The sequence below is a fragment of the Pseudomonas sp. MH9.3 genome (assembly GCF_034354675.1).
Taxonomy (GTDB): Bacteria; Pseudomonadota; Gammaproteobacteria; order Pseudomonadales; family Pseudomonadaceae; genus Aquipseudomonas.
Map to the genome: position 1 here is coordinate 863,967 of NZ_CP133785.1, position 230,039 is coordinate 1,094,005.

The 230,039-nt window shown below is 60.5% G+C and carries 196 protein-coding genes, 1 tRNA gene and 12 pseudogenes (2 of these 209 cut by a window edge); 90 read left to right on the top strand and 119 right to left on the bottom strand.

The annotated features are described in order from the left end of the window. The 3 genes from RHM60_RS03350 to RHM60_RS03360 form a co-directional block, all read left to right on the top strand. Positions 1-457: the 3' portion of a DNA topoisomerase IB gene (locus RHM60_RS03350; protein ID WP_231421309.1), read on the top strand. 560 nt of this gene lie to the left of the window's left edge; only the last 457 of its 1,017 coding nucleotides appear in the window; its start codon lies beyond the left edge, outside the window; its stop codon occupies positions 455-457. 124 nt (positions 458-581) lie between these two features. Then, a complete protein-coding gene (locus RHM60_RS03355; protein WP_322213617.1) occupies positions 582-2,216 on the top strand; it encodes an ABC-F family ATP-binding cassette domain-containing protein in 1,635 nt (544 codons plus the stop codon). 254 nt (positions 2,217-2,470) lie between these two features. Next, the gene (locus tag RHM60_RS03360) at positions 2,471-3,175 is read left to right on the top strand and encodes a YoaK family protein (RefSeq protein ID WP_322213618.1); all 705 of its coding nucleotides are present in this window, start codon (positions 2,471-2,473) and stop codon (positions 3,173-3,175) included. 148 nt (positions 3,176-3,323) lie between these two features. Here the strand turns inward: RHM60_RS03360 and RHM60_RS03365 are convergent, their stop codons facing one another. Continuing rightward, positions 3,324-3,677 carry a hypothetical protein gene (locus RHM60_RS03365; RefSeq protein ID WP_209982084.1) on the bottom strand — a complete coding sequence of 118 codons (354 nt, stop codon included), beginning with the start codon at positions 3,675-3,677 and terminating at the stop codon, positions 3,324-3,326. A gap of 86 nt (positions 3,678-3,763) precedes the next feature. After that, complete coding sequence (locus RHM60_RS03370) at positions 3,764-3,979, bottom strand: hypothetical protein (protein ID WP_209982087.1); 216 nt, start codon at positions 3,977-3,979, stop codon at positions 3,764-3,766. A gap of 252 nt (positions 3,980-4,231) precedes the next feature. On the opposite strand from RHM60_RS03370, the gene RHM60_RS03375 reads away from it, so the two are divergent. The 5 genes from RHM60_RS03375 (at position 4,232) to RHM60_RS03395 (ending at position 7,511) form a co-directional block, all read left to right on the top strand. Further along, a complete protein-coding gene (locus RHM60_RS03375; RefSeq protein ID WP_209982090.1) occupies positions 4,232-5,515 on the top strand; it encodes an arsenic transporter in 1,284 nt (427 codons plus the stop codon). A 39-nt stretch (positions 5,516-5,554) separates the two neighbouring features. After that, positions 5,555-6,166: a LysE family transporter gene (locus tag RHM60_RS03380; protein WP_322213619.1), complete on the top strand. Its 612-nt coding sequence runs from the start codon at positions 5,555-5,557 to the stop codon at positions 6,164-6,166. 40 nt (positions 6,167-6,206) lie between these two features. After that, positions 6,207-6,734 carry a DinB family protein gene (locus RHM60_RS03385; protein WP_322213620.1) on the top strand — a complete coding sequence of 176 codons (528 nt, stop codon included), beginning with the start codon at positions 6,207-6,209 and terminating at the stop codon, positions 6,732-6,734. A gap of 134 nt (positions 6,735-6,868) precedes the next feature. Further along, positions 6,869-6,955 (top strand) — tRNA-Leu (locus tag RHM60_RS03390). 109 nt (positions 6,956-7,064) lie between these two features. Then, a complete protein-coding gene (locus RHM60_RS03395; protein ID WP_322213621.1) occupies positions 7,065-7,511 on the top strand; it encodes an NUDIX hydrolase in 447 nt (148 codons plus the stop codon). Between the two features lie 198 nt (positions 7,512-7,709). Here the strand turns inward: RHM60_RS03395 and RHM60_RS03400 are convergent, their stop codons facing one another. Both RHM60_RS03400 and RHM60_RS03405 read right to left on the bottom strand, forming a co-directional pair. Further along, on the bottom strand, positions 7,710-7,868 hold the full coding sequence (locus RHM60_RS03400; protein ID WP_169793821.1) for a hypothetical protein: 159 nt from the start codon (positions 7,866-7,868) through the stop codon (positions 7,710-7,712). Between the two features lie 441 nt (positions 7,869-8,309). Beyond that, the gene (locus RHM60_RS03405) at positions 8,310-8,675 is read right to left on the bottom strand and encodes a histone-like nucleoid-structuring protein, MvaT/MvaU family (RefSeq protein ID WP_231421315.1); all 366 of its coding nucleotides are present in this window, start codon (positions 8,673-8,675) and stop codon (positions 8,310-8,312) included. A gap of 776 nt (positions 8,676-9,451) precedes the next feature. On the opposite strand from RHM60_RS03405, the gene RHM60_RS03410 reads away from it, so the two are divergent. From RHM60_RS03410 to RHM60_RS03450, 9 genes and pseudogenes are all read left to right on the top strand, one after another. Then, the gene (locus RHM60_RS03410; protein ID WP_416195177.1) at positions 9,452-10,363 is read left to right on the top strand and encodes a methyl-accepting chemotaxis protein; all 912 of its coding nucleotides are present in this window, start codon (positions 9,452-9,454) and stop codon (positions 10,361-10,363) included. Between the two features lie 10 nt (positions 10,364-10,373). Further along, complete coding sequence (locus RHM60_RS03415) at positions 10,374-10,742, top strand: response regulator (RefSeq protein ID WP_024076566.1); 369 nt, start codon at positions 10,374-10,376, stop codon at positions 10,740-10,742. Positions 10,743-10,767: 25 nt separating this feature from the next. Further along, positions 10,768-11,055 carry an STAS domain-containing protein gene (locus tag RHM60_RS03420; protein WP_231421317.1) on the top strand — a complete coding sequence of 96 codons (288 nt, stop codon included), beginning with the start codon at positions 10,768-10,770 and terminating at the stop codon, positions 11,053-11,055. 41 nt (positions 11,056-11,096) lie between these two features. Continuing rightward, positions 11,097-13,130 (top strand): chemotaxis protein CheA, encoded by a 2,034-nt coding sequence (locus RHM60_RS03425; protein ID WP_231421318.1) that lies wholly within the window; start codon positions 11,097-11,099, stop codon positions 13,128-13,130. A 30-nt stretch (positions 13,131-13,160) separates the two neighbouring features. Then, positions 13,161-14,816, top strand: coding sequence for a methyl-accepting chemotaxis protein (locus RHM60_RS03430; protein ID WP_322213623.1), 1,656 nt, complete (start codon positions 13,161-13,163; stop codon positions 14,814-14,816). Between the two features lie 36 nt (positions 14,817-14,852). Beyond that, complete coding sequence (locus RHM60_RS03435) at positions 14,853-15,392, top strand: chemotaxis protein CheW (RefSeq protein WP_209982108.1); 540 nt, start codon at positions 14,853-14,855, stop codon at positions 15,390-15,392. Positions 15,393-15,401: 9 nt separating this feature from the next. Next, positions 15,402-16,211 (top strand): CheR family methyltransferase, encoded by an 810-nt coding sequence (locus RHM60_RS03440; protein ID WP_209982110.1) that lies wholly within the window; start codon positions 15,402-15,404, stop codon positions 16,209-16,211. Further along, positions 16,208-16,740 (top strand): annotated as a pseudogene (cheD, locus tag RHM60_RS03445) (chemoreceptor glutamine deamidase CheD). Before RHM60_RS03440 ends, cheD begins: the two are co-directional and overlap by 4 nt. Beyond that, positions 16,703-17,785, top strand: coding sequence for a chemotaxis response regulator protein-glutamate methylesterase (locus RHM60_RS03450; protein ID WP_322213624.1), 1,083 nt, complete (start codon positions 16,703-16,705; stop codon positions 17,783-17,785). The pseudogene cheD and the gene RHM60_RS03450 overlap by 38 nt, the downstream one beginning before the upstream one ends. On the opposite strand, the gene RHM60_RS03455 is transcribed toward RHM60_RS03450, so the two are convergent. The 6 genes from RHM60_RS03455 to pstS form a co-directional block, all read right to left on the bottom strand. Then, positions 17,774-18,322, bottom strand: a complete 549-nt coding sequence (locus RHM60_RS03455) for a hypothetical protein (protein ID WP_209982115.1) — start codon at positions 18,320-18,322, stop codon at positions 17,774-17,776. The genes RHM60_RS03450 and RHM60_RS03455 overlap by 12 nt on opposite strands. Beyond that, on the bottom strand, positions 18,322-19,020 hold the full coding sequence (locus tag RHM60_RS03460) for a hypothetical protein (RefSeq protein ID WP_209982118.1): 699 nt from the start codon (positions 19,018-19,020) through the stop codon (positions 18,322-18,324). The genes RHM60_RS03455 and RHM60_RS03460 overlap by 1 nt, the downstream gene beginning before the upstream one ends. A 97-nt stretch (positions 19,021-19,117) precedes the next feature. Next, entirely contained in the window at positions 19,118-19,879 is a 762-nt protein-coding gene (gene pstB, locus RHM60_RS03465; RefSeq protein WP_057010279.1) for a phosphate ABC transporter ATP-binding protein PstB, read from the bottom strand. Positions 19,880-19,955: 76 nt separating this feature from the next. After that, positions 19,956-20,849, bottom strand: coding sequence for a phosphate ABC transporter permease PstA (gene pstA, locus RHM60_RS03470; protein ID WP_057010278.1), 894 nt, complete (start codon positions 20,847-20,849; stop codon positions 19,956-19,958). Beyond that, the gene (pstC, locus tag RHM60_RS03475; protein ID WP_209982120.1) at positions 20,846-21,814 is read right to left on the bottom strand and encodes a phosphate ABC transporter permease subunit PstC; all 969 of its coding nucleotides are present in this window, start codon (positions 21,812-21,814) and stop codon (positions 20,846-20,848) included. The genes pstA and pstC overlap by 4 nt, the downstream gene beginning before the upstream one ends. Positions 21,815-21,888: 74 nt before the next feature. Continuing rightward, positions 21,889-22,917, bottom strand: a complete 1,029-nt coding sequence (pstS, locus tag RHM60_RS03480) for a phosphate ABC transporter substrate-binding protein PstS (protein ID WP_209982122.1) — start codon at positions 22,915-22,917, stop codon at positions 21,889-21,891. A gap of 187 nt (positions 22,918-23,104) precedes the next feature. Between pstS and ppk2 the strand changes: the two genes are divergently transcribed. Beyond that, positions 23,105-24,022, top strand: coding sequence for a polyphosphate kinase 2 (ppk2, locus tag RHM60_RS03485; protein WP_322213625.1), 918 nt, complete (start codon positions 23,105-23,107; stop codon positions 24,020-24,022). A 69-nt stretch (positions 24,023-24,091) separates the two neighbouring features. On the opposite strand, the gene RHM60_RS03490 is transcribed toward ppk2, so the two are convergent. Then, the gene (locus RHM60_RS03490; protein WP_209982126.1) at positions 24,092-25,945 is read right to left on the bottom strand and encodes an ABC transporter ATP-binding protein; all 1,854 of its coding nucleotides are present in this window, start codon (positions 25,943-25,945) and stop codon (positions 24,092-24,094) included. 938 nt (positions 25,946-26,883) lie between these two features. On the opposite strand from RHM60_RS03490, the gene RHM60_RS03495 reads away from it, so the two are divergent. Then, on the top strand, positions 26,884-27,084 hold the full coding sequence (locus RHM60_RS03495) for a hypothetical protein (RefSeq protein WP_322213626.1): 201 nt from the start codon (positions 26,884-26,886) through the stop codon (positions 27,082-27,084). 22 nt (positions 27,085-27,106) lie between these two features. Here the strand turns inward: RHM60_RS03495 and RHM60_RS03500 are convergent, their stop codons facing one another. Further along, positions 27,107-27,229, bottom strand: coding sequence for a hypothetical protein (locus RHM60_RS03500; protein WP_003230191.1), 123 nt, complete (start codon positions 27,227-27,229; stop codon positions 27,107-27,109). A gap of 153 nt (positions 27,230-27,382) precedes the next feature. Here RHM60_RS03500 and ligD point away from each other — a divergent pair, with 153 nt between their 5' ends. Continuing rightward, positions 27,383-30,751 (top strand): DNA ligase D, encoded by a 3,369-nt coding sequence (ligD, locus tag RHM60_RS03505; RefSeq protein WP_322213627.1) that lies wholly within the window; start codon positions 27,383-27,385, stop codon positions 30,749-30,751. Positions 30,752-30,759: 8 nt separating this feature from the next. Then, the gene (locus RHM60_RS03510; RefSeq protein ID WP_322213628.1) at positions 30,760-31,074 is read left to right on the top strand and encodes a hypothetical protein; all 315 of its coding nucleotides are present in this window, start codon (positions 30,760-30,762) and stop codon (positions 31,072-31,074) included. A gap of 28 nt (positions 31,075-31,102) precedes the next feature. Here RHM60_RS03510 and treS read toward each other — a convergent pair whose 3' ends face one another. The 3 genes from treS to RHM60_RS03525 form a co-directional block, all read right to left on the bottom strand. Beyond that, on the bottom strand, positions 31,103-33,169 hold the full coding sequence (gene treS / locus RHM60_RS03515; RefSeq protein ID WP_322213629.1) for a maltose alpha-D-glucosyltransferase: 2,067 nt from the start codon (positions 33,167-33,169) through the stop codon (positions 31,103-31,105). A gap of 164 nt (positions 33,170-33,333) precedes the next feature. Then, entirely contained in the window at positions 33,334-34,608 is a 1,275-nt protein-coding gene (locus tag RHM60_RS03520; RefSeq protein WP_231421326.1) for a glucarate dehydratase family protein, read from the bottom strand. After that, positions 34,605-35,996: an MFS transporter gene (locus RHM60_RS03525; protein WP_322213630.1), complete on the bottom strand. Its 1,392-nt coding sequence runs from the start codon at positions 35,994-35,996 to the stop codon at positions 34,605-34,607. Before RHM60_RS03525 ends, RHM60_RS03520 begins: the two co-directional genes overlap by 4 nt. A gap of 106 nt (positions 35,997-36,102) precedes the next feature. Between RHM60_RS03525 and RHM60_RS03530 the strand changes: the two genes are divergently transcribed. Then, positions 36,103-37,011, top strand: coding sequence for a LysR family transcriptional regulator (locus RHM60_RS03530; RefSeq protein WP_003230182.1), 909 nt, complete (start codon positions 36,103-36,105; stop codon positions 37,009-37,011). Positions 37,012-37,017: 6 nt separating this feature from the next. On the opposite strand, the gene RHM60_RS03535 is transcribed toward RHM60_RS03530, so the two are convergent. The 3 genes from RHM60_RS03535 to RHM60_RS03545 all read right to left on the bottom strand — a co-directional run bounded on the left by RHM60_RS03535 (position 37,018) and on the right by RHM60_RS03545 (position 39,492). After that, positions 37,018-37,461, bottom strand: coding sequence for a hypothetical protein (locus RHM60_RS03535; RefSeq protein ID WP_322213631.1), 444 nt, complete (start codon positions 37,459-37,461; stop codon positions 37,018-37,020). A 67-nt stretch (positions 37,462-37,528) separates the two neighbouring features. Beyond that, positions 37,529-38,812: an ATP-binding protein gene (locus RHM60_RS03540; RefSeq protein ID WP_322213634.1), complete on the bottom strand. Its 1,284-nt coding sequence runs from the start codon at positions 38,810-38,812 to the stop codon at positions 37,529-37,531. Beyond that, entirely contained in the window at positions 38,809-39,492 is a 684-nt protein-coding gene (locus RHM60_RS03545) for a response regulator transcription factor (RefSeq protein WP_231421330.1), read from the bottom strand. Before RHM60_RS03545 ends, RHM60_RS03540 begins: the two co-directional genes overlap by 4 nt. Before the next feature lie 154 nt (positions 39,493-39,646). On the opposite strand from RHM60_RS03545, the gene bamA reads away from it, so the two are divergent. Further along, a complete protein-coding gene (gene bamA, locus RHM60_RS03550) occupies positions 39,647-42,013 on the top strand; it encodes an outer membrane protein assembly factor BamA (protein WP_322213636.1) in 2,367 nt (788 codons plus the stop codon). Between the two features lie 20 nt (positions 42,014-42,033). Here the strand turns inward: bamA and RHM60_RS03555 are convergent, their stop codons facing one another. Continuing rightward, positions 42,034-42,798, bottom strand: coding sequence for an AraC family transcriptional regulator (locus tag RHM60_RS03555; RefSeq protein WP_209982147.1), 765 nt, complete (start codon positions 42,796-42,798; stop codon positions 42,034-42,036). Positions 42,799-43,001: 203 nt separating this feature from the next. On the opposite strand from RHM60_RS03555, the gene RHM60_RS03560 reads away from it, so the two are divergent. From RHM60_RS03560 to RHM60_RS03570, 3 genes are read left to right on the top strand one after another with little or no spacing between them, the layout of a single operon-like run. After that, on the top strand, positions 43,002-43,949 hold the full coding sequence (locus RHM60_RS03560; protein WP_322213637.1) for a 4-hydroxyproline epimerase: 948 nt from the start codon (positions 43,002-43,004) through the stop codon (positions 43,947-43,949). Positions 43,950-43,966: 17 nt separating this feature from the next. Further along, positions 43,967-44,911 carry a dihydrodipicolinate synthase family protein gene (locus tag RHM60_RS03565; RefSeq protein ID WP_322213638.1) on the top strand — a complete coding sequence of 315 codons (945 nt, stop codon included), beginning with the start codon at positions 43,967-43,969 and terminating at the stop codon, positions 44,909-44,911. Positions 44,912-44,924: 13 nt separating this feature from the next. Beyond that, positions 44,925-46,172 (top strand): FAD-dependent oxidoreductase, encoded by a 1,248-nt coding sequence (locus tag RHM60_RS03570; RefSeq protein WP_322213639.1) that lies wholly within the window; start codon positions 44,925-44,927, stop codon positions 46,170-46,172. A gap of 691 nt (positions 46,173-46,863) precedes the next feature. On the opposite strand, the gene RHM60_RS03575 is transcribed toward RHM60_RS03570, so the two are convergent. Continuing rightward, complete coding sequence (locus tag RHM60_RS03575) at positions 46,864-47,787, bottom strand: ADP-ribosylglycohydrolase family protein (RefSeq protein ID WP_322213641.1); 924 nt, start codon at positions 47,785-47,787, stop codon at positions 46,864-46,866. A 37-nt stretch (positions 47,788-47,824) separates the two neighbouring features. Then, positions 47,825-48,808, bottom strand: coding sequence for a GlxA family transcriptional regulator (locus RHM60_RS03580; RefSeq protein ID WP_322214571.1), 984 nt, complete (start codon positions 48,806-48,808; stop codon positions 47,825-47,827). A 602-nt stretch (positions 48,809-49,410) separates the two neighbouring features. Here RHM60_RS03580 and RHM60_RS03585 point away from each other — a divergent pair. The 5 genes from RHM60_RS03585 (at position 49,411) to RHM60_RS03605 (ending at position 57,735) form a co-directional block, all read left to right on the top strand. Beyond that, entirely contained in the window at positions 49,411-50,751 is a 1,341-nt protein-coding gene (locus tag RHM60_RS03585; RefSeq protein WP_322213643.1) for a PAS domain-containing sensor histidine kinase, read from the top strand. Continuing rightward, the gene (locus RHM60_RS03590; RefSeq protein ID WP_322213645.1) at positions 50,736-51,119 is read left to right on the top strand and encodes a response regulator; all 384 of its coding nucleotides are present in this window, start codon (positions 50,736-50,738) and stop codon (positions 51,117-51,119) included. Before RHM60_RS03585 ends, RHM60_RS03590 begins: the two co-directional genes overlap by 16 nt. A gap of 9 nt (positions 51,120-51,128) precedes the next feature. Further along, positions 51,129-52,376 (top strand): EAL domain-containing protein, encoded by a 1,248-nt coding sequence (locus tag RHM60_RS03595; protein WP_209982161.1) that lies wholly within the window; start codon positions 51,129-51,131, stop codon positions 52,374-52,376. Between the two features lie 173 nt (positions 52,377-52,549). Then, entirely contained in the window at positions 52,550-56,287 is a 3,738-nt protein-coding gene (locus RHM60_RS03600; protein ID WP_322213647.1) for a hypothetical protein, read from the top strand. A 95-nt stretch (positions 56,288-56,382) separates the two neighbouring features. Further along, complete coding sequence (locus RHM60_RS03605; RefSeq protein WP_322213649.1) at positions 56,383-57,735, top strand: sodium:proton antiporter; 1,353 nt, start codon at positions 56,383-56,385, stop codon at positions 57,733-57,735. Here the strand turns inward: RHM60_RS03605 and RHM60_RS03610 are convergent. The 3 genes from RHM60_RS03610 to RHM60_RS03620 form a co-directional block, all read right to left on the bottom strand. After that, positions 57,726-57,890: a hypothetical protein gene (locus RHM60_RS03610; RefSeq protein ID WP_209982167.1), complete on the bottom strand. Its 165-nt coding sequence runs from the start codon at positions 57,888-57,890 to the stop codon at positions 57,726-57,728. The two genes, RHM60_RS03605 and RHM60_RS03610, sit on opposite strands and share 10 nt — an antisense overlap. Before the next feature lie 11 nt (positions 57,891-57,901). After that, a complete protein-coding gene (locus tag RHM60_RS03615) occupies positions 57,902-58,114 on the bottom strand; it encodes a hypothetical protein (protein ID WP_231421337.1) in 213 nt (70 codons plus the stop codon). A gap of 85 nt (positions 58,115-58,199) precedes the next feature. Then, positions 58,200-58,745, bottom strand: a complete 546-nt coding sequence (locus RHM60_RS03620; RefSeq protein WP_209982171.1) for a hypothetical protein — start codon at positions 58,743-58,745, stop codon at positions 58,200-58,202. A 523-nt stretch (positions 58,746-59,268) separates the two neighbouring features. Here RHM60_RS03620 and RHM60_RS03625 point away from each other — a divergent pair. Next, positions 59,269-60,678 carry a circularly permuted type 2 ATP-grasp protein gene (locus tag RHM60_RS03625; protein ID WP_322213652.1) on the top strand — a complete coding sequence of 470 codons (1,410 nt, stop codon included), beginning with the start codon at positions 59,269-59,271 and terminating at the stop codon, positions 60,676-60,678. Between the two features lie 2 nt (positions 60,679-60,680). Further along, positions 60,681-61,631, top strand: a complete 951-nt coding sequence (locus RHM60_RS03630) for an alpha-E domain-containing protein (RefSeq protein WP_209982174.1) — start codon at positions 60,681-60,683, stop codon at positions 61,629-61,631. 280 nt (positions 61,632-61,911) lie between these two features. Here the strand turns inward: RHM60_RS03630 and RHM60_RS03635 are convergent, their stop codons facing one another. Both RHM60_RS03635 and RHM60_RS03640 read right to left on the bottom strand, forming a co-directional pair. Continuing rightward, entirely contained in the window at positions 61,912-64,179 is a 2,268-nt protein-coding gene (locus tag RHM60_RS03635; RefSeq protein ID WP_322213653.1) for an ATP-dependent DNA helicase, read from the bottom strand. Next, the gene (locus RHM60_RS03640; RefSeq protein WP_209990359.1) at positions 64,176-65,825 is read right to left on the bottom strand and encodes a VRR-NUC domain-containing protein; all 1,650 of its coding nucleotides are present in this window, start codon (positions 65,823-65,825) and stop codon (positions 64,176-64,178) included. The genes RHM60_RS03635 and RHM60_RS03640 overlap by 4 nt, the downstream gene beginning before the upstream one ends. A gap of 186 nt (positions 65,826-66,011) precedes the next feature. Here RHM60_RS03640 and RHM60_RS03645 point away from each other — a divergent pair, with 186 nt between their 5' ends. Beyond that, positions 66,012-66,236, top strand: a complete 225-nt coding sequence (locus tag RHM60_RS03645; protein ID WP_057008775.1) for a YgdI/YgdR family lipoprotein — start codon at positions 66,012-66,014, stop codon at positions 66,234-66,236. Between the two features lie 169 nt (positions 66,237-66,405). Here RHM60_RS03645 and RHM60_RS03650 read toward each other — a convergent pair whose 3' ends face one another. The 8 genes from RHM60_RS03650 to RHM60_RS03685 form a co-directional block, all read right to left on the bottom strand. Further along, positions 66,406-67,830, bottom strand: a complete 1,425-nt coding sequence (locus RHM60_RS03650; protein ID WP_322213654.1) for a lipase — start codon at positions 67,828-67,830, stop codon at positions 66,406-66,408. An 80-nt stretch (positions 67,831-67,910) separates the two neighbouring features. Continuing rightward, positions 67,911-71,009 (bottom strand): autotransporter domain-containing protein, encoded by a 3,099-nt coding sequence (locus RHM60_RS03655; RefSeq protein WP_322213655.1) that lies wholly within the window; start codon positions 71,007-71,009, stop codon positions 67,911-67,913. 69 nt (positions 71,010-71,078) lie between these two features. Continuing rightward, positions 71,079-74,036 carry an autotransporter domain-containing protein gene (locus RHM60_RS03660; RefSeq protein WP_322213656.1) on the bottom strand — a complete coding sequence of 986 codons (2,958 nt, stop codon included), beginning with the start codon at positions 74,034-74,036 and terminating at the stop codon, positions 71,079-71,081. Positions 74,037-74,058: 22 nt separating this feature from the next. Further along, positions 74,059-75,402, bottom strand: coding sequence for a TolC family outer membrane protein (locus RHM60_RS03665; RefSeq protein ID WP_322213657.1), 1,344 nt, complete (start codon positions 75,400-75,402; stop codon positions 74,059-74,061). A 2-nt stretch (positions 75,403-75,404) separates the two neighbouring features. Beyond that, a complete protein-coding gene (locus tag RHM60_RS03670; RefSeq protein WP_209982187.1) occupies positions 75,405-76,706 on the bottom strand; it encodes an HlyD family type I secretion periplasmic adaptor subunit in 1,302 nt (433 codons plus the stop codon). Beyond that, positions 76,703-78,454 (bottom strand): type I secretion system permease/ATPase, encoded by a 1,752-nt coding sequence (locus tag RHM60_RS03675; RefSeq protein ID WP_231421343.1) that lies wholly within the window; start codon positions 78,452-78,454, stop codon positions 76,703-76,705. Before RHM60_RS03675 ends, RHM60_RS03670 begins: the two co-directional genes overlap by 4 nt. A gap of 101 nt (positions 78,455-78,555) precedes the next feature. Next, a complete protein-coding gene (locus tag RHM60_RS03680; RefSeq protein WP_209982192.1) occupies positions 78,556-78,924 on the bottom strand; it encodes a protease inhibitor Inh/omp19 family protein in 369 nt (122 codons plus the stop codon). 49 nt (positions 78,925-78,973) lie between these two features. Continuing rightward, positions 78,974-80,407, bottom strand: a complete 1,434-nt coding sequence (locus RHM60_RS03685; protein WP_209982194.1) for a serralysin family metalloprotease — start codon at positions 80,405-80,407, stop codon at positions 78,974-78,976. A gap of 596 nt (positions 80,408-81,003) precedes the next feature. Here RHM60_RS03685 and RHM60_RS03690 point away from each other — a divergent pair. Continuing rightward, positions 81,004-81,276, top strand: a complete 273-nt coding sequence (locus tag RHM60_RS03690; RefSeq protein WP_209982196.1) for a DUF1652 domain-containing protein — start codon at positions 81,004-81,006, stop codon at positions 81,274-81,276. A gap of 107 nt (positions 81,277-81,383) precedes the next feature. On the opposite strand, the gene RHM60_RS03695 is transcribed toward RHM60_RS03690, so the two are convergent. Then, on the bottom strand, positions 81,384-83,831 hold the full coding sequence (locus RHM60_RS03695; RefSeq protein ID WP_322213658.1) for a UvrD-helicase domain-containing protein: 2,448 nt from the start codon (positions 83,829-83,831) through the stop codon (positions 81,384-81,386). A 219-nt stretch (positions 83,832-84,050) separates the two neighbouring features. Between RHM60_RS03695 and RHM60_RS03700 the strand changes: the two genes are divergently transcribed. Then, positions 84,051-84,746, top strand: coding sequence for a pirin family protein (locus tag RHM60_RS03700; protein WP_209982200.1), 696 nt, complete (start codon positions 84,051-84,053; stop codon positions 84,744-84,746). A 258-nt stretch (positions 84,747-85,004) separates the two neighbouring features. On the opposite strand, the gene pgm is transcribed toward RHM60_RS03700, so the two are convergent. The 4 genes from pgm to RHM60_RS03720 form a co-directional block, all read right to left on the bottom strand. After that, positions 85,005-86,648, bottom strand: coding sequence for a phosphoglucomutase (alpha-D-glucose-1,6-bisphosphate-dependent) (gene pgm, locus RHM60_RS03705; protein ID WP_322213659.1), 1,644 nt, complete (start codon positions 86,646-86,648; stop codon positions 85,005-85,007). Positions 86,649-86,751: 103 nt separating this feature from the next. Further along, positions 86,752-88,158: a PLP-dependent aminotransferase family protein gene (locus RHM60_RS03710; protein WP_322213660.1), complete on the bottom strand. Its 1,407-nt coding sequence runs from the start codon at positions 88,156-88,158 to the stop codon at positions 86,752-86,754. Next, positions 88,155-89,588, bottom strand: coding sequence for a hypothetical protein (locus RHM60_RS03715; RefSeq protein WP_322213661.1), 1,434 nt, complete (start codon positions 89,586-89,588; stop codon positions 88,155-88,157). Before RHM60_RS03715 ends, RHM60_RS03710 begins: the two co-directional genes overlap by 4 nt. 727 nt (positions 89,589-90,315) lie before the next feature. Then, entirely contained in the window at positions 90,316-91,329 is a 1,014-nt protein-coding gene (locus RHM60_RS03720; RefSeq protein WP_231421348.1) for a zinc-dependent alcohol dehydrogenase family protein, read from the bottom strand. Between the two features lie 247 nt (positions 91,330-91,576). Between RHM60_RS03720 and RHM60_RS03725 the strand changes: the two genes are divergently transcribed. Then, complete coding sequence (locus tag RHM60_RS03725) at positions 91,577-92,491, top strand: LysR family transcriptional regulator (RefSeq protein ID WP_057008790.1); 915 nt, start codon at positions 91,577-91,579, stop codon at positions 92,489-92,491. Positions 92,492-92,990: 499 nt separating this feature from the next. Here RHM60_RS03725 and RHM60_RS03730 read toward each other — a convergent pair. Together RHM60_RS03730 and RHM60_RS03735 are read right to left on the bottom strand one after the other, a co-directional pair. Then, positions 92,991-93,059: pseudogene (locus RHM60_RS03730) on the bottom strand (glutathione S-transferase); the annotation flags it as partial. Between the two features lie 167 nt (positions 93,060-93,226). Beyond that, the gene (locus RHM60_RS03735) at positions 93,227-94,138 is read right to left on the bottom strand and encodes a LysR substrate-binding domain-containing protein (RefSeq protein ID WP_322213662.1); all 912 of its coding nucleotides are present in this window, start codon (positions 94,136-94,138) and stop codon (positions 93,227-93,229) included. A gap of 231 nt (positions 94,139-94,369) precedes the next feature. Here RHM60_RS03735 and RHM60_RS03740 point away from each other — a divergent pair, with 231 nt between their 5' ends. Genes RHM60_RS03740 through RHM60_RS03750 form a run of 3 tightly spaced genes read left to right on the top strand, consistent with a single transcriptional unit; the run spans position 94,370 to position 96,340 of the window. Further along, complete coding sequence (locus tag RHM60_RS03740) at positions 94,370-94,630, top strand: hypothetical protein (protein ID WP_322213663.1); 261 nt, start codon at positions 94,370-94,372, stop codon at positions 94,628-94,630. Next, positions 94,630-95,556, top strand: a complete 927-nt coding sequence (locus RHM60_RS03745; RefSeq protein ID WP_322213664.1) for a DMT family transporter — start codon at positions 94,630-94,632, stop codon at positions 95,554-95,556. The genes RHM60_RS03740 and RHM60_RS03745 overlap by 1 nt, the downstream gene beginning before the upstream one ends. A gap of 49 nt (positions 95,557-95,605) precedes the next feature. Next, positions 95,606-96,340 carry a LuxR family transcriptional regulator gene (locus RHM60_RS03750; RefSeq protein ID WP_322213665.1) on the top strand — a complete coding sequence of 245 codons (735 nt, stop codon included), beginning with the start codon at positions 95,606-95,608 and terminating at the stop codon, positions 96,338-96,340. Here the strand turns inward: RHM60_RS03750 and RHM60_RS03755 are convergent. The 10 genes from RHM60_RS03755 to RHM60_RS03800 all read right to left on the bottom strand — a co-directional run bounded on the left by RHM60_RS03755 (position 96,327) and on the right by RHM60_RS03800 (position 105,038). Beyond that, a complete protein-coding gene (locus RHM60_RS03755; protein WP_322213666.1) occupies positions 96,327-96,890 on the bottom strand; it encodes a 4'-phosphopantetheinyl transferase family protein in 564 nt (187 codons plus the stop codon). The genes RHM60_RS03750 and RHM60_RS03755 overlap by 14 nt on opposite strands. A gap of 134 nt (positions 96,891-97,024) precedes the next feature. After that, on the bottom strand, positions 97,025-97,387 hold the full coding sequence (locus RHM60_RS03760) for a hypothetical protein (protein WP_322213668.1): 363 nt from the start codon (positions 97,385-97,387) through the stop codon (positions 97,025-97,027). A 19-nt stretch (positions 97,388-97,406) separates the two neighbouring features. After that, on the bottom strand, positions 97,407-98,810 hold the full coding sequence (locus RHM60_RS03765) for a hypothetical protein (RefSeq protein WP_322213669.1): 1,404 nt from the start codon (positions 98,808-98,810) through the stop codon (positions 97,407-97,409). Positions 98,811-98,872: 62 nt separating this feature from the next. Continuing rightward, positions 98,873-99,430, bottom strand: a complete 558-nt coding sequence (locus RHM60_RS03770; RefSeq protein WP_322213670.1) for an RBBP9/YdeN family alpha/beta hydrolase — start codon at positions 99,428-99,430, stop codon at positions 98,873-98,875. Continuing rightward, positions 99,420-101,132 (bottom strand): chloramphenicol-biosynthetic FADH2-dependent halogenase CmlS, encoded by a 1,713-nt coding sequence (gene cmlS / locus RHM60_RS03775; RefSeq protein WP_322213671.1) that lies wholly within the window; start codon positions 101,130-101,132, stop codon positions 99,420-99,422. The genes RHM60_RS03770 and cmlS overlap by 11 nt, the downstream gene beginning before the upstream one ends. A gap of 15 nt (positions 101,133-101,147) precedes the next feature. Continuing rightward, positions 101,148-101,765: a hypothetical protein gene (locus RHM60_RS03780; RefSeq protein WP_322213673.1), complete on the bottom strand. Its 618-nt coding sequence runs from the start codon at positions 101,763-101,765 to the stop codon at positions 101,148-101,150. Next, complete coding sequence (locus RHM60_RS03785) at positions 101,762-103,129, bottom strand: long-chain fatty acid--CoA ligase (RefSeq protein ID WP_322213674.1); 1,368 nt, start codon at positions 103,127-103,129, stop codon at positions 101,762-101,764. Before RHM60_RS03785 ends, RHM60_RS03780 begins: the two co-directional genes overlap by 4 nt. Beyond that, the gene (locus RHM60_RS03790; protein WP_074844803.1) at positions 103,126-103,821 is read right to left on the bottom strand and encodes an SDR family NAD(P)-dependent oxidoreductase; all 696 of its coding nucleotides are present in this window, start codon (positions 103,819-103,821) and stop codon (positions 103,126-103,128) included. Before RHM60_RS03790 ends, RHM60_RS03785 begins: the two co-directional genes overlap by 4 nt. Before the next feature lies 1 nt (position 103,822). Then, positions 103,823-104,635 carry a hypothetical protein gene (locus RHM60_RS03795; RefSeq protein ID WP_322213675.1) on the bottom strand — a complete coding sequence of 271 codons (813 nt, stop codon included), beginning with the start codon at positions 104,633-104,635 and terminating at the stop codon, positions 103,823-103,825. Between the two features lie 97 nt (positions 104,636-104,732). Then, complete coding sequence (locus tag RHM60_RS03800; protein WP_322213677.1) at positions 104,733-105,038, bottom strand: hypothetical protein; 306 nt, start codon at positions 105,036-105,038, stop codon at positions 104,733-104,735. A gap of 230 nt (positions 105,039-105,268) precedes the next feature. Here RHM60_RS03800 and RHM60_RS03805 point away from each other — a divergent pair, with 230 nt between their 5' ends. Together RHM60_RS03805 and RHM60_RS03810 are read left to right on the top strand one after the other, a co-directional pair. Continuing rightward, positions 105,269-106,498 (top strand): cation:proton antiporter, encoded by a 1,230-nt coding sequence (locus RHM60_RS03805; protein ID WP_322213679.1) that lies wholly within the window; start codon positions 105,269-105,271, stop codon positions 106,496-106,498. Continuing rightward, positions 106,495-108,924 carry a penicillin acylase family protein gene (locus RHM60_RS03810; protein WP_322213680.1) on the top strand — a complete coding sequence of 810 codons (2,430 nt, stop codon included), beginning with the start codon at positions 106,495-106,497 and terminating at the stop codon, positions 108,922-108,924. The genes RHM60_RS03805 and RHM60_RS03810 overlap by 4 nt, the downstream gene beginning before the upstream one ends. On the opposite strand, the gene RHM60_RS03815 is transcribed toward RHM60_RS03810, so the two are convergent. Next, positions 108,921-109,697, bottom strand: a complete 777-nt coding sequence (locus RHM60_RS03815) for an alpha/beta hydrolase (protein WP_322213681.1) — start codon at positions 109,695-109,697, stop codon at positions 108,921-108,923. The two genes, RHM60_RS03810 and RHM60_RS03815, sit on opposite strands and share 4 nt — an antisense overlap. Before the next feature lie 363 nt (positions 109,698-110,060). Between RHM60_RS03815 and RHM60_RS03820 the strand changes: the two genes are divergently transcribed. The 8 genes from RHM60_RS03820 (at position 110,061) to RHM60_RS03855 (ending at position 119,615) form a co-directional block, all read left to right on the top strand. Next, entirely contained in the window at positions 110,061-112,037 is a 1,977-nt protein-coding gene (locus tag RHM60_RS03820; protein WP_322213682.1) for an iron-containing redox enzyme family protein, read from the top strand. Positions 112,038-112,052: 15 nt separating this feature from the next. Beyond that, positions 112,053-113,891, top strand: coding sequence for a carbamoyltransferase (locus tag RHM60_RS03825; protein ID WP_322213683.1), 1,839 nt, complete (start codon positions 112,053-112,055; stop codon positions 113,889-113,891). Positions 113,892-113,930: 39 nt separating this feature from the next. Next, on the top strand, positions 113,931-114,104 hold the full coding sequence (locus RHM60_RS03830; protein WP_159440234.1) for a hypothetical protein: 174 nt from the start codon (positions 113,931-113,933) through the stop codon (positions 114,102-114,104). 16 nt (positions 114,105-114,120) lie between these two features. After that, positions 114,121-115,224: an SGNH/GDSL hydrolase family protein gene (locus RHM60_RS03835; protein ID WP_322213684.1), complete on the top strand. Its 1,104-nt coding sequence runs from the start codon at positions 114,121-114,123 to the stop codon at positions 115,222-115,224. Positions 115,225-115,231: 7 nt separating this feature from the next. Then, entirely contained in the window at positions 115,232-115,372 is a 141-nt protein-coding gene (locus tag RHM60_RS03840) for a hypothetical protein (protein WP_322213685.1), read from the top strand. A 30-nt stretch (positions 115,373-115,402) separates the two neighbouring features. Continuing rightward, positions 115,403-117,238 carry a carbamoyltransferase C-terminal domain-containing protein gene (locus RHM60_RS03845; RefSeq protein ID WP_322213686.1) on the top strand — a complete coding sequence of 612 codons (1,836 nt, stop codon included), beginning with the start codon at positions 115,403-115,405 and terminating at the stop codon, positions 117,236-117,238. Between the two features lie 112 nt (positions 117,239-117,350). Then, positions 117,351-118,358: an ATP-grasp domain-containing protein gene (locus RHM60_RS03850; protein WP_322214572.1), complete on the top strand. Its 1,008-nt coding sequence runs from the start codon at positions 117,351-117,353 to the stop codon at positions 118,356-118,358. A 51-nt stretch (positions 118,359-118,409) separates the two neighbouring features. Then, positions 118,410-119,615: an MFS transporter gene (locus RHM60_RS03855; RefSeq protein ID WP_322213687.1), complete on the top strand. Its 1,206-nt coding sequence runs from the start codon at positions 118,410-118,412 to the stop codon at positions 119,613-119,615. 21 nt (positions 119,616-119,636) lie between these two features. On the opposite strand, the gene RHM60_RS03860 is transcribed toward RHM60_RS03855, so the two are convergent. Together RHM60_RS03860 and RHM60_RS03865 are read right to left on the bottom strand one after the other, a co-directional pair. Continuing rightward, entirely contained in the window at positions 119,637-120,248 is a 612-nt protein-coding gene (locus tag RHM60_RS03860; protein WP_322213688.1) for a glutathione S-transferase, read from the bottom strand. 714 nt (positions 120,249-120,962) lie between these two features. Continuing rightward, a pseudogene (locus RHM60_RS03865) lies at positions 120,963-121,151 on the bottom strand (transposase); the annotation flags it as partial. A gap of 335 nt (positions 121,152-121,486) precedes the next feature. On the opposite strand from RHM60_RS03865, the gene RHM60_RS03870 reads away from it, so the two are divergent. The 4 genes and pseudogenes from RHM60_RS03870 (at position 121,487) to RHM60_RS25630 (ending at position 124,844) form a co-directional block, all read left to right on the top strand. After that, entirely contained in the window at positions 121,487-121,777 is a 291-nt protein-coding gene (locus tag RHM60_RS03870) for a type II toxin-antitoxin system ParD family antitoxin (RefSeq protein WP_044421422.1), read from the top strand. Positions 121,778-121,779: 2 nt separating this feature from the next. Next, positions 121,780-122,136, top strand: a complete 357-nt coding sequence (locus RHM60_RS03875) for a type II toxin-antitoxin system RelE/ParE family toxin (protein ID WP_044421421.1) — start codon at positions 121,780-121,782, stop codon at positions 122,134-122,136. A gap of 779 nt (positions 122,137-122,915) precedes the next feature. Further along, a pseudogene (locus RHM60_RS25625) lies at positions 122,916-123,938 on the top strand (methyl-accepting chemotaxis protein); the annotation flags it as partial. 201 nt (positions 123,939-124,139) lie between these two features. Beyond that, entirely contained in the window at positions 124,140-124,844 is a 705-nt protein-coding gene (locus RHM60_RS25630) for a methyl-accepting chemotaxis protein (RefSeq protein ID WP_416195178.1), read from the top strand. Between the two features lie 1,522 nt (positions 124,845-126,366). Here RHM60_RS25630 and RHM60_RS03885 read toward each other — a convergent pair. Beyond that, a pseudogene (locus tag RHM60_RS03885) lies at positions 126,367-126,570 on the bottom strand (manganese efflux pump); the annotation flags it as partial. Positions 126,571-126,583: 13 nt separating this feature from the next. Continuing rightward, positions 126,584-126,748 (bottom strand): annotated as a pseudogene (locus RHM60_RS03890) (FAD-dependent oxidoreductase); the annotation flags it as partial. A gap of 362 nt (positions 126,749-127,110) precedes the next feature. Here RHM60_RS03890 and RHM60_RS03895 point away from each other — a divergent pair. Then, a complete protein-coding gene (locus tag RHM60_RS03895; RefSeq protein WP_416195160.1) occupies positions 127,111-129,396 on the top strand; it encodes a TonB-dependent receptor domain-containing protein in 2,286 nt (761 codons plus the stop codon). Between the two features lie 166 nt (positions 129,397-129,562). Here the strand turns inward: RHM60_RS03895 and RHM60_RS03900 are convergent, their stop codons facing one another. From RHM60_RS03900 to RHM60_RS03985, 17 genes and pseudogenes are all read right to left on the bottom strand, one after another. Continuing rightward, positions 129,563-130,687: an ROK family transcriptional regulator gene (locus tag RHM60_RS03900; protein ID WP_209982212.1), complete on the bottom strand. Its 1,125-nt coding sequence runs from the start codon at positions 130,685-130,687 to the stop codon at positions 129,563-129,565. Between the two features lie 90 nt (positions 130,688-130,777). Next, the gene (locus RHM60_RS03905; protein WP_322213691.1) at positions 130,778-131,602 is read right to left on the bottom strand and encodes a hypothetical protein; all 825 of its coding nucleotides are present in this window, start codon (positions 131,600-131,602) and stop codon (positions 130,778-130,780) included. Positions 131,603-131,621: 19 nt separating this feature from the next. Next, positions 131,622-132,374, bottom strand: coding sequence for an inositol monophosphatase family protein (locus RHM60_RS03910; RefSeq protein WP_322213692.1), 753 nt, complete (start codon positions 132,372-132,374; stop codon positions 131,622-131,624). Positions 132,375-132,391: 17 nt separating this feature from the next. Further along, on the bottom strand, positions 132,392-133,153 hold the full coding sequence (locus RHM60_RS03915; protein ID WP_322213693.1) for a glycerophosphodiester phosphodiesterase family protein: 762 nt from the start codon (positions 133,151-133,153) through the stop codon (positions 132,392-132,394). Next, entirely contained in the window at positions 133,150-134,271 is a 1,122-nt protein-coding gene (locus RHM60_RS03920) for an ABC transporter ATP-binding protein (RefSeq protein WP_322213694.1), read from the bottom strand. Before RHM60_RS03920 ends, RHM60_RS03915 begins: the two co-directional genes overlap by 4 nt. Continuing rightward, complete coding sequence (locus RHM60_RS03925) at positions 134,268-135,161, bottom strand: ABC transporter permease subunit (RefSeq protein ID WP_231421355.1); 894 nt, start codon at positions 135,159-135,161, stop codon at positions 134,268-134,270. The genes RHM60_RS03920 and RHM60_RS03925 overlap by 4 nt, the downstream gene beginning before the upstream one ends. Beyond that, positions 135,154-136,017 carry a sugar ABC transporter permease gene (locus RHM60_RS03930; protein ID WP_322214574.1) on the bottom strand — a complete coding sequence of 288 codons (864 nt, stop codon included), beginning with the start codon at positions 136,015-136,017 and terminating at the stop codon, positions 135,154-135,156. The genes RHM60_RS03925 and RHM60_RS03930 overlap by 8 nt, the downstream gene beginning before the upstream one ends. Before the next feature lie 328 nt (positions 136,018-136,345). Beyond that, positions 136,346-137,323 (bottom strand): annotated as a pseudogene (locus RHM60_RS03935) (extracellular solute-binding protein); the annotation flags it as partial. 66 nt (positions 137,324-137,389) lie between these two features. After that, positions 137,390-137,794, bottom strand: coding sequence for an ExbD/TolR family protein (locus tag RHM60_RS03940; protein WP_209982226.1), 405 nt, complete (start codon positions 137,792-137,794; stop codon positions 137,390-137,392). A gap of 1 nt (position 137,795) precedes the next feature. After that, the gene (locus tag RHM60_RS03945; RefSeq protein ID WP_322213696.1) at positions 137,796-138,485 is read right to left on the bottom strand and encodes a MotA/TolQ/ExbB proton channel family protein; all 690 of its coding nucleotides are present in this window, start codon (positions 138,483-138,485) and stop codon (positions 137,796-137,798) included. A gap of 9 nt (positions 138,486-138,494) precedes the next feature. Next, complete coding sequence (locus RHM60_RS03950; protein WP_416195161.1) at positions 138,495-139,289, bottom strand: TonB family protein; 795 nt, start codon at positions 139,287-139,289, stop codon at positions 138,495-138,497. 74 nt (positions 139,290-139,363) lie between these two features. After that, positions 139,364-140,368: a hypothetical protein gene (locus RHM60_RS03955; RefSeq protein WP_322213698.1), complete on the bottom strand. Its 1,005-nt coding sequence runs from the start codon at positions 140,366-140,368 to the stop codon at positions 139,364-139,366. 775 nt (positions 140,369-141,143) lie between these two features. Further along, positions 141,144-142,751, bottom strand: coding sequence for a GMC family oxidoreductase (locus RHM60_RS03965; protein ID WP_209982233.1), 1,608 nt, complete (start codon positions 142,749-142,751; stop codon positions 141,144-141,146). Between the two features lie 67 nt (positions 142,752-142,818). Beyond that, a complete protein-coding gene (locus RHM60_RS03970; RefSeq protein ID WP_322213699.1) occupies positions 142,819-144,036 on the bottom strand; it encodes a mandelate racemase/muconate lactonizing enzyme family protein in 1,218 nt (405 codons plus the stop codon). Position 144,037: 1 nt separating this feature from the next. Next, positions 144,038-145,357, bottom strand: coding sequence for an MFS transporter (locus tag RHM60_RS03975; protein WP_322213700.1), 1,320 nt, complete (start codon positions 145,355-145,357; stop codon positions 144,038-144,040). A gap of 156 nt (positions 145,358-145,513) precedes the next feature. After that, the gene (gene aldA / locus RHM60_RS03980) at positions 145,514-146,938 is read right to left on the bottom strand and encodes an aldehyde dehydrogenase (RefSeq protein WP_322213701.1); all 1,425 of its coding nucleotides are present in this window, start codon (positions 146,936-146,938) and stop codon (positions 145,514-145,516) included. 143 nt (positions 146,939-147,081) lie between these two features. Next, the gene (locus RHM60_RS03985; RefSeq protein ID WP_322213702.1) at positions 147,082-148,014 is read right to left on the bottom strand and encodes a LysR substrate-binding domain-containing protein; all 933 of its coding nucleotides are present in this window, start codon (positions 148,012-148,014) and stop codon (positions 147,082-147,084) included. 345 nt (positions 148,015-148,359) lie between these two features. Here RHM60_RS03985 and RHM60_RS03990 point away from each other — a divergent pair, with 345 nt between their 5' ends. After that, positions 148,360-149,595 carry an MFS transporter gene (locus RHM60_RS03990; RefSeq protein ID WP_322213703.1) on the top strand — a complete coding sequence of 412 codons (1,236 nt, stop codon included), beginning with the start codon at positions 148,360-148,362 and terminating at the stop codon, positions 149,593-149,595. Here the strand turns inward: RHM60_RS03990 and RHM60_RS03995 are convergent. After that, on the bottom strand, positions 149,533-150,447 hold the full coding sequence (locus tag RHM60_RS03995; RefSeq protein WP_322213704.1) for a LysR family transcriptional regulator: 915 nt from the start codon (positions 150,445-150,447) through the stop codon (positions 149,533-149,535). The two genes, RHM60_RS03990 and RHM60_RS03995, sit on opposite strands and share 63 nt — an antisense overlap. 116 nt (positions 150,448-150,563) lie before the next feature. Between RHM60_RS03995 and RHM60_RS04000 the strand changes: the two genes are divergently transcribed. The 8 genes from RHM60_RS04000 to RHM60_RS04035 all read left to right on the top strand — a co-directional run bounded on the left by RHM60_RS04000 (position 150,564) and on the right by RHM60_RS04035 (position 160,708). Next, positions 150,564-151,445, top strand: a complete 882-nt coding sequence (locus tag RHM60_RS04000; protein ID WP_209982248.1) for a hypothetical protein — start codon at positions 150,564-150,566, stop codon at positions 151,443-151,445. A 58-nt stretch (positions 151,446-151,503) separates the two neighbouring features. Then, positions 151,504-152,733 carry a M24 family metallopeptidase gene (locus RHM60_RS04005; protein ID WP_209982250.1) on the top strand — a complete coding sequence of 410 codons (1,230 nt, stop codon included), beginning with the start codon at positions 151,504-151,506 and terminating at the stop codon, positions 152,731-152,733. Between the two features lie 461 nt (positions 152,734-153,194). After that, complete coding sequence (locus tag RHM60_RS04010; protein ID WP_322213705.1) at positions 153,195-154,829, top strand: ABC transporter substrate-binding protein; 1,635 nt, start codon at positions 153,195-153,197, stop codon at positions 154,827-154,829. Positions 154,830-154,904: 75 nt separating this feature from the next. Next, complete coding sequence (locus tag RHM60_RS04015) at positions 154,905-155,858, top strand: ABC transporter permease (RefSeq protein WP_122462729.1); 954 nt, start codon at positions 154,905-154,907, stop codon at positions 155,856-155,858. Beyond that, on the top strand, positions 155,855-156,691 hold the full coding sequence (locus tag RHM60_RS04020; protein ID WP_071488391.1) for an ABC transporter permease: 837 nt from the start codon (positions 155,855-155,857) through the stop codon (positions 156,689-156,691). Before RHM60_RS04015 ends, RHM60_RS04020 begins: the two co-directional genes overlap by 4 nt. 2 nt (positions 156,692-156,693) lie before the next feature. Next, a complete protein-coding gene (locus tag RHM60_RS04025; protein ID WP_322213706.1) occupies positions 156,694-158,340 on the top strand; it encodes an ABC transporter ATP-binding protein in 1,647 nt (548 codons plus the stop codon). 160 nt (positions 158,341-158,500) lie between these two features. Next, entirely contained in the window at positions 158,501-159,607 is a 1,107-nt protein-coding gene (locus RHM60_RS04030) for a hypothetical protein (RefSeq protein ID WP_245229211.1), read from the top strand. A gap of 225 nt (positions 159,608-159,832) precedes the next feature. Then, positions 159,833-160,708: a LysR substrate-binding domain-containing protein gene (locus RHM60_RS04035; protein ID WP_209982260.1), complete on the top strand. Its 876-nt coding sequence runs from the start codon at positions 159,833-159,835 to the stop codon at positions 160,706-160,708. A gap of 64 nt (positions 160,709-160,772) precedes the next feature. Here the strand turns inward: RHM60_RS04035 and RHM60_RS04040 are convergent, their stop codons facing one another. The 4 genes from RHM60_RS04040 to fae form a co-directional block, all read right to left on the bottom strand. Further along, a complete protein-coding gene (locus RHM60_RS04040) occupies positions 160,773-162,137 on the bottom strand; it encodes an MFS transporter (protein WP_209982262.1) in 1,365 nt (454 codons plus the stop codon). 99 nt (positions 162,138-162,236) lie between these two features. Further along, positions 162,237-163,670, bottom strand: a complete 1,434-nt coding sequence (locus RHM60_RS04045) for an NAD-dependent succinate-semialdehyde dehydrogenase (RefSeq protein ID WP_209982264.1) — start codon at positions 163,668-163,670, stop codon at positions 162,237-162,239. After that, positions 163,667-164,701, bottom strand: coding sequence for an aldo/keto reductase (locus RHM60_RS04050; RefSeq protein WP_209982266.1), 1,035 nt, complete (start codon positions 164,699-164,701; stop codon positions 163,667-163,669). The genes RHM60_RS04045 and RHM60_RS04050 overlap by 4 nt, the downstream gene beginning before the upstream one ends. Positions 164,702-164,711: 10 nt before the next feature. Continuing rightward, positions 164,712-165,224, bottom strand: coding sequence for a formaldehyde-activating enzyme (fae, locus tag RHM60_RS04055; protein WP_209982268.1), 513 nt, complete (start codon positions 165,222-165,224; stop codon positions 164,712-164,714). Positions 165,225-165,766: 542 nt separating this feature from the next. Between fae and RHM60_RS04060 the strand changes: the two genes are divergently transcribed. After that, a complete protein-coding gene (locus RHM60_RS04060) occupies positions 165,767-166,870 on the top strand; it encodes an endo-1,4-beta-xylanase (RefSeq protein ID WP_322213707.1) in 1,104 nt (367 codons plus the stop codon). 42 nt (positions 166,871-166,912) lie between these two features. Here RHM60_RS04060 and RHM60_RS04065 read toward each other — a convergent pair. Together RHM60_RS04065 and RHM60_RS04070 are read right to left on the bottom strand one after the other, a co-directional pair. Continuing rightward, positions 166,913-166,990: pseudogene (locus tag RHM60_RS04065) on the bottom strand (NAD(P)-dependent alcohol dehydrogenase); the annotation flags it as partial. Positions 166,991-167,019: 29 nt separating this feature from the next. After that, positions 167,020-168,357 carry a hypothetical protein gene (locus RHM60_RS04070; RefSeq protein WP_209982272.1) on the bottom strand — a complete coding sequence of 446 codons (1,338 nt, stop codon included), beginning with the start codon at positions 168,355-168,357 and terminating at the stop codon, positions 167,020-167,022. Positions 168,358-168,644: 287 nt separating this feature from the next. Here RHM60_RS04070 and RHM60_RS04075 point away from each other — a divergent pair, with 287 nt between their 5' ends. From RHM60_RS04075 to RHM60_RS04135, 13 genes are all read left to right on the top strand, one after another. Beyond that, on the top strand, positions 168,645-168,989 hold the full coding sequence (locus tag RHM60_RS04075) for a DUF6152 family protein (RefSeq protein ID WP_231986813.1): 345 nt from the start codon (positions 168,645-168,647) through the stop codon (positions 168,987-168,989). A gap of 64 nt (positions 168,990-169,053) precedes the next feature. Further along, a complete protein-coding gene (locus RHM60_RS04080) occupies positions 169,054-169,836 on the top strand; it encodes a hypothetical protein (RefSeq protein ID WP_209982274.1) in 783 nt (260 codons plus the stop codon). Positions 169,837-169,868: 32 nt separating this feature from the next. Further along, positions 169,869-171,359, top strand: a complete 1,491-nt coding sequence (locus RHM60_RS04085; protein WP_209982276.1) for an alpha/beta hydrolase domain-containing protein — start codon at positions 169,869-169,871, stop codon at positions 171,357-171,359. Between the two features lie 21 nt (positions 171,360-171,380). Further along, a complete protein-coding gene (locus tag RHM60_RS04090; protein ID WP_209982279.1) occupies positions 171,381-171,869 on the top strand; it encodes a DUF6644 family protein in 489 nt (162 codons plus the stop codon). A gap of 32 nt (positions 171,870-171,901) precedes the next feature. Further along, positions 171,902-172,390: a DUF6644 family protein gene (locus tag RHM60_RS04095; RefSeq protein WP_209982281.1), complete on the top strand. Its 489-nt coding sequence runs from the start codon at positions 171,902-171,904 to the stop codon at positions 172,388-172,390. Next, positions 172,390-173,091: a DUF6162 family protein gene (locus RHM60_RS04100; RefSeq protein WP_209982283.1), complete on the top strand. Its 702-nt coding sequence runs from the start codon at positions 172,390-172,392 to the stop codon at positions 173,089-173,091. Before RHM60_RS04095 ends, RHM60_RS04100 begins: the two co-directional genes overlap by 1 nt. Beyond that, a complete protein-coding gene (locus RHM60_RS04105; protein ID WP_209982285.1) occupies positions 173,088-174,020 on the top strand; it encodes a metal ABC transporter solute-binding protein, Zn/Mn family in 933 nt (310 codons plus the stop codon). The genes RHM60_RS04100 and RHM60_RS04105 overlap by 4 nt, the downstream gene beginning before the upstream one ends. Before the next feature lie 23 nt (positions 174,021-174,043). Then, positions 174,044-174,724, top strand: a complete 681-nt coding sequence (locus RHM60_RS04110) for a metal ABC transporter ATP-binding protein (RefSeq protein WP_245228984.1) — start codon at positions 174,044-174,046, stop codon at positions 174,722-174,724. Next, a complete protein-coding gene (locus RHM60_RS04115; protein WP_209982289.1) occupies positions 174,721-175,626 on the top strand; it encodes a metal ABC transporter permease in 906 nt (301 codons plus the stop codon). Before RHM60_RS04110 ends, RHM60_RS04115 begins: the two co-directional genes overlap by 4 nt. Then, on the top strand, positions 175,623-176,618 hold the full coding sequence (locus tag RHM60_RS04120; RefSeq protein WP_322213711.1) for a metal ABC transporter solute-binding protein, Zn/Mn family: 996 nt from the start codon (positions 175,623-175,625) through the stop codon (positions 176,616-176,618). Before RHM60_RS04115 ends, RHM60_RS04120 begins: the two co-directional genes overlap by 4 nt. 28 nt (positions 176,619-176,646) lie before the next feature. Next, the gene (locus RHM60_RS04125; RefSeq protein ID WP_209982291.1) at positions 176,647-176,970 is read left to right on the top strand and encodes a hypothetical protein; all 324 of its coding nucleotides are present in this window, start codon (positions 176,647-176,649) and stop codon (positions 176,968-176,970) included. A gap of 8 nt (positions 176,971-176,978) precedes the next feature. After that, positions 176,979-177,803 carry a DUF4198 domain-containing protein gene (locus RHM60_RS04130; protein ID WP_209982293.1) on the top strand — a complete coding sequence of 275 codons (825 nt, stop codon included), beginning with the start codon at positions 176,979-176,981 and terminating at the stop codon, positions 177,801-177,803. Between the two features lie 81 nt (positions 177,804-177,884). Beyond that, the gene (locus tag RHM60_RS04135; protein ID WP_209982295.1) at positions 177,885-179,141 is read left to right on the top strand and encodes a winged helix-turn-helix domain-containing protein; all 1,257 of its coding nucleotides are present in this window, start codon (positions 177,885-177,887) and stop codon (positions 179,139-179,141) included. Here RHM60_RS04135 and RHM60_RS04140 read toward each other — a convergent pair. The 3 genes from RHM60_RS04140 to RHM60_RS04150 all read right to left on the bottom strand — a co-directional run bounded on the left by RHM60_RS04140 (position 179,138) and on the right by RHM60_RS04150 (position 182,350). Further along, positions 179,138-179,770 carry a nitroreductase family protein gene (locus RHM60_RS04140; protein WP_209982297.1) on the bottom strand — a complete coding sequence of 211 codons (633 nt, stop codon included), beginning with the start codon at positions 179,768-179,770 and terminating at the stop codon, positions 179,138-179,140. The two genes, RHM60_RS04135 and RHM60_RS04140, sit on opposite strands and share 4 nt — an antisense overlap. 62 nt (positions 179,771-179,832) lie before the next feature. Beyond that, a complete protein-coding gene (locus RHM60_RS04145; protein WP_209982298.1) occupies positions 179,833-180,813 on the bottom strand; it encodes a sterol desaturase family protein in 981 nt (326 codons plus the stop codon). A gap of 457 nt (positions 180,814-181,270) precedes the next feature. Next, complete coding sequence (locus RHM60_RS04150; protein ID WP_003236525.1) at positions 181,271-182,350, bottom strand: tartrate dehydrogenase; 1,080 nt, start codon at positions 182,348-182,350, stop codon at positions 181,271-181,273. A 108-nt stretch (positions 182,351-182,458) separates the two neighbouring features. Here RHM60_RS04150 and RHM60_RS04155 point away from each other — a divergent pair, with 108 nt between their 5' ends. Continuing rightward, on the top strand, positions 182,459-183,370 hold the full coding sequence (locus tag RHM60_RS04155) for a LysR substrate-binding domain-containing protein (protein ID WP_322213712.1): 912 nt from the start codon (positions 182,459-182,461) through the stop codon (positions 183,368-183,370). Positions 183,371-183,411: 41 nt separating this feature from the next. Here RHM60_RS04155 and RHM60_RS04160 read toward each other — a convergent pair whose 3' ends face one another. From RHM60_RS04160 to RHM60_RS04175, 4 genes are all read right to left on the bottom strand, one after another. Then, complete coding sequence (locus RHM60_RS04160) at positions 183,412-184,296, bottom strand: alpha/beta hydrolase (RefSeq protein ID WP_322213713.1); 885 nt, start codon at positions 184,294-184,296, stop codon at positions 183,412-183,414. Positions 184,297-184,324: 28 nt separating this feature from the next. After that, entirely contained in the window at positions 184,325-185,269 is a 945-nt protein-coding gene (locus RHM60_RS04165; protein WP_322213714.1) for a DMT family transporter, read from the bottom strand. A gap of 79 nt (positions 185,270-185,348) precedes the next feature. After that, positions 185,349-186,077 (bottom strand): AraC family transcriptional regulator, encoded by a 729-nt coding sequence (locus tag RHM60_RS04170; RefSeq protein WP_322213715.1) that lies wholly within the window; start codon positions 186,075-186,077, stop codon positions 185,349-185,351. A gap of 78 nt (positions 186,078-186,155) precedes the next feature. Then, the gene (locus tag RHM60_RS04175) at positions 186,156-187,058 is read right to left on the bottom strand and encodes a LysR substrate-binding domain-containing protein (protein ID WP_322213716.1); all 903 of its coding nucleotides are present in this window, start codon (positions 187,056-187,058) and stop codon (positions 186,156-186,158) included. Between the two features lie 92 nt (positions 187,059-187,150). On the opposite strand from RHM60_RS04175, the gene RHM60_RS04180 reads away from it, so the two are divergent. Continuing rightward, positions 187,151-188,140, top strand: a complete 990-nt coding sequence (locus RHM60_RS04180) for a DMT family transporter (protein WP_322213718.1) — start codon at positions 187,151-187,153, stop codon at positions 188,138-188,140. Here the strand turns inward: RHM60_RS04180 and RHM60_RS04185 are convergent. From RHM60_RS04185 to RHM60_RS04200, 4 genes are all read right to left on the bottom strand, one after another. Continuing rightward, a complete protein-coding gene (locus RHM60_RS04185) occupies positions 188,112-189,539 on the bottom strand; it encodes an aldehyde dehydrogenase family protein (protein WP_231421368.1) in 1,428 nt (475 codons plus the stop codon). The genes RHM60_RS04180 and RHM60_RS04185 overlap by 29 nt on opposite strands. A gap of 72 nt (positions 189,540-189,611) precedes the next feature. Continuing rightward, complete coding sequence (locus RHM60_RS04190; protein ID WP_209982326.1) at positions 189,612-190,979, bottom strand: glutamine synthetase family protein; 1,368 nt, start codon at positions 190,977-190,979, stop codon at positions 189,612-189,614. Between the two features lie 68 nt (positions 190,980-191,047). Beyond that, positions 191,048-192,442 (bottom strand): aspartate aminotransferase family protein, encoded by a 1,395-nt coding sequence (locus RHM60_RS04195; protein WP_209982329.1) that lies wholly within the window; start codon positions 192,440-192,442, stop codon positions 191,048-191,050. 86 nt (positions 192,443-192,528) lie between these two features. After that, a complete protein-coding gene (locus RHM60_RS04200) occupies positions 192,529-193,314 on the bottom strand; it encodes an SDR family NAD(P)-dependent oxidoreductase (RefSeq protein ID WP_209982331.1) in 786 nt (261 codons plus the stop codon). 96 nt (positions 193,315-193,410) lie between these two features. On the opposite strand from RHM60_RS04200, the gene RHM60_RS04205 reads away from it, so the two are divergent. Then, complete coding sequence (locus RHM60_RS04205) at positions 193,411-194,316, top strand: LysR family transcriptional regulator (RefSeq protein ID WP_073162439.1); 906 nt, start codon at positions 193,411-193,413, stop codon at positions 194,314-194,316. Positions 194,317-194,558: 242 nt separating this feature from the next. Here RHM60_RS04205 and RHM60_RS04210 read toward each other — a convergent pair whose 3' ends face one another. The 5 genes and pseudogenes from RHM60_RS04210 to RHM60_RS04230 form a co-directional block, all read right to left on the bottom strand. Then, positions 194,559-195,215, bottom strand: coding sequence for a VOC family protein (locus RHM60_RS04210; RefSeq protein ID WP_322213719.1), 657 nt, complete (start codon positions 195,213-195,215; stop codon positions 194,559-194,561). A 12-nt stretch (positions 195,216-195,227) separates the two neighbouring features. Then, positions 195,228-195,413, bottom strand: a pseudogene (locus tag RHM60_RS04215) (transposase domain-containing protein); the annotation flags it as partial. Between the two features lie 27 nt (positions 195,414-195,440). Then, a pseudogene (locus RHM60_RS04220) lies at positions 195,441-195,491 on the bottom strand (hypothetical protein); the annotation flags it as partial. A 35-nt stretch (positions 195,492-195,526) separates the two neighbouring features. Then, positions 195,527-195,781: a hypothetical protein gene (locus RHM60_RS04225; RefSeq protein ID WP_322213720.1), complete on the bottom strand. Its 255-nt coding sequence runs from the start codon at positions 195,779-195,781 to the stop codon at positions 195,527-195,529. 228 nt (positions 195,782-196,009) lie between these two features. Further along, positions 196,010-196,876, bottom strand: coding sequence for a LysR family transcriptional regulator (locus RHM60_RS04230; protein WP_322213721.1), 867 nt, complete (start codon positions 196,874-196,876; stop codon positions 196,010-196,012). An 87-nt stretch (positions 196,877-196,963) separates the two neighbouring features. Between RHM60_RS04230 and RHM60_RS04235 the strand changes: the two genes are divergently transcribed. From RHM60_RS04235 to RHM60_RS04245, 3 genes are all read left to right on the top strand, one after another. Continuing rightward, positions 196,964-198,208, top strand: coding sequence for an alpha-hydroxy acid oxidase (locus RHM60_RS04235; protein ID WP_320399426.1), 1,245 nt, complete (start codon positions 196,964-196,966; stop codon positions 198,206-198,208). Between the two features lie 54 nt (positions 198,209-198,262). Then, the gene (locus tag RHM60_RS04240; RefSeq protein ID WP_322213723.1) at positions 198,263-199,609 is read left to right on the top strand and encodes a TRAP transporter large permease subunit; all 1,347 of its coding nucleotides are present in this window, start codon (positions 198,263-198,265) and stop codon (positions 199,607-199,609) included. Positions 199,610-199,920: 311 nt separating this feature from the next. Further along, on the top strand, positions 199,921-200,598 hold the full coding sequence (locus RHM60_RS04245; RefSeq protein WP_058422000.1) for an RraA family protein: 678 nt from the start codon (positions 199,921-199,923) through the stop codon (positions 200,596-200,598). Between the two features lie 476 nt (positions 200,599-201,074). Here the strand turns inward: RHM60_RS04245 and RHM60_RS04250 are convergent, their stop codons facing one another. From RHM60_RS04250 to RHM60_RS04280, 7 genes are all read right to left on the bottom strand, one after another. Beyond that, positions 201,075-201,833 carry an SDR family oxidoreductase gene (locus tag RHM60_RS04250; protein WP_322213724.1) on the bottom strand — a complete coding sequence of 253 codons (759 nt, stop codon included), beginning with the start codon at positions 201,831-201,833 and terminating at the stop codon, positions 201,075-201,077. A 49-nt stretch (positions 201,834-201,882) separates the two neighbouring features. Then, a complete protein-coding gene (locus tag RHM60_RS04255) occupies positions 201,883-203,493 on the bottom strand; it encodes a gamma-glutamyltransferase family protein (RefSeq protein WP_322213725.1) in 1,611 nt (536 codons plus the stop codon). Positions 203,494-203,515: 22 nt separating this feature from the next. Continuing rightward, complete coding sequence (locus tag RHM60_RS04260) at positions 203,516-204,295, bottom strand: amino acid ABC transporter ATP-binding protein (protein WP_053256191.1); 780 nt, start codon at positions 204,293-204,295, stop codon at positions 203,516-203,518. Between the two features lie 2 nt (positions 204,296-204,297). Further along, complete coding sequence (locus tag RHM60_RS04265) at positions 204,298-205,074, bottom strand: amino acid ABC transporter permease (RefSeq protein ID WP_003236553.1); 777 nt, start codon at positions 205,072-205,074, stop codon at positions 204,298-204,300. Positions 205,075-205,086: 12 nt separating this feature from the next. Continuing rightward, on the bottom strand, positions 205,087-205,896 hold the full coding sequence (locus RHM60_RS04270) for an ABC transporter substrate-binding protein (RefSeq protein WP_322213726.1): 810 nt from the start codon (positions 205,894-205,896) through the stop codon (positions 205,087-205,089). Positions 205,897-205,972: 76 nt separating this feature from the next. Then, entirely contained in the window at positions 205,973-206,641 is a 669-nt protein-coding gene (locus tag RHM60_RS04275; protein WP_231421373.1) for a GntR family transcriptional regulator, read from the bottom strand. Positions 206,642-206,931: 290 nt separating this feature from the next. Next, a complete protein-coding gene (locus tag RHM60_RS04280) occupies positions 206,932-207,432 on the bottom strand; it encodes an Lrp/AsnC family transcriptional regulator (protein ID WP_209982344.1) in 501 nt (166 codons plus the stop codon). A gap of 119 nt (positions 207,433-207,551) precedes the next feature. On the opposite strand from RHM60_RS04280, the gene RHM60_RS04285 reads away from it, so the two are divergent. The 3 genes from RHM60_RS04285 (at position 207,552) to RHM60_RS04295 (ending at position 211,255) form a co-directional block, all read left to right on the top strand. Beyond that, complete coding sequence (locus RHM60_RS04285) at positions 207,552-208,586, top strand: histone deacetylase family protein (RefSeq protein ID WP_209982346.1); 1,035 nt, start codon at positions 207,552-207,554, stop codon at positions 208,584-208,586. A gap of 48 nt (positions 208,587-208,634) precedes the next feature. Further along, on the top strand, positions 208,635-209,687 hold the full coding sequence (locus tag RHM60_RS04290) for an ornithine cyclodeaminase (RefSeq protein WP_231421405.1): 1,053 nt from the start codon (positions 208,635-208,637) through the stop codon (positions 209,685-209,687). A gap of 146 nt (positions 209,688-209,833) precedes the next feature. After that, a complete protein-coding gene (locus tag RHM60_RS04295; protein WP_231421375.1) occupies positions 209,834-211,255 on the top strand; it encodes an amino acid permease in 1,422 nt (473 codons plus the stop codon). Positions 211,256-211,257: 2 nt separating this feature from the next. Here RHM60_RS04295 and RHM60_RS04300 read toward each other — a convergent pair whose 3' ends face one another. The 3 genes and pseudogenes from RHM60_RS04300 to RHM60_RS25640 form a co-directional block, all read right to left on the bottom strand. Then, positions 211,258-212,820 (bottom strand): histidine kinase famiy protein, encoded by a 1,563-nt coding sequence (locus RHM60_RS04300; RefSeq protein ID WP_322213727.1) that lies wholly within the window; start codon positions 212,818-212,820, stop codon positions 211,258-211,260. Between the two features lie 83 nt (positions 212,821-212,903). Then, positions 212,904-213,341: a methyl-accepting chemotaxis protein gene (locus tag RHM60_RS25635; protein WP_373460625.1), complete on the bottom strand. Its 438-nt coding sequence runs from the start codon at positions 213,339-213,341 to the stop codon at positions 212,904-212,906. 147 nt (positions 213,342-213,488) lie between these two features. Then, positions 213,489-214,217 (bottom strand): annotated as a pseudogene (locus RHM60_RS25640) (PAS domain-containing protein); the annotation flags it as partial. 153 nt (positions 214,218-214,370) lie between these two features. On the opposite strand from RHM60_RS25640, the gene RHM60_RS04310 reads away from it, so the two are divergent. Then, complete coding sequence (locus RHM60_RS04310; RefSeq protein WP_322213728.1) at positions 214,371-214,817, top strand: DUF393 domain-containing protein; 447 nt, start codon at positions 214,371-214,373, stop codon at positions 214,815-214,817. On the opposite strand, the gene RHM60_RS04315 is transcribed toward RHM60_RS04310, so the two are convergent. From RHM60_RS04315 to RHM60_RS04330, 4 genes are all read right to left on the bottom strand, one after another. Continuing rightward, complete coding sequence (locus RHM60_RS04315; protein WP_322213729.1) at positions 214,814-215,656, bottom strand: alpha/beta hydrolase; 843 nt, start codon at positions 215,654-215,656, stop codon at positions 214,814-214,816. The two genes, RHM60_RS04310 and RHM60_RS04315, sit on opposite strands and share 4 nt — an antisense overlap. 377 nt (positions 215,657-216,033) lie before the next feature. Further along, a complete protein-coding gene (locus tag RHM60_RS04320; protein ID WP_322213730.1) occupies positions 216,034-217,326 on the bottom strand; it encodes an FAD-binding oxidoreductase in 1,293 nt (430 codons plus the stop codon). A gap of 58 nt (positions 217,327-217,384) precedes the next feature. Then, on the bottom strand, positions 217,385-217,807 hold the full coding sequence (locus tag RHM60_RS04325; RefSeq protein ID WP_322213731.1) for a RidA family protein: 423 nt from the start codon (positions 217,805-217,807) through the stop codon (positions 217,385-217,387). 33 nt (positions 217,808-217,840) lie between these two features. Continuing rightward, the gene (locus RHM60_RS04330; RefSeq protein WP_322213732.1) at positions 217,841-218,980 is read right to left on the bottom strand and encodes a tyramine oxidase subunit B; all 1,140 of its coding nucleotides are present in this window, start codon (positions 218,978-218,980) and stop codon (positions 217,841-217,843) included. Between the two features lie 184 nt (positions 218,981-219,164). On the opposite strand from RHM60_RS04330, the gene RHM60_RS04335 reads away from it, so the two are divergent. Next, positions 219,165-219,992, top strand: coding sequence for an AraC family transcriptional regulator (locus RHM60_RS04335; protein ID WP_209982366.1), 828 nt, complete (start codon positions 219,165-219,167; stop codon positions 219,990-219,992). Positions 219,993-220,123: 131 nt separating this feature from the next. Next, positions 220,124-221,032: an ABC transporter six-transmembrane domain-containing protein gene (locus tag RHM60_RS04340; protein ID WP_322213733.1), complete on the top strand. Its 909-nt coding sequence runs from the start codon at positions 220,124-220,126 to the stop codon at positions 221,030-221,032. A gap of 1,043 nt (positions 221,033-222,075) precedes the next feature. Here the strand turns inward: RHM60_RS04340 and RHM60_RS04345 are convergent. The 9 genes and pseudogenes from RHM60_RS04345 to RHM60_RS04385 all read right to left on the bottom strand — a co-directional run. Next, positions 222,076-223,016, bottom strand: a pseudogene (locus tag RHM60_RS04345) (helix-turn-helix domain-containing protein). 32 nt (positions 223,017-223,048) lie between these two features. Further along, positions 223,049-223,855: a 2-keto-4-pentenoate hydratase gene (locus tag RHM60_RS04350; protein ID WP_322213734.1), complete on the bottom strand. Its 807-nt coding sequence runs from the start codon at positions 223,853-223,855 to the stop codon at positions 223,049-223,051. Beyond that, positions 223,852-225,459, bottom strand: a complete 1,608-nt coding sequence (locus RHM60_RS04355; protein WP_322213735.1) for a bifunctional 3-(3-hydroxy-phenyl)propionate/3-hydroxycinnamic acid hydroxylase — start codon at positions 225,457-225,459, stop codon at positions 223,852-223,854. Before RHM60_RS04355 ends, RHM60_RS04350 begins: the two co-directional genes overlap by 4 nt. A 61-nt stretch (positions 225,460-225,520) precedes the next feature. After that, positions 225,521-226,123: an amino acid synthesis family protein gene (locus tag RHM60_RS04360; RefSeq protein ID WP_209982377.1), complete on the bottom strand. Its 603-nt coding sequence runs from the start codon at positions 226,121-226,123 to the stop codon at positions 225,521-225,523. A gap of 15 nt (positions 226,124-226,138) precedes the next feature. Further along, positions 226,139-226,597, bottom strand: coding sequence for a VOC family protein (locus RHM60_RS04365; protein WP_057008841.1), 459 nt, complete (start codon positions 226,595-226,597; stop codon positions 226,139-226,141). A gap of 11 nt (positions 226,598-226,608) precedes the next feature. Beyond that, positions 226,609-227,649: a VPS10 domain-containing protein gene (locus tag RHM60_RS04370; RefSeq protein WP_209982379.1), complete on the bottom strand. Its 1,041-nt coding sequence runs from the start codon at positions 227,647-227,649 to the stop codon at positions 226,609-226,611. Positions 227,650-227,661: 12 nt separating this feature from the next. Continuing rightward, positions 227,662-228,456 carry an SDR family NAD(P)-dependent oxidoreductase gene (locus RHM60_RS04375; protein WP_209982381.1) on the bottom strand — a complete coding sequence of 265 codons (795 nt, stop codon included), beginning with the start codon at positions 228,454-228,456 and terminating at the stop codon, positions 227,662-227,664. Between the two features lie 27 nt (positions 228,457-228,483). Then, positions 228,484-229,974, bottom strand: a complete 1,491-nt coding sequence (locus RHM60_RS04380; RefSeq protein ID WP_322213737.1) for an aldehyde dehydrogenase family protein — start codon at positions 229,972-229,974, stop codon at positions 228,484-228,486. A gap of 11 nt (positions 229,975-229,985) precedes the next feature. Continuing rightward, positions 229,986-230,039: the final stretch of an acetolactate synthase large subunit gene (locus tag RHM60_RS04385; protein WP_209982386.1), read on the bottom strand. It continues 1,488 nt past the right edge of the window; the window shows 54 of its 1,542 coding nt (coding positions 1,489-1,542); its start codon lies beyond the right edge, outside the window; the stop codon is at positions 229,986-229,988.

Here is a 230,039-nt window from a genome sequence, read left to right on the forward strand (position 1 = left end):
CAGCGTGAAGGACCGGCGCCTGGCTACTGTGGTCAAGCGCTGCATGGAATTACCGGGGCAAAACCTGTTCCAGTACCTGGACGAAGACGGTGAGCGCCATACCGTCAGCTCCCACGATGTGAACGCCTACCTGCACAGCCTCACTGGCGCGGACTTCACCGCCAAGGATTACCGCACCTGGGCCGGCACCGCCATGGCGCTGGCGGTGCTGCGCGAGCTGGAGTGGCAGCCCGAATCGGATGCCAAACGCCATGTGGTAACCATGGTCAAGGACGTGGCCAGGCAGTTGGGCAACACCCCGGCGGTGTGCCGCAAGTGCTACATCCACCCGGCCGTGCTCGAACATTTCAGCCTGGGCGAGCTGTCCAAACTGCCCCCGCCACGACTGCGCAAAGGGCTCAAGGCCGAGGAAGTGGCGCTGGCCATGTTCCTTGAACAACTGGCTGAGGCGAGCTAGGCTTCAGCTCCTTTATCGCTGACCGGACGACTGCCGACGTGAACAACTGAGCCTTTCAAAAATGTATCTGCAACAGGCCGCCTTACGTGCCTGTTGGCCTGTTCGACATTTTCTGGAGGTGCCTGTGACTCACGTCAAGCGGCTACCCGTGTTGGTTTCCCTGCAACACCTGTGTTTCCAGTTCGCCAACGGCGAAACCCTGCTGGAAGACCTTAACCTGACCATCGATCACACCCCGACCGGCATCGTCGGCCGTAATGGCTGCGGCAAAAGCCTGCTGGCCCGGCTGCTCGCCGGTGTGCTGACGCCGTCTTCGGGCAGCGTGAAAGGCTCTGCCAGCGTGAAGTACGTGCCGCAGACGGTGGAGATTCAAACAGGCGACACCGTCGCCCATCTCAGCGCAACGGCCTCTGTCCTGGCTGCGCTTGAGCGCATGGCTGCAGGCACCGCCGAGGGCGCCGATGTGGCGTTGATCGATGATCGCTGGGACCTGGCCGAGCGCTTGCGCGCTGCACTCGATGCCGCCGGTCTGCTTGACGTTGACGCGCAGACGCCGGCTGAACATCTGAGCGGCGGTCAGTTGGCGCGGGTGGCGATTATCGGCGCGCTGTTGGCGGCGCCACAATTGCTGATTCTCGATGAGCCGAGCAACCACCTCGACAGTGCCGGACGCGCCTGGCTGTTGCAGGTGCTGCACCTCTGGCGAGGGGGGCTGGTGGTGGTCAGTCATGATCGGCAGTTGCTCAATGCCATGGGCCGCATCATTGAGCTGTCACCCCTCGGGGCCCGGTTGTACGGCGGCAACTACGAGGACTATCGCCAACAGCGCGAGGCGCAGCAGCATGCGGCAGTCGCCGAACTGGCGCGCGCGCGCCTTGAGCGCAGCCGCGAACGGCAGCGCCTGCAACGTCAGAACGATGACCTGCAACGCCACGCCGCGCGCTCGCGCCAGCATGCGCAGAATGCCAACGTCGACCGGCTTACCCGGGCGCGCTGGAAAGGTGCCGCCACCGAAGTGGTCAGCAAGGTGCGCAGTGGGCAGCAGTCCCACAAGGGCCAACTCGATGCCCAGGTGCGCCAGGCCTGCCAACACGTGGCACACGAGACACCCACCCTGCTCGCCTTGCCGGCCTCGACAGTGCCCAACGGTCGTCAGGTGATGAGCCTTGAGCGCGCGCAACTGCCGTGGCTTGATCCATTGGCAACCTCAACGTGGCTCACATTCAACCTGGCCGGGCCCGTGCGCATTGCCCTGAAGGGACCCAACGGCTGCGGAAAATCCACGTTGCTCAAGCTGCTGGCCGGTCACGTGCAGGCCGCCAGCGGGGTCTGTTCGGTGCATCTGCCGACGGCGTATATCGACCAGCATCTGGCGCTGCTGGATAACGGCCGTTCCGTGGTCGAACAGCTCAACCTGCTCGCCACGCCGCTGGCCGAAGCCGAGCTGCGCACCCGCCTCGCGTTGCTGCAACTGGATGCGCTGCGTGTGACCCAACCGGCGGGGCAACTCAGCGGCGGCGAACGCCTGAAAGCCGCGATGGCGATCGCCCTGTGGCGCGGGACGCCGGCACAATTGCTGCTGTTGGACGAGCCGACCAATCACCTGGACCTGGAGTCGGTCGTGGCGTTTGAACAAGCCTTGAAGCACTTCACCGGGGCAATGGTGGTGATTTCCCATGACGACGCCTTCCTGCAGGCGATCCAGCCGACTCATCTGTTGATCTGGCAGGAAGAAGGTTGGCAACTGGTGCGCATCTGAGCCCCACACCGCCCTGTGGCGAGCAGGCTTGCCCTGCGTTGGGCTGCGCAGCAGTCCCATACCAGGCGCTGAGCGGTATCAGGTACACCGTGTTTTCCTTAATTGGGGGCGCTTCGCACCCCAACGCAGGGCAAGCCTGCTCGCCACAAGGGTGTGGTCGGCTGGGAGGGATCATGCCGGCCATCCATGCATTGCGCCGCCGTTCAAAGCGTTCTACGGTAATGGCCGATTAATCTCACCCAGGATCCACGCGCATGCTGCCTTCCTCCCGCAAACCGTACGCCAGCGCTGCGCTCGCCCATCGGCGACTCTGGCGCGGACGCGTGGGCCTGATGCTAGTGGCCGGGCTGTCGGTGCTGGCGGGGATGACCGATGCCATTGGTTTTATGGCCAGCGGCGATTTTGTGTCGTTCATGAGCGGTAATACCACGCGCCTGGCAGTGGCGATCAGCGCGGGTGACTTGGGTTTGACTGCGCGCCTGTTGCTGCTGGTCGCCACCTTTATTCTGGGTAACGCCCTGGGCGTGGTCGTCAGCCGACTGGGCAAACGCCGGGCACTGCCGTTGCTGCTGTGCATCGCCGCCCTGCTCTGCGCCGCCGCGCTCTGGCCGTTGGCCGATACGCTGCCCGCACTGCTGGCAGCAATTGTGGCCATGGGCATGCTCAACGCGGCCGTCGAAGAAGTGAACGGACTGCCGGTGGGGCTCACCTATGTGACGGGGGCGCTCTCGCGATTTGGTCGTGGGCTGGGTCGCTGGGTGCTGGGGGAACGACGCAATGGCTGGCGCGTGCAATTGATCCCGTGGACGGGCATGTTTGTCGGTGCGGTGATCGGTGCGTTGCTGGAACAGCAGATGGGCATGCGCGCGTTGTGGGTCAGCGGTGCGCTGGCGGGGGTGTTGGGGCTGGTGTCGCTGACGATTCCACGGCGCTGGCAGTTGAGTTTCATGCCCCGTTGAACAGACGTGAGCGCGAGGCCCGCTCGACGTTCAGGCCTCGACATCCCTGTACTGGTAAAGAGCCGTTACGCCGAGCGGGCGGCTGAATCATAGGCCAATGCCTCAGGGCTGTCCCGCAAGGCATTTCCGAAAATCGCTGAGGCACGGCTTACAGGCAGGTCGCCAATGCGGCCAGGCGACGCTTGGCAGGCATGCTGTCAGCAGCGGCGTAGTATTTCACGCTGGACCCTGCGCCCGCGCTCTGCACGTCCACAAAGTAATCGCCACCGGTGGTGTAGACCGTGAAACCGCCCGCCCCGACCGGCTCCTTGAAGCCGCCGGCGTCCACGCCGAACACGCTTTCATCCTGCCAGCCGTACTGGATGCATTCGGCAACCACCAGCGTGGCCTTGTCCGACGCCAGTGTCTTGTAAGGGCTGCCCGCGCGCGCCTCTTTCATCTTCGAACCGGCGCACCCCGTCAGGGCTGCCACTACCAATGCACCTAATACCACGTTGCGCATGCCATCGCTTCCTTCGAAAAAAGGCGACTCTATCACTGCAGCACTCTTTTTTCGCCTGATCGGGCCGTTGCCTGTGACGATCCTGCTCAAGCGAGCCTGACCGACGCCAGCTCCACCGAATCGCGCGCCACGCGCAAGTCGCAGGCGTCCTGATTAAGCCGGTGAATGGTGTTGAGCAGACGCTGACGCAGCACCTCATCGCCAAGCTGTTCGACGGCGCGCATCAGCTCGTACGCCGCCGTTTCGTTGTTATCGGCGACGGCATCGAGGGTCTTGCGCAGGTTGCGAGTGGCACGGGTCACGCGGATTTTTCCTTCTTCAGCAATGGGCAGGCACTGTAGGACATGGATGTTTCATTTTAATTTCAAACAGTTGTGGCCCATTCGCCGGTATTTGATCCAGATCAATCGCAACAAGGTTTTCCCGAAATATCTGGCAATATGCTGGCGGTTGACGGCGCTGGCGAACTTTATGTCGGCGAACTGATCCATGCTCTGCACGTCAGGCCGCCGCAGGCCTGCGCATTGGCTGTTGGTCCCCTGGAGCGTTCATACATGCTTGTCGCAATTGGCATTTTTATCTTCACCATCGTGCTGGTCATCTGGCAGCCCAAGGGCCTCGGGGTCGGCTGGAGCGCAACGATGGGCGCGATCCTGGCCCTGGCCTTTGGCGTGATCAGCCTGGCGGACATTCCGGTGGTGTGGCACATCATCTGGAATGCCACCGGCACCTTTGTCGCGTTGATCGTGATCAGCCTGCTGCTGGACGAGGCCGGGTTCTTCGCCTGGGCCGCGCTGCACGTGGCACGCTGGGGCCGTGGGCGCGGCCGGCGGTTGTTTGCCTACATGGTGCTGCTGGGTGCGCTGGTGTCGGCGCTGTTTGCCAACGATGGCGCGGCGTTGATCCTCACCCCCATCGTGATGTCGATGCTGCTGGCCCTGCGCTTTTCGCCAGCGGCGACCCTGGCGTTCGTCATGGGCGCCGGCTTTATCGCGGACACGGCGAGCCTGCCGCTGGTGGTGTCGAACCTGGTCAACATCGTCTCCGCCGACTACTTCAAGATCGGCTTCAATGAATATGCCGCCGTGATGGTGCCGGTGAACCTCGTCAGCGTGGCCGCAACCCTTGCGGTGCTGCTGTGGTTTTTCCGCCGCGACATCCCGCAGACCTATGACCCCGCCGACCTGGATGACCCGGCCAGCGCGATCCGTGACCGTGGCACGTTCCGCGCCGGCTGGTGGGTGCTGGGTATTCTGCTGGTCGGCTGTTTTGCCCTGGAACCGCTGGGCATCCCCATCAGTGCGATTTCCGCCGTGTGTGCGGTGCTCCTGCTGGTGATTGCCGCCAAGGGCCACACGATTTCCACGCGCAAGGTATTGAAGGACGCGCCGTGGCAGATCGTGATCTTTTCCCTGGGCATGTACCTGGTGGTCTACGGCCTGCGTAACGCCGGGTTGACCGACTACCTGGCGACCTGGCTCGACACCTTCGCCACCCACGGCGTGTGGGGCGCGGCCATGGGCACCGGCGTGCTCACGGCACTGCTGTCGTCGGTGATGAACAACCTGCCGACCGTGCTGATCGGTGCGTTGTCCATCGAGTCCAGCCATGCCGTGGGCGTGGTCAAGGACGCGATGATCTACGCCAACGTCATCGGCAGCGACCTCGGCCCGAAGATCACCCCCATCGGCAGCCTCGCCACCCTGCTGTGGCTGCATATCCTTGCGCGCAAAGGCATCACCATCAGTTGGGGCTACTACTTCAAGGTCGGCATCGTGCTGACCCTGCCGGTGCTGTTGATCACCCTCGCCGCCCTCGCCTTGCGCCTGAGTCTCTGACGGCTCTATGCTCTCGGCTTTTGTCAAAAGGACGTGGGCATGCTGTCGATCTTTGTATACGCACTGGTGTTCGGCTTCGTGTTTTGCCTCTCGCCCGGCGCTGTTCTGGCAGAAACCCTGCGCCGTGGCCTGCTCCAAGGCTTCACCCCGGCACTGCTGGTGCAGGTCGGCTCGCTGGTGGGCGACGCGGTATGGGCCGTTATCGGCCTGACCGGCATCGCGCTGCTGATCCAGCACGATGCCGTCCGCGTACCGCTGACCGTGGTTTGCGCGCTGTACCTGGCCTGGCTCGGTGTGCGCAGCTTGATCGATGCCTGGCACCTGCCGGCAGCCGATGACGTCCCTGCCAGCTCCCGGCAAAATGCGCTGGCGGTGGGCGCGGCGATTTCCCTCGCCAACCCCAAGAACATCGTTTACTGGGGCGCCCTGGGCAGTGCGTTGTCCGGCATTGTCGGCGCCACACCCAGCCACGGGCAAACCCTGATGTTTTTTGCAGGCTTCATGGTCGCGTCGGTGCTGTCGTGCTTTCTGGTGGCGGGACTGGTGAACCTGCTGCGCCAGAACGCTTCGCCCACCTGGCAGCGCGTCAGCTACGCAGTGTGCGGGCTGGTGCTGATTTATCTGGCCGTGCTCGCGGCGCAGGGTATATGACGCGATGTATACCAATCGTTATCTGAATGGACGCTGACCCATGAACCGTATCGAACAGATTGCGCTGATGGCGAACTACAACCAGTGGATGAACCGCAAGGTCTGCCACGCGGCCGCCCAACTGACCGATGAAGCCCTGCACAGGGACCGCCAGGCGTTCTTTGCCTCGATCTTCGGCACCTTGAACCACCTGGCCCTGGGCGACATCGTCTGGCTCAAACGCTTTGCCACGCATCCGGCCGGGTTTTCGGCGCTGACCCCCTTGAATACCCTCGCCACCCCCGCCAACCTGAAACAACTGGCATTCACCGACCTGCAGGAACTGACCGCCCTACGCGTGTGGATGGACCAGATGATCATCGACTGGGCTGCGACCTTGCACGACGACGACCTCGACCAGCAATTGAGCTACCACACCATGGCGGGTGACGCAGCCAGCAAGCCGTTCTTCAGCCTGCTGGTGCACTTTTTCAATCACCAGACTCACCACCGTGGCCAGGTGACAACGTTGTTGAGCCAGGCCGGACAGGATGTGGGGGATACAGACCTGCTGGCGCTGATGGATTGAAGCGTCGGATTTTTCTGTAGATAACTGATCTATCAAGGTTTTTAGCCCGCGCAAAGGATCGATAAAAGCCCCCTTCGACCTTGCATCGAAACGCCCGGGACTATATATTCCCAACCCTGCTGCACCGCGCTACCGCCCGAATGGCGAAACTGGTAGACGCATGGGACTTAAAATCCCCCGCTCGTAAGGGCGTCCCGGTTCGATTCCGGGTTCGGGCACCATAGATATCAAAGGGCTTGCCAGGGAAACCTGAGCAGGCCCTTGTCTTTTTCGTTCCGTAATTTCTCTCCAATGGCGTTCTGCCGAACGAACACTCAGGTAGTTGCTCTCATGTCGGAACCGCGTATTCGAGCGCTTGCTCTATGTGTCTTTCACCATCACGGAAAAATACTGGTCAATCAGTTCCACGACGCTGTTGAAGCACGAACCCTCTTTCGACCCATTGGCGGGGGTATTGAGTTCGGCGAGAGAGGTGTCGATGCCATCGCCCGTGAAGTGAAGGAAGAGCTGGGACTTTCGATCAGCGACGTCCGATTGATTGGCACGCTGGAAAGTATTTTTACCTACGCAGGCAAGCCAGGACACGAAATAGTCTTCGTCTACGATGCAAGGTTCGACGACGCAGAAGTCTATGAGAAACCCTGGCTGGAGGGCCATGAAAGCGATGGGGCAGCGTTTCAAGCCACATGGTGTTTTGGCTCAAGCTTCAATGCTGGAGCTCCGTTAGTACCTGAGGGGCTCTCCGAGCTGCTCAAGAGAGCCTCGCTGTTAGGATGAATACAGAATTAGAGCGCAGGCACACTGCTTCGATAACGATGCACGGCGTCGCGGATATTGATCCTGCAATACGCTTCAATACCAGCGATCTCAAAGGCCGCATGGTGGCCCTCGCGACAATCTACAACTACAAATAGCTTATAAAAACGCGAAAGCCAGTCGCATGCGACTGGCTCGGATGCGAGGGCTGCCAGGCACTTACGTTGAGCGACCCTCGCTGCGGTTTTGTTGTTTTTTAACGCCTTTCCCGTTCTTTCGCTCGTATTGATGGTGGATAAACCACACGACCAGCACCACACCGGCCAGACCAAAAATAAACAGCAACAGCTCTATCGCGGGACCTTCATGTGAAAACATCTTTCGTTCCTCGTCCTGAAGTATCGCGCCGCAAAAACGGGCGCCTCCGAAATTGTTTGTAACAATTCATACATTTCCAGAGTAGACGCCAAAACTGTGCGTGACAACCCCGATGGCGCCAGAACCCTTGATCCAGACGTGTCAGTCGTCGAAAACCGTTGCTGCACCCGCGTTGAAAAAAGTGCTGCGGTGCTCGTCTCAAGATGTTGCAAGCTCAGATGGGCAGCGACTCTATCGTCCACCTGCTGACGCTTCCGATGTTCAGGGAATACGCGCTGGTTTTCGGGATTTGGGTTTATAGCCTGCAGTTGCGCACTGCTGGCTACTTTTCGAACACGTGATGGACAGACGTGTGTTATTGCGCGGAGCCCTGCCGACGCAATAATAAAAATTGAAGCCGAAAAAAAGGGGCCGTTGCGGGCCCCTTTGCACATTCGAGTATTACTTGCTCAGCCATGACTCGACAGTGTCGGCGCCATGTTCGGCTTTCCACTCTTTCAAGCCTTTGTGATTGCCACCCTTGGTTTCAATCGTCTCCCCCGTGTGCGGATTCTTGTAGACCTTTACCTGGCGGGCTTTGCGCGTGCCCGCCTTGGGCGCAGCCACCGGAGCACGTCGGCCGCTTTGCGGATCCAGCAGGTTGATCACATCCTTGAGGCTGTAGCTATACTTGGCGAGCAAATCGCGAAGCTTGGTTTCGAATTCAATTTCTTTCTTAAGGCCGGCATCGCCTTTTAAGTTCTCCAGCGCTTGAAGTTGTTCAGCGAGATGTTTTTCGAGTTGGCGGAATTCGGCGAGCTTGGACATGGGCATTTCCTGGAGAGTGGATAATTGTGCGGCACATTCAAATGGACACTTGAATAAGGCAGAAGTATCAATCGAATGTAGCGCGCAACAACAGCGTTTATTTGCGGCGAGCGGGCTTATTGTGGCGAGCAGGTTTGTTGTGGCGAGCGGGCTTATGGTGGCGAGCGGGCTTGCCCCGCGTTGGGGTGCGAAGCGCCCCCAATCGAGCAAAACGCGGTGTGCCTGATACGGCTCAGCGCCTCGCTTTGGGGCTGCTGCGCAGCCCAACGCAGGACAAGCCTGCTCGCCACAGGGAATCTGCGCTTAACTGAACGGCATTAGGGCAATGCCCGCTCGCCACGGTGCGATTTCGACACTGACCGGTCACACGAGGTTCATAAACCAGACGGAAGGCGCACGCCGACGTCTAAAGTTGTGACGCACCGCGCAGATAACCCCTATGTCGTTTACATCCGCAACACTGTTCAAGGATCGAACTCATGCCCCCGAGTCAACCCAGCCGTACTGCCCTTGCCGGTCATCCGCGTTTTCGTTGGTTCGCTTTCATCCCGGTCATCCCCGCTGTCATCTGGATACTGTCGCAGTCCACTGCCCCGGCCAACCTTGCGGCCTGCGCCGTGCTGGTGTTGATCGGCCTCGGCGCCTGCGCCTGGAGTGCCGGTGCCCAGCGCGACGCCGTGCAGCGCGTCGTCGCGCTGGCAGAGGATTCAGCGGCGCAGGCGGGCCTGCAGGGTGTGGATTCACGCACCCAGCTCGACGAGATCCTGCTCGGCGCCATGCCGATCTGGGCCAAACAGGTGGAAAGCTCGCGGCAGCAGACCGAAGACGCGATCGTGAGCCTGGCCAATCGGTTCACCGGGATTTCCACGCGTTTGCAGGACACCGTGCAGGCCTCGCAGCAGGCCGCCGGCGAGCTGGATGGGCAGGCCGCCGAGGGCGCGCTCAAAGAGCTGGCCAGCAGCGACAGCGAGCTGAGCCAGGTGATCGATTCGCTCAAGGCCACCCAAACCAGCCGTGACCAGACCCTGACCCAGGTGCGCAGCCTCACGGCCTATACCGGCGAGCTGCGCACCATGGCCGCCGACGTCGCGGCCATTGCCGCGCAGACCAACCTGCTGGCGCTCAACGCCGCCATCGAGGCCGCACGTGCCGGAGAAGCCGGTCGCGGCTTTGCGGTGGTGGCCGATGCGGTGCGTAGTCTGTCGAGCAAATCCAGCGAGACCGGCCAGCAGATGTCGGCCAAGGTCGACATCATCAACAACGCCATCACCCAACTGGTGCAGGCGGCATCCAGCAGCGCCGACCAGGACAGCCACTCCGTTGCCGCGTCCGAGCAGAGCATCCAGCAGGTGCTCGAGCGCTTCCAGAACATCACCGGGCGCCTGGCCGACTCCGCCGACCTGCTCAAGCAGGAAAGCTACGGCATTCGCGACGAGATGACCGAGGTGCTGGTCAACCTGCAGTTCCAGGACCGGGTCAGCCAGATCCTCAGCCACGTGCGCGACAACATGCACGCCCTGCACGAACACCTGTTGCAGGCCAGTCAGTCGCCGGACCAGGCGCTGGTCGTCGACGCGCGCCAATGGCTGGCGAGCATGGAGGCCACCTACGCCACCGACGAACAACGCCGCACCCACCATGGCGAAGCAGCCGCGTCACAGAACTCTCAAGACATCACCTTCTTTTAAGGAGCACACCATGGCGAAGAATGTATTAGTGGTCGACGACTCCAGCAGCGTGCGGCAAGTGGTCGGCATTGCCTTGAAAAGCGCCGGTTACGACGTGATCGAAGCCTGCGACGGCCGGGATGCGCTGGGCAAGCTCACCGGGCAGAAGGTCCACTTGATCATCAGTGACGTGAACATGCCAAACATGGACGGCATCACCTTCGTCAAGGAGGTCAAGAAGCTGGCCAACTACAAGTTCACGCCGATCATCATGCTGACCACCGAGTCCCAGGAGTCGAAAAAGGCCGAAGGCCAGGCGGCCGGTGCCAAGGCCTGGGTGGTCAAGCCGTTCCAGCCGGCGCAGATGCTGGCGGCGGTGTCCAAACTGATCCTGCCCTGACCACTGGCGCCATGGAGGGCCTCCCATGCCGATTACCTGCGAAACCGTTGACGGCACCACCTGCGTGGGCATCGACGGTGAACTGACGATCTACACCGTGGCCGAGCTGGCCGCCGCGCTGCTGCCGCAACTGGGCACGGCGCCGCGCCTGGCGCTTGACCTGTCCCAGGTCACCGAGATGGACGGCGCCGGCCTGCAATTGCTCGCGGTGATCCACCGCGAAGCCGAGCACCGCGGCGCGGTCCTGAGCCTGGCCGGCCAGAGCCCGGCGGTCGAGCAAACCTTCACCTTGTGTGGCGGCGTCGCCTTCTAGCGCCCACCGCCCCGTTCAAAGCACGACAAAGGAGTGTCCAGGTGAGTATCAACCTCGATCAGGCACAACAGACGTTCATCGTCGAGGCACGCGAACTGTTGCAGGCCATGGAGCAATCCCTGCTGCAACTGGAAAGCGAGCCCGGCGATCAGGATGCCATCGGCGCGGTATTCCGCGCCGCACACACCATCAAGGGCTCCGCCGGCCTGTTCGGCCTGGAGCCGATCGTGAGCTTTACGCATATCGTCGAAGACGTGCTCGACCGCCTGCGCGATGCCAGTGTGGCGGTGGACGCCGCGCTGATCGCAGTGCTGCTCAAGTCCGGCGATCACATGCTCGAGCTGATCGACGTGGTGGCCAGCCGAGGTGAAGCGCTGCAGGCACCTGCGCTGGAGCGCGAAGCGGTGCTGCGCCAGGCGCTGAGTGCCTATCAGGGCGCGGACCACGCGGTGGCCGGCGTGCCGATGACTGCCGTGGTCAACGACACCCAAGGCGACGTGCTGTGGCACATTTCCCTGCGTTTTGGCGTGGACGTGTTCCGCAACGGCATGGACCCGCTGTCCTTTCTGCGCTACCTCGACACCCTGGGCCAGATACTGCAGGTCACCACCCTGACCGACCGCCTTCCGCCGCTGGACGGTTGGGACGCGGAAAGCTGCTACCTGGGCTTTGAGATCGAGCTGCGCTCGGCGGCCAGCCACGCCACGCTCAATGAAGTCTTCGACTTCGTGCGCGACGACTGTGAAGTGCACATCAGCGCCATCGACGACACGCCGTTTGAGGAACCACCCAGCGGCATCGAACTGCTCGCGCAACCGGAACACTTGACGCCGGCGCCCCAGCGTGTGGCGACGAGCAGCGAAGCAAAACCCCGCGACGGCAACTATGTAAGGGTCAACGCCGACAAACTCGACGAACTGATCAACCTGGTCGGCGAACTGGTGATCGCCAGCGCCGGCGCCAGCCTGCTGGCGCGCTCGTGCAACAACGACCCGTTGCAGGAGGCCACGTCCACCGTGTCCGGGCTGGTGGAAGAGATCCTCGATGGCGCCCTGCACCTGCGCATGATCCCCATTGGCGACACCTTCAACCGCTTTCGCCGCGTGGTGCGCGACGTCAGCCAGGAACTGGGCAAGGACATCGACCTGCTCATCAGCGGCGCGGAAACCGAACTGGACAAAACGGTGGTGGAAAAGATCGGCGACCCGCTGATGCACCTGCTGCGCAATGCCATGGACCACGGCATCGAAAATGCCGCAGCGCGGCACGCGGCGGGCAAACCGAGCAAGGGCCACCTGAGCCTGAATGCCTACCACGACTCCGGCAGCATCGTCATCGAAATCGCCGACGACGGCGCCGGGCTCAACCGCGAGCGCATCCTCGAAAAAGCCCAGGAGCGCGGGCTGGTCGCCAGCGGCGCGCAACTCACCGATCAGGAGATTTACAACCTGATCTTCGAGGCCGGGTTCTCCACCGCCGAGGCGGTCACCAACCTGTCCGGGCGCGGCGTGGGCATGGACGTGGTCAAGCGCAACATCACTTTGCTGCGCGGCACCGTCGATCTCGACAGTCGCCCCGGCCAGGGCACGGTGGTGCGTATTCGCCTGCCGCTGACCCTGGCGATCATCAACGGTTTTCTGGTCGGCATCGATCAGTCCACCTACGTGATTCCGCTGGACATGGTGCAGGAATGCATCGAGCTGGACGAACACCAGCGCCAGTCGAGCCGCGACCAGGGTTATCTGGACCTGCGCGGCGAGGTGTTGCCGCTGGTGGACCTGCGTGAGCACTTCAGCCACGAAGGCCCGCCGGCGCGGCGCCAGAATGTGGTGGTGGTGCGTTACGCCGAGCACAAGGCCGGGCTCGTGGTGGATGACCTGCTCGGCGAGTTCCAGACCGTGATCAAACCCCTGGGCAAGCTGTTTGGCGCACTGCGCGGCATCAGCGGCTCAACCATCCTGGGCAGCGGTGCGGTGGCGTTGATTCTGGACGTGCCCGCCCTGCTCAGCCAAATCGTACAACTGGAAGCCCGTACGGCCCAGGCGCCTCAGTCGCCCTTGGTCGTCGTCCGCTGATGTATTTGCAACTCCATGGAGGTTCCCCCGATGAAATGGTTCTACGATCTTAAAATTTCCACCAAGCTGATCAGCTCGTTCCTGGTGGTGCTGGCGCTGACGGCGGTGATGGGCGGGTTCGCCATCCTCCAGCTGGGCTCTGTCAACCAGGCGGCCCAGGACATTCGGGGTAACTGGATGCCGTCGATGCGCGCGGCGGCCGGCATGCGATTTTTCGCCGCCAACTATCGCTTGAAGGAAAACCGCAACATCAGCACCGAAGTGCTCGAGGAAAAAGCCCAGGCCGAACGCGAAGCCGTCGAGGCGCGCCAGCAATTCGAAACCCGGCTGGGTACCTACGAGCAATTGCTGTCCAACGAAGAAGATCGTCAACTGCTGGCCGGTGTGAAGAGTGCCTGGGCCGCCTACCTTGCGGCCAGCCAGCAGCTGTTCGAGCTGTCCCGGCAGAATCAGGAAGTCCAGGCCCGTGCCCTGCTGCGTGGCGAATCCAAGACGCACTTCGATGAACTGACCACCCGCCTGCAGAAAATGATCGAACTCAACGACGCCGGCGCCACGGTCGCCGGGGACCACGGCACTGCGCTGTACGAGAATGCACGTCTGTCGATCATCGTCGTGCTGGTCGTGGCCCTGCTGATCGGCCTGGGCCTGGCGCTGTTCATCGCGCGAATCATCTCGCGTCCGTTGCGCCAGGCAGCGGCCGCCGCCGAGCAACTGGCCGAGGGCAACCTCAACGCGCATATCGACAGCGGCGCCAAGGACGAAACCGGCATGGTGCTCAATGCCATGCGCAACATGGTCGGCAAACTGGCGCACATCATCGGCGAAGTGCGCAATGCCGCCGACAACCTCGCCAGTGCCTCGGAACAGGTCAGCGCCACCGCGCAATCGATGAGCCAGGCCACCAGCGAGCAGGCTGCCAGCGTCGAGGAAACCAGCGCGTCGGTGGAGCAGATGAGCGCCAGCATCAACCAGAACACCGAGAACGCCAAGGTCACCGACGGCATGGCCAGCAAGGCTGCCAAGGAAGCCACCGAAGGCGGTGAATCGGTGCAGCAGACCGTGGTGGCGATGAAGAAGATCGCCCAGCGCATCAGCATCATCGATGACATCGCCTACCAGACCAACCTGTTGGCCCTTAACGCGGCCATCGAAGCGGCCCGGGCCGGCGAGCATGGCAAGGGCTTCGCAGTGGTGGCCGCCGAGGTGCGCAAGCTGGCGGAACGCAGCCAGGTGGCCGCGCAGGAAATCGGCGAGTTGTCGTCCAGCAGCGTGGAGATGGCCGAAACCGCCGGCAAGCTGCTCGGCGAAATGGTGCCGTCGATCAACAAGACTTCCGACCTGGTGCAGGAAATCAGCGCCGCCTCCGAGGAGCAGGCCGCCGGTGTCGCGCAGATCAACACGGCGATGACCCAGCTCAACCAGGTGACGCAGCAGAACGCCTCGAGCAGCGAGGAACTGGCCGCCACCGCCGAAGAAATGAGCAGCCAGGCCGAACAGCTGCAGCAGGCCATGAGCTTCTTCGTGCTCGATGCGTCGCCCAGGGCCACGGTGCACAGCAGCGCGGTGGACACCGGCAACAAGCCCAACCGCCAGCCGCCGCGTCCGGCTGCGCCGGCACCGCGCAAGGCATTTGCCTACAGCATGGCCAGCGCCCCCGACGAATCGGAATTCACCCGTTTCTGATCGCACGCGACGCTACGGGCTCACAGGGAGAATCACATGGGCGCAGTAACCCCTTCCCGTCATACCGCGGTTGCGGTCGACGAGGATGCGCAATACCTGACCTTCATGCTCGGCGGCGAGATGTTCGCCATCGGCATTCTGGGCATCAAGGAAATTATCGAATACGGCAGCTTGACGGTGGTGCCAATGATGCCCGCGTTCGTGCGTGGCGTGATCAACCTGCGCGGCGCCGTGGTGCCGGTGGTGGACCTGTCGGCGCGCTTTGGCCGGCAGAATTCGGCCATCACCCGGCGCTCCTGCGTGGTCATCATCGAAGCCCGTACCGAAGACGGTCAGCCCCAGGACATCGGGCTGCTGGTGGACACAGTGTCGGCGGTGCAGGAAATCCCGGCGGCGCAAATCGAGCCACCGCCCAGCTTCGGCGCGCGCATTCGCGCCGATTTCATCAGCGGCATGGCCAAGGTCGAAGGCAAGTTCGTGATCGTGCTGGAGGTGGACAAGGTGCTGTCCATCGACGAGATGTCCAGCCTCGCCGAGGCTGGCCAGGCGCCAGCACTCGATACCGACGCGCGTTGAGGCCCGGTCATGCCAGATACCTCGTCGCTTGATGACCGCGAGTTCGGTCAGTTCCAGTCCTGGCTGTACCGCGCGGCAGGCATCAATCTGTCGCCGGCAAAAAAGGCACTGGTGGCCGGACGCCTGTTCAAACGCCTCAAGCATTATGAGTTGGAGAGCTATGGGGAGTATTTCAAGCTGATCATGAGCGACCAGCGCAAGGGCGAACTGCAGGTCGCGCTGGATTTGCTCACCACCAACGAAACCTATTTTTTCCGCGAGCCCAAGCATTTCGATTTCCTGCGCCAGCAGGTGCTGCCCAAAGCGGCGCCGGGCAAGCTGTTTCGCGTGTGGAGCGCGGCCAGTTCCTCCGGTGAAGAGCCTTACAGCCTGGCGATGACCCTGGCCGAAGGCCTGGGCACCACGCCGTGGGAGGTGATCGGCTCGGACATCAGCACCCAGGTGCTGGCCAAGGCACGCAGCGGGCATTACGCCATGGAGCGCGCCGGCACCCTGCCCCAGCCGCTGTTGAGCAAATACTGCCTCAAGGGCATCGGACGCCAGGAGGGCACCTTCCTGATCGACAAGCGTTTGCGCAGCCGGGTCAATTTCGTGCAGGTCAACCTCAACGAGCCGCTGCCCGGCCTGGGCGAGTTCGACGTGATCTTCCTGCGCAACGTGATGATCTACTTCGATCAGCAGACCAAGAGCCAGGTGGTTGCGCGCCTGCTGCCGCTGCTCAGGCCCGGCGGGCATTTCATCATCAGCCACTCGGAAAGCCTCAACGGCGTCAACGACACGTTGAAGCTGGTGGCGCCGTCGATTTACTGCAAGCCATGAAAAAGCCCGCCGATGCGCCCGAAGTGGTGTTGGCGCCAGGCCAGGTGAGCTTTGCGACGCGGCCAATGCGCCTGCGCACCCTGCTCGGCTCCTGCGTGGCGTTCACCTTCTGGCACCCGCAACGGCGCATCGGCGGCATGTGCCATTTCATGCTGCCAGCGCGCTTGCGCAAGGGCCAGCCCCTGGACGGCAAGTACGGCGACGAGGCACTTGAGCTGCTGCTGCGCCACGCCCACGTCAACGGCACGCGGGCGCAGGACTATCAGGTCAAGCTGTTCGGCGGCGGCGAGATGTTCCCCGAACAGCAGCGCCGCCTGCCGGACCAGGACGTGGCCAGCCTTAATATCCGCGCGGCGCTGGCCCTGACCGAGCGCCATCACCTGCACCTGGCCGCACAGGACATGGGCAGCACCGGCTATCGCACGATTGTGTTCGACCTGTGGAACGGCAACGTCTGGGTCCGGCACCAACCAATGGGAACACTCCAATAAATGCCTACCAAAAAAATCAGCGTGCTGCTGGTCGATGACTCGGCCGTGGTGCGCCAGGTGCTGTTGGCGATCCTCAACGACACGCCGGACATCCATGTGATGGGCGCGGCGTCCGACCCGATTTTCGCCATGGACAAGCTCGCCCGCGAATGGCCGGACGTGATCGTGCTGGACGTGGAAATGCCGCGCATGGACGGCATCACGTTTCTGCGCAAAATCATGAGCGAGCGCCCGACGCCCGTGGTGATCTGCTCCTCGCTGACCCAGAAAGGCGCGGAAACCTCGTTGCAGGCGCTGTCGGCCGGCGCCGTGGAAATCATCACCAAGCCCACCACCGGGCTGAAGAACTTCCTGATCGACTCGGCCGCCGAACTGGTGGCGGCGATCCGCGCGGCGGCCAACTCCAACGTCAAGAACCTCGGCAAACGCGCCGTCAGGCCTGCCGCCGCGCCCCCCCCGGCCAGCAAGCTCAGCGCCGACGCGATCCTGCCCGCCGCCAACGGCCACGCCATGGCCCAGACCACCGAACGCATCGTCGCCATCGGCACCTCCACCGGCGGCACCCAGGCGCTGGAGGCCGTGCTGACTGCATTGCCGAGGGTGTGCCCGGGGATGGTGATCGTGCAGCACATGCCGGAAAAATTCACCGCGTCCTTTGCCGAACGCCTCAACAGCGTGTGCCAGATCGAAGTGCGCGAGGCGCGCAACAACGACCGCATCCTGCCGGGCCTGGCGCTGATCGCCCCCGGTGGCAAGCACCTGATGGTCACTCGCAGCGGCGCCTACTACCACGCGCAGGTGATCGACGGCCCGCTGGTCAACCGCCATCGTCCGTCAGTGGATGTGCTGTTTCGCTCGGTGGCGCGTTTTGCCGGCAAGAACGCCACCGGCATCATCATGACCGGCATGGGCGACGACGGCGCACGGGGCTTGAAGGAAATGCTCGACGCCGGCGCCGCCACGGTGGCTCAGGACGAGGCCAGTTGCGTGGTGTTCGGCATGCCGAAGGAGGCGATCAAGCTCAATGCCGCGCAGCGCATCATGGCGCTGCAGGACATTCATCAGGCGATTTTATACAAGTGAGCGGGTGCGCTGGCGGGCGGGCCGCGGGCGTCTGATCAGTTGCTGCCAGACAAGCTGCCCCTGCACCAGGGCAGCGGCGTGCAGAACCTTGTGCGTCCAGCGGGCATCCTGCGGGTCAACCACGACCACGCGAAACCCGTGATCCTCCCCTTCGATGCGCACGCCCTCGGAATCATCGACGTGCAGGTCGATGTCGAACGCCGGCGGGTACTTCGACGGCGCGTTGGACAGGCCGTGTACCGTCAGGGCGCGATTATGCAGCACGCTGTTGACCACACCGTCGACGCGGATGCCGTAGAGCAACAGCCAGCGGCGGATGTAGGACGGCGTGCGGCCGGACGAGGTATAAACCCAGACACTGCAGCCCTGGCGGCGCAACTCGCGGATCAGCGCGCGGGTACCCACGCGCAGCGGCTCGCCCAGCCATCGATGCACGCAGGCCGGCAGCCGGCTGGTTTCCGCCGCGCAGTGATGCTGCTGGCAGGCCAGGGTGTCGTCGATATCGAAGGAAATACGCATGCGTGGAAAGGCGCGCATCAATGGCCTCCCTGATGCAGCGGCCGCGGGCCGTCGCCCAGGAAAAACTTGCCTGGGGCGGGTGCCTGATGTTCCAGAAAGGCCGCGTATTTCTTCTTGATCTTGGGCAATTCGTACAACGCCTTGACTCCATGTTTTGCAGAGTTGCGGATCACCGAGGACGGATTGAAATAGCCCTCGGCGTTCTCCAGCGTCAGGACGAAGGGTGGTAAACCTGCGCGCATGAGCAAATAGCTGACAATCAGCGAACCGCTGCGGTTGTTGCCTTCAATGAACAGCTGCGGCTTGCTGAGAATGCGTACATAGACGCCGGCCGCACGCTTCCAGACCGACTCGCTGCGATACGCACAGTACCAATTGAACAGGTCCTTGATCCCGCCTTCAACGTTGTTGAAGAAGTGTTCCTCAGTCGCTGCCAGGTGCTGCGCGTATTCCAGCCGGCGCGCCGGGTCTGTACCGCACAGTACCACGGCGTTGATCTCCAGCATCAGGTTCAGTTGGTGTAGATCGAACAGGTCGACGCCGCGTGCGACATAGTCGTCAATCAACGCGTAGCCTTCAAGCACATTGTGCAGCACTTCGTCAGTCAGGGGGTCGCGCGGCTCGGTGAAGTGCCGGCTTAGCTCGGCGAAGCGATCCTGCACTTCACGCAGTGCGCGCTCAATGGCCGGCAAATCCAGGCGATGCGTTACAGACATTGAAACTCCTTGGAAAACCGAGGCAGGAAAATCTACCGGATGCCCGCCAATTCCATTTGGCGTTTGCAGGTAGGCGGGGCCGATGAGGCGGTGATGCTCAGCTAAACTTGCCGCTGATGTAGTCTTCGGTCATTTGCTCACGGGGTGTGCCGAAGATCTGCGCAGTGGCGCCCATCTCCACCAGATAGCCGGTGCGCGTGCCCTGGGAAATGTCCACCGAGAAAAACGCGGTGGTGTCCGCAACACGGATTGCCTGCTGCATGTTGTGAGTCACCAGCGCGATGGTGTAGTCCTTCTTCAACTCGACCATCAGCTCTTCGACCCGGCGGGTGGCAATCGGGTCGAGGGCCGAGCACGGTTCGTCCAGCAACAGCACTTCAGGCTCGGTGGCGATGGCGCGCGCGATGCACAGCCGTTGCTGCTGGCCGCCGGAGAGCGACAGGCCGCTGACCTTGAGCTTGTCCTTGACCTCGTCCCACAGCGCTGCGCCCTGCAGCGCGTGCTTCACGCGGTCGCCCAGGTCGCCCTTGTAGCGGTTCAGGCGCAGGCCGAAGGCGACGTTGTCGAAGATGCTCATCGAGAACGGGTTCGGCTGCTGGAACACCATGCCGATGTAACGACGCACCACCACCGGGTCGACGCCCTTGCCGTACACGTCCTGGCCGAGAAAATGCACATGGCCCTCGAAGCGGAAGCCCTTGACCAGGTCGTTCATGCGGTTGAGGCTGCGCAGCACAGTGCTCTTGCCGCAGCCGGACGGCCCGATGAAGCCGGTGATCTTGTTTTTTTCGATCGGCACGTGGCTGTCACGCACCGCCATGAAGTTGCCGTAGAAAATCTTGTCCAGCTTGCAGTCCATGACCACAGGCGAGTCGGTCACAAACGGAGCAGCAATTTGCGCAGTTGATACGTTCAAAATTCAGGTGCTCCCGCTCTTAATACTTGGGTTTGCCGAAAATACGGCTCACGATATTCACCACCAGCACGATCATCACCAGCACCAGCGAGGCCGCCCAGGCGAGTTCGAGCTGGTTGTCGAACGGCATGCCGGAGAAGTTGTAGATCAGCACGGCCAACGAGGCTGTCGGGTTCATGACGGCGAGGTTGCCGTCGTGGTAGATCCAGTAATTGCTGAACAGCGCGGTAAACAACAGGGGCGCGGTTTCGCCTGCGGCGCGCGCCACGGCCAGCATCACACCGGTGAGGATCGCCGGCATGCCGGTGGGCAGAACGATTTTCCAGATCACCTGGGAACGGGTGCAGCCCATGCCGTACGCGGCGTCCTTCATGATCTTGGGCACCATTCTCATCGACTCTTCGGCCGTCAGCACCACGATCGGCAACATCAGCACGGCCAGCGCCACGCCCCCTGCAGGAGCCGAATAAGTGCCGGTGGTCATCACCACCAGGGCGTAGGCAAACACGCCGGCCAGGATCGACGGCAGGCCGGTGAGCATTTTCGCGGCAAAGCGCGCCGCGCTCGCCAGCTTGCTGTCGGGGCCCAGCTCGGCGAGGAACACCGCCGCGAGGATGCCGACCGGCACGGCGATGGCCGCCGCGATACCGACCATCACCAGGGTGCCGGCCATGGCGTTGCCGAAACCGCCGCCGGTCTCGAAACCGGTGGGCGGCAGCTCGGTGAACAGTTCAAGACTCAGGCGCGCCCCGCCCCGGGTAATCAGCATATACAGCACGGAGATCAGCGGTACGCTGGCCAGCAGCGCCCCCAGCCAGACCAGCGTGGTCAACACCAGGCTGCGCAGGGCGCGGCCTTCGAAGCGGCGCTGCAGGCTGGGCAGCGCGATGTCGGGCGTGGTGAGGTTGGTCATTGCTTGGTCCCCCGCTGGGCGTAAAGCATGAGCATCGAGCCCGCCACGTTGACCAGCAGCGTGATGAACATCAGCACCAGCGCTGCATACATCAACACCTCGATCTCGTTCGGCCCGGCTTCGGGAAAGTTCAGCGCCAGCAAGGCCGCCAGGGTATTGGCCGGGGCGAACAGCGACAGCGAAATATTGTTCGCGTTGCCGACCAGCATCGCCAGGGCCATGGTTTCACCCAGGGCGCGGCCCAGGCCCAGCACCAGGGAGCCGAAGATACCGGTGGCCGCCGACGGCACCATCACCTTGAGAATCGCTTCCCAGTGGGTGGTGCCCATGCCGTAAGCCGCCTGTTTGGTTTTCATCGGCACGCCGGTGAGCGCGTCCTGGGACACGGCGGCAATGGTCGGCAGGATCATGATGGCCAGCACCAGCGCGGCCGGGAGCAATCCGGGGCCGCTCAAGGACGTGCCGAAAAACGGGATCCAGCCAAGCTCCGTGTTCAACCACGCGGTCAGCGGCCGGATGGCCGGGATGACCACGTAGATGCCCCACAGGCCGTACACCACGCTGGGGATGGCCGCGAGCAGTTCAACGATGGTACGAAACACCGCAGCCAGCTTGGCCGGGAGGAAATCCTGGGTGAGAAAAATGGCCATGCTGACGCCGAACACGCCGGCGATCAGCAATGCGATAAAGGCGCTGTACAGCGTGCCCCAGATCGCCGGCAGAATGCCGTATTTGCCTTGATTGACATCCCAGACGCTGCCCAGCAGCACGTCAAAGCCGTGCTTTTCCATGCCGGGAAGCGCCTTGCGCCCTACTTCGAACACCAGCGCGAAAACCAGCGCCAGCACCAGCACCACGCCGATGCGTGCAAGCGCACGGAAGGTGCGGTCAACCACAAAATCCTTGGTGGACGGTGGCTGACACGCAGAGTCCGGGTTAACCGGTACGACAAAAGGTGAGTTCATGGGTTGCTTCCGAAACAGGGAGGACGCGCTCCCGGCGAGGCGGAGTGCCTGCGCCGGGAGTGAGCTGGCAAGCCTTACTGGATGTTGGCTGAAGCTTTGCGAACCTGTTCAACCACCGAAGCCGGCAGCGGGATGTAGCCCATCGAATCAGCGATTTTCTGACCTTCGGTGAGGCTGTATTCAACCATTTCGCGCATGGCCTTGGCCTTGGCCGGGTTGCCGTTGTCCTTGCGGAAGATCATCCAGGTGTAGGACGTGATCGGGTAGGACTTGGCGCCATCCGGGTCCGGCAGCCAGGCCACCAGGCTTTCAGGCATTTTTACCGCTGCCAGTGCTTCTGCACCGCTTTCGGCGTTCGGCACCACGTAGTGGCCGGCCTTGTTCTGCAACTGGGCGAAGTCGACCTTGGCCAGTTTGGCGAAGCCGTATTCGATATAACCAATCGCGCCCGGGGTCTGGCGTACGGTGGCGGTCACGCCATCGTTCTTGGGCGACTTGATGAACTTGTCGGTGGCCGGCCAGTTGACGGTGTTGCCTTCACCCATCGCGTCCTTGAACGCAGGGTTGATGGCCGCCAGGTGCTTGGTGAACACCGCAGTGGTGCCGCTGGAGTCCGCACGCACCACCACGGTGATCGGCGTATCGCTGAGTTTCAGGTCCGGGTTGGCGGCAACGATCTTGGGATCGTTCCACTTGGTGATCTTGCCCAGGAAGATGTCGGAATACACATCGCGCGGCAGCTTCAGCCCTTTGGGGTTGCCCGGCAGGTTATAGGCCAGCACGATTTCGCCGGCGGTCATCGGCAGCAATTGCACACCTTCGGCGACCTTGGCGATGTCTTCGTCTTTCATGGCCGAGTCGCTGGCGGCGAAGTCCACGGTCTTGTTGAGGAAATCCTGTACGCCCGCCCCACTCCCTTTGGACTGGTAGTCCACCGTCACGCCCGCGCTTTTCTTGCTGAAATCCTTGAACCAGGTGAGATAGATCGGCGCCGGGAAACTGGCACCGGAGCCGGTCAGGCGGATGCTTTCGGCAGCAAACACCGAAGTGGCACTTAGTGAGACCGCGACGGCGAGTGCAGCTGACTTCATCAAGCTTTTCATTCAAGGAACTCCGTGTTGTATTTTCGGGCTCCCGGGACTTTGCAGCAGCTTTGTTACGTTTTTATGAAAAATGAATGGCAGGCAGGTTTTTGTCCCGTTTTACAGCGTCAAACGCTTATTTACGTGTCATTACTTCGTAACAAGATGCGACTAACACTCGATCATCCTCCCCACGCGAGTGTCTCCCATGTCTGCAACAGACGACGCCCTGATCCAGCGCATCCGCCGTGAGCTGCTCGATCACAGTGACGAAGAGCTGGAACTGGAATTGACCGAAGACGGCCATGACCTCAATGCGCTGCTGGATGAACATCTCGAGGAAAGCCCCGAAAAGGCCGAACGCAGGGTTTATTTCAGCGAATTGTTCCGCCTGCAGGGCGAACTGGTGAAGCTGCAAAGCTGGGTGGTCAAGACCGGGGCCAAGGTGGTGATCCTGTTCGAAGGCCGCGATGCCGCCGGCAAGGGTGGGGTCATCAAGCGCATCACTCAGCGGCTCAACCCCAGGGTGTGCCGAGTCGCCGCCCTGCCCGCGCCGAACGACCGCGAACGCACGCAGTGGTACTTCCAGCGCTACGTCTCACACCTGCCGGCGGCGGGCGAAATCGTGCTGTTCGACCGCAGCTGGTACAACCGCGCCGGCGTCGAACAGGTCATGGGATTTTGCAACGAGGCGCAATACGAAGAGTTCTTTCGCACCGTGCCGGAGTTCGAACGCATGCTCGCGCGCTCCGGGATCCAGTTGATCAAATACTGGTTCTCGATTTCCGATCAGGAACAGCACCTGCGCTTTCTCAGCCGCATTCATGATCCGCTCAAACAATGGAAACTGAGCCCCATGGACCTGGAATCCCGTCGCCGCTGGGAGGCCTACACCAAGGCGAAGGAAATCATGCTGGAACGCACCCACATCCCCGAAGCGCCCTGGTGGGTGGTACAGGCGGACAACAAGAAGAAGGCCAGGCTCAACTGCATCCACCATTTGCTCAAGCAGATGCCCTATGAAGAAGTCGAGGTGCCGATGATCGAGCTGCCCGAACGCGTCAGGCAGGAGGATTACCTGCGCAGCCCCACGCCGCCGGAAATCGTCATCCCGCTGGTTTACTGACAGCGTTCGGGTGCCCGCCATTGCGTGATCCCGACTCGCCCGCAGCGAGTCGGCTTGCCCTTCCCGGCTTTAGTCCATTACCTCCGCCACGCCGCGATCCTCACCCAAAAAACCACCACTCTGGTGGTGCCACAACCGCGCATAGATGCCGTTCTTGGCGAGCAGTTCGGTGTGGGTACCCTGTTCGAGAATGCGGCCGTCATCCATGACGATCAGTCGGTCCATGGCAGCAATCGTCGACAGTCGATGGGCAATGGCGATCACGGTCTTGCCCTGCATCATTTCATCGAGGCTTTCCTGGATGGCCACTTCGACTTCCGAGTCCAGCGCGCTGGTCGCCTCGTCAAGCAGCAGGATCGGCGCGTTCTTGAGCATTACCCGGGCAATCGCGACACGCTGGCGCTGGCCGCCGGACAACTTGATGCCACGCTCGCCAACGAGCGTGTCGTAGCCGGTGTGGCCCTGGCGGTCACTCAATCGGCTGATGAACTCATCGGCCTGGGCGTTGGCCGCCGCCATGCGGATTTGCGCGTCGCTCGCATCGGGACGACCGTAGGCGATGTTGTCGCGAATGGAGCGGTGCAACAGCGACGTATCCTGAGTGACCATGCCGATGGCGCTGCGCAGGCTGTCCTGGGTCACCTGCGCGATGTCTTGCCCGTCAATCCGGATCGTGCCGCTGTCGACGTCATAAAAGCGCAGCAGCAGGTTGATCAGCGTGGACTTGCCGGCGCCGGAGCGCCCGACCAGACCGATTTTTTCGCCCGGGCGAATGTCCAGGCTCAGGCCATCGAGCACCTGGCGCTCGCCGTTGTAGTTGAAACTCACGTTGTCGAAGGTGACGGCGCCGCCGGAGGTGACCAGCTCACCCGCGTCCGGCGCGTCCTGCACCTTGGCGCCGCGAGTCAGGGTGCCCATGCCATCCTGCACGGTGCCGATGCTCTCGAACAGCGAGGTCATCTGCCACATGATCCAGTGGGACATGCCATTGATGCGCAACGCCATGGCGGTGATCGCGGCCACGGCGCCCGCACCGATCTCGCCCTGGTGCCAGAGCCACAGCGCATAACCTCCAGCGGCCATGATCAAGGCCACCACCAGAGCCTGGTTGACGATTTCGAACTGGCTGACCAGGCGCATCTGGCGAAAGCCGGTCTGCTTGAAATCTTCCATGGCCGCGCGGGCAAAATGCGCTTCGCGGTTGGAATGGGAGAACAGCTTCACGGTGGTGATGTTGGTGTAGGCGTCGGAAATACGGCCGGTCATCGACGAGCGTGCGTTGGCCTGCTCCTGCCCCACTTTGCCCAGACGGGGCACGAAGTACAGCATGGCCAGCCCGAACAACAGGATCCAGGCAATAAACGGCAGCATCAGTTTGAGCGCGAAGCCGCCGGCCAGCGCGATGATCGCGATGAAGTACACGCCTATGCCGGGCAGGATTTCGATCAGGGTGAACAGCACGTCGCGCACTGCCAGCGCCGTCTGCATCACCTTGGTGGTGACCCGCCCGGAAAACTCATCGGAAAAGAACGAAAGGCTTTGCCGCAGCATCAGCCGGTGGAAGTCCCAACGCAGCCGCAACGGCAGGTTGATCGCCAAAATCTGGTGCTGCACCATCGTGCGCAACGCCACCAGGCCGACACTCAGCACCATCACGATGCCCATACCCCACAACACACGGCTTTCCTGCGCGGCCGCATCACCGCCGGCCTGCCAGGTCGACAGCAGATCGACCACCTGACCCAGGAAGGAAAACAGCCAGGCTTCGTAGATCGACACCGCGGCGCTCAGCAGCGCAAACGCCAGAATATAACCACGCGCGCCACGGGTGCAGGCCCACAAAAAGCGCGCCAGGCCCTCTGGCGGCGGAGGGACTTCGTCAGGGGGGAATGGGTCGAGTCTTCGTTCAAACGCACGAAGCATGGTGGTCTCCAAAGCAATCAAGTTGGAGGGGATTCTGCCAGTTAACGATTGCTTTGGGGGGATCAGTGTGCGGGCTCGCGGGGATCAGACCTGCACGCTGAACCGCTGCACCGCGCACGATGATGGCGACTTTTGCGTCGAACAAGGGTTACTCCTTTTGCGCAGAGAATGCTTTTGTGGCGAGCGGGCTTGCCCCGCGTTGGGCTGCGCAGCAGCCCCGATAAAGATGAATGCGCTGTCTCAGGCACTCCGCGGTGACGGGTTTTGGGGCTGCTACGCAGCCCAACGCGGGGCAAGCCCGCTCGCCACAGGGGGCACTCGGTGGTTGTCTAAAAGGTGTGGATACTCAGGCCAGCGATGAAGTCTCGATAGCTGTGCAAGCTGCACCTTAATCGGTCCATGATTGGCGGGCTCATAGCTTTTTTGGTGTCGACCATGGGTTACTCCTTTTGCGCAGAGAATGCTTTTGTGGCGAGCGGGCTTGCCCCGCGTTGGGCTGCGCAGCAGCCCCGATAAAGATGAATGCGCTGTCTCAGGCACTCCGCGGTGACGGGTTTTGGGGCTGCTGCGCAGCCCAACGCGGGGCAAGCCCGCTCGCCACAGGGGGCACTCGGTGGTTGTCTAAAAGGTGTGGATACTCAGGCCAGCGATGAAGTCTCGATAGCTGTGCAAGCTGCACCTTAATCGGTCCATGATTGGCGGGCTCATAGCTTTTTTGGTGTCGACCATGGGTTACTCCTTTTGCGCAGAGAATGCTTTTGTGGCGAGCGGGCTTGCCCCGCGTTGGGCTGCGCAGCAGCCCCGACAAAGATGAATGTGCTGTCTCAGGCACTCCGCGGTGACGGGTTTTGGGGCTGCTACGCACCCCAACGCGGGGCAAGCCCGCTCGCCACAAGGGGCACTCGTGATGGAGAGCTACCGGTTTATCGAGCAGCGCCTTGCAGCGCGCTGCTGACGGCGCGGCTTACAACATTGTTCATCCAGTGCTGCTGGTTTTCTGGATGTGGGGGAAGTGGATCGATATAGACATGAGCCTGCATTTCCCCCACTGGACTCAACGTATTCAGTCAATTATCGAAAGGCCTGCCGTGCAACGGGCATTGGCCACCGAGGGTATCGATATCAATACCTTCGGATAAACACCGATAGCACACGCACAGGTCAGCAGGCCCCTGGCGGAATGCCGTCCTTGTTGAAGTCCTTCAAACGCTCACGCTCTTGTTCGGTTGAATGCGCGGGGGTCTGCTGTTCCTGTTCCGGTTGCTTCTTCTTTTCTTCAGTCATCGCGGTGTCCTCTGGGTGGTCTGTGTTTCGGCAGTCCAAGCCGCTGGCAGTTCAACCGGGATGCAGGTGCCGCGCCCGGCAACAAATTTAGAACTCGCTCCGTTCTTCAGCACTCGGATGAGAAAGCACCGAAAACATTGAAGGATCGAGGCCATGCAGAACCTCAGGATCGCCACATTCAACGTCAACGGCATCGGCGCGCGGTTGCCCAACCTGTTGCAGTGGCTGGAGAAAGAGCGGCCGCACATTGTCTGCCTGCAGGAACTCAAGGCTCAGGACAAAGCCTTCCCGGCTGCCGAGCTTGAGGCGGCAGGCTATGGTTGTCTGCACCATGGGCAGGCCGCGTGGAATGGCGTGGCGATTCTTGCCCACGACTCCGAACCCCTGTTGATCCACAAAGGCTTGCCCGGCGCGGAAGACGACTCGCAGTCGCGCTACCTCGAAGCCGCCGTGCATGGCGTGGTGGTCGGTTGCCTCTACCTGCCCAACGGCAACCCGCAACCGGGGCCCAAGTTCGAATACAAGCTCAAGTGGTTCGAGCACCTGATCAAGCATGCCCGCACGTTGCAATCGGGCGAACACCCGGTGGTGCTGGCCGGGGACTTCAATGTGGTGCCCACCGACGCCGATATTTACAGCACCCGTTCATGGCTCAAGGATGCCCTGCTGCAGCCGGAGAGTCGCGAGTGCTATCAACGGTTGCTGGACCAGGGCTGGATCGACTCGGTGCGTCACCTGTATCCCGAGGAGCGGGTCTATACGTTCTGGGATTACTTCCGGCAACACTGGCAGAAGAATTCCGGCCTGCGTATCGACCATCTCCTGCTCAACCCGGTACTCGCCCCGCATCTCAAAAACGCCGGTGTGGACGCCTGGGTGCGCGGCGAGGAACACGCCAGCGATCATGCGCCCACCTGGATCGAGCTGTCGTCGCGCAAAACGCGCGCCAAGAAAAAGCCGCAGGCGAACAAAGCCCTGGAGGAGTACCACCACAAACGTGATTTCGATGCGACCTCGGAACCCGCAGGCGGCACGTCCAGGGGCAGGACACGCACAGAGCCGAACGCCCTGCAGTTCTGCATTCAAAAGCATGACGCCAGCCGCCTGCACTACGATTTTCGCCTCGAACTCGACGGCACCCTCAAAAGCTGGGCCGTGCCCAAGGGGCCTTCTCTGGACCCGAAAAACAAGCGCCTGGCCGTGCACGTCGAAGACCACCCGCTGGACTATGCGACCTTTGAAGGCAGCATCCCCGAGGGCCATTACGGTGCTGGCGACGTCATCGTGTGGGACCGCGGCATCTGGAAACCGCTGTCGGATCCGGTGCAAGCCTACGCCAAAGGCCGCCTCAAATTCGAGCTGCAGGGCGAAAAGCTGGGGGGCGTGTGGAACCTGGTCAAGACGCATATGCCGGGCAAGCAGGAGCAATGGTTTCTGATCAAGCATCAGGACGAATTCGCCCGCGCCGACAGCGATTACGACGTGGTCGAAGCCGAGCCCCACAGTGTGCTGAGCGAGCGCACCATCGTGCAGAAAAAGCGCAAGGCGGCGCAGGCCAAACCCGTCGACCAGGCCCCCGCCAAGCGCGCCAGGCCCACACGCGCAAAAAAGCTGGAGAATGCCCGGCCGGCGGCGCTGCCGCAAATCCTCAAGCCTGAGCTGGCCACGCTGGTGGATTCCCCACCCGAGGGTGATTGGCGCTATGAAATCAAGTTCGACGGCTACCGCATCCTGGCCCGGGTGGAAGACGCCAAGGTGCAGTTATTCACGCGCAACGGCAACGACTGGACGCATAAGCTGCCGCGCCAGGCCGAGGCGATTGCCAGCCTGGGCCTCACATCTGCCTGGCTGGATGGCGAAGTGGTGGTTGCCAACGAACACGGCGTACCGGATTTCCAGGCCTTGCAAAATGCGTTCGAGCAGGCGCGCAGCGGCAACATCGTTTACTACCTTTTCGACCTGCCCTTTCTCAACGGCATGGACCTGCGTGAGGTGCCGGTGGAGCAACGCCGAGGCGCCCTGGCCAAAGTGCTGGAACGCAGCGAAGGCGATCTGCTCAAGTATTCGGCGGACTTCGCTGAAACGCCCGAGGCACTGCTCAACAGCGCCTGCGACATGCACATGGAAGGTCTGATCGGCAAGCGCGTGGGCAGCGCGTACCAGTCACGGCGCAGCGGCGACTGGATCAAACTCAAATGCAAGCGGCGCCAGGAGTTCGTCATCGTCGGTTATACCGAACCCAAGGGCTCGCGCAGCAAGTTCGGCGCGCTGTTGCTGGGGTTGCATGATGACGACAGCGGCGAACTGCGGTACGCGGGCAAGGTCGGTACCGGCTTCAACCAGGCCACACTGGCGACGATCTTCGCGCAACTGACCCCGCTTGAGGTCAAGAAACCTGCGGTGGTCAACCCGCCAACGGGGTTCGAGGCCAAGGGCGTGCGCTGGCTCAAGCCCGCGCTGCTCGCGGAAGTGGCGTTCGCCGAAATCACCCAGGACGGCTCCGTCAGGCAGGCGGTGTTTCACGGGCTGCGCAACGACAAACCCGCCAAGTCGATTAGCGAAGAGCGCCCTGCCCTTGCCGTCAAACCTAAAACCGCCAGGAAGACCAAGGCGATGACCAAGACTGCATCCGACAAAAACGGCTCGACCACGCTCAGGCTCACCCATCCTCAACGCGTGATCGACTCAGGCAGCGGCGCGACCAAGCGTGACCTGGCGGACTATTACATCGGCGTCAGCGACTGGATCCTGCCGCAGTTGCTCAACCGGCCTGTTGCCCTTGTGCGTGCGCCGGATGGCATCGGTGGCGAGTTGTTTTTTCAGAAAAACGCAGAACACCTGGCGATTCCCGGCATCGAGATCATCGGCAAGCAAGAGACCGGTCACCCGGTGATGCTGATCAACAACATCGAGGCACTGGTCGGCGCGGTGCAGATGAACACCATCGAGCTGCATACCTGGAATGCAGTGTCCAAAAACCTGCAAAAACCCGACCGCTTCATTCTCGACCTGGACCCGGACCCGGCGCTGCCCTGGAAAAGCATGATCGAGGCCACCCAACTGACCTTGACGGTACTGGACGAACTGGGGCTCAAATCCTTTCTCAAGACCAGCGGCGGCAAGGGTATTCACATCGTCGTGCCGCTGACCCCGAAGGCGGACTGGGACGCGGTCAAAAGCTTCAGCCACGCGGTGGTCAAACATATCGCCAACCTGCTGCCGGACCGGTTCTCGGCGGTTTCCGGGCCAAAAAACCGGGTGGGGCGGATTTTCATCGACTACCTGCGCAATGGCCTGGGCGCCACCACCATCTGCGCCTATGCAGCGCGCAGCCGCGAGGGCTTGCCGGTGTCGGTGCCGATCTTCAAGGACGAGTTGAAAGACCTCAAGGGCGCCAACCAATGGACCGTGCGTAATCTGCATGAGCGCCTGGGCGAGCTGGACGCCGACCCGTGGGCCGATCTGCCTGGAACCCGGCAAACCATCACGGCCCAGATGCGTAAACGCATCGGCCTGAAGTGAGCACACAGGTGTATCCGAGCACACCGGACGGTCGCTATTTTGTGGTCAATGGCACGTTGTGGCGGTGCAGCAACCCGTCGCTGCCTGACGACGTCAGGCAACAGCTGGTCAACCAATTGATGGCCGCGCGGCGCGCGGTGAAGGCCGCCAATGCCTCGGGCGATCCCCATGAGCTGAAGGCCGCGAGGGCCACGGTTCACGAGGCCAAGGTCGCGCTCGGCGAACGCGGCCCGGTGTGGTGGGATGACGGAGCGCCGGACTTCAACCGGCACAAGGTCGGCAACACGCCCTATGCACCGTGGTATGCATCGCTGAATGCCTGAGGTGCCACCGGCACCCCAGGCAACCTCATCACAGCATCGGTGTGCTGCTCACCACCCGCAACGCCAGCCCTTCATAGGCATCCAGCGTGATGGTGAACTCACCCTCGGCGGTCAAGTCACCCTCGACCCGCTCATTGATGATGTCCACCACCGGCCCCGGCGCAATATTGGGCAGGTGCAGGGTTTCCGTGATCGGCGTGGCGCCGAAGTTCAGCGCGGTGATCTGCGTGCCCTTGCCGGCCGGCAGTTCGTGGACCATCACCAGCAAGCCCGGGTGTTCGACGTCCGGCACCAGGATCTGGCGGCTCGCGGCAATATCATAGGCGCGGCGCACGCCGAGGATTTTTTGCAGCTGGGAGGCGAACGACTCCGGGTCCTGCAACTGGCTGTTCAAACTGCCGTACAGGGATTTGGAGCGCGGCATCTGCCCGGCCGACAGCTCGGCCTCGGGGTTCAGGTCCACCAGGTCGTAGGCGCCACGATGGATCCAGCGGGTGTCGCCGTCCTGCATCAGGTGGGCCACCTCATCGGCGGCCAACGGCAGCGCGCCCACCAGGTCCCAGCCGGACAACGCAAACACCCCGGGCTGCATGGCGTTGTACATCACCAGCAGCAAATGGATCTGGCGGATCTGCTGGACATCGGCCGGCGTGATCGCATCCAGGTCGCGAATGCCCAGCGCCGCCGTGATGATGCTGGCCGTGGTGCACGATACCCCATTGGTAACGAACTTGAGGTTGTACGGCGCATGCTCGCCGGTCAGGCGCTCATACATCTGCTCGCGGATATGCTCGCGCAGGATGTTGCCGGGAAAGGTCTGGCCCTGATACAGGAAGCTGTCGTGCGCGTGCAGGGTCCAGAAGTGCACCAGTTCCAGGGTCAGTTCATCGTGGTTTTGCAGCGCGTGAATCAGCGAGCCTGGGTCGATGCCCAGGCTGTGCATCTGGCGCAGCATCAGGCGCAGGAATTGCGCATCGCCCATCAGCAAGGCGTGCTGGTAGGCCGGTCGGGTGATGAAGTCGTAGGACAGGTCCGCACCGCCGTGGGACATCGACGCGATGTCGTCCACGGTGAGGTTCAATTCCTGGAAGCTGAAGCCGCCGGCCTTGCGAATCGCGCCGCCGAGCAACTGGTTGCCGGTGATCGACAGCGGATGGCTTTCCGACCAGGCGGTGCCGTCCAGCTTGCGCTCGACACCGAGGAAGCCGTTGGCGTCCAGGCGCAGGATCTTCGCGCCCATCACGTCGATCGCGTGCAGGGCGTCGCCGATGATCATCTGCTGCGCGGCGAATGATGGGTCAAGCCAGTTGAGCGACGGCTGGCCTTCCTTGAAGTAATGCAGGTACACCCAGCGCCGGGGTTTGCCGTCGACGCCCAATACTACCGGCGTGGCGCTCCAGTCGGTTTCCTTCACACCGGGCTCGAAAAAGATCACCCGTTGCAGTTGGCCAACGATGTAGTGCTTGTCGCGCAGGGCATCCACCTGCAGCGGGCTGAGGTTTTGCGCATCACGCCCTTCGGCGACATCGGGCAGCAGGGGCCAGTCTTCTTCGCGGATTTCCACCATGTGGTAGAGCCCCGGATAATCCTCGTAGGCCATCTCGGCCAGGCGAAAATCCGCGCCCTTGCCGGTGTGCGACGGGATCACGTCGTCGATGATCACTGCGTTGTGCGCGGCGGCCATGCGCGTCAGCGCCTGTAACTGCGCCTCGGTGCCCAGCTGCGGGTCGATGTCGAAGCTGATGCGGTCGAAGTTGCCATCGATAGTCGGCGTATGGCGGGTACCGGACAAACCACCGGACTTTTTCAGCGGGCCGTTGTGAATGCCCTGGATGCCGATTTTCGACAGCGCATGCCACAGCGCTTCATCGCCCAGGGCTTCCAGCACGGTGCCGTCTTCGCGGGTGACGATCGAGGCCGGGTACGCGGTGAACCACACCGACGACAAGGCGGAAGCATCACGCGGCCGCGTCTGCGCGTAAGGCTGCTGCCACAACCGGCCCTGCCCCGAATACAGCCGGGCGCGCTGACGCGCCGCGTGCAGCATCGATTGTTCTACCAGCCAGTTCACATGATCCTTGTCTGCCGCCGTCATAAGCCCACTACCTGTCTCGTGAAAGGTTATTCGTAAACATAGGAGGGGCAACGGCGCCTATTCGTTGCATCGCGATACCCAACACCCGGGATTCTGCGCACAGGCGCGCAAAAAAAAGCCCGGCGGCACCGTAACGGTGCGACCGGGCAAAGCATGCGACCCTTTTAAAAACGTGGTTTCACGCTTGTCCACTCAGGCTGATAGCGCTGCATCTGTTTCACGTCGTCGCGCTGGCGAATGCCGCAACTCAAGTACTGGTCATGGAGCTTGCCCAGTTGATCGTGGTCCAGTTCGAGCCCCAGCCCAGGTGCGCGGGTGATTGTCACGCAGCCGTCGACAATCGGCACCTTGCCACCCTTGATCACCTCCTCGTCCGGTTCCTGCCACGGGTAATGGGTGTCGCAGGCGTAATCGAGATTGGGCACTGCAGCGGCAACATGGGCCATGGCCATCAGGCTGATGCCCAGGTGCGAGTTGGAGTGCATCGACACGCCCAGGCCAAAGGTGTCACACATTTTGGCCAGCACCTGGGTGTCGCGCAGCCCACCCCAATAGTGGTGGTCGGCCAGCACGATCTGCACGCTGTCTTGCGCTACGCTGCGGCGAAATTCGTCGAAGTCGGTGACCACCATATTGGTGGCCAGGGGCAGTCCGGTGCGGGCGTGCAGCTCGGCCATGCCGTCCAGGCCTGGCGTCGGGTCTTCGTAATATTGCAGGTCATCGCCGAGCAGTTGGGCCATACGCACCGAGGTTGCCAGGGACCAGTTGCCATTCGGGTCGATGCGCAGCGGAACCCCCGGGAACGCCTCTTTCAGGGCCTTGATGCAGGCCACTTCGTGTTCGGGGTCCAGGGCGCCGGCCTTGAGCTTGATGCTTTTGAACCCATGGCTTTCAATCATTCGCCGCGCCTGGGCGACGATCTGTGGCGCGCTCAGCGCCTCGCCCCAACTGTCGGGCTTATAGGGCGAATCGACGTGCCGGGCGTATTTGAAAAACAGGTAGGCGCTGAAGGGGATGCGGTCGCGGATCGCCCCGCCGAGCAAGTCAACCAGCGGCACATTCAGCGCGTGGGCCTGCACGTCGAGGAAGGCCACCTCAAAGGCCGAGTAGGCATTGCTCACCGCCTTGCTGGCATGGGAGCCCGGCGCCAGTTCGGCGCCGGGCAGGCTGGTGGTCTTTTGCGCGGCCACGGTGGTCTGCACGATGGCGCGCAGTTGGTTGAGCTGGAACGGATCAAGGCCGATGAGCTGTGGCGCGACCTGCTGCTGAATTGCCAGCGCCGGTGCATCGCCATAGCTCTCACCCAGCCCGATATAGCCGGTGTCGCTCTCGATTTCGATGATCGAGCGCAACGCGAAGGGTTCATGAATACCGCTGGCGTTCAGCAGTGGTGGATCGCGGAAGGCAATCGGGGTGACGCTGACACGGATGATTTTCAAGAGATAGCTCCCTGTTGGCCTGCACGCAAGGTGTGATGAGAATCGCGAGGTTGGCTGACGACCGGTTCGACGGGTACCGTGCTGGTGGGTACGCCGCTGCGTGGCGCAGTGCGGGCAAAAAACACCACCACTGCCGCTATCAGCGAGGTTGCCGCCAGGCCATACAGCCCGCCCTGGATGGAGCCGGTGGTCTGCTCGAGAAAGCCAAAGGTGGTCGGCGCGACGAATCCGCCCAGGTTGCCGACCGAGTTGATCAACGCGATCACCGCCGCAGCGATGCGTGCATCCAGGTAGCCCTGGGGAATCGGCCAGAACAACGCCGAGGCCGCCTTGAAACCAATCGCGGCAAAACAGATGGCGACAAACGCAAATACCGGCCCGCCGGTGGTGGACATGAACATGCCGAACGCGGCGATCACCAGCATCAGCGATACCCAGGCCTGCTGGTGTTTCCACTTGCTGGCCAGAGCAGCAAAGCCGTACATGGCGACGATGGAAATCAACCACGGAATCGAGTTGAACAGGCCGACCTGAAAGTCGCCGAGGCTGCCCATCTGTTTGATCATGCTCGGCAGCCAGAAGGTCGCGCCGTAAATGGTCAGGGCAATGGAGAAGTAGATAAAGCAGAACAACGCGATCTGTTTATCGGCCAGCAATTTGAACATCGACGGCCGGCTGACCTGCGCCGCCTCACGCGCCAGTTGCTCAAGCGCAATGGCGCCGACCAGCGCCTGCTTTTCTTCGTCGCTGAGCCACGTGGCCTGACGAGGATGGGATTGCAGCCAGAACCACACAAACCCGCAGAGCACGATGGAGGCAAAACCTTCAATGAGGAACATCCACTGCCAGCCATGCAGGCTCAGGCCGCTCACACTCAGCAGCGCGCCTGACACCGGACCGGAAATCACCGAGGCGATGGCCGAACCGCTGAGGAAAATCGCCATGGCCTTGCCGCGCTCGCTGGCCGGCAACCACTGAGTAAAGTAATAAATGATGCCCGGGAAAAACCCGGCTTCGGCGGCGCCGAGGACAAAGCGCAGCACATAGAAACTGGTCTCGCCCTGCACAAAGGCCATGGCCATGGCGGCCGCGCCCCAGGTGAACATGATGCGCGTCAGCCAGGCACGGGCCCCGTAGCGCTGCAACAGCAGATTGGACGGTACTTCGAACAGCGCGTAGCCGATGAAGAACAAACCCGCGCCCAGGCCATAGGCCGCGGCGCCAATGCCCAGATCGGTTTCCAGATGGCTGCGCACAAAGCCGATATTGACCCGGTCGATGTAGTTGACGATGAACATCACCACAAACAGCGGCAGGACATGGCGCTTGACCTTGGCCGCCGCACGGGCGAGCACAGTTGGGTCGGGCGAACTCTGGACGGTATTCAAGGGCGACTCCCGTTGATTTATTTTTTTAGGGACGTCGGATGATGGACGCTGGGTATTGATCCCGTCTAATCTAACTTGGCATTCGATTGATACCTGGATTAGATCAATGTTCGAACTGACTCAGTTGCGCTGCTTTACCACGGTGGCTACCGAACTCAATTTCCGGCGTGCTGCGGAGCGGTTGAACATGACCCAGCCGCCGCTGAGCCGGCAGATCCAGTTGCTGGAGCATCACCTCGGAGTGGAACTGTTCACCCGAACTACCCGCAGCGTTACGCTCACCGCCGCAGGCCGGGCTTTTTTCGTCGAGGCGCAGAACCTGCTCGAGCGGGCCCAGCAAGCTGCCGTGACCGCACGGCGCTTTGCCGAAGGGGATATCGGCACGGTGAACATCAGTTTCGTGGGCAGCGCGGTGTATGAGTTTCTGCCCAAGGTCATCGCCGAAGCGCGGCTCAAGCAGCCCCATGTGCGCATTGATCTGGCCGAGATGAACACCTATCAGCAGCACGAAGCCCTGCGCGCACGCCGCATTGACCTGGGTATCGTGCGCGCGCCCCTGCTCGAACCCGGCTACGCCACCGAATGCCTGGTGCGCGAACCCTTCGTGCTGGCTGTGCATTGCAGGCATCCACTGGCCCAGGCAGAGCACGTCTCGGTGCAGGACCTGGATGCGCAGCCCTTCCTCATGTACGCCCACTCGGCCTATCCGCCATTCAACGAGCTGCTTACGGGCATGCTGCGCTCAGCCCGCGTGGCGCCGGAATACGTGCAATGGCTGGGTTCTTCCCTGACCATTCTGGCGCTGGTCAACGCAGGCATGGGCCTGGCCCTGGTGCCCCGTTGTGCCAGCAGTGTGGTGTTCAAGAACGTGGTCTTTCGCGAAATCGATCTTGGCGAAGGTGTGCAGAGCGAACTGCACCTGATCTGGCGCGAACACAATGACAATCCGGCGTTTGCCATGCTGCTCGAGGCTATTCGCAAGGCGGTGCATGGCGGTTGGGAAAGTGGTCATTGATCGTGCTCACGCAGCATAAATGACGGTTTGCGCAAGGTCGGCCGACAGGGGTTGCCGGGTGAAGTAGATGTCGCCGTCATCGGTATGAATTTCGTAATCCACTTTGCGCGCCGAAGGCACTGCCGGGCCGGTATGCTTGATGATTTTGCGCACGCGCTGGAATTTCACCCCCAGGGTGCCGTTCTGGACAGGGCCGGTGAGCACGTTGACACTTTGAAACCAGCCATCGTCGCGTCTGCTGGCCAACAGCGCATTGGCCATCGCCTCAAACCGCTCCAGGCGGGTGAACCCCCACAGTGTCGGCGCTTCGATGGCTTCGCCTTGACCGGCCGCACCGGTAAACACGAATAGATTGATCGTCGGATTGTCTTCGCAGAAGAAGTCATAAGGCAGCAGCCCGTCGATCATTTTCCGCCCTGAAACAAACCCCTTTTTATGCACCTGAAACATCGCTGCCTCTACTCAATCAATGGCTTTGCCGAGCGCAGAGTCTAAAGAGGTGGCAGGTTCAGAGCCGTCAAGCGAGTGTAATTTCGCGTAAAGACCGCGCCCTCGGCAAACTGATTTCCACGGTCAATCCGCCCTCCTGCTCATTGCGCGCCACGATACTGCCCTGGTGCATTTCCAGGGCACTGTGGGCAATCGCAAAACCCAGGCCAAAGCCGACGCTGGTGTCGCCACCGCCGCGTTCGAACGGCTGAAAGATGCTCTGCAGCCGGATCTCGTCAACCCCCGGCCCCTGATCGGTGATGCGTACCCACAGATACGCCCCATCGTCACTGAGCCGGGTAGATACCTGCACCGTAGTATTCGGCCGGGTATAGCGCACGGCGTTGCGTATCACGTTCTCGAAACAGCGGTACATCAGCTCGCCATTCACGCAGGCGATAAAAGGCGGCCCGCCCTGCAACTGCACCTGACAGCCTTTGATGTCCGCCTCGAATTGCGCATCCTCAACGATCATCGCCAGCAATTCGCTGATGTCGAACGGTTCGCGCTCGATGCTCTCGGGCCGCCCTTGCAGGCGCGCCAGCGTCAGCAACGCTTCGATCAGGGCATCCATGCGCTCGGATTCGCGCTCGATGCGCTCAAGCATGTCCACACGCTCGCTGTCCTGACGCAACAGCCCGATGGCCGCGCGCATGCGCGTCAGCGGTGAACGCAGCTCATGGGAAATATCGTGAAGCAATCTGTGCTGGGCTTGCACCAGCAACTTGAGCTGGTTGGCCATGCGGTCGCATTCGCCAGCCAGGTCGGCGATTTCGTCGCGACGCTTGCCCATCATCGGTTTGACGCGAACATCGAAACGCCCCTGGGCCACCTCGCCCATCGCACGACGCAAACTGGCCAGGGGCCACGCCAGGTAGTAGGCCAGAAACCCGCTGAACAGTGCGCTCATCAAGGTGCCGATGATCAGCGGCACCTGCAGGCCGGGGCCGCCGTGCTCATAGCTGATCGGGTGGGTGGAGCGCAGCGACAGAATGAGACCTTCCTTGCTGATCACCGTCTGCTCATAGGCCGGCGACAGCACTGCGGAGCCGGCCAGCAGTTGCCCGGCATTGTCATACACGCCGATTGCCTGATCGGGCGGACGTCGCCAGGTCGCCAGCAGCTCGGCTCCAGACTCAACGCCGAACTGGCGCAGCAGCGCGGCCTCGCTGGCCAGGATAACTTTCAAATTGGGGTCGTCCGGCTCGAATGTTTCTACCTCATGCACCCCGACCCCGGCAAAAAAGGTCAGGCTCGTCGCCAGCCAGAACGCCAGGAACAGCTTCCAGAACAGCCGGCTGGGTTTCATCATTCGGCAATCAACTGATAGCCAAGACCGCGTACGCTCTGGATCCATGCCTTGCCGTCGCTGCGCGGCCCCAGCTTCTGGCGAATGCTGCTGATGTGCACGTCGATACGCCGGTCATAGCGTTTGAGCGGCCCCCCCAGGGCATTGAGCGACAAATCGGTCTTGTTCACCACCTGACCCGCGCATTTGGCCAGTTCCTCCAGCAGGCTGAACTCGGTGCTGGTCACCCCCAGCTCACGACCACGCCACCGGGCTTCGCGCTTGGCCGGCCACAACACCAGCTCACCGGTGCGGATGACGTCTGCCGTCGGACGATCCGCCGGCTGCACCCGCCGCATGATGGCACGCAGACGCGCCACCAGCTCTCCGGGAGAGCTGGGCTTGGGCACGTAGTCGTCCGCGCCCAGCTCAAGGCCGGCAATACGGTCGATATTGTCGCCACGGGCGGTGAGCAGCACGATCGGCACCTGGCTGACGGCGCGGATACGCCGCAGCACCTCTATCCCGGACACCTGCGGCAACATCACGTCCAGCACCACGATGCTATAGCGGCCCGACAGCGCCTGCTCCTCACCCTCCTCGCCGGTAGGCACGGCGGTCGCGTCGAAACCTTCACGCGCCAGGTACTGCCTGAGCATTTCGGTGAGGTCTTCATCGTCATCAACCAACAGTACTGAAATCATCGCCAGCTCCCCGGTCAGGGTGCGCACATTATCGGTTTTCGCTGACCAGCGTCATGACGTCATTCCAACCTTTACCTAACTTGACACTGGGTTAACCGCACCATACCCACCGCGCTCTTATGCTGCCGCGTCGATGTGTTCTGGAAAGATTTTGATGATTTCTTCGCGCTTGCTCTGCACGGTTGCGCTATTGCTTGATATTTCATTGCTACAGGCCCAAACCCTGACGATTGCGGATATCCGTATCAACGGCCTGCAAAGGGTCTCGGCTGGCAGCGTTTTCGGTGCACTGCCACTAAACATAGGTGAGGAAGCGGACGCCCGCCAACTGGCGCAGGCCACCCGCGCGCTGTTCAAGACCGGATTGTTTCAGGACATCCAGCTGGCACGGGAAAACGATGTGCTGATCATCAATGTGGTGGAGCGCCCGACGGTTTCCAGCATCACGATTGAAGGTAACAAAGCCATCGCAACCGACGATCTGTTGAAAGGCATGAAACAGGCCGGGCTGGGCGAAGGCGAGATTTTCCAGCGTGCCACCCTCGAAGGCCTGCGCAACGAGCTGGCGCGCCAGTACGTTGCCCAAGGCCGCTACTCGGCTTCGGTCGATGCCCAGGTAATCACCCTGCCACGCAACCGGGTCGAGCTCAAAGTCACGATAGATGAAGGCGCCGTCGCCGCCATCAGCCATATCAACGTGGTCGGCAACACGGTATTCAGCGACGAAGAGCTCGCCGATCAATTCACCCTGAAAACCAGCAACTGGCTGTCGTTCTTCAGGAACGATGACAAATACGCCCGCGAGAAGCTCTCCGGCGACCTTGAACGGCTTCGCTCCTACTATCTGGACCGTGGCTATATCAACATGGATATCAGCTCGACGCAGGTCTCCCTCACGCCAGACAAAAAGCACGTCTACATTACCGTCAACATTCAGGAGGGCCGCCGCTACCGGGTGCGCGACGTCAGACTCAGCGGTGACCTGAAAATCCCGGAAGACCAGGTACAGTCACTGCTGCTGGTGCGCAGGGGCCAGGTATTTTCACGACAACTGATGACCACAACGGTTGAGCTGATCACACGCCGCCTCGGCAATGACGGCTACACATTCGCCAACGTCAATGGCGTACCCCAGGTGCACGAGGACGATCACACGGTGAGCCTGGTGTTTGCCATCGACCCCGGCAAGCGTGCCTACGTGAATCGCATCAATTTTCGCGGCAATACCAAGACCCAGGATCAGGTGCTGCGCCGCGAAATGCGCCAGATGGAAGGAGGATGGGCATCCACTTTCCTCATCGACCAGTCCAAGGTACGTCTTGAGCGCCTGGGCTTCTTCAAGGAGGTCAATGTCGAGACGCCGCCAGTGCCGGGCACCGATGACCAGTTGGATGTGAACTACAGTGTGGAGGAGCAATCGTCCGGTTCCATCACCGCCAGTGTCGGCTTCGCCCAGAGCGCCGGGCTGATCCTGAGCGGGTCGATCAGCCAGCGCAACTTTCTCGGCAGCGGGAATTACGCCAGCCTGGGCTTGACCCGCTCCACCTACCAGAGCAAATACAACCTGGGCTTTACAGATCCGTACTTCACCAAGGACGGGGTCAGCCTGGGTTACAACGGTTTTTACAGCAAGACCGATTACAACAATTACTACGACAACGGACGCTCCTATTACGCGCTCAACAGTTTTGGCCTGGGCGCGAAAATCGGCTACCCGATCAGCGAAACTTCACGTTTGAGTTTCGGCCTTACGGCACAACGTGACAGTATCGAGCCGGGCACCTACAGCGCCGATGAAATCTATGAGTTCATTGGCCGAGAGGGCAAGGCGTTCACCAACTTCAAGGCTGAACTTGGCTGGTCGGAATCGACCCTGAACAAAGGCATCCTCGCCACACGCGGGCACTCGCAGAGCCTGAACATGACGGTGACAGTGCCCGGCAGCGACCTCAGCTTCTACAAGCTCGACTATACCGGCCAGACGTTCGTGCCGCTGAGCACTGACACCGCCCTGCGCCTGCATACCAAGCTCGGCTACGCCAATGGCTACGGTTCCACCGATGGCCTGCCCTTCTATGAAAACTACACCGCCGGCGGCGAAGGCTCAGTGCGCGGCTTCAAAAGCGGTACGCTAGGGCCCCGCAACACGCCCGCGACCGGAGCCTATTCCCGCCAGGGGCAGGCGTACTACACCGACCGTGACCGCGATGCGCTGGGCGGCAACGTCCTGATCACGGGCGGCATGGAATACCTGTTCCCCATACCCTTCGTCAAAGACACCAAATCCTTGCGCACCTCCGTGTTCTGGGACGTGGGCAGCGTCTACGCGGATAAATGCTATGTCAGCACCACCCAGGGATGCGGCACTATCGGGCTGGGTCAACTGGCCAGCTCGGTAGGTGTCGGCGTGACCTGGTACAGCCCGTTGGGCCCATTGAGCGTCAATCTGGCCTATCCGATTCGCACCCCTGAAAATGCAGATACGCAGATATTCCAGTTCTCCCTGGGCCAGAGTTTCTGAGTGCACGCACACCTGAAATCTCACTCCGAGGCCTGTCGATACTGCCTCGGGGTGAAGCCGGTGGAGGATTTGAACTGGCGGGTAAATGCACTGTGATCGGTGTACCCACACTGCAACGCCACCTCGGTAATCGGCAGCTCGGAATGCAGCAACAGTCGATGAGCATGCTCCAGGCGCACCTTCTGGATCATCTGCCGGGGCGTAAGCTGGAACACGCGCTTGCAGTAGCGCTCCAGCTGCGCCACGGAAATTCCGGCGATGCGCGTCAGTTCCACAAGGGTTACACGGCGGTGAAAATGTGCGCGAATGTATTCGTCGACCGCCGCCAACCGCTGGTAGGCCGGGTGGGATTCGCTCGCCGACTGCAGATCGACCGAAATACCCGCCAGGCCAATGATCTGGCCGACATCGTTGTACAGCGGCCATTTGTGGGTAAGGCACCAGCCGGGCTCGCGAGTGCCGTAGAGGTGCAATTCGAGCTGGTCTTCAAGCACAACGCCGGCTTGCAATACGCGCCGATCCTGCTCGGTATAGCCGGGGCCCAGTTGCGCGGGAAACACTTCTGCGCTGGTCTTGCCCAACAGCGGCTGCAGCTGCCTGAGGCCGCAACGCTGCACCAGCGTGCGGTTGGCGAGCACGTAGCGGGCATCGCTGTCCTTGATGAAGATCGTCGCATTGGGGATCACATCCAGCAGCGGTAACAGTTGCGCCACGCCAGCCAGCAAGTGCTCGATGCTCTGGGGGCGACAGCCCTGGATAAGGTTCGCAAACGCGCTGTGCATCATGAATCTGACCGCCCCTTCATACGTCGAAGTCCAGCAGATTGCCCCATGCCTAAGGCGCTGTCGAGCACGGCCATTGTGCCGAAATCGTCATCCACAGTTGCGCAAAACATCAATCGGCATGCGGCCGACCCGTTCAGGCTAGGCCAGTCACAAGAAGACGCGGCCATGACTTCTCCCGGCAACGTGCACTGACGGAGCGCTCCATGAAACGATTGCATGTCATCGACTCCCACACCGGCGGCGAACCCACGCGCCTGGTCCTCAACGGCTTTCCTGCACTGGCCGGTACCACCATGGCCGCCCAGCTCGAAAACCTGCGCGCACACCACGATCAATGGCGCCGCGCCTGCCTGCTGGAGCCGCGCGGCAACGATGTGCTGGTGGGCGCGCTGTATTGCCAGCCGGTAACGCCAGGTGCCACCTGCGGGGTGATCTTCTTCAACAATGCCGGTTACCTCGGCATGTGCGGCCACGGCACGATCGGCCTGGTAGCCTCTTTGCATTTTCTCGGCCATATCGGCCCGGGCGACCACCTCATCGACACGCCGGTCGGGAGCGTAACCGCCACGCTGCACACCAACGGCGCCGTTACTCTGCGCAATGTGCCCGCCTGGCGCTACCGCAAACAGGTTGCGGTGCAGGTACCTGGCCATGGCGTGGTACATGGCGATATCGCCTGGGGCGGCAACTGGTTTTTCCTGGTCTCGGACCACGGCCAGGCGTTGCACATGAGCCATGTCGACGCGCTCAGCGACTACACCTGGACGCTGCTCAAGGCCCTCCAGGATCAGGGCATTCACGGGGCGGAAGGTGCGCTGATCGACCATGTCGAATTGTTCGCCGATGACGCCCAGGCTGACAGCCGCAACTTCGTCATGTGCCCAGGCAAAGCCTACGACCGCTCGCCCTGCGGCACCGGCACCAGCGCCAAGCTCGCCTGCCTGGCCGCCGACGGGAAACTCGCCGAAGGCGACATCTGGTTACAGGCCGGTATTACCGGCAGCCAATTCGAAGGCCGTTATGAATGGGATGGCGAACAGGTGCGGCCCTTCATCACCGGCCGCGCCTACGTGACCGCCGACAGCGTACTGCTGATCGACGAGCAGGACCCTTTTGCCTGGGGCATCTGCGCCCCGACCCTATTCGTCTGACACAAGGAGTTGCGACAATGACCCAGAACATCTTCAGCGGCTGCATCCCTGCCCTCATGACGCCCTGCACCCCCGCGCGCACGCCCGACTTCGACGCGCTGGTCGCCAAAGGCCGCGAGCTGATCGATATCGGCATGAGCGCCGTGGTGTACTGCGGCTCGATGGGCGACTGGCCGCTGCTCACCGACGCCCAGCGTCAGGAAGGCGTGGCGCGCCTGGTGGCCGCGGGGGTGCCAACCATTGTCGGCACTGGCGCGGTGAACAGTCGTGAGGCCGTGGCCCATGCAGCGCATGCCGCCAAGGTCGGCGCCCAGGGCCTGATGGTGATTCCCCGCGTACTCTCCCGGGGCGGATCCGCTACCGCGCAAAAGGCCCACTTCGCAGCGATCCTCAATGCAGCGCCGAACCTGCCGGCGGTGATCTACAACAGCCCCTATTACGGTTTCGCAACGCGTGCCGAGCTGTTCTTCGAGCTGCGCCGCCAGCACCCGAATCTGATCGGCTTCAAGGAATTCGGCGGCGCCGCCGACCTGCGCTACGCCGCCGAGAACATCACGTCCCAGGACGACGACGTGACCCTGATGGTCGGCGTCGACACCCAAGTGGTGCATGGCTTCGTCAATTGCAACGCCACCGGGGCCATCACCGGTGTCGGCAACGCGTTGCCGCGGGAGGTGCTGCAACTGGTGGCGCTGAGCCAGAAGGCCGCCCTGGGCGACGCCAAGGCCGCTCGCCTGGCCCGCGAGCTGGAAACAGCGCTGGCGGTGCTGTCTTCCTTCGATGAAGGCTGCGACCTGGTGCTGTATTACAAGCACCTGATGGTGCTCAACGGGGATCAGGGTTACGCGCTGCACTTCAACGAGACCGATGAGCTCAGCGATGCCCAGCGGCGCTATGCCGAGCAGCAATACACATTGTTCCGCAACTGGTATGCCAATTGGGCGCCCGAGGTGTTGGTGTAGGAGCGAACAGGCCATGTGCGATCACCCCCCGCCAGACATCACTGTCGTCGGCGCCGGCATCATCGGTGTTGCCTGTGCTCTGCAACTCTCGCGGCAAGGGCGCCAGGTGCTGGTGATCGATGCGCAGGAACCGGGCATGGGCGCCTCGTACGGCAACGCCGGCCATCTTGCGACCGAGCAGGTGTTTCCGATCGCCGACCTGGCGATCCTCAAACGCCTGCCCGCGATGCTGCTGGACCCCACGGGCCCGCTGCGCCTGGACTGGAAATACCTGCCCCGCGCCCTGCCCTGGTTCGCCCGGCTGCTGCTCAACCTGCGGCCGGACTCCTATCGACGCACAGTGGCAGGTCTTCGGGCCCTGAATGAAGGCAGCCTGGACGCCTGGCGCCGCCTGCTTGAGTCCATCGGACAGCCACAACTGCTGCGCAACGACGGCTCGTTGCTGGTATTCGAGAGAGCCGATTCGCGAAACGCCATCGATGCCTTGCAACAGCGCATGCAGCAACACGGCGTACCGGTGACCTTCTGGCCGGGCGATGCGGTCCGGGCGGGTGCGCCGCAGTTGAGTGAGCGCATCCAGGGCGGTTTGTTTTTTCCGGGCACCGGGCACTTTATCGATCCCTACACGGTGGTGCATGCTCTGGTTAATGCTGCCAAGGCCAACGGTGTACGTTTTATCCAGCGCAAGGTACTCGATGGACGGATTGAAGGCGATGGCGTCACGCTGGCGACCGACCAGGGAACCCTCACCGCACGGCAGGTCCTGATTGCCTGCGGCGCCCACTCCGCCAAACTGACGGAGGCCCTGACCGGCAAGAAAGTCCCGCTGGACACGGAACGCGGCTACCACCTGATGCTGCCCCACGAGCACGGCAGGCTGCCGCTGGCGGTCACCTCGCTGGAGCGCAAGTTCATCATGACCCCCATGAGCGGCGGCCTGCGCCTGGCCGGCACGGTGGAATTCGCCGGACTGGACCGCCCCGCCAACATGGAACGCGCATGGCAACTGTACCGTCTGAGCCAGGGTCTGTTCCGCAAAGACTTGAACCGCCACAACGCGACCCCCTGGATGGGGTTTCGGCCGTCCCTGCCGGACTCGCTGCCGATCATTGATCAAGTCTGTGGGGGCAAAGTGCTGCTCGCGTTCGGTCACCAGCATCTGGGGCTGACCCAGGCCGCGGTGACAGCACAGATGATTGGGCAAATGCTGTCTCATCAGCGCGTCCCGCAATGGGCGTCGTATCGTCTTTCACGGTTCTGAGGGATTAAAAATCAGAATCAAATCCTGGAAGCGGGTCTTTCTGTGGCGAGCGGGCTTGCACTAATACCAGTCAGTTAAACGCAGCTCCCCTGTGGGAGCGGTGGGTCTTCAAGATCAATGTTTGCTGGGCCGACGCCATCGGGAGCAAGCCCCCTCCCACATTTTTTACAGCGTTCGGCAGACCATTTCGGTCGGCTCTCAGGCCGCCGCGCTTTTGATCTTGATCTTAGGCGCCCCGTCAAACACGCTGGCCGAACGCAGGTTTTGGAGCGTGGGTAACCCGGCAGGACGCCGGGTTAGCCGCGCTGGGCCAAGGATGGCCCATCGCGGCGGCCCACGCTCCAAAGCCTGCGTTCGGGCACACCGAGCCTGAGCGAGGTGCCGAGTGTTGGGGCAAGAGCCCTTTTGGTTACTTTTGGGGCTCTTTTCCAAAAGTGACCCGCCGTCAGGGCGGAACCCTAAGTCGCCGTTACCGCACAAACCGATATGTACACCGAAAAGTCGCACCCCTCGTTGCTTCGAGCATCACGCTGGCTTAACTGAACGGCATTAGGGCTTGCCCGCGTTGGGCTGCGCAGCAGCCCCAAAACCATACCCCGTGCAGTGTCAGGTACACCGCGTTTTCCTTGATTGGGGGCGCTTCGCACCCCAACGCGGGGCAAGCCCGCTCGCCACAGAGGCCTCGGCCTGCTTAAAAGTCTTTGAGTCTAGAGGCGGCAGCCCTGAACAATGCCTCGGCAATGTGTTGAATCTCATCGCGCATCCACAGTTTTTCCATCCATCCGGAAGGAATGCCTTGAACTCCGTAGTGAGCGCCGGCCAATTGCCCAACGATGGCAGCGGTTGTATCGGCGTCATCGCCCAGATTTGCTGCTTCGAGTACCGCGTCGGCGAAACAATGGGTGTGATGGAAGCACCAGAATGCAGCCTCCAGGGAAGCCACTGCATAACCGGAACCCACAATGTCTTTACTCGACTTCGCTTGATATTCACTGCCTGCAATAGCCGACACTTTCGGTGCCGACAGGGAGAGATTGGGAAACCGAAGCACATCAGCTTTAGCAGCCCCACTCAATGCATTACTGATCGCTTCAGCCAGTAACAGACAACACTCAATCGCCTCCTGCGCCGCATGGGTGGTGCGAGAGCTGTCTGCCGTGAATGCGCGGACCTGCTGACGATCAGGAAAGTAAAACAGGGCCACAGGCGCCAAGCGCATCATTGAGCCATTGCCTGCGGAATATGGGTCCGTAGAGCCTGCAAATGGATTGCCATTTTTCTGGAAATCAGCCAACGCTTGACGAACCGTCATCCCAATATCAAAACATTCGCCTGTGGAGCTCAAATCCCCATGCGTCCACCATTTAAGGTAACGCGCCATCTGATCTGCCGCGTCAAACCCTCCACTCTGCAACAAGCTCTGCGCCAGGCAGAGTGCCATCGATGTATCGTCCGTCCATTGGCCAGGTTTGAGCTTGAAAGGCCCTCCGCCGACCATATCAACCACGGGCGCGAATGAGCCTCGGGGCATGAATTCGACCGTCGTCCCAACTGCGTCGCCACAGGCCAAGCCGAGCAAACTGCCACGATAGCGATCCAAAAGTGTTATAGCCATGCGTACTCCCTGAGCTAATTCCTCAACGACACACACCTTACTTCACCAACCGCTTCTCCTTGGAGGGGCGATATCCGAAATACGCGCTGTAACACTTGCTGAAATGACTCGGCGATACAAACCCGCACGCCACCAGCACATCCACCTGTGACAACTCGGTGTGCTGCAACAAGCGTCGCGCCTCGGTGACGCGCAGTTCCATGTAATAGCGCTGCGGCGTGGTGCCCAATTGCTCCTTGAACAGCCGTTCGAGCTGACGCCGGGAACGCCCGGCGTAAACGGCCAGTTGGTCGAGTTCGAGGGGTTCCTCAAGGTTGGCGTCCATCAACTTCACCACTTCGCGCAGGGGCGCGCTGACGCAGACGTTTTCGGTCGGTTTGATGCGCCGATAGCGTGACTCCTCGAACGCCAGAATATCTTCGATACCTTCAACCAGCGCCTTGCCATGCAGGCTCTTGATCCAGTCCAGCGCCATATGGAAGGCGCCCGAAGGGCTGGAGGCGGTGAGCCGGTCGCGGTCGATCACGAAGGGTTCGCTGGTGACCTGGGCCGCCTTGGACACTTCCGCAAGTGCCGGCCGGTGCTCCGGGTGGATTGCGCAGCGATAACCCTGCAACAACCCGGCGCGTCCCAGAAACCAGGAGCCATTCCACAACCCGGCGAGACTGATGCCTTGTTCGGCGGCGCTGCGCAGCAGATGGGTGAAGTCTTCGCTGGCCTTGAGCTCGGTGCGAAAGCCGCCGCAGATCACCAGCAGGTCCAGGTCATGCAACGCCGCCGCATCAAGCACAGCGTCGGGGCGAATCACCAGGCCCAGGTCACTGATGACTTCGCCCTCACCCCAGCCGAAGGTGCGCGAGGCGAACAACTCGGGGCGCAGCAGGTTGGCGGTGACCAGGGTATCGAGGGTCTGGGTGAATGCCGGCAGGGAAAAGTGTTCAAGCAACAGAAAGCCGACGCGAGCGACCGAGGCCAACTGCCCGGGATTTTCGTTGAGGTAACGCAGGTTCTTGCCTTTCATGCCGCCGCTGAATTGACGTCTTTCCATCGCAGGGTTGGCCCACTTTTATTGTTGATTGCGTGGGCGCCATCTTAGGGGCAAATCCGCTGGCTGTCTCAACCGGTGGGTAAACAGTCACCTCTTTCAAACCCTTGCCTCATTCGACAAATCGCAATCTGATACGGTTTTATATTCGCCAGCTGCCTCTGTACCGAAAACGCCTGCAGAGGGACAATGGCGCCAACCCGACATTTCTGTCGCCCAACTTCTCGGAGGCTTCATGACCAAGATGGCACTTTTTCTGTTCGGTTTTCTGGTACTGACCATTGGTATCGGCCTACTGGCGACGATATCGCCGGTCTAAGGTTCATCGACCTCTGCCCCATGCGTGTCTTCGCTGTGCAAAAGTACGGCGCACAAAGCAGCTCCGCAAGCGTCATTCCATTCGATTGAGGGCGAAAGATTTCCAGCAAAGCGCTTTCGGCCATCAAAACGCCATAATCTCTGCTATTGTCCAAAGACCTCATCTCCTCATCATCGCCCCCAAGCGATCTTCCGTGGAGCATGCTCTGCGACATCGGCGTTTTCGGTGTCGGCCCTCAATAGCATGGAACGCCCAAGCGATGGATACACCGCCACCCACACCGTCGCAATCGCGCGCCGAAAAGATCGTCGAATTCAAACGTCAGAAAACCCTGCTCAAGACCGGCGCGCTGCAGGATGCCATTTTCAACAGCGCGTATTTCTCCAGTATCGCCACCGATGAAAAAGGCGTGATCCAGATCTTCAACGTCGGTGCCGAACGCATGCTCGGCTATGCCGCCGCCGACGTGGTCAACCGCATCACCCCTGCCGACATCTCTGACCCGGCCGAGCTGATCACTCGCGCCGCCGCGCTCAGCCTGGAGCTCGACACACCCATCACACCAGGGTTCGAGGCGCTGGTGTTCAAGGCCTCGCGGGGTATCGAAGACATTTACGAGCTGACGTATATCCGCAAGGATGGCAGTCGCTTGTCAGCCATGGTCTCGGTGACAGCGTTACGCAACCGCAATGACATGATCATCGGCTACCTGTTGATCGGCACCGACAACACCGCGCGCAAGCAGGAAGAAGCCGAGCGCAAAGGCTTCGAACGCGCCCTCGAAGAAAAGAACCTGGAGCTGGAACACGCCAGCCACATGAAGTCCGAATTCCTCGCCACCATGTCCCATGAGTTGCGCACGCCGTTGAACGCGGTGATCGGCTTTTCCGAAGCCCTCAAGGATGGGCTGGTGGGCGACATGAGCGACACCCAGCGTGAATACATCGGCGACATTTTTACCAGCGGCCAGCACTTGCTGTCGCTGATCAATGACATTCTCGACCTGTCCAAAGTCGAGGCCGGGATGATGGACCTGGAGCTGGAAGCCGTTGAACTGTCAGGCTTGCTCGCCAACAGTCTGTTGATCGTGCGCGAAAAAGCCGCGCTGCAGCGTATCCAGTTGAAACTCGACAGCCCGGACGACTTCGGCTGGCTCGAGCTGGACCTGCGCAAGACCAAACAGATCGTCTACAACCTGCTGGCCAACGCGGTCAAATTCAGCGAGCACGGCAGCTCGGTGACCCTGGCCGTGCGCGAAGTCAGCCGCGATCAGGTCGGTCTGGTGCCCGGCGACTGGCCAGTGCACAACTTTGCGTTGCCGCCCGGCTCGCACACACAGTTTCTCGAACTGAGCGTCAGCGATACCGGCATCGGTATTGCCAAGGACGACATGGGCAAGCTGTTCAAGGCCTTCAGCCAGATCGACAGCAGCCTGGCGCGCAAATTCGAAGGCACAGGTCTTGGCCTGGCGATGGTCAAGCAGTTGACCGACCTGCATGGCGGCAGCGTCGCCGTGGCCAGCCGCGAAGGCCTCGGTGCGCGCTTTGTGGTGTGGCTGCCGCTGCGCCGGACTCTGGAGGCCACATGGCCGCAATCCTGATCGTCGAAGACAACGAAGCCAACATGCGCCTGGCTCGTCTGCTGCTGGTGAATGCCGGCCACAGCGTGTTGTGGGCCGCCGACGCCGAAAGCGGCCTGACCATGGCGCGCGAGCTACAACCGGCGCTGATTCTGATGGACATTCAACTGCCTGGCATGGACGGCCTGGCGGCAACACGCTTGCTCAAGCAAGACCCACATACCGCGCATATCCCGGTGATCGCCCTCACCGCCATGGCCATGAAAGAGGACCGGGAAAAAACCCGCCTGGCCGGCTGCGACGCCTATGTGATCAAACCCCTGCGCTACAAGGAGCTGTACCAGGTGATCGACACCCTGCTGAACTCGTCCATTACACCTCTAGCATGAGTCCTCTCCATGGCCAGCTCACCTGCAACGCTGTTGATCGTTGATGACGACGCTCATATACGCAAACTCCTGGAAACCCTGCTGCACCACGAGGGCTACCTGACCCTGAGCGCCGCCAGCGGTGAAGAGGCCTTGCACCTGATAGCCAGCACCCCGCCCGACCTGGTGTTGCTGGACGTCATGATGCCCGGCATGGACGGCTACGAAGTGGCCAGCCAGCTCAAGGGCAATCCCGTCACCGCGAATATCCCGATCATCATGCTCTCGGCGCTCAGCGAATCCGAGGCACGGGTCAACGGCCTGCAAAGCGGTGCCGAGGAGTTCATCACCAAGCCGGTGGAGCGCCTGGAGCTGTGGCTGCGGGTGCGCAATCTGCTGCGACTGAAGGCCCACAGCGATCAGCTCAGACAGCACAACCTGATGCTCGAACAGCAGTTGCTGAAACACACCAGTCCAAACGCGCAGATGAACGTGCATGACCTGGCCCGCCAGGACCTGGAATACGCCCTGCGTGCAGCGGTTGAACGCAATGAGTTCGCCCTGCACTACCAGCCCAAGGTCGAGCTGGCCAACGGCGAAGTCTGTGCCCTGGAGGCCTTGCTGCGCTGGGATCGGCCTGGCTATGGCCCGGTCTCACCTGCCGTGTTTGTTCCTGTACTGGAAGACCTTGGCCTGATCGTGCCGGTGGGCCGCTGGGTGATCGAGCGCGTCTGCCAACAGATCGCCACGTGGCAGTTCAACGGCATAGGCGCGGTGGAGGTGTCGGTCAACGTGTCCGGCCATCAATTGATTGAGGGTGACCTGATCGCCGATATCGAGCGCACCCTGGTCACCACCGGAGTGGAGGCACACTGGCTGGAGGTGGAGCTCACCGAGAGCTCACTGATGGAAAACACCGAGCACACCATCGCCGCCCTGCAACGCTTGCGCGCCATGGGGGTAAAAATCTCCATCGACGACTTCGGCACAGGCTACTCAAGCCTGGCGTACCTGCGACGGTTTCCCATCGATACGTTGAAGATCGATATCGCGTTCATCCGTGAGGTCACCACCAACCCGCAGGATGCGGCAATCACGCGCACCATCATCGAACTGGCCCACAGCCTGAACCTGCGGGTGGTCGCCGAGGGCGTCGAGACCCAGGCGCAGTTGACGTTCCTGAAAGAGGCCGGCTGCGACCAGATTCAGGGGTATCTGTTCAGCCGACCGTTGCCGGTGGAGACGCTGGAGCGGTTATTGCTGGATAGAATGAAGTAAGCCTACGCAGCCCGATCAGGTGAGCGGCCTCGTCACAGGAATGAGCTCGCCTGAAACCACGCATGGCTGAATCGAAACACAATGTCATCTAATGCACGATAGCGCGAGGGAATCAATAACGTGACCGGGGCGACAGAAGGTTAGTAGCCTCTCAGCCCAAACAAGGCCTTTTCATGCAACGTGTCTCCACTCTCACCCCAGCGTTCAATCAGCCATTACCTGCCCTGCCAACCGCCTCCGGGCAACCACTTTCCAGACAACAGCGCGACGCCCAGGCGCCCCCCGAACCTGGCACTTCCCGCGCCGACGGCGACCGCGAACTGGCCATGCAATACCGCAACGCGCTCCTTGTTGCCGCCCAAAGCAGCACCACGCCCACCATCAATCACGTGCCGCCCCACTCCACCTTCGGCCAGTGGTGGGGCCAACTACGTGACGCGTTCCAGTCCACCGATGTGCGCCAGTGGATTCAAGACCACGGTATCAACCGCAGCTCGATCACGCTCGACCCACAGACGGGCGAAATCGCCTTCATGGTCAAGGGAAAACCGCACAAGGCAGGGCAAGACGATGCCCATTGGCGCGCAGTCAGCGGGCCCATTATCGAAGCTGCGCGTTTACTCGAAGTGGGAACCGCCTTCAAGCCACCTGTCACCCAGGTCGATGAACCGGTTCCGTGGTGGATCGTCGGACGTTTTTATCAAGAGCCCAACGGGTCGACACCGTTCGAAAGGCGTCAACGCGCGCAGACCATCGAGCGCGATCAGAACTTCAGGCCACTCGACCCGAACACACGCCGAGCGTTGATCAGCGCGCGTAGTGAAGATGCACTCTTCGAGCAGAAAGCAGCGCTGGCCGATATCCATACCCGCCACGTTGCCGCCTCCACGCTGCAATACGTGGCGAACACCGTGAAAAATGGCATCGACTATCACGGGCAGATTGAAAACGAGTTAAAGAAGCACGTTTATCTCTCTGAACACGCCTCCTACTATCCGGATAGAACCGGCAAAACGAACCGGGTCAGCCTTGTGAAATTACTCAAGGACCACGGCTGGGACATTCCAACGAATCACCAGCAGTTAGAGAACCTGGCGACCGCACTGGCAACGCCTGCCCTCACCTCACCCATCCATGGCAACCTGGGGGGCGCACTGGCCTGGCCCGAACCCCTTGAGCAGGACAGACAGCGTCAACTCAAGCAGGTTATCCACTCAGCTCGACTCGGCACTGTGAGGGTATTTCACGATGACACCGTTCTCACTCATTTGCTGCGCGACAGGCCTGTTTCCCCGCAAGAGCTGCGCGATCCGCGGCGGCTGCTCAATGACTTGCTCAGGTCCCCCAAGGGCAAGGCATTGGGCGAAGCACTTCAAGCCTTTTTCGAGCAGCTCGCCATCAAGGGCAGCCCCAGCGACTGGCTGCTGGCAGCCCTGAACCTGGAGAGCAGCAGCAACATCGAAGGCGTGACGACTCACTCCCCGCAGCCCCATATCGAGGGCTTCCCACTGGTCACCGCGCAAAACGCCGACAAGACACCCTCAATCATCGTCAAGGAGCTGGCTGAATACCTGCTCGCCAACGGCAACGCCGAATCCGCCGAGACGGCAACCATCAGGGCTCACCTGCAACTGGCCAGACTAGCGCCACAGTTTCTGGTCAACGACATCCCCAAACAAGTGAAAGTAGGTGCTCATAGCTGGGTCAGCTTCACCACAGCGGTTGCCCGTATCGAAGCGAAAGCACCTGGAACAACGGCAGGGATGAGCTATGCGCAGATCATGCTGCATGCCAGCGCTGCGCCGATTAACGATCACGAGCGTCAGGTCGAGTACGCCGCCCAGCAAGACGCGATCAAGGACTGGGCTGTTGCAAATGGCTTGGGCTATCCGGTAACCGAAAGCGCGCTGACCGAAGTGTGTAACGCATTCAACAACCAGATTGGCGAACTGCGCGAAGCCGCAGAAACGCAAGTCCCACAAATGCCGACAGCCAGCGCCCTTGCCTTGGAGCAATTGAAAAAAGCGCTGCCGGACATGGACCCGAAACTGTTCGAAGCGAAATGCATTGAGCTCGAACCCTCCAACAAGGACTTCCCAGGCCCTTACTCGATACTGGATCTGTTTATCGATGGCCGCTTCCTGCGACAAGCGCCGGATGGAAATTTAACGGTTGGGCTGTTTTGGCTGAAATTCATACCCGGGGTGATTTCAATACCGATTGGCGACGACTTTACTCGCGGCACCTGGAACGCGTTGTCAAAAGGAATCGACATCAAGGCGGTACTGGAAAAAATCAAGGATTTGCCCTCCCCGCAGCAGCTTTTCGAAACGGCATTTACCGATTACGCCAACGCGGTGAAGAAGACGACTGCGGCACAAATAAAAACCCTGGTTTCAAACCTGCCACTGGAAGACCGACAGAATCTTGAGTTTGGAAAAATAACCGTCCGTACGGAAATCGACTACTGGCGAAACGATCATCCCCTACCCGTTGAAAAAGGCACTGTACTGGTCGAAACCGTGCGCAACGGTACATCTGTTACTTATGCAATCAATCGGCTGAAGGGCACCATCACCCAACTACCAGGCAAGGTCTACAAGGAGCGCCAGCCCACCGACAGTTGGCATCCTTCCAAAGGAAAAAGATACGACGTCATAACGCCCGGTGGTGAGTATCCCTCCAGACTGACGGATGAAAAAAAAGGTGAACACGGCACACCCTACAGCTACGCCAGTGACAGAACCCGCTACCTTGCCGAGGCTGTCATCGCAGACATGGAACTGCCTGCGATAAAGCGCTACGCCAAAGGTGCGACAACCTTTGAAACGCAAGTGCCCACTTACCGCATCATCGAAGAGATTGCGCTCAACCTGATCCCGTTCCGGTCGGCGATCAAGCATTTCATCGAGGGCAAAACGCTCGAAGGTTTCGTTGACCTGGCGTTCGATATCTTTGGCTTCGCGGTCGGCCTTGGCGCCGCGGCCAAGGTCACGAAAGCCCTGTCAGTTGGAGCCTCGGCACTGTCCAAAATCGCCCGTGCGGGCAAGATCCTCGGCCGTGCAGCGGTAGGCACGCTCAATCCTCTGAGCGGTCTGGATGACCTGGCCCGGGGGGCTATCAACCTCGCTCGCCGGGGCGTTTCCCGCGCGGAAAAGCTACTGGCAGGGTTGACGAAAGTTGATGTGGCCGCACTGGCGAAAAAACCCAATATCGCCCAAGGCACACTTAAGGGGGTCAATGGCGCAAGTGATGTCGGGGCACTGGCGAAATTGGACGAAGCGACCGGTCAATGGCATGCCATCAACCCAGCCACGCAAAAACCCTTCGGGCCGCCGCTAGAGAACTTTCAGGCCAAGGTGATTTCCAGCGGTGAACTCTGCGAAAACATGAAGACGTTGTATAAAAAACTGGATAAGAGCACCCAACTGGACATTTGTTATGCGACTGCGTTACGCGCCGCCCAGGCCGACAGAAAGATCACTGACACGGCGTTCAAGATGATCGTTCCCGAAGTACTCAATGGCGGATCACAGACCTATAACCGCATGATGCAAATCCGTCCGGACACTCTGAAAAGCAGCTTTAATGCAGCCGACATTACCGAATCAGGCATCGTTACCTTTGTCAGCCGGCGCGGCTATAACAAGGACAAAATCGTGCACGCCGCCTATATTCAAAAAGCCCCCGACGGCCAATTGTACCTCTACCACTCCAACTCTCTGTCGCTGGACCACGCCTTAGGTGGCACCAGGCTGCAGCCTGCCACCGCAGGCACGGCTAACGTCTATACGTTGGGTCAGGAACAGCAGGCCGGCATTCAACGTTTCATGGATGACGGCGGCGGCTACGACATGGTGTTCGCTCCTTCCAGCACCCTGGAGTCCAGCATCAGGCGTCGCGCCGCCTGAGCCTGCCTCATCCCTCAAAGTGAATGGAATCACTTTGAACCCGCACCCGGGCGCGGCCCTCCAACCTGCATACACCACGGCCCGGAACGCGCTCGATGACATTCATTCTATGGTTGGCCGTACTCGGCGCCGTATTGCTCACCCTCGCCCTCACCTCCTCCTACCTGCGCTGGATGCCGGTGACCACCTCGGCGGTGTGCCTGTTGCTGGGCGTCGCGATTGGTCCGCTGGGGGTTGACCTGTTGCACCTGGACATCAAGGGTTCCGCGCGCTGGATGGAACACCTGACCGAAGTCGCCGTGCTGTTTTCGCTGTTTGTCAGCGGCCTCAAGCTGCGCCTTCCGCTCAGCCATCGCCTCTGGCGCATCGCGTTCGGCATGGCCGGGCCGGTGATGCTGCTGACCATCCTCGGCACCTGCCTGGCGCTGCATTACCTGCTGCAATTGTCGTGGGGTGTGTCATTGCTGGTGGGGGCAATCCTGGCACCCACCGACCCGGTGCTGGCCGGCCTGGTACAGGTCAACAATGCCCAGGACTACGACGCGCTGCGCTTTGGCCTCTCGGGCGAGGCCGGTTTGAACGACGGCACGGCCTTCCCCTTCGTGATCTTCAGCCTGCTGTTCATGCAGCATGGCGGCTTTGACGGCGACTGGCTCGGCGGCTGGGTCCTGAAGAATCTGATCTGGGCAGTGCCAGCCGGGTTGCTGGTGGGTTACTGGATGGGCCGGGGCATCGGCCGCGTCACCTTGTGGCTGCGCATCACCCACGACGACAGCACCCTGTCGCCCAATGACTACCTGACCCTGGCGCTGATCGCACTGGCCTACGTGGTCGCCGAAGCGATCGGTGGCTACGGTTTTCTGTCGGTGTTCGCTGCCGGGCTCGGCCTGCGCCAAGCCGAACTCAAATCCACCGGCAACGCCAGGACACCCGCCGAGCACCTGGCACTGCCCGTGGTCGGTCACCTGGAAGTGGAGCCGGAGCGTGCCCTGCAAGGCGACGTCAGTGAACTGGCCGATACGCAGATTGCGGCAGGCGTGATGATGGGCGACATGCTCTCGTTCGGCAGCCTGGTGGAACGCTCGATGGAAGTGTTTCTGGTGACCGTCTTGGGCATCGTGCTGGTCAGCCATTGGGACTGGCGCGCGCTGTTGGTGGCGGCATTGCTGTTTTGCGTGATTCGCCCGGTCAGCGTATTCGCCATGCCCTGGGGCAGCCTGGTCGACCGCCAGCAACGCGGCCTGATGGGTTGGTTCGGGATTCGCGGCATCGGCAGCATCTACTACCTGTTCTACGCCCTCAACCATGGGCTGATCGGCACCAGCAGCGCCGTGGCGGTGAACCTTACCGTGTCGGTGATTGCCCTGAGCATCGTCGTGCATGGCCTGAGTACCCAGCCAATGCTGGCATGGTATGAACGACGAGCCAGGGCGAAGGGTCAGTCCTGACGCTCAGTATTGCCGACGTCTGCCGCGTCATCCAGATCGTTGAGAGGCACAGTGGCATCCTCCTTGAGCGGCGCGGTGGCATCGTCCATCAACGAGCCCGGGTCTTCGTTGCCCGGATCGTTGGGGTCGTCTTCCAGGTCGAGTTCTTTTGACATGACGTTCTCCTCTAGCCGCCCTGAGTATCGATATCGGCATCGGTTTCAGGTTTGTGCTCGGGCTCGGGTTCGAAATCCGGGCTGAACTCGTTCTCCTTTGCCTTGGGGTCGCTGGCAGCCGCTGGATCCTTGGGCGCATTGACAGCGCTGCCTGTGGCCGGCGCGCCGCCATCGATGGCCGGGTCGTTACGGTTGCTGGTTTGCGGGTCGTCGCTGGTGTTCATGGGGCACCTCTTCGCAGGTCTGAGGGAAATCTGTACTGCGTAAAACTAAGGCGCCGCGCCGACGAGCGAAGTTCCTTCCGAGTGCTCAGCGGATCGGATTGTCGACCTGGATATAGAACGCATAAATGCCCAGCACCAACCAGAACACCATGAACAGCCAGGGTGCACGCATGGAGAACAACAGCGACTTGCGATAGCCCTTGTGGGAGGACTCCATTTCGGAAAACAGCGGCGACTCATCGTAGGCCATGCCCATCACCGGTTCGCTGCGCAGCAGTTCGCTCTGTTTGTAGTGCCAGTGGTCGATGATTTCATACGCCGCGCGAATACCGGGCCAGGCATTCAGCGAACTCAAAATACCCAGCGCCACCAGGAACACCGGCACCACCAGGGTAAACAGCTTGCCCCACTCCGGATTGAGGTTGCCCATGCCGGAGACGAAGGCGATCACCAGGAATGACTGCGCGGTGAGGTAGGCATCGGTGCGGTTGGCGAGGATGGTGGTTTCGTACTGGATTTCTCGGCGGTAGAAGTCCAGCCGGTCCTTGGGCGAACCGAAGATCTTGGCGTTGTGCTCGCTGTGGTCGGTCAGGGCCGATTCCGGGGTATCGGGCGAGATGATGGTTGGCACGACGGTACTCCGCAGATTGTCGAATGCCAATTAGAAGAATCGAGCGTGGGCGAAGTTCAAGTTAGTTACGCACCATTAAAGAGCACTGCGCGAGCGATCTGAGGTGGAACGCCCTATCGTGGCGAACGGGGCACCGTGGCGAGCGGGCTTGCCCCGCGTTGGGGTGCGAAGCGCCCCCAATCGAGCAAAACGCGGTGTGCCTGATACGGCTCAGCGCCTGGCTTTGGGGCTGCTGCGCAGCCCAACGCAGGACAAGCCTGCTCGCCACAGGGAATCTGCGCTTAAAGGGCGAGCCCGCTCGCCACAAGTAATCGGCGCCTGAAGGCCATTTCGGCACATGCATTGCTTAACCCTTTCATCTGCCCGTAAACAGGAGCAAGCGTTACCCCCCGACCCAGAGCCCCCCCACCAGAAAGAAAGGACCAGGCCTGTTGGCACCCTGCGCCACGGGCTCATATAAAAAATGCGTTTTTAAAAGCGGCAGTGCCACCCATGCACCCCTGGGCACTGACAAGGTATCGGAATGGCTCGATCTTTCTTTGACGAAATGAATGACGCGAACGGCGAGTGCCGTGCGCATTACCAGGATTTCTCGCGCTGGCTGGCCAATACGCCGCCGGAACTGCTGGCCCAGCGTCGCCGCGAGGCAGATTTGCTGTTTCACCGCGCCGGCATCACGTTCACCCTGTACGGCGATGAACAGGACACCGAGCGCCTGATCCCCTTCGACATCATCCCGCGCAGCATTCCCGCCAGCGAGTGGAGCGTGATCGAGCGCGGCTGTATCCAGCGCGTCAATGCGCTGAACATGTTCCTCGCCGACATCTACCACGACCAGCGCATCATCAAGGCCGGCATCATTCCGGCGGAACAGGTGCTGGGCAACGAAGGCTATCAAAAGGCAATGGTCGGGCTAGACCTGCACCGCGGCATCTACTCGCACATCTCCGGCGTCGACCTGGTGCGCGACGGCGACGGCACCTACTACGTGCTCGAAGACAACCTGCGCACCCCCAGCGGCGTGAGCTACATGCTCGAAGACCGCAAGATGATGATGCGCCTGTTCCCCGAAGTGTTCGCCAGACAGCGCATCGCGCCGGTGGACCACTACCCCAACCTGCTGCTCAAGACCCTCAAGAGTTCCAGCCGCCTCGACAACCCGAATGTGGTGGTGCTGACCCCCGGCCGCTTCAACAGTGCGTTTTTCGAGCATGCCTTTCTGGCGCGGGAAATGGGCGTGGAACTGGTGGAAGGCGCCGACTTGTTCGTGCACGACCTCAAGGTATTCATGCGCACCACCGACGGGCCCAAGGCCGTCGACGTGATTTACCGCCGCATCGACGACGCGTTCCTCGACCCGCAGGCGTTCAACGCCGAATCCATGCTCGGCGTGCCCGGCCTGGTGGCCGCCTATTGCGCGGGCAACGTGGTGCTGGCCAACGCCATCGGTACCGGCGTGGCCGACGACAAGTCGATCTACCCCTACGTGCCGGCGATGATCAAGTTTTACCTGGACGAAGAACCGATCCTGCAGAACGTGCCGACCTTCCAGTGCCGCAAGCCTGATGAACTGTCCCACGTGCTGGCCAACCTCGGCGAGCTGGTGGTCAAGGAAACCCAGGGTTCCGGCGGCTACGGCATGCTGGTGGGCCCCGCGTCCACGACCGCCGAGATCGAGGACTTCCGCCAACGCATCAAGGCGCGCCCCCATGCCTACATCGCCCAGCCGACCCTGAGCCTGTCCACCTGCCCCACGTTCGTCGAAAACGGCATTGCGCCCCGGCATATCGACTTGCGCCCCTTTGTCCTCTCGGGCAAGGAAACCCGTCTGGTGCCCGGTGGTCTCACGCGGGTGGCGCTGCGTGAAGGCTCGCTGATCGTCAACTCGTCGCAGGGCGGCGGAACCAAGGACACCTGGGTGGTGGAGGACTGAATATGCTGAGTAGAACCGCCGCAGATCTGTACTGGATGTCACGTTACCTGGAGCGCGCCGAAAACCTGGCACGCATGCTCGAAGTCAGTTACTCGTTGTCGCTGATGCCCCAGGCCGGGCGCAGTGACGGGCTGGACGAACTGGCCATGTCGCTGCTCAGCAGCGGCACCCTGGAAAATTACCTGGAGCGCCACCAGACCCTGGACGCCGAACGCATGCTGCACTTCTTCGCCCTCGACGAAGAAAACCCGGCCAGCATCTACAACTGCCTGCGCGCCGCACGCGGCAATGCCCATGCGGTACGCGGGCGCATCACCGCCGACATGTGGGAAAACCTCAACGCCACCTGGCTGGAAATGCGCAGCATCGCCGCCGGCGGCCTCGCACGACATGGCATCAGCCACTTCTGCGACTGGGTCAAGCAGCGCTCGCACCTGTTTCGCGGCGCCACCTCGGGCACCATCATGCGCAATGACGCCTACCGCTTCATCCGCCTGGGCACCTTTGTCGAACGCGCCGACAACACCCTGCGCCTGCTGGATGCGCGCTACGAGATGTTCGGCGAAGAGTCCGAAGAAGTCAGCGACCTGTCGGCACGCGGCTACTACCAGTGGAGCGCTCTGCTGCGCGCATTGTCGTCCTTCGAGGCGTATACCGAGCTGTACCCGAATGCCCTCAACGCGCGCTCGGTGTCCGAACTGCTGCTGTTGCGCAGCGACGTTCCACGCTCGTTGCACGCCTGTATCGAGGAACTGAGCCAGATCCTCGCTGACCTGCCCGGCAGCTACGGCCGCACCGCGCAACGCCTGGCGGCGGAGTTCGAGGCGCGGCTGCGCTACACCGGCATCGACGAGATTCTGGAGGACGGCCTGCATATGCGCTTGATCGAGTTCATCGACACCGTGCGCGAACTGGCCCGATCCATCCAAAGTTCCTACCTGGAAGTGGTCTGAAAGGGAGGCTGCGCAGCGCTCTGTGGCGAGCGGGCTGTTGTGGCGAGCGGGCTTATTGTGGCGAGCGGGCTTGCCCCGCGTTGGGGTGCGAAGCGCCCCCAATCGAGCAAAACGCGGTGTACCTGATACGGCTCAGCGCCTGGCTTTGGGGCTGCTGCGCAGCCCAACGCAGGACAAGCCTGCTCGCCACAGGGAATCTGCGCTTAACTGAACGGCATTAGGGCAAGCCCGCTCGCCACAACAAGCCCACTCACCAGAGGAATGTGGCTGCCTGAAACCATCAGACCCCGATGGCGTGCACGGCCCACCACCTGGGCAACAACTGCCGCACCCGCGCCTCGCCAAAGCGGTCGTCGATCAGCATCACCACGCCCCGGTCCTGCTGGCTGCGAATCACCCTGCCCGCCGCCTGCACCACCTTCTGAATGCCGGGATACAAATAGGTGTAGTCATACCCGGCGCCGAAGATCGCGCCCATGCGCAGCTTCATCTGCTCATTGACCGGATTCAACTGGGGCAGGCCCAGGGTCGCCACAAACGCGCCGATCAAGCGCGCGCCGGGCAGGTCGATACCTTCGCCGAATGCGCCGCCCAGCACGGCAAAGCCAATGCCCTGGCTGTGCTGCGTGAACTGGTCGAGAAACCCCTGGCGCTCGGCCTCGGCCATGCCGCGCGATTGCAGCCACAGGGCAATCTGCGGGTGCCGTTCGGCCATCAGTTGGGCGACCTGTTGCAGGTAATCGAAGCTTGAAAAAAACGCCAGATAGTTACCCGGTTGCGCGGTGAACTGCCGCGCAATCAACTCGACGATGGGCGCCAGCGACGCCTGGCGATGCACGAAGCGCGTGGAGATACGCTCGACAATGTGCACCTGCAACTGCTCGGCCTTGAACGGCGACTCGACATCCACCCAGGCCGTGTCCGCCGGCAGGCCCAACAGGTCGGCGTAGTAATGCCGTGGGCTCAGGGTCGCGGAAAACAGCACGCTGCTGCGCGCGGCGGTAAGCCTGGGGCCAATGAATTGGGCGGGCACCACATTGCGCAGGCACAAGGTTGAGCTGCTGCGCTTGCCGCTGAGCTGACGTTTGCTGATATCGAAGATGAAGTGTTCGTTGAACAGCTCCGCCACCTTGGCAAATTGCAGCGCCTCGAAATAGAAGGCCTGCAGGTCACCGCTGAGGGCCTCGGGACGCTCGTTGAAGTAGTCGCCCATCGCGCCGACGCACAGGCTCAGTGCCTGCAGCAGTTTTTCCGGCCGAGCACCGTAGGCCTGATACGGCGCGACCTGGTCCTTGTGCAGCGCATTCCATTCACGGTTGAGGCGCTGCAAGGGTTTCTTCAAGGACTCCGGCGCCGTGTCGCGCAAGGTCTTGAGTGTGTACTGGTCGAGGCTCGCGCTGTACATCGCGCGCGCCCGTTCGACCAGGTTGTGGGCTTCGTCGACCAGCACGGCGGCCCGCCATTGGTTGAGCTGGGCCAGGCCGAACAACATGGCGGCAAAGTCGAAATAGTAGTTGTAGTCGGCGACGACCAGGTCGCTCCAGCGCGCCATTTCCTGGCTCAGGTAATAAGGGCACACGTCATGGGCCAGGGCCACTTCGCGCAGGCTGCGTTGATCGAGCAGGCGCACCCTGGACGCGGCGGCGCGGGCGGCGGGCAGGCGATCATAAAAGCCTTTGGCCAACGGACACGATTCGCCGTGGCAGGCCTTGTCCAGGTGCTCGCAGGCCTTGTCCCGCGCCACCAGCTCCAGCACCCGCAGCGGTAACTCCGGGTGGCTGTCGTACAAGACCTGCGCGGCATCCAGAGCCAGCTTGCGCCCGGGCGTCTTGGCGGTAAGGAAGAACAGCGTGTCCAGTTGCTGGGGCCCCAGGGCCTTGAGCAGCGGGAAAATCGTGCCGACGGTCTTGCCGATGCCGGTCGGCGCCTGGGCCATCAGGCAGCGGCCGGTGCTCACTGCCTTGTACACCGTCTCGGCCAATACGCGCTGGCCGGGGCGAAACGCGGCATGGGGGAAGGCCAGGGTTTGCGCCGCCTGATTACGGGCTTCGCGGTGCTGCATTTGCAGGCGCGCCCAGTCGAGGAACAGCGCACAGTGCTGATTGAAGAACGCTTCGAGTTGCGCCGCCTGGAAGGGCTGGCTAAGCAGGGTCTCGCCCTCGCCGACGATATCGAAATACACCAGCGCCAGGTTGATCTCGCTCAGCCCCAGCTTCTGGCACATCAGCCAGCCGTACACCTTGACCTGCGCCCAATGCAGCAGCCGGTGATTGGCAGGCTGGGCATCGAGGTCGCCACGGTAGGTCTTCACCTCTTCCAGGCGATTGCTGTCGGGGTCGTAGCCGTCCGCCCTGCCCCGCACTTTGAGCTGCTGGTACTCGCCCTCAAGGGCCACTTCGTTCTGGTAGTGCGCGCTGCGCCGGGACGCCACCGTGCGATGGCCGATGATGCCTTCCTGGGCGCTGGGCGATGGGGTAAAACGCAGGTCGAGGTCGCCGACCTTAGCCGTGAACTCACACAGCGCCCGCACAGCCACGCTGTAGCTCAAGCGGGCTGCTCCGCCCAGCGCACGTAGCAGACGGTGACCGGCATCTGGTACTCGCCGCAGAATTCCAGCCAGCGCAATTGATTGTCCTGCAAGCGGTCGCCGGGGCCCTTGACCTCGATCATGCGGTAAGTCTTCTGCGCCGGCCAGAACTGGATCAGGTCCGGCATCCCGGCACGGTTGGCGCGAATATCCAGCAGCAGGCGTTCGAACCAGTAGCGCAGGTGCTCGGCGGGCAGGCAGGTCAGCGCCTGTTCGAGCAACTCGTCGCTGAGCAGGTTCCAGAACACGAACGGTGACTGGATGCCCCATTTCTCCACATAGCGCTGGCGGATACTGGTTTTGTAGCGCTCATCCTGCAATTGCTCGAAACACGCGGCGAACAGCGGCGCACGGCGCTGATGGAAGTCTTCGCTGTGCAAGTCCGCAGGCCCGCGCTGGAACGGGTGAAAAAACGACCCCGGCAGCGGCGCGAAAATCACCTCCCAACACAACAGGCCGAACAGTGAGTTGATCAGCCCGTTTTCCACGTAATGCACCGGTGCGTCAGGCTCACTGAGGTGCGCCTGCACGCAGTACTCCACCGACATCACCGGCGTCGGCACCGCCAGCGCCAGGTCCAGGCGCGTGACCGGCCGCGGCCGGGCCTTGGGCAGCGCCGGCTCGCCCAGCTTGCGGCGCAGGCGCGGCAGCACCCGCAGCAGGTGTTGCTGCTCGGCCGCGCTGTGCGGTGCCTGCTGCGCCAGACACGCCAGGGCCATGGCCTGGGCGTAGGCCTCCTGGCGTTCCAGCACGCGGATCAGCCGCGCGCGGGCGCCGGGGTGGCTGCATGCCCGGTAAATCTGCTCGGCCAGCGCCAGTTCGGCGCTGCGCTCGCACAGCTGGCCGATCTGCAACAGCAGCTTGGCGCGGCGCTTTTCCAGCCAGGGGTTGTCGGTTTTCAGCGTGGCAATCTGCTCCAGCACCTCATCCACGGCTTCGCCCGTCTCGAAAGCCTGCTGACACTGGTGCAAAAACAAGTAGCCGTGCACGTCATCGCGGCTGCGCAGGCCCCGGGATTCAGTGCAGAAGGCAACTTTTTCATAGGTATGAATGCCCAGGTCGGCGAGCACGAACTCGGACCAGTCCTGGTGCAGGTTGCCGAAGAACATCAGGCGCAGGCGGTCGCACAACTGCATCACGGTGAGGCTGTAGAGCGTGTCGGGCAGCGCCGGGCACCACTGGGCGAAACTGCGGCTGTCGGGGAACTGCGCGGCCAGCTGTTCCAGCCAGTCGGCCTTGTTGCCTCTGGGGTGTTCGATCCAGGGTTTGAACGCCGCGAGCAGTTCGTTTTTTTGCAGCACGCTGAACAGCACCTCAAACTCCAGCGGGCTCTGATCCTCCACCCAGCCCAGCCCGAGCAACGGCGCCGCCGCCGCATGGGGGCAACCGATCTCCAGATAATTGAGCTTGCCCGCGCGAAAATGCACACCCTTGCGCATCACCATGCGCACCAGCAACGCCTGGGACGGCTGCGGCAACCTGTCAAATTGCTGAATGAAATGCTCTTCGTCGGCGTCGAGCAAATCGGCATAGCGTTGCCCCAGCCAATGCAGCACTTGGCGGAAGTTGTGCAGGTAATACAGGGGATCGTCGAGGGGATTGGCCATGGCGCAAGCAATCAAATACTGGTTATGCATACAGAGTGCCGTTGCCCAGGCCTTGTTGCAATCGGTAATAGATAAATGGCGCACGCAACTTTTTGTATAAAAGTGATCAGATAGGGGAATCGATGGCGTACCATTTATGGCCCGCAGCCAGCAGCTGCGGGACTTTTCAGAGTGAAGGTAAGGGTTATGAACATGAAGAATTTGGGTCTGCCGCTGGTTGCACTCACTTTTCTGCTGCTGGCCGGTTGCGCCACGCAAACGGTCGTCACGCTGCAAAACGGCACGCAATACCTGACCAAGGACGCCCCCAACGCCAAGACGGCCGACGGCTTCTATGAGTTCACCGATATTGCCGGCAAGCGCATCCGCATCAAGGCCGATGACGTGGCCACGGTGCGCAAGGAAGACTAGCGTCTAAGCGATCCTGTGGGAGGGGGCTTGCTCCCGATAGCGGTGTATCAGTCAGCCCATCTGTTGCTGACCCGCCGCTATCGGGAGCAAGCCCCCTACCACCTTTGGTCTTCATTGTTTCAAGCAGTGCGTTCAAAGCCCCTCACACCGTTTCGAACGCATTCAGTCCTTAGCTGATGACTATTCCCTCCCCCGACAAACTAGCCACCCCCACCAGCGTCACCGAATCCCCACCAAAGCTGAGCACCGTATCCGCGCCAACCACCCTCGCGTGATCGCGGTAATCCGTGCTGCCCTGCACGCCGCTGAACACCAGCGTGTCGGTAGGCTGATAGCCGATCACCCGGTCATGGCCGAACTGCCCGCTGAACAGAAAGGTGTTGTGCCCGCTGTGGTCGCGGAGGGTGTCGTTGCCTTTGCCCCCCTCGATAAAGTCGGCGCCCGTGCCGCCCTGGATAAGGTCATTGCCGTCGCTGCCAAGGATGAACGTGTTGCCCTTGTGCGGCTCGGCATTGCGGTTGAGGTCCTGCACCCAGGTGCTGGCCCGTGCCGGGTCCGACAGGTTGGCGACGATCACCGTGGCGTCGCGCGTCATCTGCTCGTAGAACCCGGACTCCAGGATGCGCGTCATGCCGTCGCCATAACCGCTGGGCAAATGAGCGAACCAGGTGGGCAGGTTGGCGATGGAAAACGGCAGTACGTTCCACAGCGTCGAGGCGTAGTGGTCATTGAAGTTGACGATATTGTCGGTGGTCGACTCATGGGGCTTATCGTGTACGCCCAGGGACGCGAAGTTGACCGATGAACCATCCAGCGCACGGAACACCGGGTCGTTCTCAAAGCCGACATTGAGCACCTTGTCGCCGGCGCTCTGGGTCGGCGAAGCGTAGGCCACGTAGTGGGCGTCCTTGTAGAAACCTGACCATTTATTGCCACTCAGGTCGGCCATACTGTTGACCGCCAGCCCGCCCAGGCTGTGCCCGCTGACCAGCACGTCGTTACCGCTCAGGCCATGGGCGCCGGCGTAGTCGGCGACGTTCTTGAGCAAGCCGCCAAAGGCTTCGCCCGCGTAGTTTTTTGCATAATCCCTGGGGCCCAGCGCGGCCAGCAGGTCGCTGACCAGGTCGCCGATGGAGTCGCTGATCAGGTTTTCCCGTGGGCCGGAGGTGCCGCGAAAACCGATGCCGATTTCCAGCAATTTGCCGGCATCGTCGTACTTGCCCAGCACCTCGACCTGCGCCGTGGTGTAGCCGGCCTTTTCGCCAAAGAACGTGCCCCGGGCGTCGACCTTGCCGGCGTAGCCCAGGGCAGCGGCGCTGATCGGCGTCCAGCCGGCTTTTTGCACCGCGTCCAGGGCCGCTTTTTCCGAGTCCGGATTCCACGGGATACCCGGAATCACCCCCTGGGAATCGGTGCTGCCAAGCAAGGCGCCCACCAGCGTGGCGGGCAAGCCGAGGCCCAGCCCATTGTGCTGATAGCCCACGGCAAAGCCGTTGTCCAGGTTGTGATAGGTGTACAGCGTGATCGCCATGGCATCGGCGAACAATGCTTTGGAGCCCTCGGTGCCGAGGTTTTTATAGTCAAAGATACCCATCGCTCGTGCCTCTCTTTTGTTGATGTTGTCGAGAAAGCCAATCGATCGTTCCCGCGTCGCGCGCGGGAACGCTTCATGCGTCAGAACGCCCAGTCGAGGCTCAACCCCACCCCGTGGACCTTCTCCTTGCTGGCCAACAGGCCGTTGTAGTCGAAGTTCACCCGCGCATCCTTGCTCAACGCCAGGCTCACCCGCGCGCCCACCAGTGCCGCATCACGCACCATCGGCGCACTCTGCACCGCAAACGACGGGCCGCCCGACGCAAACGCCAGGTGCTGCTCGGAATCGGTGCTGCTGAGGTTGTGCTGCCAGCCCAGGGTGCCGGACAGCTCCAGTTGCTGGTGGTCATTCACATTGAAGGTCTTCAACGCACGCAGGCCCAGGGTGCTCAGCACCAGGTCGCGGGTGTCGTCACGGCTTTTCAACGCGGCGGCATCGCCCTTCTCGGTAAAACCATCGCTGTCCAGGTGCACGTAGGCCAGGTTGGCGAAGGGTTCCAGCGCCAGCGCCGGCAGATTTACGCGGTAGGCCGCCTCGGTGAACACTTGCGTGCTGCGGGCATCGACCTTGGCTTTCTGCTTGCCGGCGACGTCGCCGTATTGCAGGTCGCGCTTCACGTCGGCGCGGTGCCAGCTGTAGGTCGCCCCGCCGCTCAGGCGCCAGGCACCGATCTCATGCCCGGCATAGGCACCGAAGTGGTAGCTGTCGACCGACGCGCGCGAATGGGTGTCGCTGCCCATGTTCAGTGAAGTGTCGCTGTAGCCCGCCACCAGGCCGATACGGGTGGACTCATCCAATGCCCCGTCAACCCCGGCGAGCATGCCGCCAATCGACGTGGTGTAGCCCGCCGTGTCGCTGCGGCTGTCGGTCTTGCCCCAGGCGCCGAGGGCCTTGATCCAGACGTTGCCGCGGCTGTCGACGGTGTCGCTGGAGGCACCCATTTCACCATTGCGCAAGCGCTCGCCCACGGCCTCGCGCACGTAGCGGCTGTCGTTGACCAGCGCGGTCTCCAGCGCCGGATAGATTTCCCCCGACAGTTGCTGGAACGCGCTGCGGGCCGACGCGGCTGTGGGCGCCAGCAGCAGGCTTTCGTACACCGCATTGCCCGCGCCCAACTGCTCGGCGGCTGCGGCCACGGCGCGCTGGTTATCAGTGACGCCCACGCTGGCAAAGCTGTTGGCGTTGCGCGCCACATCCAGTTGCACGCCGTTGGCGGCGTAGTTCAGGTTGCCGCCGATGAACACGTAGTCGGGCAGCACCGCCGCAAAACTGCCGTTGATGCCGCCGGCCGCTTGCAGGATGTTGTACTGGCGCCCGATCAGGCTTTGCGCCTGCGCCGTGCTGAGCAACGTCGGGCTGTTTTCCAGGGCCAGGGTCACGGTGCCGCCGTTGAGCGTGGCGGTGCCGCCGGCCACGATGCGGTCGCTGCGGGTGGGCGACAGTTCCACGGCGTAGGTGGAACCTGCGTCGAACGTCACATCCCCGGCCACGTTCAGCGTGCCGATGGAGTTGCCCGGCGCCACGGTGCCGCCGCTTTTGGCCAACAGTGAACCGATGCGCCCGGAGCCGCCGACCACGCCGCTCTGGCTGACGGTGACGTCCGAGGTCAGCGAGCCGTTGATTGCCAGCCGGCCCTGATTGACCAGGGTCGGGCCGCTGTAGGTGTTGGTGCCGCTCAGCACCAGGGTGCCGATGCCCAGCTTGGTCAGGCCGCCATGCCCGGCAATGTCATTGCTCCACACGTCCAGCCCGCAATGCACATCGGTGCACACCCGCTGCGTCGGTTTGCCGGCATCCACCACCGCGCCGATGCCCGGCAGGTCGGCGACGAACTGGCCGCTGCCGTAGGCACCGTCGATGCGGAACTCGGCCGGAATATCCTCGGCAGTCACCAGCATCCCCGGCCCGTTGATGGCCTTGCCCAGGTTGATCATGCCCCAGCCGTACAGCGAATCGATGCCCGGCGCGCCGAGGTCGGTGGCGGTGGTCTTGAGCAGCGTGGAGATCTGCTCGCCGCTCATGTACGGGAAACGCTCCATCAACACCGCCGCACTCCCCGCCACATGGGGCGCCGCCATGGAGGTGCCGTTGAAGTTGGCGTAGTCGGTGGTGAGGTTGTCCAGGTTGGTGCCGTTGATGACCGAGCTGAAGATCTTCGTACCGGGGGCCGACACGCAGAAACTCGCCGCATACCCGCAGCGCGAGGAAAAGGTGCTGATCACATAGGGCGTGGCGCTCGCGGTGTCCGGGTTCTGCTGCAAGGCGGCCACCGACAGCCAGTTGGGCGCAATCTCCGGGACGAAGTACGCCAGGCCCGAAATTGCATCCGGGTTGTTGCGGTTGTAGTCGTTGCCAGCGGCGAAGATGGTCAGCACGCCGCTGCGCGCGGCGTCGATGGCGCCCTGGTAGGCGCCGCCGGCAAGGGTGCCGAGGATCGGGCGGATGTTATTGAACTGGGCCTGCGCTTCATTCACGGTGAAATTGGGAAACGCCGGATCCCGGCCGCCCTTGGCGTATGGGTCACCGATGCCGATGCCCCAACTGTTGTTGATGATGCGCGCGCCGCTGGCCACCAGGGCGTCCCAACCGGCCTTGTACACCGCGCCATCGTTGCCGAGGATGATGCCGTCTTCGGGGCCGGGGTCGCCGTTCTCGGCGCTGATGATCTGCGCACCGTAGGCCACGCCGTGCATCGGCCCGCCGTCGCGGTTGCCTGCGGCGATCCCGCCGACGTGGGTGCCGTGGTTGCCCAGCTTGCCGTTGGAACCCAGGGACGGCGTGCCGTCATAGCGAAACGCATCGCCGGCCTTTACCGGAATATAGGGGTCGGTGTACTGGCGGATGCCCTCGGTGACAATCGTCACCACTTTGCCGGGGCTGGCGAACTCCGGGTGCGCGGCGTACACCGGCTGGTCGAAGATGCCCAGTTTTACGCCCTTGCCGGTGTAGCCGGCGGCGTACGCGGTGTCGGCATGCACGGCGCCCAGGCCCCATTCGGCGTTGAACTCAGCGCTGCGCCAACTGGCGGCGTCGCCCGGCTTGCCGGTTTCCACATAGGGGGCCGCGTGGGCGGTGCCCAGGCTGGCCAGGCAGCACAGCAATGCGCAACAGGGCGCGCTGCGCGGGTGGCGCAAAGCCTTGTGGATGGCGGTTGTTAACCCTGACTTGCGTGTGTTCACGGTGACCTTCCTTAGTTTTTTATTACGGATATAGAGATCCCTGTGGGAGGGTGCTTGCCCCCTCCCACCTTAGAACTGCCAGTTCAGGCTCAGGCCTACGCCCTGGGTTTTTGCCCTGCCACCCAACTGCCCGCTGTAATCGAGGTTGACCCGCGTCGCCTGGCTCAGCGCCAGGCTGGCCTGCACGCCCAGCAGCGCCGCATCGCGCAGCAACGGCGCGCTGCGCACGGCAAACGACGGGCCACCGGCCACAAACGCCAGATGTTCTTCGGATTCGACGGCGGTCAGGCTGTGTTGCCAGCCCAGCGACCCGGACAGCTCGAGCTGCTGGTGATCATTGAGCGCGAGGGTTTTCAGCGCGCGCAGCCCGAGGGTGCCCAGCACGGCGTCACGTCGATCACTGCCGCGTTCCAGCGCGGCTGCGTCGCCTTTTTCGTGGAACGAATCGCTGTCCAGATGCACGTAGGCCAGGTTGGCGAACGGTTCCAGTGCCAGCGGTTGCAGCTGCAGGCGATACGCCGCTTCGCTGAACAGTTGCGCACTGCGCGCGTCCAGGCTGGCCTTCTGCTTGCCGCTGACGTCGCCGTATTGCAGGTCGCGCTTCACATCGCCGCGGTGCCAGCTGTAGGCACCGCCGAGGCTCAGCCGCCAGTTGCCCAGCTCGCGCCCGGCATAGGCACCCACGTGGTAGCTGTCGACCGAGGCCGAGGCATGGCTGCTGCCGCCCATGTTCAGCGAGCTGTCGCTGTAGCCGGCGACCACGCCGACGCGGGTCTGCTCATCCAGCGCGCCGTCCACGCCCAACAGCAGGCCGCCGAGGGAGGTGGTGGCGCCTGCGGTTTCGCTGCGGTTGTCGCTCTTGCCCCAGGCGCCCAGGGCCTTGAGCCACAGGTTGCGCTCGCCGGCAATCGGCACATGGCGCAAGCGCTCACCCACGGCATCGCGCACCTGGCGGCTGTCGTTGATCAGCATGGCGCCCACTGCCGGGTAGATCTCGCCGGACAACTGCTGCAAGCCTTGTTGCGCGCCCGCCAGGGAGTCGGAACGCAGCACGCTTTCATACACCGGGTTGCCCGCGCCGAGCTGCTCGGCGGCCGTGGCCACGGCGCGCTGGTTGCGGTTGGCGGCGACGCTGGCGAAGGTGGCGTCATTGCGCGCCACGTTCAGTTGCACGCCCGTGGCGGCGTAATCGAGACGCCCGCCGAGGAACAGATAGTCGGGCAGCACCTGGCCAAACTGCCCCTGAATCCCGCCGGCCGCTTGCAGGATGGTGTATTGGCGGCCAATCAGGCTGTGTGCCTGCGCCGCGCTGAGCAGGGTTGGGCTGTTTTCCAGGGCCAGGGTCACGTTGCCACCGCCAAGGATCGCCCGGCCGCCGGCGACGATGCGGTCGCTGCTGCTGGGTGTCAGTTCCACTGCATAGGTGGAGCCCGCCGCCAGGTTGACGTCGCCCGCCACCTGCAAGGTGCCCACGGAATTGCCCGGCGCCACGCGCCCGCCGCTGTTCACCGACAGCGCGGCGATACGCCCGGAGCCGCCGAGGGTGCCGCTGTCGTTGACGGTGACCGCCGAGGTGAGCGAGCCATTGACCGCCAGCAGCCCGCCGTTAACGGTGGTTGCGCCGCGATAGGTGCTGTCGCCGCTGAGTACCAGCGTGCCCGCGCCGGACTTGATCAGGCTGCCTTCATACACCCGCCGCGCGGCGGCCTGATCGCGTGCCGTGCCCACCGCGTAATCGGTCTGGTCCTGCTGGCTGGCGTTCGCGCCGACGCCGTTTTGCCAGCCCTTATCGAGCAGGGTTTGCTGCCAGGCGACCTGTTCGGCGCGGTCCTCGGCCTGGCGCTGGATCAGCGCCTGGTCGGAAATACCATTGCTCCACACATCGCCCTGCCCGGCCGCGAGGGTCACGTTCATCGCCCCGAGCAACTGCCCCGGCCCGCGCATCGCCCGGCCCAGGTCGGGCACCCCCCAACCCACCGTGGTGTTGGGCGCCTGGGTGAGCGAACCGTCGAGTTGGGTGGCGGTGGTCAGCAGCACCTGCAGGGCCTGCTCGTTGCTCATGTAGGGGTAGCGCTGCATCACCAGCGCGAGCGCGCCGGTGGCATGGGGCGCCGACATCGAGGTGCCGGATTTCACCCCGTAACCGCCACCGGGGACGGTGCTGTTGATCAGTGCACCGGGGGTGGAAATACACCAGTACTTGGCGATTCCGCATGTGTTGTACTTCTGGTTATTGGCGATATCCAGGCCCGAGACCGCCAGCCAGTGCCCTTCCAGTTCCGGCTGGAAGTACGGCAGCGCGGCCCGCACGCTGGCATTCGCGTAGCCGCTGTTGCCGGCGCTGAACACGTTGATTACCCCGGCTTTGGCCACATCGGCGGCCGCGTCCAGCCAGGTGCCACGGTTGTAGTGCTGGGCGTAGGCGGCGTGCAGGTCGCCGAGGGTCTGGTAGCTGACGTCCTTGGGCTGGCTGCCCCAGCTGTTGTTGATGGCGCGCACGCCGGCGTCCACCAGGGCGCTGTACACGGCCTTGAAGTACCTGGGGTCGGGCGTGGGGCCGAACAGAAAGCTGTCGTTGGCGTTGGTGTTGCCCACATAGACCTGCGCGTTGTAGGCCACCCCGTGCATGCCGACGCCATCACGGGCGGCGCCCATAGTGCCGGTGACGTGGGTGCCATGGGAATCGTTGTTGGGGTTGAGCGCGCCGGTGCTGCTGAAGGCGCTGCCGTCCAGGTAAGTGCCCGTGGCGGTGACCGCGTGAAAACGATCGGTGGAAGCCTCTGGATGACTGGCATCGAAGCCCGAATCCAGCGCGCCGATCTTCACCCCGCTGCCATTGATGCCGGCGGCGTAGGCTTCATCGGCCTTCATGCGCCCCAGGCCCCAGTCACTCTGGAACTCGGCGGAGCGCCAACTGGCGGGATTGCCCGGCTGGCCGGTCTCGGTGTATTGCGCCTGCGCCGCCACGGACAACAGCAGCAAGGAGCCTGCGGTAAAGGGTTTGAAACGCGACGAATCGGTGATCATCAGAACCATCCTGTGGGTGTTGTTATGGGCGTTGGTTCACAGGGCCGAAGGCCTCATCCACTTTCGCAAGGTCGGTGTCGCGTAGATTGCCCGCGTAGTAATGCAATTTGGTCCAGGCCATCAGGTAGTCGTAACGCGCCTGGGCCAGGTCGCGGCGGGTGCTGTAGAGCTGCTGCTCGGCGTTGAGCGCATCGAGGTTGACCCGCTCGCCGCCGAGGATGCTGTGTTTGGTCGAGACCACCAGCGCCTCGGCCGACGCCAGGGCCTTTTGATAGGCGCGCAGCTTGCTCACCCCCGACAAACACGCACTGAACTGGCGACGCAGTTCGATCAGGGTTTCGCGGGTCTTGCCTTCCAGCTCGTATTCGGCCTGCTCCATGGCACGGCTGGCCTGGCGGGTTGAGGCCGATACGCCGCCGCCGGCATACAGCGGCACGCTGATTTCGACGCCGATGGTGTTGGTGTCGTAGCGCTGGTTGTAGGTGTTGCCGCTGTCGGACTCCTGCTGGCGCGAACTGGCATACGCGGTGACCTTGGGCAGATGCCCGGCGCGGTTGCGCTCCACCTCGTAGCGCGCCACTTCCAGGGACTGGCGCTGGGACGCGAGCGTGGGGTTGTTGCTCAGGGCCAGTGCGTGCCAGGTGTCGTAGTTGGCGGGCGTGAGGGTGAAGGCGGCGAAACGCTGGTTCAACGGCGCCAGATCATCGATGTTGACGCTCTGCACGCCAATCAGCGCGCCCAGCTCGCGCAGGGACGCGTCCTGTTCGTCCAGCGCCTGGATCTCTTCGGCGGTGGCCAGTTCGTAACGGGATTCGGCTTCAAGAATATCGGTGCGGGTGCCCTCGCCCTGCTGGAACAGGTGCTGGTTCTGCTGGAACTGCTGCTCGAAGGCTTTTTTCTTGGCTCGGGCGATGTCGATCTGGTCCTGGGCAAACAGCGCCTGGGTGTAATAGCTCAGCACACGCACCAACAGTGCCTGGCTCTTTTCGCGAAAGCTCTCGTCGGCAAACAGCGCCTGGGCCACGCCCTTGCGGTAGTTGGCATAGGCTTCGTAGTCGAACAGCGGCTGTTGCAGGCTGAAGGTGGAGCCGTAACTGTTGTAGTTGCGGTCGTCGCGATAACTGCCGCCACGGCCGTCCGGCAGATGGGCTTCGGAGTTGTTGCGGCCCTTGTTGTAGGTGTAGGACAGCCGTGGCAGCAGGCCGGCGCGGCCAATGGTGCGGTTTTCCAGGCCGGCGTCGCGTTCCTTGATCGCGCCGAGGAACACCGGATCGTTGCGCAGCGCCTGCTCGTACACATCGAACGGGCCCATCGCGGCCTGGGCACTGGCGCAGCTCAACAGCAAGGCGAGGCATACGGGCTTCATGCTCATTCCTCGGTCAACGCGGAGCCGGCGCGATCCAGCAGCGGCTTGAACAGGTAGTTGAGCAACGAACGCTCACCGGTGCGCACGAACATCTCGGCGGGCATGCCGGGCTTGATCACCAGGCCGTGGAGTTTTTCCAGCGCAGCCTCGCTGACGGTGGTGCGCAGCACGTAATACGGCGCGCCGGTCTTTTCATCGAGCATCTGGTCGGCGGAAATCAGGCTCACCTCCCCCGGTACGCGCGGGGTGCGGCTCTGGTTGAAGGCGGTGAACAGAATATCCACCGGCAGGTGGGTGCCGACCTTGTCCACCAGGTGCACCGGCAAGTGTCCTTCCACTTCCAGACGCGTGCCCTGGGGCACGATTTCCAGCAGGGTTTCGCCGGCTCGCACCACGGCGCCTTCGGTGTGCACGCCAAGGTTGACCGCGATGCCATCGGCCGGCGCGTTGATCTCGCTGTGTTGCAGGTCGAAACCGGCGGAGGTCAGTTGCTGTTCCAGAGTGAGGCTGCGCAATTGCGCATCGGCCAGTTGGCTGCGCACCTCCTTCTGGTATTCCTCGCTGTGCTGCTGCAGTTTGAGCCTGGATTCGAGGATGCCCTGCGCCACCCGGCCGCTTTCGCCGCTGTTCTGCGCCAGGTCCTGTTGCACCTGGGACAACTGGCGCTGGTAGTCCATCAGCCGGTTGCGCGGGATGTAGCCGTTGTCGGCAAGCGGTTGCAGGTTGGCCAGTTGGTCGCGCAGGGACTGGGCCTGGGCGGTCAGGTCGGTGCGGGCGCGACGCATGCCGTTCAACTGCGCACTGGCACCTTCGATATTGGCGCGAATGCCGGCCTGCTCACGGGCAAACGCTTCGCGGCGGCTGCTGAACAGTTGGCGCTGGCCTTCCAGCACCAGGGCCAGCGCCGGGTCTGGGTCGGCGCTCAGATCAGCGGGAAAGGTGACCGCCGCTTGATTGTCGCGCTCGCTCTGCCAGCGTGCCACGCTGGCCCAGGCCATGCGGTACTGGGCCTGCAGCGACTGCACGTCGGCCTGGTTGCGGGTCTGGTCGAGCCGAAACAGCGGCTGGCCCTGTTTGACCGTCTCACCTTCGCGCACCAGGATCCGGCTGACCACACCGGGGCTGACGCTTTGTACCGCCTTACGCTTGCCGGACACCACCACGGTGCCCTGCACCGGAATGCCCTGATCGAGTGGCGCCAGGCTCGCCCAGAGGAAGAAACCGCCGGCACCGACCACGGTGAGCAGCCAGCCCATGCGAGTGAAGAAGCGGGCGTCGCGTTGTTCAAACGTCATACTGCTCATGCGCCTGGATTCCTTCCGGCTTGATACTGGCGGCTGAAACTGACGCCGGGTTTTTCCTTCGGCGCTTCCTGCTGGCCGGACAACGCGCGCAGCACGTCCTGACTCGGCCCGAATGCCTGCAGGCGTCCTTCGTTGAGCACCAGCAGCTTGTCGGCCTGGGCCAAAACAGAAGAACGGTGCGTCACCAGAATCACGCTGCTGCCCTGGGCCTTCATTTGCACGATGGCGCTGGCGAGCGCCGCTTCACCGACGGTGTCGAGGTTGGAGTTGGGCTCATCCAGCACGATCAGCCGCGGCCCGCCGTACAGCGCGCGCGCCAGGGCGACCCGCTGTTTCTGGCCGCCGGACAGGCCACCGCCGTTATCGCCCAGCAATGTGTCGTAGCCCTGGGGCAGGCGCAGGATCAGCTCATGCACGCCGGCCTGTTGCGCCGCCTTCACCACCCACGCCGGGTCGGCTTGGCGAAAACGCGCGATGTTGTCGGCGATGCTGCCGCTGAACAGCTCGATGTCCTGAGGCAGGTAGCCGATGTGCGGGCCGAGGTCGTCACGGTCCCAGCGGTGAATGTCCGCGCCATCCAGACGCACCGTGCCGGCCAGGGTCGGCCACACGCCCACCAGCACCCGCGCCAGGGTGGACTTGCCGGAACCCGAGGCGCCAAGCACGCCCAGCACTTCACCGGCACCGAGGTTGAAGCTGACATGGTGCAGCGTCGCCAGGCGCAGCCCCGGCGGGCCGGCGCTGACGTCTTCGAAACTCACCTGGCCGTGGGGCGCCGGCAAGGCCATCTGCTCGCCCCCCGGCGGGAAGGCGCGCAGCAGCTCATCCAGGCGCTGATAGGCGAGCTTGGCCGAGCTCCATTGCTTCCACACCGCGATCAACTGGTCGATGGGGCTGAGCACACGGCCCATCAGGATGGAACCGGCGATCATCATCCCGGCGGTCATGTCGCCCTTGATCACCAGCAGCGCGCCCAGGCCCAGCACCAGCGATTGCAGGCACAGGCGCAGGGATTTGCTCAAAGAGGTGATCACCGAACCGGTGTCGCTGGCCTGGTTCTGCAGGCCGAGAAACTGCGAATGCACGGCAAACCAGCGGGTGCGCAACGCACCGAGCATGCCCATGGCCTGGATGGTCTCGGCATTGTGCAAGTGGCTGGTGGCCAGTTGGGTCGACTGCTGGGAGTAGCCACTGGCCTCGCCCAGCGGCTTTTTGGTCAGGTATTCGTTGAGGCAGGCCAGGCCGATCAGCAGCACCGCGCCGGCCGTGGCCAGCACCCCCAGCCACACGTTGAACAGGAAAATCACGAACAGGTAGATGGGAAACCACGGCGCATCGAAAAACGCGAACAATGCAGGCCCGGTGATGAATTGGCGCAGATGGGTCAGATCCCCCAGGGATTGCCCGGCATGGCCCTGGCCGCTGTGCAGGTTGCGCTCAAAGGCGGCCTTGTAGACGCGCAAGTTGAAGCGCCGCTCCAGATGACTGCCGATGCGGATCACGATAAAACTGCGAATGACTTCGAGCAGGCCAATAAACGCAAAGAAGCCGACCACCATCAGCGTCAACATCACCAGGGTGGTTTCATTCTGGGAGGACAGCACACGGTCGTAGACTTGCAGCATGTAAATCGACGGCACCAGCATCAACAGGTTAATCAAGGCGGTGAAACAACCGATACTGATCAAGATGCTTTTGTATTCACCCAGCGCCTTGAACAAGGGTGCAACGGTAGGGGGCCTGGCCATATCTTCTTATCTTCCTTGAAGCAAACTACGCGCACTAGTTGGCGCAACCCTTGATCAGGGCCGGTCAACTAATCAATCAAGTTATATGTTTATAACGGCAACTAAGGTTTTCGTTGCAATACCACAACACCGCCGGATCGAGTGCGGCCCTCGTACTCGCCTTCGTGTTGGCGATTCAAGTGGGTAATACCGCTGCCTTCAGCGTTCATCAGCCAGATTCCGTCCGGAGTGGGTGACCAGCTCAAGGGCTGGTCGCCCAGCCACTGCGCCACACACGCCACATCGCCGCCCAGGGCGTTGGCCTGCTCCAGTAATTCCAGGTTGCACACCTGATCCTGCTGTTTCAATTCCCAGTGCCCCGCCAACTGCGCGGGGGTGGGTAAAACCAGACTGCTCGCCATTGCGTGGGCTCCTGCCGACACGAACATCACCTGCACAACACAGGCGATCATTTTGGATAACCACTGCATCTTCACGCTCCCGCCTGCAAGCGCGGCGCCGAAGCACCGCGCCCGTGCATCACGCCACGATGTCGCTGACGGCTGCCTGGCCAACGGTGGTGACGAGGAAATCCGCCACACCCTTGCCGGCAAAGTCGACGGCCAACGTGCCCAGGTTGGTGCCTGAGGCATAGGTCAGCACCGCGTCGCCGGCATGCCCGGAAAAGGCACTGACGAAGCTCAGGCCCGCGCCTTTGGTAATGCCGGACAGGTCGATCTTGTCTGCACCACTGGTGAAGTCGAAGATCTTGTCCGCAGCCCCGGGCCGGGAGTCGGAACTGGCGCCGAACACGAAGGTGTCATTGCCTGCACCGCCCCACAGCTGGTCTGCACCGCCACCGCCGTAGATGAGGTCGTTGCCGGCCCCGCCCTTGATCAGGTTGGCCGCATTGTTGCCGATGATCAGGTCGTTACCCGCCCCACCGAACGCGTTCTCGATGGTCACGCCCTTGGCAATGGACACATTGCCCACCAGGCCGCCGACGTCGGAGAACGAGGTTTCATTGAGGTTGATTTTCTGGTTTTGGGTGAACCCGGAGAAGTCCAGGGTATCGTTGCCACCACCGTCCCACACCGAGAACACCAGCTTGTCGGCGTTGGAGGTCGCGCTGAGGAAATCACGCCCGGTGTTGGAGTTGAAGCCGTAGGTAGTGTCGGTGGCGCGGGTGGCGAAGTTGGCACCGTAGAGCTTCTGGATCGCGGCAATGTCGTCGATCAGCGGGCCGGAGGCATAGGCTTCAACCCCGCCTTTGCTGAAGTTCTGATTGGTGTTGCTCTCGCTCCAGTAGCTCATCAGGCTGTAGCCACGCGTGTCCTGTCCGTAGGTCGCGTCTTTGTAGGATGGGTTGCCGTTCCCGGCGTTGTAGTCGCCAGGGTGCGCCAGGCCCAGGGTGTGGCCGATCTCGTGGGTCAGGGTCTGCCGTCCGTAATTGTTCAGGTCCGGCGTCTTGTTCTGCGTGTAGCTGTTGTTGGTCAGGTACCACGAGGTGCCGTCGTAGCCTGCGCCGGTGCCGGGCAGGTAGGCGAAGGCCGCTGCGCCGTCCTGGCCGCCGCTGTAGTTGCCGAAGGTCATGTGGCCGTCACCGCCGCTGGCCTTCTCGGTGAAGGTGACCTTGGCCACGTCCGCCCAGGATTGCATGGCGAGCGCTGCCTGTGCTTTCTGCTGGGCGCTGAACTGGCTGAAGCCCGAGATCCCGTGTTTATTCAGGGTGCTCGTGGTGGCCGAGGTCAGGAAGGTGTAGGTGAGGTCGATCTTGCCGTTGCCATCGGCGTCGCGGTACGCCGCGCCGTCCCGCAGCAGCTGGGTCGCTGCCTGGTCCACGGTGTAGGACGGTTTGCCATTGACCGTGAGGTTGCCACCACGGTCATACAAGTGGCTGAAGCTATCGATTTGCGAGTAGGCGGTGCTGGCCTGAGCGGCAGATACAATAGCTTTGTCTTTTACTTTTGACATAAACGTACTTCCTTGTTTGCAAGTGCATCAGTCTTGGGTCGATAGGAACCTCGCGGGCGAGATCGTCCTATCACTCGCCTCTTTTGAAGGCGTAAGAAAACTGACACAACTTGAAATCTTTCGTCTACCTCTATTTCTGCAATCAAAATGTGATGGGCTTTGCAGGTTGGCAAGTCGTCGGCAATGTTTATTGGGGGCGGTGGTTGTTGTCCTACAAAATAAAGGGCGCTGTTATTTAAATATTAAATAGCTGCAAGGGCATTCAACTTGCGTTGCGCAGTTGAATAATGGATCCAATTATTGTCACGGTGTCATTGGCAACATTAAAGAGCCACTACTTATTATTTGTCTTGAATATTGGCCCCTATTACCGGGACAAATAGCTTATCCCGTTGCTCGTGTCGGTTTTGAGGCGCGCAGCCGCCTTGAGACCTCGTCCGAGGCAAGCTTCATGACCCAGGTCAATGTAAAGGGAATGAACCGCCGAACGTAGCGAAAAATTTAACCTCACCTGGGCGAGCGGATGCTATTTTCAAGCTCCGGACGCCATGACCACAGACGGTTCTGGCCCCTGCCGCGAGCTAAAGGAAGTGCTCATGAACAAGGTGGGCAACATGAACAAAGTGACGTTCCCGAATGCCTGCCAGCTGATGCGCTGGCATTTTCATCCGACCGGCTTCGAGGGCAGCATGGACGCGCCCGGCAGCATGGTTGCGCGCCTGTTCGACCGCACGAGCGGCGAGACGCTGATTGCGATTGCCGGCATTCCCTGCACCTCGGTGATGAACGCTGCCGATGTCGAGCGCATCATCGAAGCAATTGAGGATGAACTGGCGTCGTTCGTGCCGCCGCAGTCATTACGGGCCTGAACATGTGGGAGGGGGCTTGCTCCCGATGACGGTGTGTCAGTCAACTTATCAAGGCTGATACACCGCCATCGGGAGCAAGCCCCCTCCCACATTGACCAACTTTACTTTCAAATCCGCTGATCATCGAAAAACGCCTTTTTGCCATCTACCCGCTCGGATGCCCTTGGCACATTGACCGCTGCGCCTTCAGGCTTTTCCACATACCAATAGCAATGGCTGGAGGCGCGGGTAATGCCGACATACGCCAGGCGCAGCACTTCGTCTTTTTGCGCCGTGTCATAGGGCTCGCTGTCGCCAGCCTTGCCCAGGCCCGCCATGCGGTACACCTGGTTCTTGTACGGCGAGCTGGTGACGTGCTGGCAATCGCCCAATAGAAATACCGCATCCGCCTGCAGGCCCTTGGCGCTGTGGTATGTCAGCTGTTTCAATCTGCGCGCTGGCGCCGGCAGGCTCGAATCAGCATTAACTACAGCCTGAATATGTTCCTGAATCAATAGCTTATCGCTGCTTTTTCGATACAGTATCAATACCGAATCTCCCTGCTGATAGTGCGCCTGCAACTGCCGCCCCAAGGCAGCATCGTCGCGCGCCAGCACTTGAACGGGCACCAGTGCCTTGGGCACGCCGCTGGCTTTGGCCTTCTTGCCGGGAATTGCTGGCGCGGCGCGCACGATATGCTCGGCGGCATCGATGATGTGCTGATGGCTGCGGTAGTTCTCACCCAGCATCACGCGGGTGGTGCCAGGCGACGGGAACTCGGTGTTGAATTCCATGAAGTATTTGGGCGAACTGCCGCGCCAGCCATAGATCGACTGCCAGTCATCACCCACGCACAGCAACGAAGAACGCTGGGCACCGCGCCCCACGTGCATGGCTGGGCCACGGCTGCGGATTTCACGCAGGCTGGCGCGGATCCACGAGACGATCTGCGGCGAGACGTCCTGGAATTCGTCGATCATCAGGTGCGACATCGGCCGCAGCAGCGGATCGCTGAGCAACGTGAGGTTTTCCGGCATGTTCTCGCCAAACAGCGAGAACATGCGGTTATAAGTCATGATCGGCGGCGATTGTTCGAGCAGATGCTCTTCCAGGGCTTTCCAGAAGACGCTCAGTGCCTCAAAGAACAAGCGGTCGGCATCGTCCCTGGCGAACGTCATCTGGCCGACGGCAGTGGGCACGTCCAGGCCGAGGTTCTCGATAAAGCCCGCCGCGGTGACGAAACAGTCCAGCAATGGTGCCGAGGCCAGCTCGCCCTTGACCTTGTAGTCAAAGCCGGGCCCAGCGGTGGCGTCGCCCGCCAGGCTGCTTATAAGACGCTTTGATGATTCATAACTGTCGAGCCATATCAAGGGCTTGCGACAGAAAGCTTGAAACAGGGTGCGCTTCACCGCCCACTCGGCGCGTACCGACAGCTTGGCGTTGGGGCGGCTGATCTGCGGGTTTTCCCGCGCATCGAAGCCCAGCACCACCCAGGCGTCCAGTTCGGGAATATAGCCGTGACAATGGAAGGTGGCGCCGTTGATTTCAAACGTCTGGCGGCTGGGCTCGATGCCCTTGATCGGCCAGGCACCCGCGCGAAACCACAGGTCTTCGATCAGATCGCACAGCTCTTCATCGCGCTTGGCCGCCAGCTCTGTCACCGCGATGCGCTTCTGCACGTCCGGGTGGTCGCGCTCCAGCTCTTTGAGCTGCAGGCCATGGCGGGCCAGCGGCGCAATCAGCTCGCGAAACCGCGCATTGCGACTGTGCAGCCGGTGGTAGCAGGCGTTCATCTGCTGGCGCTGGGCGTCGTTGATGCGCAGGTCGAAGGGGTTGCTGTCAGCGTCATCGGTGCCGGCACTGAGGTTTTCGAACGCCTGCAGGCGCTCGAACCCCGGCAGGCTGCGCACCATCGGCAGAATGCGTGAGTGAAAGGTGCGCACCACGGCCTGAGCCTCTTTCAAGCTGAGGGGCTGGCCCCACAGCGCGAGGATGTCCATCAGCTTGTTGACGAAGTCCTTGCGCGACTCACGGGTGAAGGTCACCACCGTCATCGAACTGAGTTCAAAGCCCAGGTAATGGGTGAGCAGCAGGATGCGCAGCACCAGCGAGGTGGATTTGCCGGCACCGGCACCGGCAATCACCGAGGTGGACGGCGTATCGCTGAAGATCATCTTCCACTGCGCGGTGCTGGGCTGGGCATGGGCCGGCAACAGGCGCGCCACATCGGCCTTGATACGCTTTTTGATCTCGGCGGTGAGCGGCAGGCGCCAATCGTCGAACAGGCTGTCGTCCACGCCCGGCGCGCGGTGCTCATCCGGGCGGAAATCGCGAATCAGCAAAACTTGCCGGCCTTGCTCGATACCCTCGGCCATGCCCTCACGGTAGCCGTATTCCACGCCCGCTTCATGCCCGCTGCGAAAACCATCGGCCTGGCCGTGTAACCACGAAAACCGGTGCTGGGCACGCAGTCGTGTGAGGCCATGGCCAAACAGACGCGCGGCGAGGCGTTTGAACAAGGGCATTTCTGCCAGCGGAAGCAGATCAGGGGGCAAATCGGGCTTTTGCTGCGGCACGCGAACTCCAGCGAGGACGTTGATTCTGGCGAATGCGCCATGGTCGCCGGAATCGCTGCTCAGTGCCAGCCAATTGCTTTGCCGTCATGCAGTTAGGCGACGAAGTGAAAGTCAAAACCCCGTTAATCCATCTAATCGGCTGATAGGAATCAGGCAGTTTTTACGCTTTTTAACGATCAATGACTCAAGGATGATAGCGCCCATTCAGAGGAGACGATCATGCTGGAACTTCGACCTTTCACTTCCCTGGGCGGCGCTCACCACGGCTGGCTTGACGCCCATCATCACTTTTCGTTTGCCGAGTATCACGACCCCAAACGCATGCACTGGGGCAACCTGCGCGTATGGAACGACGACATCATCGCGCCGGGCAGCGGTTTTCCGCAGCATTCGCACCGGGACATGGAAATCATCACGTATGTGCGCGAAGGCGCCATCAGCCATGCCGATAACCTCGGCAACAAGGGCCGCACCGAAGCCGGTGACGTGCAGGTGATGAGTGCGGGCACCGGGATTGCCCACAGTGAATACAACCTGGAAGCCACGCCGACGAAGATTTTCCAGATCTGGATTATTCCCAATGAAGCCGGGTTGCCACCGTCGTGGGGCGCCAAGCCGTTTCCGCAGGACGGTCGTGAGGGCTTCGTGACCCTGGCCAGCGGCAAGAGCGGCGACAGCGAAAGCCTGCGCATACGCGCCGACGCCCGCCTGGTGGCCGCCAACCTGAAAGCCGGAGAAAGTGCCGAGTACCAACTGGACGGCGGACGCCGCGCCTATCTGGTGCCGGCCACGGGGGTAATTGAGGTCAATGGCGTGCGTGCACAGGCGCGAGACGGTGTGGCGGTGGAAGATGAGCCAGTGTTACGGGTAACCGCGATTGAAGACAGCGAGATTGTGCTGGTCGACCTGGCCTGATTCGCATGGAAGGCTCCGCCAAGTCTTCGACTTAGCGCTGTCGCGCAGCAAACTGGCGTCTCTGTGGCGAGCGGGCTTGCCCCGCGTCGGGGTGCGAAGCGCCCCAATCAACGAAAACGCGGAGTACCTGATACTGCGCAGAGTCTGCTTTTGGGGCTGCTGCGCAGCCCAACGCGGGGCAAGCCCGCTCGCCACAACAAGCACGCTCGCCACAGGATGTAGAGAGGGCGTGCCTCCTCTGACATGGGTGTTGCGGGGTTATTGAGAAATAGCGCCATCAACCAGCACTTGCGCTTCCTCCACCAGCTGCTTGAGGTGATCTTCGCCGATAAAGCTCTCGGCGTAGATCTTGTAGATATCCTCGGTGCCTGATGGCCGCGCGGCGAACCAGCCGTTTTCGGTCATCACTTTCAAGCCGCCAATGGCCTGGTTGTTGCCCGGCGCGTGACTGAGAATCTGCTGAATGCTCTCCCCGGCCAATTGGGTGGACGTGACCTGCTCCGGCGACAACTTGCCCAGCAGGGCTTTCTGCGCCGGGGTGGCCTTGGCGTCGACGCGAATGGCAAACGGCTCGCCCAGCGCATCGGTGAGGCCACGGTAGATCTGGCTCGGGTCCTGGCCTTTGCGCGAAGTCATTTCGGCCGCCAGCAAAGCCGGGATCAGGCCGTCCTTGTCGGTGCTCCACACCGTGCCGTCCTTGCGCAGGAACGACGCACCGGCACTTTCTTCACCGCCAAAGCCCAGAGAGCCTTCGAACAAACCATCGGCAAACCACTTGAAGCCCACCGGCACTTCATACAGGCGACGGCCGATTTTCGCCGCCACCCGGTCAATCAAACCGCTGCTGACCACGGTCTTGCCCACGGCCGCATCGGCACGCCAGTGGGGACGGTTCTGAAACAGGTAGTCAATCGACACCGCCAGGTAATTGTTCGGTGCCAGCAACCCACCGGACGGCGTCACAATGCCGTGGCGGTCGTGGTCCGGGTCGCAGGCGAACGCTACGTCAAAGCGTTCCTTGAGCCCGATCAGGCCTTGCATGGCGTAGCTGGAGGACGGGTCCATGCGGATCTGGCCGTCCCAGTCGACACTCATGAAGCGGAAGGTCGAATCGACTTCGGTGTTCACCACGTCCAGATTCAGCCGGTAATGCTCGGCAATCGCCGACCAGTAGCGCACCCCTGCTCCACCCAGCGGGTCGACGCCCAGGCGCAGGTCGGCGCTGCGGATGGCATCCATGTCGATCACATTGATAAGGTCCGCCACGTAGGTGTTGAGGTAGTCATGGCGGTGGGTGGTGTCCGCCTTAAGCGCCTGGGCGTGGGTAATACGCTTGACCCCGGCCAATTGGTTGGCCAGCAGCTCGTTTGCCTTGGCTTCGATCCACTTGGTGACGTGGGTATCGGCCGGCCCGCCATTGGGCGGGTTGTATTTGTAGCCGCCGCTCTGCGGTGGATTGTGGGACGGCGTGATGACGATGCCGTCCGCTAGGCCACTGGTACGGCCGCGGTTGTAGCAGATGATGGCGTGGGAAATCGCCGGCGTCGGGGTGTATTCATCGCCCTCGGCGAGCATCACGTGCACGCCATTGGCGGCAAGCACTTCCAGCGCGCTGGCGCCGGCCGGGGTCGACAGTGCGTGGGTATCCAGGCCGACAAACAACGGGCCGTTGATGCCCTGGGCTTCGCGATACAGGCAGATCGCCTGGCTGATGGCGAGCACATGCCATTCGTTGAAGCTCAGCTCGAAAGAGCTGCCACGGTGCCCGGACGTACCAAAAGCCACGCGCTGGGTGGAGATCGCTGCATCAGGCTGGCCGGTGTAATAGGCCGTGACCAGTCGCGGGATATCCACCAGCAACTGAGCTGGCGCCGGTTTGCCCGCAAAAGGACTGATTGTCATGCATGAACCTCGAAAAGAAGACGTCGGAAAAAGGCAGTTTACTGGCACTTGGACTACTGCGCGACGGTATCGATCCTACCTCATGATGAGAAATTTCACGCAGCTAGCCCTGGTGTGCCTGGCGCAGTCCCTCGCCCAGCGCAGCCAGGGCTGTGTCCAGGTTGGGCAGGCCATGGAACGTATGGCTCAGACGCAGGTGCTGATGGTGCAGGCCGCTGATACTGAACAGCTCACCGGGCGCGACGACGACGGCGCGGGCCAGCAGATACTGGAATACCTGGCGCATATCCACTGTCCTGGCGGACTCCAGCCAGAATGTCGCGCCGCCCACCGGCATGCGGTAAGTCACCAGGCTTCCCAGATGCTGGTCAAGAAGCTCACTCATGGCGCTGGCCTGCTCGCGTAATAATGCGCGCAAATTGCGCAGGTGCAGGTCAATGCGCCCGCTGTGATACAGCCGCGCAATCGCACGCTGACGGATCGCCGACAGCCGAAACGAGCGCAGCAGAAACTGGCGCTGCAATTGGCTGCTCATGTGCCGCGATAGCAGATAACCGTAGGACGCTTCCAGCCCGAGGATTTTCTCGAACGAGGAGAACACGATCAGCCGCTCGGGGTTGACCAGGTCACGCAATGCGGCCTGGGTCGGCACGAAACTCAATTCGCCGTACAGGTCGTTTTCCAGCAGCCAGCAACCGTAGTGGTCCAGCAGCTGCGCCAGTTCGAGGCGGTCCTGAGGTTGCACGGCCACCCCCGCCGGCAGGCTCACCGACGATGACATCAACAGCAGTTGCACGGACTCCTCGCGCAGTGCCCGTTCGAGCAACACCAGGTTCAGACGACCCGCGTGCAGCCAGGGCAATTCGATCACACGCACGCCGGCATCCTGCAGCAGGCGCAGGATCAACCAGTCACAGGGCGACTCGACCAGCACCGTGGAGCCGCGCAACCCCAGCACCTCGATGAGGATGGAGAGCACGCCGCGCAGGTCGGCCCCCACGTACACGTCATCCGCGTGCCAGCAGCGCGTGGGCGATGAGGTGTAGCGCGCCGCCAGCGCCGCGCGCAACTCCCACACCCCGCACGACTGGGAGCTGTGCTGCGACTGACGGGGATACTGGCGCACCAGCTCGCGCTCCAGGCGCAGCAAGGTGTCGTCCAGATTAGCCAGCAAGGCCGGTTCATCACCGCTGAGCACCGCCATGGCCGGGCTGCGGGCCGCCACGTAAAGGCGTTCAAGCAAGTCGCCGCTGGCAAACGTCGCGGCGCTGTTGGCAAGGGGCCAGGCGTAGTACCCCGATTTGGCCACCGAATACACGCGGCCCTCTTTCTCCAGCAGCGAATACGCATACTGGATGGTGGAGATCGAGACATTCAGACGCTGGGACAGCTCGCGCAGCGACGGCAGCTTCACTCGCGTATCGGTACTCACCTCGTTGATCAGGTTGATCATGTAGCGATACACCGCCTGGTAAGCGAAGTCCGCTTGTCGCGCGCCACGCAGTGTCATCGAGCGGACAGCTGCCGAGCCATGTCGTGACCGCTCAGGTTGCCTTCAAGGTCGTGCTTGCGCGCACTGCCACCGGGCAGCAGGGTCATTGGCCGCTGACGATACAGATGCTGGAGCAAGGGCAACGGCAACCCGCTGGCAACGGTCACCCACTGTTGCAGCATCTCGGCCGCCGGCTTGCCCTGCAGCACCTTGTGCAGTTCGGGCAGCGCCACGAGCATGCCTGGATGGCACTGGCGCAGGTAGCTTTCGAGCCGTTCGCCGTGATGGATAAACGGCGAAAACAGCAGGCAGATCAGCTGACTTTCATCCTGCCCGAAAAACTGCCGGGCGTAGTCGGTGGACGCGGCGCGCCCTTCACTGCTGCCGGCCTGGGCCAGCAGTTCCGGCGGAATCTGCACATGATCGAGCTGCTCCTGCGCCAGCAGCAGGAACTCTTCAACACCTTCCCCATACGGCAATTCGCGCAGGCATTCGGCCTTCAGGCCGCGCAGGTGCGCCATCAACACGGGATTGGCAAACGCCGGATGGCTGAAATGAAACCCCAGGGGGTCTGGGGTATAGGCCATGAAATCGGTGAGCAAAGGTGCACTGGCAGGGTCTATGCCTTCAAGCAAGTCGGCAAAGCCGATATACGCCAGGGGACGGTACCCGCCGATGCTGATGTCAGCCCTGGGCTGATAGTGCTCGCCATACAGATCGCGATAGAAGTCTTCGCTCCATTGGTCCATTCGCGCAAACAGCCGGTCGAGGGACAGGGGCCTGGCTGCCCGGGCCTTGTCCGAATCGGCCTGAGCCGCCTTTTTCAGCCAGGCCAGCAGTTGGCTCTGTTTACGCCCGGAGTCGCCGCTGACCAGCACATGCACACCGCCGTCCCACGCGGTGACACGCTGGTAGAAATCCCCCAGGGCGAGGTAGGTATCGTTGCACAGCGTTGCACAGATATCGCCGCAGCTCAGGTGCCCGACCATCAACCGGTTGCGTTGCGCCGCTTCACAACCCTGGGTCGATACCGGGCGCTGATGATTGAATGGCAGCACCTCATGGTTTTCCACCATCAGCAGTTCCACGCGGTCATCGTCATGGAAAAACAGACGGCTGTAACCGTTGTGGATGGTATCGAGTGTGCGCTGGGTCATGCCGGCATGGCGCAGCGTGGCGACCCGCAGCTGGAACGTCGTCGGTGATCGCCCGGCGATGCTCAATTGCGCCGCGCGCAGCATCGCCAACGTGTAACTGCTGACCTCACCGCCGCCGTGGGCGACCAGCACCTTGTAGGCGCCGATATATTCCATGCCCCCGGCCGCCACGACAATACGCTGGATCAATAATTGAAGCGCCGTACGTTCCGCGCGACTGAAGTACCCGATCAATCGTTGCTGAACTTGCTGGTAAACATACGTCACGGCCTGTTCGTGAATAGCGCTCATCGCTCTACTACCTGAGTTGAAATATAAGTTTCAAACAACTACCAACGCGAGTTGCTTGATGTATTGAATTGCCAGGAACGTCGCTTTAGGTACCGTATTGACAGTGAATCAACACTAGCACCTTGCAAAAAATCGACATCGACTGTGCAGAGCGTCCACCCGGGCCTCCATGGCCTCGAGCGCCGACACACATGCCACCCACGCAGGGATTGACGACCTTCCTAGGAGTATTCAGACAATCTCCTACATTCCTTTAACCCCGAATTAAAAGATCCATCCGACAAATAAAATTTGTCAGGCAGTGTTCCATGAATGTCACTTGATCGAGCGTCAGCATAAAACTGTCTGCCCCCTGAGCCCGCCGCAAATGTTCCATTATTAACGGCAGCAGAAAATACCCGCTGCCGTATCAGTGCATCAATCATCACTCGGTCCTTGAGTTGAAAGTAAGAACACAATTATCAAGGCTGGAATAATGATTAACAGATACAGAAGCTGGCCAAAAACCAGTTCAGTTCAGGTTCAAGCACAAGGTGGATCACCCGGACACGACGACGCCGCGCTGGAATTCAGGGCGGCGTTCGGGGCAAAGGTATCGTTTACGGGACTGAGGGGCGATTACACGCAGTGGAAAACGCGCAGGGTAAGCCCTGTCAAATGGCGCTTTTGTCCCATACGCCAAGGGCGAGGAACAGCCGATTACGAATGTTCCTACACACGAAACAGCTTAAACTTGCAGCGCCACCCGCTCACGGCACGGGCATTCGTCCATATAACGGTGCGCTTCAACGAACTGGTCGAAGGCAAACACTGTGGTTTTCAGCGGCACCAGCACACGGTCGGCGGTCAACTGGTTGATATCACGCAATGCCCGCTGCATGGCGACCTGGTCCTGGATAATGCCCAGCTCCGGTTTGCCGGTGAAATTGCCGATGCAGTGCACAAAGAACTGAATGTTCTTCTGGAACGCCGCACAGGCCGGAAACGGTGTCTGATTGCCGCCCTGCAGGCCATAGAGCACCAGACTGCCGCGCGGGGCCAGTACGTCGCCAAGCAACGACATCTGCGGGCCGCCCAAGCCATCGAACACCACGTCGACGCCACGATTGTCGGTGAACTTGTTGATTTGCATCAGCAAGTCCTGCTCCTCGGTGACGATCACCTTTTCCGCCCCGAGGGACAGCAGGTAGTCACGCTCGGCGCTGTCCTTGGTCGCCGCAATCACACGCACACCCAGCGCCTTGCCCAGTTGCACGAAAGACGGGCCGGCGCAGTGGCTGGCGTCGGTCACCAGGGCAAACTGGCCGGGTTTGACCCGTGCCAGGTCCATGTAAGCGAAGTAGGCGATCAACAGCGGCGTGTAATGCACGCTGGCTTCAATCGGGCTCAGCACATCCGGGTAACGGGTCAGGGCCGAACGGGGCAGGACGATCTGTTCGCCATACACCGGGTAATCATTGGGGCTCTCGGCCGGAAAACTGGCCACTTTATCGCCCACCGCCAGGTCATCCACGCCGTCGCCGAGGGCGACCACCACGCCGGCCATTTCATGACCAAGGCCGGACGGCAAACGTGCATGGGAGGACGCCAGGTTCTGGCGCCACAGGATGTCGTACCAGCTGATGCCAATCGCCTCGACACGCACCTGCACTTCGCCCGGTGCGGGCTGCGCGGCTGCATGCTCTTCGCATTTGAGCACCTCGGCCGGACCAAACTTGTGAAAACGGATCGTGCGGGACATCGCAAACCTCGTCAAAGTAACCTCTAATGCCATGAACTTTATCTGGGCTTTGCGGGTAAGGCCACCGGTCGCCATTAATAGTCGACATGCTTGTCATTGATTCCGCGACTAAGCTACAGACCTCAGCTTTCGTAGGAAAACTCAATTATCTTGTGCAGAGTATCAGCCTTTCCCCGTAAGATTCATGCAGGTCGTTGTTTACACATGGCCGCTCTCGTCAAGTTTGCAGACTCTTCCAGGACACAAGATGAACCGTAACGACCTGCGTCGTGTCGACCTTAACCTCTTGATCGTATTCGAAACCTTGATGCATGAGCGCAGCGTGACCCGCGCTGCCGAAAAACTGTTCCTCGGCCAGCCGGCCATCAGCGCCGCCCTGTCGCGCCTGCGCGGGCTGTTTGACGACCCGCTGTTCGTACGCACCGGCCGCAGCATGGAGCCCTCGGCCCGCGCGGTCGAGATCTTCGCCCTGCTCTCCCCGGCCCTGGACTCGATCTCCACCGCCGTCAGCCGCGCCGCCGAATTCAACCCGGCCACCAGCACCGCCGTGTTCCGTATCGGCCTGTCCGACGACGTCGAATTCGCCCTGCTGCCCCAACTGCTCAAACGCCTGCGCGCCGAAGCCCCCGGCATCGTGCTGGTGGTGCGCCGCGTCAACTACATCCTGATGCCAGGCCTGCTGGCCTCGGGCGAAATCTCCATCGGCGTCAGCTACACCGCCGACCTGCCCGCCAACGCCAAGCGCAAGGTCCTGCGCCGCAGCCTGCCCAAACTGCTGCGCGCCGACAGCGTGCCCGGCTCCCTGAGCCTGGACGACTTCTGCAGCCGCCCCCACGCACTGGTGTCGTTTGCCGGCGACCTGAGCGGTTTTATCGATGAAGAACTGGAAAAGCTCGGTCGCAAGCGCCATGTGGTGCTGGCCGTGCCGCAGTTCAACGGCCTGGGCACCTTGCTGGCGGGCACCGACATACTCGCCACCGTGCCCGACTACGCCGCCGAGGCCCTCACCTCGGCCGGCGGCTTGCGCGCCGAAGACCCACCGCTGCCGGTGCGCAGCTTTGAACTGCACATGGCGTGGCGCGGGTCACAGGATAATGATCCAGGGGAGCGGTGGTTGAGGTCGCGGATTCAGATGTTTTTTGGGGACCCTGAGAGTCTTTAGGCGTCGTCTGGCAGGCCGTTCGGCGGATCATTTCAGCCTTTCCACAAACCATGGAGCTCCATTCACTTCCAGTGGATTGCTACATTGGGGGCACATCTGAGAGCATGCTTTGGATGGTTTGAAAAGGATGCCCCCAATCTAAGGCCCAACAGTTCCGTTCTCGAAAAAGTCTCCCCTGCGCTTATCCCAACCGCCGTTGAGCGCTAGTCGATCACCTCAGTTAATGGCTGAACCTCCGTACGAGAACAAGTGGGGAGTCGTGTGATCAACAATGGTGGTAGCGCACCATCAATAGAAGTATCCGTAAGCTTGCGCTTGCACTTCACAAAGCCAGCGCGCCAAGGCGACAGCGGTACGTGGTCGTGTACAACGACGCCGACGGCCAGCAGGCCACTGCATCAGGGCGCCCCTACGCCACCCCGTAGCACCCATGCCCCTGCTGGGGGGATCCGGCAACTTCGCTCAAGCGCTGGAAATAACCCGCCACTGCAGGGAATCACGGATGTTCGAACGACGTGTTGAACCAAGTATTCACCGAAAGTCCCACAGGAATATCCGCCTGAGTATACGGTCCGTATATATTAATGGGGGAGGATCCCCGCCCTTACCCTTGTTGAGGCGGTTCTGGAGAAACTGCACCTGCCCCTTTAGATCGGCATTCTTTTTCTGAAATACGGCGGGGTTCAACCCATCCAGCCGCATACCGCGTGATTCAATGCATCTGGGATGAGTCCGCTACACAGACGATCTACGCAACTGATCGACCTCTTGCAGATAGAGCTCCACCTCCTCGTTCAGCCATTCGACAAACTGCTGGCGCCTGCCCTGGATGCGTTCGCGGTCCGGCAGCAGCAGCCAGTAGGGATAGGCATACGGCACCGCATAGTCACTCAATTGCACCAGCTCACCGCGGCCGATGGCGTCGTGTACCAGGCTGCGGCGCACGAGGGCAATTCCCTGCTTGAGGCGCACGGCCTCCAGCACCAGGTTCGAATCGTTGCTGCACAAGCCTTTACGCGCTACCTCGACGTTCAGGCCGGCGGCTTCGCACCAAGGTTGCCAGGAATCCATAGTAAAAATGATCGGGCTGGCAACGATTTGCGCCGGCGTTTTGGGCAGTTGCCCGCCGTTGAAGCCGGGGGCGGCGACGACGATCATTTCATCGTGGAACATCATGAATTGTTGCACGTTATCCCAATCGCCCCGGCCCATGCGCACGCTGATGTCGATGGCTTCCTGCGCCAGATTGGTCACCGTCAGGCTGGCCTGCAGGCGCACGGTGATATGCGGGTAGCGCGCCTGGAACCGTCCAATGCGCGGCAGCATCCAGGAAAACCCGAACGACGGCATGACCGCGACCACCAGCTCCGAAGCCTTGGGCTGCGCTTTGACCTGGCGTGTGGCGTCGGCAATGTTATTTAACGACTCACGCACCTGCAGTGAGTACAAGCGGCCGTCTTCGGTGATGCGCAGGGCGCGTCCCTCACGCGCGAACAGCGTTACCCCGAGCATCTCTTCCAGCACTTTGATCTGCTGGCTGACCGCCGAGTGCGTGACATGCAGTTCTGCCGCCGCGAGGGTGACGCTCGCTAGACGACTGACGGCTTCAAAGCTGCGCAGGCAACTGAGGGGCGGGATAGCCGACATGTAAGCGCTCCTAACAAATATGTAAAAAAAAGACTGATATCGAAGAACCTGATGCCAATTTAATGTAAGTGCAGGTGCACTCACCACAATTTTTCGGTGTCGGACGCACCCCATCGACCTTACAGGAGACATCAGGTGCCTACGCTATCAGTCACTTCCAGCCCTCATCCTCACGCCTGGGCAGACTGCGAGCCAGAGTGGGTTTATGTTCACCTGTGCGCAGCGGAGTTGATGTCGCTGCGCTTTAACCAAGACATCATTGCGCGCTCGCTCAGTGGCAGTCACTGGGTGAGCTGGGAAGGCTGCGATCTATTTCTGGAGCAACATCAGGACCTGCGCCTGAGCGCCGGTACAGCCTTGATCGATGGCGCAGGTGTGTTGCAAATCGCCCTGGCGCCAGCGCAGGAAGCGCCCACCAGGCGCCTGGGCCAATGGCTGATCGCGCCGTTCAAGCCGAACCACACCGAGCCGTTGCGGATTGAAATTCGCTGATGGCCGTGTCAATCACTGCTGGAGCAAGCGGCGCCCGTGACTACCTGGGCTTTGCCGTGACAATCCTGGCGTCCACGTTTTTGATGGGTTCAAGCTTCGTCTCCGGCAAGGTGCTGCTCAACCAAGGGTTCGACCCATTGATGCTGGTGGGCGCGCGGTTCCTGTTGGCGGCGCTGGCGACCTTGCCCCTGGTGATGCTCGCAGGGCGTGCCTGGCGCGCCGCCCTGTTCCCGCGTCACCTGAACGCCCGGCAAATGCGCGTAATCGCCGTCATTGGCCTGACCCAAACCGCTGCCGTGATGAGCCTGCTGTTCCTGGCGATGCGCACGGTGTCGGCCTCCACTGCCGCGATCCTGCTGTTTACCAACCCGGTGTGGGTCGCCGTGGGCAATAGGCTGTTCTTCGCGCAACCGCTCAAGGCCATTCGCCTGCTGGGCCTGATGATCGGCGTGATCGGTGTAGCGCTGGCCGTGGGTGCAGACCTGGCGCAGGACGCCCAGCCGGGTGCGTGGGTCGGTGTGACCCTGGCGCTGGGTTCGGCCCTGAGCTGGGCCGCCGCGACCCTGATCATCAAGCGCAACCCGCTGCCCATGGGCACTTGGGCCTTGAGCTTCTGGCAAATGTTTATTGGGGCCCTGGGGGCGCTCGCCTGTGCTGTGCTGGCCGGCGAACACTGGCCGGCCCACCTCACTACGCAGCAGTGGGGCTGGTTTGCCTGGCTGGCCATACCCGCCTCGACCGGCTCGTTCGGGCTGTGGTTTGTGGCGCTCAAACGCTCAGACGCGGCCAGCACCAGTGGTTTCCTGTTTCTGGCGCCTTTGTTTGCGGTGTTGTTGTCCTGGGTCGTTCTCAACACCCAACTCTCCCTGTGGCAAGGCTTGGGAGGGCTGCTGGTAGCCGCGTCGATATGGCTGATGAATCGTTGATCGGCACCCTCTGGGCTGAGCTGGCAATAACTTGAAAAAGGAATGAAAGATGATTTCGCAAGCACTTGAGCCCTTTTTGGACCTGCTGTGCATCACCACCAGCAATGAGTTGATGGCCTGCCTGAAGGAACGTGTGCTGCAGCTGGGCTTCGGCCGGTTTCAGCTGCGCCTGAGCCCCAGCAGGAACGCACACGCGTGCAACCACTTGGTCATTGGCGATTTCCCCCAGGCCTTGCGCGAGGAGTACGAACGAGCCGGTTACGCCAAGATAGACCCGGTGCAACTGCATTGCATGGAGAACGTCACCCCGATCATTTGGAGCGAGGCATTGTTTAGTTCGCCGCAGCGCCTCAACCTGCGCGAGCTGGCCCTGGCTCACGGTCTCGAATATGGCGTGACCTTCGCTCTGCACGGCCCCCAGGGCCAATTCGGTACGCTGAGCCTCAGTCTTGAAGCGAGTGATATTGACCAGGCGCAATGGCTGATCAGGCGCCAGATGGGGACCTTGCTGATGCTCAGGGACGCGGTGCTGCAGGCCGCCTTGCGCGTAATGGCACCGATGACGCGCGAAGTGCCTGCCACCCAGATCAAACTGACGCAGCGCGAAAAAGAGATATTGCGCTGGAGTGCCTTCGGCAAGACCAGCTGGGAGATTTCGAATATTTGCAGTTGCTCGGAAGCCAACGTGGACTTCCACTTCAAGAATATCCGACGCAAGTTCAGCGTCTCGAGCCGTAGCGCTGCCGTGGTGCAGGCACTGTCGATGCATCTTATTCAGATTTGACGCAACATCCCATCCCGACAGGTGCCGTGCGCCAACTGAACCCCAGGTTAAACGACGGGTGACCACATAAGGCCAACCACTCGGGCGACAGCTCGACGGTCAGCGCCTCGCCCGTGAGTGTGCCCACCCCGCCCGCCAGCGTGAAGCTGTGCTGGTACGGTGCGGTGGCACCGTCCCGGCGACACAGGCAGCGCATATCGCCGCGAATCCCGGAACCACGGTATTTGAGCAAGCTCTCGCGCCGGGTCCATAACCAGACGAAGTCGGCTTCCTGCGTATGGATGTCACGGCCTTGCAGCCAGGTGCGTTCGCTGTCACAAAAGTAGCGACGCACCGCACTGCGCCAGAATACCGGGGCGTCACCCTGCTCGTAATCCAGGCCTACAGAGGACGTTCCCACCACCAGCACGCCCAGACGCTGCGCGTACGTCACACTGGCGAACAGCGGCGGCTCGCTGCGCACGCGCAATTGCCCGCTGGGTTCCTGCTCGATAATCACCTGCTCAGGGTCGCAGTGCAGCAGCTCGGCGATGGTCAAGCGCAAAGCCATACGAGCATTAAGGTAGCGGGCGCGCCGCCGCTCGCATAGGCGCGCGGCCTGCTGTCGCTGCTCGGCGTCCAATGTTCCCTGCCAACCAGGATCCGCCACAGCGTGTACGGGAAACACCACCAACCGCACTGCGCTCACGCCGATTGTTCGCGCAAGTTGTGACGCACTTGTAGGCACGCAAAGAACAAGGCGTAAGCCCCCGCCAGGCTCAGCACCGGTAGCAAGGTCAACAGCGGATTGGGAGTGCCGATGACCAAGTGAACAGTCAGCAAGATGGCCGCATAGATCAGCATCGCCATTGCTGCCGCATATACCGCAACCGTCTGACGTGAGCTACGGCCGATCCGGCGACTGATAAAGGCCGAAAATGCAAAAGTCGCCGCGAAACTCAACAACCACTGTGCCAGGGCTGATTGCGCCATGGCCGTCCAGGGCATATGCCGGGCGCAGAACGCCACCCAACCGGCATACAGTGTGGCCGACGCAATCGAACTCACCAGCCGCACGACCGAAGGGCTAACCCCTGAGTTTTTTGAGCGCACGCGCAATCCCCCATTTAACCCGGATGCCCATGGACGACACACGAAACCGAGCGGCCAGGGCGCCAATCTGCTGACGATGCACACTGTGCTCGATAGTCGGCCCGAATACGTACAACCACTGCGGCAAATGCCAGTTCAGGCGGCTGAGCAACTGGCCGACGTCGAAATACATCACGCGTACGCTCTCACCGCTGTAAGGATGTTTTTTCGTGATCGGCAGGCATTGCGCGCCTAAACGGGTGTACACCGGCACCAGGATCTCAATGGCATCCAGCACGATGTAGCGGCTGCGCAGGTGCAGCGCGACCCTGCCAAGCTCACGCAGTAAGGCCAGCATCACACGGTGCCCGGCGTATTCGGGCAATACTGCAACCCGCGACATCTCGACAAAACCTGCCCCCCACAACCAGACGGGCAGAGGCGTCGACACTTCGATCTCGCAGCGCTCGCGATGGCTGCTGTTGACCACCACACGCCCGCTCCCCACGCATTTGCTGCCCAGGCGCGCACAGACCTGAATGGCGTAGGGGTCCCATTCGTCCCACAAGGTGTGCGGGTCCTGCACATCTTCCAGGCGCCCGTAGTGCCGGTTGGCCGCCAGCCGACAAGCAAGCACTTCTTCCAGCGCATCGGCGTTCTGGATAATCGCGACGTTGATCAGGCGGTCGACCGCCGCCCCCTTGCGCAACGCCGCAGGCAGGCTGTCAAACGTGAAATGCCGTTGCCGACACAGCAGCATCAATGCCACGGCGCGGCTCGACGGCGTGTCCAGCACGCGGAAGTGGCAGAGCCAGCGCCCGTGCTCCTCGAAACGCCCGAGCACCTGCACCCGCGCAATGGCCAGGCCACTCCACGGGCAGTTGAACTGCAGCTCAAGGTCCATGCCGGACACGATCACCACATCGCGGTCCATCACCTCGAACACGCCCTTGAGCGGGCTGAGGTAATGCAGGTCCAGGCTCAGGCGGCGATTGAACAACACGGGGCTGCGCGCCAACGCCTTGAGAGGCTCTTCGCAGCGCTCGCGCTCATTCAGATGAGCCGGTCTGGGACCGCTGTTGACCAGCTCAAGGCAAGGTTGCTGGCTGGGTGTCCAGCGACCGCGCATTTTCACCGGCACCACCGGGTGATGCAGGTTCTGCTGGAAGTACAGCGCCACGCTGACCGGCGCGACACCGGCACGGTACGTGCCGGCGGGCAGCTCAAGCAGGCAATGAGCCTCACCTTGAACCGTCAGCAGGGCCGGCACGCTGTACCCGTCAAATTGGGCCTGCACCGGGATGCGATGGCACTGCCCCTGCGCGCCCCCTTTAATCAACGGCGATAATGCGGCCCCTGGCTCATCGCCTGGCAGTACAGATGCAGCATTGGCTGACATAGCATCGTCCTGATGGATAAACGGAACACAGGCCGCCTGGGCGACCTGTGTGCGATTGTCACTCAACGGCTCAGTGACTGCGCGAAGGACTGCAGGAGGTTGTAGCCCTGATCCCAGTAGCCCAACTCGGACTTCCCATTGATGTGGCCCAACTCGCCCAGGTTCGCGCACGCACACCCCAGCTTATGTGCGCTGCGTTGGGCATAGGCGAGGTCACCGTAGGGATCGTTCTGGCTGGTGACCAGCGTGATCGGAAAATCGCTCGTCAGTTGATCGGCCGGCCGGAAACCGCGGGCCTCTGCCGGGAATTGCGCGCTATGGGGGTCCGGCACCGCGACCAGAAACGCTCCGCGCACCCGCTCCGAGCGATGGCGCGCGGCCCACTCCAGCAACAGCAGGCAACCGAGACTATGGGCAACCACCACTACCGGCTGCTGCTGGTGCACCAGCAGCGCCTGCAAATCGGCGACCCATTCCTCACAATCGGGGTTATTCCAGTCACGGTGCTCCAGCCACAGTGAATCCGGATGTTCGGCCCTCCAGTGTCGCTGCCAGTGGGTGTCGCCGGAGTTACCGACACCCGCCAGGAACAGCCAGTTGAACGCCTCGTCACACTTCATATTCAACCCCCACCCCGTCGAAGCGCAGGCGATCCTGCACGAGCACCTTCTGCCCGTGCTTGTCGAAACCATCGAGCAAACCGGCTTCCATCAGGCGGATCACAAACTGCGATGAATTCACTTCGCCTACGTCGTTGAGGCGCACCATCAACTCTTTGTAGCCGAAACCCTGTTCGTTGAGGTCCTTGAACAACTGCAACAATGCATCGCTGACGGTGTACTTCGTCATGTCCTTGCCGGCACCGTTGGAGAGGATCTGCTTGAGGCTCAGTTTGAAGCTCAGGGGCTCGATCTTGAAGTACTCGGCGGTCTCAACCTGATCGCCCAACCAGTCGAACCGTACGATGCGGTTCAGTTGCTTGGTCAAATCGGAAATCCAGCGAACGCGGGCGGGGTTCAGCTCGGCATCCATGAACTCGTCGGTCAGCTCGTCGCGCTGGTGCCGGCCGATCGCAATCATGGTCGAGGCGCGGTCCTTGAAATCGCCGATCTGTGGTCGGTTCTGTTTCTCGCCGTTGACCAGTTGCTCAAACCACTCTTTGCGCTTCAATCGTTCGTCCGCCGACTCACTGATGCGGCGCTTGGTCCAGAACTCGGACGCCGGCTCAGTGAACGAGGCAAAGGTATAGAAGGACGCCAGAAACTCGTGGTACTGGTTGTAGGTCTCGCTATAGCTGCGGTTGTACCAGGCGTGCACCTTGTCGCGTCGCGAGGGGTTCTGCATCAGGTAGTCGATGCTGCTGGCGGCGCTGACGGCGGACTGCGAGGCCAAGTGTACGCCTTGGGAGAACAGCGGATCGGTAAAGCAGGCCGAATCACCACAGAGGAAAAAGCGGTCACGGGAAAAGCATTTGGTCTCGTACGACCAGTCACGCACCAGCTTCACGTCTTCTGAACGCTCTACACCATTGAGGATCGAAAGAGCACGCTCGCTCTTGGATAATGTCTTGTCATAGAACGCATTCAGGCCAAGGGTCTTGATGTCGGCCAGCTTGCTCTGGTCTACGATGGTGCCGACGCTGTAGATACCGTCCTTGAGCGGGATCATCCAGATCCAACCGTCTTCGAAGGTAATCGAGAAGGTGGTGCCATTGAGGTCGTTCTTGAAAGGGTCCGGTGTCTTGAAGTACGACCACAGCGCAACGCTTTTGTAGAACTCGTCGTACTCGCGCAGCTCCAGTTTGCGCACCAGCGGGCTGTTGCTGCCCGAGGCGTCGATCAAGTAGTCGCCGATGAACTCGCTGAGTTCGTGCTTGTGGCGAACGGTCACGCTGATCTTGTCGGCTTGCTCGGTATCCACGTCAATCACGGCGGCCTCTTCGAACACCCGCACGCCGCGCTCGCGGCAGGTGTCGAGCAGCATCTGGTCAAAGTCCGAACGCAGTACCTGGATGGCGTGGTCGAACACCCAGTCTTCGGTCTTGGGCGTGCTGAACGAGAAAGTCCATGGCGCCTCGGTCTTGCCCCACAGGAAGGTGGCCGAAGGCTTGAGCACGTAGCCCGCTTGCTCGATCTTTTCGCTCAACCCCAGGCGATGCAGGATGGACAGTGTGCCCGGCAGGAAGGACTCGCCAACCCGGTAGCGCGGGAATTTCTCTTTCTCGAACACCGTCACCTGGTGCCCAAGCTTTTGCAGAGTCAACGCGGCGATACTGCCAGCTGGACCACCGCCCATGATAATGACGTGTGCAGACTTGTTCATGCGGGTACTACTCCTTTAGACCAGTTGAAGGATTTTCTGACGGGCTGTGGATGTGCAATGCGAATGGGCCGGAATGCAGTCACTGAGGGTGCAACCGGCTTGAACCGTGACGTCGTCTTCGATCACCGTCTGCGGCGTGACCACCGTGCTGAGCCCGATGAAACAGCGGCTACCGAGGGTGATGCTGTTGCCGGCATTGAAATGCGGCGACAGGAAGTTGTTGTTACCCAACTGCGAGTGATGACCCACGCTGCTGTGGTAATTGATCATGTTCCAGGAACCGACCCGGGTATTGACCCCTATATGGCAGTCGGCGGCGATCACATTGCCGCGACTGGCGCCAAGGTCCAGGCGATGGCGCACCGAGGGATGAATGAAGTTGGGGGCCGACAAGCGACCGTCGCTGAAATACGCGTCGATCAACGTTTGGCGCAGGGCGATATCAGCCACGCCCAGTACGTAGCGGTCACGCACGTCCAGGTAGTCGGTGGGCCATGGTTCGACCACGGCGGCGACCTCGCTTTCACCCTGCACCGCTAGGTGACGCACCACCGCCGAGGGCTCGATTTCTTGCAGGTAGCTCGCCAGCTCTAGCGCAAAGCGCCCGGCGCCAAGGATCACGATTGCGCTCATGAGACCACCGCACGGGTTTTCTTGAAGCGGTTGGAAAAGGCGATTTCATCGACCTTGTTGACCTTGACCGGCAACTTATAGGCCTCAAGACAAGCGGCCAGATGTTCAAGCACATGCTGCTTGAGGGCCTTCTTGCAGGCGACACCGGTGGCCTTTACATCCATGTGCACGGCCTGGCCGGTGATGGCGTTGGGCATGCCGTACACCACGCAATCGTCGATCAGCGCGCTGCGCAACATCACATCCTCGATCTCGGTAGGCAGCACCTTCAGCCCTCCCACGTTGATCAGTTCCTTTTGCCGCCCCTGGATGCGCAAGTAGCCTTCTTCGTTCTGCTCCACCAGGTCGCCGGTGCGGAACCAGCCGTCCTCGGTGACGTTATCGGTGTCCTGGTTCAGGTAGCCGACGAACTGGCTGCGGGTCTTGAGCTGCAACTCACCGTCGACAATCCGGAACTGGGTGTTGGTGTCCGCCAGTTTGAAGAAGGTACTGGCCGACGACTGACTGACCGTGGCACTGATCCCGGTTTCGCTGGTGCCGAAGGTTTGCAGCATCCTGGCCTTGGGAAATGCCTGCTGAACCCGCTTGAGCAGGCTTTGCTGCATGCTTTCCGTGCCATAGGTAATCAGCCGCACCGACGACAGGTCATGCTGTTGGTGATGCCGGCCCATGAGGATCAGGTTGAGAAAAGTCGGGCTGACGGGGACGACTTTGACGCCATGCCGTGCGATCAGCGCGCAGATGGCCTCGGGCGCGCGGTCCACCGGCATCACCGCGCAACCACCGACGGTCAGAGTGTTGAGCAACGAGTTCAAACCGCCAATGTGATCGAACAGCAGGAACATCAATATCGACATCGGCTTTTTGTGTTCCTTGCCCACCTTGGTGTCGACCAGATCGTCAAAGTCATGCAGGATCGCCTTGGGCGCCCCGGTGCTGCCGCTGCTCAGCAGCACCAGGCCGGCGCGGCCCTTGTCACGCAGTGCGTTGTAGTAAGCGGGGGTGTCATCGGTGGCTTGCCGTACCAACCCGTGATGGATCCAGTTCTCATCAATAATCTCGATGCGGTGCTCACAGCGTGCGGCGCCCTGCAAGGTCAGCAGGGCTCGCTCACTTAGGTCCACCAGCGGCGCGACAATGTTGCGGTTCAGGTACAGGGCCAGCAACGCGGCGACCGCCGACACGCCGTAATCGGTGTGGAGGATCACCGCATCGCCCGGCTTGACGCCCTGGTCGACAAGCCACCCGAGACACTGCTGCACCCGAGTCAGCAGTTCGGCGTAAGTGCACTGCCGTTCACCGTGCAACAGCGCCGTGCGCTCTGCGGGTTCGCCCAGTGTCGCGAGCAAGGCTTCGCGGCTCATTGCACACCACCCAGGCTCAAGGTTTCGCCAGTGACAAAGACCGACTGGCTGGAGATCAGAAACGTCAATGGCCCGATCAGGTCGGCAAACACGCAGGGCCTGGCAATCGTCTGGCGTTCAATCATCTTCTGTTTAATCTCTTGAGGAAGTGTGCGAGTCAGGGCGCTGCGATACAGCGGCAGTACCAGGTTGTTGACGCGAATACCAAAGCCGGACAATTCCTTGCTCAAAGTGCGCGTCAGTTGCTCCACCGCAGCCTTGCTCGCGGCATAGACCGACTGCCCGGGGATGGCCCAGTGTGTCGCCACGGTAGAGATATTGACGATGGCACTGGGGCCGTCATTCTTTTGCATTAACTTGACGGCTTCACGGGTCACATTGATCAGCCCGAATACATTGCTTGCAAACAAGTCGCGAGCGGTTTCAGTCGGCGTTAGTTGAAACGGCGCCATAGTCGCCTCACCCGCGTTATTAATAAGCACATCCAATTTCCCATGGACGAGACGCACATGTTTAATCATGTTCCTGACGGCACTGGCGTCGTTCAGATCCAGGCAAAAGTGCGTGTATCGTTCATGTTCAATTGAACCTTCTCCACGACTGCAGCCCACGACGACATGGCCGTGTTCAAGAAAATACAATGCCGCTTCTTTGCCCACGCCTTTGCGTGTACCGGTCAGCAATATAATCATATCAATGCAACTTATAGCCGATAAGTAACGGCAAACTATACAGCGGTTTAATTTGAGTACTCTGTGAGCTGCCTGAGGCGTGTTTTATCAACGACGGTACTTCGCGCTTGATAACCCGCGATCCCCCCAGGGACCACTCGGCCAGTTCCTCGGCATTACTCACCAGGCATTGCACGCGCAGGCGCAGACATAATGACAACCGCCAACTGTCGAGGCTGCGCGCGAACAGCGCCGGGTTGCCGATATAGAGCACCCGGCCGATAGGTTCGAACCAGCGCCGGGTCATGCGCTTGACGATCAGGTAGCACGATTGCGCCGTCTGCGAATCGACAATCATCAGGTGTCGGCACTCCACCCCGGCGTGGTCCTGGAACACCACGGCTTCTTGCTCATTCAACCAGCCGACAACCCGATGAATATCGGTTTCCAGACGATAGCGGCGACGTATGTTCAACGGGTTGGGCAGCGGGTAAATCAGCTGCAGGTCGGTTTCCAGATCGGTAAACCCGAATTTTTTGCTGATCTCATAAACGTCAGGTGTAGGCGTGTAGTTAAGCAGCGTGACTTTGCGCATCGACAGCACCGGCAGTAGCAATTTCAAGCTTTCCTTGCGGTACTCGGCCTGTACATACCAACTGTGCAACTCGCAGAAACGCTGCTCGCCGTTACAGGGCTGGGTGGTGAAGAGCAAACCCAGAAACCCCACCACCGTGTCGCCATCAAGCATCACATAGCCAAAGTAGTCTTCACCGCCGGACCACACATCAGTAAACATGCGCTTGCGCACGCTCACGCCAATCCAGTTGGAGTTCAAGGTAGATTCGCGCAATAGCTTGCACACGGGATACATATCAGCGCTCAGCGCCCTACGAACCGTCACGTTCACGTCAGTGCTCCCTGCAGGGTGCCAATCAGGCGGATGCCAACAACGGCTGTTGCTCGGCGATGATGAAATCCATCAGGCAACTGACGCTGCTGAAAGGACTGATGGTCTGGGAGACGGCTTTTTCCGAGGTCAACGAAATTTCAATGCCAAGTTCGTCGTCAAGTCCTTCCTCCACCGCCGCAAGAAAACTCACCAACTGCATGGAATCGAATACGCCCGTGGTCCCATAAAGCGCCAACGAATCAATACTCGATAAATCAATCTTTTCTTTACGCGTGGCATTAATTTCAATTAACGCGCCATGAATGATAGTAAATATCGCGTCTCGCATAATCGACCTTCCGGATAATCATTGAACAAGAGCCGGGCGCATTTAAAAAATGCGCGCAGCCGGTAGTGGATAAAACCTAACAGGTTCATCTGAACAAAAAAAACTACCAGATCAGGTAGGTTTTTTAACTATGGCCGCTCCGCTAAGATCCAGCGCCGACCTGCAAGCACGCGATGAATAAATAGACGCTCGGTGCCCCACGTCTTTGACTAACCCAACAAGGTAACCACATGCTCTTCCTGCCCATTGTCTTCATAATATTAACGGCCAAGGTTGCGGGTGCCTTCCTAAAAAAGTTAGGGCAACCGGAAGTGGTTGGCGAAATGATCGCCGGCTTTGTATTAGGGCCCTTAGTTCTTGGCCTGCTATTTCCCGAAGCACACCATGCACTATTTAAGGGCGACGCCATCACTCACTTAAAAGTACTCAGTGACTTGGGCATCCTGTTATTTATGTTCGTCGTCGGCGCCGAGTTTCGAATGCCGGTTCAGCGCTCGGCCAACGCACTGGGCAAAGTCTTGCTGGTCGCCGGAAGCAGCATTTTCCTGCCCTTCATACTGGGCATTGCGATTACGCCCGTGCTCTACAGCAGCTTCGCGCCTGCTGGCACACCGCACCTGGGGTTTAACCTGTTCATTGCAACGCTGTTTTCGGTGACCGCTTTTCCGGTGCTGGCGCGCATTCTCAAGGAACGGCAGATGCTCGATAGCGAAGTCGGCGCGCTCTCGCTGATGGCCGCCGCCGTGAGTGATATTTGCGCGTGGGTGTTGTTGGCAATCACGGCCATGAGCTTGCAGTTGGATCATCAATGGCAGGTTCTCATCCTCAGACTGTGCGGCCTGTTGGCGCTGTGCTGCGCCTCATTCTGGTGCGTGCGTCCGCTGCTGGCTCGGTGGATAACCGCACTGGGCGACACGACCACCCTGCCCTTGCTTGCGGTACTGCTCTGTGGAGCACTGCTCTACGGCAGCATCACCGAATGGTTGCAGGTGCACGCCGTGTTTGGCGCGTTCCTCTTCGGCGCGTGCCTGCCTCGCGATCAACGGCTACTGAACATGCTGGTCGAGCGCGTAGAACATATGGCGGTGATCGTGTTGATGCCCAGCTTCTTCGCCTTGGCCGGGCTCAACACTACTGCAGCGACGTTTTCCGGTGTGGGTATCAGCCTCCTGGCCCTGGTGCTGTTGGTGGCCATCTGTGGCAAGTTGCTGGGCGGTGCATTGGGCGCGCGTCTGGCCGGTTATCCGGCACCAGTAGCACTGAGCGTCGGGGTACTGATGAACGCCAGAGGACTGATGGAACTGGTGGTATTAAAAGTCGGACTCGACCTGGGGATTATCGGCAAGGAGTTGTTCACCCTCTTCGTCATCATGACCGTGGTCACCACCGTCATGACCGGCCCCTTACTAAACATTCTGGATAGGCTACGCCCTGCGCGCCAAAGGTTGGACATGCCATGACCGCACTCAATACCCCCGCCACTGCCGTGGTGCGGTCACGCCGGTTCAAACGTAGCGGCGCTGCGTTAATTATCGTGCTGTTGATTGGCGCCGTCGGTGTATCTTTCTACCTATATGGCAAACAGCCGCGCCGCCAGGGGGTGGCTGACCTGCCCGGGCTGCAGGCGCCGGTCAACGTGCAGTTCGATGAACGCGGCGTGCCGCATATCACCGCAGGTAATCAAGCGGATGCATACCGTGCCCTGGGCTACGTGCATGCCCAGGAGCGCCTGTTCCAGATGGAAATGCTGCGGCGCCTGGCCCGTGGTGAATTGGCGGCGGTGCTGGGCAGCAAGCTACTGCCCACCGACAAACTCTTTCGTACGCTGCGCATCCGGGAGCAGGCCGACTGGCAGGTGACTCACGCCGATCATGACAGCCCGGCATGGCATGCCTTGCAGGCCTACCTGGATGGTATCAACGCCTACCAACAGCAGGGCCCGCTCCCGGTTGAGTTCGACCTGCTGGGAATTGAAAGACGGCCGTTCACCGCGCAGGACGTCTACAGCGTTGTCGGGTACATGGCTTACAGCTTTGCCGCAGCGTTTCGTACCGAGCCCTTGCTGACCTATGTCAGGGACACCTTGGGTGAGCCTTACCTGGACCTGTTCGATCGCAGTTGGAATCCGCAGGGCGCCATTGCCGGCCAACCCTTGACCGGTGAAGACTGGAAATCCCTGACGGCCTTGGCGCAACTCAGCGAACAGGCCTTGAGCGACGCCGGGCTGCCGCAAATGGAGGGCAGTAACGCCTGGGTCGTGTCCGGCCAACGCAGCCAAAGCGGCAAGCCACTGCTGGCAGGTGATCCGCACATTCGTTTTTCGGTGCCGTCAGTGTGGTACGAGGCGCACCTCAACGCTCCCGGCTTCGAACTCTATGGCGACTATGAAAGCCTGGTGCCGTTCGCCTTGCTGGGGCACAACAACGCCTTCGCCTGGACCCTGACCATGTTCCAGAACGACGACATCGACCTGATTGCCGAAACCACCAACCCTGACAACACCGAACAGGTCTGGTACCAGGGCCATTGGGTAACATTGGAGGAAGAACAACAGCGTATCGAAGTGCGTGATGCCGACCCGGTCATGCTGCGCCTGCGACGCTCGCCCCACGGCCCCATCATCAATGATGCACTGGGCGAGAATGCCCCCGGTCGCCCCATCGCAATGTGGTGGGCGTACCTGGATGGCCCCAATTCGGTGGTGGACGCCTTCTATCAACTCAACCGGGCCGATACCCTGGATAAGGCCCGCTCGGCGGCGGCGCTGATCAAGGCGCCGGGACTCAACGTGGTCTACGCCAATGCCCAGGGCGACATTGCCTGGTGGGCCGCGGCAGGTCTGCCCAAGCGGCCCCCACAGGTCGACCCGAATTTCATCCTCGATGGCAGCACCGATCAGGCCGACAAGCTCGGCTATTACCCCTTCAGCGCCAACCCACATGAAGAAAACCCGGCCAGGGGCTATATCGTCTCCGCCAACGCCCAGCCCGCCTCGCCTGCCGGCCAGACAATACCTGGGTATTACAACCTGCCCGACCGCGGCCAACGCCTGAACCGGCAATTGGCCCAGGACGCGCACTGGAGCATCGACAAGAGCAAGCAACTGCAGCTCGATACACAAACCGGCTACGCCCAGCGTGTATTACAACCTCTATTGCCGATCCTGCGGGCGGCGATTGACGACCCACTGCAACGCCAGTGGCTGGAGGGCCTGGCACAATGGCCGGGCGATTACCCGCTGGACTCGATCAACCCGACGCTGTTCAACCAGTTCCTCTATGACCTCGGCTACGGCGCCTTGCACGATGAACTCGGTGATGTGATGTTCCAGAACCTGCTCGCCACCCGCGTCCTGGATGCCGCCTTGCCGCGCCTGGCCGCCGATGAGCATTCACCCTGGTGGCAGGACAAGACTCAACCGGCGGTACAGCAGCGCACCGATGTGGTGGTGCGCGCCTGGAAGACCAGCGTCGCGCACCTGCAGGCCACCCTCGGCACCGACACCGCACATTGGCAATGGGGCAAAGCGCACCAACTGACCCAGATGCATCCGCTGGGCAGTCAAAAACTGCTGGCGCCGCTGCTTAACGTGGGCCCTTACGCGGTACCCGGCAGCCACGAAGTGCCGAACAATTTCTCTGCGCCGCTGAGCGCGGCGCCTTGGTCGGTCACCTACGGCCCTTCAACGCGCCGGGTGATCGACCTGGCGATGCCGGACCAGGCGCAGGGCATATTGCCTGTGGGGCAGAGCGGCGTTCCCTTCAACCGGCACTATCAGGACCAGGCCCTGCCCTTTGTGCGTGGCGAGTATCAAGTGCTGCACCTGTCCTCGACGGACATTGCCCGGGCCACCCAAAGCACCTTGCAGTTGCGGCCCGCGCCTTAGGCCCGTGCCGTCTGCTGGTCGAGCTGTACGAGGATCGCAGCCAAACATCGAGCAAAACCGGCCGGGTCCTCCAGCATCATCAGATGGCCGGTATCCGGCATCAAGGTCAGGCCGTGGCTGGCAGAATGTGCCCAGGCCGGGATGTCCCAGCCTGACACCGAACGCTCCCCTGCCAGCAGGTGCACCGGCGTGCGCTCGAACAGACGCTGCAATTGCTCTGGGTAGTCGGGCGCACCGGTAATCGCCACCACGGACTTGGCCATCGCCTGCAGCGTGCCCGCCGGTTGATGCGCCAGCCACGCCTGCGCGCGCTCAAGCAGCGGCGCCTCGGCCGCAAGCCCGGCTTTGGTCAGCCAGGTGTGCGGCTGCGCGCGATAGCCGGCCAGCATGTCGGCGACTTCCTGGGCCGGCGCGCGCGCCACCGACGAAGACCAGAATGCATCCTTGAGGCTGAAATTGCCTTCCACGCTGACCACCCCTGCCACCCGCTCCGGGTAGCGCAAGGCAAACAGATACGCCACCACCCCACCGACGGAATGCCCGACCAGGTGCACTTTACGCTCACCCAATTGCTGCGCGATCTTCTGCTCGAGGTGCTCGACCTGCGCCGCAATATCGATAACTCCCGCCTGCCGCTCAGCTTCACAGCCATAGCCAAGCAGGTCTGGTGCTGCCATCGGCCGCCCCGAAAACGCTTGCTCGCTCAGTTGCGATTTCAAGGTTCCAATAAGGCCATTGATAAAAATGACCGGAGTCTGTTCGCCAGTGTTCATGGTGTTCTCCCTGGGTCTAAAAGTTGAACCAACCCCTTAGTTAACACGCTCCCGAACACCTCTACTACCCCTCAGATCAGGTAGGTTGCGAGGCATTCCTGAACTCACTAGATTCTGCGTCCAGCTGTGTTGCCAACACCTGCCAAGCGATTGAAAGACAACAACAAGCGCCGGGGCAGGCGCACTATTTCAGGACATGCACATGGACGTTCAGATTGACGTTGGTATTCGCGCTGCAGCGCCCCAGATGCCGCGGTACACGGTTGACGCGTTATTAAGTGCAGAACTCAACCCCTCATACACGAGCACGCCGATGCCTGCCTGGCGTTGATTGAACAACGCTTCGCTTGCGCCCCTGCCTGGTTGCAGCTTGACCTCGCATCGTTCGACGCCACACTCCCCGAGCACATCGCCAGCGCACTGCTCGAACGCGCCAGCGCTGCCAGCCATGACCCATCCCTGTACCTGCCGTGCACAGGAACCGCAGACTTCATTGCCCGCCAATATGCGCCGCAAGGGCTAACCCACGGCAGCCTTTTGCACAGTGCTTCAAGCGCCTGCCGTTCGCACCTGCCGCTGTCCTGCCTGATGCATCGCATGCACAGCGCTCAGATGGGCGAAGCACGGCTGGACCGCAACCCCAATCGCTTGTATCGCCAATTTCTTGAACACCTGGGCATTTATCTGCCGGCGATTTCGTCCCCCCGGGCAGCCCGCGACCCACACCTGCTGCCGGATGCCTGGACCCTCACGGAACTGCGCCTGAGCCTGGCGAGCCAACCTGAAAAGTACAAGGCAAAACTGCTTGGCGCCGCGTTGTTTGAAACCGTCTACCCACTGCCGCATCTCGTCCGCTCGCTGAGCTGCACGGCTTATCTTCAACAGATGCAGTGGTTGCAGGCACAGCGCCTGGACACGGTGATCGCCGACGCTATCGTGCATGTTTTAAGCAGCCCAGGTGCCTCGCTGATCGACGCCTGCCGGGACATTGAAGCCGGTTTCAACCTGAGCATGGCGATCATGCAGAAATGGCTTGAAGGCCTGCAGCACTGGGTCGCACAAGGGCGGACAGGGGCGCGCCAACAAATGATCCGGCTGGTTCAGGACAAGGCCAGGTACGCCCAGGGTTATCACGCCAACATGAAGATGGATGGGCTGGCGTTCGACGAACTGATGAGCAGCAACCCCTCGCGCTTTGTCGATGTCTTGGGGCGCTCGCGCTGGGTAGTGCCCGGTCAGCCGCAGCGCAGTCGGTTGATCAACGAACTGATCAGCTTCAAAGGCCCGATGTTTCGCATTTTCAACGAGGCCGACCTGGTGGTGATCCGCAACTGGATCAATGATCTGGCCGAACACGCGCCCACGACAGTAGCCGCAGTCGAGCAGGTCGCGCCAGCGACACCCTCCGAGCCTGGCCAACTGATAAGTGAACCGTTTAGCGTGCCACGACGCACCGGCGCGCGCACGCTGTATCACCAGTTGATCAACATCGAGCGTTTCCCGGACGCGCGCCTGCAAGCACGCGCCTTCGCCGTGCGCTGGCTGGCTCAGACCCGCGCCAACGCCGCGCCTGACGACGGCGCCATGCCGCTGCCTGTCTATGACGCCGGTCAACTGCGCGCCTGGTATGACGCCAAGGCGCTCGGGCAGGTGCAGGCCTACACGCGTCAGTGCGAAATCGAAAAGTCGCGCGAACAGGTCATCGAAGAAGCCGTGTCGTTGTGCCCGATGATTTTCATCGATGGCGCCTGGCTTCAACACTGGTGCGCCCCTGGGCTGCTGGACAGCCCTACCGGCTCGCTGTTCTACCAGATTTATTCGGATGAAATCGGCAACGGAGATATCCGCCAGAACCACGCGAACATCTATCGCCAGTTGATGACTGCGATGGGTGTCGAGCTGCCGGACTTCGAACAACGAGCCTTCGTAGACTGGGACGGTTTCGACGATGAAGATTTTGACGTGCCCGTGTTCTGGTTGTCGTTATCGCTGTTTCCACGTCACTTCCTGCCGGAAACCCTGGGCCTGAACCTGGCCATGGAAATGTCGGGGGTGGGCGGCGCGTACCGCCAGGCGCGTGACGAGCTGCGTCACTACGGATTCCCCACCCACTTCGTCGACCTGCACAACACCATCGACAACGTTGCCACCGGCCATTCGGCCATGGCCGTGCAGGCTATCGAAGGTTTTATGGACGAATGCGCGCACTTGCCCGAAAGCGCCCAGGCGTTGTGGCAACGCATCTGGATCGGCTATCGCGCCTTGCGCGCCCCGCAGAAGAACCTGAAGAGCTGGTGGGCACGCAACACCTTTTACCCTTCTCCAACCTTATCTCGCTGAATCGAGGACGCATACGTGACTTGCTATGTACTTGGCATTTCCGCCTATTATCATGACAGCGCCGCAGCGCTGTTGGGCGATGGACACATTGTCGCGGCAGCTCAGGAAGAGCGATTCAGCCGCAAGAAACAGGACGCTCGATTCCCGCGCAATGCGATCGACTTCTGCCTGGAGCAAGCGGGTATCACGCTCTCCCAGGTCAACCATATTTATTACTACGAAAACCCCTACAAGAAACTCAGCCGTATCGGCGCGACGTACCTGAATTTCGGCGCCAAGGGAATGGGTTCGTTCCTGTCTGAAATGCCCGCCTGGCTGACTGAAAAAGTCCACATCAAGCGCACGTTGAAGCGTGAGCTTGCCAGCTGCCGTACCGCCGACGGGTACTGCCCTGCCATCAGTTATATCGACCATCACCAGTCCCATGCGGCCTCGGCGTTCTACGCCAGCCCCTACGACGAGGCAGCGGTGCTGTGTATCGACGGCGTCGGCGAATGGGCCACCACGTCCGCCTGGTGGGGCAATGGCAAGGACCTCAAGCCGTTGTGGGACATCCGCTTTCCCCATTCACTGGGCTTGCTGTACTCGGCCTTTACCTATTTCTGCGGGTTCAAGGTTGACTCAGGCGAATACAAACTGATGGGCCTGGCCCCCTACGGCAATCCGGTCTATGCGAAAACCATTCTCGACCACCTGATTGACGTCAAAGACGACGGCAGCTTCTGGCTCGATATGTCGTACTTCGATTACGCCGTCGGCGATTGCATGGTCAGCGAAAAATTTGCCCAGCTGTTCGGTGGCCCTCGTCGCGAACCCGAAAGCCAGATTACCCAGCGCGAGTTCGACCTGGCGGCCTCGGTGCAGCAGGTGCTGGAAGGCGTGATTCTCAAGCTGGCCCAAACCATCAAAGCGCAAACCGGCGCCCGCCATTTATGCATGGCCGGCGGCGTGGCACTCAACTGCGTCGCCAATGGCAAATTGCTGGAATCGGGCATCTTCGAATCGATCTGGGTGCAACCTGCCGCCGGCGACAGCGGCGGGGCCTTGGGGGCCGCCTATACCGGCTGGTACGAACGCCGCCAGGCCGTACGCCCCAGCCAGGTGGCGGACCGCATGGCCGGTTCGTTGCTCGGCAGTTGCTACAACGACGTGCAGGTGGAAGCAGCATTGAATGCCTGCGGTGCCGTCTACCGCAAAGTCAGCGATGAAGAACGCAGCCAGATCGTCGCCGAAAAACTCGCCGCCGGCCGGGTGATCGGCTGGTTCCAGGGCAAGATGGAGTTCGGCCCGCGCTCACTGGGCTCGCGCTCGATCCTCGGTGACCCGCGCAACCCGGATATGCAAAGCGTGATGAACCTCAAGATCAAGAACCGCGAGTCATTTCGCCCGTTCGCCCCGGCCGTGCTGGAAGACCACGCCGCCACCTGGTTCGACTTGAACAGCAGCAGCCCATACATGCTGTTTGTGGTGCCGATCAGCGCCGAGGTGAGTTTGACGCCGGTGATCGACAAGCCGCTGCAGGGCATCGAAAAACTCAAAGTGGTGCGCTCGCACATTCCTGCGGTGACCCATGTCGACTATTCGGCTCGCGTACAAACCGTCAACCAATATTCCAACAGTGCCTTCCACGCCCTGCTGCAGCGCTTCCACGCGCTCACCGGCTGCCCGGTGCTGATCAACACGTCGTTCAACGTGCGCGGCGAACCCATCGTCGAAACACCGCAAAACGCTTACTTGTGCTTCCTGCGCACTCACATGGACGACTTGGTCATCGGTCACTACGTGATGGAAAAAGACCAGCAACCGGCGCTGCAAGGCGACGGAGATTGGCGCACCGAATTCGAACTCGATTGATCCACCCTGCCACCCGCCCACTGACCGGACCTGTTCACCATGCTGACCTTGATCAAATACTTGCTCGTGCCAGTGCTGGCATTGCTGTTTGTCGCCCTGCTGCCGGTAGGGCTTGCGCTGTCGATCTTCGTCGACCCGTTGCAATTGAAGCGCAAGAAGTCACCGCACAGCTATTTCAACCCGGCCTCGACGGCTAAACGCCCAGCCCTTTGACCCGTACAGGTACGCCATGCCAACAGCTGCCCTTTCCCACGAAGCCGCGGTGCAGGAAGTCTATCGGTTGACCCCACAGATCCGTGAATACGATGAATTCATGTACCTGGGTGTGCGCTGGTTGCCCTACACCATGTTCTTCCATCACCCCAACTATCGCTCGGAGGTAATCAATACCGACGCCTTTGGCTTTCGCCTGAGCCGCTACCGCGATACCCAGGTCAGTGTCGCCCAACTGCCGGCCGACGCACCGGTGAATATCCTGGTGGGCGGCTCGACCACCCTGGGCACCGGCGCATCCACTGATGACTGGACCGTGGCCTCGCGGCTGTCCGCCCATAGCGACGCGCCCTGGATCAACTTCGGCGGGCGTGGCTACAACGCGGTGCAAGAGGTGGTGATGTTCCTGATGCATCAGCATCGCTTCCAGGCGATCCAAAACGTGGTGGTGTTCAGCGGCATGAACACCCTCACGCTGGAGGGGCTGCCGGACGAGCTGGCCACCGAGCACGGGCGCTATTACTACTCGTATGAGTACGACCATTACATGGGCAAGTACAACGACGACCTCAAGCGCCGGACCAACACTTACGCCTCCGACCTGGATAAACGCGGCGGGTGGTTAAGCCGGTTCAAGCACTACCTGGACGGCCAGGTCAGCCAGGAAAACCCCGCGGACAAAATCATTGATGACAGCGCCACCGACAATGCGCAGCGACTCGAACGAGCGGCCTGGGTCGTGAGCAACGCCCTCAAGCAATGGCAGCAATTGCTTGCCCCGTTCAATGCGCGCCTGACCTTCGTACTGCAGCCCATGGCCTATTGGACCCGCGACTTTCTGACCGAAGACGAAGAGGCCATCTTCCATGCAATTGACAGCTGCCCGAACAACTTCTGGCGGCTGTTCAGCCAGATCCTGCGTCCCGAAAACCACGCGCCGTTCGCATCGGCCATCGAGCGTGAATGCCGGCGGTTAGGCATCGATTTTTTCGACATGAACCTGATGTACCGGCATTCCCCACTGCTGTCACAGACGGTCTTCGTCGACCGCGTGCACTTTAACGACGCCGGCTATGACGAGGCCGCCCGCCTTATCCACCACCACTTGATTACCCAGTGAGCCCAGCATGAAAAAAACCCCAGCCCACGACCTTCCACCGGCCGGCAAGACAGCATCCAAAGGTTTGCTTGGCACGCTCAAGCAGGTCCTCAGCCGCCTGTTCAAACGCAAGAAGAAAAAACCCAACTCGATCTATCCACTGCGTTGAAGCCAACCATCATTCGCCAAGGAAGACCCCATGCAGATTTTTTCCATGAAACCCGGGCACGACGGTGCCGTGGCCCTGATCGACAGCGACCAGCAAAAGTTGCTGTGGTCGTTTGAAGCCGAGAAAGACAGCTTCCCGCGCTATGAAGCCTTCAATCCCCATCAATTCGTCGAAGCGGCCGGTTTGATGGACCAGGTGCCTGACGTGGTCGCGATCAGCGGCTGGGGCAAAAACTCGCTGGATGAAGGCGCCTCGATTGGTGCCGGCTACTACGGCACAGCGGATGAACAAACCTTGGTTCAAGCGCGCAACCTGTTTGGCAAAGAGGTCCAATACTTCAGCTCCAGCCATGAAAGCTCGCACATTTGGTGCGCCTATGGCCTGTCACCTTACGAGCAGGGTCGCCCGTGCTATGCGCTGGTCTGGGAAGGCGCATTGGGTGACTTCTACTTCATCGACGAGCACCTGCAGGTGCAGCACCTGGGGTCGGTGATGAAAACCCCGGGCAACAAATATGGCTTCCTCTATGCACTGGCGGACCCGACGTTCACCCTGCCCAAGGGCAAGCTGCGTTTCGAGGACCCCGGCAAATTAATGGCGCTGTGTTCCTATGGTGAGTCCGGCGAAATGACGCCCCAGGAGCGTGAACTCACCGACTTCCTGCTGGACCGCGACAGCATTCTGTTGAGCCTGGCCAAAGACGACCTGAAGGACTCGCCGTATTACAACATCGGCCTTGAACACCCTGACTTCACCCGCATGGCAAAACGTTTCTCGGATGCGCTGTTCGATCGCTTCTACCAGTACGCCAGGCAACACCTGACCCAGGGCAAACACCCACTTCTGGTGGTGGGTGGCTGTGGTTTGAACTGCGACTGGAACACCATGTGGAAAGACTGCGGCCTGTTCGATGACGTCTTCGTGCCGCCTTGCACCAACGACACCGGCTCGGCCATCGGCACGGCCGTGGATGCCATGCGCCGCCTCACCGGCAAGGCCAAGGTCAGTTGGGATGTATATTGCGGCCAGGCTTTCGTCGACGATCAACCCCACATGCCGGATGTGCATCGCGAGCCCCTGGACCCGGCGAAACTGGCCGAATTTATCGGCACCGGGCACATCATTGGTTGGGCCCAGGGCAACTGCGAGATTGGCCCACGCGCCCTGGGTAACCGTTCGATCCTGGCCGAGCCGTTCTCGACGCAAACACGCGACCGCCTCAACGCCATAAAAAAGCGCGAAGGCTTTCGTCCCGTGGCTCCCATTTGCCTGGAAGAAGAGGTACACCGCCACTTCGACTGGCAGGGCCCGTCACCGCACATGCTGTATTTCCAGAAGGTCATCAATCATGACCTGGGCGCCATCACCCACGTCGATGGCACGGCACGGGCACAGACCGTGAACGCGCAACAGAACCCCGGCATCCATGCACTGCTCAGCGCCTTCCGGGATCGCTTCGGCGCCGGCGTGCTGTGCAATACATCGCTGAATTTCAACGGCACGGGCTTCATCAACCGCACCAGCGACCTGTACCACTACTGCAAAACCAATGGGCTGGACGGCTTCGTCTACAACGACACCTTGTGCACCTTCAAACCCCAGGATTTAAGCCCGGACACTTTCGCCAGGAAACGCCATGAAAAAGAAAATCCTCTACGTCTATTCAATCGGCGGCCCACCGCTGGATTATTTCTACCCCAAGATGGTCGAGCGCGCCTCGGTCCACACCTGCATTGTCAGCCCGGTGTCGGCCTACAATCGCCAGATCATCGAACGCTACAGCGAGCATGTCGAAGACTTCAGCGGCCTGAGCGCCGACGCCGCCATGGAGCGGGTCTACGCCTACGCCAGGAAGATCAGCCCTGACGCACTGTTCTCGTTTGCCGAATTTCTCTTGAGCTCGGTCTCGAACATGGCCGAATCCCTGGGACTGCGCGGGGCGGGGCCTAACGTCATGCTGGCCCGCAACAAGATTCTGATGCGCCAGCACTGGGCCGCCGCGGGCATACCGCAACCCTTGTTCTGCCCGGTCAGGTCGCTGGATGATCTGCCAGGCACGCGTAAATTGCGCCTGCCGTTCCTGATCAAGCTGGCGTACGGCGCAGGTTCCATCGCACAGCAAATTATCCGCCGGCACGACGAAAGCGAAAGCGCGGTGATGCGCATGCTGGACCTGACCGAAGTCACACGTCAGCAAGGTGACCACGAGTTCAGCGAAAGCCAGGGTTTCCCGCAACTGATTGCCGAGGAAATCATCGAGTCGACCACCGACTCCTGGTACGAGGAAGAGGGTTATGGCGATTACCTGAGCGTTGAGGGCCTGGTGCGCGACGGCCAGTACTACCCGATCGCCATGACCAGCCGGCTGCGCACTATCGAGCCGTTCACCGAGCTGGGTAACGTTGCGCCCTGTGTGCTGGACAGTGAGAAAAAACAACGGATCGTGCAGTGGGTGAGTCGCTCCATCGATGCCCTGGGGTTGCAGAACTGCGCGACCCACACCGAACTCAAGCTGATGGCCAATGGCGAAGTGTCCTTCCTGGAAACCGCAGCGCGCATGGGTGGCGTGGCGATCGCCAAGGAGCTTGATGAGGTGTTCGGCGTCGACTATGTCGGCCTGTTCCTGGACGTCATCCTCGGCAATGAGTGCGAGATTCCCGGCTTCGAAGAAACCCCACCGCGCTGTGCGGCGGCCTCGATCGCCTTGATCGGTTGCGACAGCCTGGGGACCCAATGGACGTCCTCGCGGGTGTTCGCGCCGAGCCAGGTGGACTGGAAAGCCCTCACCGGCCACGAGACGTCGGTGAATGTCGAGCTGGCGCAGTCCATCTCGCCAGGCGCGCCCTTCCCGCCTTACGACCTGTCCGGCGGCGTACTCAATTATGCCGGGCAAGCGTTTCTGATCAGCACTGACGCCAGCACGCTGAAAGCGTCGGCCTACAAACTGCTGGATGGGCTTGAGCAACAGTTGCCTGAATCCGTATGACCCACACGGCAGCCGCGGCTGCCCGACCACTTTTTTGATATGGATCGAATCATGGACGCCAGAAAATTGAGCATGACGCTATGGGTGATCAACCTGGCGTCCATCGCCGGCTGCACCGTCAGTTACGTCTACCTCTCCTATTACCTCTACAACGCGACTGGCAATGTGCTGCTCGCCGACGCGGTGCTGGTTGCACCGATGCTGGTGCCGATCCTGCTCTACGTCGCCATCAAGAAAGTCGCAGCCTCGGGCTCGCCACGGCCAATTTTCGCGCTGGCCAACGCAGCCTGTCTGTTGTGCGCGGTGGGGATATTCCTGCTGCTGCCAAGGTTCCCCATGATTGCCATCGCAGGTGCGTTGACCATCGGCTTCCTTGATGCGCTTCAGCGAGTAACGCGGATCGTCGCGATCAAACGCTTTTTCTCGGGCGAAGACGTTAAATTCGCCGTGCCCATGACCCTGACCGCGCAGTTTATTGCCGGTGGCCTGGCCGGTGTCATGCTCGCTTACTTCAAGGGCCAGACCACGCCGATGATCATTCTGAGCGCCGTCGCTGTGCTCTTTACGGTCGCCGGCCTGGTGTCATTGCTGCTGCCCGACAGCCAGGCGATTGAAGACAAGGAGTCCCCCGACGCGCCAACCCTGCTCAAGAGCAACAACCTCGCGAACCTGCTTAAAAACAACCCGCTGCTCAAGCGCTATTTGATGGCGTCCATCGTGTTCGTCAGCGTCTTCCAGGGCTTTTTCAACATCTCACGGGTAACGCTTCCCGCACACCAGTTGGGCCTGAACGATGAATACGTGGGTTACCTGCAGATCCTCAGCAGCCTGGGCGCGCTGATCGGAGCGGTTGCGTTCTACTTCTATAACAAGACCGGCCGCACGTTCAGTGCCACCGCGGTGCGCCTGGTGAGTATCGCCAGCCTCGCCGCGTTGTGTGCCGCCAGCAACGGATACAATGTGGCGAGCAGCTACACCGCCTACTTTGCCTACATGTTCATGTGGGAACTAATGTTCTTCAACTACGAAGCCAACGTGGTCAACGCCTGCTCCAGCGCCGACATGGCTCATGTCGCCACCTACCAGTATGCGGCGTCCTACTTCGGCATCATTTCAGTCACCCTGGCCGGCGGCCTGCTCACCCAATACCTCGGCTTGCTGCAGACCGCGCTGATCCTGTCGGCGTTGTACCTGTGCTATATGCTGAGAGAGGCCTATTCGTCCAACAGCCAACGCTCGTCCTTGGTGAGGGACTGACCATCAGGCGCTCTGGTGCCATTAAACCTGGGGGTAGCGTTTAAATAGCTCGGTAGCTTCCCAGCGTGCCGCATGTGCCTGCAACGCTGGGAAATCATCCGCCCTGACCACATCAGCGACCATCAACTGAATAAACGACCAGGCGACGGCGCTGGTGATGTCGTCCTGACCCGGCCGATCCAGCGAAACCGGTTGTCGCCCCGACAATTGGGTATCCCATGCACGACAAGCAGCCAATAACTGCCTGGTTACCCGCTCCAGCCAGGGCTGATGGCGTTTCTCCTCCGGTCGCAGCTGGTATTCGTAGACGATCTGCACTGCCTTTTCGCAGGCAGCCAGTGCCAACCCCAAGGTCCGCAGTGAAGCGGCCAGAGGCAAGGCTTGGTGCGGCATCAATTTTCGCTCAGCCGGGCTCAACGCCTCGAAGTAGTCGATGATCAGCGTCGAATCCATCAATACGCTACCATCATCCAGCACCAAACTCGGCGCCTTCACCACCGAGTTGATCGCACCGAATGCTTCGAACTCGCTGAATACCGAAAGTGCGGCGTGCTCGAACGAGACCCCCATCACCTCCAACGAAATAGCCACACGTCGAACATATGGGGAATCCAGCATGCCTATCAATTTCATCAGTTGAACTCCGTTGTAATGGGGCTCAATCCTATTTCTTGGCTGCGTTGCAGAGAAGTGAAATTTGAGTGTTTGCATGGGGCATTGAGAGATATCGGCAGGCTCTGAGCGTCATCGGGCTGTAGCAAAATGAGTCTGGAAAGCTTGCTCGAATGAATTGATCACCAACGGCCAGGCGCCTCCTCTGCAAGCCGAGACTGCCGTAAACTGAAAACCATCAACGACAACCCTGGTCCCTGTCAGGAATCGCCATTCGTGATCGCTCGTCTGCGGCATGTTAATGGGGGAAAAATTGGGGGCACATTGAGATTTTTTCATGCTGAAAATACTGCGCTAGAGCCCAGTCAAAATGTTTTTTTGCGACCCTGAGAGTCTTTAAATCGCACACTGCGGCAAGAAGTGCGCTCCTCTCAGATCAGGCGCAGACCATAATATCCGTTTGAGTCCAGAGACCCCGATAGCCTGTAATGCGATCGTTACCATGCGATACAATCGAATCAGGCTCCACGGCTACAACAACTACCTGTCGCCAATAGCCATGGAGCAAAAAGCGGCATAAACACCGTAATCGGTGTCCGGGATTACTTGACCAGTTCAATCGGATGAAAAATACGCATCGCTCAGAATGGGCAGGCGCTGATGTTCGAAGACGACCCTGCGCACCAAATATTGCTGGAGGTGTGATCGACGGCGGGAGCGTAGTTTGAGCATCTAGTCGAACGTGCCTTGGTTGCGCCAATCACGAAAGCCTTGATAGACCGTTGACCAAGTGCCAAAACGCTCAGGCATGTCACGCCAGGCCGCACTGGAAGAGAGATCCCGGAGGATGCCATTGAGAATGAGCCGATCTTCGGCTATGGGGCGTCCGCAATGGCGGGGCGCGATAAAAAAGTCGGGGATCAACGCTCAGGATTCGACTGCAATTTCGTAGCGTTTGGCCATCAGGGAAGCTTCCCCAGCCGAGGTGAGAACTCTATCGCATTCAGCCATTTAGGCCTGCCGAAATAGTTTCGCCTAATTTCGTACAGAGCCTAATCAAGCTGCCTAGGACATCCCCCTTACGACAGCCTTTTTGACTTTGTGCGCATGCAGTCCGGGCTAGCCCGCCACTCGGCGCAAAGGACGACCCCGTACGACACAGTTCATCAGATTCAAATCCCAAACTATGTGCTCGTAGGCAAAATGGCATAATATGCCAATGATCGATAGAAACTGTTTGCCGAAAGCTGGAGCTTATTATGGCGACGCGAAACGTTGTGCTCACCCCTCACCAGGAACAGGTTATCCATGACCTTCTTCAGTCTGGCCGCTATCAGAATGCCAGCGAAGTGATGCGGGAAGGTTTGCGGCTATTGGAACAGCGTGTCGCCGAAGACACTGCCAAAATTGAGGCCCTGCGTCAGGCCACCTCGATCGGCATCATGGACCTTGAGCGCGGGCGCTTTACTGAGCTCAACGAAGGGGATCTGGCGCACTACCTCGAGGGATTGAGCCTGGAGGCAACGATCCCGACGAAAGAGAAACACTGAGCATGTCGCAGTATCGGATTTCCAATGCGGCGCGCGCCGACATTGTCGACATCCTCAGACTCTCCCAGACGCAGTTTGGTGATCAAGCACGGCAACGGTATCAAGCGCTGATCCTAGCAGCGCTGCAGGCGATTGCTGGCACGCCTTATCGCATTGGCAGCCACGAGCGCGATGAGCTTGCACCAGGCCTTCGCAGCTATCACCTCGTCTATTCACGCCAGCAAGCTAAACACCCTCATGGGACGGTCAAAAGCCCACGCCACGTCGTATTTTATCGTGTGGCAAATGACGAGGTGATCGAGGTCGTCCGACTCCTTCATGACGCCATGGACGTGCAGTTGCACTTGCCTAATGACTGATCAGCGACCTGCCCAACGGCTTAACTGGCCATCAACAGCGAAGTTAAGGCGCCGCCTCCACATTGCAATCCGAGCGCCCTCGCTGACGGCCGACTCGGCTGTCAATTGAAGTGGTGGGTTCTGGGTCTGACCGGACTATCAGCTTGGATATCGACTCATTACCTATTTCCTCTTCCGCACGGCCAAGTACTGGAGCCCGCCGGAGATCGCCATTCGCGATCACTGGCCTAGTCGGTACAAATGGGGGCAAAACTGGGGGCATAATTCAATTTTTTCAGGCTATAACTGCCGTCCTAGAGCCCTGTCAAAATGTTTTTTGGGGATCCTGACAGCCTGTAATGGAATTCCATTAAATCCCATAAACCCTTTTTATAACAAAAAGTTACTGGTCACTTAAGTCCATCGCAGTCTGTCTAAATCCAATGGATTCCACGACCCATGGGGGCAAATTTCGGTTCCTTGAAAAGGATGCCCCCACCGATGCCCCAGATAATGCAGTTGTTTTCAAACGAAAACTCAGCGATGCCCTGAATAGCCCCGCATACAAACGGCCCTCATCATCTCAGCAGCCCACCACTGATTGTTGGCGCATCATGCGGCCGGGGATGCGGTTAGCTCTTTATTAAATAAATATTCATAAATGGCTGAAGGCCACAAATCACGGGGCTCCTGTGGCCTCCCTCATTAGCTTGCGAGCTAACTTTTGTCACGTTAACTATCAAGTTACCTGACTCAGCGCCGATTCACGGGCATTCCGAAAAATCAAAGGCACACCCGTAATGAGCGCAAAGTGGTTGGACAACTTGAAAGTCGGCAAGAAGCTCGGACTGGGCTTCGGCGCCATTTTGCTGGGCGTGCTGGCCGTCGCCGCAATCGGTTACTCCAGCACCAACCTGCTGATCGAGCGACTTGGCAAGAGTGGCAAGGTCTCCGAGATCAAGGCTGATGTCCTGAACGCCCGCATCGCCGCACAAGGCTACGCCACTGCACCGAGTGCTGCGGGCGTGCAAGCCTACAGCGGTGCGCTGGATACGCTGAGCCGCAGTGTCGATGAGGGCATTGGTCTGCTCGCCGCGCCGAGTAATCTGGCTAAGCTGCGCTCCATCAAGGAGCAAGTCGGCGGCCTGAAGCAGACGTTCGATCAATTGGTCAGCATCAATCATAAAGTCGATGATGCCTTGAAACCCTTGATCAAGGTCTCGGACGACGTCAGTGCCACTTTCGAAAACCTGCTGGAAAAGACCATTGACGACACAGTGCGTGCTCCGGATGAAACCGGCATAAAACAAGTCAAAATCGCTGGTGACTTGCGTAACGGAATGACCAACTTCCGGCTGGTGTTTCGCCGCTATCTGAGTGTCCCGTCAACCGATAACCGTCAAGCGACCTACAATTCGGCCGACGCGCTGATCGCGCAGGTATCGGCTGCTCGCAGCGAATTGCCAAACCAGGCGAACGCCGCTGTAGACACCGCGCTGAATGCGCTTAAACAGTACAAGGTGCTGATGTCGTCGATCTCGGAAATGCTTCAGCAGGCCGATCAGGTTCGCGGCAATCTGCAACAGCAATCCGTCGCAATAGCTGTTGTGGCCGATGATGTAGCAGCACAGCAAATTATCAGCGCCCAAAAAGAAAAGAACAGCGCTGTCGTTCAGTTGTTGAGTGTCGCGCTGGTGGTCTTGCTGATTGGTATCGTTGCTGCGCTCCTTATCACCCGCCAGATAACCTTTCCGTTGAACGATACGGTCATTGCCGCGCGCCGTATTGCTGATGGTGACCTGACCCGGGACACCAGCACGACCCGTCAGGACGAGCTGGGCTTGTTACAGAACACCATGCAGCACATGACCGTTTCCCTGCGCGGCCTGATCGGGGGCATCGGCAACGGTGTCACGCAGATCGCTACAGCGGCCGAGCAGTTGTCTGCTGTCAGCGCGCAGACAAGTACAGGCGTCACCCTGCAAAAAAACGAAGTTGACCAGGTCGCCACCGCCATGAATGAAATGGCCTCGGCCGTACAGGAAGTAGCGCGGAACACCGAAGACGCTTCGCGGGCCGCCAAACAGGCAAGCGAACGTTCTGCGCACGGCAGTAATGTGGTGCAACATGCAGCAAGCGAAATTGGCCAACTGGCCGATGAAGTGAAGCATCTGGGCGAAGCCATGCAGCGCCTAACCGAAGACAGCAGCAAGATCGGCAACGTCATCGACGTGATCAAGGCTGTCGCCGAGCAGACCAACCTGCTCGCGCTCAACGCCGCCATCGAGGCCGCACGCGCCGGTGAGCAAGGTCGTGGTTTTGCTGTAGTGGCCGATGAAGTGCGCTCGCTGGCCCAACGTACCCAGAACTCCACAAGTGAAATCGAACTGCTGATCAACACTCTACAACAGCGCACGAGCGCAGCATCAGGTCTGATGGACGCAAGCCTGCAACGTACCGAGGGCACCGTAGTTCTGGCTCGTCAGGCTGAACAGGCATTGATTGATATCAATCAGTCCATCGGCACGATTGAACAGATGAGCCAGCAGATTTCCGCCGCTGCCGAACAACAGAGCGCAGTGACCGATGAAATCAACCGAAGCGTGCTCAGCGTGCGTGACATTGCTGAGCAGTCTGCATCCGCAACCGAGCAGAGCGTCGCATCGACTGCAGAACTGGCGCGCCTGGGCAGTGATTTGCAGAGCTTGGTTGCGCGTTTCAAAATTTAGGTATCCAGAGTCAGACGCCTCGTGAAGCGCTCACCTGGCGATCTGCCGCTTCTGCGCGCGCATGAACATCCATCTGCCGGAACGCTTGCCCTTGCATCACTTAACACTGGCATACACCGTCGGGCCTTTTGAGCCACCTCCCTTCCAACTATTTATTGCGAGTCGTTAGGTGCTTGATTTTTTATCAGGCGGATCTCTGGGAACCCGTGCACCATCAGCGCCCGGGGCGCCGTCGGCACCTGGTGTCCCGCCAGGGCCAGCCGCACCACCCTTGCCGCCAGAGCCTCCCTTGCCGGGTTGAGACCCGCTGCCTCCAGCACCACCGGCTCCGCCCGCCCCGCCCTGGCCGCTGTTACTTCCTCCAGCGCCACCATTACCGCCCGATCCACCATTGCCCGCTAGTTGCAGTAGCGGTGGTGAACCGGTGATTACGTGAGTATTGAACTCTTGGGCAATAGGGGCTTTGCTTTGAGAAGCATAAACTGATGAGCACGCTGCGAACGCTACGTTTATAGCAATTACGCCGGTTACAATTTTCATTGTTGCTCTCCTATTAGACGGGCCAAAACACTGCCTGGATAAGTTAATGTCGCAACGCCACTCTTGGCATTATTGCAACAGGGGCTAGGTGGCCCGTATTTCAAGCTAGCGAAGAAATATTTTGTTGCAATGGTAAATACTGTCTGTTCGCTGAACATAAATCTATTCGTGGGCTCGAAGCTCTGATCCTTAACAGAGTCGACTACGGTTACCACTGCGGACCTTTGGCAAGGCATTGATGAGCCATGCGCTTGGTGTATCTGGCACTTTCTCAGCGGTTGTATGTCAATCATGTATCAACGCCACGTTAGTACGTCATCATGCATTGCTGGAAAAAAATTTCGCTGACTGAGGACCTGGAACGGAGCCTGCCAGGTCACCAGGTAGATTGCATTCTGATCAATGGATGGACGGCTACCGTCTTCGTCAGGCAACCCGAGTACGGCTCAATGTTTTGCACAACCGGCATAGACCTGGCCAAGCTTGCAAACAGCGCGAGCGTTCATCAGCTTGCCGAAGAGCTTGTGTTTGAGATCGATATGTACAAGGGAGGGAAAGCTGGATAGCTCTCCCTTTAAAGTCCTACCTGCCCCCCGAAATCCGCCTCCGACCGCCCTCCTTGGGGAGAGCTTTCTTCGACTGCTATTCGTCTGGAACGGATGCGCCTGGCTGGTCTACACCCAATGAATTCGCGACCATACGCTAGCGAGTATTCCGCCCCCTGCATGCCGAAAAGAATCTAAAAGAACCAGCCCGACCAATTCCTGAATATATAAATTGCCAGAAAAATAATCCAAGAAATCGCCAGAACCACAGTGGCTGCACCCCATCGAAGACCCATACCAAATCCTATTTTTGACTCTTCTTCACTATAAACTCAGCGAGAGCAAGCAAGACGAAAAACAACTTCACGCGGGTACAGAGAGGCCTTAAACCCGCACTGTAAGTGCCTTTATTTTCGGCGAGACAAGTCCAAACTAAATCATGCCACGGACAAATGTTCATAGAGGATAGTAGAGCCAACTAGCATCAACACCAACCCACCGATTATTTCAGCGCGCTTACCAACCATTGTTCCAAGTACACGACCCAGCATCACGCCTGTGGTCACCATTACCGTGGTGGCAATGCCAATTGCCGACGCAGCAACCAGAATATTCACGTTGACGAAGGCAAGCCCGAATCCACGGCTAACGCGTGTTGGCCAGGTACAGCGCTTCTTCCACGGCGGTGTTGCCACCACCGACCACGGCGACCGGCTTGTTGCGATAGAAGAAACCGTCGCAGGTCGCGCAGGCGGACACGCCTTTGCCCATGAACGTTTCTTCCGATGGCAGGCCCAGGTAGGGAGCGCTGGCGCCGGTAGTGTCATTCTTCGTCCAAGTTCTGCGCCAGAAAAACCGCCAGTTCAAGCGGACTTCGGCTATCGCCTACAAGTCATTCATTTCAATTCAGCCTAACCAACATAACGTCTGTTCAGCCGAGCCAATGCGCTCATCAGCCAACGTTATCCATTAGCCGGGCCTGATCGTTCGGGTTCGCAACGTTGGTAATAATTACTACACAATAAGTGTACTAATATGCCCTCCCAGCGGACATAGGGCTTCGCAGGATGCGTCAGGTTGCGCAGTAGACGCGATTGCTTGCCCTGCAGAACCGAGCAACGCCCGCAAACACCGCCCAAGGCAAACGCGTTGGTACTCCTATTTTCTGAGGAAGGCTGTCGATGAGGACAAAATACAATTCCTGCAAGCCAGTTCGCTTGCAGGTAGGCGTCAAACATTGGGTGCCCTTTTGTGCGCTTGGTCTTGTCAGTGCGATGGCTCAGGCGGCAGATACTCCTGACGCCTCCGCCTCGACAGCAACCACCACCCTGGGCACCGTGTCAGTGATTGGCCAGGGAGAAACGCGCCAGGTTCAGCGTGTCGATGAAACAACCGTTAAACGTTACTCCGCAGGCACCAACCCGCTGAAGACCTTGCAGAGCATGTCTGGCGTAAACTTCCAGTCCGGTGATCCTCTGGGCCGTGAAGAGGGCAGCCAGCGCATCAGCTTGCGCGGGTTTGATATGCATCACTTGGGCTACACGCTGGATGGGGTAACGCTGGGGAATATGAGCTTCGGCAACTTCAACGGGCTGAGCATCACGCGCGCCGTAATCCCGGAAAACGTGGGTTCGACCGTTGTCGCCGCAGGCATTGGTTCGTTGGGAACCGCCTCCAACAGCGATCTGGGCGGTACCATCCAGTTCACCACCTCCGACCCGGATAAAGAGTTCGGTGGCCGGTTGTCGCAGACCATGGGCAGCTACGACACCAGCCGCACCTACATGCGTGTCGACACCGGGGAGTACAACGGCCTGTCGGCGTATGTCTCGGGTGAGAAGTACGACGCCAACGCCTGGAAGGGCAATGACAACCCGCAGAAATCAGACGCGATCAACGCCAAGGTTCTGTATAAATTCGGCGACAACCGCATCAGCTTCTTCCACAGCAAGTCGGACCATGAAGAAGCCAACCTGATGTCGCTGTCCAAAAGCATGATCGACCGACTGGGCTACAACTACACCTATTACACGCCCGATTGGACCCGTGCGGTGAATGCCGCTAACGGTATCTTCAGTGGTGGCGTCAAAAGCGCCGCAGAGGGTGTCTACAACGCCAGCAGCTTACGCTATGACGAACTCGATATCCTGAAGGGCAATTTCAGCCTCTCGGATAACCTGGTGCTGGATACCACCGTTTACCATCACCATAACTCTGGGTTTGGTAACTCGTATTATCCGTTCACCTACAATACCGGCACCTCAGTAATCCCCGCGAACGCATTGCGCAGTACCCAATACGGCATTGATCGAAACGGCTTTCAGACCTCCCTCACCGCGTTCCTGGGCCAGCATGAGGTCGAGGGTGGATTCTGGATCCAGTCCAACAAGAACAATGTCGGTCGCTATCTCTACGACACCACCGGACACGAGCCCCAGAACCATATCGTCACGACCAATGGTTATGGATTATCGGCTACCATATTCGATCAGTCTTACAACGACCTGACGCGTCAGTTCTACTTGCGCGATACGTACACGCTGCTGGACGACCGTTTAAAACTTGAATTCGGTGCCAAAAGCACGGTGACGACCACGACTGCTGAAGGAAAAGTCGGATACGCAAGCGGGTCACTGGAAGCCAGCGATCACTTCCTTCCTCAGTTTGGTGCGACCTACAAGCTTAATGACGAAGATGAGGTGTTCGCCTCTTATTCGCAGAATATGGCTGCCTTCCCTTCCGGGGCCTACAGCCCATTCAGCAATACTCAGGCAGCGGTCGACGCACTCAACGGCTTCAAAGGCCTCAAGCCGGAAACCTCCACGACGATTGAAGCCGGTGTTAGGCGCACGTCCAAGCACTACATTGCTTCGGCCACCGTCTATAACACCCAGTTCGACAATCGCCTGATCGCTATCGCCAACTGCACCGGGATCTTCATCTGCGCCAATGGCGTGGCCAACGTAGGCTCGGTGACCAGCCGAGGTGCTGAGTTCGCCTTTGCTTTGATGCCTGATGAACATTGGCGTTGGTCCAACTCGCTTTCGTATAACCACAGCACCTACGATGACAACTACACCAGCAATGCGCAGACGGTGAACGTCAAAGGCAAAACGGTCGTCGATACCCCCAGGATCATGTACTCAAGCGGCCTGGACTGGAACTGGAACCACTGGAGCGCGGGCCTGCAAGGTACTTACATGACCAAACGTTACTTTACCTACACCAATGACCAGAGCGTGCCCGGTTACTGGTTGGCCAACGCGAACATGGCGTATGACCTGGGTGCATTCGCGGGCCTGAAGGACACGTCCGTTGCCTTGAACATGGTCAACTTGTTCGATAAACGCTACATCTCTACGCTGAATACCGATGGCAGTGCGGCCTCCGACCCGAATGGTGACCTGCAACTGTTGCAGGTGGGAACGCCGCGCAGCGCTTTCGTTACGCTCTCAACGCGTTTCTGATTCAGCAAGACGTTTGATGAAGCATGGCTTCACATAAATAACAGTGCAAAAAAGACCCCGTCGCCTTCAAGCGCCGGGGTCTTTTTTTGGTTGGTCAGTCCAGAATCACCACAGCCTTCACCGCCTGGAGCAATCAGCGGCCAAGCACCAGCGTATGCCTGGCTGGCTACAGGAAGAAACGCTCTTTCAGAGGGATCAATGCAGCACCAATGGCGGCGGCATCGCCGTTGCTTTCGGTGAGTAACAACTTGGGCCTGGGGGCGGGCGTTCCATAGCGCGGTGAGCCCCAGAAACTGACATTGTCGATCAGTCGACGCCCGAGTTCGGCAGGCACCTGCCCACCGAATACGATGGCCTGCGGATCGAACAATCCGGTGAGGGTATTGATCAAGCGATCCAGGCCCGGCCGGACATGCTCGACCCACTCTTCGACACCCGGCCAGTTGGCGTCGAACCGATTGCGCAGGTCTTCGATGGAATCAATCTGGATATCCTGCTTGTGCAACGCATCGATCAAGTAGCGCAGCGCCGGGCGGCGCTCGACTTCATCGTGGGTGTACAGCATGATTTCACCAGCATTGCCATGGCTGCCGAAGTACGGCTTGCCGTCAATGACGATGCCGGTACCGAAGCCATAGTTGAACGACAGGTAAATGAAGTTGCTCGCCCAGGCGCCGACGCCGATGAGACTTTCACCGATGGCCCCGGTGGTGGCGTTGTTCTTCAACCAGACCGGCATATCGAGGGCCTGCTCCAGGAGCGGACGCAAGTCGATCAGCGACCAGTCCTGAAGGGGTTCCGGTGCGTTCACTCGCCCTTCGTCGACAAAGTAGCCGGCAATCGCCACCCCGACACCCAGCAGATGATCGCGGCTCAGCGCGTTGCGCTGGAGCATGCGATCAATGACTTTGCTCAGCGCATCCAGGGTCGAATTCAAGCTCAGCGGCGGGGTACGCAGCGTGACCTCTTCGAGGACATTGCACGCAAAATCGGCGATGCAGACGACCGCCGAATCAGTATTAATGGAGATGCCCAGTACATAAACCGCCTCGTTGGCGAGTTCCAGGCGCAAGCTGGGCTGACCGCGGCCGTTTTTGATGGCCTGACCCGTGCGGATGAAGCCCCGGCTGATCAGGTCTTCGATGATCCGGTGCACGGATTGTTGCGCCAGATCCATTTCCGCCGACACGGCGGCTCGGGTGATTCCTCCACTGCGCCGCAAGATATCGAGAATTTTGCGCTCGTTCAGACTGGGGTGGTAATCGCGCTTCAGGCGTTGTTCTGCGTCCATGAGTCAACTATGCAATAAGTAGATTTTCCGGTAGCAGAGCAGTCTAAAGCCTCTTCTGGCCGATGGGGTTGAATTCATAAAATTTTAACGTTACACCCTCGGGACGAGCGCAGAGGCGCCATTGCCTTGGGGGCGGGCCAGGGCAGGCATCCGCGCAGTGCATTTTGCGGCGTTGACGCTTTTATCCACAGCACTGCCAATCAGCACACACCGATCGAGCGGCAGTTCGAGCGATTGCGCCGCCGCCTCATATAAGGTCATTTCCGGCTTGCCGATAATGCGCGGGTTCCAGTCTTCAGGGGCCATGCACGCTTGCAGCGTAGACAGAAAGGCACCGATATCCAGGACTCGATTGCCATACCTGGTCGAATGAAGTGTCTCGGCGCTCGCCGCTACCAAACGGGCACCTTCGAGGAGTGAATCCAGCGCCGTATTGAGCTTGGTATAGGTGATGCGTACGTCGCTCAGCAAGATAACGAGGTCGGCATCCTTGCGAACCAGCTGCAAACCAATCGAGCGCGCGTAGCTTTTCATCCGATTGGAGCCCACGACCAGCACATCACCCACTTCCATCGCCAAGGCATCATGCAGAGAATGGGTGCCTGCCAGGATGATGCGGTGAGTCGGCAGCCTGACCCCCTCTGCCGCCAGTACGGCGGCAATTTCATGAGGGAACAGCGTCGAGTTGTTGGACACGAGCGAAACGCTGGACGCTACAGTTTGAAGGAATCTGATGACCGCAGCCTTGGGTTTTCCGTTGTTCGCCAAGCATCGGTCCCAGTCCAGGACAATGCCTTCGCAGGGAGACGCGCACTCTGCCGGATGCGGTGGGGCAGCCCAACGGTTTTCAGCGTGTTGGTACAAAGCCGCTTCGATCGTCTTGGCAAACGATCTGATGGTGGGGATAGCGTTCATGGCGTGTTTATTCTGATAGCTATGTCAGATAGGCTGACAAGACAGGGTGAGCTAGATCACAGAGCTCTTGGGTGCCCGCAACGATAGTGAGTCCGGCTGGCACGGCCAGGCCCTGGGTAGAAATCGCCAGGCCCGCTTCGCTGCACAGCAAACGGCCGGCAGCGACATCCCACAGGCTGGTGTAGCGCTCCACGTAGCCGCTTGTGCAACCCAGCGCCGCGAACCCCAGGCCGATGGTCGCGCATCGGTAACCCGCCACGCCCCAGCCGGCCTGGCGGAACTGCAACTCCAGCGCGCCGATGTGTTCTGGACGCCAGTGCAGGTTTTCGCCGATCGCCGCCACTTTCAGCCCCGCCCACTGAGCAAGTCTCGTAGCATGTATGCCGTTCTTTCTCAGCCCGTAACCTTTGCCGGCGCTCAGCGTGTAACCCAAAGCGGGATAAACCACTACGCCCACCAGCGACTCGTCGCCCTCCACATAGGCAATGGAAATGCCCCACAAAGGCGAGCCGCTGACGAAGTTGGCGGTGCCGTCGATCGGGTCGATCACCCAGCCGCGCCCGTGCAGAACACCGCCCATCTCTTCGCCCAGGATCGCTTCACCAGGAAATTCGAGTGCGAGTTGGGCGCGCAGATACTGCTCCACTTCCAGGTCGGCCGCTGAGACCAGATCTTGCGGACGCTTGACGGTGACCGCCAGCGAAGAGAGGTTCTGGAAGTGGCCCAGCGCAATCTTCGCAGCCCTGGCAGCCAGGCGTTCAGTCTCGTGCAACCGATGCTCCAGCTCCATCACATACCCGCCTGACGGGCGTTGATATCGAGCAAGTTGGGGTAATCGGTGATCACTGACTGCGCGCCCCGGCTTAACAGATAGCGTGCGCGATGTGGGTCATTGACCGTCGCCACTGCAAACTCGACCGCGCTGTCGCGCAGGCGGCTCAGATGGCATTCATTCAGAAAGGGGTCGACCACATGCAGAATCTGGCAGTCATATTCCGCCAGCAGCTTGGCCGGTTCGGCCGGTGCGACCAGGCTGGCCAGGCACAGCGGAACCTCTTCCCACAGCGCTCGCGCCTTGCCGAGCGCACGGGTCGAAAAGCTCGAGACGAACAGCTTGTGATGGTCTCGCGGCCACTTCTGACGCAGTAAAGGGATGGCCGCTTCGGCGGTCTCCAGGTCATCACCGGTGGTCGGCTTGAGCTCGACCTGCAGGCCCAGCCCCAGACGAATGACGGTGTCGACCACTTCTTCAAAGGTGGGCACGGCAACGCCCGCGTAGGTGCTGGAGAACCATCGGCCAGCATCCAGCGATCGAATATGTTCGAGTGTGTTGAGGACCACCGCGCCCTGCCCGGAGGTGGTGCGATCCAGGGTGTCGTCATGGATCACCACCAGGGCGCCATCACGGGTGAGCTTGACATCGATCTCGACCCACTGCGCGCCCATCCGCGCCGCGAGTTCGATGGCCTCCAGCGTATTTTCCGGTGCGAAGGCACTCGCGCCACGATGCGCAATCAAATTGCTTTGAACGACGCGTGATTTAGCTTTCATAGCGAAACGTTATCCTGAACTAGGGATGAAGAGATGCGTTGCCCGGAGGCCCCATCGAACAGCAAGGCCTCGTCGGCTGGGAACCACAGGTTGAGGGTCGAGCCGACGGAGCACGGCTGCGAGTCGGATTGACTGACCAGTACCGGCTGCCCCGCAACCCGGCAATGAATGACACGATGGCTACCCAACTCCTCGACGGCGTGAACGGTGGCACTCACGCCGGGGCTGGCGACTTTCAGGTTCTCGGCACGAATGCCCAGGAACAACGGGCCAGACGTCGCCATGGCGGCCTGTACCTTGAACGGCAGCACTTGGCCGTCGCCCAGGGTCAACACGCCTTCAGGGCTGCACATCACCTCGATAAGGTTCATCGGCGTCGAGCCAAAAAAACGCGCAACAACGATAGAGTGCGGACGTTTGTACAGCGCATGGGGCGTGTCGATCTGTTCGACACGGCCCTTGTTGAGCACAACGACCCGATCAGCCAGGGTCATTGCTTCGGTCTGGTCATGCGTCACGTAGAGCACGGTGGCGCCGGTGTCCTGATGGATGCGTCGCAACTCTGTGCGCATCTCCTGGCGAAGGCCGCTGTCGAGGTTGCACAGCGGTTCATCGAAGAGCAGCACCGGAGGCTTGCGCACCAGCGCTCGACCAATGGCTACGCGCTGACGCTGGCCACCGGACAACTGCCCGGGCTTTCTTCCCAGCAAGGCGTGCAGCCCCAGTGTGCTGGCGATCGCCTGGACCCGCGCTGAGCGCTCTTCCCGGCCGATCCCGGCGAGTTTGAGCCCATAGCCGATGTTGTCTTCGACGGTCATGTGCGGATACAGCGCGTAGTTTTGAAAGACCATGGCGCAATGGCGCTCGCTGGGCGGGCGCCGTGTAACGTCGACACCGCCGATATGGATGCTGCCCGCATCGGGGCTGTCCAGGCCAGCGACCAGACGCAACAATGTTGACTTGCCGCACCCCGATGGGCCGAGGATGACGCTGAACTCCCCGGCGGGAAATTCCACGTCCAGCGCATCGATGATGGCCGGGCCGTGCTTGGTGTAACGCCTGGACAGCCCACTGACACGAATGTTTGGCGCTGCGTTGTCGCATGTGGACCGAGTCATTTACCTACCCCTACAAGCCCCTTCACGAACCAGCGCTGCATCACAGCGATGACCACAATGGGTGGAATCAGACTGAGCAAAGTGGCGGCCATCAGCAGCGACCACTGCGGAAGTTGAGTGGCATCAGCGGGCGCAAAGTTGGCGGCCCCCAGTACCAGCGTGCGCATGTTGGTGCGATTGGTGGCCACCAAGGGCCACAGGTAGTCCTTCCACGCCGAAATGAACACCAGGGTGCCCAATGCCGCGAAATTGGTTTTCGACAGCGGCAGCAGAATGTCGACGAAAAATCGCCAGGGGCTGGCGCCATCCATGCGTGCGGCCTCTACCAGATCGGACGGCAGCGTCTGATAGAACTGCCGGAACAAAAAGGTGCCTGTCGCCGACGCGATCAGTGGCAGAGCGAGCCCGGGATAGGTGTCCAGCACGTTGATATGCGGCACAGGGATCGCCCCTATGCCCAGCAGGTCGAGCAGCGAGCGCAGTGGCCCCAGGAGGTCGCCCGCCACTGCGTAGGTCGGGATAATCCTGATCTCCAGCGGTAACAGCAGTGTGCCGAGGACCGCGACAAAGATCAGCGATTTGAACGGCGTCCGGAAATACACCACTGCAAATGCGGTCAGTGCCGAGAGCGCCAATTTGCCGATCACCACCAGGCCCGTCACGATCAGGCTGTTGCCCATCAACGTGACCACATCGAGCTTGTGCAGGACCTCGCCAACGTTGACGAACAGTTGGTTGCCTGGCAGCCAAGGCATTCCGTGGGCAAGAATCTGTTCGTTGCTGACCGACGCTGCGCAAAGCGCCAGATACAACGGACCGAGCGCAAACAGCGCGCCCAGAAGCAGAAGGACGTAGGCCAGCGCCGTCGAGAGCGGGTGACGTTCAACCATGGTGTTCTCTCCGGCGATTGCGCCAAGACAGGTATCGATACTGAGTGACACTGAGCACGACGACCACCACCAGCATGAGCACCGACAGGGTCGACGAACCGGCCAGATCGATGCCGACAAAACCATCCTGATAGATCTTGAACGCCAGGATTTCAGTGGCATTGCCTGGCCCGCCGTGCGTCAGCCGGTCGACCAGGCCAAAGCTGTTGGACAGGCTGTCCAGCAACCCGACCACGAACACGAAAAACAGATAGGGCGCGACCATCGGCAATTGGATGTCACGCAACCGCTGCCATGGCGTCGCGCCATCAAGTGCCGCCGCCGCCAGGCAATCCTCTGGCACTGACTGCAGGCTCGCGACGATCATTACGATGTTGAAGGGCAACTGGCACCAGGCGTAGGCAAACACCAATAGCGTCATCGCCTGCCATCCTTTGGCAGACGGCGCCCAGGCTTCGGGGACCAGGTGATTGATCCACGCCAGCGGGCCGAAGATCGGATTGGCCAGCACTTGGAAGATAATTCCAAGGGTCGCCCCCGAGACCGCATAAGGCCAGATCAGCACATTGCCGAAAATCTTGTACCCGCGAACTTTCAGTTGCAGGCAGGCCGCCAGCGCCAGCGCCAGGCTCAATGCAAGCAGCGTGCTGCACAGGCTGAAGACCAGGGTTGTGCCCAGCGATGAGAGTACGCTTGGGTCGTGAAGGACCCTGACGTAGTTGGCGAGCCCCGCAAAGATTTCGCTGCCGCCAAACGGCTGCACGTAATGAAACGACCACCAGAACGCCTGCACGGTCGGCCAATAGAAGAACAGCAGAACCGCCAGCAATTGGGGCAATGCGAGGAACAAGGGCAAGAAGCGCTGGGAGAACTTCCGTCTCGCGGGGGCCGTAGGTGTTCTCGAACACCCGCAGCAATGAGTCGCCCTTCCCCGCCGCTTGGTGCAACGCAACGTCCATGGGTTTCTGCCCGGCGAGTGCGCGCCATACCGCCTGTTGCCAGGCGAGCCGCAGCAAGGTGGTAAACCCCGGACGTACCTCAAACGCCGTTGTTCGGTCACCTCGTGTCATGGCGTTAAGACCCACCACGGTCGCACTGTTGGCAGGTAATTGCGCCAGGTACGCTGTGGCCGCGCCCTGCGTCACGGGCAAATAACCGGTTGCGTCGCTAAACAACGTTTGTATCGACACATCACGCAGAAACATCAAAAACTCGGCGACTGTCTGGTATTGCGCATCGCTCTGCCCGCGCAACACCCACAACGCCGCACCGCCCGGGAGCGAAGCCGCACGTTGCTGACCGGCGAACACCGGTAAAAGGTTGGCTTTCACGTCACTGGGATTAACGCTGTAGATCAGCTTGGACGCGCCGGTCGAACCCAGCAGCAGCGCGCAGTCCCCGGCGGTGAACGCCAACTCCTGACCGCCACTTCGGGTGGCGGCCTGATCGATCAGCAAGCCTTCAGCCATCCACTGCTCGACCTCTTCCATAAGGCGCAGGTGCAGGCCTTGGTCGAATGCCCAGTGCGTTGCGTCCTTACTCAGCAATGGCGCGCCCATGACCGCGCTGCTTTGTTCGAGCCAGACCCAGGGGCCTAAATCCGTCACTGCGGGGCATTTGCTGCCATGCGCCTTCAGGGCAACCAAGGCCGTGCCAAAGGCTTCCCAAGTCTCTGGGGCTTGAGTTATCCCGGCTGCCGCGAGCTGATCGGCGTGGCTGTAGAGCACTGCAGTGGACGTTGCAAATGGCTGTGCCCAGACGTTGCCGTCGGCATTGCTGTAGTAGGCGGCGACGGCGGGTAACAACGGATCGTCAGACACCTTGTGCTGTGATTGCAGGAACCCATCCAGGCCCAGAACTGCTCCGCTATTGAGCATTTCCGGCGTGGCGACATCATAGATTTCAACCAGCGCCGGGGCCTTGCCCGAGCGGTAGGCGGCCACGGTCTTTTGCAGGTTCTGCTCATAGGAGCCCTGAGCAATGCAACGCATCGGCAGCGACTGCGGGTGAGTCGAGTTGAAGCGCTCGCAAATGTCCTGGATCGCCGCCCCGGCCGCGCCCGAGTGGCCATACCAGAATTCGACATCAGCATCGGCGGCGTAGGCCTGGCCGGCACCCGCCACCCAAACGATGGCCGCCGATAAAAGTGATCTGAAACGCATTGTTTACACCGCTGAAGTGAGTACTGGTTAGCGTCAGTAAGGTGTGCGGCTCATGCAGCTTTCGCCTTACTGGCTTTGCGTAATCACCGACAGCCGAGTGATCTCTGCCTTCTGCACGAGCGCCAGCACCTGAGCAACGCGGCCGTACCCCGTCAGGGTGTCGGCACGTAACGTCAGCGAAACCTCGGGGTCCCTGGTTTTGAGGGCAACCAACGCTTGCTCCAACTCATCAAGCGGCTCTGCTTTGTCATCGATGAACACGCCGCCCGCCGCGTCGATACTGATCGCCACCGGCTTGCTATCGTCCAGCGCCTGCGTGGCGACGGTCTGGGGCAGATTCAGCGGGATCGCATTGTTCAACAATGGCGCCGTTACGATGAATACAACGAGCAGTACCAGCATCACATCGACCAAGGGCGTGATGTTGATATCGCTGATGGTGCTCTCGTCATTGCTCGTGGTGAAGGCCATTTCAGGCTGCTCCGCTCAGTTGGCGCTGGGTCTCGGTGGCGGGCCCGTCGCCGAGCTCAAAGCCATGACGTTGCGCGCGGTTCATGAGGTTAAGGGCGAAACTCTCGAGATCGGCAATCATCAATTTCAAGCGACGACCGAGGAAGTTGTAGGCCAATACCGCAGGCACGGCGACCGCAATACCGATGCCAGTGGCGATAAGCGCGTCGCCGATCGGGCCCGCGACGACAGCGATGCTGGCTGACTTGGCGGTGCTGATCGCTTGCAGCGCATGGATGATCCCAAACACGGTGCCGAACAACCCGATAAAGGGTGCAGTGCTGCCAATCGAGGCCAGCACGATCATTCCGTGTTCCATCAAATGGCGTTCGCCGTGAATCTGCTTCTGCAGGGAGCGTTCGAGCACTTCCTGACGGCTCCAGCCGTCGACCGGGCAAGGCCCTTCGCGGCCTTTGCTGAGCGCCAGGTGCGTGGCGTTGGCCAAACGCGCCAGTTGCCCCTGGTGCTCTTCTGCGGTCACGGAGGTCTTGAAGCTGGCGGTCGACCAGAAGCGTTCAGCGTACCGTTGGTTCTGGCGGCGCAGTTTTACCAGTTGAATCCATTTGGCAATCAGCACAGCCCAGGTGGCCAGCGAGAACAGCACCAAAATGCCCATGGATGCCTGGTGAATCAGAGTTGAATAATCGTTCATGGCAAAACCTCAACGAGATAGTTTGAACTCAAGCGGCACGGTGACCCAGCCATCAATGGCGGTATCGCCCCGTTTAGCGGGAATGAAAGTCCACTGGCGAACGGCGGCCAGTGCCGCCTCGTCCAGCGCAGGAGAACCGCTACTGGACGCGATCTCCACGGTGTCGGGTCGCCCATTGGGCATAACGTGCACGCGCAATTGGGCGGTACCTTCCTGGTGTCTGCGCGCCGCCGCCGGCGGATACGCAGGCGCCGGGTTATTCAGGTAGCCCGCTCGCCCCACCGGGCCGGTGACCGGCAACGACGCGGTGGGTTTGGGCGCGGGCGTTGCAGTGGCACTGGGCGTGACAGCTTTTGCGGGCGCATCACGTGACGGCGCAGGGGCGGCGACTTGCCTGGGCTCGGCAGGTTTGGGCGTTGCCTTGGCAACAGGCTTGGGCGTCGGACGCGGCTTCGCTATAGGCGGTGGTTCCACTGGAGGTGGCGGCGGGACAGGCGTCGGCTCTGGCTTAGGCGCCTGCACGGGCGCTGGAGGCGGCGGCGCAACCATCTGCATCGCAATGGCGAGGGGCTTGGTGGGCACCTCCAGTGGTTTGGACGGTCGATCGGTTTGCAACCAGACCAGCAGCGCGATGTGAGCGCCTACGGCCACCCCCACCCCAATCACATACACCTGCCATCTGACGGCGGGGCGGTTGGCGTCGGGTATCGGCAGCGTAGCAAATACCGCTGGCGACAACATTGCACCCGTGGCAGGCCTTCCCCGAAGCAACGGCGGGCGGCGCGATAAAAAATGCGAAAGCATGGCAATACCCATCTGTGAACAACGTGCGTAGCCGTTATTGGAGGCGGAGAACATATTACTACGCTTAATGTGTATTAATTATGACGTAGCGGCCGCTCCAGGTCTTCGCGACCATGGGACAGGCGCAGGCGACCGTCATCCAGCACCGTGAGCGGCATCGGATCGGTGATTTCGCCGATGAATGAACCGGTTTCATCATGGTTACGAAAAGCCATTAGACAAAGGCTGCCCCGGCCATCGACCAGCAGCTTCCCTGCGTACAGGCTGCAATACGCGTCACCCTGCAGAAAATCCTCTTCCGGCAGGTGCCAGGGGCCCAGCGGGTGCTCGGCCATCAGGTAATGGATGCCGCCCTGCTTGCCTTTCATATGGCGTTCGGCGTGGACCGGGTCAATGTGGGTATGCGCAACGCAAAACACGCAATACCAACGTCCCTGGTATTCCATAGGCTGGGGCACCTCCATGTGCCCATAGCGTTTGGAGCGGAAGATCGGCGGACCTTGCTCCCAATGCCGAAGGTCAGGAGAGCGCGCGTGCCCGATGACTCCACGAGTATTGCGCTCACCCTGTGGCTCACGCGCGGTGAAAAACATGTGCCAGCCATCGCCCTTCGGATCGGGGAATACCCACGGATCACGGAAGGCCTGCTCATACCAAATGTTTAGATCCAGTGACTCGTAGTAGCGCAGATCGGCCTGTAAAAGCGGCGTTTCGGTGGGGCGGCGCCACACGATCAAGTCATCGGAACAAGCGACGCCGATACGCTGTACGCAACCGTCTTCGGCCTTGCTGGTGCCGGTATAGAACATCATCCAGTGCCCCGCTTGAGCGCGAACCACGCAGCCCGTCCAGGTGGTGTAATCGTCCCAACTGGGCGTGGCGGCTGGCCAAAGCGCGTCGGGCAGAATCTCCCAGTTTTTCAGATCCACAGACCGCGCATGTCCGATCCGCACATTCCAGTGGCGCAGGTTGGGATCGTCCAGGCTGCGAGGGGCAGATAAATAGAACAGATGTGTGTGGTCACCGTCCTGGACGAACCAGAAGTCCCACACCCAATGCTCAGCCAAAAATAACGCCATCAATCACTCCAAAAACATTACTACTCTTTATGAGTTATATTCTGGCGCAGTATTGTTTCGTTTTTGTTGCGGTGCGTTGGTCATTCGGCTTCCGCTTGAGATCACAAGCGCCACACTGGCAAATACGCAGACTCCCTTAACGGTTGAGATGAGCTTTGCAGCACGCATAGCCACAAACCAGAGGCCTAGTGGTGGTCAGCGCGCGAAAAGCTATGAGCGCTGTTGATGCTACGGTCATGGGAAAGTAGTGAGCAGTGGCACCGTGAAATGCAGATGTCGGCCAATAGCGGCTACGTGCCTATGCCGGTATGCAGGGGGAGTTGCGGTACGCGCGCTACATCGACTCCTGGCTCGGCCTGCAGGGGGCTGAAAGACGCGCGATCTTTCGTGCCAGCGGAAATGGTGGAACAATCTCGCACGGATCTTTAGAGCAAGCGCTTGGCCCACGACTGTTCTCGCTTTCGTAGGCGTAAAAACACTTAAAAATAAAAAAGGGTGGCAAGATAAAATATCGCAACCCCTTGAGTTATATGGTCGGGACGGAGTGATTCGAACACTCGACCCCTAGCCCCCACCTTCTTTTTCATCCTTCTTGAAAGCTTTCAAAATTTTGCTCTGGATTTTTCCAAGCGGGTATTTACTTGAGCTCCCGCGGTGTTCTGCTCCACGAGAATGCAGTAACGTCCATTAAGAGCCGGTGTTTTTGTGGGGGTAAACGTAGGGGATATCCGCTCTATAGCCAGCTCCAACGTTTTTCGAGCACTTTGGCAACGAATCAGGCGTCCTGCAAAATCAGGTCGGCGCCCTTCTCCGCCACCATCAGCACTGCGGCGTGGGTATTGCCGCTCGTCACATTGGGAAAAATCGACGCATCGACAATGCGTAGACCCTCGAGACCATGGACTTTAAGCCGTTTATCGACCACTGACGTCCGTACATCCGCCCCCATCGCGCACGAGCCGCACAGGTGATAGATCGAACCGCTGTTTTCGCGAAAGTACTGCAGCATCTGTTCATCGCTTTCGACCACCGGCCCCGGTAGGACTTCTGCAACCGTGATGCTTTTCAAGGCCGGCGCCTGCATGATTTTGCGCATCAGCCGACTGCCCTGGATCACTTCGTCGATGTCCTTTTGTGTGCTCAGGTAATTGGGATCGATCAGCGCAGCGTCTCGAGGGTTATTCGACTGGATCTCGATATGCCCACGACTCGTCGGCCGGCACGGGTTGAAACATAGCAGGAAGCCGGAATACGGCTCTGGCTTGAGGCTGGCCTTGTTGTTTTTCGGGATCTGGTACGACAGCGGATTGAAGTACAGTTGCAGGTTCGGGTTGGCCTGCGACTCGTCGCCACGGAAGAACCCACCGGCCTGGTTGACGCTCATTGCCAAGGCACCCTTGCGGGTCAGCAGGTATTTAAGGCCGAGCTTGAACTGCCCGAACAGCGAGCTGAGCTGGTCATTAAGCGTCGCAATGTTGGCCTTGTAGTAGTAGCTGACGCACAAGTGATCCTGAAGGTTCTGCCCCACTGCCGGCAGGTGTTTGACTAGCGGGATCTGGTGCCTGGCCAGCAACGCCTGATCGGCGACACCGGATAGTTGCAGAATCTTCGGTGTGTCAACGGCACCGGCGCAGAGGATCACCTCCTTGCGCGCCTGGAAGGTGCGAACCACGCCGTGTTGGGTCACGGAAATACCGCTGGCCCGCTGGTTCTCGAACAATACCCGATCCACCAGTGCGTAATGCTCGACCGTCAGATTCGGGCGACTGAGTGCGGGATGCAGATGCGCAAAACTACTGGAACTGCGCTGGCCGTCCTTGGTGTTGACATCGTAGATACCCGAGCCTTCGAAGTTCGGCCCGTTGAAGTCGTCACTCTGCGGGTAACCGAGTTCATCGCACCCCTTGAGGAATACATCGCAGATTGGATGGGTCTCTCCCTTCATCGGAGTGATGCTGATCGGGCCGCTGCCGCCGTGGTATTCGCTTTCGCCCAACGGGTGATTTTCCAGTTTGCGAAAATACGGCAACACGTCCTTAAAACCCCAGCCATCGTTTCCGTTGGCGGCCCAGTCGTCGAAGTCATGGGCCTGGCCACGGACGTAGACCATCGCATTGATCGAGCCGGAACCGCCCTGGACCTTGCCGCGCGGGGCATAAATTTCACGGTTGTTGAGCTGCTTTTGCGGCTGGCTGTAGTACATCCAGTTGAAGGTCGGGTTGTAATACATCTTGGCGAAGCCGACCGGGATCTTGAACCACAGCGAACTGTCCTTGCCGCCCGCTTCCAGCAGCAGCACCGTGTATTTGCCGCAGGCCGATAGCCGGTTGGCGAGGATGCAGCCGGCCGCGCCTGCGCCAGCGATGATGTAGTCGTATGTCATGCACGGTTACCGCGTAAGTCGTTATTGGAAAACACCCATTCCCGCAACTGAAAGACGGGAAATACCGTCAGCCTCTGGCCGGCGATGTGTCTTTGACGTCTGCCGGGGCCGGCGCCATTTGCAGGTGCAAACGCTCACCGGTATAGGGCGAATGCCTGCGCACCACGTCCATGTTCAGCTCCACCCCAAGGCCCGGCTCGGTGGACGGGATGATGTAGCCGTCCTCCCATTGCAGCGGCTTGGTCAGGACTTCGGCGTGGAAACCGCCCCAGGTCATGATGCTTTCCTGGATGAGGAAATTCGGGGTACAGGTTGCCAACTGGAAACTCGCCGCCGCGCCAATCGGCCCGTTATAAAGGTGCGGTGCGATCTGCGCGTAATAGGCCTCAGCCATACTCGCGATTTTTTTGGCCTCCAGTAGCCCGCCGCAGCGGGCGACGTTCATTTGTAGAATCGACGCACCGCCGGCCTGCAACAGCTTGAAGAATTCGTACTTGGTGGTCAGCCGCTCGCCCGTAGCAATCGGAATGGTGGTCTTGGCCGCGACTTGCGCCATCGCCTCCTCCTGCCCCGGTGGCACCGGCTCTTCAAACCACAACGGGTCGTACTTCTCCAGGCGCTTGGCCAGGCGAATCGCCGAGGACGGGACCATTTGCCCGTGGGTGCCGAACAGCAGGTCGCACTTGTCGCCCACCGCTTCGCGGATCTTTCGGCAGAAGGTTTCGCAGCGCTCCAGAACTTCCAGCGAAATCTGGTGCCCGGAGTACGCGGTGTACGGCCCGGCCGGGTCGAACTTCACGGCGGTGAAGCCTTTATTCATGTTTTCTATGGCGCATTCGGCAGCCAGGTCCGGGTCATCGTAGTCGTACTCACCCTGGCTGTTGACCGGGTACAGGTAGGTGTAGGAACGCAGACGCTGATTGACCTTGCCGCCAAGCAATTCATAGACCGGCTTGTTCGCCGCCTTGCCGATGATGTCCCAGCAGGCCATCTCCAGGCCGCTGACCACGCCCATCATGGTCAGATCGGGACGCTGGGTGAAACCGCTCGAATAGGCCTGACGAAAAAAGCGCTCGATGTGATGCGGGTCGTGGTTGAGCAAGTAGCGTTCAAACACGTCTTCGATGATCGGCAGCATGGCTTTGGGGCCGAAGGTCGCAGCGTAGATTTCGCCGACACCTTCAATGCCACAATCGGTCTTGAGCTTGACGAACAGCCAATACATGCCGCCTATGTGCGGTGGCGGGACGGCAACGATATGGGTTTCAAGGGCGACGATTTTCATCTCAGGCACCTGTTTTATTCGAAGATTGACGATTGATACGCGCGCGCAAGGTCAGGGCCGCGAGGGTCCCGACCAGGCCGACGAAGGCGATGTAGCCGAAATACAGCTTGTAACCAAAGGCGCCGGGGAAGTGCTCGGTGAGGTAGCCATTGATCAATGGAATGAAGGCGTCCGGCAGGTAACCGACCACCGAGACAATGCCGATGGCCAGGCCGGTAATGCGCAGCGGAATGTTGCAGGTGTCCAGGATCGCCCAGTACAACCCGCGAATCGCATACGTCATCAGGCCGATGAAGATCACCGTACCGACCAGCAGGCCCATGCTGTTGAGCGCCGGGAATACGATCAGGCCGACCATCGCCAACGTCGCCAGAAATAGCGCTACGATCAGCACCGAAATGTTCGAGAACTTGTCACCGAGCCAGCCGCCACCGATACCGCCAATCGGGCGCATCCACAGCTTGATGGTGGTGATGGTGCCGGCCATGACGGCGGTCATGCCGCCGCCCTGCAAATAATCGGAGAAGCTGTAGGTCGCCCAGAAGATGTGGTAACCGCAGAACACGATGGCCGTCACCAACCACAGCTCCGGAATTTTCACCAGCGTCGTCAGGTCACTGAGCAGGTTGTACTTGCCCTTCTCCACTGGCGCGGTGTCCTCCATCGACTTCGGGTCCTTGATCAGCACCAGCACACAGCCGATGGCGATACAGGTGAAGGCGTAGAGGTAGACCACGTGCTTGAAACCTTCAGCGGCGGACTCGCCACGGGTTTCAGTGGCGAACGCGAACAGCCCCAGGGCGACCGTTGCGAGCAACGCCTCGACCAGACCGCGACCGCCGTCAAGGATGCCGAAGAACCGACCCTGTTCAGTCTGATGAGCAATCATCTTCACCCGCTTGAGCACCGAGGCCCAGAACGTCAGGCCGGTGGTCAGGCCCCAGCAACCGAAGATGATCATCAAACCGGCCATCGACGGTGCCGTGGAGTACCAAAGCCCCAAGGCTCCGGTGGCCACCAGCGAAAAGAAAATCAAAAACCGTGGCGCGATCCGGTCGGCCAACCAACCGCTCGGCAAATAGCTAAGCAGGAAAATCGTCCCTAGCATGGAGTACAGATAACCCAGCTCGCTGTGGTTGATCTGGAACACCTCAAGCATGGTGGTCTGGTAAACCTGCCGCAGGTACAGGATCGGGTAGATCGCCCCGGCGGCCAGCACCAGCAGCATTAACTGGACGTAGCGACTTCCCGTGTCACTGTGGCTTTTTGCACCCGCGCTCGAACCCTGAACAGCGGCAACAGTGGTTGCAGACTTGGACATCTGTGAGACCTCGGGCAGCCCGGTGGTCCGGGCGCCCCAATAATTGTTTTTATAGGTTTGGAGCAGTAGCAAGCGCAAAGCTACAAGCGGCAATTCAGAGCCGGCTGCCGTTCGCTTTTACTTGCCGCTTGACGCTTGGAACTTGTAGCTGCCGGTCTAGTACTTCATCACCACGAGTCGGGTCTGGGTGAATTCGAGCATGCCGTGCTTGCCGTCATCACCGCCCAGGCCCGAACGTTTCCATCCGGCGTGGAAGCCCTGGTAGGGGTCGGCCGGGGTCCGGTTGATGTACAACTCGCCGGCCTCGATGGTGTTGGCGACTTTCAGGGTGGTGCGATAGTTCTCGGTGTACAGCACCGACGACAGGCCGAACTGATGATCGTTGGCCATGGCCAGCGCTTCTTCGATGTCGCGGTACTTGAGCACGGGCAGCACCGGGCCGAAGATTTCTTCCTGGATGATTTCCATGTCCTGGCGACAGTTGCTTAAAAGCGTCGGCGGGTAGAAATGACCGTTGCCCTCAGGCATAAAACCGCCTGTTTCCAGTACCGCACCGTCGGCGACGGCACGCTCGACCATGGCGTGGATGTTTTGCCGCGAGCTTGCGTTGACCAATGGACCCATCAGGCTGGCGTCGGTGGCGCGGTCGCCAAACTTCACGGCGCTGATTTTGGCTTTGAGCAACGCGAGAAATTGTTCGTAGACACTCTCCTGCACATAAACCCGCTCCACCGCCGTGCACAACTGACCGCAGTGAGTAGTCTTGGACGCGACGATAGCGCTGGAGGCAGCTTCAAGGTCAGCGTCGGCTTCAATGATTGCCGGGGTTTTGCCGCCCAGTTCCAGGGACGGCTTGGCGATGTTGGCCTTGCAATAATCGAGCACGATGCGCCCGGCGTTGACGCTGCCGGTCAGGGTAATCAAGCCTACGGCTTTGTGGGTGCAGACCGTTGCGGCGGTGGCATGGTCCATGGTCAGTATGTTGACCACGCCGGCCGGTAAACCGGATTGCTGCACAGCCTTGGCGATTTCAAATGCCGAGGTCGGGGTGTTGTTACTTGGGCGCACCACCACGGTATTACCGGCAATAAGCGCCGGGGCGATTTTGCGCAGCAAGGTGTAGACCGGGTAGTTGAACGGAATCAGGCAGGCGACCACACCAATCGGCTCGCGGTGCAGAAAGAGGTTTTCGTTCGGGGTATCGCTGGGGATAATCTCGCCTTCGATCCGCCGCGCCCATTCGGCGTGGTAACGGGTGATTTGCGCGGCGTAACGGGCTTCGTTGCTGGCGTCGCTGACACTTTTGCCGGACTCGGCGGCCAAGGCGGCACCGATGCTCTCAGCGCAGGCCTCCAACGCGTCAGCGAATGAGCGCAAGTGCTCGGCGCGTTCGATGCTGGTGAGCTTGCCCCAGCGCTTCTGGGCGGCGGCGGCAGCCTCGACGGCGGCGGTGGCTTCAGCGCTGGTGGCGGCCGAGACCTGACCGACCAAGGCTTCGGTGGCCGGGTTGTAGACCGCAATCAGCGCATCGCTGGCAGGCTCAATGAAGTGACCGTTTACAAAGTTTCGCTCAAGTCGCATGTGCATCGCCCATCGTTGTTTTTATCCAGTTCCCGCAGTTTTGGCATCCTGAGGGGCTTGAACAAACGATTTATTGAGCGGGGTAACATTCAAAAAATGCAGGTTACGCGAGAAGTCATCAGATTTCCCATGAAGGTTGGGGGTTAACCGGCGGCGGTGGAGGGTTCGAGCTGCCTTTGCGCCAACCAGATTTCCTCCTGCAACCACTGGCTGAACACCTGCAATTGCGGCATCAAGGTCTGCTCCGGCCGAGTCACCAACCAGTAGGATTGATGCCCTTCCACATGCACGTTCAGTACTTGGGTCAACTGCCCGCTGGCCAGCTCCGGGGCAACCATGTTCCAGTCGGCAATGGTGATGCCCAAGCCGTCGGTGGCCGCACGAATCGCCAGGTCCAGCAGGTCGAATTCATAACCGCCCTGGGTATCCACGCCGCTGATTTTCGCCGCGTCGAGCCAGTGTTTCCAAGTCAGATAACGCTGGTCTTCCCTGGCCAACACATGCAGCAAGGTCAGGCGATTAAGGTCGATGCCGCGCTCGCTCCACTCCCGCGCATACAAGGACGGAGCACACACCGCAATGTGCCGTTCCTGGAGCAGCAGCGAGCTGTCCAGCCCATCCCATTCGCCATCGCCAAAGCGGATCGCGCAGTCCAGGGTGCTGGTTTCCGCCAGGCTGTCCTGCAAACGCGTGGTGATGCTCAGTTCCAATTCGGGGTGTTTCTCCCGCAGCCGTCCCAGGCGCGGCATCAGCCAGCGGCTGGTGAACGTTGGCGGTGCGTTGATGTGCAGGCGATTGGCGTGGGACTTCTGCTGGATGCTACGCACCGTCAGCTCGATTTTGTCGAAGGATTGATGCAGCGCCCGCAGCAAAACCCGGCCGGCGCTGGTCAGTTCAAGGTGGTGATGCCGACGTTCCAGCAGATTCTCGCCGAGCTGTTCTTCGAGCTGGCGCACCTGGCGGCTGACGGCACTTTGCGTGACGTTGAGCAGCTCCGCCGCCCGGGTAAAACTGCCGGTATTACCGGCCACTTCAAAGGCTTTGAGCGCATTGAGCGCGGGCATTTTGCGTTTCATGAACAGGACTCGCGCTGGGGCTGACGAGCCACAAGCATCCCACGGCTTGCGGGAAATTTCCTGAGTAACATGCATTTTTGTGTTGTGCGGGCCGATTGCCTTGCTCCCTCGCCACAGGTAATTGGCAATATTCAATGACGTCGGTTTCAGCCCTGCCACTGTCGCTGACGTATAAATAGCATGCGTATTTCGCAGCACACTCACGACTATTAAGCACTGGCTGTTTTATTTATATAGGCGCTAGTCTTATTCAACTAAATACCCACCTAAGTTAACGCACTTATCTAGGGCAGCTCTTTCACCTACGCCCCATTCCATAGCAATTAAACTGACCGAGCCAACCCCATGCCACTCAACACACGCTCACCCACAAGAAGTACTGTTTTATTGGCGCTTATCTTTACGGCGTGTAACGCCACCACCCACGGCTTCAGTATTTTCCTTTATTCGGCCTTATTACCCCAGATTCGCCAGGTGTTCGATCTGAGCTACAGCCAGGCCGCGTTCATCGCGGCGCTACTGCAACTGTTCTACATGGGCGCTTCGATTGTCAGTGGCATCGCCGCGGCGTGGATCAGCCCGCGTAATATGGTACGGCTGACGATGGCCTTGAGCCCGGCGCTGCTGGCCCTGGCGGTCGCCACCCCGTGGGTGCTGCCGTACGCATTATGCCTGGCACTGGTCTCGGCCTGCGCGGTGGCGAACTGGAATGCCATCGCCGCACTGGCCGGCGAAGTGATCCCCGCCTCCCACCGCAGCCGTGTACTGGGGCTGGCATCGTCGGGGGCGGCGTTTGCGATCGGCCTTAACGGTATGCTGATCGCTCTGTTGCAGGGCATCTCGCTGCGGCACTTCTGGCTGATTTGCGCCGGGCTGACACTGATGGTCACCCTACTGACCTTTTGGGTCCTGGCGCCGTTGGCGACAGGCCAGCGCATCAAGAAAAGCAGCGCGCCATCGCTGCGCCGGATACTCAGGCAATGGTTGAAGCTGTGCCTGGATTACCCGGTGGCGCTGCACATACTGCTGCTCAGCGCCTTTATTGGCGGGATCAGCGGCCCCTTCCTGAATTTTCTCTCGGCGTTTGCCAGCGAACGGCTGGGCGCCAACGCACAGATCACCGGCTCATTGTGGACACTGATCGGGATTGGCGGGGCAGTCGGCGGTTTGTTGTTGGGTTCGCTCGCCGATCGCTGGGGGGCATTAAGGGTGATGGCGTTGAGTATCAGCGCCTTCGGCCTGGCGATGCTCGCCCTGCTCTGGCAACCGAGCTTGAATCTGACCTGGCTGGCGGCCGGGCTGTTCGCGCTGTTCTATTTCCCTGTCTGGGGCTTGATGGCCGCCTACCTCAGCGCACGCTTGAGCCCCGTGCAGAGCCTGCAAGTGGTGAGTCTGAGCATGGTCGGTTATGGCTTGGGCAGCGCCACCGCAAACTGGCTGTGCGGCTGGCTGCTGCAGGCCACCGGGCAGTTTGGCCTGGTACACGGCTGGATCGTCTGCTGGGTCACCGCCAGCCTGTTATTGCTGAGGCTGATGGCTCGCCGTCAACGCTGTGAGCCGACGCTCGGCCAGCCACTCTGAACGGCCCAAGCGACGCGACAGAATATCCACCAAGGCCTCCACAGCCAACGCCTCGCACTGAGTAGAACGCCAGAACATCAACCGCGCGGGCTCAATCGGCGGAAAGCCCTGAGCCTCGTCCAGCACCTGCCAACCTGCCGGCACCAGGCGCCGCGCCGTAACACCGACCGACTGGCCCTGTTCAATGGCAATCCCAATACCACGCGGGCTCTGGCTGGTGTAAACCACATGCCACGCCCGCCCGGCCTCGGCCAGCGCCCGCACGGCGTTGGCTCGAAAGGCGCAGCCCTCGGCATACACTGCCAGCGGCACCGACGCCTGAGCACCGGCGCACCACCCCTCAGCCGCCACCCACACCAGCGGCTCATCACACAGGTATTCACCCGCTTGTAGATTGGCATGTTGCACGCCGAGCACCAGGTCCAATTCACCGCGTTGCAAACGACTGACCAGCGCCGTCGACATCTCGCAACAAATATCCGGCCGCACTTGGGGAAACTGCGCCTGAAAGTCGCGCAACACCTCGGCCAGGCAAAACTGGGCGTAGTCCTCGGGCATGCCGACGTGAACGCATACCTGCTCATCGGGCAGTTGCACGGCGTTGATCGCATCGGCATGCAGCTTGAGGATCTGCCGCGCATAGATCAGAAACGTCTCGCCACCCGGTGTCAGGCTCACCGAGCGACTGGTGCGCTGAACCAACGGCGTGCCGACGATCTCTTCCAGGCGCTGCAAATTCTGGCTGATGGTCGATTGGGTTTTGTGCAGGCGCTCGGCCGCCGCAGAAAATCCGTGGCACTCGATAATCGCAACAAACACTTTCAGTAAGCTTCCATCCAGTTCGCCTGACATAACTATCGCCCCTGCCGATGGATTCGATCACAACTTGTAATTTCCACTTCGCACCTCTTTAAGCAACTATCGATTCAACGCCAAACACTGTTAATTGATAGTTCCAGGAGACTTGCATGAGCCTTCAACTTGCCGACGCCGAAGTGGGCGATATCAGCGACATTATAAATACCGAGTTGTACCCCATACATGATTCGGGCCATGTCCGGTTGCAGGCGCTGATCGAACACGCTCGTGCCGAACTGGCCGAGGATGGTTGCTGCCTGCTGAAGAACTTCCTGCGGCCCGAGGCGCTGGAACAGGCGCGTGCCGAGGGTCAGGCGCTGTCGGGCAAAACTTTTTATTCGGTGCGCAAGGTCAACGCCTACTTCACCGAAGACGACCCCGCCCTGCCCCAGGATGATCCGCGCCGCACATTCATGGAGCGCACCAGCGGTTTTGTTACGCGAGACATGATTGCCCCGGACGCGATCATTCATCGCCTGTACGTCTCGCCGATGATGAAGCGATTTATAGGTGCCTGCCTCGACGAGCCGGAGATTTTCGAATACGCCGACCCGTTCGCCGGGCTGGTGATCAACGTGATGCCCGAAGGCACCGAGCAGCCCTGGCACTTCGATACCAACGAATTCATCGTCAGCATGATGACCCAGAAGCCCGAGGCCGGCGGCTTGTTCGAGTACGCGCCGATGATCCGCACGCGCACCCAGGAAAACCTTGGCGCCGTCGGCAATGTGGTGCGCGGCGACGACCGCAGCCGGGTGCAGGAACTGGAACTCAACCCAGGCGACTTGCAGATTTTCAAGGGCCGCTTTTCGGTGCACCGGGTCACTCGAGTCCAGGGCGCCACTGAACGTAATACAGCGATCTTCGCCTACTCCGAAAAGCCCGGAATCATCGGCCGCGCCCAGCGTACCAAGCAGCTTTACGGACGCCTGTCCGAAGCCCATCTGCAAGCCGAACGCAACCTGGTGCGCAGCGACCAGTTGCTCGACTGATCCCCCCAAAAAAATCCTAGAAAAAAACCAACCGTATTTGCCTTGCGAGGAACACCCCATGAGTCTGTCCGGCCCTAACCGCAACCCCGCCGACTGCGAACCGACCTACGCCGAGATCCAGCAGATCCAGCTCGACCGTTTGCAACGGGTGCGCAACGAACTGAAAAAACGCGACTACGCCGCGTGCGTGCTGTTCGACCCGACCCACATGCGCTACGCCACCGGTTCGCGCAACATGCAGGTGTACTCGGCGCGCAACCCGGCGCGTTACGCTTTCATCCCGGCAGAAGGCCCGGTGGTGGTCTTCGAATTCGGCGGCTGCCTGCACCTGGCCGAACAGCTCAACACCGTCGATGAAGTGCGCCCGGCCAAGGCCATCTCCTATTACTTCTGCGACAGCTTCCTGAATAACGTCACCGCCGAATGGGCCGCTGAAATCGGTGAATTGGTGCGCCAACACGGCGGCGGCAACAAACGCGTCGCCATCGAAAGCGCGACTTCAGCCGCTGCGTTCGAACTGCAAAAACTCGGCTACCAGATATTCGATGCCCAGGAACCGCTGGAGCGCGCGCGCTGCATCAAGGTGCCGAACGAGCTGAAGATGATCCGCGCCAGCCTGCGTGCCACCGAGGCCGGCGTGCGCTTGATGGAAAGCAAACTGGTGCCGGGCATCAGCGAAAACGAACTGTGGTCGCACTTGCACCAGCACGTGATCGCTACCGACGGCGACTACGTCGAAACCCGCCTGCTGTCCTCCGGACCGCGCACCAATCCGTGGTTCCAGGAATGCAGCACCCGGCCCATCGAAGCCGGTGACCTGGTAGCGCTGGACACCGATGTGGTTGGGCGTTTCGGTTACTACGCGGACTTTTCACGGACCTTCCTGTGCGGCGAGCAAGCCGCCACCGCCAAGCAACAGGAGTTGTACAAACTGGCCTACGAACAAGTGCAGACCAACATGGAAATGCTCAAGGCCGGCCGCAGCTTCAAGGAATACGCCGAGCTGGCCTGGAGAATCCCGGACAACTACAAGGCCAACCGCTATTTCGCCCTGGCCCACGGCGTTGGCATGACCGGTGAATACCCGTACGTGGTGCACCGCGAAGACATTGATGCACTGGGTTACGACGGGGTGTTCGAAGCCGGCATGACCATCTGCGTGGAGAGCTATATCGGCCACGATGCAGGCGGCGAAGGGGTCAAGCTCGAAGAGCAGATTTACATCCACGAAAACGGCATCGAGTTGCTCTCGGACTATCCGTTCGATGCGCGCCTGATGCCGCGCTGAGTTACCCCGGACGGTGCCGTAACCTCCTTCTTCGACATCGTCCGGTTTTCCCCTTGTTCCCACCCGGAACAAGGGGCGTTTGCGGCCACCGCGCAGTGTTTCGTACCCGCGCTTTCCTCCGTCCGGCCTGTCTAGCTCAAGCGGCAGCCTTCCTTACGGTCAGTAACATGCATTTATCGAACGTTTCAGCGTTGAATTTATCGTTTGTCGATCGTTGCGCAGATGACAAAACTGCGGGCATCTCTAATAAAAACAACATGAGAGCAGCCCTATGTCATACCCAGCCTCCGTCCTTCTGATCTCGTTGCGCCTTCCTCTACTGCCGGCTTCACGCCTGTCACGCCTGCGCCTTCGCGCTGTCGGCCACTGACAGCCTCGGTTCATCGAACCGACCGAGTCTGCCGCTCGCCCCATTTGCGGCCAGTCGAAAAACGCACTTTTGCACGTTATCGGAGAGGCATATGAAAGACTTAATGACACTGGACGGCGCCTTGCCGCATCCAGCGGTAAACGACCTGTGCACCCAAGTCAAAAGTGGCGCAATCAATCGTCGCCAATTCCTGCGCACCGCCGCGCTGCTGGGCATCACCGCTGCCAGCGCCAGCACCTTCCTCGGTTCCGCGCTGCTCGGTAATTCGGCCCACGCCGCTGACGCGGTAACGCCGCGCCAGGGTGGCAGCCTGCGGTTTGCCTGCGCCATCCAGGAAATCCAGGACCCGATGCTGATTACTTGGATCGAAGCCTCAAACCTGCTGCGCAACAGCCTCGAATTTCTGACCTGGGTCGATGCCGACAACATCACTCACCCGTACCTGGCCGAGAGCTGGAGCCCGTCCGACGACCTGAAAACCTGGACCTTCAACCTGCGCCAGGACGTGAAGTGGAGCAACGGCGACACCTTCAACGTCGAGGACGTGCAGCACAACATCGAACGCTGGATTGCCGCCGACTCCAAGTCGGTCAACCGCACCGCGTTCCAGGACATCACAGCTTTCGAAAAAGTCAGTGACTTCCAGTTCCGCCTGGTGCTCAAACGGCCGATGCTGGCGATCCCGGAAATGCTCAATGCCTTCACCTGCGCCATCGTGCACCGCAGCTTCAAGGCCGGTGACGACTGGGCGAAAAACCCGCTTGGCACCGGGCCGTTCAAACTGGTCTCGTTCGCGGTCAACAAGCAGGCGACCTTCGCCAAGCGTGCCGATTACTGGCGCAAACCGGCGAACCTCGAAGAGCTGCGCTACGTCGACATGGGCACCGACATTTCCACCCATCTCGCCGCGCTGCAGGCTGGGCAAGTGGATGTGTTGTACCGGGTAACGGTGGCCGAACTGGATCTGGCGAAACGCTTGCCGGGCGCGCAATTGCTCACCTGCAAGTCGGCACAAACCATCGTCATGCGCATGGCCTGCGACCAGAAACCGTTTGACGACCTGCGCATTCGCAAAGCCGTGGTGCTCTGCGCCGACAACGCGCAGATGCTGAAAATCGCCTATCGCGGCATGGGCACCCTGGGCGAAGACCATCATGTCGCGCCGTCCCACCCGGAGTATTTCCCGCTGCCCAAACGTGCGCGAGACGTGGCGGGTGCGAAGAAACTGCTCGCCGACGCCGGCCACCCGAACGGCATCGACATCGACCTGATCGTCGGCAACACCCAGGGCCGCTACGAACAGGACTGCGCGCAGATCCTCCAGCAGAACTGCGCCGAGGCCGGCATCCGCATCAACCTCAAAGTGATCCCAGCGACGCAATACTGGCCGATCTGGGACAAGGCCGCGTTCAGCCTCACCTACTGGGCACACCGCCCGCTTGGTGTGATGTCGCTGGAACTGGCCTACCGCAGCGGTGCAGCCTGGAATGAAAGCCACTACAGCGACCCGGCGTTCGACGCCGCGCTGGATAACGCCATGGGCATTATCGACCCCAAGCAAAGGGCCGTGGCCATGCAAAGCGTCGAGCAGATCCTGCAAGACGCCTGCGTCATGGTCCAGCCGTTCTGGGGCGACAAGTTCACCGCCGCGAGCAAGAAGGTCCAGGGCTTTCAGGTTCACCCGTCGGACTTCTACCCAATGGATCAAGTCTGGTTGAGCGCCTGATTCAAGCGCCTCGAACCAGCCCGCCCACTCAGTTGCGGCGGGCCGCCATCCCTTGATTAGCCGGAGCGTGCAAGCATGGCTGAATTTCTATTGCGCAAGTTATTGGCGCTGGCGGCAACGTTGCTGTCGGTGTCGGTGATCGTATTCCTGGCCCTGGAATTGAACATTGAGGACGTCGCAATCAACGTCCTCGGTCCCTACTCCGCTGCGGACCAACGCGCCGCATGGCTGGTGGAGCACGGTTACAACCAACCTTTCGTTTGGCGCTACCTGGTGTGGCTGAAGGATTTCCTCAGCGGCGACTGGGGCACTTCGGTGCACTTTCGTGAGCCGGTGATTGACCTGCTGCTGCCGAACCTCGCGCAAACCTTGACCCTTGCGGGTCTGGCGTTGGCGGTGATGGTGCCGGTGGCGTTGACCCTGGGCATTCTCGCGGGGATTCGCCAGGGCTCGGCGGTGGATCGACTGGTGTCGTTTCTGTCGATCGTCACCACCTCGATTCCAGACTTCGCCAGTGCGGTGTTTGTCTCGGCGATATTCGTGTTCTGGCTTAACTGGCTCCCGGGCGTGAGCAGCATGAGCGACGGCTTCAACCCGGTGGAACTGGCACTGCCACTGATGGTGCTGTGCCTGTTCGGCATCGGTTATCTGGCGCGGATCACGCGTGCCTCGATGGTCGAAGTGATGCAGGCGCCGTACATCCGCACTGCCCGCCTCAAAGGCGCGTCGACCTCACGCATCGTGTTGCGCCATGCGCTGCGTAACGTGCTGATCGCGCCAATCACCGTAATCATGTTGTACATCCCGTGGCTGCTGTCGAACGTGATCGTGGTCGAGGTGTTCTTCGCCTACAAAGGCTTCGGCTCGCTGCTCTACACCGCGTCGCTGAACCATGACGTCTACCTGATCGAAGCCTGCGCGATGATCAGCGGCATCGTCGTCGGCGCGACTAAAATTTTCTCGGACCTGGCCTACACCTGGCTCAACCCGCGCATTACCTTGCGCAGTCTTGGCGGAGGTGGGCAATGAATGTCCTCAACGCGTTCAAACATCCCCTGGCGTTGCTCGGTTTGTTGCTGGTCGGCGGCTGGGTGCTGATGGCGCTGTTCGCGCCGTGGCTGGCGCCTCATGACCCGCTGGAGAGTTTCACCCCACTGCTGACGCCGATGACTCCGGATGGCGACGGCCTGCGCTTCCTGCTGGGCACAGACATGATCGGCCGGGACATTCTCTCGCGCCTGATATGGGGCACGCGCACCGTACTGTTCTGGTCGATCTTGGCGACGCTGACCGCATTCGCCGTCGGCATCGCCATGGGCCTGTGCGCCGGCTACTTCAATGGTTGGGTCGATGCGCTGCTGTCCTATGTCGCCGACACCGTGCTGTCGTTTCCAGTGCTGGTGTTGTACATCGTGATCATCATCGCCCTCGGCGCGTCGGCGCTTAACATCCTGATTGCGGTGACCTTCACCAGTGCCCCGGCGATCTTCCGGATCATGCGCGCGCTGACCATCGACATTCGTTCCCGGGACTACGTGCTCAGCGCCATCACCCAGGGCGAAGGATCGCTGCGGATCATGCTGGTGGAAATCCTGCCAAATTGCGGTGGCCCTTTGATCGTCGATTTCTGCCTGCGCATCGGCTACACCGCGATCATGATCGGCGCCCTTGGCTTTCTCGGCCTCGGCCTGCCACCGCCGACCCCTGACTGGGGCGGAATGATCAACGAAGGCCGCAGCATGGCCATCGCCTTCCCGCACTTGGTGATCTTCCCGTGCATTGCCATCTCCACCCTGATGCTGGGCCTGAGCCTGTTGGCGGACGGTCTGGACGAACACGCCCAGAAAGGCGCAAGGAGCTGAGCATGAGTCATAAACAAGTATTGAGAGTGGAAAACCTCTCCATCGAACTGCCCGCCGGCGCCGATCGTAGCCACGCCGTCAAGGGCATCAGCCTGGATGTACGCAAAGGCGAAATTCTCTGTGTTATCGGCGAGTCGGGCTCAGGAAAATCGGTACTCTCGGCCGCGATCATGGGCGATTACGCCAAAGGCCTGCGCCACACTGAAGGCGTGATTGATTTCCTCGGCGACGATATTTGCCGCATGGATGAAAATGCTCTGCGCAAGCTGCGCGGCAATCGCATTGCGATGATTTTCCAGGAGCCCATGGCGGCGCTGAATCCGGCGATTCGCATTGGTCAGCAGGTCGAGGAAATCTTCGACATTCACGCGCCGCAGATGCCCGCCACGGAGCGCCGCGAACGCATGCTCGCCCTGCTCGACTCGACTCAATTGCCCGACCCGCCACGGATTGCCAACAGCTTCCCGCATCAACTCTCGGGCGGCCAATGCCAACGGGTGGTAATTGCCATGGCGCTGGCGATGAACCCGGATTTGCTGATTGCCGACGAGCCGACGACGGCGCTGGATGTGACCACGCAAGCCCAAGTGCTGAAACTGGTTCGCGACCTGCGCGGTCGTGGTCAACACGGCATCCTGTTCATCACGCACGACTTCGGCGTGGTGGCAGAAATCGCTGACCGCATCGCGGTGATGGAGGGCGGTGTGCTGGTGGAAATCGGTGAGCGCGATCAAGTCCTGGATGCGCCAAGACACCCGTACACGCGCAAGTTGATTGCCGCTGTTCCGGCCCTGCACCCAGAGCTGCACGCACCGTGCGCCGACGGTGAGCTTGCGTTGCGCATCGAGCATCTGACCAAAACCTACAACGTCGGCGGCAGGTTGATCCCGGCGCTCAAGGATGTCTCGCTGCAACTGCCACGGGGCAAGACGCTGGCGATTGTGGGTGAGTCCGGCTCGGGCAAAAGTACCTTGGTGAAAGCGGCGATTCGGCTGGTGGAAAGCGACAGCGGCCACGTCTGGGTCGGTGATACGGATTTCCTCGCGTTGCGCGGTTCTGCGCTGGCGGCCAATCGACGGCGGATTCAGATGATTTTCCAAGACCCGTACGGCTCGCTCAATCCACGCCATCGGGTCGGCGACATCATCGCACGCGCGGCGCAATTGCGCGGGTTGTCGGCCAAGGATGCGTGGACCGAGGCCGGTGATCTGCTGGAACAGGTCGGGCTCAAGCGTGACGCCCTCAAGCGCAAGCCCCGACAGTTCTCCGGCGGTCAGCGCCAACGCATCGGCATTGCCCGGGCCTTGGCAATGCGCCCGGAAGTGCTGATCGCGGATGAAAGTGTCTCGGCGCTGGATGTCTCGGTGCAAAAACAGGTGCTGGAGCTGCTCGCCGAGCTGCAACAGCGCCTCAACCTGAGCATCTTGTTCATCACTCACGACCTGCGCGTGGCAGCGCAGATCAGTGACTACATCGCGGTGATGCGCCAGGGCGAAGTGGTGGAATACGGCACGGCCGAACAGGTGTTGTTGCGACCGCAAAACGCCTACACCCAGACCCTGCTCGCGGCGGCACCCGGTGCTTCGGCGATCCCGCAGGTGTCTGCCATCGAACCAACGCTGAGGCTGATTCGACCGCAAGCCAACTGAGTCAACAACCCTTTTCCCAGGTAGCAGCGTTCGCTGCTGCATGGGCTGCTGTTGCCAACGATAACTAAAAACCAGGAGTATCACTGTGCGCACAACTACCCAGATTGCGGTCCGCTCCATCGCCCTCATTCCGCTGCTCGGCGCCTTCGCAGCCCCGGCCATGGCGGTGCAGATCACCGACAACCTTGACCTCGGCGGCGCCATCCGGGCGCGCTGGGACTATGACCCGGACCGGGACATACAGAAGTTCGGCCTGGACACGGTGTTCCTCAGCGCCAAGTACAACTCCGACACCTGGATCGGCGAGGCCCAGTACCGCTTCTACGGGCGCTCCTATCCTTACCAGTACACCAAGAACTACGGCGATATCCAATTCGCCAAGTTCGCCTGGGTCGGCTACAAGTTCAATCCCGACCAGCAGGTGCAGGTGGGGCTGAATACCGTGCCGTTCGGGTTGCAGCCTTACTTCGGCAGCACCTTTTACGAAACCCTGGGCAACGTCATCGGCCTGGAAGATGTACAACAGGTCGGCGCCAAGTACATCCAGCAAAGTGGCGACTGGAATATCCAGGCCGGCTATTACCTGCGCCCGGCGTGGCAAGGCAAGGGCACGAGCAAAGGGGTGACGTATTCCAGCGTGGTGTCCGGGGCCGACAGCTACGTGGGCGACGGCAGCGACAACCAGGAGCGGAATACCGTGGTGCTGCGCGTGGCCAAAGCCCTGGACCTCGGCGCGTGGAAATCCGAAATTGGCATCTCGGGCCTGACCTCGACCCTGGAAAACAAGGACACCGATAACGATGGCCGCCGCAACGCGGTGGCCGTGCATTACCTCGGCAAGAACGGCCCATGGGGCGTGCAACTGCAAGCGGCGCGGCAACAGATGTCGCCGCGCAACCGTGGCAGCGATGAAGTGGTCACACTCGGCGGGTACGACGGCACCTACAACGTCGCCAGTCGAGGCAATTTGTACGTCGCCGACCTGAGCTATGACGTCGCCGGCAAATACCTGTTCGACCAGATAAGCGGTGTGAAGCTGTACGCCAACTACAGCGCCTTCGATAAATCCGCCGACGCGTTCAAGACCTCGCAACGGTTGATCCTGGGCACTTCGTTTTCGTTCAGCAAACTGTGGATCGCGACGGAATGGTTGTACGGCAAAAATGACCCGTACATTGGTGGCAGCAGTTACACCCAAAGCCTGGCGTCTGGTGGGAGTAACCAGTGGGAGAATCAGCTGTACATGAACATTGGGTACTACTTCTGATCCGGATTGTCCGGCGTTTCTGGAAGGCCTCTTCGCGAGCAAGCCCGCTCCCACAGGTTTAGCGCATAACCTGTGGGAGCGGGCTTGCTCGCGAAGACTTTACCCAAACACCACTTGCATCAACCTCTCAGAAAGGAGTCAGATACGTCGTACAGAATATTCACCAAAAACAATAAACCTGCCCACGCACTACAGCGTCGAAGGCGGGTATGGAGTCACCCTTTAATGCGTCAACTGCCCTCGCTCAACATGCTGCGCGTCTTTGAAGAAGTCGCGCGGCATCGCAGTTTCAGCCAGGCGGCTTTGGGGTTGAACGTCACCCAAGGCGCGGTCAGCCGTCAGATCAAGCAGCTTGAAGATTATCTCGGCGTGGCGCTGTTTATCCGCACGCCCCAAGGCCTGTCGCTAACGCAAACAGGCCTCGCCCTCTCCCCCCAATTGAGCAATGCCTTCGACCACGTCGAACGCGCCCTCCAAGCAGTGCGCGTGCCCAACCTGCGCCAACGCCTGCGTATCGTCGCACCACCGACCTGGGCCACGCGCTGGTTGTCGGCGCACTTGCGCGCATTCTGTCAACGCTACCCGGACATCAGCCTCAGCGTGACCCACCAAAACGGCTACGAGAACCTCGCGGAAATCGACTGCCACATCCGCTTCGGCCTCGAAGCGGCCAACCATTGCAGCAGTCAGTTGCTGGTGATGGAGCGGCACATGGCAGTGGCCAGCCCGGAGTTGTTCGTCAATGGCCAGCCGCCGGATCTGCGGGAGTTTGCGCTATTGCACATCCTGCATGACGGCAAACGCTTGAAGGTGTGGGAGAACTGGTTGGCGGCAATGGGCCGCGAGGATGTCGATGCCGCGCAAGGGCTGGAGTTCAGCACGCTGGACCAGGTGATCCACACGGCACTGGCCGGTGGTGGGCTGGCGGTGATTGACAGACAGATGATTGAAAAGGAACTGGCGAGTGGCAGTCTGTTGCCGATCACTGCTGTGGAAGTGGTCGGGCCTTACGGGTATTGGCTGGATGTGGCGAATGAGAAACGGGGGCTGTCGAAAGTGCAGTTGTTTACGGATTGGTTGGGATTGGTCAGCAACCCCTGAAACACCGACATTTTCAAATGTGGGAGCGAGCAAGCCCGCTCCCACATTGGGTGTGTGGTGGGTTTTAGATTGGCGCTGCGATCTTTGTGGCAGCGGGTGCCGCGCTCTCCATCGGACCCTGCGCCTTGCACGCCTGGCTCAGTGTCAGGGACTTGGTTTCCGGTGCCCAGGCCCAGGAAATGATCGCGCCCAGTGCGAGAATCGACGCCAGGATGCCCATGGTCGGGCTCAAGCCGATACCCGCCACACTCACCGGCAACAGGAACGTGCTGACCGCCGAGCCCAAGCGACTCACCGCCGTTGCCAGGCCAATCCCGCTGGCCCGCACTTCGGTCGGAAAGCTCTCGGCCGGGAACACGCCTACCAGGTTGCTTACTGCTGATAACACCAGCGTGAACACGCCGAACACCAGCACCATCAGGAACGCCGCACTGCCCGGCAATGCCGCCAGCAGGAACAAGGCTACCGCCAGGATGATGAACGAATTGATCAGGAAGCCTCGGCGCGAGAACTTCACTGTGCACCAGATGCCGATCAATGCGCCGAGGATCAGCAGCATGTTGAGCATCAATTCGGTGCCGAAGCCCTCCGCCAGGCCCATCTTCTGCAGTATCGACGGCAGGAAGGTGTAGATAGCGAAGTACGGCATGACGATGCAGACGAAGAACAGGCAGTTGAACGCGGTGCGCTTACGGTATTCGCGGCTGAACAGCACTGCGTAGCCGGAACGGGTTTCGGTGGAGCGGGTTTCGTCGAGTTCGACATTATCGCCCAGGTGTTTTTTGACAATCGCCCGTGCTTCGGCGATCCGTCCCTGGTTGACCAGCCAGCGCGGTGACTCGGGTGTGCCGATTCGCGCGATCAGGATGAGCGCCGCCGGGATTGCCGATGAAGCCAGCATCCAGCGCCAGGCGTCATCACCGAGGCTGAGCATCGCGGTGCCGACGAAGGTCGCGGCGACGTAGCCGAAAGTCCAGATGACGCTGAATGAGCCGAGCAACACGCCACGGTGTTTTTTCGGCGAAAACTCCGCGAGCATCGCGTGGCCGACGCTGAAGTCGCCGCCCAGGCCAATGCCGATCAGCACCCGGCAGAGGAATAGCTGCATCGCAGTTTCAGCGTAAAACTGCATCACCGAAGCAACGGTGATCAGGACAAAACTGACCAGGAAGATTTTCTGCCGCCCGACCTTATCGGAAATCCAGCCGAAGAACAGGCTGCCAAGAAACAGGCCAATCAGTGCTGAAGCGCCGATCAGGCCTTGCCAGAAGGCATCGAGGTGCATCTGCGGGCTGAGCAACGTGAAAGCAATACCGATCAGGCCCAGGATGTAGCCGTCGGTAAAATGTGCGCCGAAAGTGAGACCGGCAATTTTGATATGAAAGCGCCCGATGGGCAGGTCATCGATCTTTATCGATTGAGCGGACATGTTCGTCTCCAATTGTTGTTATTGACGGAGAAATGAAACCGATGGCGCTTGTACCTGTGGGAGCTGGCTTGTTCGCTCCCACAGGAATTAGGGTCGGGGCTAGAGGCCGCCCATCAACAGGTATTTTATTTCCAGGTAGTCTTCCAGACCGTACTTGGAGCCTTCGCGCCCCAGGCCCGATTCCTTGATGCCGCCAAACGGCGCGACTTCCGTGGAGATGATGCCTTCGTTGATCCCGACCATGCCGGCTTCCAGGCCTTCGGCCATGCGCCAGACGCGGCCGATGTCGCGGCTGTAGAAGTACGCCGACAATCCATAGGGCGTGTCATTTGCCCGTTGCAATACGTCGGCTTCGTCCTTGAAGCGAAAGCACGCGGCTACGGGGCCGAAGGTTTCGTCCTGGGCGATCAGCATGTCGCTGGTGGCATCGGTGAGAATGGTCGGCTGGTAGAACGTGCCGCCAAGCGCATGCCGACGACCGCCGCACAACAGCGTGGCGCCCTTCTCCAAGGCGTCACTCACGTGCAACTCAACCTTGGCCAACGCCGCTGCGTTGATCAGCGGACCTTGCTCGGTTTCACCGTCCAGCGCACTGCCGACGCGCATCGCAGCGACCGCTTCGGCGAGTTTGCCGGTGAACGCTTCGTAAACACCGTCCTGGATGAAGAAACGGTTCACGCAGACGCAGGTCTGCCCGGTATTGCGGAATTTCGAGGCCATCGCGCCTTTCACGGCGGCGTCCAGATCAGCATCGTCAAACACAATGAACGGCGCGTTGCCGCCCAGTTCCAGCGAGACTTTTTTCAGCGTATCCGCCGCTTGGCGCATCAGTAGTTTGCCGGTGCGGGTAGAGCCAGTGAACGAAAGTTTGCGCACGACGCCGGAAGCTTGCAGTGCTCCGCCAATCGCCACGGCGTCACCGGAAACCACGTTGAACACCCCGGCCGGAATGCCCGCCTGCTCGGCCAACACCGCCAAGGCGAAGGCTGACAAAGGCGTCTCTTCCGACGGTTTGAGAATCATTGTGCAACCCGCCGCCAGCGCCGGACCGACCTTGCGCGTGACCATCGCCAGCGGGAAGTTCCAAGGGGTGATCGCTGCAACCACGCCTATGGCCTCCTTGATCACAATGATTCGCGCATCAGCCTTATGGCTCGGGATTACGTCGCCGTAAGCGCGCTTGGCTTCTTCGGCGAACCATTCCAGAAAGCTTGCGGCATAGACCACTTCGCCCATAGCTTCGGCGAGCGGTTTGCCCTGTTCGCGACTGAGCAAAGTGGCCAGATCTTTCTGGTTGCTCAGCATCAGTTCGCCCCAGCGCTTGAGGCGCTGACTGCGCTCTTTGGCAGTCAATTTTCGCCAGGCTGGCAAAGCACGGTTCGCCGCGGCGATGGCGAGGTTGGTTTCTTCGGCGCCGGCCTTTTGCACGTCGGCGATCACTTCGCCATTGGCCGGGTTCAACACCGGATAGGTCGCACCGCCGCTCGACCATTGGCCGTCGATGAAATTTCCGTTACGAATCAGCGAGCTCATGCCACAGCCTCGGTCAGAGTAAAGCGTTCCAGCCCTGGGCGAGCCGAGCGCAGGATGCGTTTGCCGGCGGTGTAATCGTTGATCACGTCGCACGGGGTGTAGTTGCGTTCCAACTCATGCAGTTCTTCGGCGTCGAGCCTGGTTTCCAAGGCTGCCAAGGCACTGTCGAACTGCGCGGTGGTGTCGGCGCCGACCAGCATGCAATCGACGCCCGGATGATTGGCAACCCAGGCTTGAGCGATCTGCGCGTTCGAGACACCACGGGCGCGGGCCACGCGCTGTACCGAATGAGCGATCTCGAACGAGGCCTCGTCGCTGTACATCTGCTGAGTGAAGAAGTCGGTCTGGTTGCGGGTCGATTGCACATCGCCGGTCAACAAGCCGCGAGCCAGCGGGCTGAACACCGAAACGCCAAGACCCTGATCACGACAGAACGGAATCATCTCGCGCTCTTCTTCGCGGTAGGCGCAGTTCAGTTGCAGCTGCATGTTGATCGGCTTGACCCAGCCGTTGCGTTCGCAAGCCATGAGGATCTTCGCCAGCTGCCCGGTGAGCATGGTCGACACGCCGATGTAACGGGCCTTGCCTGAACGCACGATGTCATTCATGGCGCTCATGGTTTCTTCGACCGGGGTATTCACATCGAAGTAATGCAGCATGAACACATCGACGTAATCCATGTTCAAGCGCTTCAGCGAGGCGTCGATGCTGTCCATGATGTGCTTGCGCGAATGACCGCTGGCGTTGATGCCGTTGCGGGTGCCGTAGCCGACCTTGGTGGTGATCACCAGATCTTCGCGGCGAGCCAGACGCTTGACGATGCGCCCCACCACTTCCTCACCGACACCAGCGGAATAGAAATCCGCCAGGTCAATGAAGTTCACCCCGTTGTCGAGGGCATGGGCGACGATCGGCTCGCTTTGCTTTTCATCGAAGATCCACGGTTTCCAGTCCGGGGTGCCCATGTTCATGGTGCCCAGGCACAGGCGGGAGACTTGCAGGCCGGAGTTGCCCAAACGAATGTATTGCATGGCGCAGACCTCAGGCTTTTGGGGTGTAGAAGGGGTTGCTGATGTGAGCGACCACATCCGCCAGTTGCGCAGTTTCCGGTTTGCCGGTCAGGGCGGCGCGGATCGCGGTGCGGCAGGCGTTGTAGTTGTTCAGGTACACCGCATCAAGGTCATCACACGCCGGGTTGACCCAGTTGGCGGTGACGATGGCCCACTCATCTTCAGCTTCCGGCGGCAAAGTGCCATCCAACAAAGCTTCCAGAACAGCCTTGGCGATCGCAGCCTGGGACGCGCCCCAGGTGGCGTTGCCATGCAAGTCGCTGCTGATCGCAGCTTTATTGACGTAAAGCGTCATCGGCTTGACCGGAATGTTCGGCTGGGCGATCACCATGAACGGGCAATGCCCCTGGCTCGGCGACGCCAGGCTGTTGGCAAACGCCTGCCCTGCCGGACCGTTACGCGGGCCGATCAGAATGTTGATGTGCGCGGCGTTCACGCCTGGTCCTTCAAAACCTTCTCCGATGTACAGGTCGAGTTCTCTCATGAGTCATTACTCTTTTTGGATTTATTTTGGGTGATCAGAAGCGCACGCGGGTCTTGAAGATCGCGTGGCAAACATCGGGGTATGAAGAGCGCAACACGAGGCTGGCGAGGACGCGGCAGAGGGGCTTAGTCATGAATGCAAACGCTCTTTTTGTTATTGATGAGCTGTGTTTGCGACTTTTTAACATCGGGGGCCAGAGGGGCTGTAACCATTAAAAGTCATGGGGATATGAGTTCTCCTCATACCCAGCAAAATCCCGCGCGGAACTGGAAGACAAATTGTTCGCCAACCAGCCCTGCATAGTAGACCGCGATTTCGCATTTACCGTGTGCGTCAGGGGGCAAAATTGGGGCAATTTTCAACTCGGCCGACCTTGAATCACTGCGCTAGAGCCCAGTCAAAATGTTTTTCGGCGACCCTGACAGCCTGTAACAAAGCCCCACAAAGCCATTTTTTAACAAAAAGTCATGGGCACCTTCAGTACACTTCCACCTATCCATATCCAATGGAGTTCACGACTCCCACGCTCCGAGCGCCCACGCATGAAGCCATTCAATCGCCGACGCTTCCTCACTACGACGTTGCAGGCCATGGTCCTCGCGCCGCTTTTGCGTGTTCGCCCCGCGCTTGCCGACGACACCTTTCGGCCCTTACGCGCAGTCGCTGCGCAACACGGGCTGTCGTTCGGCTTCGCGGTAGATCCCGCCCTGCTCGATACCAACCCGTCGTATCGGGACGTCGTGGCCCGGCAAGCGGGCATCGTGGTGCCGGAAAACGCGTTGAAATGGGCCCAGGTCCATCCCGCCCCGGACCGCTACACCTTCGCCCCCGTGGACCTTATCCTCGCGTTTGCGCAGGCGAACCATCAGCGCATGCGCGGCCACACACTGTGCTGGCACCGCGCCCTGCCCGACTGGGTCACCCGCACGGTGACACCCGCCAACGCGAAGGAGGTACTGACGCAACACATTGCCGCGGTGGTCGGCCGCTACCGTGGCAGGATTGCCTCCTGGGATGTCGTCAACGAGGCCATCCAAGTTGACGACGGGCAGGCAGGCGGGCTGCGCGACGCCTTTTGGTACCGGATGCTCGGTCCCGACTATATCGACCTGGCCTACGAGGCCGCGCACCGTGCCGATCCGGACGCCGCGCTCTGCTACAACGAATACGGACTGGAAAGCGACTCCCCCGCTGGCACGCGCAAGCGCGCCGCCGTGCTTGCCCTCCTGCGAACCCTGAAGCAGCGCGGCGTGCCGGTGCATGCGCTGGGCATTCAGTCCCATTTGCGCGCCGCGGACCCGCATGGCTTCGGCCCCGGGCTCGCCGCGTTCCTGCGGCAAGTGCATGACCTGGGCCTCAGCATCTACATCACCGAACTCGACGTCGACGACAGCCACGTGACGGGCGACGCGAATCAACGCGACGCCATCGTGGCCGGCACCTACAAGCGATACCTGGACCTCGTGCTCGGCACGGGCACGGTATCCGCCGTTTTGACCTGGGGTGTATGGGATACCGCGCACCGCACCGGTGCTACCCCTTCGATGGGACCACTGGCGCAGCGACCGCTGGTGTTCGGTCCGCAGGGCGTGATCAAACCCGCCAGCTGGGTCGTCGAGCATAGCCTGGCATGGCGGGCGAGCTAGGCCTCAGCCCCAATTTTGAAGGACGTGCCCACGCGGCGGGCGAGTGAGATTGCCGATCTGTGCGATACGTCCACCTGCCTTTGTTGCAGCAATCGATTGATTGATGCCGTCACCGCCTGCCCGGGGCCGCGACAGACCTCAATAACGAATCAGAACGTCGCCCACACAATGAACTGCATGTACGTGTTGGTTGATGCGTCGCCGCTCTGCCGGCCGCCGTTGCCCAGCCACTTCTGCGGTTTGTAGAAGCCCACCAGCGGCGAAAGCGTGATGTTATCCGTGACGGCCCAATCCACAAACAGATCGAGCTCCTGCGCAGCGAAATCCAGCTCATGACGGCGGGAAAGCTGGTGGTAGTCGAACGCCATCGCGTTAAGGGTCAATTTCTCGGTCGGTTTAACCGACAGGAGTATGTCGTTGATCTGCATGTTCGAGGTCACGGAACCCGCGTAATTAAGCCCTATTTCCCCCTGGAGCCGTTTGCGATAACCGCCCTGGAACAGGAAGTCCCAGCCTTCGGAGTAGCGCGAATAACGATAGCTGACAGTCGGTTGCCATGGGGTATCGACGAAGGTGTAACCCGCGTCGAAGAACATCGCTCGCTGTGAGCCCGACCGTTTTTCCTGGCGGGCCACCTCAAACGCAAAATCGGCGTTTTCGATCCCGGCATTGCCCTGCCCTCGGATGCTGTAGACGTTCATGCCCTTGCGCTCAAGCCGATCGGCGAAGGCGTATTTCTCGTCCACATCCAGGCCATGCACGTAGGTCGTACCGATCGAACCGATGGGGGTGGTGTAGTCGATAGTGCCCACTGCCAGTTCGGTCTTGGACTGCCCGGCGTTGTCGGATTTCAACCATATCACGCTGCCGTGCAGCCCTTCCTTGCCACCCAGTTTCAGCACCGCCGTGTTGCCAAACGCCAGGCGTTGGCCCAGGTAAAAGGCGCCCCCCCGGTTGAACCGGCCATCACGCACGCCCTCGATGGGGCTGAACGCGTTACCCGCGTCGAAGCCATCGTCGGTGATCAGAAAACCATCCACCGTGACAATCTGGCGCCCGAAAGAGAAATCCACGCCATCCTTGCCCAGGGCGGGTAGCAGGTCACCTGATTTCCAGCCGAGGAACGCGTCTTCCACAGCGGTTCGTCGCTCATCGCCCGCCGTCGTCGCCCCCATGTCTCCGTCACCCCACGACCCGCTGCTGAGCAGGCTGAAGCCGCCATAGACCGAGCCGGCAACCAGCTTATCCGTGGAGCCATTCAGGCCGTATTTGACGTAACCCTCCTGCCAATGCATGCCGCCGGATTTTTTCTGCGGATCGCCCAGGTAGTTATGGGTACTGCCAAACCAGCCAAATGCAGCGCCCAGGTCGGCATTCAAAACGGTTGCTCCGTTGTCTTCGTTGTACAGCGCGTAAGCGTGTGCCTGCGAGCCGACTGCACAGAGTGCAACCAGCGACAGTAACGGCGCGTAGGGGGGAATGCGCATAACGTCTCTCCTGTTTTTATTGTTGTGAGGCGAAACAGGAGTGTTCCGGCTTGGCTCGGCAATGCGGTAACCCAAATCAGCATGTACAAGGGGCAAGATCGCCCATCCGTCGTCGAGCGGTCCCCTCCCGCGCAAAAACGCCTCAGTGCCTTCATTGGTTGCCGTTTTGGGCTAAGGCTTCTGAGTGTGAGCGCCCTATGCTGGGCCCATAAGAACCATAAAAACCCGAGGCACCCGTCATGACCCTTTTGTCACCCTCCCCGCTGTTTCGTCAGGGGCTTTGCCTTTTGACCCTCATCGCCTGCAGTGCATTAGCGCCTGTTGCCAGTGCCCACCATTCCTTTGCGCTGTTCGACCAGACCCAGACGCTCACGATCAAAGGTGTGGTCGAGCGCTTCGCCTGGACCAACCCGCACATCACGATCTATGTCGACGTTCCCGGCCCACCGGCCCAGCGTTTCAAGATCGAGACCGGCAGCGTCAACGCGCTGCAACGCACGGGCTGGACAGCCAATTCGGTCAAGGCTGGCGAAACCGCCGAGGTGTCCTTCAAACCGCTGAAAAACGGTGAGCCGGGCGGGCTGCTGGTGGAGATCAAGATGGGTGACGTGGTGCTCTCGGGCGGCGGCTAAACGCGACACCTCCCGATTGCGACAACAACAGAACTGGGCAAACCAGCAACGCGGAGACACTTCAATGAAACCAGCACGAACCTGCAGCACAGCCATGCTCTTCCTGGGAATGGTCCTCGTGACTGTCGCCGGGATGAGCAGCGCCGCGACAGCGTCAAAACCGCAAACCGACAAGCACAGCGTGGCCACACGGCCCGACATCAGCGGCACCTGGGAAAGAACCCCGGACGACTGGTTCGGCGAGAACCCGGACGACCCGGTACACCCCGGCGGTCCAATGGATCTCAAGGCACCCTACGCCGCCGAATACGTTGAGCTCAAAAAGAAAGAAGCCGTGGCCAACGCCGCCGGAACGCCGATCGCCACCACCAGCTCCAAGTGCCTGCCCGAGGGCATGCCGACCATGATGGCAGCGCTCTTCCCGATCCAGATCATTCGCGACGACAAGCAGGTGATCATCCTCGGCGAGTATCTCCAGCAGGTGCGGCGGATTCTTTTGAACCAGCCCATGCCGCCGACAGATACTCTCGACCCGCTGTACCAGGGCCACTCGCGCGGACACTGGGAGGGCGACACGCTGGTGGTCGAGACGCAACGGGTGCGCACGGACGTACGCTTCTACGACGTCCCCCACGGGTCGGCGATGAAGATCACCGAACGCATCCGGCTGCGCGGGCCGGATCACCTGGAAAACCAGGTCCTGATCGAAGACCCGCAGGTACTCAACACCCCCTATCGCTTTACGTTCGAGTACAAGCGCTCCAACTACGCCATTCAAGAGTACGTGTGCGAGAACAACCAGATCGTGATCGACAGCGAGGGCAAGGCATCTCTGAGCCTTGAGTGAATCCGCCCATCCCCCCCTCTGGAGCGCTACGAATGGAACGCCTGACCCCTATCGGCATCAGCGTTGTGTTGTCGCTGCTTGTCGCGTCGAACACCTTCGCCGACGTGCCGCGCATGCCCACGGCTATCGCGGTGCCGCCTTCCGACAAAGCACCGCTGTCGTCGGCGACACGCCCGGGCACCGAATACAGCGACCTCAATCACTACGGCTACGTCGAGCAGGAGTACTACCTGCAAGGCGTCGCTCCGGCCATTACCGCCGCCGGCAAAACCCTGCTGGAAGCGCCTTACACCACGCGCATTCTGGTGCGCAAACCAGCGGACCCGGCGCGTTTCAATGGCACGGTGGTGATCGAGCCGTTCAGTTGGTTTGGCGAGCGCGGCGCGGGCTGGATCCTGACCCGCGACTATCTGCTGCGGCGCGGCTACGCGTATGTCGGGTACACGCTGAATGTAAACAAACCGGCGGTGGACCCCAAGTTCATCTCCGACACGCCGGCGGCCGAAGCCGAACAGATCGCCCAGTACGGGCGGATCGTGAACTTCGAGTTCATGCGCCGCTTCGACTTTGCACGCTACGCGCCGCTGGGCACCTACTACGACCCGGCACACTTCACACGTGGCGAAGCGCCCGATCCGTTTGCACCCCAATCCCAGGGCATCGGCGCGCAGCTGGCGTTGCTGCTTAAAACCAAGGGAGCACAAAGCCCGCTGGCCGGCCTCGACGTGCAGCGCGTCTATGTGAATAGCTGGGCCGTCACCGCACAGGTCTGGATGGACTATCTCGACCAGGGTCGTCACCAGCAGTGGCGCATGCCCGACGAAACGCCGCTGATCGACGCCTACATGACCGGCCGCATGGCCTACGGAGAAGTGGGCGGCGACGTGCTCAGAGTGCCCCGCCAGATGCCCGAAGGCGTGCCGTTCGTGACGGTGTTCAGCCAGTCCGAACTGATGCACGACGTGATCGAAGGCATCCCCCTGCCCCCGGACACTGACACGCCGCAACTGCGCTACTACGAAGTCACTGGCATGCCCCATCTGCGCCTGGCCGACCTGGGTACGGAGCACACCGAACAGCTCGCTGCCGACATCGGCAAGGGCGACGACCCGCGATGCCGGACGCTGTATGACGAACCGGTTGAAGGGGTGGTCTCGGCGCTGCTCGATGGCATGGACCAATGGGTACGTGACGGCAAACCGATGCCCAACGCACCTCGGGTGGTCCGTGACGGCAAGGCCGCTGCCCGTGCGCCCGCCACCGGCAACCTGCAAGGCGGCGTGCGCCCGCCGTGGATCCAGGTGCCCAGCGCCACCTACCTCACCGATCAAGAGACCGGCTGCGGATTGATCTACGACACCAAGGTGCCTTACTCGAAGGAAGTGCTCGGCCAGCGTTATGGAAACTTCAACCGCTACGCACAGAAATTCGAAGACGCCAAAGCCGTTTCGATCAAGGAAGGCTATTTGCTGCCGGAGGATGCGGCGGGCCTGCGTCCGATCGCAACCCCTCAAGATTTCTAACCCACTGCGGAAGAAAAGCCGATGTCATCTTCACTCATCATTGCCTGGATCTACGCGTCACCGTTGAGCACTGCGATCCGCGACATTCTGTGGGTGATCCCCACCGTGCAGAGCATTCATATCATCGCCATCACCGTGCTCTTCGGCTCGGCACTGATTTCCGACCTTCGCCTGGCGGGCGTGTTCGCCAGCGATGAGCCCTTGCGCGGCGTCGTACGCCGTTACTACCCGTGGATGCGCAATGCGCTGATCGTGCTGCTGTGTACCGGGCTGGTGATGATCATCGCCGAGCCCGACCGGGTGCTCGTCAACTCGACGTTCTGGCTGAAGATGGCCCTGGTGGTGACGGCGTTCAGCATGACCTGGTTGCTGCGCCGCCCGCTGATGCGCCCCGCCGGCCATGCAGGCAGCGACGACGCATCGCGTCCGGTCAAGGCACTTGCGTGGCTGTCGATCGGTTTGTGGTGCGTCGTGATCATTTGCGGTCGCTGGATCGCCTACACGATCTAAGCGTTTTCAACGAAAGCTCTCAGGTATTCGCCATGGATATTCAACCCCTGCTGCAAGCTGTCCAGGACACCCCTGTCGCGACGTTCATCCGCGAGTCAGGCTCGGCTTTTCCGATGCTCGAATCGGTGCATGTGATCGGCATTGCCATCGTCTACGGCACCATCGCCGTGGTGGATTTACGCCTGCTTGGCGTGACCGCCCACCGGCGCGGCGCGCTCAAGCTGATCCAGGATTTACTGCCCTACACCTGGGTCGCGTTCGTGACCTGTGTGATCACCGGCCTACTGATGTTCTGCGCCAATGGCACGACCTATGTGCAAAACACCGCGTTCCTTTTCAAAATGGGCCTGTTGATGCTGGCAGGCATCAACATGGCGGTGTTCCACCTGGGGGCCTTTCGCCGAATCGCCGAATGGGACACCCAACTGCCGCCTCCCCGTCAGGCGCGGGTCGCCGGCTTCAGCTCGTTGCTGTTGTGGGCGGGCGTGGTGTTCCTCGGCCGCTGGATTGCATTTCTCTGATGGCGCGTCCAGCCGCTGCAATCACGCGGGTGCGCCCACGTTCCAGCGGCTGGGAGTCGCTGGCCCTGGGGCTGGCGACCCTGGCCGTCATCGCCAGCGTGGCAGGCTACGTGCTGCTGCGCCCCGAACGCGTTGGCCCGCCCACCCCGTTGAGCTGGCAGGTACGTTCCTTCGATGGCCTGGGCGCGGTCGATCAGGCCATCCACAGCGCATTGCTACCGGCCGGTGAAGAAATCATCTGGAACAACAACGATACCGGCGGCTGGATCACCCTGGAGCGTGCCCAGGAATTGTTGCTGCCGCCCTTCTACCGGGATGCCTTCTGGAAGGCTAATGGTGAAGTGCACTGGCAATTGATTCTGCCCGGCACCCACCTGGCCCATAAGGGCGGCGACGACGATGCCACGGCGGCAGACCAGACCGTCAGCGAGATATCCAAAGCCACCCTGGGCCAGGGCGCGACGGTCTACTACGGCTCAGCCGGCCACGCGCCCGGCCAGAGCGCCTACCTGCTGATCATCGGGCATGCCCATGCCGGTGTGATGTGGGCCAACCAGGCGACGATCTGGGTGCACCGCGACCCAAACGCGCCCTACCCCGCCATCGTCAAACCCGAATCCCTGGTCGGCGAGGGTTGGCGCCAAGTCATCCCGTACGACGGCGCCAGCGAAATCGAACGCGTAAAAGGAACCCAGCCATGACTGTTGCCACGAAACACCGCGCCTTGTGGCGCCGTTGCATCGCGCTGTGGGTGCTGATACCCGCCATCGCGCTCGCCGCCCCGGCCTTGGCCTCGGCGAAGCCACTCAGAATCGGTATCACCCTGCATCCCTATTACAGCTTCGTGGCCAATATCGTGGGTGATCGGGCGCAAGTCATTGCGCTCATCCCGGCAGAGGCCAACCCGCACAATTACCAGCCGCAGCCCGATGACATCACCCGCGCAATGAATATCGATGTGCTGGTGGTCAACGGCATCGGCCACGATGAATGGGCCTTCCAGATCATCAAGGCCGCCGGCCGCACGCAAACGCTGCCGATTATCCAGGCCAATGCGACGGTGGCGCTGATTCCCATCGGCGGCGACCAGGAAGGCGTGAAGGTGGTCAACCCGCACACTTTTGTCTCCACCACGGCGGCGATACAACAGGTGTTCGAGATCGCTCGCCGGCTCGGTGAATTGGACCCGGACAACGCTGCGGCGTATCGAAAAAATGCGCTGGCGTATGCCGGCCGTATCCGCGAGCTGCGCGCAGGCTTCATGACGCGCTTCGCCGCACTGGACCTGTCCAGGTTCCGCTGCGCGACGACTCATGCTGGCTACGACTACATGATGCAGGAGTTCGGCCTGTTCGTAAGCGCCGTGATCGAGCCGCGCCACGGCGTCGCGCCGACGGCACGCCAATTGGCCAACACCATCGAGGCGATCAAGAAAGCCAACGTCAAGGTGCTGTTCGCCGAGAAGAACTTCTCCCTCGACCTGGCCAAACCCATCGAAGCCGCCACCGGCGTGAAGGTGTTCGCCCTGTCCCATATCACCGGTGATACCTACAGCGCGGACGAGTTCGAGGTGGCGATGCGCGAAAACCTCGAAACCCTGGCGCAAGCCGTTGAGTACACCCAGCAATGAACGCGCTGAAGGAGGAATACGCAATGCGCGGCCCCGCCATTGTGTTCGACAACGTCTCCCTGCGACTGGGCGGCACGCAGGTGCTCGATCAGGTGAACCTGCGCATCGAGGCCGGCGCCTTGCACTGCCTGGTAGGCCCCAACGGCGGCGGCAAGACCTCGCTGGTGCGTGCGCTGCTGGGCCAGATGCCGCACTCGGGGACGATCCGATTCGAAGGTGAACTCATCGCGCCCCTGGGGTATGTCCCCCAATTGCCGGACTTCGACCGCAATGTACCGATGACGGTCAACGATCTCATGGCCCTGTTGGGTCAGCGCCGGCCCGCCTTCCTGGGCGCAAGCCGCGCCGCCAGGGCAGCCAATGCCCAGGCCCTGGAACGTACCGGCATGGCGGGGATGGGTAACAAGCCTTTTGGCAGCTTGTCCGGCGGCCAGCGTCAGCGCGTGCTGCTGGCCCAGGCGATCAGCCCGATGCCGTGGCTGCTGATCCTCGATGAACCGACCGCAGGGATCGACGAGGCCGGTGTGCGCCTGGTGGAGGCACTGGTGACTGAACTGAACAACCGTGGGGTGACCATCCTGTGGATCAACCACGACCTCGAACAGGTCAAGCGTATCGCGCAGTCCGTGACCGTTATCAACCAACGGGTGCTGTTTCACGGCCCCGCCGAGCAGATCGACAGCCGACTGGAGGTCATTCGATGAATGCCTTGTATGACTTCATTCGCGACCACCTCCAGGCGCTCGCCGCGAGTCACGTGTTGCCGCAACCCTTCGAATACGAGTTTGTGATCAATGCGTTGATGTGCTCAGTGCTGATCGGTCCGTTGCTGGGGGTGTTGGGCTCGATGGTGATGATCAAACGGATGGCGTTCTTCAGCCAGTCCGTGGGCAATGCGGCGATGACCGGCGTGGCCATTGGCGTGCTGATCGGCGAGTCGTATACCTCGCCCTACTTTTCGATGTTCGGCTTCTGCCTGCTGTTCGCCCTGACGCTCAAGTACACCCAACACCGCACCACCCTGGCCAATGACACGCTGATCGGCGTATTCCTCTCCATCTCGCTGGCGGTCGGTGCCTCATTGCTGCTGTTCGTGTCAGCGAAAATCAACACGCATGTGATGGAGGGTGTGTTGTTCGGCTCGATCCTGGCCGTCGACCACACCGACATGAACGTACTGCTGGGCGTGACACTGATTTGCACGCTGATCGGCCTGCCCCTCTACAACGGCATGTTGCTCTCCAGCCTCAATCCAAGCCTGGCCCATGCGCGCGGCGTAAAGGTGCGCAGCGTCGAGTACCTGTTCGTGGTGCTGGTCACCCTGGTAACGGTCGCCTGCCTGAAGATCATCGGTGCCGTCCTGGTCGAGGCCCTGCTGCTGATACCGGCAGCAGCCGCCCGCAACATCAGCCATTCATTGCCTGGCCTGGTCACATGGGCCGTGCTGATTGCGACCTTTTCCTGCGTGGTTGGCATTCTGGCACCGATGCAGTTCCATATTCCCGTGCCCACGGGCGGCGCCATCGTGATCGTCGCGGCCCTGGTGTTTGCGTTCACAACCATCATCCGCGGCACCGCGCCGCAGTTCAGAGGGGCCAGCGTATGACACGGTTCAACCCATCCATTCGCCCCTGGCTGGTGCTGCTGGCATGGCTGCTGGGCAGCGCGCCGTCAGCCTTCGCGGACGTCAGCCAACAAAAAGTGCTGGTCGCCCTGCCGGCGGTGTATGCACTCACTTCGGCACTCGGCGAAGGCACACACCTCGAGGTCGTACGTGTTCCGCTGGACGCCGCCGTCCCCATGGAAAGCCAGGCCAACGCGCTGTCGCGCCTGGACCCCAGCGTGTTCCAGACGGCCGTCGCCGTGGTCGCCCTGCGCAGCCTGTGGCGCGCTGATCCGCTGTATGCGACGGCGCGGCGCCACACTCTGCGGATCGTCGAAATCGATGCTTCGCATTCATGGGACAACCTCAAGCCCGGTGTGGCCACCACCCGTGTGCCCGCCAATGATGTGCCCTGGGCTGACGTTCGCAACGCCGAAGGCCCCCCGTCGCCCTACGCCTGGCTGGGGCCCGTGAATGCCATGCGCATGTCGGCGCTGATTGCAGCTGACCTGGCGCGGCTGTCCCCGGACGACGCGCCACGGATCGCGCGCAACCTCGCCGCGCTCGACGGCCGCATCCGCCAACTGAAGGCCGACTACGGTGACAGCCTGCTGAAAGTGCCGGACCTGCGCGTCCTGTCGCTGGCCAGCGAGCCGGTCTACCTGCTCGGCGAGTTCGGCGTGTATGTAGACGGTTGGTTCGTACGCCAGGACATCGACTGGACTGACGCCGACCGCGCCGCCCTGACCCGCTACCTTCGCGAGCGTGATATCCGCGTGGTGGTCCACAAATGGGCGCCTGACGCCAGGATTGTACGAGCCATCGAGGACGGCGGCGCACGCCTGCTGATCCTGGATATCGGCAATCCGGGCATGCTCGCCAACAAGGCCAACAGCTACGAGGCGCTGTTGAGTTCCAACCTGGACGCCCTGCTGGCGGCTTTTGCGCCGGCCAGTCCCCCTGCGGCTGCCATTCAAGCAGCGGTCCCGCAGTGATTCATCTCGACCCTAGAGGCTGAACCTTATGAAAGCGCAAATGTTTGCCCACCCGATCCTGCTGACCAGTGCACTGCTGTCCTGCCAGGCCGCCCTGGCCCATGGCCCGGTTTTCGACTGCTATATCGAGCACGACGACTGGGTGAAGTGTGAAGCGGGCTATACCGACGGCAGTTCCGCTGTGGGTCGAAAAATCCATGTTCAGGACACGAGCAACAAGCTGTTGCTTGAAGGCACTGTCGGCAAGGACAACAGCTACACGTTCCAGGCCCCCGCCGGCGCGTACTCCGTTGAGTTTCTCGGCGGTGAAAACCATGGCGCCACCCTTCAGTCCTCCGACATTACACAGTGAAATCGACCATGCCGATCAAACGAAGACTGCTTCAAGCCCTTGCCGCCGCGACCTTCAGTTGCATGACCTGCGCTGCACAAGCTCACTTCCAGATGCTCTACCTCGACGAAACGGCGTTGCAACGTGCAGCCAATCTGGACTTCGCCATAGTGTTCACGCACCCGTTCTCCGGCGGCCCGACGATGAATATGGGTGAACCGCGCGCGTTCAATCTCATCAGCGCCCACGGCGGCGAAAAAACCGACCTGCGCCAATACCTCAAGCCTGTCCAGTGGCAGAGCCGCGACAATCAAGCGGCCGCCTATCGTGCATCGATTCCACGGGAGTTGGTGCGCTCACTGGGCGACCATATTTTCGTGCTTGAACCTGAGCCCTATCTGGAAAAGGAGGAAGACGTTTACATCCAGCAGTTCACCAAGCTCGTCGTCAACGTGGGTGGCGTCCCCGGTAACTGGTCAGAGCCCCAGGGGTTGCCGGTTGAGATCCAACCCCTCAACAAGCCCTACGCAAACTGGACGGGCGGCGTGTTCCGCGCAGTGGTCCTGGCTGACGGCAAGCCCGTTCCGTTCGCCGAGATAGAACTCGAATACATCAACCATTCTGTCGACATCAAAGACAACGCCTTCGGCAAGCAGGACTATGTCAAGGCCCCCCAAGCCTCATTCAAATCCCTGAGTACCTATTCGGACGCCCAGGGTGTGGTGACGATCGGCCTGCCACGTGCCGGCTGGTGGGGCATTGCAGCGCTCAACATCGGTGCGACCAAAACCTATAAAGGCAAACCCCTTTCCCAGGACGCGGTGCTGTGGGTGCAAGTCAGGGATATGAAATAACCTGATCGCCAACGTCATGCTGACCAAGGGCTGAAGAATATTGGCCTGCGTCAATGGCGACGGGCGCCGTGAGGATGTGAAATGGATAAGTTGCAGGACGTTGAAGAGGAGAATCGACTGGCGGCGCACGCTCAAAGAGTTTTAAAGAGTGGTGCGCTCGGTAAATCGCGGCAGATCATTCGTCTTTTCGAGTTTCTGCTCGAGCGATCACTGATGGCGACCCCAACGAAGGAGGTCGAGATTGCACTCGTTGTGTTTGGTCGCCCCACCAACGTGGATCTCGCGGCTGATGCCACGGTTCGAGTGCATATTCATCGGCTGAGAAAAAAACTCGAGGCTGCGCCCGTCGATGAGCGTGGCGAGCGTCTTGTCCTGCCGCGTGGCGAATACCGTCTGGTGGTCGCTGCTCCCGATGAGCAAGACAACCACTCCAACCCTGCGCGCCGACGTTTGCTTGATTGGCGGTATTTTGCCAGCGCGGCGCTTTTCCTTGCGTTCAACGCAATGTGCTGGCTCTGGCTGACCGGGAAACCACCCAATGACGCGCGCGTCGAGAGCATTCTCTGGAGTGGTCTGACGAAAAATACAGCTGAGCTATTGATCGTTTCCGGTGATTTTTACGTATTCGGTGAACAAGGCGCTGATGGCTCCATTCTTCGCATGGTCGCTGATTACACCATTGCTTCCAGCGAGGCTCTCAATAAGTACAAGCAGCAGATGCCTGGGGCCGGCCAGAGGTACGTCGACATGAATGCGCATCACTTGCCGAGTGGGCTCTCATCGGCTCTGGTTTCGGTGACGCCAATCGTGGCCGCAACGAGGCCTGGCAATTCAAGCCTGATCAAGGATGTGACAACATCACGCTTCACCAATGAGATGCTGAGCGATCACGATATTGTCTATGTCGGTTTGCTCGACACCCTCGGCGATCTGCATGAACCGTTCTTCGACCTTTCCGGTTTTTCGCTATCGGCCAGCGGCGATACCCTTGTGGACCGAGCGAGCGGCGATCAATTTCAATCCGATTGGGCCGAGCCATCCACTGAAAGAATCATGCGCCGTGATTACGCCTACCTTGCGAGCTTTCCGGGACCGGCAGGAAATCACATCGTCGTCGTGGCCGGCATTATGGATCCAGCCCTGATAGAAGCGGCGAAGATCGCATCGAACAGTGCCGAACTGAATCGCTTGAAGGCCCAGCTAGGTGATAGCGAGGCCTTCGAAGCACTGTACGAGGTGCGTACGTTTGGTCCGTCGAATCTATCGGCAGAATTACTGATCGCACGCCCGCTTGACGTCAGTCAGATGTGGCGTGCGAGAGACGGGAGTAGGCCCTAGGCAATCTCCACGAACATATGCGCCTTGTCGCGCCGGACTTTTTCGAGTGTTACCAGCCAATCGCTTTCGGTATCCCGGTACCCCAGGGCCAAAAGAACCGAACTGTTCAAGCCCTGTTCGCGAAGCTTCAGAAGCGCGTCCACCGCGCTGTTGTCGAACCCTTCCATGGGCGTGGCATCCACGCCAAGTTCAGCAGCCGCCAGCAGCGCAAATCCCAACGCGATGTAGCATTGTTTGGCGGCGTGAAAATACTGCTGTTCCTTGCTCATGCTGCCTAACGAGTCGAGCAGCGATAACCGGTAATCATCGGTGACACTGGCAGGCAGATTACGTATCGCGTTGCTGTATTCGAAAAAGTCGTTGACCCGCTCAGGCGTATATTCATCCCAGGCAGCAAAAACCAATAAATGGGACGATTGAGTAACTTGCTGTTGGTTGGCGCAGATCGGCTGCAACTGCGCCTTCAACTCAGGGTTAGTGATGATTAACACCTTGAAAGGCTGCATGCCCGAGCTGCTGGGGGCCAGACGTATGGCTTCCAGGATCGGATCGATCTTCTCTTGCGCCACCTTGTCGCCGTTGTAGCTTTTGGTTGCATAGCGCCAATGGAGCGTGTCTTTCAATGCCATGGTGATGTCCTTTAATGGAAATTGAGGTCTTGTCTTTTAGATTGCCAAGCGCTGCGCACCCTTCATGGGTTCGGACTCTCGCCTTCCTTCAAGTGACGCCAGAGGGTCTTGAAAGGATCGATATAGAACCCCTTCAGGGTTTTGTGTGGATTGTTGGCGCCATACTCTTCGTCGTTGCATCCCCAACGCCAGGTTTCACCCTTCTTGGGCAGGTACAGCGTGCCGAACATCCAATCCCAGAGTGTCAGTATGACCGCGTTATTCTTGTCCCAGTGATGGGGCTCCATACTATGGTGCAGGTTGTGCATGACGGGAGCCAAAATGATCCTGTTCAGCCAGCCATAGGAGATCGGCATATGGACGTGCGAAAAAACATCTATCACAAAGAAGGCGATATAGGCCGTTGTGGTGACTGCAGCGATCATGCCCGGATGAATTTGGCTTCCCGTTGCATACAGTACAACCCCGGTGAAGGCCCCGCCAAAAATCGCCGGAATGATATTCAGACCAAAGAACTCGATGGGGTGCTGTCGAAAAAGCGTCCAGGGCGTGAGCGTTTCAGCGGTGTGGTGAGGCTTGTGAAGATGCCAGAGCAGTGCATGGGTATGGCACCAACGGTGTACCCAGTACCCCACGAAGTCCACGCTGAGGAAATAGACCAGGAACTGAATTGAGACCATTAGCCAGGTCGCTGTGATCACGGGCTCCTGGGCGCCGAATTCAACGTTTAAATAAGCACCTGCGTTGTCAGCGATAGCGATGCCATTAATGGCGATGACACCGACAAGGGGAAAACCCAGCATAAGCAGGATAATGCCGTTCCACTTATCGACGCGCGATGAAGCGTGATCGTATTGCTCCCTGGGAAAGGCTGCATTGATTAGAGCGCGTAGGGTCAGGGGACCTTGCCACTTTCGCGAGAAGATGAACATCACCGCAATGACCGTTACGAAAAGAGGAAGCCCAAAGGCCCACAAGCTCATTATTTCAATTGTCGGCTCATAGAATGCGACAATTGATTCCCAGACGTTATGCATTGTCATCGTGAATTCCTCGCCATTTATTGTCTTGTTATTGTTTTGAGGCAATGGATAGCCTCTTGTTTTCTTTACTCTGCGTGAAGGCCCGGTCAGATGGCTTGCGTTAACCGGCTATGGGATACTGCCTATGACTGGCGGCCATTGAGAAGTTGGGTAACGGTTAATTAACAGTACGCAAAAGGTTATTTTCGGAAAAACATCCGAAAAAACATCATTTAAATCATGGGGATATTTTCAGGGCTCATGCAGGCGGAGTTGCCTTCACGGCATCAGATATGACAGTTACCCGAGTGACGTTCAGGCAGTAACAGGAACGTTCGTCGTTATTCCAGGCAGGCTCGTTGATGTTCTACTGCGAGGGTCAAGAACATCACACCATGACATGCTTGTTGATGTTCAAACGGATCACGTTGTCCATCGAAAAGCCCAGCAGCAAACGGGCACTGGGCTTTTCGGGTTTTCAGACCGCAGCAGCGATGGCCTTGCCCAGCGATTCGGTGTTGCCGGTGCCACCGATGTCGGCGGTCAGGGGCGCGTGCTCCGGGCCCATCGCAAGCACGGTTTCGATCGCTGTCAGCACGGCGGCGCCGGCTTCGGGATGGCCCAGGTGCTCGAGCATCATCGCACCGCACCAGATCTGCCCGATCGGGTTGGCGATACCCTTTCCGGCGATGTCGGGCGCCGAACCGTGCACCGGTTCGAACAGGCTCGGGAAGTTGCGTTCCGGGTTGATGTTGGCCGAAGGCGCGATGCCGATGGTGCCGGTGCAGGCCGGACCCAGGTCGGAAAGGATGTCGCCGAACAGGTTGCTGGCCACCACCACGTCGAACCAGTCCGGGTGCAGGACAAAGTTCGCCGTAAGAATATCGATGTGGTACTTGTCGACGTTGACGTCCGGATATTTCTTGCCCATTTCCACGACGCGCTCATCCCAGTAGGGCATGGTGATCGCGATGCCATTGGATTTGGTGGCCGAGGTCAGGTGCTTCTTCGGACGGCTTTGCGCCAGGTCGTAGGCGAACTTGAGGATACGGTCGACGCCGACGCGGGTCATCACGGTTTCCTGCAGCACGATTTCGCGATCGGTCCCGGGGAACATTTTGCCGCCGACGCTGGAGTACTCGCCTTCGGTGTTCTCGCGCACCACCCAGAAATCGATGTCGCCGGGCTTGCGGTTCGCCAGTGGCGCCTTCACGCCGGGCATCAGACGGCAGGGGCGCAGATTGACGTACTGGTCGAATTCACGCCGGAACTGCAGCAGCGAATCCCACAGGGAAATATGGTCAGGCACCACGTCGGGCCAGCCCACGGCACCGAAGTAGATCGCATCGTAGCCCTTGAGGGTGTCGAACCAGTCGTCCGGCATCATCTTGCCGTGCGCCAGGTAGTAATCGGCGCTGGCGAAGTCGAACCAGTCCCATTGCAGCTCGAGGTTGAAGCGGGCAGCCACCGCGTCAAGCACACGCACGCCTTCGGGCATCACTTCCTTGCCAATGCCGTCGCCGGGGATCACTGCAATTTTGTACTGGGTTTTGCTCATGGATTCGACTCCTGGGTTGATTGGGGCATGGATCTCAGTGTATGCAGTGTCCTGGGATTAATAATTAGCCTTGCTGGAAAGCCATTCTTAGTTTTCAGGAAAGAATCCATGAGCATGATCGATGACCTGAGTTTCTTTCAGCAGGTGGCTACGCGCGCCAGCCTGACGGAAGTGGCACGCCATCTGGGGCTGTCGCTGCCTGCCGTGAGCAAACGGCTCAGCCACCTGGAGGCCAGGCTTGGCGTGCAGTTGCTGCAGCGCACCACGCGTCGATTGTCGCTGACCCCCGAAGGCGTGCTGTACCTGGAGGGAGGTCGGCCGATTCTGCGCCAGCTCGAGGAACTGGAGAGCGCGCTCAGCAGCCGCCAGCCCACCTTGCACGGCCGGTTGCGGATCAATGGCACGCTGGGTTTCGGCCGGCAGCACCTCGCCCCCGTGGTCTCGAGCTTCGCCGGGCTGCACCCGGAGCTCGAGATTTCTCTCGAGCTGACCAGCCAGCCACTGAGCATCCTGGACGATCAATTCGATATCGGCGTGTGCATGGGCGAGCCGCCGGACTCACGGTTGATCGGCATTCGTCTGCTGGAGAATCCACGCATTCTCTGCGCGTCTGCGGGATACCTTGAAGCGATGCCCGAGCTGACGTGCGTGGCGGATCTGGCGCGGCATAACTGCATTGTTTTGCGCCAGTTCGGCAGCGACTATGCGATCTGGCGCTTCAGCAAGGATGGCCAGGATTACTCGCACAAAGTCAGCGGGACGCTGTCGAGCAATGATGGCGAGGTCGCGTTGAGTCTGGCGCTGGACGGCCATGGATTGATTCTGCGGTCGCGCTGGAATGTTCAGCAATATCTTGAAAGTGGTCGACTGCAGGCGGTACTGACCGATCACCAGGCGCCGAAGGCTGATATTTTTGCGGTGTATCAGCATCGGCAGCATATCCCCCAGCGCATCTCGGTCTTCGCCCGCTACCTTGCGCAGGCGCTGGCGGAGCGTTTGCCGTTCGCCGCCCTCAAGTGAACAATGACGGGTGCGGCGTGTTGACCGATCAAGCCACACAGCTAAACGGGTGCAGCGAAAAAACCCAGCACTGCTTCGAGCAGCACGTCAGGTACTTCTTCGGCGATGTAATGGCCGCAAGGTAGCGCCTTGCCGCGAACATTCAGGGCGACCTTGCGCCACTCTTCCAGCGGCTCGAAACAGCGCCCCACTGTGCCCTCCTCGCCCCAGAGTACCAGCAGCGGCAGCGTCAGATGATTGCCCGCCAGGATATCGGCGCGGTCGTGCTCCAGATCGATACCGGCCGAAGCGCGGTAATCCTCACAAATGCCCCGCGCACTGCCCGGACGTTGCAGGCAGCGCAGGTACTCGCCAAACGCCTCGTCGGTGAAAGGCTTGAGGCCGGCGCTACGGGAGCCCATCACACTGCGCAGATAGAGCTCGGGGTCGGCTTCGATAAGCCCCTCCGGCAATGGCGCAGGCCGAATGAGGAAGAACCAGTGCCAGTAGGCGCGGGCGAAGGCTTCGTTCGTTTGCGCGTACATCGACAGGGTTGGCGCAATGTCCAGCAGCACCATCTGCTGCACCGCGTGCGGATGGTCGAGGACCAGGCGATGGGCCACGCGCGCACCGCGGTCATGGGCCAGCACCCTGAACTGCGCAAAGCCCAACGACTTCATCAACTCGACAGCATCGAGCGCCATTTCACGCTTGGAATAACCTGCATGCCCGGCGTCGGCTGGCGGCCTGTCGCTGTCGCCATAGCCGCGCAGATCAGCGGCGACTACGGTAAAAATGCCCGCCAGCTGCGCAGCCACCTTGTGCCAGATCACGTGGGTCTGCGGATGGCCGTGCAACAGCAGCAGCGCGGGGCCACTGCCGCCAATGCGGTAACTGATGTTCACGCCGTTTACCTGGCGTTGTGCTTTCTGGAATCCGCCAAACATGATTCGACTCCGTAAAGGTGAAGGCTAACTACATAGCCGCAGAATAACCCGGATTACGATGACAGTTCAGGCACCAGACGACACCGGTAACAAGCAGTGCAATCGCCGCTGTTTCATAGGAGTCAGGCAACCGCTGCTCCCATAGAAACCCAAAAACCAGCGCCGCCAATGTCTCAATCACGAGCACTTGTCCGCTGAGTGCCAGCGGCAGAAGTCGGCTCGCCTGGTTCCAGCATGCGCCACCCACCACTGAAGACAAGATGGCTACGCCTCCTGCCACCAGCAAAAAATGCAGCCATTGAGCGCTGCCATGGGTTGCGGCCTGCAAGCCCAGAACAGGTGCCGCCAAAAGCAGCGACTGAGCCCCCGTCATCACCCCTGTCAGCAGTGCCCAGTCATGCGAGGAGACGCTGGCGACCTGAACTAGCCGCCGAGCGTTGCTTACGGCATACCAACTCCACGTCACCAGAGCACCCACCGCGCATGAAATCCCGGCGATGGTTGCCAGCGTATCCGGCCTGTCGCCATTGATCAGTGCATGCCAACTGATGAGCATGACGCCACCCACCGCGCAGCACAGCGAAGGGACGAGCTTGTGCAGGGAAACGGCGTCGGCGTCATGACGACCTGCCAGGGTGACGATTACCGGGATGAGTCCGACAATCAGCGACGTTGTGGCGATGCCCACCAGCTGCACGCCGGTGCCCACCAGCGTGTAGTAGATGAGGTTCCCTATCAGGCTGAGCCAGAACAGTGATTTCCAGTCAGCCATGCTCAGATGGGCGCATACGCGCCGCCAGCGCGGCATCAGCAAAACCGCCGAGACCGCGCCATAACAAAGAAATCTCAGCACTGCGAATTCCAGGCCGCTTAGCCCCGGGGTCAGCTGGGGGCCGAGGAAAATCACGCCCCAGCACAACCCTGCGCACACGCCGTAAACAATGCCCTTGAGCAGTGACCGATCAGCAAACATTTCACCCGTACTCCATAGCCTGATGGATGAAGTCTGATGCAGCTGATTCGGCAAATATTGTCGGTAACTGTGCAGTCTTTTACCCAGGCTGTTTCTGCGCTTTGCGATAAGCAGCCGGCGTTATGGCGCTGATACGCTGCATGGTCCGGGTCAGTGATGCCTGATCGGAAAAACCTGCCCGCAAGGCAATCTCGGCTATGGGTAACGAGGTTGCGCGCAGCCAGCGTTGAGCTTCCTGCAGGCGTACTTCAGTCAACCACGCTTGAGGGGTCATCTCGAACAATTGGCGAAACCGCTGGTGCAGTTTACTCAGGCTCATATTGGCGACTCGAGCCATGCTTTCGTTGCTCCAGTTCGCGCCAGGGTTGGCCTGAAGACGGACGATCAATTGCTTCATGGGGTCTGCAACGCGGGGAGCATCAGCGCCCAGGGACGAAAGAAGCAAAGGGCCCAGCTGTGAGGCCGCGAGGGACAGTTGCGCGTTTCCTATCAGCTCGGCGAACTCCATCAGCCGACGAGTAGCGGCGGGAATGGGCACATAGATGCTCCGAGCCAGACGCTCGATCTGCAGCGTTTCCAGCGTCGTCGGCGCGCAGTCCAGAACCAGAAAGCGGTTATCGGCGTGCGTATGCTGCGAGTGCACCGCGCCGGGCGTCACAAGTGCCGCCAGTGACTGATCGATGTAGCCACCGCGCCCCCCTACGTCGATTTCCATTCGGCCACGAATCGGCAGTACCAATTGAGCATGCTCGTGATGGTGGTGAGGGGCTTCCCGCTCGTAGCTGCGAACTTCAAGATTCAGAAACATTTGACGCTATCGCCCTTATCGCAAGTTTTTTCATGCACCAACGATCGGCGTTTACCTGACCCATTTATTGCTTCGCAACTAGGTGCTCAACTGTTCCTGGAGCCACGCCAGTAGCGCTTGCACTTCAATCCGTTCATCCCCGCCATTTTCTTTATAAACAGAAATGGCATGGGGCAGAGGCACATATTCTGCACAAGGTCGCACCAAAGCGCCCTCCTCAATAAGCTTTTCGGCAGTTCGACGCCATCCCAATGCGATGCCATGTCCCGCGACTGCCGCCTGAAGCATCAGCGGGTAGCTATCGAACACCGTACCAGGCACATGATTCGCGATCGTCTTTCCAAACACCTGCAACCACTCTTCCCAGACCATAAAGTCCGGGGACGTAGAGCGATAGTGTAAAAGATGGTGCAGACAAAGCGCTTCAGGGCCAATCAACGTGCCTGTGGCAAGGTAGCACGGACTGCACACGGGGAAGACTTCGTCAGCAGCCGTAAACGCCAGAGCATGCAAGCCGCTGGCGCGTCCGGTGCTTTGCAAGGCAACATCGAAGCGGTCGTTGAATTCGGCAATAGGCCGTGTTGAGGTCACTACTTGAACCTCGATTCCCGCCTGTTGATCCTGGAACGTGGAGAGGCGTGGCATCAGCCAGTAAAAGGCTTCACATAACTGGCAGAGTAAAACGACACGATTTTTGCGCTGTGATTCTCGAAGCGTAACAGCATGGTCGCTGATATTTCCCAGTGCCGCGCTCACCACGCTTCCCAACTGCCGCCCCTCCTCCGTCAAAAAGACCGCCCGATTACGCCGGACAAAGAGCTTCACGCCGAGATCTTCTTCAAGACCGCGGATTTGCCGGCTGACGGCGGCTTGGGTGATGTGCAACTCATCAGCGGCCCTCGAGAAGCTTTCCAGCCGGGCAGCCGCTTCAAAAGGCAGCAAACTGGTCAGCGCAGGCAATGTCTTCCTGAGGTTATTCATAATCAGTCGTTATGCATTCAGACCCGAGAACTCGTTTTTAACACACTGCGACAAAACGCAATATGGGCTGAACATCTGCCGGACCTCAGCTAATGATCACCGCTCGCACCACTATCATCACCGGCACGCTGCTCGCCGTTTTTGCGACGCTGGCCTGGGCTCTTAACTTCGTAGCCCCTTACGTTACTGGCGCCTACAGCATTTACGACCTTACGATCATCAGATTTCTGATCGCGGGTGCCTTGGGGTCGCTGGGGGTGATCCTGTGCCGTACTCAGCGGCGGTCTTTGCAACGTTCCCAGCAGTTGCTCGCCGCAGCGCTGGGCGCAATGGGGTATCTAGGGTACAGCAGCTGTATTGCAGCGGGCGTGATCTTCGGTGGCCCCGTACTGACGGCGGCGTGTGTCGGATTCGTGCCTGTTCTACTCGCCCTGCTCGGCAATGCAAAAGAGAAAACGGTGCAGTGGCACCGCCTTGCGTTACCCCTGACGTTCATGGTGGTTGGGCTCTTCCTTGCAAATATCGGCAGCATGAATCTGGCGCAGGCAGGCAGGGCGTCCTGGCTGACGGGATTATTTTTTTCTGTCCTGGCAGTGACCCTGTGGCTAGCCTTCAGTCTGCTGAATCAAAGCGCCATGGGAAAAATCCCCCATGCTGCAACGGGCATCTGGACCAGCTTGATGATGGCGGGTGCTGGCATGGGCACCGTGTTCCTGATACCCGTTGTACACATGCTGGGGCTCTTTAAACTCCCGAGTATGGGTTTCAATATCACCTCGGCGGGACATCTTTATGCCTGGGCTCTGGTCATTGCGGTTATGTCTTCGGTGATCGGCGCCTGGGCTTGGAACGCGGCGACAAAACGGCTGCCGATGGTGCTTTCCGGTCAGTTGATTTCGCTGGAATCTTTGTTCGCCGCTGTCCTCGGCTTGCTCTTTATTGGCAGGCTCCCAACACCCATAGAGGCGACAGGGCTTATTGCCGTGGTCATAGGGGCAGCAATAGCGGTTCACAGCATTCTCGGCGCAAATGAAACCATTACCTCGTCAGTAGTCACTCGCGCCAACCAACCACGCCCTTGATTTCCAGAAAGTCGTGAATGCCCCACCCTGCGTACTCGCGGCCATTGCCGGATTGTTTGTAGCCACCAAACGGCGCGAACGTGTCCCAGCTTGGGTAGTTCAGGTACACCGAGCCGGCACGCATCTGTTTGGCCACGGCGCGGGCACGCTCGATATTACCGGACTGTATGTAGGCCGCCAGGCCGTAAACGGTATCGTTGGCCATTTCGATGGCCTGCGCTTCGCTGTCATAGGCAATGATCGACAGCACGGGGCCGAAGATTTCTTCGCGAGCAATGGTCATCTGCGCCGTCACGTCGCCGAACACGGTGGGTCGCACGTAATAGCCCTTGTCCAGGCCTTCAGGACGGCCCAGGCCACCGCTCACCAAGGTGGCGCCCTCCTCGATGCCGATGGCGATCAGGCTCTGAATCTTGGCGAACTGTGCGTCGCTGATCACCGGACCGAGATTCGTGCCGGCATCCAGCGGGCTGCCGGTCACCAACTGCTCGGCGGTTGCCTTGGCAATTTCCAGGACACGGGCAAGCTGCGCTCGCGGTACCAGCATGCGGGTTGGCGCATTGCAGGATTGCCCGGAGTTGGCAAAGCAGCGCTGCACCCCCTTGGCCACCGCCACGTCAAAGTCCGCGTCTTCCAGCAGGATATTGGCCGATTTACCGCCCAACTCCTGAGCCACGCGTTTAACCGTATCGGCCGCCGCCTTGGCGACCAGAATGCCGGCGCGGGTGGAACCGGTGAACGAGACCATATCGACTTTCGGGTGGCTGGTCAGGTAATGGCCCACGTCCGCCCCGGTGCCGTTAAGCAGGTTGAAGACCCCGGCGGGCACACCCGCTTCATGCATGATCTCGGCGAAGATGATACCGGTCAGCGGCGCGATTTCGCTGGGTTTGAGCACCACGGTGCAACCGGCGGCAATGGCGGGCGCGACCTTGCAGATGATCTGGTTCAGCGGCCAGTTCCACGGCGTGATCAGGGCGCACACGCCGATGGCTTCACGCATCACCTGAGTGATGCCATGCACTTCGCTGAACGGGAAGGTCTCCAGGGCACTGATGGTCGATTCCAGGTGCGCGCGGCCACTCCAGACTTGCGAGTCACGGGCGAAATGCAGCGGCGCGCCCATCTCCTGGCTGACGGCCTTGGCCAGGTCTTCGTAGCGCAGGTTGTAGACCCGCAGAATTTCCTTGAGCAGTGCCAGACGTTCGCTGACGGGGGTTACAGAGAACGCGGGAAAGGCCCTGGCAGCAGCGTTGACCGCGCTGTCCACGTCCGCCGCGTTGCCCACCGCGATGCTGATGAAAGCTTGCTCGGTAGAGGGGTCGATCACCTCCAGCGTGTTGCCCGACTGGGTATCGACCCACTGGCCATCGATGTAGAACTTGAGCGCATTGTTCATGGTTTATCTCTGGATAACTCGGAAACAGGTGCCCTCAGCGCTCCGTTTCAGGACACGCTGACGGGCCAATTCTCATGCGTGAGTAAGGTACCAGCGCCAGTCCTGCTCGCCGACCTCGGCATTGAAGGTACGGAACTCACGCCACTTGATCGCCAGGAACACCTTCAGGAATTCGGCACCCAGCGCCTCGCGTGCCCAGGTTGAACCCTGCAATGCCTGCAACGCAGTCAGCCAGTCGGTGGGTAAAAAATCGGTCGCCTGCTCATAGCCGTTGCCCACAATCGCCGCGCCAGGATCGCTCTGATGCGTGATGCCGTGGTGAATGCCCGCCAGTAACGCGGCAGCGGCGAGATAGGGGTTGGCATCGGCACCGCAAATGCGGTGTTCGATGTGCCGACTGATCGCGGGGCCGCCGGGCACGCGAAATGACACCGTACGATTGTTGACGCCCCAGCTTTTGGCCAGCGGCGCGTAACTGCCGGTCTGGAATCGGCGATAGGAGTTGGCATGAGGGCAAAATATCGCCAGCGCGTCGAACAAGGTTGCCATCATCCCGCCAATGGAGTGACGCAACAGCGGTGTGCCCTGTGGGTCTTCGCTCGCATACAGGTTGTTGCCCTGCTCGTCGGCCAGGCTGACGTGCAGGTGCAGACCGCTGCCGGCCTGATCGCTGAACGGCTTGGCCATGAAACACGCTTGCAGCCCGTGTTTGTTGGCCACACCCTTGACCAGGCGTTTGTAACGTACGCCTTCATCAATGGCCTGGAGTGCGTCGAAACGATGCTCCAGCGTCAACTCGAGCTGGCCCGGCGCATACTCGGAGATCGCCGTGCGCACCGGTAATCCCTGCAGCGCACAGGCTGCGTAGAGGTCATCAAGAAACGGTTGAACCTGCTCGAGTTCGTATACGCCATACACCTGCGGCGCCACCGGACGTACGCCATTGGTTTGCTGCGCCGGCTGCGGTCGCCCATTGACGTCGCGCTGTTGGTCCAGCAGGTAGAACTCCAACTCCACGGCCATGACCGGATGGAAGCCATCGGCTTTGAGCCGCTCGATGGTGTTCACCAGCACATGACGCGGGTCCGCCGGTGCGGCGGGAATACCTTGGGTCGGGTGCATGCTGACCTGCACTTGACCGGTGGGATGGGTGCGCCAGGGTTGCACGGTCAAGCTTCCCGGCAAGGGGTAGCTCCAGCAATCAGCGTCAGCGACATCCCAGACCAGGCCAGTGTCGTCCACGTCCTCACCCTGCACGGTCAGGGCAAGAATGGAACTTGGCAGCGGCCGCCCGGTGTCGTAGATCGCCAGCAGCTCATTACGATGCAACAGTTTGCCCCGTGGCACGCCATTCGCGTCGATAAGGAACAACTCGATGCTCAGCACTTCAGGGTGTGCGGCGAGATAATCCTCGGCCTCTTTTCTATCAGCAAATTGCATGTCGAACCTCTTGGCGCTCATTCAAGCGCCCTGGCAGTATTTGAAAAAAACGGGGCGTCACCGTCCACTTAAGCGGAGGCGACCCGGGCTCCCGGCAGGGCAAGCAGCGTGGTCAGCGCGTTATCCAGCTCGCCGAGCAGCCTGTCGATATCCGCCTCACTGGTTTGCGGGCAGCACAGGGTCATGTTGTGAAAAGGCGTGATCAGGATGCCGCGATTGATCAAGTAGAGGTGCAGCGCCATTTGAAGGCTGTCATGAAAAGCCGCCTCGGCTTGCGCACCGGTCCTGGGCGAGGTGGCACAGAATTGAAACTCACAACGGGCGCCCAGCTCGGTGACAGACCAGTTCAGTTGATGGCGCTTGAACAACGCGCGAAATCCCTGCGCCAATCTTGAGGCGACAGACAGCATGTGCTGGTAGGCGGACTCCGTCATGACCTCTTCAAGGCTGGCGCGCATGCAACGCATCGCCAGCGAGTTGGCGGACAGCGTTGTTCCCATACCGCTGTGGCCATGACCGCCGCCCTCTGCGCTCGCCTGCACCTCGCGCATGGCCAGGGCAACTTCCTCGGTCATGCCAAACACCGCGCAAGGCACGCCTCCGGCGATGGGTTTACCCACCACGAAAAAGTCGGGTTCCAGCGCCCATTGGCGCGTGCATCCACCCAGGCCGGTGGAAATCGTGTGGGTCTCATCAATGACCAGCAGGCTGCCATATTGGCGGGTCAACTCGCGGCACTTTTGCATGAACCCAGGATCAGGCAGAACCATGCCGATGTTCGTCATCGCCGGCTCGCACATCAGCGCGCACACATCGCCCTGGGCTAACGCAGCCTCCAGTGCGGCGACATCGTTGAACGGGATGGATCGGCTGTATTGGCTCAAGTCATAGGCCTGGCCCACAAGCCCTGGACGGGGCACTGTCTTGCCGTCGCGGTAGCGCACCATCACGTCATCCACGGTGCCGTGGTAGCAGCCGTCGAACACCAGCAAGACGTTGCGTTTGGTAATCGCGCGCGCCCAGCGCAGCACATAACGGTTGGCGTCAGTCGCATTGGCCGTCACCTGCCAGTAAGGCAAATCGAATCGCTGAGCCAGCAACTCGCCGCAAACCACCGCGTCCTCGCCGGGCAGCATGGTGGTCAAGCCATTGTTCGCCTGCTCGGCGATGGCACGGGCAACAGGATCAGGTGAATGGCCGAACATCGTGCCGGTGTCGCCCAGGCAAAAGTCGATGTATTCATGATCGTCAACGTCGGTGAAGCGTGCGCCTTTGGCGCGCTGCACGAAGAGCGGCGAAGGCATCGACCAGTCGCTCATCCAGTGCATGGGCACACCGTTGAACAGATTCGCCCTGGCACGCTTGGCCAGCGCCATCGACGTTGGGTTGCTTTCTATGAAACGCTCACGCTCGGAGGCGGTAAAAACAGCAATCGCTGATTCATTGATTCCACTTTTCGACATGATTAAACACCCTGCGTTGATGACAAAAATCGGTTAAACGTCGTTGCCGCTCGGACAGGAACACTCAACTGTCCTCTTTCCTGACCTCAGGCTCGCGGAGCCTTGTTCTCGATCAGGCAGTTTCCGCCATCCACTACAATGACTTCACCGGTGATGTAACTGGATTCAGGCGACGCCAGAAATGCAACCGCCGCAGCTACTTCGCGAGGACTGCCTGCCCGGCCCATCGGGGTGAAGCGCCCCGCCTCGGCTTCAACGGGTGAGGTTGACCCCGTCGTGATCCAGCCAGGCGCAACGCTGTTGACGGTGATCCCTTGCCTGGCGACTTCAAGTGCAAGCCCCATGCTCATGCCCACCATCGCGGCCTTGGCGGCGCTATAAGCCGCCTCGCCCGGATTGCTGCAGCGGGTGCCTGTGATGGAGCTGATATTCACAATGCGCCCGTAATTTCGCGCCCTCATACCGGCCAGAACGGCTCGCGTCAGAAGAAAGGCCGTGGTCAGGTTTCTGCCCAGTGAAAGATTCCATTCCTGCAGTTCCATCGTTGCCAATTCCGAGAACACCTCGGGGCTTCCTTGCATGGCCATGCCGGCATTGTTCACCAGAATATCGACGCGTCCCCAGACGGACTCCGCCCACAGGCTCAATTCGCGCACCTGACGTTCGTCAGTGAGGTCGGCTGGCCGGCCTTCAACTTCAAACCCTTCAAGGCGCAGCTCTTTAACCCGATCCGCAATGCGCTTGCTGCTGGCAGTGATGATCAACTTCGCCCCGGATGCACCCAGCCTGCGAGCAATAGCCATGCCGATCCCGGATTCACTCCCGGCACCACTGACGAGTGCAACATGCCCTCTCAATTGCGTATCCAACATGGCGTGCCCCAAGTCTTAAATTTGAAAGAGAGTAGAAACTAGGCGAATAAACCTGATACATAAAGACGATCATCATCAGAAAATTTGACAACACCTATGGCGTTTACCAGTGAGTCACTTAAAATTTTCCTCTCGGTCATCGACAGCGGATCCTTTTCGGCGGCGGCGCGAAAATTAGGCCGGGTCCCCTCTGCCATCAACATGGCGGTGTCGCAGCTTGAAGCCGAGCTGGATTTGTTGCTTTTTGACCGATCAACCCGCAAAGCCATTCCTACGCCAGCCGCCAAGGCACTCGAGCCCCAGGCACGACAGGTCGCCAGCCAGCTGAACCTGCTGGACGCCCATGCGCTGCAGCTTCATCAGGGGTTGGAAGAGCGCTTGGTCCTTGCGATGGCGCCGGAGTTGCAAACAGGCATCTGGAATCGTCCGCTGTCCACTATCGCCAGGGAGTTTCCCACACTGGAAATCGAGATTCGCTCCGCATCCCATCCAGAAGCGATGCGCATGCTCCATGAAGGGCGTGTGCAATTGGCACTTGGGTTCGAACGACCAGGGCTTGACGAGCGCGAGACATTTCTTGAGGCGGGGAGCCAATTGTTAATCGCGGTTGCTGCTCCGGATCACCCTGCGGCCGCCGGCAAAAAAAGCCCCTTGAGTGAGGAGCAACTGGTCAATGTTCGGCAGATCATCGTCGCGACCGGAGGACCTGCAGACTCTGACCCACGTGTTGTGCTGTCGCGGCGGATTTGGCACAGCGACAATTATCTGGCCACTTTGGACCTGGTGCAGCAAGGATTAGGTTGGGCATATCTTCCAAAATCGCTGGTACACCCTCTCATCACGTCAGGCGCATTGACGGAGGTGGTGTTTGACTACATGCCGAGTCAGATGCGGCTATGGGTCGATATCATCTGGGTGAAAAACCGGCCCCTGGGACTGGGCGCGCTTCGTTACCTGAGCCTGATACGCGAAATTGCGGAAGGCGAGCCTCGCCGTGTTTGACAGGTAAAAATCTTTGGCCCGTTTGTCGATAGCAATTCGCTGGATCGCATTTTCAATTTGCAGAGCTCTGGCCGACATCGCTGGAATCGGGTAGATGACTTGTAAGCGTCCGGTTGAGGCACGTTGCGATGAGTAAGCGCCGGGCCAACACCCCTTCTGAATCCAAACCTCGACGAAGCACACGCCAGAGCCCCCACATTGGGATGAGAACGAGATGTTGGCTGAATGGTTAGGTCAATACATCACCAGTTCATAACCATGGGCAATCCTGGACGGAAATCTTGTGTCTGGCCACTTGCGCCATGATCGATTTCCAATACGACCAGATGCTCATCACCATGAACAATTTCAAATCCTTTCAGCTGGTTTGCGCAATTTGCAGGGGTAGAAAAAGCTTGGCTGTTGGGAGTGGTAACTCGCACAGATGTAATTTCGCGAAAGCCGCTGGAATGTTCAAACGGCTGCGCTCGCTCAATCGGAGCCTCATCTGGTCTCTTGGCAAACGAAAGAAAAAACCACATCGGTTCGGATATAGGCGCATATCCCACTTCGACTTTCAGGGCAGTTGGCAGGTAAACAGGTCGATACTCCCAAACTTGAAATATTGGCTTCTCCCCTACGGTGGATGGTCTGAAGCAAACTCCAAAGGGCGCGGCGATTCCATCTGCGCACTTGAGGCGTTCAAAGAGTCGGGTTGGCGCTGTTAACTGGCTTTGAGCTTCTGATTCATCGGTGAGATGTAAAAGCTCGATGAAAGAATTTCGGAAGAAGAACCTTCTATTCGCAGTGCCTTGGCCTGGGTGTACATTTGGCGTCCCTTCAACGAGCCCTAGGGCTTTCAGTGCGTCAGCGCCTCGACCGTCATCATTTACACAAATAAAAATATGATCTATTTCCATCGTTAATTTCCTTCAATCCTGTGATTTGATTGCCCAATTATTCGGCAACAGGTCAGTAACTTCACTCACCCGCTGCGTCGGCAGGCGAGTAAGAACATCCTTCGAGTAAGCATACGGATCATGCCCGTTGAGCCGCGCCGACTGGATCAAACTCATGATCGCCGCCGCACGTTTGGCGCGGCGATTGGCGAACAGATAAGCACAGTGCGGCTTCGCCGCACCGAACACTGCGATCACCCTAGCCAGCACAGTCTCGGTACCGGCGCGCATATCCATGGGCTCGGTGGCAAGCCAGATTTCGTCGATACGGATCAATGGGCAAGCTCACAGATAAAACGAACGCATCCTTCAAGGTTTGAAGATCGCCAGTGCACGTTCAATTTTTGCTGCCCGAAAGGGATCTCGATACTGGCGGGCATTTGCTGATCGAACTGGATGGCGGGCGCTAGTTTCATCGGAACGAAAGCGGGCAACGCCGACGCCTGATGATCACGACATGCGGGTATCCACTTCCGAACTAAATTGGCGTTGATACCGTGCCCCAGGGCTACGCTGGCCATAGACATGCCAGGTTGCAGGCATTCTTGAACGACTTGAGCTTTAAAGGGTTTGGGATAGGAATTCTTTGGCGCATGGTAATCCTGACAATAAAGGTGATGGTGTCCATGTATTTTTAGGTGGAGAACATCGCCCTTATCGCTGGGATCGGATAGGTGATTTCGCTGGACGCTTACGATGACTTGGCCGAACGCATACGATCAACCTTCGGTGAAGTCGAGACGCCAATAAAGCGCTTAGCGGCAAGCCAATTCGAACGCTTGCTCAATAATACGTAGTAGCGCGTTTTCTGAATCCTGTTTGCGGCGAACCATGGATAGCTGGCGAGTCGGCGCAGCGGGGCCAAGAGAGACCTCGCGCACGGGGTATGCCCCCAAATGCTCCTTGCGCAGACGTGGCAATACAGAAACACCCAGTCCTATACCTACCATAGCAATGATCGCGTCCGCACTTGGCACATCTATAAGGGCTTCGCAGTGGGGAATAAGATTATCAACGTATCGGGCTGCCATCCTGCCAACCACCAGCTTCCGATCCAGACGAAGCCATGAGTATCGCCTGAGGTATTGTTCTGGTTCCAGGCTCTCCAGGTTTGCCGGCACTACGAGCACCAACGGCTCGCATAGCAGATCCTTCCAATGCAGCCGAGCCGATCCACCTCCCGGCGGCCTGACTAGGATCGCAGCATCTAAACGATCTGCCTTTAGCGATGAAAGCATTTCAGGCGTATTCGCACGCTCTAGCTGCAAAGTGAGCCCCGGCGCTCGCTTCTGCAATTCAGCAACCGCTCTGGGCAATAAGGTAGTTTGAATGGAGCCGGTAACTCCTAGCCTCACTCGACCAGAAAGCGATGGGTCGCGCTGCGTTCGTAATTTTTCCAGATCTGAGAATGTACGGGACACCGTATCAATCACGAGCAAAGCAAATCGCGTTGGACGCACAGTGCGCCCCGATCGGTCAAAAAGCGACTGCCCAAAATAAGCCTCTAGTTGCTTGATTTGAAGGCTTACCGCGCTTGGTGTGAGGTTTACTGCCTCTGCTGCGGCAGCAAACGAGCCTCGGTCCAGTGTTGCTTGCAAAGTCAAAAACGCTTCAATTTTCATAAAAAATCCTCGTCTTTGGATCGACAAAGAATAACTTTTATTTGAGGGTCGGTCGCCTATGATGGCCAAAACAAGAAGGAATTGTGTATGGCTCAATCAACGCGACTACAAGATTACCCACTGGCATCACACACAGTGCCACGCGGGTCTGCTACCTATCAGATACCTAAGCGCCTCAAGCGGATCCTCTCTTTGGACGATTTTGAGGCTGTAGCGCGTCGGCATCTTCCGAAGCCAATTTTCGCCTATGTGAGTGGAGGTTCGGAAAAAGAAAGGTCGTTGATCGCAAACCGTATCGATTTTGACCACTACGAATGGATAGGACGTGCTTTCACAGATACCTCAAAGCGCAGTCTGGAGACCACGGTTCTCGGCCACCGTTATAGCGCCCCCTTTGGTATCGCTCCCATGGGCATCAGTGGCCTTACCGCTTTTGAAGGCGATCTCATTCAAACGCGAGCGGCGGCCGAGGCAAACATACCGGCCATAATGAGCGGCTCATCGCTCCTCCCTATGGAGAAAATCCTTCAAGCGAATCCAGATGCATGGTTCCAAGCTTATGTGCCTGGAGAGGAAGAAAAAATCATCGCGCTCCTTGAGCGCGTGGGTCAGGCAGGCTTTAAAACGCTTGTAGTTACAGCCGACGTGCCCGTATCCGCAAATAGAGAAAACCTTATTCGGGCACGATTTTCTACGCCTTTGAAGCCAGACCTTTATTTAGCTTGGGAAGGCCTAACACATCCCAGGTGGCTGATAGGCACCGCATTGAGAACTCTCCTTCGCCACGGAATGCCCCATTTCGAAAATTCCGGAGTAAAGCGCGGAGCGCCTATCATGTCTGCTAACGTGATGCGCGATTTCGGAGCCCGTGATCATCTGAGCTGGGAGCATTTAAAGCTTATCCGCGAACGGTGGAAAGGTACGCTAGTCGTCAAAGGCATTCTTGACCCGGTCGATGCCCGAAAAGCCGTGGAGGCAGGCGTAGACGGAATAATTGTTTCTAACCACGGCGGTCGGCAGCTTGATGGTTGTGTTTCCCCTATTTCCGTTTTACCGGAAATTGTTAAAGCAGTAGGCCCTCAATATCCTGTGATGATCGATAGCGGTTTTCGTCGCGGAACTGACATCCTTGTAGCGCTTGCCCTCGGAGCCAAATTTGTCTTTATAGGCAGACCTATGAACTACGCGGGTGCGGTCGGAGGTCAGCCAGGAATCAAACATGCCATCGGCATATTGGCTACTGAATTATCGAGAAACATGGCGCTGTTGGGAGTTTTACGCCCAGGTGATGTAAGCCACGAAAGATTGCGAAAACGCCACAGTCAGGCCTAAAAACTTAATATCGACTAACGTCTCCAAACCCAATAATAAAGACGGAGTACACCTATGGGTATCGCAGTCATAGCACTGGCGAGTTATATTCTGATCATCGTCATATGGAGCACAGTACTTAAGCGAGGAATCGCAGAAGCCATGGTGGTCGGGTTTCTGCTGATTTGTGCGTTCGGTCAAGAACAGTTCTTTGATATCGCTACGGAGGGTATGAAAGCCGCGTTTGCCGAGCAGGTAGTATTTTCCGCGTTAGCATTTACATTTGTAGGCACTCTTTTAGCCAAAACTGGAATAATAGACCGACAAGTCGCGATGCTGAACTCCTTTCTTGGACGACTTCCGGGAGGGGCAGGTTACGTATCGACTGTCGGCGCCGCGTTGTTTGGGGCAATCGCTCACTCAGGCTCCTCTAATGCAGCGACAGTGGGCACTGTTACCATTCCCTGGATGAAAAAATCGCAATGGCCTAGTCATATTGCAGCCACCCTCGTGGCGGGAAACGCGGGTATGGGTACTGTAATACCACCCAGTGCATCATTCTTCATTCTGGTTGGCCTAGGTACGGTTGCCCCCTTCATTACGGTTGAAAAACTTCTTTTGACCATGTATGGGGTTTCAGCATGGTGTTTAGCATGGCGCCTTATCGTGGTTTACATGTTTGTCCGACGCTTTAATATTGGCAAGGGAAAAGACACTGAAGTAGAGCCATTCCGAAAAACGTTCGCCGAAGGGTGGTGGACTGTTTTGATCTTCATGGGGATCGCAATTCCGATTTTGTTGACGCTGGGCCCGTTAAGTGATCACTTGAAGGGCGATCTGGGTGCGCAAGCTATTAAATCTGTTTCAATCATGGTGTGGATGCCAGTCATGTTAGGTATGTTCACCCTTATTTTGGGGTGGCGCAAGCTTCCGAAAAGTGGAACTGCCTGGTACGAATTGATAGCGTCTACGGCCCCGCGTTATCGCGAGATTGGTACCACTATTGTATTTGCCTTCGCTGGAGGGGCAGCTCTTGCAGCTCTAGGACTCGCAGAGCAGCTATCGGAAGTTCTCAACGGGCTAGACGCCTCGCCCTTGGTCGCATGTATCATAGTTGTGGTGCTTGTTATTCTCGTAGCAGGCCCACTTAACTCTACGGCGACGGTCGCAACCATTGGCGGAATAGGTTTCACTGTCCTAGTGTATGCCGGTATCAACCCCTACCTTGCTGCCGGGCTGATTCTAACAGCGTCCTCAACCGAAGGCGCCTCTCCGCCCGGTGCCGCAGCTATTTACATAGCATCCGGAATTGCACAGGTACCCCCTAGCCAAACATTCATTCCTCTCATAATGCTATACGTATTGCCATTTATCCTAATAGGGGTGGGTGTAGGCATGGGTTGGCTACCAGTTCCAACCTGAAATAACAATAAAGATGAGGTGTACTTTATGCTTGGATCTACTAGACGTGCATCGTTATCTCGGCTGATGGTAGCAGTATTTGTAGCATTGCTTAGTTCAATGCTGATCTTGGCAGGGATAATAGTAGGACTGCAGTCGTTTGGTTTTTTGATTCAGAATAGTGTCTGGATTACGCAGGCCGCCGAAATGCTGAACCCAATACTGTTCACCCTGTCAGGAATATTTGGAATATGGACTCTGTTATTAGCCTATGTGTCAGGTTGGAAAACAGCGGACTGACATAAATCAAAATGTCTATCAGGAGAGTAAGTATGAGTAGCGGTTTCAGGGTTTTGAAGCGGCATAAAAAAGTGTCGGCTGAGTGGGTAGCTGCGGCGCGTTCGGTTCCTGTTGCGAATATCAGCGATTCAATGAATCGAATGTTCGCGGGTGGCGTCGACCTACGTCCGTTGCATAGTGGACGAGTGATGAGCGGAATAGCTCTTACGGTGAAATGCCGACCAGGTGACAACCTGATGCTCCACTATGCTTTGGACATCGCCGAGCCTGGTGATGTAATCGTAGTAGACGGCGGCGGTGATCTAACCAATGCCCTAACAGGTGAGTTGATGATCTCCTATGCCGTTAAAAAAGGCTTGGAAGGGTTTGTGATCAACGGCGCGATACGAGACTCCGCTTATATTCGAAACGGTGACTTCCCGGTTTTCGCAGCAGGCGTCACCCATCGGGGTCCTTACAAAGATGGCCCTGGAGAGGTGAACGTTCCTATATCAATTAACGGAATGGTTATTCATCCAGGGGATCTTGTGGTTGGAGATGACGATGGATTCCTGGCCATTCCTTACGAGGATGCTGAATGGATATTGGAAAAGGCAAGCGCAAAACACGCTACGGAAACTCAACAACTTCGCGATATTGCCAGTGGAAATAATAGTCGTGCATGGGTGATAAATGCACTCCAAACCAAAGGATGTATTTTCGACAACTGATCCAGATTCTCTAACTATATATTTATCTAATCTAAAAAGTAATGTAATGAAGGCGCCCTATGGCGCCTTCGCAAGAACTTATGCCAGGGTGAAGTTTAGCCATTTTCTATGCGTAACGCTTAAAAAGCAGCGCTACGTGACCCAGAGGCCGACAGCACCACCCCCTCTAATAAAAAAAACAAACCATGAATAGAAAGCCTTTCAAGACTCCAGATATTGCTTTTTGTCTAAAGCGATAAGCATGAGTGGCATATTTTTGCTCACTCCCGGAGTTTTCTCTTGGTTCCTCATCTTTCGCCCGAAAGACCTTACAGATGATCTCATTAATAAACTTGGTTGTTGAAGCAGCCATCCACGCAGGGTTTGGGATCGTTTCAAAGCGCACGAAAGTAGATCAATTCCACCGTCGACTCACTAATTCCACCTTTCGACATGATCATTACCTCTTGTCAAATATCGGCATCAATGGGCCACTGTCAGTTTCCAGCGGAGACGCCGCAATCAATCGCCATGTCCGCGCCAGTGATGGATCGCGCACCGGGTTGGGACAGGAAAAACGCCAGCTCGGCAACCTCTTCCGGCTGGATAAATCGGGCGCGGGCACCTTGGGGGTACTTGTCCAACAGATCCTGATAGTAGGCCTGAGGGTCTCCCTGCCCATATTGAGTAGCTTGAAATTTGAGCATTGGGGTTTCGATATCACCTGGGGAAATAGCGTTGCAGCGCACGCCAAAGGGTGCCAGGTCCAATGCCAGGGTTTTTGTCAGCAGGGTCACGCCGCCCTTGCTTGCGCAATAAGCTGCGGCGTTTCGATTGCCTTGCCGGCCGGCATCGCTTGAAATATTCAGGATGGAACCCTCTGATAATTTCAGATGGGGAATAGCGGCTGAACACATGAAGAACGTTGCCTTTAGGTTTACGTCCAGAACGAGGTCGAAATCCTCTTCGGTAAAATCTTCAACCGGACCTTCGCGCCATACTCCCGCAGCGTTGATCAATACATCCAGTCGGCCCATCGCCATAACGGCTGCATTAACGGCCGCAGCACACACAGCGGGTTGGCGGATATCACCGCAAAAAATGCCTGATACCTGATATTCAACCTGTAAGTCTGCGAGCTTTTTCGCGTCCAGATCTGTCGCGAAAACCCTGAAGTCTTCATTTAAAAAACGCTCAACCAACGCACGACCAACACCACCTGCTGCGCCAGTGATCAGTACACTTCGAGGGGCCATGGAACCTCCTGACAAGATAGAATTTAAGAACGTGTGGGATGCGTCCAGCTCACCAGACCGCGATATGCGAATCCGCCCGTGGCTCAGTGCCGCCGCACAACACGCCGGTGACCGGGTCACGCAGGATGATCTGCCCACGCCCGTAGTCGGTGAGGTCGCTGTCGGTCTGCACCTTGTGCCCGCGCCGCGCCAGCGCATTGACCAGGTCGCGGGACGCGCCGTGTTCGATGCCGACCTTCATGTCGCCCAGCCATTGCCAGCGCGGGGCGTCGAGGGCCGCCTGGGGGTTGAGGCCAAAGTCCACCAGGTTCATCACCATCTGCACATGGCCCTGGGGCTGCATGTAGCCGCCCATCACGCCGAACGGCCCAAGGGCCTCGCCGTCCTTGCTGAGAAAACCCGGGATGATGGTGTGGAAGGTTTTCTTGCCCGGTGCCAGGCAATTGGAATGGGACTCATCGAGGCTGAATTCCTGCCCGCGGTTCTGCAGGGCGATGCCGCTGTCGGGCAGCACCACGCCGGAGCCGAAGCCGTGGTAGTTGCTCTGGATGAACGAAACCATATTGCCTTCGGCGTCGGCGGTCGCCAGGTACACCGTGCCGCTGGCGTGGGGGTCGCCGGGTTTGGGCGGCTGGGCCTGCTCGCCGATCTGGCCACGGCGACGGCTGCTGTAGTCGTCGCTGAGCAGGTCGGCCACCGCTACGCGCATGTGCGCAGGGTCAGTGATGTAATGCAGGCCGTCGCTGTAGGCCAGCTTCATGGCCTCCAGCTGGCGATGCCAGGTTTGCTGGCTGTCGCGGTGATCGAAGTTGAAGCCTTCGAGGATTTTCAGCGCCATCAGTGCGACCAGGCCCTGGCCGCTCGGCGGGATTTCCCAAACATCCACGCCCCGGTAATTGATGTGGATCGGCTCCACCCACTGCGCGCGGTAATCCTTGAGGTCGCTGGCGCGCAGGTAGCCGCCGCTGGCGCGCGAATGCGCATCCAGGCGCTCGGCCAGAGCGCCGCGATACAGGCTTTCGCAGCCGGTGGCGGCGAGTTCTTCCAGGGTACGGGCCTGGGCCGGGTTGCGGAAAATCTCCCCCGCCTGGGGCGCGCGCCCCTCAATCAGGAAGGTGTCGAACCAGGCTTGCAGCACCTCATCGCGGTGCGGGCTGAATTCGTTCAAGGAGATCTGCCATTGATGGGCAACCACCGGAGACAGCGGGAAACCGTCGCGCGCCAAGCTGATGGCCGGCTGCAGCAAATCGGCAAACGGCAATTTACCGAAGCGTTTGGACAACTCGGCCCACGCCGACGGGCAACCGGGCACCGTCACCGAGGTCCAGCCGTACAGCGGCATCTGTTGATGCCCCGCCGCCTTGACCGCCTCTATACTCAAGGCGGCGGGCGCATGGCCGTTGCCGTTGAGGCCATGCAACTGGCCCTTGCACCACACCAGCGCAAAGGCATCGCCGCCCAGGCCACAACCGGTGGGCTCGACCACGGTCAGCGCGGCGGCCGTGGCGATGGCGGCATCGATGGCATTGCCGCCCTTTTGCATGATTTCGATGCCGGCCTGGGCCGCCAGCGGTTGCGAAGCGGCGACCATGCCCCGACGCGCGAACACGCTCTGGCGTTGCGAGGAGTAAGGGTATTCGTGAGCGGAAAATTTCAACATGGCAAAGGCTCTTCAAAAAAGGTCATAACACGCGGCTGAGAAACGCCCGGGTCCGCGGATGGCTGGGGTGGCTGAAAATCTGTTCCGGCGGCCCTTGCTCGATCAATTCGCCCTGATCGAGCACCACCACGCGGTCGGCCACTTCACGGGCAAAGCCCATTTCGTGGGTGACCACCACCATGGTCATGCCCTCCTCGGCCAGTTCCTTCATCACCTGCAGCACTTCGCCGACGGTTTCCGGGTCGAGGGCGCTGGTGGGTTCGTCAAACAGCATCGCCTGGGGTTTCATCGCCAGCGCACGGGCAATCGCCACCCGCTGCTGCTGGCCACCGGAGAGCATCGATGGATAGTGGCTGGCCTTGTCCGCCAGGCCGACCCGCGCCAGCAAGCCCCGGGCCTGCTCCAGCGCCTGGGCACGCGGCACACCCAGCACCTGGATCGGCGCTTCGATAATGTTTTCCAATGCAGTCATGTGCGGGAACAGGTTGAAGCGCTGGAACACCATGCCAATGTCGCGGCGCTGGCGGGCAATATTGCGCTCCGAATCGCGCACCAGACTGCCATCGGCGCGTTCGCGATAACCCATGGCGCGGCCGTTGACACGAATGCGCCCGCCCTGGATGTCTTCAAGCAGGTTGATGCAGCGGATAAAGGTGGTCTTGCCGGAGCCGGAGGCGCCGATCAGCACCACCACTTCGCCACGCCGTACCTGCAGGGAGATGCCCTTGAGGATCTGCAACTCGCCGAACGACTTCTGGATATCCTGTGCGTCAATGATCAGCTCTTCACTTTGATGCGCCATGGTTAACGTCCCCTCAGCAGTTTAAGGGTGCTGCGACCGAACATGCGGCTCGCGGCCGGAGGTGGCGCCGAAGGTCGATCGGACTGGCCGAAACGGTTTTCCAGCCAGCGTTGGAAAAAGCCCCACAGGGTGGTCAAGGTCAGGAAGTAAATCGCGACGACCAGGTACAACTCGAACACGCGAAACGTCGCCGAGGTCACCATCTGCGTGCTGAGCAACAGCTCCTGCACGCCGATCACACTGACCAGCGTGGTGTTCTTGAGCATCACATTGAACTCATTGCCCAGCGGCGGCACGATCACTCGAAACGCCTGGGGCAGCACGATGCGCCGCATCAGCTTGCCGAACCCCATGCCCAGGGAACGCCCGGCTTCGTACTGGCCCTTGTCCACCGCGCCGATGCCGGCGCGAATGATCTCGGCCATGTACGCGCCTTCGTTCAGGCCCAGGGCGATGATCGCCGCCTGGATATTGCCGGGGATGATCAGCCCGAACAGCTCGATGTCCTCGAAGCGGAAGATCCCGCCCGCTGCCAGTGCGGTGTACAAAAACACGATCTGCACCAGCAACGGCGTGCCGCGCATCAGCCACACGTAAAGGCGTACCGGCAAGTGCAGCAACGGGTTCTTCGACAGGCGCAACAGCGCCGCCGCCAGGCCCAGCGCGCAGCCGAGCAGCATCGCCAGCACGCTGATCAGGCACGTCAGCCACAGCCCGGTGAGGTAGACCCCACTGGGTTGCAGCAGGTATTGCCAGAACACATCCCAATTGAAATTCATCGTGGTAGAACCTCAGTCCAGTGTGTCGCTGCTGACATGCCATTTGTTGAGCAATTGCACATAGCTGCCATCGCTGCGCATGTCGCTGATGATCTGCTGCACGGCGGCGGTCAGTTGCGGGTCATCCTTGCGCATGCCCAGGCCGGTGAGGATGCGGCTGAATGCAGGCACCCCTTCCTGGAACAGCTCCGGGGCCATCGCCGCGTAGTAACCGGCGGTTTCCACGGTGGTGCCATAGGCGTCGACCTGGCTGATGCGCAGCGCCTGGAAGGCATCGGTGTCGGTGTTGTAGACCACCAGTTTCATCGGTGGCTTGCCGGCCTTGGCGAGGCTCTCGTTCTGGGTGTCGAGCAGGGTCTTGATGGTGGAGCCGTTGAGCACCGCCACCTTGTGCGCAGACAGGTCATCCAGGGTCTTGATGCCTTTGGGGTTGCCCTTGGGCACTACCACCGCCTGGCTGGAGTACATGTAGTTGACGATGTCGATCACCTGGCGGCGCTCGGGTTTGTCGAACAACTGGTCGACGATCATGTCGCACTGCTGGGCAAGCAGCGCCGGCACCAGGCCGGAAAACGGAATGACCCGCCATTGCACGGTTTTATTGCCCAGGCGCTTGGCGATTTCCAGGCCCAGGTCGACGGTGAGCCCGCGCGGTTTCTGGGATTCATCGAAGGACACCAGGGGCGGTGAATCCATCCCCGAGCAGTAGGTGAGTTTGTCGACGCTTTTGAGGCGCTCAGGCACCTGGACTGCGGCGCAGGCCCATTGTGTGCAGAAACCCAGGGTTACAGCCACCAGCAAGGCGCGGTGTTGTTTATGCATGACCAGACACTCCACTTCGTTGAATAACGGGGCAGGAATCAACGTCTAAACCTGGACGGGTTCGGACCCGCCTCTCTTATTTTTCCAGTTGCAGAAATTGAATCAGCAGCGGCACGGTGCTTTCGATGTGTTCGCGCACCACGGCTTCGGCGCGGGCGGCGTCACCGGCGCGAATCGCGTCGAGGATCACCGCGTGTTCCTGACGCGCGCTGAGGGGTTTTTCGCTGTGCTGCAGCCACAAGCGCATGGGCGCTTCCACCAGCGAATACAATGCCGAAATCTGCTTGAGCAAGCGCGGCCGGCCGCTGAGCCCGCACAGGTATTCGTGAAAGGCGCGGTGGCGACGGACCCACGCGGCGCTCTCGTCGCGGTAGTCATCCATCTCGTCCAGCAGCCGCTCCAGAGCCGCCATCTGGCGCTCACCGATACGGCTGACCGCGACGCGCACCGCCAGGCCTTCAAGCGCGCTGCGCATCTCGAACACCTCGTGCAGCTCAGCGATATCCAGGCCACTGACAATGGCCCCGCGATTGGGCCGCAGCGTTACCAGGCCCTGGGCATCCAGGCGGCGGAATGCTTCGCGCACCGGCATGCGGCTCATGCCGATCTCGCCGGCGATATCCTCGGCAATCAGGCGGTCGCCCTTGCGGAAACGGCCGCCGCAGATGGCATCGAGGAGGAAGTTGTAGGCTTCCTCTTCTGCAGTGAGAGGCTGGCGGTCAGCGTAAGCGGGAGCAAATTGCATGGGCAGCCTCTTTGTATTTTTGTATCCAATTATCCATGGATGCAATAAAGCATGGGCCGTGCCAACAACCTTGGTACAGTGTTAACTGACTGATTCGAATGTAATCTTTGGTTTGTAGGCAGGAGAGCTGTCGCAGGAACATGGCGCCATGTGCTACCAAATGGCACAGCGGCGACCTGTTTGTGTGCAGGGAGGTAGCGGGTGTGCGCCGAGTGGGTCTTTGCGGGGCGCTTCCAGCAGATGCTGATGACGACGGACGTGGCGGGAAGGTTTACCGGAACATCCGATTTTCAATCCTTGCTCAATTTGGGTATGGCCATACGACTACCCGCCTTGATTTCACGCAACGCCAGACTCGACTGAATAGACGCGATACCGACCTGGCGCCTCAGCACCTGCTCGATAAAGTCGCTATAGCTATCCAGATCCTCGGCCAACACTTGAAGCACGTAGTCGGCATCTCCGGTGATCTTGTGGCAGGCCAATACCTCTGGCAACTGCGCAATCACTGCCTCGAAGGCGTCCGGAGCGTGATCGGCATGGGTGGAAAAGCGAATGTGCACGAATGCCATGATATCCAGCCCCAGCATTCTTCGATCAAGGGTTGCCTGATAACCCTTGATCACGCCCGCCTCTTCCATCCTCTTGCGCCGTCGCCAGCAAGGCGTGAGGCTCAATGAGAGCCGCTCACTGAGTTCGGCATTGGAAATGCTCGCGTCCTCCTGCAACAGCTCGAGAATGGCCAGATCGGTCTCGTCGAGGCTAATGCGTTTGGATATATTTTTCTTCATTACGCCATTACCGAGTTAAATCGCCCGAAAAATATACAGAAGCACGAAAACAAAGCAAAGAACGCCCGTCCTGACCAGAACAGAATATTTGCACTGGCTCACATTAACGGATGCGCAGAATGTTTACAGTTTTCAGTGATTCCCACCGTCTGCACCACGGCACCGAGTTGAAGGATGGCGTGCTCAAGCCGTCGTTCGAGCAGCCCAGTCGGGCCGACACCGTTCACAACCGCGTCAAGCAAGTAGGCCTTGGCCAGATAGTCGAACCGCGCGTGTTTGACCGCGCGTGTTACGTCAACGCGCACAGCGAGCGCTACGTGAGCTTCCTGGAAAGCGCCTGGTCGCAATGGAGCGCCACAGGCCGCACCCATGATGCGCTGCCACTCGTATGGCCTGTACGTGACCTGGCCAACGATCAGGTACCCACGTTCATTGACGGCAAACTCGGCTTCTATGCAATGGATGCAGGCTCGCCGATCACTGCCACCACCTGGCAGGCGGTCAAGACCAGTGCCGATATCGCCTTGACGGGCCTGGCGCTTATCGATGAAGGCCACGACAGTGCCTTTGCCCTTTGTCGTCCGCCGGGCCATCACGCGGCGCGTGAATACATGGGGGGTTACTGCTACCTCAACAACGCGGCCATTGCTGCACAGCAGGCAATCACCCAGGGCGCCAAACGTGTTGCGGTACTTGACGTCGACTTTCATCACGGCAACGGCACGCAGAACATTTTTTACCAGCGCAGTGACGTGATGTTTGTCTCGCTGCACGGCGAGCCGGCCGTGTCCTATCCCTACTATTCGGGGTTCAGCGGTGAAGTCGGCGCCGGCCCCGGCGAAGGGTTCAACCTCAACTACCCGCTGCCGAAAAACACCGCCTGGGAAACCTACCGCGACGCCTTGCTGCATGCCTGCAGGAAACTTCAGCAATTTTCGCCGCAGGTATTGGTGATCTCACTGGGCGTCGACACCTTCAAGGACGACCCGATCAGTCACTTCCTGCTGGAAAGCGAGGATTTCATCGGGATCGGCGAGCTGATCGCGAGTGTTGGCTGCCCCACCCTCTTCGTGATGGAAGGCGGCTACATGGTCGATGAGATCGGCATCAACGCGGTGAATGTACTGCATGGCTTCGAGAGCAAACGCGCCTGAACACCCCTGCTTTACAACGTTTAACTGGATGGATTGGAGAATAAAAAAATGACGCTCTTCCTGGATGTCGATGATGCCGCACGCTTGTTCGCCAAGGTGGGTATCCGCCGGGCGATCCGTGAGATGGCCACCTACATCGAAGCAGACTATTTACGCTGGGCGCAGTTTGACAAGTCGCCGCGCACGGCCAATCACTCCGCAAACGGTGTGATCGAGTTGATGCCTACCGATGATGGCAAGCAGTATTCCTTCAAGTACGTGAACGGCCATCCGGACAATGGTCAGCAGCACCTGCTGACGGTGATGGCATTCGGTCTGCTGGCCGATGTCCACAGTGGCTATCCGACCCTGCTCAGCGAGCTGACCCTGACAACCGCAGTGCGCACCGCTGCAACCTCGGCATTGGTCGCGCGTACGCTTGCCCGTCCAGGGGCCACCTCGATGGCGCTGATTGGCAATGGCGCTCAGAGCGAGTTTCAGGCACTTGCCTTCCATGAAATGCTGGGCATCAGCGAAATCCGCATCTTCGATATTGATCGCGATGCCTCACTCAAGCTGCTGCGCAACCTGGCGGCTTTCCCGACGATCAACGTGATTCACGCCGACTCCGTACAGGAAGCGGTCAAGGGCGCGCACATTGTCACCACCGTGACCGCCGACAAGGCCTACGCAACGATCCTGACGCCCGAGATGATCGAGCCCGGCATGCATATCAATGCCGTCGGCGGCGACTGCCCGGGCAAGACCGAACTGCACGCCGACATCCTGCGCAACGCCCGGGTCATCGTGGAATTCGAACCTCAAACGCGGATTGAAGGTGATATTCAGCAACTGGAGGCTGACTCGCCCGTCGTCGAGTTTTTCCGGATTGTGCAAGGCGACGTCCAGGGACGCGAGAGCGATGAGCAGGTGACGGTCTTCGATTCCGTGGGCTTTGCCCTCGAGGATTTCTCGTCGCTTCGCTACCTGCAGGCGATGGCGCACGAACATCAGGTCGGTCGGCACATCCACCTGGTACCCACGCCTGAAAACATAAAGAACCTGTTCCAGATGCTGGATCAGCAGCCGGCCAAAGCCGCCCATCTGCGCACGGCCAGTTGACCTGCGAGTGACGCCCCCGGCATTTGAACTGGGGCCGTCACTGTCTACATAAAACAACACCGTCACCCGCCATTGCCTCCTGACAATGGCGCTGGATATCCACTTTTCTGCCAAAACTCAAAAACATAAGATCAAGAGGTTTTGAAATGAAATCGAATTCATCAGAGCGGGCTGAGCAGCCTGCGCTGCAGCGCACGCTCAGCAATCGTCACATCCAGTTAATGGCCATGGGCGGCGCCATTGGCACGGGCTTGTTCATGGGCTCCGGAAAGATCATCGCCCTCTCCGGCACCTCGATCATCCTTATCTACATGATCATTGGCCTGTTCGTTTACTTCGTCATGCGTGCCATGGGCGAAATGCTGCTTTCCAACTTGAATTTCAAGACCTTTGCGGATTTCGCCGGCGCCTACCTGGGCCCCCGCGCCGCATTTTTTCTCGGCTGGTCGTATTGGCTGAGCTGGAGCGTTGCGGTGATCGGCGATGCCGTCGTGGTGGGAGGCTTTTTCCAGTACTGGTTCCCCCACCTGCCCGCCTGGATACCGGCTATCGGGATGCTCGCGACACTGTTCGCCCTGAACGTACTGACGGTCAGACTTTTCGGTGAAGTCGAATTCTGGTTCGCGATCATCAAGATCATCGCCGTGGTGACGCTTATCGGCGTGAGCATCGTGCTGATTGCCAGCTCGTTCGTATCCCCCAGTGGCGTGACCGCGTCCCTCGGCCACCTGGTGGATAAGCAGGCTGCATTCCCTCATGGCGTGCTGGGTTTCTTTGCCGGCTTCCAGATGGCGATATTCTCCTTTGCCGGCACCGAACTGATCGGCACCGCCGCGGCAGAAACCCGGTCTCCGGAGCGGACCCTGCCCAAGGCAATCAACTCGATTCCGCTGCGAATCATCCTGTTCTACGTGTTGGCATTGGGCTGCATTATTGCCGTGACGTCCTGGCAACAGGTGTCACCTGTAAAAAGTCCTTTTGTCGAACTTTTCCTCGTCGCCGGCTTTCCCGCAGCAGCCGGCATCGTTAACTTCGTGGTCCTGACATCCGCCGCGTCATCGGCCAACAGTGGCGTATTCTCCTCCAGCCGTATGCTCTTCGGGCTGGCGAATCAGGACAACGCCCCGGGTATTTTTCGGCGACTGTCGGGCAACAGTGTGCCGCTGCTGAGCCTGGCCTTCACCACCCTGTTGATGCTGGCGGGTGTACTCGTGCTGTTCATCGTTCCGGAAGTCATGACGGCATTCACCATCGTTTCCACCGTGTCAGCGATTCTGGTGATCTTCACGTGGTCGACCATCCTCGCGTCCTACATTGCCTATCGCAAAAAGCATCCTGAGCTTCACGCCAAGTCGGCTTACAAGATGCCGGGCGGCGTCCCCATGGCAGGGTTCTCACTGGCTTTTCTGGGCTTCGTTCTGTGCCTGCTGGCATTGCGACCTGACACCCGCGTTGCCTTGATGGTCATGCCGGGGTGGTTTATATGGCTGGCAATTGCTTATCAGCTGACACGCAGCAGGAAGCCTGCTTGCTCGGGTGCTCAGGTGACGATAACCCGAGGCCTGTGACGCTAGTCGTCGAGCATCGTGCGGATTTTCCTCGGCAGGTCCTGCGGCTGATAGGGTTTGGGCAGCAGCTCGAACTCATGCACCTGTATATCCGCGCGTTCCAGCGAGTCTTTCGCGTAGCCCGTGGTAAGTAGTACGCGGGTATGCGGGTACAGCCGGGCGACCTCACGGGCCAGTGCCGCGCCGTTCATGGCGCCCGGCATGATCAGGTCACTGAACACCAAGTTATAGCGGGCGTTCTCCAGCATCGCCAACGCCTGCTCGGCATGGGTCGCGGTCGCGGTCCGGTAACCGTAGTCAGTCAGTATCACCTGGGCCAGCTCGGCCACTTCGGGTCGGTCCTCCACGATCAGGATGTGCTCGCTGCCTCGCAGCGAGGTGGTGTCAGACGGCGGCTGTTCGACCCAGGGCTGGCTGTCGTCGGCTGGAAAGTAGAGACGTATCGTCGTTCCGGCGCCCGGAGATGAGCGGATCCGCGCAGCTCCGCCCGATTGCTTGACGAACCCGTACACCATCGACAGCCCCAGTCCCGAGCCCTTGCCCTCCTCCTTGGTGGTAAAGAACGGCTCGATGATTTTTTCCTGTATGCCCGGCTCTATGCCGTTGCCATTGTCGGTCACCGACAGGCTGACGTATCGGCCCTCGGGCACCCCGTTTTCAGGCGACTCCACGTTGCAGGTCATGAGGCTGATCATCGGCTCGACGCACCCCTCCAGCGCATCCTGGGCGTTCGATAACAGGTGCTGCACCGCCAGCTCTGCCTGGGCAGGGTCGATGCGGCAGTTCCACAGGTTCGGCGCGAGGTCCATCTGCACATTGGTGTCATGCACGGCATGCCGCATGAAATCGGGCCGGGTCAGCAGGCAGTTCAGATTGATCACGCGACTGTCGAGCCGCTGTTTGCGCGAAAACGCCAGCAACTGCTGTGTCAATGTCTGTGCTTTTTCAGCCGCCGCCCTGGCACGACCGGCGCTGTTGAAGATGCGCTGCAGATCGCCGTCGGGGCGCTTCGCGCTCTGCTGGATCAAGTCGAGATAGCCGACCATTACCTGCAGCAGGTTGTTGAAATCGTGGGCGATGCCGCCGGTGAGTTGTCCCAGCGCTTCCATGTCCTGGGCGCCACGCAGGCGCTGCTCGGCATCGTGGCGGCGGCTCACGTCCAGCTGTGAAGCAAAGAAGTACACCAGTTGCCCCGCTTCGTTGAACAGCGGCGCGATGAAGATTTCATTCCAGAACGTCGAGCCGTCCTTACGGTAATTGAGCACCTCCACACAGACTTCATGGTGACGCTCGATCGCCCGCTGCGCGTGCGCAAGGGTGCTCTTGTCGGTTTCGGGGCCCTGCAGGAACCTGCAGTTGCGTCCGATGATTTCGTCCTGTTCAAAGCCGGTCAGGTTCACGAAGGCCTGGTTGGCAAAGATGATCGGGTTGTCGGGCTGCGCGGGATCGGTCACGATCATCGCGCTGTGGCTGGCGTCCATGGCTGCCAAGAAGAGGTCTTTGCGGTGGGAGGACAGCGTCGCTACAGCGACACTGTCGACCACGGGCGTGTTCTTTTTTGCCAAGGTTCACCTCCGGGGCAGTGGTGCGTTTTCCATGGACCATGAAAACGCCGCGGAGTGCGACCCTGTGCCTGGCCGCTCGGCCGCTAGCCCACCTGCGTGGCAAACCTGCCCACGGCATCCACTACCCGCTTGGCGCCGTCCTGAATCTCGACAATCACCTGGCCCGCCTGCGTGGCCAGCTCCAGGCCCTGCTCGGCCTGGGATTTGCTGTTGGCCATCTCGGCGACTGTTTCATCCACCAGCTTCTGGTTCTGCAACACCACCGAGGCGATCTCTTCGGTGGCCGTGCTGGTGCGTCCGGCCAATTGGCGAACCTCATCGGCCACCACGGCAAAGCCTCGACCCTGCTCGCCCGCGCGCGCCGCTTCGATGGCCGCGTTCAACGCCAGCAGGTTGGTTTGCTGGGCGATGCTGCTGATGGTCTGGATGATCGAGCTGATCAACAGCGACTGCTTGCCAAGGGCTTCGACGCCGCCGGAAGCGGCCTGCATGTCTACCGAGACCTTGCGCATGGTATGCATCGTGTCATTGACCACCACGGCGCCGCGCTGGGCCGTTACATCGGTCTGCCGGGAGATTTCAAAGGCAGTCTGGGCCGCTTCGCTGACCTGTTGTTCGCGGGCCACCTGGTCGGTGACCACCGTGGCGAACTTCACCACCTTGCACAGCGTGCCTTCGGTGTCATACACCGGGTTGTAGGTCGCTTCCAGCCAGACCGTCTGGCCGCGGCTGTCGATACGCTCAAAGCGGCCGCCGACAAATTCGCCCCTGTTCAAGGTGGCCCAGAAATCCTTGTACTGCTGCGACGCGGCGTCTTCCGGCTTGCAGAAAATACGGTGATGACTGCCTTTGGCCTGGCCCAGGTTGTAGCCCATCGCCTTGAGGAACTGTTCGTTGGCCATCAGCACATGCCCGGAGAGATCAAACTCGATCACCGCCGTCGAGCGCAGCAAGGCATCGATGAAAGAGGTGTTTTCCGAAGCTTTTTCCAGCCGGGAAGTGATGTTGGTCGCGTAGCACGTGACGTGGCTCAAACTGCCACTGGTATCGGTGATGGGCTGCCAATGGGCATGAATCCACACCAGCGAGCCGTCCGCATGCAGGTAGCGGTACTCGTCCGTGATCGACTTGCCGGCGGCAACGGCGGCGCGAAAGTTCTGATAGCACGGCAGCCTGGAAACGTACTGCGGAACGATATCGGTCATCGCCCGCCCCAGGAGCTGCTCCGGGGTGTAGCCCAGGGCATGGGCAAAGTTGTCGTTGCAGGCGGTGATTTTAAACGTCGGATCGATACTCAACGTCAGCATTTCATGGTTCAGGCCGTCGCGCAGTTGGCGCAGCTGGGCCAGCTCGGCAGACTGGGCATTGAGCTGTTGCTTGATTTTGGAGTTGAACATTGGACAGCGCCTCTTGGGTCATACCCACGCTATCGGCAAGGTCGGCAGCATATTGAGGCCCCGTGCAAAAGCGGCTGATGGACTGTCGGCGCACGTTGCAAGTGCGATTCTTTGCGCCTATCGTGTCAAACAACCTATACAGAGCGATAAATCTTGTACAAGAAAACTCAATGGCCTCTGACCCTCTACTTTGATGGCGATTGCCCACTTTGTGCGCGCGAGATCAAGCTGCTCAGTGCCAGGGCAACGCCGGATCGCCTGCTGTTCGTTGACATCAGCGCTGAGGCATTCGACGCGACGCCCCTGGGGTTCACCGCAGCGGACATGGCCTCGTCACTGCACGCCAGGTTCGCCGATGGAACCTGGGTCACCGGCCTCGACGCGACGCTCTGGAGCTGGCGGGCAGCGGGCCTGGGCGCCTGGGCCGCACCGTTGTCCTGGCGCCTGACCCGGCCGCTGCTGAACATCGGCTATCGCCTGTTCTGCCGCTGGCGCCCGCACCTGGCCTGGCTGCCGCACCCTGACGGCAGCGCTCGCTGTGGCGCGGATGGCTGCGCCGTTCCCGGCAGCCGCGCGACCAGTGCGGAAAAAAAGACCTAGACGTCCAACAGGCTATCAAGGAACGCGATGACCAGCCGGTTGAATGTCTCGGCCTGATCGTCGTGCACATAGTGGCTGGCGTCCGCGACTTCGGCGGTGCGCACCATCGCGTTGCTGTCGCGCATGGCTTGCAGCGTCGCTGCCGGCAGGAAGTCCGAGCGCGCGCCGCGAATGAACAGCGTCGGGCAATCCAGGGCGCGCACCGCCGGCCACAGGTCGGTTGGCTCGATACTCAAGCGTGCCTCGGCGATGCCTTGCTGATCGTGGCGCCAGGTGATCACGCCGGCGCTTTCTTTCATCGAGTGTGCCAGCCGCGAGGCCAGGCCCTGCTCCGACAGGCCGGGACGTGAGGTCTGCCAGAACGCGCGGGCGGCGTCCCAATTGTCGAACTGCAGCGGGGTCTGGTTCATCTCGCGGCGGATGCGCGCGGCGCCGTCCCCCTGGCTCGAGGAGCCGGGGCCGATGTCTTCGATGATCAGGCCTGTCAGGCGGCCGGGGTTTTGTCGGGCGTATTCGAGGGCGTTGGCGCCGCCCAGGGAGTGGCCCAGCAGGATGAAGCGCTGCAGGCCGGCGTGGGCGACCAAGTCCTGCAGGTCGTCTACGTAGGACTGTGTGTGATAGCTGGTGGGCGGTGCCCAGTCGCTCAGGCCGCGGCCGCGTTGGTCCAGGGCGTAGACGCAGTAGGTAGGGCCGAGCGCCTTGACCAGTGATTCCCAGGTTTGTGCGTAGGCGCGCAGGCCGTGGAGCAGGACCAGGGGGGTGCCGCTTGGGTGGCCCCAGCGCAGGATGTGCAGGTTGAGGCCGGTGCGGTTGGTGAAGAAGCTGCTGGTTGGGGGCATTGGGTGGGTCCGCCGTGGGTTTAATGTGGGAGCTGGCTTGCCTGCGATAGCGGTCTGACGGTGTACATATGCGTTGTTGCGGTAACGGCTGATTACGGTTCCGCCCTTACGGCGGGTCACTTTGGAAAAGCCCCAAAGTAACCAAAGGGCTCTTGCCCCACCACTCGGCACCTCGCTCAGGCTCGGTGTGCCCGCACGCAGGCTTGAATCCGTGGGCCGCCGCGATGGGCCATCCCTGGCCCAGCGCGGCTAACCCGGCGTCCTGCCGGGTTACCCACGGATTCAAGCCTGCGTGCGGCCAGCGTGGTTGATGGGGCGCCTGAGATCAAGATCAAGATCAAGATCAAGATCAAGAGCCAGATCAACGGCTGGGTTGGTTAGAAACGGTCGAAGCGGTATGGGCTTGGGTCGATGATGGGGGGATGGCCGCTGATGAGGTCGGCGGCCAGTTGGCCGGCGGCCGGTGAGGTGCCGAAGCCGTGGCCGGAGAAGCCGGTGGCGACGGTGAGGCCGGGGATTTTTTCGACGGGGCCGATGACCGGGTTGGAGTCCGGGGTGACGTCGATAGTGCCGGCCCAGGTCTGGGCGATTCGGGCTTGCTCGAACACCGGCCAGGCGGCTTTGAGGTTGTTCATCGCGTCGTTGTTCAGGCGTGGGTTGGCGGCCGGGTCCTGGGTACGCACGCGTTCGAACGGGCTGATGCTGTCGGCCGACCAGCGTCGCGACAGGGCCAGGTCGTTGAAGAAGTATTTGCCCAGGGACACGTTCAATACGCTGCGTTGCGCACGGAATTGGGGCATGTATTGCCGGGCCAGCAGCAGGTGATCGAGGGTCAGAAACGCATCCAGCTTGCCGCGCTGGGTGATGATGAAGCCGCCGTCCTGGTGTTTGCGAAACGAAAAGTCCGGCGCGCCCACGGCAATTTCAGTGGGGCCTTGCATCGGATGGGTGCGCATCACCGAGCAGGTCAAGGCCAGGGTCGGCAATGACACGCCGAGGTTGCCCAAAAAGAGTCGCGACCACATGCCGCCAGCGAGCAATACCTGGTCGCAGCGGATTTCGCCCTTTTCAGTGACCACGCCGCTCACCTTGCCGGCCGACATCTGCAGCGTGCGCACTGCGCACTGCTCGATGATCACTACGCCCAGGGCCATGGCCGCCCTGGCGATCGCGCTGCTGGCCAGGGTCGGTTCGGCGCGGGCGTCGGACGCGGTGTAGATCCCGCCGGCCCACTCGCCCTGCCCGCCCGGCACGCGTTGCGCGATTTCGCGATGACTGAGCAACTGCGAGTCCAGGGATAGGTGCTCGACCGACTTGAGCCAGCCTTCATGCATCGCCATCTGTGCCTCGTTGCGGGCGACGAACATGATGCCTTCCTGGCGATAACCGACATCCGCGCCGACCCGTCCAGGCATGTGCGCCCACAGGCGGTCGGCGGCCAGCGCCAGCGGAATGTCATGGGCGTGACGGCTGGTCTTGCGTACCCAGCCCAGGTTGCGCGAGGACTGCTCGCCGGCGATACGGCCCTTTTCCAGGACCACCACCGGGATATTGCGCTCAGCCAGTGCAAGCGCGGCGGTCAAGCCAATGATCCCGCCGCCGATGATGACAACGCCGGTCGCGGAGGGGAATTCGGTGGACGTGTTCACGGGCGCAATAGTCGGGGCCATGATCGAGACTCGCAAAACAGGAAAGGTCGGCCGCGCGAATGCACGGCCGCGTAACGGATTACTGCGCCAGGCGAATCACTTCGACTTGAGCGTTGGAGGCGTTGCGGTAAGCCGTCACCTCCAGTTCCACCTTGTAGACCGTCGAGCCCAGCGGCGGGCAGGTCACGGTACTGGCCGGGTCGACGCCGCGAAACTTTTCGCCGATCAGCCCCATCACCGCCGGCACGTCCCTGGGGTCCTGGATGAACACCCGCGAGCACACCACATCGACCAGGCTGGCATCGACTGCCTTCAAGGCCGACTCGATGTTGGCAAACACCTGGTGCGTCTGCTCCAGAACGTCTTCGGGGATCAGTTTGGTCTGCGGATTGCGGCCGGCGGTATTGGAGACGTAGATCCAGTTGTCCACCACCACCAGGCGCGAATAGCTGGCCTGGTCTTCAAACGGCGAACCGGTCTTGAGCTTGATGATTTTTGTCATGTCGAAGGTCTCTTCAGTTGGGTAAGGAGTGGTTCAGCGCAGCTCAGGGGTTTCCCACAGGTTCAGCTTCACGCCGATGCCCTGTTTGATCGCATTGCGGTACACCACCGTGCCCCACGCCACGTCCTCGACCGGCATGCCGCCGACCGACATGATGATGATCTCGTCATCGTTGCGACGGCCCTGGGCATCGCCGGCGACGATCTTGCCGATGTCTTCCAGCGCTTCGCGCTGCAGCGTGCCTTCGGCAATCATGTCCATGAACCGCACGCCAATCACCGGCACGCAATGGTGCGCAGGCTTGGGCAGTTCGTCGAACCAGGCTTCGTAAAGGCCGGTGTTGTCCAGCACCTTGCGCACATCGGCGCGCTCCATGCCCTCGTCCAGCGAGCAGGAGGCGGGCATTGCCATGAAGCAGCCCGGCTTGACCCACTCGCGCTTCACAATTGGGTAGTTCGAGGGGTCGCCTGTCTCACCGGAGCTACAATAAGTAACAAGGTCGGAATCACGGACCACCTCTTCAAGGCTGTCGACCACATTAATCGTGGTGATCTGCGGGTAGGTTTGCTTCACCCAGCCCAGAAAATCATTCAGGCTTTTCTCGCCACGACCCTTGATCTTCAAGGTGTCGATATGCGGGCAAACGGCGATGAACGCGGCAAGCGTGGTCTTGCCCATCACGCCCGGGCCGAGCAGGCCGACCACTTTGGAGTCCTTGCGGGCCAGGTGGCGCGCGCCGACGCCTGGGATCGCACCGGTGCGATACGCCGACAACAGGTTGGCGGACATGTGCGCCAAGGGGGCGCCGGTGTCAGGGTCATTGAGGGTGAACATCAGGATCGAGCGCGGCAGGCCTTTCTCGCGGTTGGCGATGTTGGAGCCGTACCATTTCACCCCTGCGGTGCAGAAGTTGCCGCCCAGGTAGGCCGGCATCGCCATCATGCGGCGGTCGGCGGTGGGTTTGGGCATGTTGGGGAACGGCGAATCCTTCGGGAAAATCACCATCGCGCCATGGGAATCGTTGTTCGGCCCGGCCATGCGGTAGTCGCCGCTGTACAGAAGGCCGAACATTTCCTCCATGGTATTCACACAAGCGAGCATGTCGGTCACGCCGGCGCGGATCATGTCCTGCTCGGACAAGTAGATGAAGTCTATTCTTGCAGTAGTGGCCATTATTATTCTCGACTCAAAGAGATACCGCTGCGGTAGGCGCTGCTCCCACGCTATCGAGGTCGAGTATCGGGCTGCGTGGGTCGGCGGTATTGTAAATTTCGGACATCACGGTTCGGCGCACAGCGAGGAGTTGGCGCGATAAGTGCGTGAATATTCCCGCCTATTTCCCTGGTAAGGTCCGGTCATGCTCAACCTGTGTTCACCGCCCGTACGGCGGCACACCGCTTATGAACAACCGTGGTTCGTGCTCAACTCATCGCGGTATTCGGTAGTGCCTTGCGAACACCCGGCGATTTCGCATTTCTACGCCTTCGACGTCGCCCACTCGGCTGACCTGCTGGCGGTGCCGGATGGCTGCGTGGACATCGTGTTCGACTGCGACGCCACGCGCCCCAGCGTGAAGATCTGCGGTACGCCGCTGCAAGCCCAGCGGGTCGAACTGCTACAGGGCCATCATTACTTTGGTGTACGCTTTGCGCCGGGGGTCATTCCAGGTTTCATCAATGTCATGGCCGAGGACCTGACCGAACAGGAATGGGACCTGCTGCAAGTGTCGGCATTTGCCCAGAGCATTTTCGAGAACATCGTCAATGCCCCGCTGCTGCAGGACCAGATCAAGCTGTTCAACGACTACCTGGCCCCGCGCCTGATGGGCCGCACCTCGAAACTGACCGCCATCGTTATCCAGCAGGCGCTGGCCCATCGCGGCGACCTGCGCATCCAGCACCTGGAAGACCTCAGTGGCTACACCAGCCGCACGATTCATCGCCAGTTCAGCCAGGACACCGGCGTGTCGCCCAAGATTTTCTTCCGCATCATTCGCTGCCAGGCCGCCCTGGACACGCTGAACAACCAGCGCGACGTGTCGTTCTCGGACCTGGCGCTGGACCTGGGCTTTTCCGATCAATCGCACTTCCTGCGTGACTTCAAGAAGCTCGTCAGCACCACGCCCTGCGAGTACCAGCGCAAAATGCTGCAGAACGCCTACAACGAGCGCATCCGTTTCGCCTGAAACCCTGCCCTTCCCCGCTGCACGTTGTTTGCGGCCTCCATGCGTTCTCCATGATTCCTTCACTGACCCTGCACGCTTGCCAGGCATCATCGGTACCCGCTGAAATACCCAATGCGCTCCACAGGTGCCCCATGCCCTCCGTCACACCACCGATCCTTATCGTAGCCAGTGAAAAACTCGCCCAGCAATCCGCCAGCCAGACCCTCAAGGCCATTGCCCGGACCTACCCCGGCAAGTTGTTCGCCACCTTGTCGCTGGTCGCGCTGGAGAACGCATTGCTGTTGGCCTACCCGCTGTTCGCCGGCTTTGCGGTGGACTCGATCATCCGTGGCGATGCCGCCAGTGCGTTGCTGTATGCCTGCGTGGTGCTCGGGTTCTGGGTGGTGGGCGCGGCGCGCCGGGCACTGGACACGCGCACCTTCACGCGCATCTACGCAGACCTTGCCGTGCCGGTGATTCTCAACCAGCGCCTGCAACGCCACAGCACCTCCAAGGCGGCGGCGCGGGTAGTGCTGGCGCGGGACTTCGTGGATTTCTTCGAAAAGCATGTGCCGATCATCGCCACCGCGCTGGTCTCGATCATCGGCGCAGCCGGCATGCTGTTGGTGATCGAGCCGTGGGTCGGCCTGGCGTGCCTGGTGGCATTACTGCTGTGCCTCACGGTCATGCCCGGTTTTGCCCGACGCAACCAGCGTTTGCACGAGCGCCTGAACAATCGCCTGGAAAAGGAAATCGGCCTGGTCGAAGCCGTGGGTGAGCACACATTGCACCGTCACTACCACGTACTGTCGCGCCTGCGCATTCGGCTGTCGGACCGTGAAGCCGTGGCCTTCCTGTGCATCGGCGTAGTCTCGGCGCTGCTGTTCGTGGTTGCCATCAGCCAACTGGCGTTGGCGCCTGCGGTAAAAGCCGGGCATATCTACGCGGTGATGACCTACCTGTGGACCTTCGTCAGTTGCCTGGATGAGGCGCCGTCGATGATCGACCAACTGGCGCGCCTCAAGGACATCGGCAAGCGCGTGGACCCGGGACTGGCTTGAGCGCCTGACCAATAACTCAGGCCGAATCCGATCCAAATGTGGGAGGGGCTTGCTCCCGATGGCGGCGGGTCAGGTGAACTTCTTTGGCTGATACACCGCTATCGGGAGCAAGCCCCCTCCCACACTTGATCGGCTGTGTGTCAGTCAGCATTTTTTCAATGGCACTGGCGCAGCACTTCACCTTCTGCCACTGACACAACGCAGGCAAAAATGTGGGAGGGGCTTGCTCCCGATGGCGGCGGGTCAGTTGAGACTTCTTGGGCTGATACACCGCTATCGGGAGCAAGCCCCCTCCCACACTTGATCGGCTGTGTGTCAGTCGGCATTTTTTCAATAGCTCTGGCGCAGCATTTCACGGTCAGCTACTGACACAGCACAGTCAAAATGTGGGAGGGGGCTTGCTCCCGATGGCGGCGGGTCAGTTGAGACTTCTTGGGCTGACACACTGCTATCGGGAGCAAGCCCCCTCCCACACTTGATCGGCTGTGTGTCAGTCGGCATTTTTTCAATAGCTCTGGCGCAGCATTTCACGGTCAGCTACTGACACAGCACAGTCAAAATGTGGGAGGGGGCTTGCTCCCGATGGCGGCGGGTCAGGTGTATTTCTTTGGCTGACATCCCGCTATCGGGAGCAAGCCCCCTCCCACACTTGATCGGCTGTGTGTCAGTCAGCATTTTTTCAATAGCTATGGCGCAGCATTTCACCTTCTGCCACTGACACAACGCAGGCAAAAATGTGGGAGGGGCTTGCTCCCGATGGCGGCGGGTCAGGTGAATTTCTTTGGCTGACATCCCGCTATCGGGAGCAAGCCCCCTCCCACACTTGATCGGCTGTGTGTCAGTCGGCATTTTTTCAATAGCTATGGCGCAGCATTTCACGGTCAGCTACTGACACAGCACAGTCAAAATGTGGGAGGGGGCTTGCTCCCGATGGCGGCGGGTCAGTTGAGACTTCTTGGGCTGACACACTGCTATCGGGAGCAAGCCCCCTCCCACACTTGGACTGTAGTGCATCGGATCTGTACCGATGGCCGGGCAACACTTCAGTTCGAGGCCCGGCGCGTTTCGGAGGGCGACTCGCCAAACAGCTCGCGGTAATGCGTTGCGAAGTGGCTCAGGTGGAAAAAGCCCATGGCCACGGCAATCTCGCCGACGTTCTTCTCGCTCGCCGACGTCGCGATCAACTGCCGACGTACTGCGTTGAGGCGCAGGTTGCGCAGGTACTCGACCGGGCGCATGTCGGTCACCGCCTGGAAACTGTTCTGCAGGGTGCGGCGGCTCACGCGCAGTTGCTCGCACAGATCCAGGATGCTCAACGGCGTATCGCCGCTGGCGATGATCAGCTCCTGGCTGCGCCGGACCAGGTACGCGCTGACCGCGAAATTGCCGCGGCGGCCGCGCACTTCATCGCCGGCGTGGCTGAACAGATCGAGAAACGCCCCGAGCAGTTCATCTTCCAGCATCTTCTCCGAGGCCGGGCTGATGGCGTGCGCATGTTCCAGAAAGTGACGAAACAGTGGGTGGATGCGCTGACGAATGCGCAGCAGTAACGCTTCATCCACGCTGAGCGCCGACACGCTGGTCAGACGCTTGAGCTGCTCGGCGGACAACTCGAACGCCGCCAGTTTGGCAAAGCGCACCGCATCGACGTTGAGCGAAAAAAATGCGTGCCCTGGGGCGCATGCAGCACGAACTCCTCGGCATCGCGCAGCAGCACCACACTCTGTGCGCTCACCTGTTGGCCCTGCACCACCGGCGGGCTGCCCAGCGACATCGCCGCGCACAGGCGGCCCTTGGGCGAGCGGCCATGCTGCACGACGCGCTTGTCGAGCACCTCCTGGAAAATCTGAAAACGATCCCCGGACAGCTGGCGCAGCTCGCTGTTTAGGCAGCCGCGGCCGAGCTGGTCGTAGACCTGCTGCCAGCCCTGGATAGAGCCGGCGTGCTGTTGGGAGTCATTGAAGGTGCGCACTTCGGCAAGCATAAGTGTCATTCCTCGGCGGCCTGAAGCGGGGTTCAGTCGTCCGTGACGGCAGCGGACGTTGGCGCAGGCGCGATGCCGGCGTGGAAATCCAAAGCCAGTTCCGTGCCAAGCATGTGCAAACGATACGCTCCCGGTTCTATCGCCAGCGGCGCCAGCAACGCACCGGACAACACCACCTGCCCGGCCTCCACCGGATGACCATCAGCCAACAGGCGTCGCACCAGCCAGCACAGGTTGAACAACGGGCTGTCCTCCCGCGCCTGGGTGTCGCCGCTGCCCAGCAAGATGCCCCCGTGCTCCAGCCGATAGGCCACGCAGGCATGCCGCGTCGCGTCGAACGGCACGCGCGCGCCCACACAGTAACGGCCTGCGGCGGCGTTATCGGCCAGAAATGCGCCAAGCCCGAACTGCCAGCCTTGCCAGCGGCAGTCGGCGATCTCGAACGCTGGCGCCACCTCGGCAATCGCCGCCAGAATCTGCGCGTCGCTGTAGTCACCCGGCGCCAGCGTCTGCCCGAACACCAGGGCCAGTTCCACTTCCAGCTTGGGCTGGATCAGCCGCCCGCACGCCACCGCACTGCCCGGCGCCACCGCCATGGCCTGGGTAAGCGCGCCGTACACCGGCTCATCGAGACCAAAGCGCGCCTGCGCGGCGCGGCCGGCAAACGCCACTTTCCAGCCGCTCAAGCGCTCGCCGCCTGCCGTGCGTTGTGCCAGGCCCTGGCGCAGCAGCGTGTAGCCTTGCTGCTTGTCGAGCGCCTCGGCCGGCAACGGCGCAATGGCCTGCACAGCGTGCGCAGCCTGCTGCAAGTGCGCGAGCACAGCGTTAACGCCGCTCATGACAGTTGCTCCGCCAGTTTGCGCAGTACGCCGTCGAGTCGCTCAGGCGTAGTGATGGCGGCGACAAAACGGTCCGGACGCACCACCACGATGCAATCACGCACCCTGGAGAACCATTCACCCAGGCGGTTATCCACGTCCTCCACACTCAGGGCGTCGCTGGCGGTCAACGGCTGGTTGCGTCCCACACCGCTGCGCGAACGATTGACCTGAATGAAACGCGTGCCCCACCCGGCCCAATACTCGGCCATGGCAGCGCTCAAGTGCTCACCCGGGTTCACCCGATACCCGAGCACTGCATAGCCATCGCCGAGCATTTCGTCGAGGCGTCGGCGCTGGCCCTGGGCATCTTCGATGGACGGCTGGATAAACAACTGGCCGACCAGGTCGTCCTCGCGCAACTCGGCGCGCTCGTGGTGGACCAGGCCTTTGGTGATGGTGGCCTTGGGTTTGAACTTGAACTCCAGCAAATGCGAACGCAGGTTGTCGACGCTGTTGACCGCCTGGAACAGCCAGTCGCGCACCCCGGCCATCAGCGGGTTGGTCAAGCCGAGGACGGCGCCCATGTTGTCGGCCAGAGCCACCAGTTCGGTCGCGTGGCCACGGCGCTCCTGATCGTAACTGCCAAGGATAGACGGTGCCGCGCGGCCCTGGATGATCGCCGCGAGTTTCCACGCCACATTGGCCACGTCGCGCAGGCCGGAGTTGAGGCCCTGCCCGGCCCAGGGCGGGGAGATATGCGCCGCATCGCCGACCAGCGCCACACGGCCTTCGACAAAGCGCGCCGCGACCCGCGAGTGGTGGGTGTAGGCGCGAATACGGATGATATCGAGGTCGTTGACCGCATCGCCGATGTGCCCGTGGATCAGCCGGCGAATGGTCGCCTCTTCGCACATCTTCGCCTCGTCCTCGCCCTCCATCAGCATGAATTCCCAGCGTCGCTGCTGGTAAGGCAGGTAGATGCACACGAAGGGCCGCTGCGGGTCGGCATGCAGTGCGGTGAACGGCGCATCGAGGGTATCGTTGGCGGTGTCGACCACCACCCATTTGCGCGGGTGGGTCAGCCCGAGCAGCTCGATGCCCAGTTGTTTGCGCACCGTGGAGCGCCCGCCGTCGGCACCGATCACGTAGTCGGCATGCAACGCATAAACGTCGCCGTCGGCACCGCGCACCTGCAGGGTCACGCCCTCCCCGTCCTGGGCCAGCTTGAGCAGTTCGTGGCCCTGGCGCAGCTCGACGCCGGCGTGCCGGCCCAGGTGTTCACGCAGGGTGCCTTCGAGCAACTGCTGCATGAAGATGTTGCGCATCGGCCAGCCGTAATGCGCGGTACTCGGCTTGACCTCGGCAAAGCACACGCCGCGCGCGTTGTAATAGCGCAGCGGCACGTCGCAGATCATGTCGCGCACCGCCAGGTCGGCCATGCCGATACCCTGCAACACGCGCAACGCTTCGTCGTCCATGCCCACGGCGCGGGGATACGGCAGGATGCCGTCGGCCAGTTCGAGGACCACGCAGTCGATGCCGTACACCCCCATGTAATGCGCCGCCGTGATCCCGTTGGGGCCACCGCCGACGATGACCACCTGGGTCTTCTCCTGCTTCATCGCTATTCACCGCTGTTCTTGTTGTGGTTGGGGTCCGCCAGCGCTCACGCCTGCGCCGTTATCAGTGCAGCCCGTCAAGGCCCTTGACGTCTTCGGCGCGCAGGCCGCCCAGCCGTGCATGCAGACGCCCACGGGTGGCGAAGGCCCAGATCACCACCAGCTCATCCGGCGAAGGTCCGTCGCCGAACGTTATGGAAAAACTGTCGTAGTGCGAACGCACGTACAGCGCGTCCTTGTGCGCCAGCGGCACGTCGATGGTCGAACCCGGGCCACCGCGCTTGCCGGTGGACGGCACCCACGACTTGCCGCCGCCCAGCGCCACACGAATCGGGTCGGCCGCCGGGTTGGTCAGAAACGCGTTGCCGTGCTCGTACTCGCCGGCGCTGCCCACCAGGATAGCCTTGCCATAGCTTTCAATCCGGCGCGAACCGGCAAGTGCCAGGATGCGCCGGCCGAACTCTTCACCCAGCAGCGGCGACGGTTCGATCAATTGCGAAAGGTCTTCGCTGTAGCGGCCAGCATAGGGGTTGGCGATCACGGCGGCCACGGCGTATTTGAACACCGGCTCGCCATCGGCCAGTTGGCCGGTTTCATTGGCCAGGGTTTCTTCGACGAAGCTGTACCATTTGCGAATGTGGTAGCTGGCGAAATTTGCGGTTTTCATCAGGTGAACCTCGGTTCAAATCGGGTCAAGGGGGTCAAGCGTGATATTGCGACTCGGCGCACCGGCGGCCTTGAAGCGGGCCTTGCCGCACGCATCGTCATGCTCGGTCTCGAGAAAGAATTCCATGCGATTGTCATCGGGGTCGTTGAAATACAGACCGTTGCCGATTTCATGATCGGTAATTTTCACCACCTCCACCCCCTTCTCCAGCAACATGCCGTAGAGCTGGCGCAAGGTGGTCATGTCACCGTCGATTTCCAATCCGTAGTGTTGCAGGCCCAGCCCGCCCTGATGGGCGCCAGGCTCTGCACGAATCAAGGCGATGTCGTGATGCTTGGTGCCAAACGCCATCATGACCCAGCTTTCGCCCCGGGCACTTTCGTGCATGCCCAGGATGTCGGCGTACCACCGTGCCGACACATCAGGATCACTCACAAATAGCGATAAGTGGGTCCGAAGGATTTTGACTTTCATCACCGGTTACCTCAGTTCTTCTTGACGATGGATTGATGCCCGGCCTTGATCTGCGCCACGGCAGGCGTCCACAGCACATCGGCGATCTCGCTGAACTCGCGCCAGTGCTTCTGCCAGCCGTCACCGCCGTTGTCGGACGTGAACAAGTGCCCGTACTTGGTGCCGGCGACGATCTGGCGCGGGTTGGCCGGGTTGAAGGCAATCGCCCAGACGCAGGAATTGGGCTGCTGCGGCAGCGGCAATACTTCCCAGCTGACGGCGGCATCGCGGGAGATCAGGACCTTGCTGGTGGTGCCCGGCGTACCGTCGGAAATGCTCAGGTACAGCGTGTCCTCGCTGCCCGGCGGCGCGTTCATGGCGCGCAGGTAGTACAGGCCGAAGGCTTCGCGGCCGACGATGCCGGTCCAGGTCAGGCCTTCATCGACGCTGCGGTACACCGCGTTGACGCACACCACCACGATGACCTTGTGGCCATGGTTGGGCAGTACCACGATGTTGTGGATGTCCGAGTTGAAGTCCCACAGCAGGCGGTCATCGATACGGGTCCAGCTGTCGCCGCCGTCGCGGGAGTGGAACAGGCCACCCTCCTCCAGGCCGAACCACACCTGGTTGCGGTCGGTGGGGTCATAGGCGAAGGCCAGCAGGCGCGGGCGACTGACGCCGTCGCAGAATTCCGGAATTTCCACCGGTGCGCGGTCCCAGCTCGCGCCGCCGTCCAGGGTGCGCCACAGCACGGCGCGCGAGGGCGCACCGGTGCCGACAAAAATCCGCTGGGCGTCCTGCGGGTCCACCGCCACCTTCCACACGGTCTGGCCATTGAACGGTGAGTCGACCTGCTGCCAGCGCCCGCCGGTGTCATGGCTGACGCACAAGCCGATGTCGGTGCCGGCGTAGATCACCTCGGGCGTGCCGGGGTGCACGCTCAACGAGCGGGTGATCGCATCAAATTCCAGGTCCTGCCCCAGGCCCAGGCGGTGCCAGGTCTTGCCATCGTCGGCGCTGCGGATCACCGCCTGGCCGACGGTGGCGACTAAAAGGGTGCCGTTACTCATCGCATTTGCTCCTCAGATGAAGATGCCACGGGTCAGGCCGCCGTCGATGCCGATGGATTCACCGGTCACCGCGCCTGCCTTGGGAGACGCCAGGAAGCCGATCAGCCAGCCCATTTCAATCGGGGCCAGGGTGCGGCGAATCGGCGTCGCGTCGATGTAGCCTTGCTCGACCTGCTCCGGGGTCTTGCCCTGCTTGATCCCTTCGCGCTCGTACAGCTCGTGGATGTGCGGAGTGTCCACCACGCCCGGATGGATCAGGTTGACCGTGATGCCGAAGGCGCCCAACTGGTCGGACAGGGTCTTGGTCATGTGCGCGATGGCCAGGTTGCGCATGCCCGACAGCACCTTGCTGCTGCGTCCGGTGAGGCCGCCGATATTGATGATGCGTCCGAAGCCGCCGGCCTTCATGTGCGGGGTCACCGCCTTGGCGCAGCGGAAGTAGCCGATCACCTTGGTGTTGAGGTCCGACAGCAGCTCGTCGTCGCCGGCGTGCTCGATGTCATTGCGCACCACGCCGGAGGGCGCCGCCGCGCCGTTGACGAGAATGTCGATACGGCCGAAGTGCTTGTGCGCCGCTTCGACCATGTCCGACACCGCCGACATCTGGTTGGTGTCGCAGTACAGCGGCAGTACTTCGTTGCCGGTCTGCGCGGTGATTTCTGCGGCGGCCTGTTCCAGGAACTCCATGCGCCGCGCGCAGATCACCACCTTGCAGCCTTCCTCGGAAAGAAACCGCGCGACTTCCTTGCCGATGCCCATGCCGCCGCCGGTGACGATTGCCACGCGGCCTTTCAATTCCAGATCCATTGCCATTTCCTCTTGTGATTATTCGTTTCAGGCCAGATCGACAAAGACGCTTTTGGTCTCGGTGTAGGCGTCGATCACGTTCTTGCCCATTTCCCGGCCCCAGCCGGATTGCTTGTAGCCGCCGAACGGCGAGGCCGGATCGACCACGTTCCAGCAATTGATCCACACCGAGCCGGCCTTGAGCTGCGCGGCTACGCGGTGCGCCGAGCGCAGGTCGCGGGTCCACAGGCCGGCGGCGAGGCCATAGGGCGAATCGTTGGCGCGCAGCACCAGCTCGTCGATCTCGCTCCAACTCATCACCGTCAGCACCGGGCCGAAGATTTCTTCGCGGGCCACGCAGGCCCGCTCGGCGCGGTCAAGGAAGATGCTCGGCTCAATGAAGTGGCCGCGCTCAAGGTGAGCGGGACGACCGCCGCCGCAGATCAGCTCGGCGCCCTCTTCCTGGCCGCGCTGCAGGTAGCCCTTGACCGTGTTCAACTGCCGACCGGACACCAGCGGGCCCATGGTGCTGGCCGGGTCCAGGCCGTTGCCGAGCACATGGGCGGCGGCATGGCGCTGCAGTTCTTCAAGCACCTGGTCGAGCACGCTGGCGTGCACATACAGGCGTGAACCGGCGGTGCACACCTGGCCCTGGTTGTAGAAAATGCCATCGGCGGCACCCTTGGCGGCGCGCACGATGTCGGCGTCGGGCAGGATGATGTTCGGCGACTTGCCGCCCAGTTCCAGCGAAACCTTCTTCATGTTGCCGGTGGCCGCCTGGGCGATCAGCCGACCGACCTGGGTGGAGCCGGTGAAGGCGATCTTGTCCACGTCCGGGTGCTGCGCCAGCGGCGCGCCGGTGTCGGCACCCAGGCCGGTGATCAGGTTGACCACCCCCGCCGGAAAGCCTGCGGCCTCGATCAACTGCACCAGACGGATCGCCACCAGCGGCGTCTGCTCGGCAGGTTTGAGTATCGCTACACAGCCGGTGGCCAGCGCCGGGCCGAGCTTCCATACGCACATGGTCAGCGGGAAGTTCCACGGCACGATCAGTGCACACACGCCCACCGGCTCGCGCAGGGTGTAATTGAGCATCGGCGCGCCACTGGCCGGCGAAACGGGCAGCGTGCTGCCTTCGATCTTGGTCGGCCAGCCGGCGAAGTAGCGAATGATGTTCGCCGCGCTGGCCGCTTCGCCCCGCGCGTTGGCGATGGGCTTGCCGTTTTCCAGGGTGATCAGCTGCGCCAGTTCCTCGCGGTGCTGGTCCAGCAGGTCGGCCAGGTGCGACAGCAACAGGCCGCGCCGCGCGGGTGACTGCAAGGCCCAGGTGCCGGTAAAGGCGGCGCGGGCGGCCGCGACCGCCGCGTTCACATCACGTTCATCGCCTTGGGCGACTTCGGTGAGGGTCTGCTCGGTGGCCGGGTTTTCCACGGCAAAGCGACGACCGCTGGCGGCGTCCTGCCAGCTGCCGCCGATGAACAGGCGACCGGGCTGGGCGAGGAACGTCTGCACGGCGGGTAACAAGTGGAACGTGTTCATGGTCGGCTCCTTCACAGCGCCATTTCGATCAGGCAAGGCCCGGCGTCGGCGGCGGCGTTGGCCAG

What these genes read in the sequence shown, in the direction of transcription:
- RHM60_RS03360 (WP_322213618.1), top strand. Translation starts at nt 2,471, where the DNA reads ATGCTGCCTTCCTCCCGCAAACCGTACGCCAGCGCTGCGCTCGCCCAT.
- RHM60_RS03365 (WP_209982084.1), bottom strand. Translation starts at nt 3,677, where the DNA reads ATGCGCAACGTGGTATTAGGTGCATTGGTAGTGGCAGCCCTGACGGGG.
- RHM60_RS03375 (WP_209982090.1), top strand. Translation starts at nt 4,232, where the DNA reads ATGCTTGTCGCAATTGGCATTTTTATCTTCACCATCGTGCTGGTCATC.
- RHM60_RS03380 (WP_322213619.1), top strand. Translation starts at nt 5,555, where the DNA reads ATGCTGTCGATCTTTGTATACGCACTGGTGTTCGGCTTCGTGTTTTGC.
- RHM60_RS03385 (WP_322213620.1), top strand. Translation starts at nt 6,207, where the DNA reads ATGAACCGTATCGAACAGATTGCGCTGATGGCGAACTACAACCAGTGG.
- RHM60_RS03395 (WP_322213621.1), top strand. Translation starts at nt 7,065, where the DNA reads ATGTCGGAACCGCGTATTCGAGCGCTTGCTCTATGTGTCTTTCACCAT.
- RHM60_RS03400 (WP_169793821.1), bottom strand. Translation starts at nt 7,868, where the DNA reads ATGTTTTCACATGAAGGTCCCGCGATAGAGCTGTTGCTGTTTATTTTT.
- RHM60_RS03405 (WP_231421315.1), bottom strand. Translation starts at nt 8,675, where the DNA reads ATGTCCAAGCTCGCCGAATTCCGCCAACTCGAAAAACATCTCGCTGAA.
- RHM60_RS03410 (WP_416195177.1), top strand. Translation starts at nt 9,452, where the DNA reads ATGCCGATCTGGGCCAAACAGGTGGAAAGCTCGCGGCAGCAGACCGAA.
- RHM60_RS03415 (WP_024076566.1), top strand. Translation starts at nt 10,374, where the DNA reads ATGGCGAAGAATGTATTAGTGGTCGACGACTCCAGCAGCGTGCGGCAA.
- RHM60_RS03420 (WP_231421317.1), top strand. Translation starts at nt 10,768, where the DNA reads ATGCCGATTACCTGCGAAACCGTTGACGGCACCACCTGCGTGGGCATC.
- RHM60_RS03430 (WP_322213623.1), top strand. Translation starts at nt 13,161, where the DNA reads ATGAAATGGTTCTACGATCTTAAAATTTCCACCAAGCTGATCAGCTCG.
- RHM60_RS03435 (WP_209982108.1), top strand. Translation starts at nt 14,853, where the DNA reads ATGGGCGCAGTAACCCCTTCCCGTCATACCGCGGTTGCGGTCGACGAG.
- RHM60_RS03440 (WP_209982110.1), top strand. Translation starts at nt 15,402, where the DNA reads ATGCCAGATACCTCGTCGCTTGATGACCGCGAGTTCGGTCAGTTCCAG.
- RHM60_RS03450 (WP_322213624.1), top strand. Translation starts at nt 16,703, where the DNA reads ATGCCTACCAAAAAAATCAGCGTGCTGCTGGTCGATGACTCGGCCGTG.
- RHM60_RS03455 (WP_209982115.1), bottom strand. Translation starts at nt 18,322, where the DNA reads ATGCGCGCCTTTCCACGCATGCGTATTTCCTTCGATATCGACGACACC.
- RHM60_RS03460 (WP_209982118.1), bottom strand. Translation starts at nt 19,020, where the DNA reads ATGTCTGTAACGCATCGCCTGGATTTGCCGGCCATTGAGCGCGCACTG.
- pstB (WP_057010279.1), bottom strand. Translation starts at nt 19,879, where the DNA reads ATGGACTGCAAGCTGGACAAGATTTTCTACGGCAACTTCATGGCGGTG.
- pstA (WP_057010278.1), bottom strand. Translation starts at nt 20,849, where the DNA reads ATGACCAACCTCACCACGCCCGACATCGCGCTGCCCAGCCTGCAGCGC.
- pstC (WP_209982120.1), bottom strand. Translation starts at nt 21,814, where the DNA reads ATGAACTCACCTTTTGTCGTACCGGTTAACCCGGACTCTGCGTGTCAG.
- pstS (WP_209982122.1), bottom strand. Translation starts at nt 22,917, where the DNA reads ATGAAAAGCTTGATGAAGTCAGCTGCACTCGCCGTCGCGGTCTCACTA.
- ppk2 (WP_322213625.1), top strand. Translation starts at nt 23,105, where the DNA reads ATGTCTGCAACAGACGACGCCCTGATCCAGCGCATCCGCCGTGAGCTG.
- RHM60_RS03490 (WP_209982126.1), bottom strand. Translation starts at nt 25,945, where the DNA reads ATGCTTCGTGCGTTTGAACGAAGACTCGACCCATTCCCCCCTGACGAA.
- RHM60_RS03500 (WP_003230191.1), bottom strand. Translation starts at nt 27,229, where the DNA reads ATGACTGAAGAAAAGAAGAAGCAACCGGAACAGGAACAGCAGACCCCC.
- ligD (WP_322213627.1), top strand. Translation starts at nt 27,383, where the DNA reads ATGCAGAACCTCAGGATCGCCACATTCAACGTCAACGGCATCGGCGCG.
- treS (WP_322213629.1), bottom strand. Translation starts at nt 33,169, where the DNA reads ATGACGGCGGCAGACAAGGATCATGTGAACTGGCTGGTAGAACAATCG.
- RHM60_RS03530 (WP_003230182.1), top strand. Translation starts at nt 36,103, where the DNA reads ATGTTCGAACTGACTCAGTTGCGCTGCTTTACCACGGTGGCTACCGAA.
- RHM60_RS03535 (WP_322213631.1), bottom strand. Translation starts at nt 37,461, where the DNA reads ATGTTTCAGGTGCATAAAAAGGGGTTTGTTTCAGGGCGGAAAATGATC.
- RHM60_RS03540 (WP_322213634.1), bottom strand. Translation starts at nt 38,812, where the DNA reads ATGATGAAACCCAGCCGGCTGTTCTGGAAGCTGTTCCTGGCGTTCTGG.
- RHM60_RS03545 (WP_231421330.1), bottom strand. Translation starts at nt 39,492, where the DNA reads ATGATTTCAGTACTGTTGGTTGATGACGATGAAGACCTCACCGAAATG.
- bamA (WP_322213636.1), top strand. Translation starts at nt 39,647, where the DNA reads ATGATTTCTTCGCGCTTGCTCTGCACGGTTGCGCTATTGCTTGATATT.
- RHM60_RS03555 (WP_209982147.1), bottom strand. Translation starts at nt 42,798, where the DNA reads ATGATGCACAGCGCGTTTGCGAACCTTATCCAGGGCTGTCGCCCCCAG.
- RHM60_RS03560 (WP_322213637.1), top strand. Translation starts at nt 43,002, where the DNA reads ATGAAACGATTGCATGTCATCGACTCCCACACCGGCGGCGAACCCACG.
- RHM60_RS03565 (WP_322213638.1), top strand. Translation starts at nt 43,967, where the DNA reads ATGACCCAGAACATCTTCAGCGGCTGCATCCCTGCCCTCATGACGCCC.
- RHM60_RS03570 (WP_322213639.1), top strand. Translation starts at nt 44,925, where the DNA reads ATGTGCGATCACCCCCCGCCAGACATCACTGTCGTCGGCGCCGGCATC.
- RHM60_RS03575 (WP_322213641.1), bottom strand. Translation starts at nt 47,787, where the DNA reads ATGGCTATAACACTTTTGGATCGCTATCGTGGCAGTTTGCTCGGCTTG.
- RHM60_RS03580 (WP_322214571.1), bottom strand. Translation starts at nt 48,808, where the DNA reads ATGAAAGGCAAGAACCTGCGTTACCTCAACGAAAATCCCGGGCAGTTG.
- RHM60_RS03585 (WP_322213643.1), top strand. Translation starts at nt 49,411, where the DNA reads ATGGATACACCGCCACCCACACCGTCGCAATCGCGCGCCGAAAAGATC.
- RHM60_RS03590 (WP_322213645.1), top strand. Translation starts at nt 50,736, where the DNA reads ATGGCCGCAATCCTGATCGTCGAAGACAACGAAGCCAACATGCGCCTG.
- RHM60_RS03595 (WP_209982161.1), top strand. Translation starts at nt 51,129, where the DNA reads ATGGCCAGCTCACCTGCAACGCTGTTGATCGTTGATGACGACGCTCAT.
- RHM60_RS03600 (WP_322213647.1), top strand. Translation starts at nt 52,550, where the DNA reads ATGCAACGTGTCTCCACTCTCACCCCAGCGTTCAATCAGCCATTACCT.
- RHM60_RS03605 (WP_322213649.1), top strand. Translation starts at nt 56,383, where the DNA reads ATGACATTCATTCTATGGTTGGCCGTACTCGGCGCCGTATTGCTCACC.
- RHM60_RS03610 (WP_209982167.1), bottom strand. Translation starts at nt 57,890, where the DNA reads ATGTCAAAAGAACTCGACCTGGAAGACGACCCCAACGATCCGGGCAAC.
- RHM60_RS03615 (WP_231421337.1), bottom strand. Translation starts at nt 58,114, where the DNA reads ATGAACACCAGCGACGACCCGCAAACCAGCAACCGTAACGACCCGGCC.
- RHM60_RS03625 (WP_322213652.1), top strand. Translation starts at nt 59,269, where the DNA reads ATGGCTCGATCTTTCTTTGACGAAATGAATGACGCGAACGGCGAGTGC.
- RHM60_RS03630 (WP_209982174.1), top strand. Translation starts at nt 60,681, where the DNA reads ATGCTGAGTAGAACCGCCGCAGATCTGTACTGGATGTCACGTTACCTG.
- RHM60_RS03640 (WP_209990359.1), bottom strand. Translation starts at nt 65,825, where the DNA reads ATGGCCAATCCCCTCGACGATCCCCTGTATTACCTGCACAACTTCCGC.
- RHM60_RS03645 (WP_057008775.1), top strand. Translation starts at nt 66,012, where the DNA reads ATGAACATGAAGAATTTGGGTCTGCCGCTGGTTGCACTCACTTTTCTG.
- RHM60_RS03650 (WP_322213654.1), bottom strand. Translation starts at nt 67,830, where the DNA reads ATGGGTATCTTTGACTATAAAAACCTCGGCACCGAGGGCTCCAAAGCA.
- RHM60_RS03660 (WP_322213656.1), bottom strand. Translation starts at nt 74,036, where the DNA reads ATGATCACCGATTCGTCGCGTTTCAAACCCTTTACCGCAGGCTCCTTG.
- RHM60_RS03665 (WP_322213657.1), bottom strand. Translation starts at nt 75,402, where the DNA reads ATGAAGCCCGTATGCCTCGCCTTGCTGTTGAGCTGCGCCAGTGCCCAG.
- RHM60_RS03670 (WP_209982187.1), bottom strand. Translation starts at nt 76,706, where the DNA reads ATGAGCAGTATGACGTTTGAACAACGCGACGCCCGCTTCTTCACTCGC.
- RHM60_RS03675 (WP_231421343.1), bottom strand. Translation starts at nt 78,454, where the DNA reads ATGGCCAGGCCCCCTACCGTTGCACCCTTGTTCAAGGCGCTGGGTGAA.
- RHM60_RS03680 (WP_209982192.1), bottom strand. Translation starts at nt 78,924, where the DNA reads ATGCAGTGGTTATCCAAAATGATCGCCTGTGTTGTGCAGGTGATGTTC.
- RHM60_RS03685 (WP_209982194.1), bottom strand. Translation starts at nt 80,407, where the DNA reads ATGTCAAAAGTAAAAGACAAAGCTATTGTATCTGCCGCTCAGGCCAGC.
- RHM60_RS03690 (WP_209982196.1), top strand. Translation starts at nt 81,004, where the DNA reads ATGAACAAGGTGGGCAACATGAACAAAGTGACGTTCCCGAATGCCTGC.
- RHM60_RS03700 (WP_209982200.1), top strand. Translation starts at nt 84,051, where the DNA reads ATGCTGGAACTTCGACCTTTCACTTCCCTGGGCGGCGCTCACCACGGC.
- pgm (WP_322213659.1), bottom strand. Translation starts at nt 86,648, where the DNA reads ATGACAATCAGTCCTTTTGCGGGCAAACCGGCGCCAGCTCAGTTGCTG.
- RHM60_RS03710 (WP_322213660.1), bottom strand. Translation starts at nt 88,158, where the DNA reads ATGACACTGCGTGGCGCGCGACAAGCGGACTTCGCTTACCAGGCGGTG.
- RHM60_RS03715 (WP_322213661.1), bottom strand. Translation starts at nt 89,588, where the DNA reads ATGAGCGCTATTCACGAACAGGCCGTGACGTATGTTTACCAGCAAGTT.
- RHM60_RS03720 (WP_231421348.1), bottom strand. Translation starts at nt 91,329, where the DNA reads ATGTCCCGCACGATCCGTTTTCACAAGTTTGGTCCGGCCGAGGTGCTC.
- RHM60_RS03725 (WP_057008790.1), top strand. Translation starts at nt 91,577, where the DNA reads ATGAACCGTAACGACCTGCGTCGTGTCGACCTTAACCTCTTGATCGTA.
- RHM60_RS03735 (WP_322213662.1), bottom strand. Translation starts at nt 94,138, where the DNA reads ATGTCGGCTATCCCGCCCCTCAGTTGCCTGCGCAGCTTTGAAGCCGTC.
- RHM60_RS03740 (WP_322213663.1), top strand. Translation starts at nt 94,370, where the DNA reads ATGTCGCTGCGCTTTAACCAAGACATCATTGCGCGCTCGCTCAGTGGC.
- RHM60_RS03745 (WP_322213664.1), top strand. Translation starts at nt 94,630, where the DNA reads ATGGCCGTGTCAATCACTGCTGGAGCAAGCGGCGCCCGTGACTACCTG.
- RHM60_RS03750 (WP_322213665.1), top strand. Translation starts at nt 95,606, where the DNA reads ATGATTTCGCAAGCACTTGAGCCCTTTTTGGACCTGCTGTGCATCACC.
- RHM60_RS03755 (WP_322213666.1), bottom strand. Translation starts at nt 96,890, where the DNA reads ATGGCTTTGCGCTTGACCATCGCCGAGCTGCTGCACTGCGACCCTGAG.
- RHM60_RS03765 (WP_322213669.1), bottom strand. Translation starts at nt 98,810, where the DNA reads ATGTCAGCCAATGCTGCATCTGTACTGCCAGGCGATGAGCCAGGGGCC.
- RHM60_RS03770 (WP_322213670.1), bottom strand. Translation starts at nt 99,430, where the DNA reads ATGAAGTGTGACGAGGCGTTCAACTGGCTGTTCCTGGCGGGTGTCGGT.
- cmlS (WP_322213671.1), bottom strand. Translation starts at nt 101,132, where the DNA reads ATGAACAAGTCTGCACACGTCATTATCATGGGCGGTGGTCCAGCTGGC.
- RHM60_RS03780 (WP_322213673.1), bottom strand. Translation starts at nt 101,765, where the DNA reads ATGAGCGCAATCGTGATCCTTGGCGCCGGGCGCTTTGCGCTAGAGCTG.
- RHM60_RS03785 (WP_322213674.1), bottom strand. Translation starts at nt 103,129, where the DNA reads ATGAGCCGCGAAGCCTTGCTCGCGACACTGGGCGAACCCGCAGAGCGC.
- RHM60_RS03790 (WP_074844803.1), bottom strand. Translation starts at nt 103,821, where the DNA reads ATGATTATATTGCTGACCGGTACACGCAAAGGCGTGGGCAAAGAAGCG.
- RHM60_RS03800 (WP_322213677.1), bottom strand. Translation starts at nt 105,038, where the DNA reads ATGCGAGACGCGATATTTACTATCATTCATGGCGCGTTAATTGAAATT.
- RHM60_RS03805 (WP_322213679.1), top strand. Translation starts at nt 105,269, where the DNA reads ATGCTCTTCCTGCCCATTGTCTTCATAATATTAACGGCCAAGGTTGCG.
- RHM60_RS03810 (WP_322213680.1), top strand. Translation starts at nt 106,495, where the DNA reads ATGACCGCACTCAATACCCCCGCCACTGCCGTGGTGCGGTCACGCCGG.
- RHM60_RS03815 (WP_322213681.1), bottom strand. Translation starts at nt 109,697, where the DNA reads ATGAACACTGGCGAACAGACTCCGGTCATTTTTATCAATGGCCTTATT.
- RHM60_RS03830 (WP_159440234.1), top strand. Translation starts at nt 113,931, where the DNA reads ATGCTGACCTTGATCAAATACTTGCTCGTGCCAGTGCTGGCATTGCTG.
- RHM60_RS03835 (WP_322213684.1), top strand. Translation starts at nt 114,121, where the DNA reads ATGCCAACAGCTGCCCTTTCCCACGAAGCCGCGGTGCAGGAAGTCTAT.
- RHM60_RS03840 (WP_322213685.1), top strand. Translation starts at nt 115,232, where the DNA reads ATGAAAAAAACCCCAGCCCACGACCTTCCACCGGCCGGCAAGACAGCA.
- RHM60_RS03845 (WP_322213686.1), top strand. Translation starts at nt 115,403, where the DNA reads ATGCAGATTTTTTCCATGAAACCCGGGCACGACGGTGCCGTGGCCCTG.
- RHM60_RS03850 (WP_322214572.1), top strand. Translation starts at nt 117,351, where the DNA reads ATGCGCCAGCACTGGGCCGCCGCGGGCATACCGCAACCCTTGTTCTGC.
- RHM60_RS03855 (WP_322213687.1), top strand. Translation starts at nt 118,410, where the DNA reads ATGGACGCCAGAAAATTGAGCATGACGCTATGGGTGATCAACCTGGCG.
- RHM60_RS03860 (WP_322213688.1), bottom strand. Translation starts at nt 120,248, where the DNA reads ATGAAATTGATAGGCATGCTGGATTCCCCATATGTTCGACGTGTGGCT.
- RHM60_RS03870 (WP_044421422.1), top strand. Translation starts at nt 121,487, where the DNA reads ATGGCGACGCGAAACGTTGTGCTCACCCCTCACCAGGAACAGGTTATC.
- RHM60_RS03875 (WP_044421421.1), top strand. Translation starts at nt 121,780, where the DNA reads ATGTCGCAGTATCGGATTTCCAATGCGGCGCGCGCCGACATTGTCGAC.
- RHM60_RS25630 (WP_416195178.1), top strand. Translation starts at nt 124,140, where the DNA reads ATGGCCTCGGCCGTACAGGAAGTAGCGCGGAACACCGAAGACGCTTCG.
- RHM60_RS03895 (WP_416195160.1), top strand. Translation starts at nt 127,111, where the DNA reads ATGAGGACAAAATACAATTCCTGCAAGCCAGTTCGCTTGCAGGTAGGC.
- RHM60_RS03900 (WP_209982212.1), bottom strand. Translation starts at nt 130,687, where the DNA reads ATGGACGCAGAACAACGCCTGAAGCGCGATTACCACCCCAGTCTGAAC.
- RHM60_RS03905 (WP_322213691.1), bottom strand. Translation starts at nt 131,602, where the DNA reads ATGAACGCTATCCCCACCATCAGATCGTTTGCCAAGACGATCGAAGCG.
- RHM60_RS03915 (WP_322213693.1), bottom strand. Translation starts at nt 133,153, where the DNA reads ATGAAAGCTAAATCACGCGTCGTTCAAAGCAATTTGATTGCGCATCGT.
- RHM60_RS03920 (WP_322213694.1), bottom strand. Translation starts at nt 134,271, where the DNA reads ATGACTCGGTCCACATGCGACAACGCAGCGCCAAACATTCGTGTCAGT.
- RHM60_RS03925 (WP_231421355.1), bottom strand. Translation starts at nt 135,161, where the DNA reads ATGGTTGAACGTCACCCGCTCTCGACGGCGCTGGCCTACGTCCTTCTG.
- RHM60_RS03940 (WP_209982226.1), bottom strand. Translation starts at nt 137,794, where the DNA reads ATGGCCTTCACCACGAGCAATGACGAGAGCACCATCAGCGATATCAAC.
- RHM60_RS03945 (WP_322213696.1), bottom strand. Translation starts at nt 138,485, where the DNA reads ATGAACGATTATTCAACTCTGATTCACCAGGCATCCATGGGCATTTTG.
- RHM60_RS03950 (WP_416195161.1), bottom strand. Translation starts at nt 139,289, where the DNA reads ATGCTTTCGCATTTTTTATCGCGCCGCCCGCCGTTGCTTCGGGGAAGG.
- RHM60_RS03955 (WP_322213698.1), bottom strand. Translation starts at nt 140,368, where the DNA reads ATGGCGTTATTTTTGGCTGAGCATTGGGTGTGGGACTTCTGGTTCGTC.
- RHM60_RS03965 (WP_209982233.1), bottom strand. Translation starts at nt 142,751, where the DNA reads ATGACATACGACTACATCATCGCTGGCGCAGGCGCGGCCGGCTGCATC.
- RHM60_RS03970 (WP_322213699.1), bottom strand. Translation starts at nt 144,036, where the DNA reads ATGAAAATCGTCGCCCTTGAAACCCATATCGTTGCCGTCCCGCCACCG.
- RHM60_RS03975 (WP_322213700.1), bottom strand. Translation starts at nt 145,357, where the DNA reads ATGTCCAAGTCTGCAACCACTGTTGCCGCTGTTCAGGGTTCGAGCGCG.
- aldA (WP_322213701.1), bottom strand. Translation starts at nt 146,938, where the DNA reads ATGCGACTTGAGCGAAACTTTGTAAACGGTCACTTCATTGAGCCTGCC.
- RHM60_RS03985 (WP_322213702.1), bottom strand. Translation starts at nt 148,014, where the DNA reads ATGAAACGCAAAATGCCCGCGCTCAATGCGCTCAAAGCCTTTGAAGTG.
- RHM60_RS03990 (WP_322213703.1), top strand. Translation starts at nt 148,360, where the DNA reads ATGCCACTCAACACACGCTCACCCACAAGAAGTACTGTTTTATTGGCG.
- RHM60_RS03995 (WP_322213704.1), bottom strand. Translation starts at nt 150,447, where the DNA reads ATGTCAGGCGAACTGGATGGAAGCTTACTGAAAGTGTTTGTTGCGATT.
- RHM60_RS04000 (WP_209982248.1), top strand. Translation starts at nt 150,564, where the DNA reads ATGAGCCTTCAACTTGCCGACGCCGAAGTGGGCGATATCAGCGACATT.
- RHM60_RS04005 (WP_209982250.1), top strand. Translation starts at nt 151,504, where the DNA reads ATGAGTCTGTCCGGCCCTAACCGCAACCCCGCCGACTGCGAACCGACC.
- RHM60_RS04010 (WP_322213705.1), top strand. Translation starts at nt 153,195, where the DNA reads ATGAAAGACTTAATGACACTGGACGGCGCCTTGCCGCATCCAGCGGTA.
- RHM60_RS04015 (WP_122462729.1), top strand. Translation starts at nt 154,905, where the DNA reads ATGGCTGAATTTCTATTGCGCAAGTTATTGGCGCTGGCGGCAACGTTG.
- RHM60_RS04020 (WP_071488391.1), top strand. Translation starts at nt 155,855, where the DNA reads ATGAATGTCCTCAACGCGTTCAAACATCCCCTGGCGTTGCTCGGTTTG.
- RHM60_RS04025 (WP_322213706.1), top strand. Translation starts at nt 156,694, where the DNA reads ATGAGTCATAAACAAGTATTGAGAGTGGAAAACCTCTCCATCGAACTG.
- RHM60_RS04030 (WP_245229211.1), top strand. Translation starts at nt 158,501, where the DNA reads ATGGCGGTGCAGATCACCGACAACCTTGACCTCGGCGGCGCCATCCGG.
- RHM60_RS04035 (WP_209982260.1), top strand. Translation starts at nt 159,833, where the DNA reads ATGCGTCAACTGCCCTCGCTCAACATGCTGCGCGTCTTTGAAGAAGTC.
- RHM60_RS04040 (WP_209982262.1), bottom strand. Translation starts at nt 162,137, where the DNA reads ATGTCCGCTCAATCGATAAAGATCGATGACCTGCCCATCGGGCGCTTT.
- RHM60_RS04045 (WP_209982264.1), bottom strand. Translation starts at nt 163,670, where the DNA reads ATGAGCTCGCTGATTCGTAACGGAAATTTCATCGACGGCCAATGGTCG.
- RHM60_RS04050 (WP_209982266.1), bottom strand. Translation starts at nt 164,701, where the DNA reads ATGCAATACATTCGTTTGGGCAACTCCGGCCTGCAAGTCTCCCGCCTG.
- fae (WP_209982268.1), bottom strand. Translation starts at nt 165,224, where the DNA reads ATGAGAGAACTCGACCTGTACATCGGAGAAGGTTTTGAAGGACCAGGC.
- RHM60_RS04060 (WP_322213707.1), top strand. Translation starts at nt 165,767, where the DNA reads ATGAAGCCATTCAATCGCCGACGCTTCCTCACTACGACGTTGCAGGCC.
- RHM60_RS04070 (WP_209982272.1), bottom strand. Translation starts at nt 168,357, where the DNA reads ATGCGCATTCCCCCCTACGCGCCGTTACTGTCGCTGGTTGCACTCTGT.
- RHM60_RS04080 (WP_209982274.1), top strand. Translation starts at nt 169,054, where the DNA reads ATGAAACCAGCACGAACCTGCAGCACAGCCATGCTCTTCCTGGGAATG.
- RHM60_RS04085 (WP_209982276.1), top strand. Translation starts at nt 169,869, where the DNA reads ATGGAACGCCTGACCCCTATCGGCATCAGCGTTGTGTTGTCGCTGCTT.
- RHM60_RS04090 (WP_209982279.1), top strand. Translation starts at nt 171,381, where the DNA reads ATGTCATCTTCACTCATCATTGCCTGGATCTACGCGTCACCGTTGAGC.
- RHM60_RS04095 (WP_209982281.1), top strand. Translation starts at nt 171,902, where the DNA reads ATGGATATTCAACCCCTGCTGCAAGCTGTCCAGGACACCCCTGTCGCG.
- RHM60_RS04100 (WP_209982283.1), top strand. Translation starts at nt 172,390, where the DNA reads ATGGCGCGTCCAGCCGCTGCAATCACGCGGGTGCGCCCACGTTCCAGC.
- RHM60_RS04105 (WP_209982285.1), top strand. Translation starts at nt 173,088, where the DNA reads ATGACTGTTGCCACGAAACACCGCGCCTTGTGGCGCCGTTGCATCGCG.
- RHM60_RS04110 (WP_245228984.1), top strand. Translation starts at nt 174,044, where the DNA reads ATGCGCGGCCCCGCCATTGTGTTCGACAACGTCTCCCTGCGACTGGGC.
- RHM60_RS04115 (WP_209982289.1), top strand. Translation starts at nt 174,721, where the DNA reads ATGAATGCCTTGTATGACTTCATTCGCGACCACCTCCAGGCGCTCGCC.
- RHM60_RS04120 (WP_322213711.1), top strand. Translation starts at nt 175,623, where the DNA reads ATGACACGGTTCAACCCATCCATTCGCCCCTGGCTGGTGCTGCTGGCA.
- RHM60_RS04125 (WP_209982291.1), top strand. Translation starts at nt 176,647, where the DNA reads ATGAAAGCGCAAATGTTTGCCCACCCGATCCTGCTGACCAGTGCACTG.
- RHM60_RS04130 (WP_209982293.1), top strand. Translation starts at nt 176,979, where the DNA reads ATGCCGATCAAACGAAGACTGCTTCAAGCCCTTGCCGCCGCGACCTTC.
- RHM60_RS04135 (WP_209982295.1), top strand. Translation starts at nt 177,885, where the DNA reads ATGGATAAGTTGCAGGACGTTGAAGAGGAGAATCGACTGGCGGCGCAC.
- RHM60_RS04140 (WP_209982297.1), bottom strand. Translation starts at nt 179,770, where the DNA reads ATGGCATTGAAAGACACGCTCCATTGGCGCTATGCAACCAAAAGCTAC.
- RHM60_RS04145 (WP_209982298.1), bottom strand. Translation starts at nt 180,813, where the DNA reads ATGACAATGCATAACGTCTGGGAATCAATTGTCGCATTCTATGAGCCG.
- RHM60_RS04150 (WP_003236525.1), bottom strand. Translation starts at nt 182,350, where the DNA reads ATGAGCAAAACCCAGTACAAAATTGCAGTGATCCCCGGCGACGGCATT.
- RHM60_RS04155 (WP_322213712.1), top strand. Translation starts at nt 182,459, where the DNA reads ATGAGCATGATCGATGACCTGAGTTTCTTTCAGCAGGTGGCTACGCGC.
- RHM60_RS04160 (WP_322213713.1), bottom strand. Translation starts at nt 184,296, where the DNA reads ATGTTTGGCGGATTCCAGAAAGCACAACGCCAGGTAAACGGCGTGAAC.
- RHM60_RS04165 (WP_322213714.1), bottom strand. Translation starts at nt 185,269, where the DNA reads ATGTTTGCTGATCGGTCACTGCTCAAGGGCATTGTTTACGGCGTGTGC.
- RHM60_RS04170 (WP_322213715.1), bottom strand. Translation starts at nt 186,077, where the DNA reads ATGTTTCTGAATCTTGAAGTTCGCAGCTACGAGCGGGAAGCCCCTCAC.
- RHM60_RS04175 (WP_322213716.1), bottom strand. Translation starts at nt 187,058, where the DNA reads ATGAATAACCTCAGGAAGACATTGCCTGCGCTGACCAGTTTGCTGCCT.
- RHM60_RS04180 (WP_322213718.1), top strand. Translation starts at nt 187,151, where the DNA reads ATGATCACCGCTCGCACCACTATCATCACCGGCACGCTGCTCGCCGTT.
- RHM60_RS04185 (WP_231421368.1), bottom strand. Translation starts at nt 189,539, where the DNA reads ATGAACAATGCGCTCAAGTTCTACATCGATGGCCAGTGGGTCGATACC.
- RHM60_RS04190 (WP_209982326.1), bottom strand. Translation starts at nt 190,979, where the DNA reads ATGCAATTTGCTGATAGAAAAGAGGCCGAGGATTATCTCGCCGCACAC.
- RHM60_RS04195 (WP_209982329.1), bottom strand. Translation starts at nt 192,442, where the DNA reads ATGTCGAAAAGTGGAATCAATGAATCAGCGATTGCTGTTTTTACCGCC.
- RHM60_RS04200 (WP_209982331.1), bottom strand. Translation starts at nt 193,314, where the DNA reads ATGTTGGATACGCAATTGAGAGGGCATGTTGCACTCGTCAGTGGTGCC.
- RHM60_RS04205 (WP_073162439.1), top strand. Translation starts at nt 193,411, where the DNA reads ATGGCGTTTACCAGTGAGTCACTTAAAATTTTCCTCTCGGTCATCGAC.
- RHM60_RS04210 (WP_322213719.1), bottom strand. Translation starts at nt 195,215, where the DNA reads ATGGAAATAGATCATATTTTTATTTGTGTAAATGATGACGGTCGAGGC.
- RHM60_RS04225 (WP_322213720.1), bottom strand. Translation starts at nt 195,781, where the DNA reads ATGTCTATGGCCAGCGTAGCCCTGGGGCACGGTATCAACGCCAATTTA.
- RHM60_RS04230 (WP_322213721.1), bottom strand. Translation starts at nt 196,876, where the DNA reads ATGAAAATTGAAGCGTTTTTGACTTTGCAAGCAACACTGGACCGAGGC.
- RHM60_RS04235 (WP_320399426.1), top strand. Translation starts at nt 196,964, where the DNA reads ATGGCTCAATCAACGCGACTACAAGATTACCCACTGGCATCACACACA.
- RHM60_RS04240 (WP_322213723.1), top strand. Translation starts at nt 198,263, where the DNA reads ATGGGTATCGCAGTCATAGCACTGGCGAGTTATATTCTGATCATCGTC.
- RHM60_RS04245 (WP_058422000.1), top strand. Translation starts at nt 199,921, where the DNA reads ATGAGTAGCGGTTTCAGGGTTTTGAAGCGGCATAAAAAAGTGTCGGCT.
- RHM60_RS04250 (WP_322213724.1), bottom strand. Translation starts at nt 201,833, where the DNA reads ATGGCCCCTCGAAGTGTACTGATCACTGGCGCAGCAGGTGGTGTTGGT.
- RHM60_RS04255 (WP_322213725.1), bottom strand. Translation starts at nt 203,493, where the DNA reads ATGTTGAAATTTTCCGCTCACGAATACCCTTACTCCTCGCAACGCCAG.
- RHM60_RS04260 (WP_053256191.1), bottom strand. Translation starts at nt 204,295, where the DNA reads ATGGCGCATCAAAGTGAAGAGCTGATCATTGACGCACAGGATATCCAG.
- RHM60_RS04265 (WP_003236553.1), bottom strand. Translation starts at nt 205,074, where the DNA reads ATGAATTTCAATTGGGATGTGTTCTGGCAATACCTGCTGCAACCCAGT.
- RHM60_RS04270 (WP_322213726.1), bottom strand. Translation starts at nt 205,896, where the DNA reads ATGCATAAACAACACCGCGCCTTGCTGGTGGCTGTAACCCTGGGTTTC.
- RHM60_RS04275 (WP_231421373.1), bottom strand. Translation starts at nt 206,641, where the DNA reads ATGCAATTTGCTCCCGCTTACGCTGACCGCCAGCCTCTCACTGCAGAA.
- RHM60_RS04280 (WP_209982344.1), bottom strand. Translation starts at nt 207,432, where the DNA reads ATGAAGAAAAATATATCCAAACGCATTAGCCTCGACGAGACCGATCTG.
- RHM60_RS04285 (WP_209982346.1), top strand. Translation starts at nt 207,552, where the DNA reads ATGTTTACAGTTTTCAGTGATTCCCACCGTCTGCACCACGGCACCGAG.
- RHM60_RS04290 (WP_231421405.1), top strand. Translation starts at nt 208,635, where the DNA reads ATGACGCTCTTCCTGGATGTCGATGATGCCGCACGCTTGTTCGCCAAG.
- RHM60_RS04295 (WP_231421375.1), top strand. Translation starts at nt 209,834, where the DNA reads ATGAAATCGAATTCATCAGAGCGGGCTGAGCAGCCTGCGCTGCAGCGC.
- RHM60_RS25635 (WP_373460625.1), bottom strand. Translation starts at nt 213,341, where the DNA reads ATGCATACCATGCGCAAGGTCTCGGTAGACATGCAGGCCGCTTCCGGC.
- RHM60_RS04315 (WP_322213729.1), bottom strand. Translation starts at nt 215,656, where the DNA reads ATGCCCCCAACCAGCAGCTTCTTCACCAACCGCACCGGCCTCAACCTG.
- RHM60_RS04320 (WP_322213730.1), bottom strand. Translation starts at nt 217,326, where the DNA reads ATGGCCCCGACTATTGCGCCCGTGAACACGTCCACCGAATTCCCCTCC.
- RHM60_RS04325 (WP_322213731.1), bottom strand. Translation starts at nt 217,807, where the DNA reads ATGACAAAAATCATCAAGCTCAAGACCGGTTCGCCGTTTGAAGACCAG.
- RHM60_RS04330 (WP_322213732.1), bottom strand. Translation starts at nt 218,980, where the DNA reads ATGGCCACTACTGCAAGAATAGACTTCATCTACTTGTCCGAGCAGGAC.
- RHM60_RS04335 (WP_209982366.1), top strand. Translation starts at nt 219,165, where the DNA reads ATGCTCAACCTGTGTTCACCGCCCGTACGGCGGCACACCGCTTATGAA.
- RHM60_RS04340 (WP_322213733.1), top strand. Translation starts at nt 220,124, where the DNA reads ATGCCCTCCGTCACACCACCGATCCTTATCGTAGCCAGTGAAAAACTC.
- RHM60_RS04350 (WP_322213734.1), bottom strand. Translation starts at nt 223,855, where the DNA reads ATGAGCGGCGTTAACGCTGTGCTCGCGCACTTGCAGCAGGCTGCGCAC.
- RHM60_RS04355 (WP_322213735.1), bottom strand. Translation starts at nt 225,459, where the DNA reads ATGAAGCAGGAGAAGACCCAGGTGGTCATCGTCGGCGGTGGCCCCAAC.
- RHM60_RS04360 (WP_209982377.1), bottom strand. Translation starts at nt 226,123, where the DNA reads ATGAAAACCGCAAATTTCGCCAGCTACCACATTCGCAAATGGTACAGC.
- RHM60_RS04365 (WP_057008841.1), bottom strand. Translation starts at nt 226,597, where the DNA reads ATGAAAGTCAAAATCCTTCGGACCCACTTATCGCTATTTGTGAGTGAT.
- RHM60_RS04370 (WP_209982379.1), bottom strand. Translation starts at nt 227,649, where the DNA reads ATGAGTAACGGCACCCTTTTAGTCGCCACCGTCGGCCAGGCGGTGATC.
- RHM60_RS04375 (WP_209982381.1), bottom strand. Translation starts at nt 228,456, where the DNA reads ATGGATCTGGAATTGAAAGGCCGCGTGGCAATCGTCACCGGCGGCGGC.
- RHM60_RS04380 (WP_322213737.1), bottom strand. Translation starts at nt 229,974, where the DNA reads ATGAACACGTTCCACTTGTTACCCGCCGTGCAGACGTTCCTCGCCCAG.